Source organism: Burkholderia sp. GbtcB21 (assembly GCF_019091065.1).
GTDB lineage: Bacteria > Pseudomonadota > Gammaproteobacteria > Burkholderiales > Burkholderiaceae > Burkholderia > Burkholderia pyrrocinia_C.
Map to the genome: position 1 here is coordinate 57,672 of NZ_JAGXKA010000001.1, position 227,688 is coordinate 285,359.

Annotated in this window: 200 protein-coding genes and 2 pseudogenes (2 of these 202 running past the window's edge); 108 read left to right on the forward strand and 94 right to left on the reverse strand. The window is 67.9% G+C overall.

The features are described 5' to 3' along the window. The 8 genes in view from KVT39_RS00255 to KVT39_RS00290 are tightly spaced (at most 32 nt apart) and all read left to right on the forward strand, a layout consistent with a single transcriptional unit that may run on beyond the window. A protein-coding gene (locus KVT39_RS00255; protein ID WP_217587927.1) for an MMPL family transporter crosses the window boundary here: on the forward strand, positions 1 to 1,651 show its 3' portion. It extends 755 nt beyond the left edge of the window; 1,651 of the gene's 2,406 nt are visible here — the last part of the coding sequence; its start codon lies off the left edge, out of view; the stop codon is at positions 1,649 to 1,651. Then, on the forward strand, positions 1,648 to 2,835 hold the full coding sequence (locus tag KVT39_RS00260) for a beta-ketoacyl-[acyl-carrier-protein] synthase family protein (RefSeq protein ID WP_034179721.1): 1,188 nt from the start codon (positions 1,648 to 1,650) through the stop codon (positions 2,833 to 2,835). The genes KVT39_RS00255 and KVT39_RS00260 overlap by 4 nt, the downstream gene beginning before the upstream one ends. A 1-nt stretch (position 2,836) precedes the next feature. After that, a complete protein-coding gene (locus KVT39_RS00265) occupies positions 2,837 to 3,340 on the forward strand; it encodes a hotdog family protein (protein ID WP_034179720.1) in 504 nt (167 codons plus the stop codon). After that, positions 3,337 to 4,062 (forward strand): 3-ketoacyl-ACP reductase FabG2, encoded by a 726-nt coding sequence (locus KVT39_RS00270; RefSeq protein WP_034179719.1) that lies wholly within the window; start codon positions 3,337 to 3,339, stop codon positions 4,060 to 4,062. The genes KVT39_RS00265 and KVT39_RS00270 overlap by 4 nt, the downstream gene beginning before the upstream one ends. Continuing rightward, complete coding sequence (locus KVT39_RS00275) at positions 4,062 to 5,291, forward strand: beta-ketoacyl-ACP synthase (RefSeq protein ID WP_034179718.1); 1,230 nt, start codon at positions 4,062 to 4,064, stop codon at positions 5,289 to 5,291. The genes KVT39_RS00270 and KVT39_RS00275 overlap by 1 nt, the downstream gene beginning before the upstream one ends. Further along, positions 5,288 to 6,526: a beta-ketoacyl-[acyl-carrier-protein] synthase family protein gene (locus KVT39_RS00280; RefSeq protein ID WP_217586808.1), complete on the forward strand. Its 1,239-nt coding sequence runs from the start codon at positions 5,288 to 5,290 to the stop codon at positions 6,524 to 6,526. Before KVT39_RS00275 ends, KVT39_RS00280 begins: the two co-directional genes overlap by 4 nt. Positions 6,527 to 6,558: 32 nt before the next feature. Next, positions 6,559 to 6,984 carry a signal peptidase gene (locus KVT39_RS00285; protein ID WP_175748517.1) on the forward strand — a complete coding sequence of 142 codons (426 nt, stop codon included), beginning with the start codon at positions 6,559 to 6,561 and terminating at the stop codon, positions 6,982 to 6,984. A 13-nt stretch (positions 6,985 to 6,997) separates the two neighbouring features. Then, on the forward strand, positions 6,998 to 7,432 hold the full coding sequence (locus KVT39_RS00290) for an excinuclease ABC subunit A (RefSeq protein ID WP_217586810.1): 435 nt from the start codon (positions 6,998 to 7,000) through the stop codon (positions 7,430 to 7,432). 48 nt (positions 7,433 to 7,480) lie between these two features. Here KVT39_RS00290 and KVT39_RS00295 read toward each other — a convergent pair whose 3' ends face one another. Then, positions 7,481 to 8,200 carry a class I SAM-dependent methyltransferase gene (locus KVT39_RS00295; protein ID WP_105391225.1) on the reverse strand — a complete coding sequence of 240 codons (720 nt, stop codon included), beginning with the start codon at positions 8,198 to 8,200 and terminating at the stop codon, positions 7,481 to 7,483. Positions 8,201 to 8,304: 104 nt separating this feature from the next. Here KVT39_RS00295 and KVT39_RS00300 point away from each other — a divergent pair, with 104 nt between their 5' ends. Then, complete coding sequence (locus tag KVT39_RS00300) at positions 8,305 to 9,564, forward strand: NAD(P)/FAD-dependent oxidoreductase (protein WP_034179713.1); 1,260 nt, start codon at positions 8,305 to 8,307, stop codon at positions 9,562 to 9,564. Between the two features lie 87 nt (positions 9,565 to 9,651). On the opposite strand, the gene KVT39_RS00305 is transcribed toward KVT39_RS00300, so the two are convergent. The 3 genes from KVT39_RS00305 to KVT39_RS00315 form a co-directional block, all read right to left on the reverse strand. Next, positions 9,652 to 11,853 (reverse strand): glycoside hydrolase family 3 C-terminal domain-containing protein, encoded by a 2,202-nt coding sequence (locus KVT39_RS00305; protein WP_217586812.1) that lies wholly within the window; start codon positions 11,851 to 11,853, stop codon positions 9,652 to 9,654. 451 nt (positions 11,854 to 12,304) lie between these two features. Further along, positions 12,305 to 13,384 (reverse strand): glycosyltransferase family 2 protein, encoded by a 1,080-nt coding sequence (locus KVT39_RS00310; RefSeq protein WP_034179712.1) that lies wholly within the window; start codon positions 13,382 to 13,384, stop codon positions 12,305 to 12,307. A 75-nt stretch (positions 13,385 to 13,459) separates the two neighbouring features. Then, positions 13,460 to 14,716, reverse strand: a complete 1,257-nt coding sequence (locus KVT39_RS00315) for an oligosaccharide flippase family protein (RefSeq protein WP_034179711.1) — start codon at positions 14,714 to 14,716, stop codon at positions 13,460 to 13,462. 639 nt (positions 14,717 to 15,355) lie between these two features. On the opposite strand from KVT39_RS00315, the gene KVT39_RS00320 reads away from it, so the two are divergent. Continuing rightward, complete coding sequence (locus tag KVT39_RS00320; RefSeq protein ID WP_217586814.1) at positions 15,356 to 17,212, forward strand: alpha/beta hydrolase; 1,857 nt, start codon at positions 15,356 to 15,358, stop codon at positions 17,210 to 17,212. Positions 17,213 to 17,372: 160 nt separating this feature from the next. Here KVT39_RS00320 and KVT39_RS00325 read toward each other — a convergent pair whose 3' ends face one another. Beyond that, positions 17,373 to 17,798, reverse strand: coding sequence for a hypothetical protein (locus KVT39_RS00325; protein ID WP_034179708.1), 426 nt, complete (start codon positions 17,796 to 17,798; stop codon positions 17,373 to 17,375). A 127-nt stretch (positions 17,799 to 17,925) separates the two neighbouring features. Here KVT39_RS00325 and KVT39_RS00330 point away from each other — a divergent pair, with 127 nt between their 5' ends. From KVT39_RS00330 to KVT39_RS00350, 5 genes are all read left to right on the forward strand, one after another. After that, positions 17,926 to 19,134: a polysaccharide biosynthesis/export family protein gene (locus tag KVT39_RS00330; protein ID WP_217586816.1), complete on the forward strand. Its 1,209-nt coding sequence runs from the start codon at positions 17,926 to 17,928 to the stop codon at positions 19,132 to 19,134. Positions 19,135 to 19,189: 55 nt separating this feature from the next. After that, on the forward strand, positions 19,190 to 21,457 hold the full coding sequence (locus tag KVT39_RS00335; RefSeq protein ID WP_034179706.1) for a polysaccharide biosynthesis tyrosine autokinase: 2,268 nt from the start codon (positions 19,190 to 19,192) through the stop codon (positions 21,455 to 21,457). A gap of 65 nt (positions 21,458 to 21,522) precedes the next feature. Beyond that, positions 21,523 to 22,875: an oligosaccharide repeat unit polymerase gene (locus tag KVT39_RS00340; RefSeq protein WP_217586823.1), complete on the forward strand. Its 1,353-nt coding sequence runs from the start codon at positions 21,523 to 21,525 to the stop codon at positions 22,873 to 22,875. A gap of 109 nt (positions 22,876 to 22,984) precedes the next feature. Next, positions 22,985 to 24,067: an acyltransferase family protein gene (locus tag KVT39_RS00345; RefSeq protein ID WP_217586825.1), complete on the forward strand. Its 1,083-nt coding sequence runs from the start codon at positions 22,985 to 22,987 to the stop codon at positions 24,065 to 24,067. Next, positions 24,060 to 25,316, forward strand: a complete 1,257-nt coding sequence (locus tag KVT39_RS00350; protein WP_217586827.1) for a right-handed parallel beta-helix repeat-containing protein — start codon at positions 24,060 to 24,062, stop codon at positions 25,314 to 25,316. The genes KVT39_RS00345 and KVT39_RS00350 overlap by 8 nt, the downstream gene beginning before the upstream one ends. 45 nt (positions 25,317 to 25,361) lie before the next feature. Here the strand turns inward: KVT39_RS00350 and KVT39_RS00355 are convergent, their stop codons facing one another. Continuing rightward, positions 25,362 to 26,942 (reverse strand): mannose-1-phosphate guanylyltransferase/mannose-6-phosphate isomerase, encoded by a 1,581-nt coding sequence (locus KVT39_RS00355; RefSeq protein ID WP_034179703.1) that lies wholly within the window; start codon positions 26,940 to 26,942, stop codon positions 25,362 to 25,364. Beyond that, positions 26,939 to 27,601 carry a GNAT family N-acetyltransferase gene (locus KVT39_RS00360; RefSeq protein WP_217586829.1) on the reverse strand — a complete coding sequence of 221 codons (663 nt, stop codon included), beginning with the start codon at positions 27,599 to 27,601 and terminating at the stop codon, positions 26,939 to 26,941. Before KVT39_RS00360 ends, KVT39_RS00355 begins: the two co-directional genes overlap by 4 nt. 216 nt (positions 27,602 to 27,817) lie before the next feature. On the opposite strand from KVT39_RS00360, the gene KVT39_RS00365 reads away from it, so the two are divergent. Both KVT39_RS00365 and KVT39_RS00370 read left to right on the forward strand, forming a co-directional pair. After that, positions 27,818 to 29,041 carry a glycosyltransferase family 4 protein gene (locus KVT39_RS00365; protein ID WP_081938393.1) on the forward strand — a complete coding sequence of 408 codons (1,224 nt, stop codon included), beginning with the start codon at positions 27,818 to 27,820 and terminating at the stop codon, positions 29,039 to 29,041. A 689-nt stretch (positions 29,042 to 29,730) separates the two neighbouring features. Next, complete coding sequence (locus KVT39_RS00370) at positions 29,731 to 31,122, forward strand: sigma-54 dependent transcriptional regulator (RefSeq protein ID WP_034179702.1); 1,392 nt, start codon at positions 29,731 to 29,733, stop codon at positions 31,120 to 31,122. 46 nt (positions 31,123 to 31,168) lie between these two features. On the opposite strand, the gene KVT39_RS00375 is transcribed toward KVT39_RS00370, so the two are convergent. From KVT39_RS00375 to KVT39_RS00400, 6 genes are all read right to left on the reverse strand, one after another. Beyond that, positions 31,169 to 33,619 carry a glycoside hydrolase family 2 protein gene (locus KVT39_RS00375; protein WP_254640297.1) on the reverse strand — a complete coding sequence of 817 codons (2,451 nt, stop codon included), beginning with the start codon at positions 33,617 to 33,619 and terminating at the stop codon, positions 31,169 to 31,171. Positions 33,620 to 33,648: 29 nt separating this feature from the next. Further along, positions 33,649 to 34,722 carry a DUF1839 family protein gene (locus tag KVT39_RS00380; RefSeq protein WP_034180089.1) on the reverse strand — a complete coding sequence of 358 codons (1,074 nt, stop codon included), beginning with the start codon at positions 34,720 to 34,722 and terminating at the stop codon, positions 33,649 to 33,651. After that, on the reverse strand, positions 34,719 to 35,693 hold the full coding sequence (locus KVT39_RS00385; RefSeq protein WP_217586833.1) for an amino acid--[acyl-carrier-protein] ligase: 975 nt from the start codon (positions 35,691 to 35,693) through the stop codon (positions 34,719 to 34,721). Before KVT39_RS00385 ends, KVT39_RS00380 begins: the two co-directional genes overlap by 4 nt. After that, positions 35,690 to 36,886, reverse strand: a complete 1,197-nt coding sequence (locus tag KVT39_RS00390; protein ID WP_217586835.1) for an acyl-CoA dehydrogenase family protein — start codon at positions 36,884 to 36,886, stop codon at positions 35,690 to 35,692. Before KVT39_RS00390 ends, KVT39_RS00385 begins: the two co-directional genes overlap by 4 nt. Next, positions 36,883 to 37,134 (reverse strand): acyl carrier protein, encoded by a 252-nt coding sequence (locus tag KVT39_RS00395; protein ID WP_034179698.1) that lies wholly within the window; start codon positions 37,132 to 37,134, stop codon positions 36,883 to 36,885. Before KVT39_RS00395 ends, KVT39_RS00390 begins: the two co-directional genes overlap by 4 nt. Positions 37,135 to 37,302: 168 nt before the next feature. Then, complete coding sequence (locus KVT39_RS00400) at positions 37,303 to 38,085, reverse strand: Crp/Fnr family transcriptional regulator (protein WP_034179697.1); 783 nt, start codon at positions 38,083 to 38,085, stop codon at positions 37,303 to 37,305. 919 nt (positions 38,086 to 39,004) lie between these two features. Between KVT39_RS00400 and KVT39_RS00405 the strand changes: the two genes are divergently transcribed. The 5 genes from KVT39_RS00405 (at position 39,005) to polX (ending at position 45,172) form a co-directional block, all read left to right on the forward strand. Next, positions 39,005 to 39,787, forward strand: coding sequence for a Crp/Fnr family transcriptional regulator (locus KVT39_RS00405; RefSeq protein ID WP_175748506.1), 783 nt, complete (start codon positions 39,005 to 39,007; stop codon positions 39,785 to 39,787). A gap of 32 nt (positions 39,788 to 39,819) precedes the next feature. After that, positions 39,820 to 41,205, forward strand: coding sequence for an undecaprenyl-phosphate glucose phosphotransferase (locus KVT39_RS00410; RefSeq protein WP_217586837.1), 1,386 nt, complete (start codon positions 39,820 to 39,822; stop codon positions 41,203 to 41,205). Positions 41,206 to 41,488: 283 nt separating this feature from the next. Next, on the forward strand, positions 41,489 to 42,529 hold the full coding sequence (locus KVT39_RS00415) for a glycosyltransferase family 1 protein (protein WP_254640320.1): 1,041 nt from the start codon (positions 41,489 to 41,491) through the stop codon (positions 42,527 to 42,529). 305 nt (positions 42,530 to 42,834) lie between these two features. After that, positions 42,835 to 43,227, forward strand: a complete 393-nt coding sequence (locus KVT39_RS00420; protein ID WP_034179693.1) for a TraR/DksA C4-type zinc finger protein — start codon at positions 42,835 to 42,837, stop codon at positions 43,225 to 43,227. Positions 43,228 to 43,405: 178 nt separating this feature from the next. Then, on the forward strand, positions 43,406 to 45,172 hold the full coding sequence (gene polX / locus KVT39_RS00425; RefSeq protein ID WP_217586847.1) for a DNA polymerase/3'-5' exonuclease PolX: 1,767 nt from the start codon (positions 43,406 to 43,408) through the stop codon (positions 45,170 to 45,172). A gap of 39 nt (positions 45,173 to 45,211) precedes the next feature. Here the strand turns inward: polX and ald are convergent, their stop codons facing one another. Then, complete coding sequence (gene ald / locus KVT39_RS00430; protein ID WP_034179691.1) at positions 45,212 to 46,327, reverse strand: alanine dehydrogenase; 1,116 nt, start codon at positions 46,325 to 46,327, stop codon at positions 45,212 to 45,214. Positions 46,328 to 46,649: 322 nt separating this feature from the next. Between ald and KVT39_RS00435 the strand changes: the two genes are divergently transcribed. Further along, entirely contained in the window at positions 46,650 to 47,066 is a 417-nt protein-coding gene (locus KVT39_RS00435; protein ID WP_034179690.1) for a DUF3995 domain-containing protein, read from the forward strand. A gap of 12 nt (positions 47,067 to 47,078) precedes the next feature. Here the strand turns inward: KVT39_RS00435 and KVT39_RS00440 are convergent, their stop codons facing one another. Beyond that, a complete protein-coding gene (locus KVT39_RS00440) occupies positions 47,079 to 47,663 on the reverse strand; it encodes an RNA 2'-phosphotransferase (RefSeq protein WP_131948336.1) in 585 nt (194 codons plus the stop codon). 601 nt (positions 47,664 to 48,264) lie between these two features. On the opposite strand from KVT39_RS00440, the gene KVT39_RS00445 reads away from it, so the two are divergent. The 4 genes from KVT39_RS00445 to KVT39_RS00460 all read left to right on the forward strand — a co-directional run bounded on the left by KVT39_RS00445 (position 48,265) and on the right by KVT39_RS00460 (position 54,130). Further along, positions 48,265 to 49,005 (forward strand): gluconate 2-dehydrogenase subunit 3 family protein, encoded by a 741-nt coding sequence (locus KVT39_RS00445; protein WP_105389907.1) that lies wholly within the window; start codon positions 48,265 to 48,267, stop codon positions 49,003 to 49,005. Continuing rightward, a complete protein-coding gene (locus KVT39_RS00450) occupies positions 49,005 to 50,783 on the forward strand; it encodes a GMC family oxidoreductase (protein WP_217586849.1) in 1,779 nt (592 codons plus the stop codon). Before KVT39_RS00445 ends, KVT39_RS00450 begins: the two co-directional genes overlap by 1 nt. Then, positions 50,780 to 52,204 (forward strand): cytochrome c, encoded by a 1,425-nt coding sequence (locus tag KVT39_RS00455; RefSeq protein ID WP_217586863.1) that lies wholly within the window; start codon positions 50,780 to 50,782, stop codon positions 52,202 to 52,204. The genes KVT39_RS00450 and KVT39_RS00455 overlap by 4 nt, the downstream gene beginning before the upstream one ends. A gap of 207 nt (positions 52,205 to 52,411) precedes the next feature. After that, positions 52,412 to 54,130: a cation:proton antiporter gene (locus tag KVT39_RS00460; protein ID WP_034179686.1), complete on the forward strand. Its 1,719-nt coding sequence runs from the start codon at positions 52,412 to 52,414 to the stop codon at positions 54,128 to 54,130. 158 nt (positions 54,131 to 54,288) lie between these two features. Here the strand turns inward: KVT39_RS00460 and KVT39_RS00465 are convergent, their stop codons facing one another. Then, positions 54,289 to 56,184 carry a penicillin-binding protein 2 gene (locus KVT39_RS00465; protein ID WP_217586865.1) on the reverse strand — a complete coding sequence of 632 codons (1,896 nt, stop codon included), beginning with the start codon at positions 56,182 to 56,184 and terminating at the stop codon, positions 54,289 to 54,291. A gap of 413 nt (positions 56,185 to 56,597) precedes the next feature. Then, positions 56,598 to 56,942, reverse strand: a complete 345-nt coding sequence (locus KVT39_RS00470; RefSeq protein WP_034179684.1) for a DUF3564 family protein — start codon at positions 56,940 to 56,942, stop codon at positions 56,598 to 56,600. 648 nt (positions 56,943 to 57,590) lie between these two features. Between KVT39_RS00470 and KVT39_RS00475 the strand changes: the two genes are divergently transcribed. Beyond that, complete coding sequence (locus KVT39_RS00475; protein WP_034179683.1) at positions 57,591 to 58,805, forward strand: SDR family oxidoreductase; 1,215 nt, start codon at positions 57,591 to 57,593, stop codon at positions 58,803 to 58,805. Between the two features lie 55 nt (positions 58,806 to 58,860). Here KVT39_RS00475 and hpaR read toward each other — a convergent pair whose 3' ends face one another. Then, positions 58,861 to 59,301 carry a homoprotocatechuate degradation operon regulator HpaR gene (gene hpaR, locus KVT39_RS00480; RefSeq protein WP_034179682.1) on the reverse strand — a complete coding sequence of 147 codons (441 nt, stop codon included), beginning with the start codon at positions 59,299 to 59,301 and terminating at the stop codon, positions 58,861 to 58,863. Between the two features lie 152 nt (positions 59,302 to 59,453). Here hpaR and KVT39_RS00485 point away from each other — a divergent pair, with 152 nt between their 5' ends. The 7 genes from KVT39_RS00485 to hpaI are packed head-to-tail and all read left to right on the forward strand — an operon-like array spanning position 59,454 to position 65,364. Beyond that, positions 59,454 to 60,143 (forward strand): fumarylacetoacetate hydrolase family protein, encoded by a 690-nt coding sequence (locus tag KVT39_RS00485; protein ID WP_217586873.1) that lies wholly within the window; start codon positions 59,454 to 59,456, stop codon positions 60,141 to 60,143. After that, on the forward strand, positions 60,140 to 60,904 hold the full coding sequence (locus tag KVT39_RS00490; RefSeq protein ID WP_217586875.1) for a fumarylacetoacetate hydrolase family protein: 765 nt from the start codon (positions 60,140 to 60,142) through the stop codon (positions 60,902 to 60,904). The genes KVT39_RS00485 and KVT39_RS00490 overlap by 4 nt, the downstream gene beginning before the upstream one ends. Positions 60,905 to 60,926: 22 nt before the next feature. Beyond that, positions 60,927 to 62,390, forward strand: a complete 1,464-nt coding sequence (gene hpaE, locus KVT39_RS00495) for a 5-carboxymethyl-2-hydroxymuconate semialdehyde dehydrogenase (RefSeq protein WP_217586877.1) — start codon at positions 60,927 to 60,929, stop codon at positions 62,388 to 62,390. Positions 62,391 to 62,440: 50 nt separating this feature from the next. Next, entirely contained in the window at positions 62,441 to 63,289 is an 849-nt protein-coding gene (gene hpaD / locus KVT39_RS00500) for a 3,4-dihydroxyphenylacetate 2,3-dioxygenase (RefSeq protein ID WP_217586879.1), read from the forward strand. A 41-nt stretch (positions 63,290 to 63,330) separates the two neighbouring features. Next, entirely contained in the window at positions 63,331 to 63,723 is a 393-nt protein-coding gene (locus KVT39_RS00505; RefSeq protein WP_034179677.1) for a 5-carboxymethyl-2-hydroxymuconate Delta-isomerase, read from the forward strand. A gap of 19 nt (positions 63,724 to 63,742) precedes the next feature. Beyond that, positions 63,743 to 64,546, forward strand: a complete 804-nt coding sequence (gene hpaH, locus KVT39_RS00510) for a 2-oxo-hept-4-ene-1,7-dioate hydratase (RefSeq protein WP_034179676.1) — start codon at positions 63,743 to 63,745, stop codon at positions 64,544 to 64,546. An 11-nt stretch (positions 64,547 to 64,557) separates the two neighbouring features. Beyond that, entirely contained in the window at positions 64,558 to 65,364 is an 807-nt protein-coding gene (gene hpaI / locus KVT39_RS00515; RefSeq protein WP_217586881.1) for a 4-hydroxy-2-oxoheptanedioate aldolase, read from the forward strand. A 246-nt stretch (positions 65,365 to 65,610) separates the two neighbouring features. On the opposite strand, the gene KVT39_RS00520 is transcribed toward hpaI, so the two are convergent. Further along, complete coding sequence (locus KVT39_RS00520) at positions 65,611 to 66,420, reverse strand: helix-turn-helix domain-containing protein (RefSeq protein ID WP_034179674.1); 810 nt, start codon at positions 66,418 to 66,420, stop codon at positions 65,611 to 65,613. Between the two features lie 95 nt (positions 66,421 to 66,515). On the opposite strand from KVT39_RS00520, the gene KVT39_RS00525 reads away from it, so the two are divergent. Further along, entirely contained in the window at positions 66,516 to 66,767 is a 252-nt protein-coding gene (locus KVT39_RS00525) for a hypothetical protein (protein ID WP_217586883.1), read from the forward strand. A 46-nt stretch (positions 66,768 to 66,813) separates the two neighbouring features. Continuing rightward, positions 66,814 to 67,776, forward strand: coding sequence for a zinc-binding alcohol dehydrogenase family protein (locus KVT39_RS00530; RefSeq protein ID WP_217586885.1), 963 nt, complete (start codon positions 66,814 to 66,816; stop codon positions 67,774 to 67,776). A gap of 148 nt (positions 67,777 to 67,924) precedes the next feature. On the opposite strand, the gene KVT39_RS00535 is transcribed toward KVT39_RS00530, so the two are convergent. From KVT39_RS00535 to KVT39_RS00555, 5 genes are all read right to left on the reverse strand, one after another. Then, positions 67,925 to 69,016 carry a porin gene (locus tag KVT39_RS00535; RefSeq protein ID WP_105389919.1) on the reverse strand — a complete coding sequence of 364 codons (1,092 nt, stop codon included), beginning with the start codon at positions 69,014 to 69,016 and terminating at the stop codon, positions 67,925 to 67,927. Positions 69,017 to 69,189: 173 nt separating this feature from the next. Continuing rightward, positions 69,190 to 70,257, reverse strand: a complete 1,068-nt coding sequence (locus tag KVT39_RS00540; protein WP_105389920.1) for an ABC transporter ATP-binding protein — start codon at positions 70,255 to 70,257, stop codon at positions 69,190 to 69,192. Beyond that, entirely contained in the window at positions 70,250 to 72,022 is a 1,773-nt protein-coding gene (locus tag KVT39_RS00545; protein WP_034179669.1) for an iron ABC transporter permease, read from the reverse strand. Before KVT39_RS00545 ends, KVT39_RS00540 begins: the two co-directional genes overlap by 8 nt. 100 nt (positions 72,023 to 72,122) lie before the next feature. After that, entirely contained in the window at positions 72,123 to 73,223 is a 1,101-nt protein-coding gene (locus KVT39_RS00550; protein WP_034179668.1) for an ABC transporter substrate-binding protein, read from the reverse strand. A gap of 208 nt (positions 73,224 to 73,431) precedes the next feature. Then, on the reverse strand, positions 73,432 to 74,919 hold the full coding sequence (locus KVT39_RS00555; RefSeq protein ID WP_217586887.1) for a PLP-dependent aminotransferase family protein: 1,488 nt from the start codon (positions 74,917 to 74,919) through the stop codon (positions 73,432 to 73,434). A gap of 102 nt (positions 74,920 to 75,021) precedes the next feature. On the opposite strand from KVT39_RS00555, the gene KVT39_RS00560 reads away from it, so the two are divergent. From KVT39_RS00560 to KVT39_RS00570, 3 genes are all read left to right on the forward strand, one after another. Then, the gene (locus KVT39_RS00560; protein ID WP_217586889.1) at positions 75,022 to 76,257 is read left to right on the forward strand and encodes a multidrug effflux MFS transporter; all 1,236 of its coding nucleotides are present in this window, start codon (positions 75,022 to 75,024) and stop codon (positions 76,255 to 76,257) included. A 125-nt stretch (positions 76,258 to 76,382) separates the two neighbouring features. Next, positions 76,383 to 77,054, forward strand: coding sequence for a response regulator (locus KVT39_RS00565; RefSeq protein WP_034179665.1), 672 nt, complete (start codon positions 76,383 to 76,385; stop codon positions 77,052 to 77,054). 79 nt (positions 77,055 to 77,133) lie between these two features. Then, positions 77,134 to 78,555 carry a sensor histidine kinase gene (locus tag KVT39_RS00570; protein WP_217586891.1) on the forward strand — a complete coding sequence of 474 codons (1,422 nt, stop codon included), beginning with the start codon at positions 77,134 to 77,136 and terminating at the stop codon, positions 78,553 to 78,555. A gap of 279 nt (positions 78,556 to 78,834) precedes the next feature. Here the strand turns inward: KVT39_RS00570 and KVT39_RS00575 are convergent, their stop codons facing one another. The 8 genes from KVT39_RS00575 to KVT39_RS00610 form a co-directional block, all read right to left on the reverse strand. Beyond that, a complete protein-coding gene (locus KVT39_RS00575) occupies positions 78,835 to 79,701 on the reverse strand; it encodes an MOSC domain-containing protein (RefSeq protein ID WP_217586903.1) in 867 nt (288 codons plus the stop codon). 93 nt (positions 79,702 to 79,794) lie between these two features. After that, a complete protein-coding gene (locus KVT39_RS00580; protein WP_217586905.1) occupies positions 79,795 to 80,748 on the reverse strand; it encodes an ABC transporter substrate-binding protein in 954 nt (317 codons plus the stop codon). A 37-nt stretch (positions 80,749 to 80,785) separates the two neighbouring features. Further along, positions 80,786 to 81,967, reverse strand: a complete 1,182-nt coding sequence (locus tag KVT39_RS00585; protein ID WP_217586907.1) for a cytochrome c — start codon at positions 81,965 to 81,967, stop codon at positions 80,786 to 80,788. A 50-nt stretch (positions 81,968 to 82,017) separates the two neighbouring features. Beyond that, the gene (locus KVT39_RS00590) at positions 82,018 to 82,845 is read right to left on the reverse strand and encodes an ABC transporter ATP-binding protein (protein ID WP_217586909.1); all 828 of its coding nucleotides are present in this window, start codon (positions 82,843 to 82,845) and stop codon (positions 82,018 to 82,020) included. After that, on the reverse strand, positions 82,839 to 83,927 hold the full coding sequence (locus KVT39_RS00595; protein ID WP_217586911.1) for an ABC transporter permease: 1,089 nt from the start codon (positions 83,925 to 83,927) through the stop codon (positions 82,839 to 82,841). Before KVT39_RS00595 ends, KVT39_RS00590 begins: the two co-directional genes overlap by 7 nt. A gap of 4 nt (positions 83,928 to 83,931) precedes the next feature. Next, positions 83,932 to 84,966, reverse strand: a complete 1,035-nt coding sequence (locus KVT39_RS00600; protein WP_131948351.1) for an ABC transporter substrate-binding protein — start codon at positions 84,964 to 84,966, stop codon at positions 83,932 to 83,934. Positions 84,967 to 84,999: 33 nt separating this feature from the next. Continuing rightward, positions 85,000 to 85,839 (reverse strand): class II aldolase/adducin family protein, encoded by an 840-nt coding sequence (locus tag KVT39_RS00605; protein WP_217586913.1) that lies wholly within the window; start codon positions 85,837 to 85,839, stop codon positions 85,000 to 85,002. Positions 85,840 to 85,859: 20 nt separating this feature from the next. Further along, complete coding sequence (locus KVT39_RS00610) at positions 85,860 to 86,945, reverse strand: LLM class flavin-dependent oxidoreductase (RefSeq protein WP_131948352.1); 1,086 nt, start codon at positions 86,943 to 86,945, stop codon at positions 85,860 to 85,862. Positions 86,946 to 87,243: 298 nt separating this feature from the next. On the opposite strand from KVT39_RS00610, the gene KVT39_RS00615 reads away from it, so the two are divergent. Beyond that, positions 87,244 to 88,584: an acyl-CoA dehydrogenase family protein gene (locus KVT39_RS00615; protein ID WP_217586921.1), complete on the forward strand. Its 1,341-nt coding sequence runs from the start codon at positions 87,244 to 87,246 to the stop codon at positions 88,582 to 88,584. Positions 88,585 to 88,645: 61 nt separating this feature from the next. On the opposite strand, the gene KVT39_RS00620 is transcribed toward KVT39_RS00615, so the two are convergent. Continuing rightward, positions 88,646 to 89,620, reverse strand: a complete 975-nt coding sequence (locus KVT39_RS00620) for a LysR family transcriptional regulator (protein WP_207921121.1) — start codon at positions 89,618 to 89,620, stop codon at positions 88,646 to 88,648. Between the two features lie 17 nt (positions 89,621 to 89,637). On the opposite strand from KVT39_RS00620, the gene KVT39_RS00625 reads away from it, so the two are divergent. Further along, on the forward strand, positions 89,638 to 90,204 hold the full coding sequence (locus tag KVT39_RS00625) for a cysteine dioxygenase (protein WP_034179655.1): 567 nt from the start codon (positions 89,638 to 89,640) through the stop codon (positions 90,202 to 90,204). Between the two features lie 109 nt (positions 90,205 to 90,313). After that, positions 90,314 to 91,939 carry a rhodanese-related sulfurtransferase gene (locus KVT39_RS00630; RefSeq protein WP_217586934.1) on the forward strand — a complete coding sequence of 542 codons (1,626 nt, stop codon included), beginning with the start codon at positions 90,314 to 90,316 and terminating at the stop codon, positions 91,937 to 91,939. Between the two features lie 67 nt (positions 91,940 to 92,006). Here the strand turns inward: KVT39_RS00630 and KVT39_RS00635 are convergent, their stop codons facing one another. After that, entirely contained in the window at positions 92,007 to 93,149 is a 1,143-nt protein-coding gene (locus KVT39_RS00635; RefSeq protein ID WP_105389932.1) for a glycerophosphodiester phosphodiesterase, read from the reverse strand. Between the two features lie 380 nt (positions 93,150 to 93,529). On the opposite strand from KVT39_RS00635, the gene KVT39_RS00640 reads away from it, so the two are divergent. Together KVT39_RS00640 and KVT39_RS00645 are read left to right on the forward strand one after the other, a co-directional pair. Beyond that, positions 93,530 to 94,594: a phytoene/squalene synthase family protein gene (locus KVT39_RS00640; RefSeq protein WP_217586943.1), complete on the forward strand. Its 1,065-nt coding sequence runs from the start codon at positions 93,530 to 93,532 to the stop codon at positions 94,592 to 94,594. A 477-nt stretch (positions 94,595 to 95,071) separates the two neighbouring features. Next, complete coding sequence (locus tag KVT39_RS00645; RefSeq protein WP_034179651.1) at positions 95,072 to 96,268, forward strand: porin; 1,197 nt, start codon at positions 95,072 to 95,074, stop codon at positions 96,266 to 96,268. A gap of 226 nt (positions 96,269 to 96,494) precedes the next feature. On the opposite strand, the gene KVT39_RS00650 is transcribed toward KVT39_RS00645, so the two are convergent. The 8 genes from KVT39_RS00650 to KVT39_RS00685 form a co-directional block, all read right to left on the reverse strand. Further along, on the reverse strand, positions 96,495 to 97,985 hold the full coding sequence (locus KVT39_RS00650; protein ID WP_217586945.1) for an efflux transporter outer membrane subunit: 1,491 nt from the start codon (positions 97,983 to 97,985) through the stop codon (positions 96,495 to 96,497). Positions 97,986 to 97,995: 10 nt separating this feature from the next. Next, entirely contained in the window at positions 97,996 to 99,150 is a 1,155-nt protein-coding gene (locus KVT39_RS00655) for an ABC transporter permease (RefSeq protein WP_131948358.1), read from the reverse strand. Next, positions 99,147 to 100,097 carry an ABC transporter ATP-binding protein gene (locus KVT39_RS00660; RefSeq protein ID WP_217586947.1) on the reverse strand — a complete coding sequence of 317 codons (951 nt, stop codon included), beginning with the start codon at positions 100,095 to 100,097 and terminating at the stop codon, positions 99,147 to 99,149. Before KVT39_RS00660 ends, KVT39_RS00655 begins: the two co-directional genes overlap by 4 nt. Next, on the reverse strand, positions 100,094 to 101,056 hold the full coding sequence (locus KVT39_RS00665) for an HlyD family efflux transporter periplasmic adaptor subunit (protein ID WP_217586949.1): 963 nt from the start codon (positions 101,054 to 101,056) through the stop codon (positions 100,094 to 100,096). The genes KVT39_RS00660 and KVT39_RS00665 overlap by 4 nt, the downstream gene beginning before the upstream one ends. After that, a complete protein-coding gene (locus tag KVT39_RS00670; RefSeq protein ID WP_034179646.1) occupies positions 101,053 to 101,751 on the reverse strand; it encodes a TetR/AcrR family transcriptional regulator in 699 nt (232 codons plus the stop codon). Before KVT39_RS00670 ends, KVT39_RS00665 begins: the two co-directional genes overlap by 4 nt. Before the next feature lie 367 nt (positions 101,752 to 102,118). Then, positions 102,119 to 102,538, reverse strand: a complete 420-nt coding sequence (locus KVT39_RS00675; RefSeq protein ID WP_131948361.1) for a cupin domain-containing protein — start codon at positions 102,536 to 102,538, stop codon at positions 102,119 to 102,121. 10 nt (positions 102,539 to 102,548) lie between these two features. Continuing rightward, a complete protein-coding gene (locus KVT39_RS00680) occupies positions 102,549 to 102,986 on the reverse strand; it encodes a carboxymuconolactone decarboxylase family protein (protein ID WP_034179644.1) in 438 nt (145 codons plus the stop codon). Between the two features lie 94 nt (positions 102,987 to 103,080). Beyond that, complete coding sequence (locus KVT39_RS00685) at positions 103,081 to 104,565, reverse strand: PLP-dependent aminotransferase family protein (protein WP_217586951.1); 1,485 nt, start codon at positions 104,563 to 104,565, stop codon at positions 103,081 to 103,083. A gap of 305 nt (positions 104,566 to 104,870) precedes the next feature. Between KVT39_RS00685 and KVT39_RS00690 the strand changes: the two genes are divergently transcribed. Together KVT39_RS00690 and KVT39_RS00695 are read left to right on the forward strand one after the other, a co-directional pair. After that, complete coding sequence (locus KVT39_RS00690) at positions 104,871 to 105,788, forward strand: LysR family transcriptional regulator (RefSeq protein WP_217586952.1); 918 nt, start codon at positions 104,871 to 104,873, stop codon at positions 105,786 to 105,788. A gap of 139 nt (positions 105,789 to 105,927) precedes the next feature. Then, a complete protein-coding gene (locus KVT39_RS00695; RefSeq protein WP_217586954.1) occupies positions 105,928 to 106,677 on the forward strand; it encodes an SDR family oxidoreductase in 750 nt (249 codons plus the stop codon). 146 nt (positions 106,678 to 106,823) lie between these two features. Here the strand turns inward: KVT39_RS00695 and KVT39_RS00700 are convergent, their stop codons facing one another. Together KVT39_RS00700 and KVT39_RS00705 are read right to left on the reverse strand one after the other, a co-directional pair. Then, positions 106,824 to 108,470, reverse strand: coding sequence for a glycoside hydrolase family 32 protein (locus KVT39_RS00700; RefSeq protein ID WP_217586962.1), 1,647 nt, complete (start codon positions 108,468 to 108,470; stop codon positions 106,824 to 106,826). A 167-nt stretch (positions 108,471 to 108,637) separates the two neighbouring features. After that, on the reverse strand, positions 108,638 to 110,224 hold the full coding sequence (locus tag KVT39_RS00705; protein ID WP_034179639.1) for a glycoside hydrolase family 68 protein: 1,587 nt from the start codon (positions 110,222 to 110,224) through the stop codon (positions 108,638 to 108,640). A 203-nt stretch (positions 110,225 to 110,427) separates the two neighbouring features. Here KVT39_RS00705 and KVT39_RS00710 point away from each other — a divergent pair, with 203 nt between their 5' ends. The 5 genes from KVT39_RS00710 to KVT39_RS00730 all read left to right on the forward strand — a co-directional run bounded on the left by KVT39_RS00710 (position 110,428) and on the right by KVT39_RS00730 (position 115,579). Beyond that, the gene (locus KVT39_RS00710; protein WP_217586972.1) at positions 110,428 to 111,441 is read left to right on the forward strand and encodes a substrate-binding domain-containing protein; all 1,014 of its coding nucleotides are present in this window, start codon (positions 110,428 to 110,430) and stop codon (positions 111,439 to 111,441) included. Positions 111,442 to 111,836: 395 nt separating this feature from the next. Continuing rightward, complete coding sequence (locus tag KVT39_RS00715; protein ID WP_034179637.1) at positions 111,837 to 112,523, forward strand: type 1 glutamine amidotransferase domain-containing protein; 687 nt, start codon at positions 111,837 to 111,839, stop codon at positions 112,521 to 112,523. Between the two features lie 141 nt (positions 112,524 to 112,664). Beyond that, a complete protein-coding gene (locus tag KVT39_RS00720) occupies positions 112,665 to 113,774 on the forward strand; it encodes an NADH:flavin oxidoreductase/NADH oxidase (protein ID WP_131948368.1) in 1,110 nt (369 codons plus the stop codon). A 136-nt stretch (positions 113,775 to 113,910) separates the two neighbouring features. Next, a complete protein-coding gene (locus KVT39_RS00725) occupies positions 113,911 to 114,981 on the forward strand; it encodes an AI-2E family transporter (protein ID WP_175748473.1) in 1,071 nt (356 codons plus the stop codon). A gap of 223 nt (positions 114,982 to 115,204) precedes the next feature. Then, complete coding sequence (locus KVT39_RS00730) at positions 115,205 to 115,579, forward strand: hypothetical protein (protein WP_051983619.1); 375 nt, start codon at positions 115,205 to 115,207, stop codon at positions 115,577 to 115,579. A 28-nt stretch (positions 115,580 to 115,607) separates the two neighbouring features. Here the strand turns inward: KVT39_RS00730 and KVT39_RS00735 are convergent, their stop codons facing one another. After that, positions 115,608 to 116,402 carry an SDR family NAD(P)-dependent oxidoreductase gene (locus KVT39_RS00735; RefSeq protein WP_034179633.1) on the reverse strand — a complete coding sequence of 265 codons (795 nt, stop codon included), beginning with the start codon at positions 116,400 to 116,402 and terminating at the stop codon, positions 115,608 to 115,610. A 171-nt stretch (positions 116,403 to 116,573) separates the two neighbouring features. On the opposite strand from KVT39_RS00735, the gene KVT39_RS00740 reads away from it, so the two are divergent. Then, the gene (locus KVT39_RS00740; protein ID WP_034179632.1) at positions 116,574 to 117,419 is read left to right on the forward strand and encodes an AraC family transcriptional regulator; all 846 of its coding nucleotides are present in this window, start codon (positions 116,574 to 116,576) and stop codon (positions 117,417 to 117,419) included. A gap of 109 nt (positions 117,420 to 117,528) precedes the next feature. Here KVT39_RS00740 and KVT39_RS00745 read toward each other — a convergent pair whose 3' ends face one another. From KVT39_RS00745 to nthA, 4 genes are all read right to left on the reverse strand, one after another. Further along, positions 117,529 to 118,116 carry a LysE family translocator gene (locus KVT39_RS00745; protein ID WP_034179631.1) on the reverse strand — a complete coding sequence of 196 codons (588 nt, stop codon included), beginning with the start codon at positions 118,114 to 118,116 and terminating at the stop codon, positions 117,529 to 117,531. Between the two features lie 184 nt (positions 118,117 to 118,300). Further along, on the reverse strand, positions 118,301 to 119,563 hold the full coding sequence (locus tag KVT39_RS00750; protein WP_051983618.1) for a GTP-binding protein: 1,263 nt from the start codon (positions 119,561 to 119,563) through the stop codon (positions 118,301 to 118,303). Next, positions 119,560 to 120,213, reverse strand: a complete 654-nt coding sequence (nthB, locus tag KVT39_RS00755) for a nitrile hydratase subunit beta (protein WP_217586974.1) — start codon at positions 120,211 to 120,213, stop codon at positions 119,560 to 119,562. Before nthB ends, KVT39_RS00750 begins: the two co-directional genes overlap by 4 nt. Before the next feature lie 44 nt (positions 120,214 to 120,257). Beyond that, on the reverse strand, positions 120,258 to 120,857 hold the full coding sequence (gene nthA, locus KVT39_RS00760; protein WP_034179629.1) for a nitrile hydratase subunit alpha: 600 nt from the start codon (positions 120,855 to 120,857) through the stop codon (positions 120,258 to 120,260). A gap of 515 nt (positions 120,858 to 121,372) precedes the next feature. Here nthA and KVT39_RS00765 point away from each other — a divergent pair. The 4 genes from KVT39_RS00765 to KVT39_RS00780 all read left to right on the forward strand — a co-directional run bounded on the left by KVT39_RS00765 (position 121,373) and on the right by KVT39_RS00780 (position 126,184). Next, on the forward strand, positions 121,373 to 122,269 hold the full coding sequence (locus KVT39_RS00765; protein ID WP_034180084.1) for a transporter: 897 nt from the start codon (positions 121,373 to 121,375) through the stop codon (positions 122,267 to 122,269). 95 nt (positions 122,270 to 122,364) lie between these two features. Continuing rightward, entirely contained in the window at positions 122,365 to 123,423 is a 1,059-nt protein-coding gene (locus KVT39_RS00770; RefSeq protein ID WP_217586976.1) for a phenylacetaldoxime dehydratase family protein, read from the forward strand. A gap of 55 nt (positions 123,424 to 123,478) precedes the next feature. Further along, entirely contained in the window at positions 123,479 to 125,005 is a 1,527-nt protein-coding gene (locus KVT39_RS00775) for an amidase (protein WP_217586978.1), read from the forward strand. A gap of 138 nt (positions 125,006 to 125,143) precedes the next feature. Then, positions 125,144 to 126,184: a helix-turn-helix domain-containing protein gene (locus tag KVT39_RS00780; RefSeq protein WP_034180083.1), complete on the forward strand. Its 1,041-nt coding sequence runs from the start codon at positions 125,144 to 125,146 to the stop codon at positions 126,182 to 126,184. Positions 126,185 to 126,259: 75 nt separating this feature from the next. Here the strand turns inward: KVT39_RS00780 and KVT39_RS00785 are convergent, their stop codons facing one another. From KVT39_RS00785 to KVT39_RS00810, 6 genes are all read right to left on the reverse strand, one after another. Beyond that, positions 126,260 to 127,708 carry a heavy metal sensor histidine kinase gene (locus KVT39_RS00785; RefSeq protein WP_034179626.1) on the reverse strand — a complete coding sequence of 483 codons (1,449 nt, stop codon included), beginning with the start codon at positions 127,706 to 127,708 and terminating at the stop codon, positions 126,260 to 126,262. Continuing rightward, the gene (locus KVT39_RS00790) at positions 127,705 to 128,400 is read right to left on the reverse strand and encodes a heavy metal response regulator transcription factor (RefSeq protein ID WP_034179625.1); all 696 of its coding nucleotides are present in this window, start codon (positions 128,398 to 128,400) and stop codon (positions 127,705 to 127,707) included. Before KVT39_RS00790 ends, KVT39_RS00785 begins: the two co-directional genes overlap by 4 nt. Before the next feature lie 22 nt (positions 128,401 to 128,422). Next, a complete protein-coding gene (locus KVT39_RS00795; protein WP_081938391.1) occupies positions 128,423 to 129,928 on the reverse strand; it encodes an efflux transporter outer membrane subunit in 1,506 nt (501 codons plus the stop codon). 5 nt (positions 129,929 to 129,933) lie between these two features. Then, the gene (locus KVT39_RS00800; RefSeq protein WP_034179623.1) at positions 129,934 to 131,163 is read right to left on the reverse strand and encodes an efflux RND transporter periplasmic adaptor subunit; all 1,230 of its coding nucleotides are present in this window, start codon (positions 131,161 to 131,163) and stop codon (positions 129,934 to 129,936) included. Positions 131,164 to 131,189: 26 nt separating this feature from the next. Further along, the gene (locus KVT39_RS00805; protein WP_217586980.1) at positions 131,190 to 134,357 is read right to left on the reverse strand and encodes an efflux RND transporter permease subunit; all 3,168 of its coding nucleotides are present in this window, start codon (positions 134,355 to 134,357) and stop codon (positions 131,190 to 131,192) included. 229 nt (positions 134,358 to 134,586) lie between these two features. Beyond that, the gene (locus KVT39_RS00810; protein WP_034179621.1) at positions 134,587 to 135,342 is read right to left on the reverse strand and encodes a Crp/Fnr family transcriptional regulator; all 756 of its coding nucleotides are present in this window, start codon (positions 135,340 to 135,342) and stop codon (positions 134,587 to 134,589) included. Positions 135,343 to 135,510: 168 nt separating this feature from the next. Between KVT39_RS00810 and KVT39_RS00815 the strand changes: the two genes are divergently transcribed. Continuing rightward, positions 135,511 to 137,163, forward strand: coding sequence for an acyl-CoA synthetase (locus tag KVT39_RS00815; RefSeq protein ID WP_034179620.1), 1,653 nt, complete (start codon positions 135,511 to 135,513; stop codon positions 137,161 to 137,163). 35 nt (positions 137,164 to 137,198) lie between these two features. Here KVT39_RS00815 and KVT39_RS00820 read toward each other — a convergent pair whose 3' ends face one another. The 3 genes from KVT39_RS00820 to KVT39_RS00830 form a co-directional block, all read right to left on the reverse strand. Next, a complete protein-coding gene (locus KVT39_RS00820; protein ID WP_034179619.1) occupies positions 137,199 to 139,181 on the reverse strand; it encodes a methyl-accepting chemotaxis protein in 1,983 nt (660 codons plus the stop codon). Positions 139,182 to 139,336: 155 nt separating this feature from the next. Continuing rightward, the gene (locus tag KVT39_RS00825) at positions 139,337 to 139,765 is read right to left on the reverse strand and encodes a YqaA family protein (protein WP_034179618.1); all 429 of its coding nucleotides are present in this window, start codon (positions 139,763 to 139,765) and stop codon (positions 139,337 to 139,339) included. A 279-nt stretch (positions 139,766 to 140,044) separates the two neighbouring features. Next, on the reverse strand, positions 140,045 to 140,725 hold the full coding sequence (locus KVT39_RS00830; protein ID WP_217586983.1) for a LysE family translocator: 681 nt from the start codon (positions 140,723 to 140,725) through the stop codon (positions 140,045 to 140,047). Between the two features lie 287 nt (positions 140,726 to 141,012). Between KVT39_RS00830 and KVT39_RS00835 the strand changes: the two genes are divergently transcribed. Beyond that, the gene (locus KVT39_RS00835) at positions 141,013 to 141,495 is read left to right on the forward strand and encodes an Lrp/AsnC family transcriptional regulator (protein WP_034179616.1); all 483 of its coding nucleotides are present in this window, start codon (positions 141,013 to 141,015) and stop codon (positions 141,493 to 141,495) included. A gap of 807 nt (positions 141,496 to 142,302) precedes the next feature. On the opposite strand, the gene KVT39_RS00840 is transcribed toward KVT39_RS00835, so the two are convergent. After that, positions 142,303 to 143,952, reverse strand: a complete 1,650-nt coding sequence (locus tag KVT39_RS00840) for an IclR family transcriptional regulator C-terminal domain-containing protein (RefSeq protein WP_217586985.1) — start codon at positions 143,950 to 143,952, stop codon at positions 142,303 to 142,305. 177 nt (positions 143,953 to 144,129) lie between these two features. Between KVT39_RS00840 and KVT39_RS00845 the strand changes: the two genes are divergently transcribed. After that, the gene (locus KVT39_RS00845; protein WP_034180082.1) at positions 144,130 to 145,089 is read left to right on the forward strand and encodes an MBL fold metallo-hydrolase; all 960 of its coding nucleotides are present in this window, start codon (positions 144,130 to 144,132) and stop codon (positions 145,087 to 145,089) included. A 182-nt stretch (positions 145,090 to 145,271) separates the two neighbouring features. After that, entirely contained in the window at positions 145,272 to 146,639 is a 1,368-nt protein-coding gene (locus tag KVT39_RS00850; RefSeq protein WP_217586987.1) for an MFS transporter, read from the forward strand. Between the two features lie 73 nt (positions 146,640 to 146,712). Here the strand turns inward: KVT39_RS00850 and KVT39_RS00855 are convergent, their stop codons facing one another. Beyond that, positions 146,713 to 148,479 (reverse strand): sensor domain-containing diguanylate cyclase, encoded by a 1,767-nt coding sequence (locus tag KVT39_RS00855; RefSeq protein ID WP_254640298.1) that lies wholly within the window; start codon positions 148,477 to 148,479, stop codon positions 146,713 to 146,715. Positions 148,480 to 148,800: 321 nt separating this feature from the next. Continuing rightward, complete coding sequence (locus KVT39_RS00860) at positions 148,801 to 149,601, reverse strand: SDR family oxidoreductase (protein WP_217587009.1); 801 nt, start codon at positions 149,599 to 149,601, stop codon at positions 148,801 to 148,803. A 135-nt stretch (positions 149,602 to 149,736) separates the two neighbouring features. Between KVT39_RS00860 and KVT39_RS00865 the strand changes: the two genes are divergently transcribed. Both KVT39_RS00865 and KVT39_RS00870 read left to right on the forward strand, forming a co-directional pair. Continuing rightward, a complete protein-coding gene (locus tag KVT39_RS00865) occupies positions 149,737 to 150,696 on the forward strand; it encodes a GlxA family transcriptional regulator (RefSeq protein WP_175748464.1) in 960 nt (319 codons plus the stop codon). A 77-nt stretch (positions 150,697 to 150,773) separates the two neighbouring features. Then, positions 150,774 to 151,922 carry an epoxide hydrolase family protein gene (locus KVT39_RS00870; protein ID WP_217587011.1) on the forward strand — a complete coding sequence of 383 codons (1,149 nt, stop codon included), beginning with the start codon at positions 150,774 to 150,776 and terminating at the stop codon, positions 151,920 to 151,922. 101 nt (positions 151,923 to 152,023) lie between these two features. On the opposite strand, the gene KVT39_RS00875 is transcribed toward KVT39_RS00870, so the two are convergent. Beyond that, positions 152,024 to 152,515 (reverse strand): 2,4'-dihydroxyacetophenone dioxygenase family protein, encoded by a 492-nt coding sequence (locus KVT39_RS00875; protein WP_131946783.1) that lies wholly within the window; start codon positions 152,513 to 152,515, stop codon positions 152,024 to 152,026. A 154-nt stretch (positions 152,516 to 152,669) separates the two neighbouring features. Then, the gene (locus KVT39_RS00880; RefSeq protein WP_217587013.1) at positions 152,670 to 153,623 is read right to left on the reverse strand and encodes a LysR family transcriptional regulator; all 954 of its coding nucleotides are present in this window, start codon (positions 153,621 to 153,623) and stop codon (positions 152,670 to 152,672) included. A 105-nt stretch (positions 153,624 to 153,728) separates the two neighbouring features. On the opposite strand from KVT39_RS00880, the gene KVT39_RS00885 reads away from it, so the two are divergent. Then, entirely contained in the window at positions 153,729 to 155,087 is a 1,359-nt protein-coding gene (locus KVT39_RS00885) for an aspartate aminotransferase family protein (RefSeq protein WP_034179607.1), read from the forward strand. Positions 155,088 to 155,136: 49 nt separating this feature from the next. Then, the gene (locus KVT39_RS00890) at positions 155,137 to 156,654 is read left to right on the forward strand and encodes a CoA-acylating methylmalonate-semialdehyde dehydrogenase (RefSeq protein ID WP_217587015.1); all 1,518 of its coding nucleotides are present in this window, start codon (positions 155,137 to 155,139) and stop codon (positions 156,652 to 156,654) included. Between the two features lie 150 nt (positions 156,655 to 156,804). Here KVT39_RS00890 and KVT39_RS00895 read toward each other — a convergent pair whose 3' ends face one another. From KVT39_RS00895 to KVT39_RS00910, 4 genes are all read right to left on the reverse strand, one after another. Beyond that, the gene (locus KVT39_RS00895; RefSeq protein ID WP_034179605.1) at positions 156,805 to 157,179 is read right to left on the reverse strand and encodes a hypothetical protein; all 375 of its coding nucleotides are present in this window, start codon (positions 157,177 to 157,179) and stop codon (positions 156,805 to 156,807) included. Between the two features lie 294 nt (positions 157,180 to 157,473). Continuing rightward, positions 157,474 to 158,406, reverse strand: a complete 933-nt coding sequence (locus tag KVT39_RS00900; RefSeq protein ID WP_105389965.1) for a DMT family transporter — start codon at positions 158,404 to 158,406, stop codon at positions 157,474 to 157,476. A 124-nt stretch (positions 158,407 to 158,530) separates the two neighbouring features. Then, positions 158,531 to 159,463, reverse strand: coding sequence for an AEC family transporter (locus tag KVT39_RS00905; protein WP_217587017.1), 933 nt, complete (start codon positions 159,461 to 159,463; stop codon positions 158,531 to 158,533). Between the two features lie 164 nt (positions 159,464 to 159,627). Beyond that, entirely contained in the window at positions 159,628 to 160,512 is an 885-nt protein-coding gene (locus KVT39_RS00910; protein ID WP_217587027.1) for a LysR family transcriptional regulator, read from the reverse strand. 306 nt (positions 160,513 to 160,818) lie between these two features. Here KVT39_RS00910 and KVT39_RS00915 point away from each other — a divergent pair, with 306 nt between their 5' ends. From KVT39_RS00915 to KVT39_RS00925, 3 genes and pseudogenes are all read left to right on the forward strand, one after another. Continuing rightward, complete coding sequence (locus KVT39_RS00915) at positions 160,819 to 161,196, forward strand: nuclear transport factor 2 family protein (RefSeq protein ID WP_217587028.1); 378 nt, start codon at positions 160,819 to 160,821, stop codon at positions 161,194 to 161,196. Positions 161,197 to 161,241: 45 nt separating this feature from the next. Then, positions 161,242 to 161,457, forward strand: a pseudogene (locus KVT39_RS00920) (cytochrome P450); the annotation flags it as partial. Between the two features lie 188 nt (positions 161,458 to 161,645). Continuing rightward, a complete protein-coding gene (locus tag KVT39_RS00925) occupies positions 161,646 to 161,951 on the forward strand; it encodes a panthothenate synthetase (RefSeq protein WP_034180078.1) in 306 nt (101 codons plus the stop codon). Positions 161,952 to 162,138: 187 nt separating this feature from the next. Here KVT39_RS00925 and KVT39_RS00930 read toward each other — a convergent pair whose 3' ends face one another. Further along, positions 162,139 to 162,939 carry a LuxR C-terminal-related transcriptional regulator gene (locus tag KVT39_RS00930; protein ID WP_034179603.1) on the reverse strand — a complete coding sequence of 267 codons (801 nt, stop codon included), beginning with the start codon at positions 162,937 to 162,939 and terminating at the stop codon, positions 162,139 to 162,141. Positions 162,940 to 163,063: 124 nt separating this feature from the next. Here KVT39_RS00930 and KVT39_RS00935 point away from each other — a divergent pair, with 124 nt between their 5' ends. Together KVT39_RS00935 and KVT39_RS00940 are read left to right on the forward strand one after the other, a co-directional pair. After that, entirely contained in the window at positions 163,064 to 164,470 is a 1,407-nt protein-coding gene (locus KVT39_RS00935) for an APC family permease (RefSeq protein WP_217587029.1), read from the forward strand. Between the two features lie 64 nt (positions 164,471 to 164,534). Further along, positions 164,535 to 165,644 carry a P1 family peptidase gene (locus KVT39_RS00940; RefSeq protein ID WP_217587030.1) on the forward strand — a complete coding sequence of 370 codons (1,110 nt, stop codon included), beginning with the start codon at positions 164,535 to 164,537 and terminating at the stop codon, positions 165,642 to 165,644. Between the two features lie 126 nt (positions 165,645 to 165,770). On the opposite strand, the gene KVT39_RS00945 is transcribed toward KVT39_RS00940, so the two are convergent. After that, a complete protein-coding gene (locus tag KVT39_RS00945; RefSeq protein ID WP_034179600.1) occupies positions 165,771 to 165,983 on the reverse strand; it encodes a hypothetical protein in 213 nt (70 codons plus the stop codon). 136 nt (positions 165,984 to 166,119) lie between these two features. Continuing rightward, positions 166,120 to 168,303: an FUSC family protein gene (locus KVT39_RS00950; RefSeq protein WP_217587032.1), complete on the reverse strand. Its 2,184-nt coding sequence runs from the start codon at positions 168,301 to 168,303 to the stop codon at positions 166,120 to 166,122. Positions 168,304 to 168,504: 201 nt separating this feature from the next. Between KVT39_RS00950 and KVT39_RS00955 the strand changes: the two genes are divergently transcribed. After that, positions 168,505 to 169,452, forward strand: a complete 948-nt coding sequence (locus KVT39_RS00955) for a LysR family transcriptional regulator (protein ID WP_217587040.1) — start codon at positions 168,505 to 168,507, stop codon at positions 169,450 to 169,452. Between the two features lie 132 nt (positions 169,453 to 169,584). Here KVT39_RS00955 and KVT39_RS00960 read toward each other — a convergent pair whose 3' ends face one another. Both KVT39_RS00960 and KVT39_RS00965 read right to left on the reverse strand, forming a co-directional pair. Then, the gene (locus tag KVT39_RS00960) at positions 169,585 to 169,887 is read right to left on the reverse strand and encodes a DUF4148 domain-containing protein (RefSeq protein ID WP_034179597.1); all 303 of its coding nucleotides are present in this window, start codon (positions 169,885 to 169,887) and stop codon (positions 169,585 to 169,587) included. 215 nt (positions 169,888 to 170,102) lie between these two features. Beyond that, positions 170,103 to 171,245: a porin gene (locus KVT39_RS00965; RefSeq protein WP_174418045.1), complete on the reverse strand. Its 1,143-nt coding sequence runs from the start codon at positions 171,243 to 171,245 to the stop codon at positions 170,103 to 170,105. A gap of 310 nt (positions 171,246 to 171,555) precedes the next feature. Between KVT39_RS00965 and KVT39_RS00970 the strand changes: the two genes are divergently transcribed. From KVT39_RS00970 to KVT39_RS00990, 5 genes are all read left to right on the forward strand, one after another. Continuing rightward, positions 171,556 to 172,017 carry a VOC family protein gene (locus KVT39_RS00970; RefSeq protein WP_217587042.1) on the forward strand — a complete coding sequence of 154 codons (462 nt, stop codon included), beginning with the start codon at positions 171,556 to 171,558 and terminating at the stop codon, positions 172,015 to 172,017. A 234-nt stretch (positions 172,018 to 172,251) separates the two neighbouring features. Beyond that, the gene (locus KVT39_RS00975; protein WP_217587044.1) at positions 172,252 to 173,586 is read left to right on the forward strand and encodes a chloride channel protein; all 1,335 of its coding nucleotides are present in this window, start codon (positions 172,252 to 172,254) and stop codon (positions 173,584 to 173,586) included. A gap of 300 nt (positions 173,587 to 173,886) precedes the next feature. Then, positions 173,887 to 174,324 (forward strand): STM2901 family protein, encoded by a 438-nt coding sequence (locus tag KVT39_RS00980; RefSeq protein ID WP_105389972.1) that lies wholly within the window; start codon positions 173,887 to 173,889, stop codon positions 174,322 to 174,324. Continuing rightward, the gene (locus KVT39_RS00985; protein WP_105389973.1) at positions 174,317 to 174,664 is read left to right on the forward strand and encodes a DUF1493 family protein; all 348 of its coding nucleotides are present in this window, start codon (positions 174,317 to 174,319) and stop codon (positions 174,662 to 174,664) included. The genes KVT39_RS00980 and KVT39_RS00985 overlap by 8 nt, the downstream gene beginning before the upstream one ends. 200 nt (positions 174,665 to 174,864) lie before the next feature. Continuing rightward, complete coding sequence (locus tag KVT39_RS00990; RefSeq protein WP_217587052.1) at positions 174,865 to 175,317, forward strand: type VI secretion system amidase immunity protein Tai4; 453 nt, start codon at positions 174,865 to 174,867, stop codon at positions 175,315 to 175,317. Between the two features lie 39 nt (positions 175,318 to 175,356). Here the strand turns inward: KVT39_RS00990 and KVT39_RS00995 are convergent, their stop codons facing one another. Then, positions 175,357 to 176,148, reverse strand: coding sequence for an IclR family transcriptional regulator (locus KVT39_RS00995; RefSeq protein WP_217587054.1), 792 nt, complete (start codon positions 176,146 to 176,148; stop codon positions 175,357 to 175,359). A gap of 160 nt (positions 176,149 to 176,308) precedes the next feature. On the opposite strand from KVT39_RS00995, the gene KVT39_RS01000 reads away from it, so the two are divergent. The 5 genes from KVT39_RS01000 to KVT39_RS01020 all read left to right on the forward strand — a co-directional run bounded on the left by KVT39_RS01000 (position 176,309) and on the right by KVT39_RS01020 (position 180,699). Further along, on the forward strand, positions 176,309 to 177,085 hold the full coding sequence (locus KVT39_RS01000; RefSeq protein WP_105389975.1) for an ABC transporter substrate-binding protein: 777 nt from the start codon (positions 176,309 to 176,311) through the stop codon (positions 177,083 to 177,085). 88 nt (positions 177,086 to 177,173) lie between these two features. Then, positions 177,174 to 177,830: an amino acid ABC transporter permease gene (locus tag KVT39_RS01005; protein ID WP_034179585.1), complete on the forward strand. Its 657-nt coding sequence runs from the start codon at positions 177,174 to 177,176 to the stop codon at positions 177,828 to 177,830. Beyond that, the gene (locus tag KVT39_RS01010; RefSeq protein WP_217587056.1) at positions 177,827 to 178,582 is read left to right on the forward strand and encodes an amino acid ABC transporter ATP-binding protein; all 756 of its coding nucleotides are present in this window, start codon (positions 177,827 to 177,829) and stop codon (positions 178,580 to 178,582) included. Before KVT39_RS01005 ends, KVT39_RS01010 begins: the two co-directional genes overlap by 4 nt. Further along, the gene (locus tag KVT39_RS01015) at positions 178,579 to 179,889 is read left to right on the forward strand and encodes an FAD-binding oxidoreductase (RefSeq protein ID WP_217587058.1); all 1,311 of its coding nucleotides are present in this window, start codon (positions 178,579 to 178,581) and stop codon (positions 179,887 to 179,889) included. The genes KVT39_RS01010 and KVT39_RS01015 overlap by 4 nt, the downstream gene beginning before the upstream one ends. Positions 179,890 to 179,967: 78 nt before the next feature. Continuing rightward, the gene (locus KVT39_RS01020; protein ID WP_217587067.1) at positions 179,968 to 180,699 is read left to right on the forward strand and encodes a class I SAM-dependent methyltransferase; all 732 of its coding nucleotides are present in this window, start codon (positions 179,968 to 179,970) and stop codon (positions 180,697 to 180,699) included. A 19-nt stretch (positions 180,700 to 180,718) separates the two neighbouring features. Here KVT39_RS01020 and KVT39_RS01025 read toward each other — a convergent pair whose 3' ends face one another. Then, positions 180,719 to 182,140, reverse strand: a complete 1,422-nt coding sequence (locus KVT39_RS01025; protein ID WP_217587069.1) for a cytochrome-c peroxidase — start codon at positions 182,138 to 182,140, stop codon at positions 180,719 to 180,721. Between the two features lie 100 nt (positions 182,141 to 182,240). Next, positions 182,241 to 183,914 carry a phospholipase C gene (locus KVT39_RS01030; RefSeq protein ID WP_217587071.1) on the reverse strand — a complete coding sequence of 558 codons (1,674 nt, stop codon included), beginning with the start codon at positions 183,912 to 183,914 and terminating at the stop codon, positions 182,241 to 182,243. A 403-nt stretch (positions 183,915 to 184,317) separates the two neighbouring features. Here KVT39_RS01030 and KVT39_RS01035 point away from each other — a divergent pair, with 403 nt between their 5' ends. Then, complete coding sequence (locus KVT39_RS01035) at positions 184,318 to 185,175, forward strand: EamA family transporter (RefSeq protein WP_034179579.1); 858 nt, start codon at positions 184,318 to 184,320, stop codon at positions 185,173 to 185,175. 226 nt (positions 185,176 to 185,401) lie between these two features. On the opposite strand, the gene KVT39_RS01040 is transcribed toward KVT39_RS01035, so the two are convergent. The 4 genes from KVT39_RS01040 to KVT39_RS01055 form a co-directional block, all read right to left on the reverse strand. After that, positions 185,402 to 185,737, reverse strand: coding sequence for a hypothetical protein (locus KVT39_RS01040; RefSeq protein WP_217587073.1), 336 nt, complete (start codon positions 185,735 to 185,737; stop codon positions 185,402 to 185,404). Beyond that, positions 185,734 to 186,366, reverse strand: coding sequence for a type VI secretion system amidase effector protein Tae4 (locus tag KVT39_RS01045; protein ID WP_217587074.1), 633 nt, complete (start codon positions 186,364 to 186,366; stop codon positions 185,734 to 185,736). The genes KVT39_RS01040 and KVT39_RS01045 overlap by 4 nt, the downstream gene beginning before the upstream one ends. Before the next feature lie 3 nt (positions 186,367 to 186,369). Continuing rightward, entirely contained in the window at positions 186,370 to 186,930 is a 561-nt protein-coding gene (locus KVT39_RS01050; protein ID WP_217587076.1) for a PAAR domain-containing protein, read from the reverse strand. 209 nt (positions 186,931 to 187,139) lie between these two features. Further along, positions 187,140 to 187,613, reverse strand: a complete 474-nt coding sequence (locus tag KVT39_RS01055; protein ID WP_034179576.1) for an Lrp/AsnC family transcriptional regulator — start codon at positions 187,611 to 187,613, stop codon at positions 187,140 to 187,142. Between the two features lie 320 nt (positions 187,614 to 187,933). On the opposite strand from KVT39_RS01055, the gene KVT39_RS01060 reads away from it, so the two are divergent. From KVT39_RS01060 to KVT39_RS01085, 6 genes are all read left to right on the forward strand, one after another. Beyond that, positions 187,934 to 189,319, forward strand: a complete 1,386-nt coding sequence (locus tag KVT39_RS01060) for an amino acid permease (protein ID WP_034179575.1) — start codon at positions 187,934 to 187,936, stop codon at positions 189,317 to 189,319. A 46-nt stretch (positions 189,320 to 189,365) separates the two neighbouring features. Continuing rightward, the gene (locus tag KVT39_RS01065) at positions 189,366 to 190,568 is read left to right on the forward strand and encodes an amino acid aminotransferase (protein ID WP_217587084.1); all 1,203 of its coding nucleotides are present in this window, start codon (positions 189,366 to 189,368) and stop codon (positions 190,566 to 190,568) included. Between the two features lie 162 nt (positions 190,569 to 190,730). Further along, positions 190,731 to 191,129: a DUF488 domain-containing protein gene (locus tag KVT39_RS01070; RefSeq protein WP_105389982.1), complete on the forward strand. Its 399-nt coding sequence runs from the start codon at positions 190,731 to 190,733 to the stop codon at positions 191,127 to 191,129. Between the two features lie 121 nt (positions 191,130 to 191,250). Continuing rightward, complete coding sequence (locus tag KVT39_RS01075; RefSeq protein WP_034179572.1) at positions 191,251 to 191,541, forward strand: DUF1488 domain-containing protein; 291 nt, start codon at positions 191,251 to 191,253, stop codon at positions 191,539 to 191,541. A gap of 16 nt (positions 191,542 to 191,557) precedes the next feature. Beyond that, the gene (locus tag KVT39_RS01080) at positions 191,558 to 191,797 is read left to right on the forward strand and encodes a hypothetical protein (protein WP_034179571.1); all 240 of its coding nucleotides are present in this window, start codon (positions 191,558 to 191,560) and stop codon (positions 191,795 to 191,797) included. 156 nt (positions 191,798 to 191,953) lie between these two features. Continuing rightward, complete coding sequence (locus KVT39_RS01085; RefSeq protein ID WP_034179570.1) at positions 191,954 to 192,304, forward strand: hypothetical protein; 351 nt, start codon at positions 191,954 to 191,956, stop codon at positions 192,302 to 192,304. Positions 192,305 to 192,357: 53 nt separating this feature from the next. Here the strand turns inward: KVT39_RS01085 and KVT39_RS01090 are convergent, their stop codons facing one another. The 3 genes from KVT39_RS01090 to lhpI all read right to left on the reverse strand — a co-directional run bounded on the left by KVT39_RS01090 (position 192,358) and on the right by lhpI (position 194,663). Then, complete coding sequence (locus tag KVT39_RS01090) at positions 192,358 to 193,137, reverse strand: helix-turn-helix domain-containing protein (RefSeq protein WP_034179569.1); 780 nt, start codon at positions 193,135 to 193,137, stop codon at positions 192,358 to 192,360. Positions 193,138 to 193,153: 16 nt separating this feature from the next. Then, entirely contained in the window at positions 193,154 to 193,558 is a 405-nt protein-coding gene (locus KVT39_RS01095) for a response regulator transcription factor (RefSeq protein WP_131948407.1), read from the reverse strand. 169 nt (positions 193,559 to 193,727) lie between these two features. Then, the gene (gene lhpI, locus KVT39_RS01100; protein WP_034179567.1) at positions 193,728 to 194,663 is read right to left on the reverse strand and encodes a bifunctional Delta(1)-pyrroline-2-carboxylate/Delta(1)-piperideine-2-carboxylate reductase; all 936 of its coding nucleotides are present in this window, start codon (positions 194,661 to 194,663) and stop codon (positions 193,728 to 193,730) included. A 265-nt stretch (positions 194,664 to 194,928) separates the two neighbouring features. On the opposite strand from lhpI, the gene KVT39_RS01105 reads away from it, so the two are divergent. Beyond that, complete coding sequence (locus tag KVT39_RS01105) at positions 194,929 to 195,666, forward strand: FadR/GntR family transcriptional regulator (RefSeq protein ID WP_034179566.1); 738 nt, start codon at positions 194,929 to 194,931, stop codon at positions 195,664 to 195,666. A gap of 121 nt (positions 195,667 to 195,787) precedes the next feature. Continuing rightward, complete coding sequence (locus KVT39_RS01110; protein WP_034179565.1) at positions 195,788 to 196,909, forward strand: branched-chain amino acid ABC transporter substrate-binding protein; 1,122 nt, start codon at positions 195,788 to 195,790, stop codon at positions 196,907 to 196,909. 92 nt (positions 196,910 to 197,001) lie between these two features. On the opposite strand, the pseudogene KVT39_RS01115 reads toward KVT39_RS01110, so the two are convergent. Next, positions 197,002 to 198,052, reverse strand: a pseudogene (locus KVT39_RS01115) (RNA-guided endonuclease InsQ/TnpB family protein). 89 nt (positions 198,053 to 198,141) lie between these two features. Here KVT39_RS01115 and lhpH point away from each other — a divergent pair. The 4 genes from lhpH to KVT39_RS01135 all read left to right on the forward strand — a co-directional run bounded on the left by lhpH (position 198,142) and on the right by KVT39_RS01135 (position 203,406). Then, complete coding sequence (gene lhpH / locus KVT39_RS01120; protein ID WP_034179564.1) at positions 198,142 to 199,149, forward strand: trans-3-hydroxy-L-proline dehydratase; 1,008 nt, start codon at positions 198,142 to 198,144, stop codon at positions 199,147 to 199,149. Between the two features lie 174 nt (positions 199,150 to 199,323). Next, the gene (locus KVT39_RS01125) at positions 199,324 to 201,903 is read left to right on the forward strand and encodes a transglycosylase domain-containing protein (protein WP_217587090.1); all 2,580 of its coding nucleotides are present in this window, start codon (positions 199,324 to 199,326) and stop codon (positions 201,901 to 201,903) included. Positions 201,904 to 201,982: 79 nt separating this feature from the next. Further along, on the forward strand, positions 201,983 to 202,852 hold the full coding sequence (locus KVT39_RS01130) for a PilZ domain-containing protein (protein ID WP_175748429.1): 870 nt from the start codon (positions 201,983 to 201,985) through the stop codon (positions 202,850 to 202,852). A gap of 224 nt (positions 202,853 to 203,076) precedes the next feature. Next, positions 203,077 to 203,406 (forward strand): DUF4148 domain-containing protein, encoded by a 330-nt coding sequence (locus KVT39_RS01135; RefSeq protein ID WP_034179562.1) that lies wholly within the window; start codon positions 203,077 to 203,079, stop codon positions 203,404 to 203,406. A gap of 129 nt (positions 203,407 to 203,535) precedes the next feature. Here the strand turns inward: KVT39_RS01135 and KVT39_RS01140 are convergent, their stop codons facing one another. From KVT39_RS01140 to KVT39_RS01150, 3 genes are read right to left on the reverse strand one after another with little or no spacing between them, the layout of a single operon-like run. Beyond that, positions 203,536 to 204,429, reverse strand: a complete 894-nt coding sequence (locus KVT39_RS01140) for a DMT family transporter (RefSeq protein ID WP_217587096.1) — start codon at positions 204,427 to 204,429, stop codon at positions 203,536 to 203,538. An 8-nt stretch (positions 204,430 to 204,437) separates the two neighbouring features. Then, on the reverse strand, positions 204,438 to 205,226 hold the full coding sequence (locus tag KVT39_RS01145) for a DUF2182 domain-containing protein (protein WP_175748427.1): 789 nt from the start codon (positions 205,224 to 205,226) through the stop codon (positions 204,438 to 204,440). Between the two features lie 23 nt (positions 205,227 to 205,249). Continuing rightward, the gene (locus KVT39_RS01150; protein WP_175748425.1) at positions 205,250 to 205,852 is read right to left on the reverse strand and encodes a DUF1326 domain-containing protein; all 603 of its coding nucleotides are present in this window, start codon (positions 205,850 to 205,852) and stop codon (positions 205,250 to 205,252) included. Between the two features lie 342 nt (positions 205,853 to 206,194). Between KVT39_RS01150 and KVT39_RS01155 the strand changes: the two genes are divergently transcribed. Next, positions 206,195 to 206,599: a lysozyme inhibitor LprI family protein gene (locus tag KVT39_RS01155; RefSeq protein WP_034179560.1), complete on the forward strand. Its 405-nt coding sequence runs from the start codon at positions 206,195 to 206,197 to the stop codon at positions 206,597 to 206,599. Positions 206,600 to 206,677: 78 nt separating this feature from the next. On the opposite strand, the gene KVT39_RS01160 is transcribed toward KVT39_RS01155, so the two are convergent. Together KVT39_RS01160 and KVT39_RS01165 are read right to left on the reverse strand one after the other, a co-directional pair. Continuing rightward, entirely contained in the window at positions 206,678 to 207,325 is a 648-nt protein-coding gene (locus KVT39_RS01160) for a response regulator transcription factor (protein ID WP_034179559.1), read from the reverse strand. Continuing rightward, complete coding sequence (locus KVT39_RS01165) at positions 207,322 to 209,436, reverse strand: PAS domain S-box protein (protein WP_217587098.1); 2,115 nt, start codon at positions 209,434 to 209,436, stop codon at positions 207,322 to 207,324. The genes KVT39_RS01160 and KVT39_RS01165 overlap by 4 nt, the downstream gene beginning before the upstream one ends. Before the next feature lie 320 nt (positions 209,437 to 209,756). Between KVT39_RS01165 and KVT39_RS01170 the strand changes: the two genes are divergently transcribed. The 4 genes from KVT39_RS01170 to KVT39_RS01185 all read left to right on the forward strand — a co-directional run bounded on the left by KVT39_RS01170 (position 209,757) and on the right by KVT39_RS01185 (position 213,502). After that, positions 209,757 to 210,236 (forward strand): universal stress protein, encoded by a 480-nt coding sequence (locus KVT39_RS01170; protein ID WP_034179557.1) that lies wholly within the window; start codon positions 209,757 to 209,759, stop codon positions 210,234 to 210,236. 363 nt (positions 210,237 to 210,599) lie between these two features. Further along, positions 210,600 to 211,106: a cupin domain-containing protein gene (locus tag KVT39_RS01175; protein ID WP_072436775.1), complete on the forward strand. Its 507-nt coding sequence runs from the start codon at positions 210,600 to 210,602 to the stop codon at positions 211,104 to 211,106. Positions 211,107 to 211,293: 187 nt separating this feature from the next. Continuing rightward, entirely contained in the window at positions 211,294 to 212,319 is a 1,026-nt protein-coding gene (locus KVT39_RS01180) for a DedA family protein/thiosulfate sulfurtransferase GlpE (protein ID WP_034179555.1), read from the forward strand. 247 nt (positions 212,320 to 212,566) lie between these two features. After that, positions 212,567 to 213,502 (forward strand): universal stress protein, encoded by a 936-nt coding sequence (locus KVT39_RS01185; protein ID WP_034179554.1) that lies wholly within the window; start codon positions 212,567 to 212,569, stop codon positions 213,500 to 213,502. Between the two features lie 528 nt (positions 213,503 to 214,030). Here the strand turns inward: KVT39_RS01185 and KVT39_RS01190 are convergent. Both KVT39_RS01190 and KVT39_RS01195 read right to left on the reverse strand, forming a co-directional pair. Then, on the reverse strand, positions 214,031 to 214,465 hold the full coding sequence (locus KVT39_RS01190; protein ID WP_105389990.1) for a hypothetical protein: 435 nt from the start codon (positions 214,463 to 214,465) through the stop codon (positions 214,031 to 214,033). 405 nt (positions 214,466 to 214,870) lie between these two features. Next, positions 214,871 to 215,038, reverse strand: a complete 168-nt coding sequence (locus KVT39_RS01195) for a hypothetical protein (protein ID WP_217587100.1) — start codon at positions 215,036 to 215,038, stop codon at positions 214,871 to 214,873. Here KVT39_RS01195 and KVT39_RS01200 point away from each other — a divergent pair. After that, positions 215,031 to 215,285 (forward strand): DUF3562 domain-containing protein, encoded by a 255-nt coding sequence (locus KVT39_RS01200; protein WP_034179552.1) that lies wholly within the window; start codon positions 215,031 to 215,033, stop codon positions 215,283 to 215,285. The two genes, KVT39_RS01195 and KVT39_RS01200, sit on opposite strands and share 8 nt — an antisense overlap. A gap of 344 nt (positions 215,286 to 215,629) precedes the next feature. Further along, the gene (locus tag KVT39_RS01205; RefSeq protein WP_131948395.1) at positions 215,630 to 217,429 is read left to right on the forward strand and encodes a methyl-accepting chemotaxis protein; all 1,800 of its coding nucleotides are present in this window, start codon (positions 215,630 to 215,632) and stop codon (positions 217,427 to 217,429) included. A gap of 30 nt (positions 217,430 to 217,459) precedes the next feature. Here the strand turns inward: KVT39_RS01205 and KVT39_RS01210 are convergent, their stop codons facing one another. Then, positions 217,460 to 218,497: a sigma-54-dependent Fis family transcriptional regulator gene (locus KVT39_RS01210; protein ID WP_105390016.1), complete on the reverse strand. Its 1,038-nt coding sequence runs from the start codon at positions 218,495 to 218,497 to the stop codon at positions 217,460 to 217,462. Positions 218,498 to 218,885: 388 nt separating this feature from the next. On the opposite strand from KVT39_RS01210, the gene KVT39_RS01215 reads away from it, so the two are divergent. Beyond that, a complete protein-coding gene (locus tag KVT39_RS01215; RefSeq protein WP_217587109.1) occupies positions 218,886 to 220,877 on the forward strand; it encodes an ATP-binding protein in 1,992 nt (663 codons plus the stop codon). 129 nt (positions 220,878 to 221,006) lie between these two features. Further along, entirely contained in the window at positions 221,007 to 221,627 is a 621-nt protein-coding gene (locus KVT39_RS01220) for a DUF4142 domain-containing protein (RefSeq protein ID WP_217587111.1), read from the forward strand. Positions 221,628 to 221,649: 22 nt separating this feature from the next. Here the strand turns inward: KVT39_RS01220 and KVT39_RS01225 are convergent, their stop codons facing one another. From KVT39_RS01225 to KVT39_RS01235, 3 genes are all read right to left on the reverse strand, one after another. Then, positions 221,650 to 222,156 (reverse strand): PRC-barrel domain-containing protein, encoded by a 507-nt coding sequence (locus KVT39_RS01225; protein ID WP_034179548.1) that lies wholly within the window; start codon positions 222,154 to 222,156, stop codon positions 221,650 to 221,652. Between the two features lie 117 nt (positions 222,157 to 222,273). After that, positions 222,274 to 222,705: a CBS domain-containing protein gene (locus KVT39_RS01230; RefSeq protein WP_034179547.1), complete on the reverse strand. Its 432-nt coding sequence runs from the start codon at positions 222,703 to 222,705 to the stop codon at positions 222,274 to 222,276. 338 nt (positions 222,706 to 223,043) lie between these two features. Further along, complete coding sequence (locus KVT39_RS01235) at positions 223,044 to 223,295, reverse strand: hypothetical protein (RefSeq protein WP_034179546.1); 252 nt, start codon at positions 223,293 to 223,295, stop codon at positions 223,044 to 223,046. A 142-nt stretch (positions 223,296 to 223,437) separates the two neighbouring features. On the opposite strand from KVT39_RS01235, the gene KVT39_RS01240 reads away from it, so the two are divergent. From KVT39_RS01240 to KVT39_RS01260, 5 genes are all read left to right on the forward strand, one after another. Next, entirely contained in the window at positions 223,438 to 223,737 is a 300-nt protein-coding gene (locus KVT39_RS01240) for a hypothetical protein (RefSeq protein WP_175748418.1), read from the forward strand. Between the two features lie 303 nt (positions 223,738 to 224,040). Next, entirely contained in the window at positions 224,041 to 224,352 is a 312-nt protein-coding gene (locus tag KVT39_RS01245; RefSeq protein ID WP_034179544.1) for a hypothetical protein, read from the forward strand. 209 nt (positions 224,353 to 224,561) lie between these two features. After that, entirely contained in the window at positions 224,562 to 225,440 is an 879-nt protein-coding gene (locus KVT39_RS01250) for a MipA/OmpV family protein (protein WP_034179543.1), read from the forward strand. Between the two features lie 91 nt (positions 225,441 to 225,531). Beyond that, positions 225,532 to 227,226: a VRR-NUC domain-containing protein gene (locus KVT39_RS01255; protein ID WP_217587113.1), complete on the forward strand. Its 1,695-nt coding sequence runs from the start codon at positions 225,532 to 225,534 to the stop codon at positions 227,224 to 227,226. Then, a protein-coding gene (locus KVT39_RS01260) for an ATP-dependent DNA helicase (protein ID WP_217587115.1) crosses the window boundary here: on the forward strand, positions 227,223 to 227,688 show its 5' end (the start). Its footprint extends 1,835 nt past the window's final position; 466 of the gene's 2,301 nt are visible here — the first part of the coding sequence; its start codon is at positions 227,223 to 227,225; its stop codon lies beyond the right edge, outside the window. Before KVT39_RS01255 ends, KVT39_RS01260 begins: the two co-directional genes overlap by 4 nt.

A 227,688-nucleotide genomic window follows, 5' to 3' on the forward strand; every position in this document is an offset into this window, starting at 1 on the left:
GTTTTACGCGGAAGCCGCGCGCGCGAGCGCGGAGCGCGACGTGCACGTGATCGGCGCAGTGTCGCTCGTCGGAATCGCGTTGCTGCTGACGAGCGTGTTCCGCACGCCGCGCCTGCTGGTGCTGGCGTTTGCATCCACGGCGTTCGGCATCGCCTGCGCACTCGCGGCGACGCTGCTCGTGTTCGGCAAGCTGCATCTGCTGACACTCGTGTTCGGCGTGAGCCTGATCGGCGAAGCGGTCGATTATTCGATCCAGTATTTCGTCGTTCATCTATCCGCCGGAAAGCAATGGGACGCGCGACGGGGCGCGGCTGCCGTGCGACCTGCGCTCGCGGTCGCGCTCGCGACGAGCCTGCTCGGCTACGCGATCCTGATGTGGGTGCCGTTTCCGGCACTGAAGCAGATCGCCTGCTTCGCGATGGTCGGCATTGCGGCCGCGTTCGCGGCCGTGACGGGGTTTCTGCCGCTGATGCTCACACAGGCGCCGAAGCGAACGCCCGCGCGCGTGTTCGCGTGTGCCGCGCGCGTGCTGGCAGGTTGGCGGTCCGTGCTGGGCGGGCGGCGTGCGATGGCGGCCGCGGTGCTGCTCGCGCTCGTCGCGGTGCCGGGTTGGATCGCGCTGCGTAGCGACGACGACATCCAGTTGCTGATCCAGCGCGATCCGGACCTGGTGCGCCAGGAGGGCGAAATTCGCGCGGCGGTCGGCCTCGAGAACACGGCCAGATTCTTCGTGGTCCAGGGTGCGACACCGGACGACGTGCTCGAACGATCGGCCTCGCTCGTTGCGTCGCTGGCGCCGCTGCATGCCGGCCGGGTCCAGTCGATCGCGGCATTCGTGCCGTCGGCGCGGCAGCAGGCGCGCAATCGCGCGGTGTTGGCCGAACGCGTGTTCGCGGATCCGGCGGCGTTGCGCGCGACGCTCGAACAAGCGGGATTCCGCGACGATGTCGCGCGCGAGTGGATCGACGCGTTCGCTCGCGACGGGCGGGCATCGCTGTCCGTCGATACGTGGCTGGCCGCGCAATGGTCGGCGCCGTTCCACCATCTGTGGCTCGGCAAGGTGGGCGAGCGCGATCCTGTGTATGCAGCGATTGCGATTCCCGAACGGGCCGACGCGACGGATGTCGCTTCGTTCGAAGCGATCGCACGCGGCCTGCCGGGCGTGACTTGGGTCGACAAGGCCGCGAGCGTGTCGAGGCTGTTCGGTGCGTACCGCATCGACAGCGGCTTGTGGCTCGCCGGCGCGCTCGTCGTGGTCGCCGGTCTGCTGGCGTGGCGTTATGGCGTGCGCGGCGGTCTTGCGACGACGCTGCCGGTCGTGCTGGCGATCGGCCTGACGCTGGCTGTGTTCGGCTATGCGAACGTGCCGCTGACGTTGTTCAACTGGCTCGCGCTGATGCTGGTGCTCGGCGTCGGCGCGAATTATGCGGTGTTCCTGCGCGAAGGGTGTATGCGGGACGCGGCCGATCTCGGCGCCGTCTGGACCGGTGTGCTGCTGTCCGCCGCGACGACGCTGCTGTCGTTCGGCATGCTGGGCGTGAGTGCGATGCCGGCATTGCGCAGCTTCGGTACGACGCTCGCGTTGGGCATCGTGTTTTCGGTACTGTTCGCGCCGCTCGCGACGCCGTCCCATACGGAGAATCGCGCATGAACCCGACACAGGCGCCCGTCTATCTGTCGGCACTCGGCATGGTCAATGCGCTCGGCGGGTCTGTCGACGAGATCGCCGCAGCACTTTGCACCGGCGTGTCGCCAGGCATGGGCCCGCACGCGGCAGAACCCTCCCGCGGCTGGGTCGGGCAGGTGCGCTCGCCGCTCGATATCGCGCCGCCCGCGCAACTGACGCATTTCGACTGCCGCAACAACCGCCTGCTGCTGGCCGCGCTCGCGCAGATCGCGCCTGCCGTCGATGCGGTGGTGGCGCGTTACGGGCCGCGCCGGATCGGCGTCGTGATCGGCACCAGCACGTCCGGCATCCGCGCGGCCGAGGACGCGTTCGCGCAGCGAGCGGCGACCGGCGCGATGCCGCCCGGATTCGATTACCGGCAGATGGAGATCGGGACCGCCGCACCGTTCGTGCGGGCGGCGCTGGGCCTGGCAGGACCGGCCTATACGGTGTCGACAGCCTGCACGTCGAGCGCGAAGGCGTTCGCGGCGGCGCGTCGCCTGCTGCGCCTGAACCTGTGCGATGCGGTGATCGTCGGCGGCGCGGATTCGCTGTGCGAGATGACGTTGCAAGGCTTTGCGTCGCTCGAATCGGTCAGCCCGACGCGGACCAACCCGATGAGCCGTAACCGATGCGGGATCACCATCGGCGAAGGCGCGGCCGTGTTCGTAATGAGCCGCGACGAAGCCGCGGTGCGGCTTGCCGGTGTCGGCGAATCGAGCGACGCGCATCACATCTCGGCACCGGACCCGGCCGGACTCGGCGCCGAGGACGCGCTGCGCGCGGCGCTCGCCGATGCGGGCGTGACGCCGTCCGCGATCGGCTACGTGAACCTGCATGCGACGGCAACGCGCCTGAACGACGAGATGGAAGCGCGCGTGACCGCGCGGGTGTTTCCCGCCGGCGTACCCGCGAGCGGAACGAAGCCGCTCACGGGGCACCTGCTCGGCGCGGCGGGCGCGACCGAACTCGGATTCGGCTGGTTGACGCTCGCGCGCGGGGTGTCGCTGCCGGCGCACGTTTGGGACGGCGACGCTGATCCGGTGTTGCCGGCGCTGGATCTCGTACAAACGGAACGCCGGCTGGCCGGCGATGCATCGGGACAGTATGTGATGAGCAATTCGTTCGCTTTCGGCGGCAGCAATGCCAGCCTGATCCTGGGGAGCTGACATGCAGACCGGTTCGCTCACCGAAACGTTGCACGACGGTGCGGAGATCGCCGTTTGCGACGTGCTCGACGTGCTGCCGCATCGCGGCACGATGTTGCTGCTCGACGCGATCGAACGCTGTTCGGAAACGGCGATCGAGGTGGCCGCGAGCGTGCGCGACGATGCCTGGTATGCCGGCGACGACGGTGCGATGCCGGCGTGGATCGGTATCGAGTTGATGGCGCAGGCGATTGCCGCGCACGTCGGGTTGCTCGCACGGCATGCGGGCGGGCGAGCGAAACCGGGCGTGTTGCTCGGCGCGAACCGTTACACCGCGCACCGGGCCGCGTTCGACGCCGGCGCGACATTGCGAATCACCGCGCGCGAATTGCTGCGCGGCGACGAAGGGCACGGCGCCTACGAATGCGCGATCCATGCAGGCGATCGGTGCTGCGCGGAGGCGATCGTCAAGGTGTACCAGCCGGACGATTTTCAGTCTTTTATCGAAGGGAGTTTCAACTCATGACTCGGCGAGTACTCGTGACCGGCGCGAGCCGCGGTATCGGCCGGGCCGTTGCCATGCGCCTCGCGTCGGACGGCTTCTCCGTGACGGTTCACTGTCGCAGCGGTCGCGACCAGGCGGAAGCCGTTGCGGCCGCGATCCGCGAGCAGGGCGGCACGGCGGGCGTGCTGCAGTTCGACGTGCGCGACCGCACGGCCTGTCGGCAGCAGCTCGAGGCTGACGTGGCAGCGAACGGCGCGTACTACGGCATCGTGTGCAGCGCCGGCGTCACGCGCGACGGCGCGTTTCCCGCGCTGACGGACGAGGACTGGGACGTCGTGATCGAAACCGGGCTGGACGGGTTCTACAACGTCGTCCATCCACTGACGATGCCGATGGTGCGGCTGCGCGCCGGGGGCCGCATCGTGACGATCGCGTCGGTATCGGGCGTCATGGGCAATCGCGGACAAGTCAACTACAGCGCGGCGAAGGCCGGGTTGATCGGTGCGACGAAGGCGCTCGCGGTCGAACTGGCGTCGCGACGCATCACGGTCAATTGCGTTGCCCCCGGCCTCGTCGACACCGGCATGCTCGATGACGTACCGCTCGAGCACGCGCTGCAGACCGTGCCGATGGGACGTGTCGGCCAGCCCGACGAAGTGGCGGCGGTGGTCGGATTCCTGATGTCCGATGCGGCGACCTATGTAACGCGGCAAGTGATCGGCGTCAACGGCGGGATGGTGTGATGAAGCGAGTCGTCGTGACGGGAATGGGCGGCGTGACCGCTTTCGGCGAAACGTGGCCGGAAATCGAGGCACGCCTGCGCGGCGGGCGCAACGCGGTGCGGCGCATGCAGGAGTGGGACTGCTACGAGTCGCTGCATACGCGGCTCGCGTGTCCGTTGCCGGGTTTCGCGGCGCCGGCATGGTACCCGCGCAAGAAGACCCGGTCGATGGGGCCGGTGTCGCTGTATGCGGTGCGGGCGAGCGAGCTCGCGCTCGCCGATGCCGGGCTCGCTGACGATCCGTCGATCAAGGACGGCCGGATGGGCGTCGCTTACGGCTCGTCGTCGGGTTCGGTCGAGCCGATCCGCGCGTTCGGCACGATGCTCGAGACCGGCTCGATGCGCGACGTGACGTCGAACAGCTACGTGCAGATGATGCCGCATACGACGGCCGTCAACGTCAGCCTGTTCTGGGATCTGAAGGGCCGCATCGTGCCGGCGTCGTCGGCGTGCGCGTCCGGCAGCCAGGCGATCGGTTACGCCTACGAGGCGATCGCGGCCGGCAAGCAGGCACTGATGCTCGCAGGCGGGGCCGAAGAGTTGTCGGGGCCGGCCGTCGCGGTGTTCGACACGCTGTATGCCACCAGTACGCGCAACGATGCCGCCGCACTGACGCCGCGGCCGTTCGACGTCGGCCGCGACGGTCTGGTCGTCGGGGAAGGGGCAGCGACGCTGGTGCTCGAGGAATACGAACATGCGCTCGCGCGTGGCGCGACGATCCATGCCGAGATCGTCGGCTTCGGCTGCAATTCGGACGGCGGACACATTACGCAGCCGACCGCCGAAACGATGGCGATCGCGATGCGGCTTGCGCTGCGCGACGCGTCGCTCGATCCGGCGGCGATCGCGTACGTGAATGCGCACGGCACGTCGACCGATCGCGGCGATGTCGCCGAGAGTCATGCGACGGCATCGGTGTTCGGCGAAAACATGCCGATCAGTTCGCTGAAGAGCTATGTCGGTCATACGCTCGGCGCGTGCGGCGCGCTCGAGGCGTGGTGGACGATCGAGATGATGAAGCGCAACTGGTACGTGCCGACGCTCAACCTCGATAACGTCGATCCGGCTTGCGCTTCGCTCGACTACATCGTCGGCGGCGCGCGCGCGATCGACGCGGAGTTCGCGATGAGCAACAACTTCGCCTTCGGCGGGATCAACACGTCGTTGATCTTCCGCAGGGGCGTCGCGTGAGCGCAGCCGGTTACGCGCCGGCGCGCGTCGTCGTCACGGGGCTCGGCATCGTGTCGTGTCTGGGCAATTCGCTCGACGACGTGTCGGCCGCGCTGCGTGCCGGCCGCTCCGCTGTCCGTCGCGTCGACCGCTGGCGTGCACGCGGTTTCCGCAGCCAGGTCGCGGGCGTCGCCAGTGTCGATGCGGCTGCGCCGTTCGCGCGCAAGCACGAACGCTTCATGGGCGATACCGCCCGCTTCGGCGCGCATGCCGCGGCCGCGGCACTCCGCGATGCCGGGCTCGATCCCGCGACGCTGCGCTCGCCGCGCGCCGGCGCGATCATCGGCTCGGGCATCGGCTCGATGGCCGACTACGACGACGCGATGGCGATCGCGGCGCAGCGCGGGATCGACAAGACGCCGCCCTATATCGTCCCGCGTGCGATGAGCAGCACGGCGTCGGCGTGCGTCGCGCAGTTGTTCGGCATCGAGGGCGTGTCCTATTCGCCGTCTTCCGCGTGCACGAGCGGTGCGTTGGCGATCGGGCATGCGATGCAGCTGATCCGGTCGGGTTGTCAGGACATCGTGCTCGCGGGCGGCAGCGAGGCGCTCCACGACAACATGACGTTGATGTTCGACGCGATGGGCGCATTGTCGGCCGGTTACAACGACACGCCGGCGCAGGCGTCGCGGCCATACGCGTGCGGCCGCGACGGCTTCGTGATCGCGTCGGGGGCGGGCATCCTCGTGCTCGAGTCGCTCGACCATGCACGCTCGCGCGGCGCGCGAATCTACGCGGAACTGACCGGGTTCGGCCAGAGTACGGATGGCGCGGGCATGGCCACGCCGCACGCAGCGGGGATCGCGCGTGCGATGCGCATGTCGATCGAAGGCGGCGGACGACTGCCCGATTACGTGAACACGCACGCACCGTCGACATCGCTTGGCGATGTCGAGGAGCTGAAGGCGCTTGCCGACGTGTTCGGCGGCCACGTGCCGCCGTTTTCGTCGACGAAAGGCATGACCGGTCATCCGCTCGGCGCGAGCGGGGCGCACGAGGCGATCTACACGATCCTGATGATGCGTGACGGCTTCGTTGCCGGCACGGCGGTCGAGGGCGAGCCCGATCCGGCGCTCGGACGGATGCCGCTGGTGCGCGAAGCACGCACCGCGCGGATCGAGCGCGCGCTGTCGATCTCGTTCGGGTTCGGCGGGAGCTGCGCAAGTGTGTTGTTGGATGCCTGGAAAGGCGATTGAAGTGAACCTACTGAGCTGAGAGGACAAGAACAATGAAGCAGAAAGCACATCTGGCCGGCATGCTGATCGCGGCGACGTTGTTGACGGGCTGCGGCACCGTGGTTCGTTCGCTGCCGCTGCCCGCGTCGGCGACGGCGCAGGATGCGTCGGGTGTCAGCCTGTATTTCGGAGCGCAAGCTCATCCGGCAGTGAAGACCAGCATCGGCCCGCGTTCGGAGTCGGTGCGCGTGCGGCGTGCGACCGAAGCGGAACAGCCGACGTGCGAACAGGCGTTGAGCACGGCGCTGGACCGTCTGCGCGAATATGCGAAGAATCATGGCGGGAATGCGGTCATCAACGTGACGACGCGCTTTCACGACAAGCGTTCCGATTCGACGACCGAGTACACCTGCGGCGTGAGCGGCAGCGCCGGCGCGATCGCGGTGTCCGGCGACGTCGTGCTGCTCGACAAGCAATGACACGGAGGACGGCATGAAATACCGGATTGCATTCTCGCTGCTCATCGGCACGTTGGCGATGTCGCAGGCTCATGCGCGCGATTCTGTCGGCAACTATCCGATCGAGAGCGCGATGACGAGCGAGGGCGACACGCTCGGCGGCGATGTCGCGCTCTATTTCGGCGATCAGTCGCACCCGAAGATCGTCAAGTCGTACGGCACCTTCGCGACCAACAAGAAGACCAACGCGTTCGGCAAGAGCGATGAGGCCGCGTGCCAGCACGTGTTCCTGTCGGCGGCGCTCGAGCTTCAGGCGCGAGCGCGGAAGGAGGGCGGCAACGCTGTCGTCGGGATCAAGAGCAACTATCGGAACGTGTTGCGCAGCAGTACGACCGACTTTACCTGCGGTGCGGGCGCATTCGTGGCTGGCGTGGCGCTGACGGGCGAGGTCGTGACGCTGAAACACTGACGCGCGGCGGGCGAGCCTGAACGAGGGCCGCCCGATGGCGGGCCCCGTTCAGGCCGGCTTGCGTGCGGCGACGTTGACGAGCGTCTCGCGACGCTTGCCGGGCTTCGGGCGGTGCAGGCCGATGCGTTCGAGCAGGCCGAAGTCTTTCGCGCGGCTCCACCACAGATACGGAAACGACACGTTTCGGGCGTCGAACGCGAAGCCGGTTTCACGCAGCATCGCGAGATAGCCGTCCGCGCTTTTCTGAACCTGCATAGGATGTCGAAACAACAGCCGGATGACCCACGACTTGATATAGGCATCGGTCGACTCGGCGAACAGCAGCACGCCGCCCGGCTTCAGCACGCGATGGAACTCGGCCAGCGCACGTTCCTGTTCGACGAGGTGATGGAAGGTCTGGTGGCAGAAAACGACGTCGACGCTTGCGTCGGCGAGCGGAATGCTCGCGCAGTCGGCATGCCGCAATTCGACGGGGGCACCGCAATGCCGGGCTGCTTCCGACGCGTGCGCAAGCGATTCGTCGTGGCAGTCGATCCCGACGATCTTGCCGGGAGCGAACGCGTCGTTCAGCAAGCGAAACGACTTGCCTTGTCCGCAGCCGGCATCGAGGATGACGGGCGATTTCGGCAACGGCGCCGCGACGAGCCGCTTCAGGTCGTTGATGGCCACGCGAAGCACATGATGTTCCCAGGTGTGCGTGCGAAGAAACCAGATGCCGAATGCGGTTTCGGGAACGTAAGTGGACGTGCGCGTGCGATAAGCGGTCATGTGCCTTTCGTTGGTATCTTTTGTTGAACGGTTATTGTAGTTTGCATCGCCGAATTGCGGCGTAAAGAATCAACCTGCCCGATGAACCGGGATGGAAGGCAAGCATGAATGAAATGAAATCGGAATCGGTCGACGTTGCGATCATCGGCGCAGGACCTGCCGGCGCGGTTGCAGCGGGGCTGTTGCGCAAGGCCGGACGGTCGGTGCTGGTGCTCGAGCGCCAGCACTTTCCGCGCTTCTCGATCGGCGAAAGCCTGCTGCCGCAGAGCATGGATTATCTCGACGAGGCCGGCATGCTGCAGGCGGTCGTCGAGGCAGGGTTCCAGTTCAAGAACGGCGCGTACTTCGTGCATCGCGACCGGATGTCGTCGTTCGATTTTCGCGAGAAGTTTACGGAAGGATGGGGGACGGCGTATCAGGTCGAGCGCGCCACGTTCGACGACGTGCTGATTCGCTGCGCGGCTCGGCAAGGTGCCGACGTGCGATTCGGCCACACGGTGCGCGCGTTTGTGCCGGGCGATCGCCCGACGCTCGAGGTCGTGGACGAAGCCGGGTGCGATTACCGCGTGCACGCGTCGTTCGTGCTGGATGCAAGCGGATTCGGCAGGGTGCTGCCGCGCCTGCTCGATCTCGAGGCGCCGACGCGGCTGCCGATGCGCGCGGCGATCTTCTCGCACGTCGAGGATCGCTTGCCCGCGGGATCGACCGATCGCGACAAGATCTGCATCGCGGTGCACCCCGAGCGGCGCGACGTGTGGTTCTGGATGATTCCGCTGACGAACGGACGCTCGTCGGTCGGTTGCGTGGCGGAGGCCGCTTTCCTCGACGTGCCGGACACGCATCGCGAAGAACTGCTGCGCGAGTTGCTGCAGACCGAACCCACGCTGGCGCGCCTCGTCGGCAGCAAGCCGTTCGTGATGCCGGTGCGGCACATTGGCGGCTACGCGTCGAACGTCGAGCGCCTTCACGGTCCCGGTTACGCGTTGCTCGGCAATGCGGGCGAGTTCCTGGACCCGATCTTCTCGTCGGGCGTGACGATCGCGCTGCGGTCGTCCCATCTGGCGGTCGCGACGCTCGAGCGCCACCTGCGCGGCGAGACGGTCGACTGGCAGCGCGACTACGGCACGCCGCTGCGCAAGGGAATCGATACGTTCCGCGCATTCGTCGAACGCTGGTATTCCGGCGATCTGCAGGACATCGTCTTCCACGAGGACAAGGCGCCGGAAGTCAAACGGATGATCTGCTCGATCCTGGCCGGCTACGCATGGGACGAGTCGAATCCGTTTGTGCGCGAGCCGGCGCGTGGTCTCGATGTGCTTGCCGAAATCTGTCGCTCGGCCCGACCGGAGCAGCGCGCCGATTGAACGGTTCCGCTGAAGATCGTCGGCAGATGAGCAAATGCGGGGGCGCCGCGCACGTCATGTGCGGCGCCCCCGTCGGTTCATCGCCGCTCAGTTACCCTGCAGCCGGATATCGCGCGACGACGCGCCGACATACACCGTCCCGCCCGGCACGACGCGCCAGCCGTTGCGCGACGTATCCCACACGCTCTGCATCCGCGGCGACACCGTGACGCGAACATGCCGCGCCTCGCCCGGATTCAGCCGGATCTTCTCCCAGCCGACCAGCCGCTTCGGCGGCTCGTCCTTGTACGGCACGCCGAGATAGACCTGCGGCGTTTCCGCACCGGCGACGCGCCCGTCGTTGCGCACGGTGAACGCGACGCTCAGCGAGCCGTCCCATTGCCGCGACACCGACAGCCCCGAATACGCGAAGTGCGTATACGACAGCCCGTAGCCGAATTCGAACATCGGCTTGATGTTGCGCGCGTCATACCAGCGATAGCCCATGTTCAGCTTCTCCGCGTAGACGGGATCGTTGTCGAACGCGCCGTTTTGCCCCCACGTCGGCGAATCCTGGTCGCGCGCCGGGAACGTGACGGGCAGCTTGCCGGACGGATTGACGGCGCCGAACAGCACGTTCGCGATCGCCTTGCCGCCGGCTTCGCCCGGATACCACGCCTCGACGATCGCGGACACCCGGTCCTTCCACGGCATCAGCACCGGATTGCCGCTCTGGACGACGACGATCGTATGCGGATTCGCGCGCGCGACGGCTTCGACGAGCGCGTCCTGGTTCGACGGGTTCGCGAGGCTCAGGCTTTGCAGTTCGCCGAAATCCTCGCCAGACGGCTGCGCGACCACGACGATCGCGACGTCGGAACGGCCCGCGAGCGCGGCGGCCTGGTCGATCTCCTGCTGCGTGTACGCGCGGAACGGCGACTGCTGGTCGCTGTTGCCTGCGTACGTGACCTGCGCGGCCGGCGCGAGCGCGCGGATCGCCGCGACGATCGGCACGTCGACCTTCAGCCATGGATTGCGCCACCAGCTGCATCCCGTCGACGACCCGAACGTCAGGCCGCCGCAGCCCGCGAACGAACCCGTCACCGGATCGCGCGTGTTGCCCGAGCCGCCGCCCGACAGCACGGCCGCATCGGCATGGCCGCCGATCACGGCGATACGCGACAGCGCGGACGCGGCAAGCGGCAACTGGTTGCCGTCGTTCTTCAGCAGTACGATCGACTGCTCGGAGGTGGCTTGCGCGAACCGGTTCGCGGCCGCGAAATCGATCGTGCCGCCGCCCTTGGCCGGATCGTCCATCACGCCGACGCGGATCATCACGGCGAGCTTGCGGCGCACCATGTCGTCGAGGCGCGCGGTCGATACCGAGCCGTTCGCGATCGCCTGCTTGACGGCCGCCGGCGTCAGGTACACGCTCGGCCCGACGTCTTCTTCCTCGTCGAGCCCGGCGTTGATCGCGGCGGCGGTGCTGTGCGTCGCGCCCCAGTCGGACTGCACCTGGCCCTGGAAGCCCCATTCGTTCTTCAGCACGTCGTTCAGCAGGTGATTGTTCTCGCACGCATACGTGCCGTTCAGGCGGTTGTAGCTGCACATCACGCTGCCTGGCCGCCCGCGCTTCGCGGCGATTTCGAACGGCAGCAGGTACAGTTCACGCAGCGTGCGTTCGTCGATCTGCGTGTTGCCGCCCATCCGGCCGTGCTCCTGTTCGTTGCCGGCGTAGTGCTTGATGGTCGCGATGACTTTCTGCCGCTGCGTCGCGAGCGTGCGTTCGGCGAGCAGGTCGCCAGCGAGCAGCGGATCCTCGCCGAGATACTCGAACAGGCGGCCGCCGCGTGGTTCGCGCGCGAGATTGGTGCCGCCGGCGAGGCCCATGCCGAACCCTTGCGCGCGCAACTGGATCGCGACCTGCTTGCCGAAGTCGTACGACAGGCGGCGATCCCAGCTCGCGGCGACGGCGATCGTCGCGGGAAACGTCGTGCTGGCCTGCGACGTGCTGCCGGAACCGGTCGCCGAGTCGACCATGTTGAGATCGGGAATGCCGAGCCGCGGCACGCCCTGGATGTAGCCGGCGCCGCCGCCCGGCACCTTCGACATTTCGTATTGCGAATGAATGAACTGAATTTTTTCGTCGAGCGTCATCTTGCGCACGAGCAGGTCGGCGCGCCGTTGCGCGGCGGCCGACGCAAATGCGTCGGCGGCGTCGCCCTGCGAGTTGAAATCGGCGTTGCCCGCGTAGGCGGTGGTGCAGAGGGTCGCTGCCAGCACGACGGCCGGCCAGAGTTTGTCCCGCATGTTGCTCTCCATGATCGTATTGCTCGTTGTTCGGATGATGTCTGGAGCTGCGCACGTCCGGTGGATTCGCACCGGACGCATTCGGCTGGCGATGCAGGGTGGTTGCGCGTCGGCATGCCAGGCCAGGCGGGGAATCGTTACGGCCGGTTGGGCTCGACCGGTCAACGCGGGCGGCGACGCGCAGGCCGTCCGACGCTGCCGAATCGGATGTAGCGACTCTCAGCAGCGACTAATGGTATGAATGTAGTTCGACTACAGCATCGGTGTTTCTACCGATACGTACGATCTTTATTCGGTACGGTCGCGCGATGCGACGAAAAGACGGTCATCGTTCCCGATTGCGGCTGTGCAGCAGGGTAAGAAGTGCCTGCGTATGGGCGTTTGCGCAGGGAGTGTGGCGAAGCAGCAGGTGCGGTTCGTTGCGTGCGCATCGAATCGACGGAGCCTGCCGTCATCCGGCGGTACGGGATCCTGGATCGCGTGCGGTGCGCGGATCGGACGACTTGCGTGCGCGTGCGAGCGGATTGGCGATGTAGCGGATCGCGCGGTCGCTGAGCGTCGACGATGGCAGCAGGCATGCGAGCGACAGCCCGGCGACGGCCAGTTTCTTGAACGGGCGCCAGAACGGATTGCGCAGCACGGTATGCCAGTAACGGCCCGAATCGGACAGGAACCAGCGCCAGCGGCGCGCGAGCGGCGCACGGTACAGCGTGCTCGCGAAGCGGGCCTTTTCGATCGAGAAATCGAACGGTTCGCTCGGCAGCGCTTCGTGAAGCCGCGAGCGGGCAATCGTGCGCAGCGTCGACCATCGGCGTTCAGCCTTCGACGCCCCCGTGGCTGCGTCTTCCGCATTGGCGAACGCGAGATCGGCGGTATCGCGGTTCGCGTCGCCGGCGGCGTGTGCGGCCGGTTGGTGAACGCGATAACCGCCAAGCGGCGCGTCGATCATGTGGACGGCGCCGAGCAGCGCGATTCCGTAGATCGCATAGAAATCGGCACCGTGCAGGTTGTCGGCCGTGACGGGCACCGGGAAGATGCGCCGGAGCGCGTCGCTCAGGTACGCGTTGCCCGACGCGGGCGGCGACGGATACAGCCAGCCCGCGCGCAGCAGGCGCCCGCAATCCGTGTCGACGCCCGACTGCGGGACGGTGACGCCGGTTGCGGCGCCTTCGCGCGTGATCACGTCGAGCCGGAAATGCACCTTCACGAAGTCGCCGGCCGCGAACGCGGCCAGCACGCGGGCGGCGGCGTCGGGATAGAGCAGGTCGTCCGCATCGAGCAGGATCACGTATCGGGTCGCGACATGCTCGAGCGCGCGGTTGTACGCGGCGACCTGGCCGCGATTCTCCTGGAAGACCGCCGCGATGCGCTCGCCGTACGAGCGGATGATGTCGCGGGAATCGTCGGTCGATCCGTCGTCGATCACCAGCACGCGGATGCCGTCCGCGGTCTGTGCGAGCGCGGAGTCGATCGCGGCACGCAGATAGGCGCCGTGGTTGTAGTTGCAGATTGCAATGGTCAGGTCTGCCATGAGCAGCTCCCCGGTGAAGCGGGTTCGAGTCTTCCGGCGCGGGCGGCCCGCGCCGCGCCGTCATGCGGCCGCATGCTAGCGGCGCGCAACGGAGCTGCCGAGCAGCGGAATGCCGGCGCGATAGACCACGGCCGCGAGCGCGGCGGCAACCGCGGCCTCCGCGAGCAGCACGGCGGCGGCGGCGCCCAGTTCGGCGAAATACTTCGCGAGCACCGGTAGCAGCACGATGTTCAGGATACCGGACGACATCAGGATGCGCGTGAAGGCCGTCTTCATGCCGAGCGGCAGCATGGTCTGCACGCCGAACAGGTCGGTCATGCCGGCCATGAACGGGATGAACGCCATCCAGCGCAGCACGTGAACCGTCGGTTCGTACGACGGGCCGTACAGGATGCGCACCGCCAGCGGCGCACCGAAGAAAATCACCAGCGAGATGCCGAGCACCATCACGACCTGCACGACGAACAGCTTGCGCAGGAACGAGAACGCGTCGTTGCGCGCATGCCGCATCAGGTAGCTGATGCGCGGATAGGTGGCGGCCTTCAGCGGCTGGAGCATGCTGAGCGCCGCGCGGATCAGCTTGTCGCCGGCGGCGAAGTAGCCGGCCGCGACGTTGCCCGACACGAAGCCGAGCAGCACGGTGTTGGTCGATGCGTAGAACGCGATCGACGTGGATGCGAGAAACACCTGCCAGCCGCCTTTCAGCGATTCGGCAATGTCGGCAACGCCGACGCGCACGAAGTCGATTTCTCGATGGAGATACAGGTAGACGGCCAGCGCGATCGCCGACAGCAGCGGCACGGCGGCGTTGACGATCATCGCGCGATCGATGTCCGCCGGGCTGTGCACGACGGCGAACATCGCGGGAAGGCTCAGCACGCGGCCGACGAACAGGATCAGGCTGAGCGCGCGCAGCTTCTCCATGCCCTGGAAATACCAGCCGGGCGTGAATGCCACGCCGGCGACCATGCCGAACCCGATCAGCAGCAGGTCGCGATCCTCGCCGAAGCGCCCGATCACGAGCGTCAGCACCACCAGCACGACGAAGCAGACGGCCGCTATCCCGATCTGCGCGTACAGCGTCGCCCAGAAGATGCGCGAGCGTTCGGCGCGGTCGTCGCGGGCGAGCGCGATGCGCGGTGTCGCGGTCAGGTCGAAGCTGTAGCTCGTGCAGTTGGTGAGATACGCGATGACCGCGAGCGAGAACGCGAGCTGGCCATAGCCTTCCGGGCCCAGCGCGTGCGTCAGCAGCGGCGCGATCAGCAGCGGCACCGCATACATCGAAATCTGCAGCGTCAGCAGCAGCAGGAAGTTCTTCTTGAGGTTTGACATTCGCTCGGTCGGCGCCGTTGGGTATCGCATGGCGGCGGGTTGCGTGCTGCCGTGCGGATGCGCGGCCGGTCGGCGCTGACCCGGCTGCGAGGATTCGCGACCCGTTCCGGCGAGGCCGGCACGGCTACGTCACATCGTATGGCGGCCATGATACGGGCCGCGCGGCGACGCATTGTTCGCGAGCCTACCGTTCGCGGATTCCATTCGCACGGGCGGAACGAATCGCGAAAGTGCGCGCCGTGTTGTATCGCCGCGGTGATGAATGCATTTGTAAGCTGGCGCACCGAAGGCCGATCGGGCCGAATGATCTAATCAGACGCACTGTTTCGTCCGCGGCGGATGTGATGCAGGCGAAGCCTGCAACCGGCAGCACGACCGGCCCGCGAGCGGATGAAGCCGGTGCAACGCGGCGAATGTCACGCATGCCGGCCGGCGCGCGCTTGCGCGAGGCCGGCTCGCGCGTGGGGCAGTGCGGCGCATGGAACACGGCGAGCGGGCCGCGCAGGGGCGCGGCGGAAGACCGCAGCCGGACTTCCTGCCGTCGCCGGCCCGTCGCGGGAATCGCGCAGCCGCGCAATCCGGTGGAGCCGCCGGCGCGCGTGCGCATGGAATAACAAATACCGATCCGAGGAGTACCGAGTGAAACCGATAACGTTCGGCAGCTGTGTGGGGTGGCTGCACGAAGGACAGACGGGACAGGGCGTGATCCTGTGCGAATCGCTGGGTCACGAGGCCGCGTGGACGCACAAGCTCATGCGGGCGATCGCGGAGCGTCTCGCCCGCGCGGGCGTCACGGTGTTGCGGTTCAACTATCCGTGCGCCGGCGATTCCGCGGGCGACGATCTCGACGTCGGACGGCATGCCGCCAGTATCGACAGCATTCATCACGCGATCGACCTGCTGCGCGACGAAGCCGGCGTGACCGCGCTGACGCTCGTCGGCCTCCGCGCGGGTGCGCTGTTCGCGATGCTGGCCGCCTCGGGCGCGGGCCGGCACGCGTCGCCGCGCGTCGATGCGATGGTGGCGCTGTCGCCGGTGGTGCGCGGCCGTGCATACCTGCGCGAGCTGTCGTTCGTGCATCGCCAGTGGCTCGATACGATGCCGCCCGCGATCCGCGTCGCGCACCGCGACGAATCGTGCATGAACGTGCTCGGGCATCGCTACCCGGCCGATTTCGTCGACGCGCTGAAGGCAATCGATCTGTGCGACGCGGTGCGCGACGCGCCGGCGCTGCCCGGTGCGATGCTGCTGATCCAGCCGGAGCAGGGCGACGGGCCTGCGTTGCGCGACGCGTTGCTGGCGCGCGGCGTGGACGTGACGTGCGATCCGTTCCGTGAATGGCCGACGACGATGCTGGACGGCACGCGCTCGCGCCTGCCGCACGCGGCGATCGACGCGCTGGTGAACTGGATCGTCGGGCGCGCACCGGATACGGCCGTCGTCGCCCGCGTTTCACCGCACACGGTCGGCACGTGGAGCGGCGAGTCGGCCGTCGCGCTCGACATGGGCGACATGACGGAGCAGGTCGTCGCGGTCGGCCCGGGCCGGCTGGTCGGCGTGCTGTGCCGTCCGGCGGGGACGCGGCCGGCAACGCCGGTCGGCCCGGCGCTCGTGATCGCGAACACGTCGACGAATCCGCGCAGCGGCGAGGGGCGCTTCGGCGTGCGCATCGCCCGCGCACTGGCGCGGGCCGGCGTGACGACGTTGCGGATCGACGTGACCGGCGTCGGCGACAGCGGGCCCGGTGCGCCGGACGACCAGTCGGGCGTCGTGTATTCGCCGCAGGCGATCGACGACGTCGCGGCGGCGGCGGACTGGCTGCGTGCGATCGGCCATCCGGACGTGATCGCGGCCGGCATCTGTTCCGGCGCGTACGCGGCGTTGCATGCGGCGGTGAAAACGGCGTCGCTCGGCGGCGTGATCGCGATCAATCTCGCGCGCTTCGTGTGGCCGGCCGGGCTCACGCTCGAAGCGGCGCAGAAGCAGCGGATCAACTCGGTGCGCGGCTACTGGCTGTCGGTGCGCGACTGGCGGCGCTGGAAGCGGCTCGTCGCCGAGCGGCGCGACCTGCGTCCGATCCTGCGCGCAGTGGCGGCGAACGGTATCGCGCGCATCAGCGTGCCGGTGAAGGCGGCGGCCGCGCGCGTCGGCTGGAAGCCGCGTGCCGGTACGCCGCGCGGCGTGATGCGCGAACTCGCGCAGCGCAACGTGTGGACGATGCTCGTGTACGGCGCGCTCGATCCGGGCATCGACGACGTCCGGCGCCACTTCGGCGCGGTCGAGTGCGCGTTTCGGCGCTCGCGCCACGTGCGGCTGCACCTGATGCCGCAGGTCGACCACGCGCTGTACGGCGCGGCGGGAACGGCCGCCGTGATCGATCTCTGCATGCGGGCGCTGGGCGGCGACCCGGGCTGGCCGGCCGCACGCGTCGCCGATCCGTCGGCACCCGACGCAGCCGGGCGGCCGTACGCGAACGTATCGGTCGAAAGTTCGTGACGCGCATCGCGTCGCGATGCGCGGATTACGGGGTGCGATCGCCGCTTCGTATGAAGATCGGCGTTCGGTGGGCTCGCTCACAGACGCGCCGGTCGCGGCGGTGTCCAATCGTGTATCGGTGCAGGCGCCGTCGCGCCCGTGCATGAGCGGCCGGATCGCATCAGTCCGGATCGCCCGGCTGCGCATAGGGCGACGTCGTGTACGGCGATGCGTACAGCGTGTCGCTGCGCCACAGGCCGTCGGCGGGCGCGCTGGCCGCTTTCGGGCGGCTCGGACGGCCCGGCACGAGCGGCCGCCGCAGCGTGCTGCGGGCGCGCGATGCCGGTTCCGCGGCGGTGCGAATGCCGGGAAGCGCAAGGTCCGGCGCCGCGGCATCGGATGCCGCGGTTGCGATGCCGGCAGTCGCGGTTTGCGCCGAACGCTGCAGCGGGGCCGGCGCGATCAGCGCCGACGATGCGAAGGCCGGCGCGTCGGCCGGGTCGGACCGCACGGATTGCGCATCGGCGGCGCACGCGAAACCGGCCGACAGGATGCAGACGAGCGACATAAGTGACGAAAGTGACGAAAGTGACGAAGAGCAGTTCATGACGAATCGTACGGAATGACGTGCGGTGACGAGGGAGGCGCGGCGCCGCATGGCGAGCCGCGCTGGCAAGCGTAATGCCGGAGCCCGCCGCGTTTGGCGGGTTACCGCACAGTTTCGGAAGGACACCATGTCAACGACGACGCAAAAGGAATCGACGGCCGGCAGGCTGCTGTCACGCACGCGCTGGCTGTCGCGCGTGGCGCTGGCGGCCGCCGTGTGCGCGCTGAGCGCGTGCGCGCTGGCGCCGGGCATGACGTATCGCGCGCCTGCCGAACGCGACGCGAATGCGCGTGTGGGTGCCGATGCATCGGGTTCGGGCGGCCTCGACGGCGTTCAGAACGTAGCGGGCGAGGATCTGATCGAGATCACGCCGGCGTTCGTCGAGCAGCAGCATGCGGCACGGTCGGCCAGCGTCGACGCGGAAATCCGCCAGTTGTTCGGCACGCCGAAGCCATACGTGATCGGCCCCGGCGACGTGCTAGGCATCGTGGTGTGGGATCACCCGGAACTGAACCTGCCGACGACCCAGACGACGGGCGGCGGCGACGGCGTCGGCGCCAGCTCGGTCGCGACCGGTTATACGGTGGACGCGAGCGGCAGCGTTCAGTTCGCCTATGCGGGCCTCGTGCACGTGGCAGGGCTGACCGAGGCGCAGGCGCGCGCGGTGCTGACGAAGCGGCTCGGCGAATACGTGCGCAAGCCGCAGATCGCGGTGCGCGTCCAGGCATACCGCAGCAAGCGAGTCTATCTCGACGGCGAAGTGCGCACGCCGGGACTGCAGATCGTCAACGACATGCCGATGACGCTGCCCGAGGCTATCGACCGTGCGGGCGGCTTCACCGCGACGGCCGACCGCTCCCAGGTGTCGGTGACGCGCGGCGACAAGACCGTGATGGTGAGCCTGCCGGCCATGCTGGCCGCGGGCATCAACCCGACCAGCATCCTGTTGCACGACGGCGATCTCGTGCGCGTGCGCGCGGCGAGCGACAGCAAGGTGTTCGTGCTCGGCGAAGTGTCGCGTCCGGCGACGCTGACGCTGACCGACGGCCGGATGAGCCTCGGCGAAGCGCTCGGCGACACGGGCGGCGTCAGCCAGTACACGGCGGACGCGCGGCAGGTGTACGTGGTGCGGCGCGGGCCCGGCAACCGGCCGCAGGTCTTTCACCTCGACGGGAGTTTGCCGGCCTCGTTCGCGCTGGCCGACCGGTTTCCGCTCGAGCGTCGCGATGTCGTGTTCGTCGATGCGTCGTCGCTGGTGCGCTGGAGCCGTGTCGTCAACCTGCTGATTCCGTCGTCCGCGCAGGGTGCGCTGACGGCCAAGGCCATTTCACCGTGAACCTCGTGACCGATTTCGCGATCGCGATTCGTCGCGCCTACGGGACTGATCCTGCATGAACTCCCTGACCCTGCCTGACCCGCACGACGGGCCCGCGTTGCGGCCGTCCTATCCGTACCGCCGCTACTGGACCATGCTGGTCGGCGGCCGGCGGCTGATCCTGTGCACGGCGCTCGCGGGCGCGCTTGCCGGGGCCGTCTATGCGCTTTGCGCGCGTCCCGTCTACCGGACCGACATCCTGTTCCAGGTCGAGCAGAGTCCGACCGAGTCGAAGCCGAACTCGCCGCCGGGCGATCCGTCGTCGGTGTTCGACCTGAAGACCGATGCATCGACCGAGATCGAGGTGCTGAAATCGCGCGCGGTGATGGCGCGGGCGGTCGACGATACCAATCTGGCCGTCGACGCGCGGCCGCATTACCTGCCGATCGTCGGCTGGCGGTTCGTGAACGCGGCCGACGGGCTGTCGTCGCCGCTGCCGGGCGGTTACGTGTACGGCACGGAGCGCATCGACGTACCGACCTTCGACGTGCCGAAGCGTTTCCTCGGCAAGCGTTTCGCGCTGACCGTCGGCAACGACGGCGCCTATACGCTGCAGCGCACGGGCTTGCTCGGCAGGACGGGCCCGGTATGGCAGGGCAGGGTCGGCCAGCCGCTGCACGTCGAGACGCCGCAGGGGCCGCTCGACGTGTTCGTGCGCGGCGTCGCGGGCGAGCCCGGCGCGCGCTTCGACCTGACGCGCTACGCTGACGAAGAGGCGACGGCGTGGCTGCAGAAGAACGCGCTGATCTCGGAGCGCGGCAAGCAGTCGAACATGATCGGCGTGACGCTCGACGGTACCGATCCCGTGCACGACAGCCGCGTGCTGAACGCGGTCGGCGACGCGTATCTGGCGCAGAACACGCAGCGCAAGTCCGCGGCGGCCGACAAGCTGATCCGTTTCATGGACGCGCAGTTGCCGCAACTGAAGGCGCAGCTCGAACAGGCGGAAAGCCGCTTCAACGCGTTCCGCGCGTCGCACGGCACCGTCAACACGAGCGACGAAGGGCTGGCGCTGCGGCAGCAGTCGGTCGACATCGAGACGCGCGTGCAGACGCTGCAGCAGCGCCGCGAAGAGCTGCTGACCCGGTTCATGCCGAAGCATCCGGCCGTCGTCGCGGTCGACGCGCAGCTCGCCGACGCACAGCATTCGCTCGACACGGTGCGCAAGCAGATCCAGCAGCTGCCGACCGTCGAGCAGGGCGTGCTGCAGCTGCAGCGCGACGTGGCGGTCGATACCGCGCTCTACACGAACCTGCTCAACACGCGCCAGCAGATGATCCTCGCGCGGGCCAGCAAGACCGGCACCGTGCGGATCGTCGATGCCGCGAAGGTCGCCGAGACGCCCACCGGGCCGCATCGCGGGATGGCCGTGATCGCGTCGCTGATCCTCGGCCTGCTGGCCGGCGCCGCGGTCGTGATCGTGCGGCAGCGTGTCGCCGGCACGGTCGGCGACGTCGAGGAAATCGAATGGTCGACAGGCCTGCCGGTGTTCGCGGCGGTGCCGCACAGCCCGGTGTCCGAGCCAGCCGTGCCGCCGTCGAAGGCAGCGCGGCGGCGCGGCGCGCGCACGCCGGAGCCGCCGGGCGCCCCGGAGGGCGCGGCGCTCGAAAGCCTGCGCAATTTCCGCACGGCGCTGCAATTGTCGATGTCCGACGCACCGAACCGTGTCGTGCTGATCTCGGGGCCGACGACGGGCGTCGGCAAGTCGTTCGTCGCCGCGAATCTCGCGTCGCTGGTGGGCGCCGCGAAGCGGCGCGTGCTGCTGATCGACGCGGACCTTCGCAAGGGCTCGCTGCACGAGCGGTTTCGCTACAGCCGCGCGCCGGGCCTGGCGGATGTGGTCGCCGGCACGCACGCGCTCGATGAGGCGATCAAGCGCGATGCGGCGCCCGGCCTCGATTTCATGCCGATGGGCAACGTCGTGCCCGATCCGGGCGAACTGCTGCTGCAACCCGCGCTCGCCGAGCTGATCGAGCGCGTCGCGTCGCGCTACGACATGGTCGTGATCGACGCGCCGCCGCTGCTGCCGGTGGCCGACGCGCTGGTGCTCGGACGCCTGGCCGGGACCGTGTTCCTCGTCGCGCGCAGCGGCGTGACGACGCTGACCGAGCTCGACGAAAGTGCGCGACGGCTCGAGCACGCGCATATCGACGTACGCGGCGTGATCCTGAACGACTTCAAGGGCAGCCCGGGACGGTACGACTACGGTTACACGGATGCGAACACCCATCAGGCCGCGTCCGGCTACGCTGGCGTGATGGCGGCGCGGCCGCCAGCGCGCTGAGCGGCGAACGCGTGACGCCGGCGGGTTCGCGCGGTGCGCGCACGGGTAGCGATGGAACGGACATCATGAACAAACGAGTGGGGGCCGGCGTGCGCGTGCGGCAGCGACAGCCGGCGACGGTGCGCCGGGCGGCGCGCGCCGCCCGGGCTGCCGGTTACGCCGGTTACTGGTGGGAGGATCCGGCGCGGCTCGTGCTGATCTTCATCCTGCCGCTGTACGCGATGCTGTCGATCGGCCTGCTCGGCGATCAGAAGTCGATCGCACGCATCTATTTCGACGGCTACGCCGCGTTCGCGGGCGGCCTGTTCCTGCTGGTGTTGACCGCGTCCGCGTGGTTCGCGGCGACCGACGCGCAGTTCCGGCGCGTGCCGGACGACGGGCCGGTCGAGCTGTCGCCGCGCGTGCTCGATTTCGTGTTCGCGCTCGCGCTGTTCGGCTATCTCGTGATGATGAGCGGCATCCTCGCGCATCCGGCCGTGCTGTTGTCGTTCCTGTCCGGCACGGCGAACACGTTCGAGCTGATCGAGCTGAAAGGGCGCGTCACCGGCCTGAGCACCTTCACGCAGGCGACGGCGCCGTTCGTCGCGCTGTATTTCTACGTGTTCCGGACGCCGGTCAAGGGGTTCAACCGCTACAAGGCGTACCTGGCCATGCTCACCGTGCTGACGCTGCTGCGCAGCTTCATCTTTGCGGAGCGGCTCGCGATCATCGAGGTGGTGTTGCCCTTCGCGCTGATGGTCGTGCGGTTCCGGTTCGGCCGCAAGCGTTCGCGGCTCCTGGCGCTCGGGCCGTATGCGGCGATTCCGCTGCTGCTCGGCCTGTTCATCGTGAACGAATACAACCGGTCGTGGGAAACCTACTACATCAACATCTACGACAACATCTTCGATTTCGCGCTCGAACGCCTGGGCCTGTATTACTCGACGTCGCTGAACAACGGCGCCGGGATCCTCAACGTGCTCGGCTGGGGCAGCGGGCATCCGATGTTCACGTTCGACTGGCTGCTGCGCTTCCCGGTGATCGGCGCAACGCTGCAGCCGTGGCTCGATTCGGGCGACAGTCTCGACCTGTTCCTGAACAGCTACGCCGACCCCGAGTTCAACAATCCGTCGGGCATCTTCGTCCACTTCTACGAATGGGGCTGGTTCGGGTTGCTGAACGCGGCGTTTGCCGGCTGGGTGTTCGGTCGCGGCTATGCGGGCTGGCGGAGCGGGAACGGCTTCTGGTGCTGCGCGCACGCGGTGCTTTATGTGTCGCTGATGGAAATCCTGCGGATTCCGAACCTGTTCAGCGGTCGCAACTTCGTACCGGTCGTGCTGTTGATCGTCGTGTTCCGGTGGTTCGCGAAGCGCCCGCAACGGGCGTCGCCAGCAGCCGCGCGCGTCGCCGCGATCCGGCATGCGCCCGATATCGGCTAACTGTCGCCCAGCCCACAGTCTTTCGTCGCCGGCATGCATAGAGTGGAGCGTCTCATGACCACTCGCAACGCGCGCGGGCCCTGACGGGGCCGCCGCATCGACCGCTCACATGACTACGACCGCACGCGAAACCAGCCTCGACGTCGCCCGTGGCGCGGGGATCATGCTTGTCGTCTACGGACACGTGTTGCGCGGAGCCGCCTCGTCGGGCCTCGTGCCGGCGGGCCTGCCCGATACCGCGTTCGAATGGATCGACTACGTGATCTACACGTTCCACATGCCGCTGTTCTTCTTCCTGTCCGGGCTGCACGTCTGCGGCTCGTTGCGCAGCGCGCCGCACCGGTTCATCGGGGCGAAGGTGCGGACGATCGTCTATCCATACCTGATGTGGTCGGTCCTGCAAGGCGGCGTGCAGATCGCGATGGCGTCGCACGGCACCAATCATCCGTTTACGCTCGCTGACCTGCTGGCGATCGGCTGGCGGCCGTTTGCGCAGTTCTGGTTCCTGTATGCGCTGATGCTTTGCATGATCGGCGTCTGGCTGCTTGCGCGGCGGGTGCCTGCGCTTGCGCAGGTGCCGATTCCGCCGCGCATCCGCGGCGCGCTCATTGCAAGCGCGGTGCTCGGGCTGGCCATCGGCGCGGCGACGCAATGGGGCATCCTGTCGACGACGCTGATGAACTGGCCGTTCTTCGTGGCCGGCGTCGTTGCATCGCGCGCGTTGCCGGGCTGGCTCGAACGCCACAGCGATCCCGCCGCATGCGCGGTGACGGCGGCGGTCTTCGTCGCGGCGGTCGTTTTGGCTCACGGCCTGGGCGGTGCAACGAGCATCTGGGCCGTGCCCGCCGCGTTCGCCGGCATCGCGCTGATGCTGCAATTTGCGTACCGGTATGCGTCGTCCCCCGCGCGGGCCGGGTGGCTGGTGGCGGTCGGGTGGGCGTCGATGCCGATCTACCTGATGCATATCGTGGTGATGGGCGGCGTGCGCATCGTGCTGATGCGCGCGGGCGTCAGCAGCCTCGCGACGCACCTCGTGCTCGGCACGCTCGCCGGCCTGGCGGTTCCGATGACGGTCTACCTGATCGCGCTGCGCACGGGGACTGCTCGGCTGGCCGGATTTCCGTCGTGGCCGGGGCGCGTGTCGTGCGCCCGCAGGCCGCATGACACGCGTGGAAGCGGCCGGCATGCGTAGACGCCGATGCCTTTCCCGTCTCTGCTGCGCGATGCTCGGCGTATGGGCGATGGGTAGTCCCGCGCTGGCGGTGCACGCCGCGGCGCAGGGCGCGATCCACGCGATGGTGCCGGATGCGCATGTCGACCCCGCACCCGACGGCGCGGACCAGGCCGACGCGCTGCAACGCGCGCTGGACGCGCTGCATCCCGGCCAGCGGCTCGTGTTCGCGCCGGGGCGCTACATCGTCGGCCGTTCGCTCGTCGTTCGGCAAGCGCAGGTCGTGCTGTCGGGTTACGGCGCGACGCTGATCGCGACCGTGCCGGACGACCAGACGATCGAGATGCGCGGCGACGGCACGACGATCGTCGGATTTAGGCTCGCAGGAACCGGCTCGACGCGGATGGAAACGCCGAAATCGACCAAGATCGAAGTGACCGGGCGCGGCGTGCAGGTGCTCGACAACGTGATCGACGGCGGTGGCGGCGGCATTTTCGTGTTCGGCGGAGCGGATGTCGCGATCGTCGGCAACGAGGTGCTGGCGACGCTGGCGGACGGCATCCACATCACGCACGGCGCGCGCAACGTGCTCGTGCAGGGTAACGTCGTGCGCGGCACCGGCGACGACATGATTGCGGTGGTGAGCTACCAGGGCGACGGCGTGCTCAGCCGCAACGTGCTGATTACCGGCAACTCGCTCGAGGGCAATGCGTGGGGGCGCGGCATCACGGTGGTCGGCGGCGCGGACGTGACGATCGCGAACAACATCGTGCGCAACGTGCAGGTGAGCGCGGGCATTCTGGTCGCGCAGGAGGACAGCTTCCGGACCTACGGCGCGTCCGGCGTGCTGGTCGAGAACAACGAGATCTCGGATATCCAGACCGCGACCGCGCGCACCGATCCGCGCCCGCTGACGCAGCAGGCCGCGATCGACGTCAGTACGTGGTCGGGCTCGGTGACGCGCGTGGTCGTGGTCGGCAACCGCGTGTCGCGCGCGCGGTTCGCCGGCATTCGCGTATGGGGAAACGTGTCGCAATACCGGATCGCGGATAACCGGTTGTCCGCGATCGGCGGGATGCCGGTGCAGGTGGGCGGTGGCGGCTGCGCCGCGGGCCACCCGAATGCAGGAGGATCGAAGGTGGGGCAGTGCGGGGCGGCGGTCGTACAGCCGCTCGCGACCGGCGTGACGGTGGGCGCGGACACGTCGCAGTTGCCGCGCGTGCGCGAATCGCTGAGGCAGGCACGCTGGTCGCAGCGCGGCATCGATTGACGACACGATGCGCGCGCCGGCGGGCACGGCCTGCGCTTAACGCGCTTACCGCACGATATCTCCTTCCACAACCCGCTCATGCGGTTCCCGCGAAGCGAGCGGCACCGCACGCGTTTCCGGCAGCGCGTCGACGACGGCGCGTCCGTACTGGTCGTCGAAGCGCACGATATCGTCTTCGCCGAGATAGTTGCCGGATTGCACCTCGATGATCTCGAGCGGAATCCGGCCGGGATTCTCGAGGCGATGCACCTCGCCGACGGCGATGTACGTCGATTCGTTCTCGCTGAGCAGGAACGTCTCGGTGCCGCGCGTCACCTTCGCGGTGCCGCGCACGACGATCCAGTGCTCCGCACGGTGGTAGTGCATCTGCAGCGACAGCCGCTTGCCGGGCTCGACGACGATCCGCTTCACCTGGAACCGTTCGCCGAGATCGATCGAATCGTAGTGCCCCCACGGACGCTGCACCTTGCGGTGCTCGCTCGCCTGCGGACGCCGGTCGCTCTTCAGGCGCGCGACGATGTTCTTCACGCGCTGCACGTCGTGCTTGTTTGCGACGAGCACCGCGTCGGGCGTTTCGATCACGACGACGTCCTTCATCCCGACGCATGCGATGAGCCGCCCCTCCGAACGCACGAAGCTGTCCTGCGTGTCCTCGAACACGATCGGGCCGCGCGCGACGTTGCCGTGATCGTCCTTCGGCATGATTTCCCAGATCGCATCCCAGGTGCCGACGTCCGACCAGCCGGCCGCGAGCGGCACCACGATCCCTTCGATGCCGAGCTCGCTGCTTTCGGCAAGGCGCTCCATGACCGCGTAGTCGATCGAGTCGGACGGGCAGGCGTCGAACGCCGCCGCGTCGATCCGGAAGAACGGATCCTCGGCGACGCCCGCGCGCCACGCCGCTTCGCAGGCTGCATGGATCGCGGGCGCCAGTGTGCGGATCGCCTTCAGCCAGACCGACGCGCGCGTGACGAAAATCCCGCTGTTCCACCAGTAGTCGCCCGACTGCAGGTAGCGTTCGGCGAGCGTCGCGTCGGGTTTCTCGACGAAGCGCCCGATCGAATAGCCGCCTTGTCCGCCGTGGCGGCCGGTGCGCGGCTCGCCGACCTGGATATAGCCGTAGCCCGTTTCCGCACGGCGCGGCAGTACGCCGAGCGTGACGATCGCGCCTTCCTGCGCGTAACGCGCCGCGCGAGCGATGGTGTCCTGGAATGCGCCGACATCGGCGATTACGTGATCGGCCGGCATCACCGCGAGCACGGGATCGTCCGCGAGCGCGCTCGCGTCGAGCGCGGCGAGCGTGAGCGCCGGTGCCGTGTTGCGTGCGGCCGGCTCGAGCAGGATGCGCGCCGGCGCCGCACGGTCGGCCACTTGCGCGGCACTCATGATGCGATGCTGTTCGCCGCACACCAGCAGCAGCGTGTCGCCGAGCGACGCGTTCGCGATGCCGTTCAGGCGGCGCGCCGTCGCCGACAGCGGCGATTCGTTCGAGGTCAGCTCGATCAGCTGCTTCGGAAACTGCTCGCGCGACAGCGGCCAGAGGCGCGTGCCCGAGCCGCCGGCAAGGATGACCGGCAGGATGCGCGGCAGGTCGGGTTCGGGAACCGGGCGAAGGGTGCGGGTCATCGATTGGCTCCGGTATCGGCGGGCAGCCGGTTGTGCGCGCGGCCGTCGGCGAGCACGTCTTCGTTTCGGGGCCGGGGCGTCGAAACGGCCCGGGACAGCAGTTGACGCAGCGCACCGGCGGCGCGATCGGCCGGCCGGATCATGCCGACGAACGGCGCGCCCTGTTCGAGATACGGGCCGTACGCCTTGCGGAATCCGAAGCGTTTGTAGAACGCCTGGCGCGGCGCGGGAACGTGCGTACGGAGCGCCGCGTCCGGCCATGCGGCCAGCGCGGCGGTCAGCGCGCGTTCGATCAGGCGTTCGAGCGTATCGCCGTCGCGACACGCCTCGCTTGTCAGTACCTTGTCGATCACGACATCCGGATCGATGTCGTCGCCGGGCAGGATGCGCGCGTAGGCCGCGACTTCCGCCGTGTCGCCGTTGCGCACGCTTGCATACACGTGCAGTGCGCCGGCGTCCTTGCCGTCGATGTCGAGATGCGTGTGTGCGTCCTCGACCACCAGCACGGCGTTGCGCGCGCGCAGGATTGCATAGAGATCGACGGCGCTCAGATGTTCGAATTCACAACAATGCCATTCCATGATGCGGTCCTCGCGTGAAGCCTTCAGCACGCTGTACCGCACGGACGCGTTCGTTCCGTGCAGTGCGGCAATGGTCATGATGCGGATGCCGCGCGCGCCGGTCTGTTCGAAAGCGCACTCACGCAGCGGTTTCGCGCGGCCGGCATGCTGCACGGCAATGCGCGCGCCGACAGCGGCGCAATGTGCGGTAGCACACATCGGCCGTGCCGAGGCTTTCCGATAATTGGCACGTCACGGCGGCCGCACTGCGCGGTCTGCCGACATCGAACGTGAATGAAGAACCAGGGGCAGTACTTGAAGATTGCGATCGTTCACGACTGGCTGGTCGTGCCTGGCGGCGCCGAACGCGTGCTGGCGCACATGATCGACTGCTTTCCGCAGGCCGATATCTACAGCCTCGTCGATTTCCTCGAGGATCGGGACTGCCTGCGCGGCCGCGCGGTGCGCACGTCCTTCATCCAGAAGCTGCCGTTCGCGCGCAAGCGCTACCGCGGCTATCTGCCGTTGTTTCCGCTTGCGATCGAACAGTTCGACCTGTCGGAATACGACATCGTGCTGTCGAGCTCGTATGCGGTCGCGAAGGGCGTGCTGAGCGGCCCGGACCAGTTCCACGCCAGCTACGTGCATTCGCCGGTGCGCTATGCGTGGGATCTGCAGCACCAGTACCTGAACGAGGCGGGGCTCGCGCGCGGGCCGAAATCGGCAATCGCGCGGGCGCTGCTGCATTACATCCGCAACTGGGATGCGCGCTCGGCGAACGGCGTCGATCGCGTGGCCGCGAATTCGCACTTCATCGCTCGCCGCATCCGCAAGACCTACCGGCGCGAGGCGACGGTGATCTACCCGCCGGTCGACGTCGACCATCTGTCGCTGCGCACGGACAAGGACGCGTTCTACCTGACCGCGTCGCGGCTCGTGCCGTACAAGCGGATCGACCTGATCGTCGACGCGTTCTCGCGTACGCCGGAGCGCCGTCTCGTCGTGATCGGCGACGGGCCTGAAATGGCGAAGATCCGCGCGCTTGCCGGGCCGAACGTCACGCTGCTCGGCTACCAGCCGTTCGACGTGCTGCACGACCACCTGCAGCGCGCACGCGCGTTCGTGTTCGCGGCGGAAGAGGATTTCGGCATTTCGCCGGTCGAGGCGCAGGCGTGCGGCACGCCCGTGATCGCTTACGGGAAGGGCGGTGTGCGCGAGTCGGTGCGCGCGTGGCCGTGCGCCGGTGCAACGGGCCTGTTCTACCGCGCGCAGACGGTCGACGCGCTGGTCGACGCGCTGGCCCGCTTCGAAGCATTGCCGCGCGGTTCGTTCGACCCGCACGCGTGCCGCGCAAATGCAGAATGCTTCGGTTCGGCGCGTTTCCGCGGCGAGCTCACGCGCTTCGTGATGGACGGTTATGCTGCATTGCAGGAGGAGATGGCCGGCACCGCCGGTTTCACGCCGGGCGACGACGTTTCGGCCCGTGGCAGCCTGCACGATCGGCAGGCCCGGCAACGCGAGGCGGCACTGCGGACCTGACCGGCGGCGCCGGCGTTTGGTTACGACGCTGTAACGGACGACTCGGGCGCGTGCGTTCGCCGTGCGGTGCCGGCGGGGCATGCGCGCCGCGATTATCGACTCGCCGAGCGGGACGTCCGGATTTATTCCGGGATTTCGGAGAAAATCGCGGGCAATGGACGTAGCGATCTTGCCGAAAAGTGGGATTTGCCACTGATTGACGGGAATAGTCATAGATAATCAAATTTCAGTGGTCAAAGGTGTGTTGTGCGGGCCGACCGGTGGCGTAATGGGCTGAATCATGTTTATCTTTTGGTAACACGGCCATCTCGAAACGGGGTGTAGATTCACGAACGGATGAAATGCGGCGGTCATTCCGGGAGCGGGTTGGCGGTCATCCGGTTCGGCATCGGGCGCGACTGTCGTGTATGACGCGACGCACCTGCGGACGGATTTGCCGTTTGCCGACGTGCCCCGCCAGACGGCGCGTCGCATCAAAGCCGGAACGTCGTGGCTCCCGCGGCCGCGCGTTCTCTTCGAGTTCGATGACAACGAGGCCGGATGACATCCGGCTCGACCTCCGGGGCTCTCGCCGTGTGCAGTTTCGATCTTCGCCAAAGCTGCGGAAACGCAGCGCGGACAGGCGGCCATGCGCCGCCGGCCGCAGCGCACGCGAACGGTTCGCGGAGTGGAGAAAGTGATGGTTCGTTATGAATATGCCAATAACGCGCGATAAGAGCGCCGGCGGGGGAAGCGGTAACGGGCAGCGTCCGCTGATTTACTGGACGCAGTCGCCGTCCGTCATGCTGCGAAAGGAACTGGCCCGACGCGACTGGAAGGTGTCGATCGTCGAGCATGCGAACGAGCTGCGCAACACGCCCGGCGAAATCACCTGCGGCATTCTCGACCTGAGCGGCGGCCATGCCGATGCGATCGGCAGCATCGCGTCGACCTGTGCATCGATGCGCGACGTCGTGTGGGTCGCGCTCGTCGACGTCGGCCAGACCGCTTCCCCGAACGTGCGCGCGCTGTTGCGCGACTATTGCTTCGACTACGTCACGTTGCCCGCGTCGCACCAGCGGATCGCCGATACGGTCGGCCATGCTTACGGCATGGAGTGCCTGTTCGCGCGCGACCGCGAACAGCTCGAATCGGACGAGAAAGGCATCGTCGGCACCTGCAGCGCGATGCTGCGGCTGTTCGACACGGTGCGGCGCTTCGCGCGCACCGACGCACCGGTGTTCGTGTTCGGCGAAACGGGGACCGGCAAGGAGCTGACGGCCGTCGCGATCCATCGTCATTCGGAGCGGCGCAACGGCCCGTTCGTCGCGGTCAACTGCGGCGCGATTCCGCCGCATCTGCTGCAATCGGAACTGTTCGGTTATGAACGCGGCGCGTTTACCGGCGCGAACGCGCGCAAGATCGGCTATGTCGAGGCCGCGAACGGCGGCACGCTGCTGCTCGACGAGATCGGCGACCTGCCGCACGAGAGCCAGGCGAGCCTGCTGCGTTTTCTGCAGGAGCGCTCGATCCATCGCCTCGGCGGCAGCGATCCGGTGCCGGTCGATGTCAGGATCGTATCGGCGACGCACGTCGACCTGCGCGGCGCGATGGAGGAAGGGCGTTTTCGCGCGGACCTGTTCCACCGCCTGTGCGTGATGCGCATCGACCAGCCGCCGCTGCGCGCGCGCGGCAAGGACATCGAACTGCTCGCGCACCACATGCTCGAACGCTTCCGCGGCGATGCGCGTCATCGCGTGCGCGGCTTCTCGACGGACGCGATCACCGCACTCTACAAGCACGACTGGCCCGGCAATGTCCGCGAACTGATCAACCGCGTGCGCCGCGCGGTCGTGATGACCGAAGGGCGCCTGATCACCGCGCGGGATCTCGAGCTCGAATACTGTCTCGATGCGGCGTCGCCGTCCGTGGCCGACATCCGCAAGTCGATCGAGCGCGAGGCGATCGAAACCGCGTTGCTGCGCACGCGCGGGCGCGTCGCGGCTTCGGCGCGCGAGCTTGGCGTGTCGCGCGCGACACTGTATCGCTGGATGGAAGCGTACGGGATCGAGCGGCCGCGCGGCACGGGTTCGTCCGACTGACGTTCGAAACGCGGCGCTCGCGGCGCATGGCGTCCGCGAGCGTTCGTCAACCGGCCTGCGTGGCGCGCACCGTTCGCGCGGCGTTTACCGCGCGGATTTCCACGGCAGGCGGCCCGCCGTCTGCATCCTGAATCTTCCCGGCAGTTTCCAGCGGAACGAGCGCGACGCGCGCCGGCGTGCCCGGCGCGAGATGAAACCAGTCGTCGCGCGGCATGAAACCCCGCGCGTCGATCTGCACGTGGCGCGCGACGTGCCGCGTGTCGATGTCGACGTGCCACGTATCGCCGGTGCGCGACACGCACGCTTCGATCCCGAGTTCGCGGCGCGCCAGCACGGCCGGATGCGTGCGGGACGGGAAATGGAACGCCTGCGACAGCAGCGTGCCGTCGTCGGCGCGCAGCGTCGCGACGACGGTGTCGTGTTCGCAGGGCCCGAAACGGTACGCATAGGTCCAGTCGAAGAACCGTCCGAGCAGCTCGGCCGAGCCGATCCGTATCGTGTCGTGCGCGGCGATCCGTACCGGGCAGCCGGCCCGCGCGACCGGCGTGCGGCCGTCGCGCAGCGCGACCAGTTCGACGGCCGCCGACAGCGGCGCCGGACGCTCGTTGACCACATGCACGTCGAGCCCGTTCAAGCCTTCGTCGACGAGCAGCACCTGCACGGGCTGCAGCACCTGGCGCAGCGCATACCACGCCGATTTCGGCCGGTGCGCGGCGTCGATCACACCCCATCCGGCACCCGGCATGACATCCTGGAACTGCCACACGAGCGCGCCGGCGCAGCGCGAGCCGGTGCGCCGCCATTCGGAGAACGTGTCGCGCATCACGTCCGCGATCGCGGCCCTCGACAGCTCGAAGTAACGTGCCGGATCCTCGCGCCGCAGCCGGTCCGGCACGACGTCGTACAGCGTTTGCAGATAGTGGTCGCGAATGTCCTCGAAATCCCACGACGTGCCGGGGTCGCGCGGCACGGCCGCCTTCCAGCGCGGCTCGTGCACGCCGGGCCAGCCGAGGCTGGCGAGCGTCGCATCGCACGGCACGTTCGCGAACGCGAGGCATTCGCTCGCGAAGCGCACGTCCGCGCGGCGCGCATCGTCGAGCGGGCGCAGGTACGCACCGACGCCGTAGTAGTGCGATACGCGCTCGCGCGGCGCGAACGGCAGCACGCCGCCGTCGGGCGAATCGGGTACGTACGGGACGTCGGGCCGGCGCGCCGCCGCATGGCCGGCCAGCCGCTCGGCGGTCAGCTCGAGGAAGCGCTGCTTCGGCCCGAGCCCCGACATCGCCGCCTGTTGCGCGATCTCGCTGCCGCCGCACAGCACCGCGAGCGACGGCGACGCGCCGTGGCGCGCAAGGAATTGATCGGCTTCACGGTCGACGTTGTCCGCGAACGCGGGATCGTCGAGCGCATGGTCGAAGTTCGCGAACATGAAGTCCTGCCAGACCAGCAGCCCGAGCCGGTCGCACCACGCATGGAATGCGTCGGCCTCGTAGGTCATCGTGCCGCCGACGCGGATCATGTTGAAGCCGGCATCGCGTGCGAGCCCGAGCAGGCGGCCGTAGGTCGCGTCGTCCGCGTGCAGCGCGAGCGGCGCGGCGCTGCTCCAGCATGCGCCGCGCGCGAACACGGGCACGCCGTTGATGCGCAGCCCGAATCCCTTGCCGTCGGCGCCGGCATCGATCTCGATCGTGCGGAAGCCGGTCGAGCCGAGCGGCCGCCGTTCGTCGCCGATATGCAGCGCGATCTCGTAGAGTGCCGGCTCGCCATGCGTATGCGGCCACCAGCGGCGCACGTTGGGCACCGCGACGCTTGCGCGCAGCCGGTCGGCGCCGGCGCGTTCGAGCGTCGCTTGGTGTTCGCCGCACGACAGTCGCGCCGCGAGCGCGTCGGGCAGCGGCGCGGCAAATGTCAGTTCGGCATCGAGCCAGCCCGCGTCGCCTTCGATGCGCGCACGCAGGTCGCAGTCGACCGGAACGAAGCCGTCGGCCGGATCGAGTACGTCGACGGCGCGCCACGGGCCGGCCGGCACGTACGGCGGAAACCAGCCGGGCATGTGTCCGAACAGCGACGTGCGGACCGTGCGCAGCGCCGCCGGCTCCGCGAGCCGTGTGCGCCAGCGCGCACGGCGCGGCGCGCGTGCGTCGCGCAGGTGCGGCGCGAGCGCGCGGAAGCAGAGCGTCAGCCGGTGCGTGCCGTCGAGCGATACGGGAACGTCGTGCGCGACGAACATGCTGTCGGAGCGGAGGATCGGCGTGTCGTCGAGCCACGCCTGCGCGAGCGTCGCGAGGCCGTGAAAGCGCAGTACGCGCGGCCCGCGACCGCGCAGCTCGATCCGGTACCAGTGATCGCGTTCGTCGAGCGATGCCGCTTCGTCGAGCCGGCCGGCCAGCGCGAGCGCCTGCGCGACCGTGCCGGGCACCGGCGCCGCGATCCAGCCGTCGCCGTCGGCCGGAAGATCGCGCGGTTCCCGCGCGGCGCCCGCGGCCGTCGCCAGCATCGACCACGCGGGCAGGGCACGCGCGCGCGTCACCGCATGGCCGGCACGGGCGCCGCATCGCTGCGCGCAGGCGCCGCAGGCGTCGCGGGCGCCACGTGCCGCGGCGGCGAGCCGATCTGCCGCGCGCAGGCGACGAGGTCGACGTACGCGGCCGCGATCGCTTCGAGCGTCGAATCGCCGCGTTCTTCCTTGCCGCGTGCGCAGGCACGCGCGAGCCGGAACTCCAGCACCATCGCTTCGGACGCGATGCGGTCGCACGCGGCGCGGATCTCGGCGAACGGCCCGACGCAGCCGCTGGCCTGCAGCCAGCGCGCGTAATGGCCGAACAGTTCGAAATTCGCGCCGAGCTGCCGCACCGAATTGAACGAGTACGCGTGGAAGTGTTCGAGCGGCGCATCGGCGAGCGTCTTCGCATCGGTCTGCAACTGCCGCCGGAATGCCGCGATCGGATCGACGACCGGCAGGCGCCGCAGGTGGCGCTGCAGCGCGGCGAGCGATGCGTCGCACAGCGCGCGCTCGTCGAGCGGCGCAAAGCGCCGCTTCGCGATTTCGACATACGGCGGCAGCGTCATCGGCGAACTGCCGCCGACGAGCCCGTTGTAGTCGAAATCCTCGGCCACGTAATAGCCGCTGTTGTGGAAATAGCCGATCTGGTGCTTCGCGCGGTCGATCGCGTCGATGCCGATCGTCGTCTTCGTGTGCTGCGTACGGTAGCTGCTGCCGCGCGTGTCGGGCAGGAACCACGCGTCGACCTCGACGATCATCAGGTGACCGCGCGCGACCTGGGTTTCGATGTGCTGGTCGAGCGGCTCGTAGATCGAGTGCTCCTGCACGACGATTCCGTAGAGCCGCTCCAGTTCGTCGTGCGGAAACTTGAAGAACGTGAACTGGTCGCCCTCGAAATCGAGCGCGATCGTAAACGGCAGCGCCGCGTACGGGTTGAAGCCCCACCACCGGAGCACCTCGAGCCACATGTCGACGTAGCAGTTGGTCTGCTTCCAGACCATCTCCTGACTGTGCAGCGCGTGCGGCCGGTAGTGGCGCGCACGGTGGCGCACGTCGTCGAACGACGCGTCTTCGCCGTCGCGGGAAACGAACCTCATGGCGTGCCCCACAGCACGTCGCGGACGTCGCGCGGCCACGCGTCGATGTCGAAGCCGTGGTGGCGGAACAGCGCGAGCGTGAGCCGTTCGAGACCGAAGCCGACGCAGCCCGTATGCGCGACGTCGCCCGTCGCGGTGCGGATGTCCCACAGCAGCCCGAAATGGTCCATGTGGTAGTTGAAGCTCAGGCACGCGGTCTGGCGGTCGTCGTGCTCGATCGGGATCAGCAGCTCGAACTTCAGGTTCTGCTCGCGCTGGCTGTTCGCGACGATCTTGCCGCCGCGCCCGAAGAACGGGTCGTTCGCGAGATCGATCGCGTTCGGCAGGCGCAGCGCGTCGATCATCCGCGTGCCGCGCTCGATCCACGTCTCGCGGAACGCGACGATCTGTTCGGGCGTGCCGATTCGCACGTATTCGCGCATCCGGAACAACTGCATGCGGGTCGGATCGAGCGACGGCTCGTGGCGGAAGCAGTACGAGAACACGTCGACGATCCGGCCGTCGCCGGGCAGCGCACCCGCGCGTGCGACGACCGGATAGACCGGGTAGCACGCGGCCGGCGTCATCACGACGTAGGTCGGCTTCTGGTTTTCCGTCCAGTCGTCGCCGCGATCGAGGCATTGCAACAGGCGCTGGTGCTGCTGCTCGTCGCCGCAGAACGCATGCACGCTGCCCGCGAGCTGCGGGAAGCTCTTCATGTATTCGCTGCGCTCGAATTCGGTGCGGCTCATCGCCGGCGGGAAGCGCAGCACTTCGGCCTGTTGATCCGCACCGAGGCGGGTGACGAACGCGTCGAGCGCTTCGACGACGCGCTCGAACCGTTCGCTGCGGCCGAACAGGCCCTGGATGCCGGTCGAGACCAGCAGGCCCGCGTCGATCAGCGCATCGCGCAGCGGGTTGACGCCCGCGCGGACGAGCGGCGCGTCGGCGGGAGAGGAGGCGGCGGAGGGCACGGCGAGGCGATCGTTCACGAATGTTTCTCCAGCGTCGCAGGACGCAGCGCGAGCAGCAGGCTCGCAGTGTTGGCGGCAATGCGGTCGTTGCTGATCATCAGCGGCGCCGCGTGCAGGTCGCGAATGTGGCGGCCGATGCTGAACGGCGTGCCTTGCTTGTAGCCGGCCATCCCGCAGATCATCATCGCCTGTTGCGCGACTTCCAGCGCGGTCGACGACACGTAGGTCTTCAGCGTGTTGATCTCGGCGGCCCAGGCCATGCCGGCCGACCACGAGCGGGACGACGTATTCGCATGAAGCCGCAGCACGTTGTCGACACGGGCCTGCATCGCCTGCATCAGCTCGAGCGATTCGGCGATGCGCCGCGACGCGGGCGACGGTGCGCCATCGGTCTGGCGTGCCTGCGCGCGGAAGAACTGGTGCGCGCGATGGAACGCGTCGCCGGCCACGCCGATCCAGACCGCGGCCCACAGAATGTGCGAGACCGGCACCATCGTTTCCTCGGCGATCTTCGCGAACGGCACCGGCAGGCATTGAACGGCAGCACCCTGTGCGTCGAGCACGAAGCCGTTGCTGCAGGTGCCGCGCATTCCGAGCGTGTCCCATTCGCCGCGGCGCGCGAGCGTATAGCCGTCGCGCAGCAGCGTGACGAGCACCTGTTCGGAAGCCGGCGCGTCCGCGTCGCGTCGCGCGGTCGCGAGGATGCCGTCCGCATAGTCGCCGTACGAGATCGTCGGCGCGGATTTGCGCAGCCGGAATTCGCTGCCGTCGGTTTCGAGCGCGCACTGGCTCGCGCGCAGGTTGCCGCCGACGCCGTCTTCCGACGTGGCCGACGCGAGCAGCCACTGGTGGCGCACGAGCTGCTGCAGGAACAGCTTGTGCCAGCCCTGGTCGACGGCGTGGTCGACGATGCAGGCGACCTGGATCTGGTGCATCGCGAACACCATCGCCGACGATGCGCAGGCCTGGCCGAGGATCGAGCAGGCCGACGCGATGTCTGCCAGCGACGCGCCAGCGCCGCCGAGATGGGTCGGCACCATCGCGCCCAGCAGCCGGCGCGCGCGCATCGCCTCGATCGCCTCGACGGGGCAGCGCGCGTCCCGGTCGACCGCATCCGCGTGCTGCGCGGCGATCTGCGCGACGGCGTGCGCGGCCTCGTCGAGCCGATGCGATTCGCTGTCGGCCGCGAGTTCGGGAAGCAGCGCGCTCATGCGGAATGCTCGGTGCGTTGCAGCGTGGCGATCGTGTCCGCGAGCGCGTCGATGCTGCGGAACAGGTTGCGGTTCAGCATCTCGTCGGGAATCTCGACGTTGAACTGCTTCTCGATCGCGAGCATCAACTGGATCGTGTCGAGCGAGGAGAGGCCCGCTTCGTAGAGGTCGTCCCCGTCGCCGATCGAATCGATCGCGGCTTCGAGGTGGGCGACGTGCTTGAGGATGGTTCTGATTTCGTTTTTCACGTGCGGCTCCGGCGTGCGTGGTGTCGTCCGCTGGGGCGGACGCGCACATTGCGCTGACATCCCCCCGGCAGTCCGGCATCAGTAGACCATTCGCACGCTCGGCGTTCTGTTCGCCACCCTACAAACCGCTAACCCCGCATGCAGGCGCCGCACGAATCGGCGCGGCAGTCAGGCACGCGATGCGGCCGGCACGCCCGAATCGGCCGACAGGATGCGCTTCATCTCGTCGCGCACGATCGCGCGGCAGCCGCACGACATCTTCTCGAGGCCGTCGAGGTCGGCCAGCTCGATCGAACTCCGGTATTGCCGGATCAGGCCGAGCTTCTGGATTTCGCCGGCGGCATCGGTGACCGTTTCCCGCCGCACGCCGAGCATCTGTGCCAGCATGCTGTGCGTCACCTGGATCTCGATGCTGCGCGTACGGTCGTACGCCAGCAGGAACCATCTGCATAACTGATGTTTGAGCACGTGATGACGGCTGCAGAACGTGATCTGCGATACCTGCGCCATCAAGAGCCGCACGCAGACGAACACGAGATGGCGGATCACCGGAGATGCGTCGAACGCGGCCGCGAACACGCGACGGTCGAGCCGGTAGACGAAGCCGTCGCGGCAGGCGACGGCACGGCACGGCATCCGGCCGCTGCCGCCGATCACGTCGTCGCAGACCACGCTTTCGCTGCCGATTTCCGCGACTTCCAGCGTCATGCCGCCGGACGACACGTACTGCAGCGAGATCGCCGTCGTGACGGGCAGGTAGACGGCTGCGAGCATTTCGCCGGGTTCGCACAGCACCTGCCCCGATTCCAGGTGAACGAGTTGAAGGTGGGGGACCAGCGTGGCGAGCTCGTCGCGGTCGATGGCCGCGAGAAACCGGTTCGCATCGAAGCTGTGGGAAAGCTCGATCATGCCGTTCGCGTGCGCGACGACGTCGGGGGCCTGGTGAGTCACGGCGCATCCTCGTAGGGTGGCGGCGCGCACTGTCGCGGCGATACTCCCGAAAAGGGAATTTCGCACGCTCGTGCGGACTTGTGTTCATCGAAATTCGAATGACGATGCTGCGCAAAGGCTAGCACGCAATTGAATTCAACCAATTTCACATTGCGTCATTTCACCAAATTTGACGATTTTGATTGGGCGCAAACGTTATCCGGATTTAATGATTCATTTGTCATGAAATTAATCATCCGAGATTGGAATGACAGACTGGTCGATCATTCAATGTCGATCGGGAATCAATCGGCCGACGCCACGCATCGTACAGGGAAATTGTCGCGCGAGCATTGAACATTATTTGACAAATAAACGGGGATTGCGCGACTTTCTCTAAGAATCAATGGCTTGCATGCGATATGTGCGGTATCGGACAGAGCCTGGAATTAGTGTGCCGATTCAAATTTGAGACAGTTTCAAACGACCGTGTGAAGCGGGGCGGCGGTGGCGCGTGCTGTCCGGCACATCGCGGAAACAATTGAAAATAGGCTGTAAGTATATGACCGGCAAGCCTCATGGCACCGCTGCGGCGGCTCCGATCCGGTGCGCAAATTGATCAGTCGAATGCGGAACGGTGTCCGTCGCGCGGAAGAGTGTCCGGAAATGAGACGCTTTTTTCCGTTTTAGGCGGGTTATTCGGTCGATCTAAATCGAATGTGATTCATATATTAAGGACGGACGGGTATTGGCACGTAAATCGCTTATTCGGGCTGGCGTGTCGAAACGGGACGGTCGACTCAATCCGGAAGTGACAAGCCGATGGGCAGCCGGATTCAGGGTTGTGGGCCGCAACCGCTGTGAGCGTCCGGGCACGCATGGCGATAACGAGTTCCGTGCATGCGGCTGCACGCGGCGCGGACATAAAAGGGATACAGACATGCTTCATCTTCACTTGAGCTACTCGGCGAATGCCATCCTCGATGCCCTCCCGGAGGACAGCATCCGCACCATCGCACCGCACCTCGAACTGGTCAGGATCAAGGCCGGCATGCTCGACCGGGTCGGCGAGCCGATGCGCCATCTGCATTTCCCGACGACGGCAATGATGTCGGTGCAGCACCTGATGGAGGACGGTGCGATGGTCGAGGTGGCGGTGGTCGGCCGCGAGGGCGTGGTCGGGCTTGGCACGCTGGTCGGCGGTGTCGCCGCGTCGAACCGGGTCGAGGTGCGCATCGGCGGCATGGCCTATCGCGTACCGACCTGCGTGATGCGCGCCGAATTCGAGCGGTCGCCCGAGACTTACCGTCTGCTGCTCAACTACTGCCAGGCGGCGATGGCGCAGATCTCACGCAGCGCGCTGTGCAACCGGCATCACTCGGTCAGCGAGCAGCTCAGCCGCTGGCTGCTGCTGGCGCACGACCGGATCGACGGCGACGAGCTGGCCGTCACGCAGCAAACGATCGCGAACATGCTTGGCGTGCGGCGCGAAGGCGTGACGGAAGCGGCCGGCAACCTGCAGGAAGCCGGGCTGATCCGGCAGCGCCGCGGCCGCATCACGGTGCTCGACCGCGACGGCCTCGAACATCACGCGTGCGAATGCTACGACCTGATTCGTGCCGACTATCGCCGCTTGCTCGGCACGCGCGGGAATGCGCGGTCGACTCCGGTGCGCCCCCGCATCCAGGAGGTACGTTGCGGTTTCCCGGCACACGGTGCGTGACGATGCAGTCGAGGTCCGGTGGAACGACTACGATGCGGCGTGCCGCGATCGCGGCGGCCGACGTCTTGCTCGTGCTGGCGGGGGCGCTCGCTGCGCAGGCGGCGTCGGGCCTTGCGTGGCGCGAGCTGTCCGATGCGCAGCGCGGTGCGATCGCGCTGCTGTGCGTGTTGACCGTGGCGCTGCTGCCGCGTTACCTGCGCACCGTGCGCGGCGGCGTGGCGCCGCATGGCGGCACGCACGTACTGACGCAAACGATGGTGGCCGTCGTCTGCGCGAGCGTGCTGACGGTGGCGGCCACGATGTGGATCATGAACCGCGGCGGCACGGTCACGACACGCTGGATCGTGCGCACGGTGCTGTCCGGCGACGCGGCGCTGCTGCTCGGCCGCGCTGCGCTGCTGGCGCTCGCGCTGACGCGTGACGACCCGCGCGCGCGGCAGCGCCGTGTCGCCGTTGTCGGCGCAACCGCGTACGGGCGCGTCGCGATCGAGCGGATGCAGCTTGCATCGAATGGCCCGTTCGTCGCGGCCTGCGTATTCGACGACGATGCGCCGGCCGCCGCCGGCGGCATCGGCGGCGTGCCAGTGATCGACGACTGGAATGCGTTGCGCGACATGATTCGCGGCGGCGCGATCGACGAGGTGTGGCTCACGCTGCCGATGTCGCACGAATGGCGGATCCAGCGCATCGTGCGCGAGCTGCGCGACGAATTCGTCGAGTTGCGGCTGTTGCCCGACGTGCGGCAGATGGCCGTCGTCGATCGCTCGGCAACCGACGTGCTCGGCATGCCGGCGATCAATCTCGCGACCACGCCGCGCTCCGCGCCGGAGCTGTGGGCGAAGTTCGCGTTCGACCGGCTGTTCGCGTTCGGCGTGCTGATTCCGTTGCTGCCGCTGCTGTCGATGCTGGCGATCGCGGTCAAGCTGTCATCGCCGGGGCCCGTGCTGTTCAGGCAGCGCCGCAAGGGTGTCGACGGTCGCGAGTTCGACATCCTGAAGTTCAGGACGATGCGCGTGCATCGCGTGCAGCCGGGCGTCCTGCGGCAGGCGTCGCGCAACGATTCGCGCATCACGCGCGTCGGCGCGTTCCTGCGGCGCACGTCGCTTGACGAGCTGCCGCAGTTCTTCAACGTGCTGTTCGGGCAGATGTCGGTCGTCGGGCCGCGTCCGCATGCGATCGAGCACGACGACTTCTACCGGCAGCTGATCGACTGCTACATGTACCGCTACCGCGTGCGGCCCGGCATCACCGGATGGGCACAGGTGAACGGCTATCGCGGCGAGACGCGCAAGGTCGAGGCGATGGCCGCGCGCGTGAAGTTCGATCTGTTCTACATGCAGAACTGGAGCTTCTGGTTCGACATGAAGATCATCCTGTTGACGGTCGTGCGCGGCTTCATCGGGCGCAACGCTTTCTGAGGATCGCGAATCGTCCGGAAAGCGGTGCGTTGTGCGGTCGAACGTACCGACCGGATCGCAGGCGGCGGACACACTGACGGCACAGCAGCATCCCGCGCAACGGGGTGTCCGGCGGCGCAATCGCGCCGCAGCCATCGGAACAGTCACGATCATGTCAACGTCGATTCGGGAGCGAGGCGCACCGGTATTGCAGGAAGCGCGCGCGAAACGGGGCGTCGGCACAGCCGCGCACACCGCGCGGTTGCGCGGCCTCGCAATCAACGGAAAATTCACTGCGCAGCGCATGACGGGCGTTCAGCGGGTGGCATACGAACTGACGGCCGAGCTCGCGCGCATCGCGAACGCCGACGATGCGCCGGCGCTGGTCGTGCCGTCCGATCACGATCCGGCGGCATTGCCGGTCGGCGCGCGGTCGCAGACTTCCGGTCGCCGCCACGGCGCGCTCTGGGAACAATGGACGCTGCCGCGCACGACGCGCGGCCGGACCTTGCTCAGCCTGTGCAACATCGGGCCGCTGGCGAAGCGCGATCAACTGCTGATGATTCACGATGCGGCGATTTTCGATCTGCCGGCCGGTTATTCGCTCGCGTTCCGTCTGTGGTATCGCTTTGCGTTCTCGATCCTGAAGCGGCGCGCGCGCCATATCGTGACGGTCTCGCATTTTTCGCGGGCGCGGCTGGCCGCGCGGCTTGGCGTGCCGCCCGCACGCCTGTCGGTCGTGCCGGGCGCAGTCGATCATATCGACCGGATCGACGCCGACCCCGGCGTGCTGTCGCGGCTGAATCTGGAGACGGACCGCTACGTGCTGTTCGTCGGGTCGCTCGCACCCGGCAAGAATCTCGTGCGCGCGCTTGCCGCGATCGCGCTGATGCGCGAGTCGCATCCGACGTTGCGCTTCGTGATCGCGGGCGGCGCCAATGCGAAGATCTTCGGCGCACGGGCGGCCGGCTTGCGCGAAGACGACCCGTGCATCACGTGGGCCGGCTACGTGACCGACGGCGAACTGAAGGCGCTGTACGAGCATGCCGGCTGCTTCGTCTTTCCATCGTTGTACGAAGGGTTCGGGCTGCCGCCGCTCGAGGCGATGCGGTGCGGCTGCCCCGTCGTCGTGTCGCACGAGGGCGCACTCCCGGAAGTCTGCAGCGGAGCGGCATTGTTCTGCGATGCGTATTCGCCGCCGGATATCGCGGCGTCGATCGCGCGCGTGATGGACGATCCTGAACTGCGTGCGCGGCTGAGCACGATGGGCCGCGAGCATGCGCAGCGTTACAGCTGGCAGCGCTCGGCGCGTGCGTTGCTCGATATCGTTCGTGCCGATGCCTGACGTGCGATGACGTCATGTTGCGCTGCGGATCGAGCGATCCTTCGCGGCGTTTGCATCAGACGAATCCGGCGATGGCGCGTTTTCGCGTCCGTCCCCAGTTTCCGCAAGCATGCGGCGAGCGCCGCGCTGATTCCGGTCAACACACGCGTGTTCAATGGGTTTATCCTGCGTCGAATGCATCCGGCGCTGCATGCGTCCGGGCGCATATCCGGGCGCGGCGGCGCCGGTCGTGTCTATCCGCCGCGCACCGGCGCGACACCGCGCGCCACACTTTCCGCGCGGAACCCGGAACAGGAGAGACGGCCATGGCGCTCGACCAACAACAACGGCAGATGCTGCAACAGCGGCTGAAAGAGAGCGAGCAGACGCTGCGTGCGGAGATCCGCACGAGCGAAGACCAGCGCGCGTCGGAATCCTATGCAGATCTTGCCGGCGCGTCGCCGGACGAGGGCGACGAGGCGAACGCGGATCTGTTCGTCGACGTCGATCATGCGTTGATCGGCATGAAGCTGACCGAACTGCGTGCGATCGGACGCGCACAACTGCGGATGCGCGACGGCAGCTACGGCGAATGCATCGATTGCGATGCACCGGTCGACTATGAGCGCCTGCTCGCGCGCCCGACCGCCGAGCGCTGCACGCACTGCCAGTCGGTCTACGAGCGACGCTACGCGACGACACCGCGCGCATCGCTCTGACGTCGCGGTCGTGGTCGCAATCCCGATCCCGTTTTCGTGCTGCACGCGCTGCACGCGATGCGCGGCCGGCGTAGGATGACGAACGGGCGCCCGGCGGCGTCGACATGCGGCGCCGGGCGGGCAGACGCCGTCGCGCACGCGTGCGGCGCCATCCACGTGGAAGGGAGCCACGCCGACCATGCCGATCCACAATGCCGAGTGCGCGGCCGTGTTCGCCGAGATCGCGGACATGCTCGAAATCCAGGGCGCCAATCCGTTCCGCGTGCGTGCCTACCGCAACGCCGCACGGACGGTTGCCGACTACGGGCGCGATATTCCGACGATGATCGCGAACGGCGACGATCTCGGGAAGATTCCGTCGATCGGGGCCGATCTCGCGTCGAAGCTGCGCGAGATCGCCGCGACCGGCACCTGCGAACTGCAGCAAACACTGCGCCACGCGCTGCCGGGCGCGATCGTCGAGCTGCTCGACGTACCGGGGCTCGGCGCGAAGCGCGTGAAGGCGCTGCATGACGCACTGCACGTCGATTCGCTCGAACAGCTACGCGTCGAAGCGAAGAGCGGGCACGTGCGCGAGTTGCCGGGCTTCGGCGCGAAAACCGAAGCGCATCTGCTCGAAGCGATCGACGATCGCCTGCAGCGCGAACCGCAGCGTTTCCTGCTGCCGGCTGCCGAGCAAGCGCTGACGCCGTTGCTCGAACGCCTGCGCGCGGTGGCAGGCGTCGGCAAGGTCGTGCCGGCCGGCAGTTTTCGCCGCCGCCGCGAGACGGTCGGCGATCTCGACATTCTCGCCACTGCACGCGATCCGGTTGCGGTCGCCGACGCGTTCGTCGGCTATGACAAGGTGGCGCGCGTGCTCGCGCACGGCAAGACGAAGTCGAGCGTCGTGCTCGACAGCGGGTTGCAGGTCGACCTGCGCGTCGTCGACGCCGATGCGTTCGGCGCGGCGCTCGTCTACTTCACCGGATCGAAGGCGCACAACATCGCGCTGCGCAGGATCGCGCAGGCCGGCGGGTTGAAGATCAACGAATACGGCGTGTTTCGCGGCGACGAGCGGATTGCCGGCACGACGGAGGCGTCGGTCTACGATGCAATCGGGCTGCACGTCGTGCCGCCCGAACTGCGCGAGAATCGCGGCGAGATCGACGCATCGCGCGCGGGCACGCTGCCGGCGCTGGTCGAGCGCAAGCAGATCCACGGCGACCTGCATGCGCATACGAACGCGTCGGCCGGCCGCGACGGCCTGCGTGCGATGGCCGACGCGGCGCGCGCACGCGGGCTCGCGTACCTGGCCGTCACCGACCGGGCACCGCCTGCCGGCGGCGGCCGCAACACCTTCGAGTGGCTCGCGCGGCAGCTCGACGAGATCGATCGCATCAATGCGTCGTTCGACGATTTCGTGCTGCTCAAGGGCGTGGAAGCCGGCATTCTCGAGGACGGCAGTCTCGACATGCCCGACGCGATGCTCGGCCGGCTCGATCTGGTCGTCGGCGCGGTACGCGACGGCTTCGACCTGTCGCGCGCCGCGCAGACCGATCGCATGCTGCGCGCGATGGACCATCCGCATTTCACGATACTCGCGCACCCGACCGGCCGCCTGCTCGGCGAGCGCGACGCAAGCGAGCTCGACGTGCCGCGCGTGATCGCGCAGGCCGCAGCGCGCGGCTGCTTCGTCGAACTCGATGCGCAGCCGCGGCGGTTCGACCTGCCGGACATCTGGTGCCGCGAGGCCGCGAAGGCCGGCGTGCCGGTCGCGATCGGCTCGGATGCGTGCAGCGCGGACGAACTCGACAACCTCGCGTACGGCGTCGATCAGGCGCGACGCGGCTGGCTCACGCGGCCGGACGTGCTCAACACGCGCACGCTCGCGCAACTGCGGCCGCTGCTCGCGCGCACGATGGGTGGGGGCGGCGGGTCGAAGCGGAGCCGGTCGAAGGGCGCGTGAAGACGGCTGGCAACGCGTGCTGCCAGCCGTGCGTTCATGTCACGCCAGCACGCCGGCGGCCGGCACATAAGGCAGGCCGAGCGCCAGCGCGACCGCTTCGTACGTGATGTGTCCGTTGCAGACGTTCAGGCCCGCGCGCAGGTGCGGATCGTCGGCCATCGCCTGCTTCCAGCCCTTGTCGGCGAGCGCGAGCGCATGCCCGAGCGTCGCGTTGTTCAGCGCGAAGGTCGACGTGCGCGCGACCGCACCGGGCATGTTTGCGACGCAGTAGTGCACGACGCCGTCGACGACGAAGGTCGGGTCCGCATGCGTTGTCGCATGCGATGTCTCGAAGCAGCCGCCCTGGTCGATCGCGACATCGACGACGACGGCGCCCGTGCGCATCGTCGCGATCATGTCGCGCGTGACGAGCCGCGGCGCCGACGCGCCGGGCACGAGCACCGCGCCGATCACGACGTCGGCTTCGCGCACGGCTTCGTCGATCGTATGCGCATTCGAGCAGACGGTCGTGATCCGGTTGGCGAAGACGAGGTCGAGCTGACGCAAGCGGTTCACGTTGTTGTCGAGCACGGTGACGCGCGCGCCGAGGCCGACCGCCATCTGCAGCGCACCGGTTCCCACCACGCCCGCGCCGAGCACGACGACATGCGCGGCCGGCACGCCGGGCACGCCGGCCATCAGCACGCCGCGGCCGCCGCGCGGGCTTTCGAGGTGGGTCGCCGCGACCTGGATCGACATGCGTCCCGCCACCTCGCTCATCGGCGCGAGCAGCGGCAGGCCGCCGCCGGGCGCCGTGACGGTTTCATACGCGATGCAGACGGCGCCTGACTTCACGAGCGCGGCCGCCTGTTCGGGATCGGGCGCGAGATGCAGGTAGGTATAGAGAATCTGGCCGCGCCGCAGCATCGCGCATTCGGCCGGCTGCGGCTCCTTGACCTTGATGATCATGTCGGCGCGCGCGAAGATTTCGTCGGCGCCGTCGCACAGCGATGCGCCTGCGGCTGTGTAGTCGTTGTCGAGCAGGCCGATCGCCGTGCCCGCGCCGCGCTGGACGAGCACGGCATGGCCGTGCCGCGTGAGTTCGCGCGCGCCGGCCGGCGTGAGGCCGACGCGGTATTCGTGGTTCTTGATCTCCTTCGGCACACCGATCAGCATGAGTCGCCTCCATGGCCTTCGTTATCGTTGTCGTGCATGTGCGCCGCGCGGCGAACGATGCGCGTGCGGCCGGTTGCGCAGGGGCATGCCGACTGCAGTACTGGAATACCAGCGTAGTAGTGCGTTGAGGGAAGTCAAGCGGGCGGCCGGCACGACGATGCGTGCGCATTGCACCGCAGCACGCAATGCGGCGGGTTGCGACCGGACGTCGCAATGCGCGCACTGCCGGGTTTCGGTATCGTCTTGCGTGTCGCGGGCCGGGGCCGCGTGCCGGAATCTTCCGGCAAAACGACGAGACAACGAGACGAGGACATTTACCGACATGACCGGCGCGTATTTCAGCGTGCCGACGCTTTGCGCGATCGCGCTCGTTCACGCCTACTGGGCGTTTGGCGGGCGGCTCGGCAAGCGTGCGGCCATTCCGGAACAGGACGGCATGCCGCTGCTGCGGCCGACCGCCGTCGGCACGTTTGCCATCGCGGCGGCGCTGCTGGCCGGCGCATGCGTGGTCGCCGCGCGTGCCGGCTGGTTGGGGCGGAACACGTATCCCGGCACGATCGCATTCGCGGTCGTTGCGCTCGCATTGATCTTCGCGGTGCGGGCCGTCGGCGATTTCCGCTATGTCGGCTTCTTCAAGCGGGTTCGCGGGTCGCGTTTCGCGCGGATGGACACGCTGTATTACTCGCCGCTTTGCGCGGCGCTTGCGCTATCCCTCGCGTCGATGTTCTGGCCGTGGTGAACGGCGTACGGCTCAGCGCGCCGGCGTGTCGATCTGCGTGAGATATTCGGCCGGCACGGCATCGGTCAGCCATACGCCGTTTTCGGCGACGAAGAACGTATGGCCTTGCCGGTGCATGCGCTGCGCATCGACTTCGAGAATCGCGGGCACGCCGTAGCGTGTGCCGACGGCCAATGCAGTCCGGATGTCCGGCGACAGATGCACGTGATGACGGGCGCCGGGTTTCAGCCCTTGCGCCCGAATCGAATCCAGGAAGCGCGTCGCGGTGCCGTGATAGAGGCGCTCGGGCGGCTGCGCGGCCGGATACCGGCGTTGCACGACGGATGTCGAATGGCCTTGTACCGCGCGGATGCGTTGGCCATCGTCGGAGAGGGCGAAGCGCTGCTTGTCGCTGGTCGCGCAGACGGTTTCGATCGTCGCGCGATCGAGTTGGCGCCCGTGGCGGGCGGCGCAGGCAATTAGTTCGTCGATGCCGGCCCAGCCTTCCGGGTCGAGTTGCAGGCCGATCGCCTGCGGTTCGTGGCGCAGCAGGTAGCTCAGGTATTTGCTGATGCTGATCGCGTCGGGCGCCAGCGGTTTGTTCTTCTGTGTATTCATGAGACGCGGAGGCTACCAGACCGCGGTGCAAACCGGCACCGGCGCGTTGCGCCGCGTGGCTGGAAAGAGACAGCCGTCGGCTCCGCCCGACGCAGGCCGATCGCCTGCCCGGCGTGCGGCTCGGCCGGCGAGCGCGCCATCCTTGCGCATTCCGGGTTCCGGATTTTTCAATTGTTGCAATTTTCGATGCATTGAATTGCATCGAACCATCTAGCAATGGAACCGGTTCCATATATAATTCGCGGCACTCGTCGCCGGACCCGAAAGAGGGCCAGTGCGCGTCGCGCTTGCTGCGGCAAACGCGGCGTCCAGGTTGAATCACGGTCATGGCGATGGCGGGCAGAGCCAGGCCGACAGGCCGGTATTTGTCCGACGATCAGGCCCGCGAAGAGGTCGATCCGCGCCGCCGGAGGAACCGGCAACGCACGCGGCTGCATGAAGGCGCCGTCGCGCATTGCGCGGCCGGCGCCCGCATCGAGGTTGTTCGCAACACACGAATGAACAGGACGGCCAGCCGCATGCGGCATGGCTGCCGTGCCGGACCCGCCGCATGCGGAATGCGCGCGTCCGGCCCCCGATCCCCAACGATCAACATCCGACCATGTCCACGCCACCTGACAAACCCAACTCGCGCCGCCGTTTCCTGCGCACGTCGGTCGCGCTCGTGCCGATCGCGTCGGTCGCCGGCTGCGACCTGCGCGCGTCGTCGCCATCCGCGACGACGGCCGGCAACGCGCCCGCCGCTTCCGCCAGCGCCGAACGCGCCCCGTACAAGCCGACCTTCTTCGATGCGAAGGAGTGGGCGTTCGTCCAGGCTGCCGTCGACCGGCTGATTCCGGCCGATGCCGAAGGCCCCGGCGCGCTCGAATCGGGCGTGCCCGAATTCATCGACCGCCAGATGGAGACGCCGTATGCGCACGGCGCGACGTGGTACATGCAGGGGCCGTTTCAGCAGGGCGTGCCCGAGCTCGGCTACCAGTTGAAGCTCGTGCCGCGCGACATCTACCGGCTCGGCATCGCGGCCGTCAACCGCTATTGCGAAAAGGCCCACGGCAACGCGTTCGCGGATCTCGACGCGCCGACGCGCGACACCGTGCTCGGCGCGCTGGAGAAGGGCGGCGCGCAGATCGACGACGTGCCGCCCGGCGTGTTCTTCGGCCAACTGCTGCAGAACACGCGCGAAGGCTACTTCTGCGATCCGGTTCACGGCGGCAATCACGACATGGCCGCGTGGAAGATGATCGGCTTTCCGGGCGCGCGCGCGGACTTCATGGATTTCGTCAACCAGAACGGCAAGCCCTATCCGTACGGCCCCGTCTCGATCAACGGGGAGCGCACCTGATGGCCGCAGAGAAAAAACCGCATGTCGATGCGGTGATCGTCGGCTTCGGCTGGACCGGCGCGATTCTCGCGAAGGAACTGACCGAAGCGGGCTTGAAGGTCGTCGCGCTCGAGCGCGGCGAGTATCGCGACACCTATCCGGACGGCGCGTATCCGAACACGATCGACGAGTTGACCTACAACGTCCGCAAGAAGCTGTTCGTCGACCTGTCGAAGACGACCGTATCGATCCGCCACGGCGTGCAGGACACCGCGCTGCCGTACCGGCAGCTCGCCGCGTTCCTGCCGGGCGAGGGCGTCGGCGGCGCGGGGCTGCACTGGTCGGGCGTGCACTTCCGGATCACGCCGGAAGAACTGCGCCTGCGCAGCCACTATGAAGAGCGCTACGGCAAGAAGTTCATCCCCGCAGGGATGACGATCCAGGACACCGGCGTCAGCTACGACGAGCTCGAGCCGCATTTCGATTTCGCCGAGAAGGTGTTCGGCACGTCGGGGCAGGCGTACAAGGTCGGCGGCAAGGTGGTCGGCGACGGCAACGTGTTCGAGGCGAACCGCAGCAACAACTTCCCGTTGCCCGCGCAGCTCAATACCTATTCGGCGCAGCGCTTCTTCGATGCGGCGCAGTCGCTCGGCCTGCATCCGTACCGGCTGCCGTCGGCGAACACGTCGGGCCCGTACACGAACCCGTACGGCGTGCAGATGGGCCCGTGCAACTTCTGCGGCTACTGCAGCGGCTACGCGTGCTACATGTACTCGAAGGCGTCGCCGAACCTGAACATCCTGCCCGCGCTGAAGCAGGCGCCGAACTTCGAGCTGCGCTCGAAGTGCCACGTGCTGCGCGTCGACCTCGACGACACGAAGAAACGCGCGACGGGCGTCACCTACGTCGACCCGGCCGGACGCGAAGTGCACCAGCCGGCCGATCTCGTGATCGTCGCCGCGTTCCAGTACCACAACGTGCACCTGCTGCTGCTGTCGGGCATCGGCAAGCCGTACGACCCGATCTCCGGCGAAGGCGTCGTGGGCCGCAATTTCGCGTACCAGAACCTGTCGACGATCAAGGCATTCTTCGACAAGGACACCTACACGAACCCGTTCATCGGCGCGGGCGGCAACGGCGTCGCTGTGGACGACTTCAACGCGGACAACTTCGACCACGGCCCGCTCGGCTTCGTCGGCGGCTCGCCGCTGTGGGTGAACCAGGCCGGCGCGAAGCCGATCAGCGGCATCGCGACGCCGCCCGGCACGCCGCAGTGGGGTTCGGCGTGGAAGAAATCCGTCAAGGATTACTACGCACACACGATCTCGATGGACGCGCACGGCACGAACATGTCGTACCGCGACGTGTATCTCGACCTCGATCCGACCTATCGCGATTCGTACGGCCAGCCGCTCTTGCGGATGACCTTCGACTGGAAGGACAACGACATCAGGATGGCGCAGTACGTGACCGGGCAGATGAAGAAGATCGCGGAGGCGATGGGGCCGAAGGCGATCGGCGTGTCGACGCGCGAGTTCGGCAAGCACTTCGATTCGCGCGCGTACCAGACGACCCACCTCGTCGGCGGCGCGATCATGGGCACCGACCCGAAGACGAGCGTGCTGAACCGCTACCTGCAGTGCTGGGACGTGCACAACGTGTTCGTGATGGGCGCGTCGGCGCTGCCGCAGGGCATCGGCTACAACCCGACCGGGATCATCGCGGCGCTGGCCTACTGGTCGGCACGCGCGATCCGCGAGCAATACCTGAAAAATCCCGCCCCGCTGGTGACCGCATGAAGAGGACGATGAACCACAACGCCGCGCGCCGCCTTTCCCCGGTGCGGCGCGCGCTGGCGGCCGGCGCGGCCTGGGCCGCGTTCGGCTTCGCGGCCACCGCGGCTTTCGCGCAACCGGCGGTCGCGCCCGCGGCGGCTTCGGGCCCGGCGGCCGCGCCCGCGGCCCGATCCGCCGACGCGGACCTCGTCAAGCGCGGCGAATACCTGGCCCGCGCGGGAGACTGCATCGCGTGCCACACCGCGAGCGGCGGAAAGCCGTTCGCGGGCGGACTGAAGTTCGACACGCCGATCGGCGCAATCTATTCGACGAACATCACGCCGGACCCGAAAACCGGGCTTGGCGGCTGGACGTTCGAGAACTTCACCCGCGCGGTGCGCGAGGGCGTGCGCAAGAACGGCGACACGATGTATCCGGCCATGCCGTTCCCGTCGTATGCGCGCCTCACCGACGACGACATGAAGGCGCTGTACGCGTACTTCATGCACGGCGTCGCGCCCGTCGAGCACGAGAACCGCGCGGTCGACATCGTGTGGCCGCTGTCGATGCGCTGGCCGCTCGGGATCTGGCGCAAGATGTTCGCGCCGTCGCCGAAGCCGTTCGACGCGGCGCCGTACACCGACCCGGTGGCCGCACGCGGCGCGTATCTCGTGCAGGGTCTCGGCCACTGCGGCGCATGCCACACGCCGCGCGCGCCGACGATGCAGGAGCGCGGGCTGACCGACGCGGACGGCCCGGACTTCCTGGCCGGCGGCGCGGCGATCGACGGCTGGGTGCCGACCAGCCTGCGCGGCGAGCCGCGCACCGGGCTCGGCACGTGGACGGAAACCGAGATCGTGCAGTTCCTGAAGACCGGCCGCACGCTGCGCACGGCCGCGTTCGGCGGGATGACGGACGTGGTCGGCCACAGCATGCAGCACATGACCGACGACGACCTGAATGCGATCGCGCGCTACCTGAAGACGCTGCCGCCGCGCGTACAGGGCGAGCAGCCGCACGTGTACGACGCGGCTGCCGCAAAGGCCTTGCAGACCGGCGACGCGAGCAAGCCGGGCGCGGCCGTCTATCGCGACAACTGCATGGCGTGCCACCGCAGCGACGGCAACGGCTACACGCGCGTGTTCCCGGCGCTCGCCGGCAACCCGGTCGTGCAGGGCGGCGATCCGACGTCGCTGATCCACGTCGTGCTGGAGGGCAGTGCGCTGCAGGGCACGCACACCGCGCCGTCGACCTTCACGATGCCGCCGTTCGGCTGGCGCCTGTCGGACCAGGAAGTCGCGGACGTGTCGAACTTCGTGCGCACGAGCTGGGGCAACACGGGCGCGCCGGTGACGGCCGCGCAGGTCGCGAAGGTGCGCAAGAGCGTGCCGTCGACCCGCCCCGAACCGCCGCCGGGCGCGCGGTTCCCGCAAGCGTCGCGCTGACGGGGCGGCGGGGCGCCGGCCCCGCCTGTCCGAACCGCTTCAAGGCGCCGCCGAGCCCGCGCGGCGCCTGTCGTTTCGCCGGGGTTGCACCCCGCAAAGGCGCGCCACCACGTGAAATTTTCACGGCGGCGCGCCATTGTTCCGCCTCATCCCTTATCCTTCCAATCTTGAACCTTACTAAATAGTTACAAGAACTTGGGAGGGGGGATGCCCCATGACGTCAGCCTGATTGCGTTGCTCGCGGCCGGTTTCGGTCTCGCGATGATCTTCGGTTACCTCGCGTCGCTGCTGAAAATGCCGCCGCTCGTCGGCTATCTGCTCGCCGGGATCGTGATCGGCCCCGGCACGCCCGGTTTCGTCGGCGACCTGTCGCTCGCGCAGCAGCTCGCCGAAGTCGGCGTGATGCTGCTGATGTTCGGCGTCGGCCTGCATTTCTCGCTCGGCGACCTGCTCGCGGTGCGCAAGATCGCGCTGCCGGGCGCCGTCGTGCAGATTACCGTCGCGACGCTGCTAGGCGGCGGGCTCGCGCTCACATGGGGCTGGAGCCTCGGTGCGGCGCTCGTGTTCGGGCTTGCACTGTCGGTCGCGAGTACCGTCGTGCTGCTGCGCGCGCTCGAAGGGCGCGGGCTCGTCGAGACGGTCAACGGGCGCATCGCGGTCGGCTGGCTCGTCGTCGAGGATCTCGTGATGGTGCTGGTGCTCGTGCTGCTGCCGCCCGTCGCGGGGCTGCTCGGCGGCACGCCGCCCGGCGACGTGCAGGCGGCCGGCGGCAGCGTGTGGGGCACGCTCGGCGTGACGATGCTGAAGGTCGCGGCGTTCATCGCGCTGATGCTCGTGGTCGGCAAGCGCGTATTCCCGCGCATTTTGTGGCTCGTCGCGCGCACGGGCTCGCGCGAGCTGTTCACGCTGTGCATGATCGCGGCCGCGGTCGGCATCGCGTTCGGCGCGGCGAAACTGTTCGACGTGTCGTTCGCGCTCGGCGCGTTCTTCGCCGGGATGATGATGCGCGAGTCGGAATTCAGCCGTCGCGCGGCCGACGAGACGCTGCCGCTGCGCGACGCGTTCTCGGTGCTGTTCTTCATCTCGGTCGGGATGCTGTTCGACCCGAAGGTGCTGATCGAGGAGCCGCTGCACGTGATCGAGGTCGCGGCGATCGTGCTGGTCGGCAAGACGCTCGCGGCGGTCGCGCTCGTGATCGCGTTCCGCTATCCGCTGAATACCGCGCTGACGGTCGGCGCGGGCCTCGCGCAGATCGGCGAATTCTCGTTCATCCTCGCGGGGCTCGGCCGCGCGCTCGGGTTGCTGTCGGCCGAGGGGCAGAGCCTGATTCTGGCGGTCGCGCTGATCTCGATCGCGATGAACACGCTGCTGTTCGCGATGATCGATCCGGCGCTCGCGTGGATCCGCAAGCATTCGGCGTTCGCGCGCAAGCTCGAGGCGCGCGACGATCCGCTCGCCGCGCTGCCGATGTCGACGCCGCAGACGCACCTGACCGGGCAGGTCGTGATCGTCGGTTACGGCAAGGTCGGCACGCGGATCGCGCATGCGCTGGACGAGCGCGGGATCGCGTATGTCGTCGTCGAGCAGAACCGCGAGCTCGTCGAGAAGCTGCGTGCCGACGGCATCGCGGCCGTGTCCGGCGACGCGATCGAGCCGATCGTGCTCGTGCAGGCGCATATCGCGCGCGCCGGGATGCTGGTCGTTACGCTGCCGGACGTGTTCGACGTGAGGCAGATCGTCGAGATTTCGCGCACGCTCAACCCGACGCTCGAGGTCGTGCTGTGCACGAACAGCGGCGACGAGGCCGCGCTGCTGTCGAGCGAGGGCATCGGCACCGTGTTCATGGGCGAGACCGAACTCGCGCGCGGGATGACCGAGCACGTGCTCGGCAGGATGGTGAAGCCGGTAGCAGCGGCGGCGCATTGACGGTGCGCGGGCAAGACCGCCCGCAGCGCGAACGAATTGCAGGAGTGTGCAGCCGGAACGCTTAAGTGATGCGGGGCGCTCCTGGAAAGTGGGATGAAAGCGGGGGACGGAGTTGGAGCGCGGGCGGTGCGGCATGCCGCATCGCCCGCCTAGCGGCTTCAGCTTGCCGCCGCCTTCGTCGGCACGGTCGTGCCGGGCTGTGCGGCTGTCTTCAACGGTGCGGCGGCTTTCTGCGCGGCAGCCGTTTTCGGTTGAGCCGCCGCCTTCGGCGCCTCGACCGTCTTCTGCGGTGCAACCGCCTTGGCCGGCTGCGGCTTCTCCGGTTCGACCGGCGCATCGGGCGGCACGCCGAGCAGCTGCAGCGAGCCGCTCGTGACCGACGCGAACACCGGGCCGGCCACCGTGCCGCCGTAGTAGCCCTTGCCGCGCGGCTCGTCGATCATCACCGCGACGATCAGGCGCGGGTTGCTCATCGGCGCCATCCCCGCGAACAGCGCGCGGTACTTGCCCTTCGCATAGGTCGCGCCGACCTGCTTGCGCGCGGTACCCGTCTTGCCGCCGATCCGGTAGCCGTCGACGCGCGCGCGGCGCCCCGTGCCGCCTTCGCCGACCGCCATCTCGAGCATCGAGCGGATCGACGCGGCCGTTTGCGGCGACGTCACGCGGTGGCCGCGATGCGCGTCGATCGTCTGCTGGTCGGTGCCGTTCTTCAGCAGCGACACCGGGTGCAGCGTGCCGTCGCCCGCATAGGCCGTATACGTCTGCGCGATCTGCAGCAGCGACATCGACAGCCCGTAGCCGTACGCCATCGTCGCCTGCTCGATCGGCCGCCAGCGCTTGTAGCCGCGCAGCCGGCCCGATGCGACGCCCGGGAACGTCAGTTCCGGCGCGCGGCCGATCCCGTATTCCTGGTACTTGTTCCAGATCGTTTCGGCGGGCAGGTTCAGCGCGAGCTTCGCGAGCGCGACGTTGCTCGACTTCTGCAGTGCCTGCGACACCGTCAGCGACCCGTGGTTCGACGTGTCGTGGATCACGGCCGGGCCGATCTTGTAGGTGCCCGGCGACGTGTTGATGATCGTGTTCGGCGTGACCTTGCGCTCGTCGATCGACAGCGCGACGACGAGCGGCTTGATCGTCGAGCCGGGTTCGAACGTGTCGATCACCGCGCGGTTGCGCAACTGCTGGCCCGTGAGGCGCGCGCGGTCGTTCGGGTCGAAGGTCGGGTAGTTCGCGAGCGCGAGGATCTCGCCGTTCTGCGCATCGAGCACGACGACGCTGCCGGCGATCGCGTTGTTCTCGATCACGGCCGCCTTGAGCTGGCTGAACGCGAGCTGCTGGATCCGGCGGTCGATCGTCAGCTCGATCGTCGCGCCGTGCTGCGCGGGAACGAGCGGGCGCGTGTCCGACACGATGCGGCCGAGCCGGTCGCGGATCACCTCGCGCTGCCCGGACGTGCCCGACAGGCGCGCGTTCGCCGCGAGTTCGACGCCTTCCTGGCCCTTGTCTTCGACGTTCGTGAAACCGACCACGTGCGCGGCCGATTCGCCTTCCGGGTAGAAGCGCTTCGAATCGGCGATCTGCGTGATGCCGTCGATCGCGAGCTTGTCGAGCCGGCCCGCGGTGTCCGCGTCGACCTGCCGCTTGAGCAGCACGAACGTCTTGTCGTTGCCGAGGCGCCGTTTCACCTCGACGAGCGGCAGGTCGAGCAGCTTCGCGATCTGCGGATAGTCGGTATCGGCGACCTGTTTCGGGTTCGCCCAGATTTCATAGGTCGACAGGCTGACCGCGAGCATCGCGCCGTTGCGGTCGACGATGCGCCCGCGCATCGCGTCGAGCTCGATCGTGCGCTGGTAGCGCTTCTGGCCCTGGCCGACGTAGAAATCCTGGTTCGCGACCTGCACCCAGAAGGCGCGCGCGAGCAGCGCGGCGAACGCGAGGAACACGACGATCACGACCAGTTTCGAGCGCCACATCGGCAGGCGCGACGCGAGCATCGGATTCTTCGTCGCGGCCGAGTACGGATCGGCGGGGTGGGTCTTCTTTTTCACGCTCATGCAATGGCCGGGTCGGGCCGCCGGACGGCGGCTGGTCAGTCTGAATAATGCGATTGTAATAAATGAGTAAACGCCGTGTGGGGAAAGTATGTTCCGGCCCCGTGAAAAGGCGGCTGCGGCCGACCGGCAAAGCGCTGAAAAGGGGGCTGGAAAGGAGGGGCGCGAGCGGATTTTTCAGCGACGCTGGGCGACGGGCGATCGGCAGCATATCGATCCGGGCGTGCGGCATCCGCTACCGGTTGATCGCAGCCGTCGCCGGGATGCGATCAATTGCCCGTCCCTCGGTTATTTCTTTAATGGCGGAAAATAAAAAGCGCCCCAGAATGAGGCGCCGTTAATTCTGAATATCGAAATGACTATCTCTGAAACTGGAATAAACCCGAAAACCGTAGACGATATATGTAAAAAATTTTCTATCGGTCGACGGAAATGAATTCCCGGTATTCCGGCTGGGTCGTGCAGCGATCGACGGCCTGCAGCCGCCACGCGCCCGCGTGATTGCCTGCAAGCACGGCGGGGCCCTGTTCGCGCTGCGTCGCACCGAACGACAGCCCCTTCAACTGGCATACGGCTTTCCCGCCGTCGGCCGCGCAGAGCGCCATTGCGCCCTCGACGTCGCGGACCTTGCCCCAAGTCGGAAGATCGATGCCCTGATGTGCCTCACGCGACCACAGTCCCTCGTCGGTATCCACCCACAGTACCGCGAAGGATTGCCGGGTTGCCGATTCGCTGCCATTAATTCGAATGGTGAGGCGCATTGGATCGTCTCCTGAAAAAAGGACGAATTTGACCGTTTGGACTTGAACAGTCTAGATAGACTGGTGTGAAACGCAAGCGATAATCCGCAATAAATCGATACTGAGTCCATTGCGGTTTCAGATGAAACGACGTCTGACGATCCGCGGACATTTCGGCGGCGCGCGCAAACGCACGTGGCATCAGCGCTTGCGGTGTCGACGCAAGCATCGGCGACGTTCGAGACATGGGATGACATGGCCGGGGGCGCGTCGATCTGTCGCGCTCGGGCCGCCGCCGGAACCGGGCCGATCGACGCAATCCGGCACTGCCGGGATGCGGTCCGACCCGATGTTTCAGCGTTTTGACGGCGCGGCCGGAACGACACACTCCGACAATCGCGCACAAATCGGCACACTTTCACGAAACTTTCGGGACAGACTTGCACGCGATCGGGCCCCACACTGGGAACTTCCCGATCCTGTGCCGCGGACGCCCGTCCTCGGCGGCTGCCGCCGCCTCGTGCCAGAGGTGCGATCGACGCGATCGCGGGCCGTATGCCAGATCGGGACTGCCGGGGCGCGCGTCAGCCCCGGCCCGGCCGGTGAGCCGTGCGCAGCCCGCAACCGCGGGCGCTGCGCCGCCCGGTCGACTCTTCGAAGGAGACTATCGTGCTGATCTGGAAAACCGCGTTGTCGCTGAACTGGCGGACGAGCCTCGTGTCGCCGGCCAGCGCACCGGTCGCGGCGGCGAACGTCGGGCGGCTGGTGCTGACCGGCGCGACCGGCTTCATCGGCAGTACCGTGCTGACGGCGCTCGTCAATGCAGGGCTGCTCGAACGCATCGTGTGCGTCGTGCGCGCGCAGGACCGCGGCCACGCCGTCGCGCGGCTGCGCGAAGCGGCGCTGCGCGCGGGACTGACGCCGTACTGGGCGTCGCGCCTGACCGACGCGAACGTGATCGTCGGCGCGCTCGGCGACGTATGGCAGGGCGCCGACGCGCCGCGCCTCGCCGGCGCGACGCACGTGATCCACTGCGCCGGCCATGCGTCGCCGGCCGACGGCGCGCACCTGCAGGCGGACATCGCCGATTCGGTGCGCTTCGCCGAACGCTTCGCACGTGCGCCGCGTCTGCAGCGCTTCGTATACGTCGGTACGGCCTATGCGCATGCGGGGCGCGGCGGCATCGTGCACGAAGAAGTCGCGGCGGACGACGCGGCGAACGATGTCGCGCAACACGGCGAAGGCCTGCCGGGCGCGGTGCTCGCGGCGGACTACCTGCATGCGAAGGCGGAAACGGAGCAGCGCCTGCGCGCGCTCGGGCTGCCGCTTGTCGTCGTGCGGCCGTCGCACGTCGTCGGCCACACGGTGCTCGGCACGCGGCCCGCGCCGAATTCGTTCTGGATGTTCCGGCTTGCGCATGCCGCGCGCCGCTTCACCGCGCGGCCGATGACGCGCATCGACATCGTGTCGGTGGACGACGTGGCGCGCGCGACGATGCTGCTGGCCGTCAAGCCGACGCTCGCGCACGATCTCTATCACGTGTCGGCCGGCGACGAGGCGCCGCAGGTCGCGCAGATCGTGCGCGCGATGGACGAGGCGGCGGGGATGACGGGTGCGCCGCGCTACGCGGCGTGCGCGCCGGCCGAGCTGCCGCTGGTGGTGCGCGACGTGCTCGGGCGGCCCGATCCGGCACTCGAGCGCGTGATCGGCCGGGCGCTGCAGCGCTGCGCGGAATTCGCGACGGTCGATCGCGTGTTCGACAACAGCCGCGTGCGCGACGAAATCGATTTCGAGCCGTTGCCGTTCATCGATTACGTCGAGGAATGCATGCGCACGTCGCGCGGCGTCGCCGTGACCGAGCTGATGCGCGGCGCGATGCACTGACCGCCGGCGCTGCACCGGCGCCCGTTCCCGCGGCTGGCGGGAGCGGGCGCCATCATCACGCGTTGCCGCCGAGTTCGATGAGCCGGTCGAGCGCGCGGTAGATGTCTTCTAGGCCGTCCTGGCCGAAGCGCGACTCGAGCTGCCGGTATTGCTCGTCGATGCGCGGACCGATTTCCGTGACGAGTTTCCTGCTTTGCGGCGTCAGGCTGACCAGCAGCCGGCGCTGATCCTCCTGCGCGCGCGTGCGCGTGATCAGCCCGTCGCGCTCCATCCGTTCCAGCACGCCCGTGAGGCTCGGGCTCAGGATGCAGCAGCGCCGCGCGATCTGTCCCGCTTCGAGCGCATGCGCCGGCTCGCCGTCGAGCACGCGGATGATCCGCCATTGCTGTTCGGTCAGCGCGAATTCCTTGAGAATGGGGCGGAACAGGCCCATCAGCGTTTCGCGGGCCTCGAGCAGCAGCATGGCCAGGTTGCGATGGTCGAGCGTACGGTTCATCGGGGTGGACAGTGGACGGGGACGTATCAATCTTAACAGCCGAAGGTGCTGAATTTCGCGTATCAGGGTAATCGAGGTTGCCAGCACCCGATTGTTTACTTAAGATATTAACTATTGACGATGCGCCGCGACGCGCGGCAGGGGAATGACGCATGGAGCTGTCTTGCACGACCGCCGCGGCGCCGCCGTTGCCGGTCGCCATCGGTACCGTCTACGGTGCGCTGCTGAATGAGCGCGCAGCGCTCGACGCGCTCGGCGATGCGGTGAACGCACCGCCTTACGGCCGCCCGCCGCAGGCACCGATCCTTTACATCAAGCCGGCCAACACGCATGCGGCCGACGGCGCGGCCGTCGTCGTGCCGGCCGGCGTCGACGCGCTGGAGATCGGCGCGTCGGTGGCCGTCGTGTTCGCCCGGCGCGCCACGCGCGTGCCGGCCGCACAGGCGCTCGACTACGTGCACGGTTTCACGCTCGCGAGCGACGTGTCGGTGCCGCATCCCGATTACTACCGTCCGGCCGTGCGCTTCAAGTGTCGCGACGGTTTCTGCCCGCTGGGCCCGGCGATCGTGCCGGCTGCGGCACTGGCCGATGTCGACGCGCTCGCACTGACCGTGCGGATCGACGGCGCGGTGGCCGCATCGGCGTCGACTTCGACGCTGATTCGCCCGGTGCGCGAACTGATCGCCGACGTGACGGCGTTCATGTCGTTCGACGCGGGCGATGTGTTGCTGCTCGGCGTCGCCGGCGGCGCACCGCGCGCCCGCGCGGGCAGCACGATCGAGATCGCCGCGGCCGGCATCGGCACGCTGCGGCACACGCTGATTGCGGAGGAAACACGATGAAGACGGCGCGCGTGATCTACAACGGCGCACTGCATGCGGCCGAGCCGGCCGGCGACGGCGCGATCCGCCTCGATACCGGGCGCGTGGTTGCCGAGGAGACGGTCGCATGGTTGCCGCCCGTCGCGCCGCGCACGACGTTCGCGCTCGGCCTCAACTACGCCGACCACGCGAAGGAACTCGCGTTCAACGCGCCGAGCGAGCCGCTGATCTTCCTGAAGGGGCCGAACACGTTCATCGGCCACCGGTCGCTCACGGTGCGTCCGGCGGATGCCACCCACATGCACTACGAGTGCGAGCTGGCCGTCGTGATCGGCCGGCCCGCGCGCAACGTGAGCCGCGTGCAGGCGATCGACTATGTGGCCGGCTATACGGTCGCGAACGACTACGCGATCCGCGACTATCTCGAGAACTACTACCGCCCGAACCTGCGCGTGAAGAACCGCGACACCTGCACGCCGCTCGGGCCGTGGTTCGTCAGCCGCGACGAGATCGGCGACGCGGGCGGCCTCATGCTGCGCACGACGGTGAACGGCCGGGAGACGCAGCGCGGCAGCACGCGCGACATGATCTTCGACGTGCCGGCGCTGATCGAGCACATCAGCAGCTTCATGACGCTCTCACCGGGCGACCTGATCCTGACCGGCACGCCCGAGGGGCTGGCGGACACGCAGCCGGGCGACGAGGTCGTGACCGAAATCGAAGGGATCGGCCGGCTCGTGAACACGATCGTCGCCGAAGCGGACTACTATCGCGCCGGCTGAGCCCGTCGCCCAAGGAGAACCCATGACCATCAAGCACTGGATCGACGGCCGCGAAGTCGAGAGCCGCGAGACCTTCACGACGCTGAATCCCGCGACGGGCGACGTGATCACCGACGTCGCGTCGGCCGGCGAGGCCGAAGTCGACGCGGCCGTGCGCGCGGCGAAGGAAGCGTTTCCGAAATGGGCGAATACGCCCGCGAAGGAGCGCGCGAAGCTGATGCGCAAGCTCGGCGAGCTGATCGAGAAGAACGTGCCGATGCTCGCGGCGCTGGAGACGCAGGACACCGGCCTGCCGATCGCGCAGACGAGCAAGCAGCTGATTCCGCGCGCATCCGAGAACTTCAACTTCTTCGCGGAAGTGTGCGTGCAGATGAACGGGCGCACCTATCCGGTCGACGACCAGATGCTGAACTACACGCTGTACCAGCCGGTCGGCGTGTGCGCGCTGGTGTCGCCGTGGAACGTGCCGTTCATGACGGCCACCTGGAAGACGGCGCCGTGCCTCGCACTCGGCAACACGGCCGTGCTGAAGATGTCGGAGCTGTCGCCGCTGACGGCCGACCAGCTCGGCCGGCTCGCGCTCGAAGCCGGCATTCCGCCCGGCGTGCTGAACGTCGTGCAGGGCTACGGCGCGACCGCCGGCGACGCACTCGTGCGGCATCCGGACGTGCGTGCGGTGTCGTTTACCGGCGGCACGGTCACGGGCAAGCGGATCATGGAGCGCGCGGGCCTCAAGAAGTATTCGATGGAGCTCGGCGGCAAGTCGCCGGTGTTGATCTTCGACGACGCGGATTTCGATCGTGCACTCGATGCGTCGCTGTTCACGATCTTCTCGATCAACGGCGAACGCTGCACCGCGGGCTCGCGGATCTTCGTGCAGCGCACGATCTACGACCGCTTCGTGCAGGAATTTTCGCGCCGCGCGAACAACCTGGTGGTCGGCGATCCGTCCGATCCGGCCACGCAGCTCGGCGCGATGATCACGCGCCAGCACTGGGAGAAGGTGACGGGCTATATCCGCATCGGCGAGCAGGAAGGCGCGCGCGTGGTCGCGGGCGGTTCGGACAAGCCGGCGGGCCTGCCCGAGCATCTGCGCAACGGCAACTTCGTGCGGCCGACCGTGTTCGCCGACGTCGACAACCGGATGCGCATCGCGCAGGAAGAGATCTTCGGGCCGGTCGCGTGCCTGATCCCGTTCGAGGACGAGGAAGAAGGGCTGCGGCTCGCGAACGACACGTCGTACGGCCTCGCGTCGTACATCTGGACGCAGGACGTCGGCAAGGTGCATCGCCTCGCGCGCGGCATCGAGGCCGGGATGGTGTTCGTGAACAGCCAGAACGTGCGCGACCTGCGCCAGCCGTTCGGCGGCGTGAAAGAGTCGGGCACCGGGCGCGAGGGCGGCGAGTACAGTTTCGAAGTGTTCGCGGAGATCAAGAACGTGTGCATCTCGATGGGTTCGCATCACATTCCGCGCTGGGGCGTGTAACGGGCGCGGGTCGTTTCGCCGGAAGCACGAACGATATGGAGACTTGAACGATGGGCAAACTGTCCCTCGCCGCGAAAATCACGCACGTGCCGTCGATGTACCTGTCGGAAATGCCCGGCAGGCATCACGGCTGCCGCGAAGCGGCGATCCGCGGCCATCAACTGATCGGCGAGCGCTGCCGTGCGCTCGGCGTCGACACGATCGTCGTGTCGGACGTGCACTGGCTCGTCAACGCGGGTTATCACGTGAACTGCAATGCGCGGTTCGCCGGCACGTACACGAGCAACGAGCTGCCGCATTTCATCCGCGACATGCAGTACGCATATCCAGGCAACCCGGCGCTCGGCCGGCTGATCGCCGAGACGGCAACCGCACGCGGGGTCGCGACGCGCGCACACGAGATCGACAGCCTCGAACTCGAATACGGCACGCTCGTGCCGATGCGCTACATGAACGGCGACCAGCACTTCAAGGTCGTGTCGATCGCCGGCTGGTGCATGTGGCACACGCTCGACGAAAGCCGGCGCTTCGGCGACGCGTTGCTCGAAGCGATCGAGAAAAGCGATTCGAACGTCGCGTTCCTCGCGAGCGGTTCGCTGTCGCATCGCTTCAACGACAACGGCAGCCCCGAGGAATCGATCCACCAGATCAGCCGCGAATTCTTCCGGCAAGTCGACCTGCGCGTGGTCGAGCTGTGGAAGCAGGGCGATTTCAAGACCTTCTGCGCGATGCTGCCCGAGTACAACACGCATTGCCACGGCGAAGGCGGCATGCACGACACGGCGATGCTGCTCGGCCTGCTCGGCTGGGACCGCTACGACAAACCCGTCGAGATCGTCACCGACTATTTCGCGAGTTCGGGCACCGGGCAGATCAACGCGATCTTCCCGCTGCCCTGAACGCCGCGGTCCCGCATCAAACATCCGACCGGAGACTTGCCATGCCCCACATCGTCGTCGAATACACCGCGAACATCCGCGACGACGCGCGCATTCCCGCGCTGCTGCGCACGATCAACGCGACGCTGATCGCGCAGGGCGGCGTGTTCCCGACCGGCGGCATCCGCTCGCGCGCGATCGAACTGCAGGACTACTGCGTCGCCGACGGCACGGAGGACGACGCGTTCGTCCACGTGACGCTGAAGATCGGCTCGGGCCGCAGCGACGACACGAAGAAAGCCGCGTGCGATGCGCTGTTCGACGCGATCAAGGCTCATTTCGCCGAGCTGTACGCGAAACGCTATCTCGCGCTGTCGATGGAGCTGACCGAGTTCAGCGAAAGCGGCTCGTACAAGCACAACAACATCCACGCCCGCTACAAGCGAGCCGGCTGACCCCATTCCCGATCCGACCATGCTCGAAACCGCCATCATCGACCAGCTCGCGCAACGTCTGCACGACGCCGAGCGCGAGCGCAAGCAGATCCGCCAGATCTCGCTCGACCATCCCGACATCACGATCGACGACGCATACGCGATCCAGCGCGCGTGGGTGACCCTCAAGCTCGCGGAAGGCCGCACGCTGAAGGGGCACAAGATCGGCCTCACATCGAAGGCGATGCAGAACACGTCGCAGATCGACGAACCCGACTACGGCGCGCTGCTCGACGACATGTTCTTCGCGGACGGCGGCACGATCCCGACCGGCCGTTTCATCGTGCCGCGCGTCGAGGTCGAACTTGCGTTCGTGCTCGGCAAGCGGCTTTCGGGCCCGAACTGCACGATCTTCGACGTGTACGACGCGGTCGATTACGTCGTGCCCGCGCTCGAGATCATCGACGCGCGCAGCCAGTCGATCGACCCCGATACGAAACGGCCGCGCAAGGTGTTCGACACGATCGCAGACAACGCGGCGAACGCGGGCGTCGTGATCGGCGGCAGGCCGGTGAAGCCGCACGACGTCGACCTGCGCTGGGTCGCGGCGATCATGTCGCGCAACGGCGTGGTCGAGGAAACGGGCGTCGCGGCCGGCGTGCTGAACCATCCGGCGAACGGCGTCGCGTGGCTCGCGAATCGTCTGTCGCGTTTCGACGTCGCGCTGGAACCCGGGCAGATCGTGCTCGGCGGCTCGTTCACGCGGCCGTGCGCGGCGCGGCCGGGCGACACGTTCAGCGTCGACTACGGCCCGCTCGGGACGATCCAGTGCTACTTCGAGTGAGTGAGTGAGCGATGCAGATTCCTTCGAATGTCTTCAAGGCCGCGCTCGCGCGCGGCGACGCGCAGATCGGGTTGTGGCTCGGGCTCGCGAATCCGTACAGCGCCGAAGTCGTCGCGGGCGCCGGTTTCGACTGGCTGCTGATCGACGGCGAGCATGCGCCGAACACGGTGCCGACGATCCTCGCGCAACTGCAGGCGATCGCGCCGTATCCGTCGCACCCGGTCGTGCGCGTGCCGTGGAACGATCCGGTGATCGTCAAGCAGGTGCTCGATCTCGGCGCGCAGACGCTGCTGGTGCCGATGGTGCAGAGCGCCGACGAAGCGCGCGCAGCCGTTGCCGCGACGCGTTACCCGCCGCACGGGATTCGCGGCGTCGGCAGCGCGCTGGCGCGCGCGTCGCGATGGAATCGCGTCGGCGACTACCTGCATCGCGCTAACGACGAGATGGCCGTGCTCGTGCAGGTCGAGACGCGTGCGGGGCTCGATGCGATCGACGCGATTGCGTGCGTCGACGGCGTCGACGGCGTGTTCATCGGGCCGGCCGATCTGGCGGCCGATCTCGGGCATCTCGGCAATCCGGGGCACCCGGACGTGCAGGCGGCGATCGACGGCGCGATCCGGACGATCAAGGCGGCCGGCAAGGCGCCGGGGATTCTGAGTGCGGATGAAGCGGCGGCGCGGCGGTATCTCGAAGCGGGTGCGCTGTTCGTCGCGGTCGGGGTCGATACGACGCTGCTGGCGAGGAGTGCGGAGCGGTTGGCGGCGCAGTTCAAGGGGGGATCCCGACCGACGGAAAAGAATGGTGACACGACGTATTGAGCGAGGGGCGGCGACAGATATGCCACGCAACGCAGACGCACTACCTGACGAATCGGGGAATTGGCAAAAGGTTTCGCAAAGGGACCGGCTGACATCGCTTGAATTGAATGCGATCCCATATCGCGGTGCGGCGGCTCGTCGACGTGTCCGCGCCGTTGCCCTGACGTGTTGCGGGGCAGAATGCGATCAAGCGATCGCGGATGTGATGGCGGAATTGAGTGCGCAGGCGCAAGCCTTGGGGATGGGTTACGACTGACTTCTAGTTATCCTGACTTCTGATGTTCCCGCTTCCAAATACTTCCCCGGCGTCGTCCCCAGCGCCCGCCGGAACATGTCGATGAACGCGCTCACGTTGTCGTACCCGAGATCGAGCGCGATCGTCGTCACCGGCACGCCGTCGGCGATTTTCTCCAGCGCTCGCAGCAGCCTTGCCTGCTGACGCCACTGGGCAAACGTCAGCCCCGTCTCGGCGACGAAGCGGCGGCTCATCGTTCGTGCGCTGATGCCGGCCCATTCGGCCCATTCCTCCAGCCGCCGGTTGTCCGCGAGGTTCGTGGCGAGCGCGTCGGTGATACGCACGAGCCGTGCGTCGCGAGGCCGCGCGAGACTCAGCGATTCGACTTCCGAAGCAGCGATTTCATCGAGGATCACATCGGCGATCCGCGTCTGGGCGTCATTCAGTTCCGACCCGTCCCAGCTCGCGGCGCGCTGTACCGCTTCGCGCAGCAGCGGCGACGCACGGATCGCGCGCGGCGTATCCGGCAACTCCGCGCAGCGCGCTTCGGCGACGAATGCCGACCAGCCGGAAATCGGCCCGAACGAGCGCAGCGAATGCCGGCAATGCGGCGGAATCCAGATCGCGTGGATCGCCGGCACGACCCACTCCTGGTCGTCGAGACCGATCGTCAGCAGCCCGCTCAGCGCACCGACGAGCTGGCCGCGCGCATGCGAGTGCGGCGCGGTCACGCGCGGGTCGCGTTGCGACAGGACGGCGGCGACGACGAACGGGCCGTCGTCGGACGTGATGAATCGGGCGGGCAGGAGCGGATCGGACATGGCCGGATAGCGGTATCGAATGGCTGTTATACCGGAGATCGGACGGCTTCGCACGCCTACACTGCGTCCATCGATGACAACCGGAGTACGACACGATGCGAGCCGAACAGATGCTTCCCGACCATGCCGACCGGATCGATGCCGGCGGAACGACGATCCGCAAGGGCACCGTCGGCGCGTTTCTGGTCAACGCGCGCGTGCTGACCGATCCCGGCGCCACGCCCGCTGACCGGGCCCGCGCGGAAGCCGACGCGATCGATGCGTTGCCCGCGCTGCGCGTGCTCGGCCTGTTCGACGTGATGGAAGTGCGTGATCCGGCGCTGCGCGCGTGGCTCGACGCACGCTGACGTCAGCCGAAACCGTCTATCGAGATCCCCGATTCAAGGAGCCACCATGAAAGCCGCAGTCGTGAAGGGCGCCGGCGAGCGCCCTGTCCATATGGAATTCGAACCGCCGCGCGCGATGCCGGGCCACAGTCTGATCGACGTGGCGGCGTCCGCGCTGAGCCGGATCGCGCAGGGGCGCGCGTCCGGCACGCATTACTCGTCGGATCGACGTTATCCGTTCGTCGTCGGCGTCGACGGCGTGGGCCGTCGCGACGACGGGCAGCGCGTCTATTTCTTCGGCGCCCCCGCGCCGTTCGGCGCGATGGCCGAGCGCACGATCGCGCCCGACACGCAGTGCGTGCCGCTGCCGGACGGGCTCGACGACGTCACGGCCGCGGCGATCGCGATTCCCGGGATGTCGTCGTGGGCCGCGCTGACCGAACGCGCGCGGCTCGTCGCGGGCGAGACGGTGCTCGTCAACGGCGCAACGGGTACGTCGGGCCGGCTGGCGGTGCGGGTCGCGAAGCATCTCGGCGCCGCGAAGGTGATCGCGACAGGCCGCAACGCGGCCGCGCTGGACGCTTTGCTGAACGCCGGCGCGGACGCCGTCGTGCCGCTGCAGCAGGACGACGCGCATCTGGCGCGTGCGCTCGAACCGCATTTGCGCGCGGGCGTGGATGTCGTGCTCGACTATCTGTGGGGTGCCAGCGCGCAGACGCTGCTGGTTGCCGCGGCGAAGGCGGCGCCCGATGGCCGCCGGCTGCGTTTCGTGCAGATCGGCTCGATCGGCGGCGCGGACGTGCTGCTGCCGGGCGCGGTGCTGCGCGCAACTGCAATCGAATTGATGGGCAGCGGCCTCGGCAGCGTGCCGCTGCCGCGTTTGCTGGACTCCGTGCGCGGCGTGTTCGACGCGGCCGGGCCTGCGCGGCTGGCGATCGAGACGCGTACCGTGCCGTTGTCGGCTGTCGGCGAACACTGGGGCGATACAGACAGTCTCGTGCGCACGGTGTTCACGATGCGCGGCGAGTGAACGGCGACCGAACCGCAGCGGGGCTGGCTCGGCGCGATGAACGAGCTGCGCGGCGACAACCGGCTATCCGTCGTGATGCCGCCGCGCATGCGGGGAAAGCAGGGCGGTCGCGGGCGAAACACACCCGTCGCCACCCGATGCATCAGGCTCAGAACCGCTGCTGAATCCCCGCCGTCACACCAACCTGCGTCGTGCCGTATCCCGCGAAATCGCGAGACACGCCGACCTTCTGGTCGTGCTTCGCGATCGCGAACGCGCCGGCCGCGTACAGCACCGTGCGCTTCGACAGCGCGTAGTTCGCACGCAGCGACACGAGCGTCGGATCGGCGTCGGTGCCGCCCTTGATGTTCTGGTGATAGACGGCCGCGATCAGCGAGAACGCCGGCGTGAACTGATACGACCCGCCGACCCAAACCATATCGCTCAGCTGGTTTGCTGCCGTCGTGTGGAACGTGCGCTTGTAATTGCGGTAACCCGCCATCGTCTTCAGGTTGCCGAAGTCGTAGCTCAGGCCAGCGTGGATGCCCTGGATGTAGTTGACCGTATCAGCCGGCGTGACGCTGTCGGCCGCGCCGTTCTGCCGGTCGAACGTGACCACCGCCGCGAACGGGCCGGTCTCGTAGCCGAGCGCGAAATCATATTTCGAGCTGGTCTTCACGCTGCCCGGCACGTTGCCGAAGCCGTACAGCGCGCCGAACTTGAAGCCGCTGAATTCGCCGTCGTAGCGCACCGCATTCGACGAGCGCGTGAACAGGCCGTCCTTGCGGCCGCCCGTCGCCATCGACGAGGTCGCCCACGAGTAGTTCTGCGAGTAACCCATCGGGTCGAACGGCAGCATGTAGTCGTAGGTGACGGTGAAGTTGCGGCCGAGCGACAGCTCGCCCCATTTGCCTTTCAGGCCGACCGTCGCGCGGCGCGCGAAGATCGAGTCGGGGCCGTCGTCGAAGGCGCCGTTCGCGAGATCGATCCCGCTTTCGAGGCGGAAGATCGCCTTCAGCCCGCCGCCGAGATCCTCGACGCCGCGCAGGCCCCAGCGCGACGTGTTCTTGTTGCCGGACTTCAGCTTGAACGAGTTGCCGCCCTGCGGCGCCGCGTGGTTCGTGTATTCGATACCGGCATCCATGATCCCGTACATCGTGACGGACGACTGCGCGTGCGCGGCGGGCGCTGCGATGCAGGCCGCGGCGGCCGAGCTTGTGAGGACTACTGTGCGAATCGAACGTTCTGCGCGTGACTTCATTGACGGTGTCTCCTTGGTTCTTGTGAGTTGGGTGAAACAGGTGCTGCGCGCAACGAGCCGCGGCGGACGCCGCAAGACGTCCGCCGGACCTGCATGTCGTCGCATGGCGCGACATGCGCGGTGCGCGGTGCGCGGCGCGCAGGCGCGGCGGCGCGCGGGCCGCCGCGATCGGGTCAGCCCGCTTTCGCGAACGCCCAGCAGTCGTTGGTCGGGAATTCGAGCCAGTGCTTGCCGGCCGCGCGCGGCACGTGGCCGAACGCACGCAGGCGCATGTCGCCGCAATGGAACAGGTATTCCCAGCGGTCGCCGAGATACATCGACGTGACGAGGTCGGCCTGCAGCCGGTTCGCGCCCGGGCCGTCGGCGACCTGCACGCGCTCGAGGCGGATCACGGCCTGCGCGTCCTGGCCCGGCGCGAACGTGTCGCGCGCCATCGCGCGGATTTCCCAGCCGTCGCCGGCAAGCGTCACGCATTCGCCGTCGATCGCGGCGACGCGCGCGTCGATCCGGTTGTTGCTGCCCATGAACTCGGCCGTGTACAGCGAACGCGGCGCGCCGTACAGCTCGGCCGGCGTGCCTTCCTGCTCGATGCGGCCGTTGCGCAGCAGCAGGATGCGGTCGGACATTGCCATCGCCTCGGTCTGGTCGTGCGTCACGCACAGTGCCGACAGCCCGAGCGACACGATCAGCTCGCGCAGCCACGCGCGCGCTTCCTCGCGCAGCTTCGCGTCGAGGTTCGACAGCGGCTCGTCGAGCAGGATCACCGGCGGGTTGTAGACGAGCGCGCGCGCGATCGCGACGCGCTGCTGCTGGCCGCCCGACAACTGATGCGGAAAGCGTTCCGCGAGATGGCCGAGGCCGAGCTGGTCGAGCGCGGTCTGCACGCGGCGCTTCTGTTCGGCGGGTGCGACGCGGCGCAGCTTCAGCCCGTAGCCGACGTTCTCGGCGACGGTGCGGTGCGGCCACAGCGCGTACGACTGGAACACGAGGCCGAGCGAGCGCTGCTCGACGGGCAGGTCGACGCGCTTCGCACCGTCGAAGAACACGCGGTCGTCGAGCTGGATGCGGCCGTCGGACGGCTGTTCGAGGCCGGCCACCGCGCGCAGCAGCGTGGTCTTGCCGCTGCCCGATGCGCCGAGCAGGCACACGACTTCGCCGGCCTTCAGTTCGAACGACACGCCCTTGAGGATCGGATTGGCGCCGTAGCTGAGATGCAGATCGTCGACGATGAGCTTATCCATGAAGTTTCACTCCGAAGCGCAGGGCCACGCCGAGACCGGCGCCGACCATCGCGATGTTGATGACAGAAAGCGCGGCGACCTGGTCGACGGCGCCGGTCGCCCACAGCGACACGAGCAGCGCGCCGATCACTTCGGTGCCGGGCGACAGCAGGTAGACGGCCGTCGAGTATTCGCGCTCGAAGATCATGAAGATCAGCAGCCACGCGGCGAGCAGGCCGAAGCGCACGAGCGGCAGCGTCACGTCGAGCGACACGCGGCTGCGCGTCGCGCCGACGCTGCGGCCGGCTTCCTCGAGCTCGGGGCCGACCTGCAGCAGCGCGCTCTGGATGAGCCGCATCCCGTACGCGAGCCATACGACCGTGTACGCGATCCAGATGCTCCACATCGAGTTCTTCAGCTCGCGCAGGCCGGGGACGAACAGGAAGATCCACAGGAACGCGAGACCGGCGAGCAGGCCCGGCACCGCGCGCGGCAGCAGCACCAGATAGTCGAGCAGCTTGGTCGCCCAGTCGGGGCGGCGGTGGCCGGCGAACGCGACGAGCGAGTAGAAGCCGACCGCGAGCGCACCGCCGATCACGCCGATGCCGAGCGTGTTGACGATTGCGCGCACCAGGTTGTCCTGCTCGAACAGCTCGATGAAGTTCGCCAGCGTCAGCACCTCGGCGAGCGCGACGCCTTCGCCCCAGTTGGTCACGAACGCACGCAGCACGATGCCCGAGATCGGCACGATCACGGTCAGCATCAGCCACAGCGCGACGATCGCGAGCGCGACCCAGCGCCATACGCCGAGCGGCAGCACCGTCGCGCGGCCCGCCTTGCCCTTCACCGTGACGAAGCGGTTCGCGGTCTTCAACAGGCGGCGCTGCAGCAGCACGAGCGGGAACGTGATCGCGACGATGCACACCGCGACCGCGGCCATCAGGTGGTACGACGGCACGCCGAGCTTGTTGGTCAGCTTGTACAGGTAGGTCGCGAGCACGAGGTGGCCTTCCGGATCGCCGAGCACGAGCGGCAGCCCGAACACCTCGAAGCCGAGGAAGAACACCAGCACGCCGGCGAACAGCAGCGCGGGCATCGTCATCGGCAGGCTCACGTCGAGCGCGACGCGGAACGGGCGGGCGCCCGTCACGCGCGCGGCTTCCTCGACGTCCGAGCCGAGGTTGCGCAGCGCGGCCGACGAATACAGATACACGTGCGGCACGTGCGTGAGGCCGACGATCACCGTGATCGCGAAGATCGAATACACGTTCCAGGGCACGTTTTGCACCCCGAACAGTTCCTTGAACCACACCGAGTAGAAGCCGACCGGGCCGGCCGCGACCACATAGCCGAACGCGAGCACCATCGGCGACACGAACACGGGCGTGAGCAGCAGCGGTTCGAGCCAGCGGCGGCCGGGCAGGTCGGTGCGCACCATCAGGAACGCGAGGATGCCGCCGAGCGGGATCGAGATGAACAGCATCCCGCCGGCGATGATGAACGAGTTCTTCACGGCCGACCAGAAGTCGGGATCGCTGAAGATGAAGCGGAAACCTTCGATGCCGAGCGTCTTGTTCGCGTCGAAGAACGGCGCGGACAGCAGGCTCTGGAACAGGATGAAGCCGAGCGGCAGCGCGACCGCGACGGTCAGTACCGCGACGACGATCCAGCGCAGCATGCCGGCGAGCGGCTGCAGGCGGTTGACCGGCAGCGCGGGAATCGCGCCGCCCTGGCCGGTGGTGGGCGCAACGGCCGGCGCCGTTCCGCGTGTGCTGGTTGAAAGCATGAGTTCGCCCCTGCGGCCATCCGGATGGCCGCCTCTAGGAAGTCGGTAAGGGGAAGCGGCCGCCCGCGCGATGTGCGGCGGGCGGCCCGCTGTCAGCGGATCAGCGCTTGATCGCCTGCTGCCATTGCTTCAGGAAGGCAAGGCGCTTCGACTGGTCGAGATAGACGAGCAGGCCGGTGCCGATCTGGATCGGCTTCAGCGAATCGCCGAGCTCCTTCGACAGGCTCGCGGCCGACGTTTCGCCCGTGACGTCCGCGCGGATCGCGTACAGGTTCGCCTGGTTCGCGATCAGCGTCTGGCCGCGCTTCGACAGCAGGTAGTCGACCCACAGCTTCGCGGCGTTCGGGTTCTTCGCCTTCTTCGAGATCGTCGCGAGGCGGCTCACGACTTGCGTGTAGTCCTTCGGAAACACATAGCCGATCGACTTGTCCTTCTTCGCCTTCGCGTACGCATACGAACCGATGATGTTGTAGCCGATCAGGTTCTCGCCCGACGAGATCCGCTCCATCATCGCGCCCGTGCTCGACTGCAGCTTCGGGCCGGTCGCGCCGATCGCCTTCACGAGTTCCCACGTGACCTTCTCGTTCACGTGCGCGTCCTGCGTCAGGTAGTTGAAGCCGACGCCCGATTTCTCGATGTCGTAGGTCGTGACCTTGCCCTTGAACTTGTCGGCCTGCGTGGTGAGCAGCTTGATCAGGTCCGCGCGCGTCGTCGGCACTTCGTTCTCGGGGATCAGGCGCTTGTTGTAGACGATCGCGAGCGGCTCGAAGGTCGTGCCGTACGCCTGCTTCTGGTATTGCGCCCATTGCGGCACGTTCGGGCTTTCGGGCGAATCGTAGGACGCCATCAGGCCGTCGTTGACGAGCTTGACCTGCAGGTCCATCGCCGAGCTCCACAGCACGTCGGCGCTGGTGCTGCTCGCCGCGTTCTCGCTGATGTAGCGGTTGTACAGCTCGGTGCTGTTCATGTCGTTGTACTCGACCTTGACGCCGTACACGCTTTCGAAGTCCTTGATCAGCGGACGCACGAGGCCCGTGTCGGTCGTCGAGTAGACGATCAGCTTGCCTTCCTTCTTCGCGGCGTCGATCACGCCCTGGTAGTTACCCGGATACCCGGCCGGAACCTGCGCGACGGCGCTGCCGGCGGCAGTGCCCAGGGCGATCGCCAGCGCGGCGGCGAGGTGTTTCGGTGCAAACGGCATGTCTTCCTCCAGTTACCCATAGATGTTGTTCGAGTGACGCGGATGTTAATTGCGAGGCACTTTCAGCCTGCTTTCATTCCTGTTCACAATCGCGTCCTTTGTGTCATGGATTTCCCGAGGTCGAAACGGCGGCGGCCGCGGTTTTTGCGGCGCGCGGGGTGGTTCGATGGAGAGGGAAGCGAGTCGCCGCGGGACGCGGCGATGACGGTCATGCGGGTTGCGCCAGCAGCTTGCCGAGGATCCGGCCGCCATGCCGCGCGTGCGCGGTCGTCAGTGCCGAATACCCGACGACGACGCCCGCTTCGCACTCGGCGCTTCGGCAGAATCCGCGCATCGTCTGCAATTCGACGCCGGCCGCGTGGGCCTGCGCGACGTACGATGCGTCGTCCACCCCGGGCGGCAGCCACAGCACGAAATGAAATCCGGCGCGCTCGCCGGACACCGTGTACCGCCCGCCGGCGTGCTTCGCCAACTGGTCGAGCACGATGTCGCGCCGCTGGCGATACGCGTGGCGGCTGGCGCGCAGGTGCTTCGCGAAATCGCCGTGCGCGATGAAGCGGGCCAGCGCGAGCTGGGGCGCCACGCCGACGGAGCGCGCGGTCGCGTGCCACACGGCCGACAGCATTGGCCGCAGTTCCGCCGGCACGACCATGAAGCCGATGCGCAGCCCCGAGAACAGCGTCTTGTTGAATGAGCCGCAGTAGATCACGCGATCGCATGCGTCGAGCGATTTCAGCGCCGGTAGCGGAGCGGCCTGGTAGCTGAACTCACCGTCGTAGTCGTCCTCGATGATCCATGCCCGGTTGCGCTGCGCCCAGTCGAGCAGTTCGAGCCGGCGCGACACCGACATCGTGACGCCGAGCGGCGCCTGATGGGCGGGCGTCACGTACGCCGCGCGCGCATCGGGATGGCGATCCAGCGACGACGTGTCGATCCCTTCCCGATCGACCGGCACGTCGATCACGGTCGCACCAGCCATCGTGAAAATCTGCCAGGCCGACGCATAGCCGGGATCTTCCATCAGCACAGTCGAGCCGGGCGTAAGCAGCGTTCGCGCGACGAGGTCGATCGAATGCCGGATGCCGGTCGTGATGAAGATGTCGCCGGCGTCGCACGGGATGCCTCGGTATTCCCGCAGGTACGCGGCGATTTCGGCGCGCAGGCTTTCGACGCCTTGCGCAGGCGTCGCACCGAGGTCGTTCGCCGTCGCGGCAAGCAGGCTTGCCCCGAGCGCCTTCTTCCATTGCTGCATCGGCATCAGGCCGGGATCGGCGAGCCGCGCGACGAACGGGACGCCGGGGCGCACGCCATGTTCCGGCGCGGCCGCATCCGTCGCGCCGGCCGGCGCGGGGCCCGCGTCGGGGCGGCGGGGGCTGCCGTCGCGCGGCTGCGCGGCCGCGCGCAGATAGCTGTCGGGCACCATCGCGCAGACCCGCGACCCGGAGCCGCGCGTGCGTGCGATGTAGCCCTCGGAGCACAGCAGGTCGTACGCCGCTTCAACAGTTCCCCTTGCGATGCCCCAGCGTGCGGCAAGGGTGCGGCTGGACGGCAGCGAGCTGTCGCCGGGAAGCAGACGCTTCAGGATTGCATCGCGAATCGCGTCGGCAATGCACGCCTGCTTCGACTGCGGGTTGCCGGCCGACAGCCCGGAAGGGCACGGCAGATCAAGCGGAATCGCGGCTTTGCCTCGCGGCATAGTGGTCTAGTAGATGATCGATTTAATGGTCCTTCAGCTTATATCACTTTCCCCTTAGATTGCTGTCGACCACACCCATTCGACCGGAGACGGACTCACCGCATGAAGACGCGTTCCTTGCCCCAGTGGGGCTGGCTGTTCCTGTTGATGCTCGTCGTGTGCCTGCCGCGAGTCACGATCGATGCGTACCTGCCGTCGCTGCCTGCGATGGCTGACGCGCTGCACGGCACCGACGCCCAATTGCAGCTCACGCTGACCCTGTACATGGTCGGGTATGCGCTGTCGATGCTGGTGTCGGGGCCGTTGTCCGATCGATACGGCCGCCGTCCCGTTCTCCTCGGCGGCCTGTGCCTTTACGCGATCGCGAGCGTTGCCTGCGCGCTGTCGACCAGCATCCCGGCGATCATTGCCGCACGGATCTTCCAGGCGCTGGGCGGCTGCAGCGGAACGGTGATTGGGCGCGTCATCGTGCGCGAGCGCTTTCCGACCGCGATGCAGGCCACGATGCTCGGTCGCATCTCGGCCGGCATGGCGCTGTCGCCGGTGCTTGCGCCGCTGGCCGGCAGCGCGGTCGCAGAGTGGCTCGGCTGGCGCGGCGTGTTCGGATGGCTGGCGGCGGGCGGGCTGGTCGCGACGGCGATGGTGCTGCGCTACCTGCCCGAGACCCGTGAAAACGACGCGCGTCCGGCGCGGGGGCGCGGGCTCCTGTGGACATATGCCGGCCTGCTGCGCGAGCGCCGCTTCCTGCGCTACTCGCTGGCGATCAGCTTCGCCTACTGCACGTACTATCCGTTCATCGCGGAATCGTCGACGCTGTTCCAGCGGCAAATGGGCGTGTCCGGCCCGGTCTATGCCGCGATCTTCGGCCTGACCGTGCTCGGCTACCTGATCGGTTCGAGCGTGTTCGCGCGGACCAGCAGCCGCTGGAAAGCCGATTCGGTCATCGCGGCGGCGGCCGGCATCAATCTGGTCGGCGCCATCGCGCTGGGGGGCTGCGGTGCGATCGCCCCCACGGCACTGGCGGCCCTCGTCGTGCCGATGTTCGTCGTGATGATCGCCGTCGGGATCGCGATTCCGGCCTGCCAGTTCGCGGTGATGCAGCCGTACACGAAGATCGCCGGCACGGCGTCCGGACTCTTCTTCTTTATCCAGATGGCGATCACGGCCGCGTGCGGCGGCGTACTGGCGTGGCTGTCGGATGGTACGGCCCGCCCGATGATTGCCGTCACGGTCGGCGCGAGCGTCGCGTTCCTGGCGGTGGTCGTCGGTCTTCGCGAGCGGAACGTAATCGGCGGTTCGCGTTTCGCGACGGGGAGCCGTCCCGCTGCCGAGCGATGAGCGGCGGTCGTCCATCCCGGGCGCTGCGGGTTCGCCGGGGCGGCGCAACCGGTGTTTCCGCGAGGCGTCGACATGGAAAGGATCATGTAATGTAGCGGCCTGTCGCTGACCTTACCGGAATCCCCATGCGTGTGCTGCTCGTCGAAGACAATCCGAACCTGGCCCAGTCGCTGAACGACGCGCTGAGCGCCGCGCGCTTCGCGGTCGATCACATGGCGGACGGGGAGGCGGCGGACCACGTGCTGCGCACGCAGGATTACGCGCTGGTGATCCTCGATCTCGGGCTGCCGAAGCTCGACGGGCTGGAGGTGCTGCGGCGGCTGCGCGCGCGCCGCAATCCGGTGCCGGTGCTGATCCTCACCGCGCACGGGTCGGTCGAGGACCGCGTGAAGGGGCTCGATCTCGGCGCCGACGACTATCTCGCGAAGCCGTTCGAGCTGACCGAACTGGAGGCGCGCGCCCGCGCGCTGATCCGGCGCAGCCTCGGCCACGAGCATTCGCGTGTCGAATGCGGGCCGCTTTCGTACGACAGTATCGACCGCAGCTTCCACCTTGCGGGCGAGCCGCTGTCGCTCACGCCGCGCGAGCGCTCGGTGCTCGAGGTGCTGATCCTGCGCAACGGCCGTGCGATCAACAAGGAAACGCTGTCGGAGAAGATCTTCGGGCTCGACGAGTCGGTCAACGCCGACGCGATCGAGATCTACGTGTACCGGCTGCGGAAGAAGCTCGAGAACACGGGCGTCGCGATCGTCACGCTGCGCGGGCTCGGGTATCTGCTCGAAGCGAAGGAAGTATGAGTTACGACCCCCACGCTCACTGGTGTTCGCTGCCCTCCAAGGGGGCGCATGGCTTCCTTGGGGCGGCCCGGCGGGAACCATGGTGACCCGCCCGAACCTGCGCACGCAGGTCGCGTTGTGGCTGCTGCTGCCGCTGCTCGGCCTGCTCGCGCTCGACTCGTGGCTCACGTACCAGCGCGCGATGAGCGCCGCGCACGTCGCGTTCGACCGCACGCTGTCGTCGTCGCTGAAGTCGATCCGCGAAGGCGTGCGGCTCAACGACGGCGAGATCGAGGTCGACCTGCCGTATCTCGCGCTCGAAATGCTCGAATCGAGCGACGGCGGCAAGATCTACTACCTGATCCGCGAGGACAACGGTCGCACGATCACCGGCTACCCGGACCTGCCGCCGCCGCAGGGGCGCGACGCGGGCGACGGCGCGCTGTTCGTCACGCGCTACTACGACGTCGTCTATCGCGGCGAGCAGTTGCGGATGGCCGCGCTGCGCATACCGGTGCACGACGTGCCGACCGCGCAGTCGCGCATCGTGTGGGTGATGGTCGGCGAGACGATCGAGGCGCGCCAGGCGCTCGCCCGCGAGATCCTGGTGGGTTCGCTGCTGCAGGAAGGGCTGCTCGTCGTGCTCGCGCTCGGGATCGTGTGGCTCGGCGTCGGGCGCGGGCTGCGGCCGCTGAACCGGCTGTCGGCGACGGTCGCCGCGCGCAGCGAGGACGACCCGACACCGCTCGACACCGGCGCGATGCCGAGCGAGCTTGCGCCGCTCGTCGATTCGATCAACCAGTACATCGGCCGCACGCAGCGGATGCAGGTCGCGCGGCGCCGCTTCTTCGCCGATGCGGCCCATCAACTGAAGACACCGCTCGCGGCCGTGCAGGCCGGCGTCGAGCTCGCGCTGCGGCCTGACGAGCAGCCGCGCGCGGACGTACACCTGCGGCGCGCGAACGGCGCGGTGCGGCAGGCCGCGAAGATCGTCCAGCAACTGCTGTCGCTGTCGCGGCTCGATTCGGACAGCGGCCACGCGGTCGCGCACAAGCCGGTCGCGCTGCACCGGCTCGCGCGCAGCGTGACGCTCGACTGGTCGCCCGTCGCACGCTCGCGCGACATCGATCTCGGCTTCGAGCACGAGGCCGACGTCAGCGTGCACGGGCAGTCCGACCTGCTCGGCGAGATGATCGGCAACCTGATCGACAACGCGATCCGCTATGCGGGCGACCGCGCGGTGATCACGGTGCGCGTGTCGCGCGACGGCGAGCATGCGCAGCTCGACGTGATCGACAACGGGCCGGGCATTCCGGCGGACGAGCGTGACGCGGTGTTCGAGCGCTTCCATCGCGGCAGCAAGACGCAGACGGTCGAAGGGACGGGGCTCGGGCTGTCGATCGTGCGGGAGATCGCACGCGTGCACCAGGGCAGCGTGATGCTTGCCGATGCGGCGGGCGGCGGGCTGGTCGTGACGATCCGGCTGCCGGCGGCGAACGAGGAGGGGCCGGGCGCGGCGTGACGACGTGCCTGAGACAGGCCGGAGACCCCGCGGCAAGGTAGGCTGCGAAGCCGAAGCCGAAGCCGAAGCCGACATGCAGGCAAGCGTGCCGGCGCTATGCGCGCCGAGGCCCGATGACCGTCACGATATTTCCGTGAATTCCACTACCGCATCCTTTTCCGCTGCGACGGCACGGCACGCGCAGCGCATTCATTGTGGCAGCGCCGCGATGCTCGGCGTCGCGGTGGTCTTCGCGTTCGGGGCGACGATGCGACGGCTATACAGTGCCGTGAGCGCGCTTCAATCGCCGAACCCGATCTCGGCTTCGAGCGTCTGGCCCACTTCGAGGAAACCGCCGGCGCCTTCGACGACGATCGCGTTGATGCCGAACGTCAGCGCGCCGTCGAAGGTCGGATTCGCGCGATAGGTCTGCATCGTGTCGGTCGGTTCGTGCGGCCATGCGGGATCGGGCGCGCCGGTGACCTGATCGATCGTCGGCATCGGGCAGCGCGTGCACAGCTTCACGAGGCGCAGCCGCACCGGTGTCGCGCCGTCGGTGTCGAGGTGTTCGACGAAATCCTCTTCGTATGCATCGAGATCCGACACGACGATGTTCGGGCGGAAGCGGTTCATCGGGATCGCCGGCGCACCCTTCGCGGTGAGCCGTGCGTTCAGGTCGTCGAGCGACGACTGGCCGATCACGAGCAGCGGATAGCCGTCCGCGAACTGCGTGTGCGTATCGATCTCGCCGGTCCATTTTCGGTTGCAGCCGCGGCGCGCGTCAGGCCCGAAGCGCGCGAGCTTCGTCGGCATGCCGAGGAATTCGGTGAGCCACGCGGCCGTTTCGGCGCCCGTGTCGATCGCGTCGACCGTGTCGCGCCAGACGGTCGCGGCCATTTTCGGCGTGGCAGGCGACACGTCGCCATCGAGCGGCGTGCGGATCTCGCGCATGCCCGGTGCGTTCAGCACGAGTGCATCGCTGTCGAGTGCGGTGCGGATCAGCGCGAGGCGCGAGTGCGTGCGCTGCGTGATCATCTGCCCGTCGGGATCGGTGATCAGCCAATGACGGTCGTATGCGAGGCCCGTTTCGAGCAGTTGCGCACGCGGCAGCGCGATGCCGGCGCAGGATTTGATCGGGTAGACGAAAAGTTCGCTGATGGCTGGCATGGCGCTGGCTTCGCATGACGTGGATGGTCGAAGCGCGATTGTGCCAGATCGTGCGGAAGCCGTTCGGGCGGTTGCGCACCGCCGCGCGGCTGGTCATGCGAGCGGGAAACCCGCGTCGAAGGTGGTGCGCACGTCGAGCGGCTGGCGCAGCAGCCCGGCCTTCAGATAGAAGTCGGCCGTACGCTGCTGTTCGGCGATCACCGTCGCATCGATCGGCAGCCAGCGCGTGTTGCGGCGCTCGAACTGCAGCTTCGCGGCTGCCGGTGGAATGCCGATGATGCGTGCGAGCGCCGCGGAATACGCGTCGACATGCCGGTACGACCAGGTCTGGGCGCGCACGACGCGCCGCAGGAAATCGTGCAGCACGTCGCGCTTCGACGCGATCGCCGCGTCGGTCGCCGCGAGATAGCTGAGGCCCGACCACAGCCCGCGGCCGTTGACGAGCACGCGTGCTCGGCCGCTCGTTTCGGCGAGCGCCGTGTAAGGCTCCCACGTCGCCCAAGCGTCGATCGATCCGGTTGCGAGCGCAAGCATCGTGTCGGCCGGCGGCAGGAAGCGGAACGACACGGCATCGGGCGGCAGTCCGGCCGCGTCGAGTGCCTTCAACGTGACGAAATGGCCGATCGAGCCGCGTGTGGTGCCGATGCGCTTGGCCTTCAGGTCGGCCGCGCCTTTCAGTGCCGCGTCGGGCCGCACGAGCACGGCCGTGCCGTACGGATCGGAACGGTTCGCGCCGATCACCTTGATGCGTGCACCGGATGCGAGCGCGAAGATCACCGGCGCATCGCCGATCGGCCCGCAATCGACGGCGGCCGCGTTCAGCGCTTCGGCGAGCGGCGCGGCGGCCGGAAACTCGGTCCACGCGATGTCGTATGGGAGGCCGTTCAGTTCGCCGGCCGCTTCGAGCAGCGCGCGCAGCCCGCCTTTCTGGTCGCCGGCGCGCAGCAGCGGCCGTACGCCCGATTGCGCGCGCAGCGCGGCCGGTGCCGCGGCGATCGTGGCGAGGGCGCTCGCCTGGGCGAGGAAATGGCGTCGGGTCGGATTCATCGTGAAGTTCGGTTGATCGAAGGAGAGGTTCGGGAATTCAGTGCGGGAGCCCGGCCTGCACGTCGCGGACGGGTTCCGCGTCGACGCGCAGCAGCAGCGCGGTCAGCGGGTCGCCGTTCGCGGCGGCCGCGGCTGGCCGAGCAGCGGCATCGGAACGACACAGCAGGTCGGCATCCGACCAGCCGGCGCTGCCCGGCAGCGCGCGCGCCCGCAGCCAGCCGCGCCGGTCGGCGAGCAGTTGCGTGCCGCCGAGTGCGTCGGGCGCGACGCCGGCAATCGTCGCGAACGCGAGCCAGGCATCGGGCGTCGACGCGACGCAGTTCGCACGCGTACCGGTTGCCGGCGGCACGGCCGCGCCGCGTGCGGTGACAAGCAAGGTTTGCCAGCGCGCGTCTTCCGGCGGTGGTGCGACGCCCGGTGCGAGCGCGACGATGCGCACGCGCTGGCCTTCGCGCCAGCGATCGAGCGGTTGCGGCGCCGCGCTGCCGCAGCGCACGTCGAGCGCCGGCAGCGGGACGGGCACGGGCCATGCGCGTTCGGCCTGCGCGCCGCTGCCTGCAGAGAGCGCTTTCAGGTAGTCGAGCACGGCCCACGTGTCCTGAGGGCCGAGCGTCGCGGCGAAGCCGGGCATCGTCGGTGCGCCGTGTTCGTCGCGCGTGCCGTGGCGCACGCGCCAGAACAGTTCGCCGTCGAGGCGACGCGCAAGCAGCGAGCCGGCAAAGGTCGGCGGCCAGTGCGCGAGCGTGGCCGCGAGCGGGCCTTCGCCACGGCCGTCCGCGCCGTGGCAGGCCGCGCAGTGTTGCGCGTACAGATGCGCGCCGCGCATCACGTTCGTCACCGAAAACGGCGCGGGATCGCGCTGGAAACTCGTCGGCACGGCTGGCGCGAGCCACAGCGACGACGGCGGCCACGGTGCGAACCATGCAACGGCGAGCGCGGCGATCGCGGATGCGAAACGCCACTTTCGCGAAGCGAGCGCGATGCAGGCGAGCACGACGGCCAGCGCCGTCTCCGCACCGGCGAACGCGAGTTGCCGCGTGAGTCCCGCATCGATGCGCAGCGTCTCGAGTGCGATCCGGTGCGCCCACGGCCATGCGGCCTGTCCGTCGGCATCGCCCGTCAGGCCGACGGCATGCAGCACGTGCGCCCACGCGATTTGCGCGCGATACAGCAGTTGCAGGAATGCGAGCGCCCAGTCGGAGAACGGCGGCGCGTTCATCGGCCGCGTTGCCGCCGAGCGGCGCCCAAGCGTCGAACGGCACCCTTCATCTACCAGCTCGCATCCAGCCCGAGATGCCGCAGCGCGTCGTGACGCAGTTCCGCGAGGCGCGGGTCGCCGCGATGGCGCGGGTAGGGCAGGTCGACGTGCAATTCGGCGACGATCCGTGCCGGACGCGGCCCGAACACGATCACGCGCTGCGCGAGGAACAGCGCTTCCTCGACATCGTGCGTGACGAGCAGCGCGGAGAACCCGTCGCGTTGCCACAGCGCGGTCAGCTCGGCCTGCATCGTGAGCCGCGTCAGCGAATCGAGCTTGCCGAGCGGCTCGTCGAGAATCAGCAGGCGCGGATCGTTGACGAGCGCACGGGCGAGCGCGACGCGCTGCGCCATCCCGCCGGACAACTGATGCGGAAACACGTTCGAGAATTCCTGCAGCCCGACGCGTTCGAGCGCATCGTCGACGCGATGCTGCGCGGTACGCGCCACGCCGCGCGCTTCGAGGCCGAGCGCGACGTTTGCACGCACGCGTCGCCACGGGTACAGCGTCGGGTCCTGGAACACGACGATGCGCGACGGATCGGGGCGCTCGATCGGCACGCCGTCCTGCGCGATCGTGCCTTGCCGCGCGGCGTCGAGGCCCGCGACGAGGCGCAGCAGCGTCGATTTCCCGCAGCCGCTCGGGCCGAGCAGCGCGACGAATTCGCCGGCCGCGACCGACAGCGTGACGTCGTCGAGCACCGGCAGCGGGCCGCCGGGGCCGTCGAACGCATGGCTCACGCGGCGGATGTCGATGCGCGCGCCGCGCGGCGCCGTGGTGGTCGACGAAGCGGCGGGCGAAGCGGCAACGGACGGTTCGAGTACGGCGGCGCTTACCATTTGACGGTTCCTTTCTGCCACGCGAGCACGCGGTCGCGCACCGCGAACAGCAGCGCGATCAGCCCGGAAAACAGCAGCGCCATCACGATCAGCGCCGCATACATGTTCACGTACGATGCCCAGCCCTGCGCCCAGCTCAGGTACCAGCCTAGCCCCGACTTGACGCCCATCATCTCGGCGACGACCAGCACCGTGAACGACGCGCTCAACCCCATGAAGATGCCGACGAACACGTGCGGCAGCGCGGCCGGAATCGCGACGCGCAGCACCAGGAAGCGCGCGTTCGCGCCGAGCGTGCGGGCCACGTCGTAATACTGCTTGTTGACGCTCGCGACGCCCGACCACGTCAGCACGGCGACCGGGAAGCCGGTCGACAGCGCGATCAGGAACGCGGCGGCCGAATAGCTCGACGGGAAGAAGTAGAACGTGAGCGGCAGCAGCGCGGTGGCCGGCACGGGGCCGAGCACGCGCAGCACCGGATGCACCCAGTAGCCGATCCGGCGCGACCAGCCGATCGATACGCCGACGGCAAAACCGACCGCGACGCCGTACGCAAACCCGAGCGCGAGCAGCTTCAGCGTGTTGCCGGCGCTGCCGAGCAGGCGCGGCCAGTCGTCGACATACACCTCGATCAGCGCCTGCGGCGGCGCGAAGAACGGCGTCGGCAGCCAGCCGGTTTTCGCGGTGACGATTTCCCAGGCGGCGAGCACGAGCGGCAGCGCGACGAGCCATGGGCCGGCCGGACGCACGCGCGCGAGCCGCGTGCGGGTGGAGGGAACGAAATGGCCGAGCGTCGCGACGGCGAGCAGCAACGCGGCGATCGACCATGCTGCGGTGGCGAACGTGTCCGTGTACGCCCAGTCGGTGAAGCCGACGACGCGGTTCGGCCACAGTTGCGTGAGCGCGCCGAGCGCGGCCCATGCGAACGCGGCGACGATGCCGGTCGGCCAGGTGCGGGCGCGGCGGGCTTCGGCCGCGAGCGTGGCTTCGCAGGCCGTGCAGGCGACGCGAGGGGAGACAGCGGCGCCGCCGGCCGGTGCCGATGCAGCGCGCGCAGGGGAAGCATGTTCGATCGTCGACATCGCGTCACCCCAGCACGTTCGCATAGACCTGCTGCGCGAAGCGCTGCGGGTCCGTGCTTTTCTTCAGCACGCTGATGCGGCGGAAATCGTCCGCATAGAACGCGATTTCCTGTTGCAGGTCGACGTTGGTCGGGTGATGCGTGTAGGTGAGCGTCGCGTACAGCTTGCGCAGGTCGTCGGGGCTGATCTTCGGCGAATACTTCGCGAACACCTTCGCGGCCTCGTTCGGGTTGTCGTGCGTGAACTCGGTCGCCTGCACGATCGAGCGCGCGAGCGCGGCGGCGGCCGGCCGGTCGTTGCGCACGAGATCGCCGCGCGCGCCGATCACGCAGCACACCTTGCGCGCGTATTCGCCGGACAGGTTGGTCGCGAGTTCCGTATACGCGCCGTTGCTGCGCTTTTCGAGCAGAAAGAGATTCGGGTCGCCGTCGGCGATCGCATGGATCTCGCCCTTGTCGACCGCGACGCCGAGCAGGTCGGCCGGATACTGCCGCCACGTGATGTCGCGTTCGGGATCGATCCCGTTCTTCGCGAGCAGGATCGAGAAGAAATGCTTGCCGGGCGCGGCGAGATCGCTGACGCCGACCGTCTTGCCCTTCAGCGCCTGCAGCGTCGTGACGCCGGCCGCCTTCGCGCCGAGCAGCCGCACGCAGCCGCCGTGCGAACTGCCGATGATCTTCACGTCGAAGCCGGCTTCGAGCGGCTTCAGCCAGCGGTGGATCATCCCGACCGCCGCATCGGCCTTGCCGGTCGCGATCGATTCGAGCAACTGGTCGGTCGACCCGCTGTAGTTGATCAGGTCGACCTTCAGGCCGTTCTTCTCGAAGAAGCCGCGCTCCTGCGCGACGACGATCGGCGTCAGGCAGAACGCGTTCTGGTTCCACGCGAACGTGAGCTTCTTCAGCGGCGGCGCGGACCATGCTTTGCGGCCGAGCGTGATCGCCGGCGCGGCGAGCGCGGCGGCGCCGGCCGCGCGCAGCAGCCGGCGGCGTTTGTCGTCGTGCGCGATGGCCGGCGCGGGTGCGGTGGGTTGGGTCATGGTGGTCTGGTCTCCGGTCTTGCGGAAGGGCGCTCAGTCGAGCAGGTCGGGTTCGTCGGCGACGACGCGCGCGAACAGGCTGTCGAACGCATGCAGCGCGCCGTCGGGGCCGCCGATCTGGCCGTGCGTGTGGCGCGCGGTCGCGTGATCGATCGGCTGCGGCGTGCCGGCCGCTTCGGCCAGCAACTGCGTGTGCGCGGCGTTGTCGAGCGCGATGTACCACCAGGCGGCGGCCTCGACCGTCGGGCCGACCGTCAGGATGCCGTGGTTCTTCAGGATCACGCCCTTGTGCGTGCTGCCGTCCGGCTTCGAAAGCGCGTGCGCGATCCGCGCGCCTTCGCTCGTGTCGACGACCATCCCCGTGAAGTCGTCGAACAGCGCGTGATCCTCGTAGAACACGCACGCGTCCTGCGTGAGCGGATCGAGCGGGCGGCCGAGCGTCGACCACGCCTTGCCGTAGGTCGAATGCGTGTGCGCGGCGGCGACGACGTGCGGATGGGCTTCGTGGATCGCCGCATGGATCGCGAACGCGGCCTTGTTCAGCGGCCGCGTGCCGATCGCGGTTTCGCCGTGCGCGTTGACGAGCAGCAGGTCGGACACCTTGATCTGCGAGAAATGCACGCCGAGCGGATTCACCCAGAAATGGTCGGGCAGTTCCGGATCGCGCGCGGTGATGTGGCCGGCGAGCCCGGACGCGAAACCGTAGCGCGCGAACAGGCGGAATGCGGCCGCGAGCCGTTCCTGCCGGTGGCGGCGTTCGGCGGCGACGTCGATGCGCGGCGCGGGCGGATCGAACCAGAAATGCTGGCGCGGCGCTTCGGCGAGTGAGAGGCCCGAGGCGGTACGGACGGGCGTGGCGAGGACGGCGGACATGGCGTGCGGCTCCGTTGGCGTTAGGCGGCGCGGCGCGCCGCGTCGCGTGTGGCGACAGCGCTGCGCACGCGCGGAATCAGTTCGCGGCCGTAGTCGATCGCATCCTCGAGCGGATCGAAGCCGCGGATCAGGAACGTCGTCACGCCGAGGTCGTAGTAGTCGAGCAGCGCATCGGCGACCTGTTCGGGCGTGCCGACGAGCGCCGTCGAATTCGAGCGCGCGCCGGTGAGCTTCGCGATCTCGGTCCACAGCCGCTTGTCGACGCGCGAGCCGCGTTCGGCCGCGGCGAGCAGGCGGCGCGCGCCTTCGCTCTGCTGCGGGCCGCCTGCGCCGAGGCCGGCCGCTTCGCGCAGCCGCCGCGTTTCGTCGAGGATGCGATGCGCGCGCGCCCACGCTTCGTCCTCGGTCGCGGCGAGGATCGGGCGGAACGACACGGAGAAACGCACCTGCCGGCCGTGCTGCGCGGCTTCGGCGCGCACGCGCGTGGTCAGGTCGCGCACCTGGTCGAGCGATTCGCCCCACAGCGCGTAGACGTCCGCGTGCTTGCCGGCCACCGCGAGCGCGGCTTCCGATGCGCCGCCGAAGTAGATCGGCACATGCGGCTGCTGGAACGGCTTCACTTCCGAAAAACCCTGCTTGAACCGATAGTGCGCGCCGTCGTGATCGAACGGCTGCGCTTCGGTCCAGATCCGCCGCAGGATGCCGAGGTATTCGTCGGTACGCGCATAACGCGCGTCGTGGTCGAGGAAATCGCCGTCGCGCTGCTGCTCGCTGTCCGAGCCGCCGGAGATGAAGTGCACGGCGAGCCGGCCGCGGCTGAACTGGTCGAGCGTCGCGATCTGTCGCGCGGCGAGCGTCGGCGCGGTGAAGCCAGGACGATGCGCGAGCATGAAGTGGATGCGCTCGGTCGCGGCCGCCGCGAACGCGATCGTCAGTGTTGCCGACGGGCCGGTCGAGTGATGCGGCACGAGGATCCGGTCGAAGCCGGCCGTTTCGTGGGCGCGCGCAAAGTCGCGCACGTAGTCGGGATCGACCACCGGGCCGGACGCCGGGTGGATTTCCGACTGCTTCTGGCTCTGGATCATGCCGATGAATTCGACGCTCATCTGGGTCTCCGGTGCAGGGATGGCCCGGCGCACGGCCGGGCAGGAATGGAGCGCAGGTTAACGCCGCGATCATGCGGAATGGAAATAATCAATCCCGATTTGAATATCAGATTTGCATGGTTTGGGTGGCGGTGCGTTGCGCATACGCTGTGGGCTCACGAACGATCGGGCGGGTGCGCGTTACGCATCGCCGGCTTCACGCGAAACCGCGCCGCGTGGCGATCGATCACCGCTATCGCGGCTGGTGCCGCGGTGGCCGCTTTTGTGCCTTTGTGCATTACCCAGGGAATCCGTCTCGATGTCCGCCAGCCTTGCCGCTTCCTCACCGTCGTCGCAGCCGCCTTCGCTGCGCCTTCTGCCTGCCGACGACGCCGACGATGCAGAAGACGCGCGCGTTGCCGCGCTGCTCGACCGCCTCGCCCCCGAACTCGCCGCCGACGCCGCGCGCAACGACGTCGACGGCCGTTTTCCGCACGAGAACTTCGCACGGCTGCATCGCGCGGGGCTGATCGCGCAGGTCGTGCCGCGCGAACACGGCGGCGCGGGCGCGACGCTCGCGCGGGCGAGCCGGATCGTGGCCGCCGTCGCGCGCGCCGATCCGGCGACCGCGCTGGTGCTGACGATGACGTATCTGCAGCATCGCGCGCTCGGCCGTGCCGACAGCCGCTGGCCTGCCCAGGTGCGGCGCGTGGTGTTCGACAGCGCGATCGCGCAAGGCGCGCTGATCAACGCGCTGCGCGTCGAGCCGGCGCTCGGTTCGCCGTCGCGCGGCGGCCTGCCGGAGACGGTCGCGCGCCGCGACGGCGACGGCTGGCGGCTGTCCGGCCACAAGCTGTACAGCACCGGGATTCCCGCGCTGCGCTGGCTGGCCGTGTGGGCGCGTACCGACGAACCGGAGCCGCGCGTCGGCGTGTTTCTCGTGCCGCGCGACCGCGATGCCGACGGCGACCGCATCCGCGTGATCGAAAGCTGGAATCACCTCGGCCTGCGCGCATCGGGCAGTCACGAAGTCGTATTCGACGATGTGCGGCTGCCGGCCGACCACGCGGTCGACGTGCGCGCGCCGCACGCGTGGGCCGTATCGGCCGCGACCCATGCGGATGCCGATGCGCACGCCGACCAGCACGCGTGGATGGTCGCGCTGCTCGGCAGCCTGTACGACGCGGTGGCGCGCGCGTCGCGCGACTGGCTGGTCGGATTCGCGACGACGCGTGCACCGAGCGGGCTCGGTGCGCCGCTCGCGACGCTGCCGCGCGTGCAGGAGGCGGTCGGCGAAATCGAGGGATGGCTGCATGCGAACCGCGTGCTGCTCGACGATCACATCTCACGCACCGACGCCGGCAACGCGCCGTCGGTCACGACGAGCGGCCTCGTCAAGCGGACCGTGACCGAGCACGCGATCCGCGCGGTCGAGCAGGCGCTGAAGCTGTCGGGCAATCATGGGCTGAGCCGCGGCAATCCGCTCGAACGCCACTATCGCGACGTGCTGTGCAGCCGCGTGCATACGCCGCAGGACGACGCGATCGCGGTGGCGGCGGGGCGTGAGGTGCTTGAAGCGGCGGCAAGCCGGGATGAAACGGAAGCGGAGGCGGGCGGGGCGTCGCGCACCGAGGTCGAACGCGGCCGAAACGATGCGTGAGCGGTGCAGCGCTGCGGGGGAAACAAACAGGGCGGCGCGAAGCAGACGCCGCCCCGTCCGGTCACGCAGCCTGGCCGTGCGTCTGCTCGGGCAACGCGAACGCCGCGCGCGCATGCGCGGCGACGGCCGCGAGCGGCGCGTCGAAGCGGGCAGCATCGTGCCGGCGCAGCAGCCACAGATCGATCTGCGGCTTGAAATCGGCGAGCGGCACGATCTCGAGCGCGTCGCGCAGCGGGCTGCCTTCGACGAGCGGCAGCGGCATCAGCCCGATGCCGAAGCCGTTCGCGACGCTCTGCAGTTGCAGGTCGCGGCCGTAGGCGTCGAGCGTGACCGGCATCGGCAGGCCCTGTGCGTCGAGCGCGCGCCGCAGGCCCGCGCGAAAGCCGCAACCGTCGGGATTGAGCACCCAGCCGCGCGCGTGGCAATCGGCGAGCCGGTAGCTGCGGCGCGGCCAGTCGCCCTTGCGGCCGACCGCGACGAGCCGCGTGGCCAGCAGCCGTTCGCCTTCGACGTACGGCGGCAGCACCATCTCGCGCGCGAGGAATACGAGCGCCGCATCGAGCTCGCGGCGTGCGACGCGCTCGACGAGCATGCCGCCCCACGCGGTCGTGACCTGCGTCGCGAGCGCGGGCCACTGCGCGGCGAGTTCGGCGATCAGCGCGGGCAGCATCAGCTCGCCGAGCCCCTGCGTGAGCCCGATCCGGAATTCGCCGGCGGGCGGCTGCCGGCCAGCCGTCAGTTCGCGCAGCGCATCGACTTCGCGCAGGATCGCGCGACACTGCTCGAATACCTGCCGGCCGATGTCGGTCGGGCGCGGCGGCTTCGTGTTGCGATCGAGCAGGATCACGCCGAGCGCTTCCTCGAGATTCTGGACGCGCCGCGTGATCGCGGGCTGCGTCATCCCGAGCTCGGCCGCGGCCAAGCTCAGGGTCTGGCAGCGGACGACCGCTGCAAAAGCGTCGATATCGCTAATTTTCATGTTTGTTCTGCATGGTCTTTCGGGTGCATCATGACGATCCATCATATTCGGCATCATATTCGAGGAGGCAGCCGATGAGTACGCTTTCATTGCATCAGACGCCGCTGCGTCCGTTCGTCGACGGTCTGGGTGAGCTGCTCGCGTCCGGCGCGAACGAGGCGCGCATCCTCGACGAGGGCGGCACGCTGCTCGCCGCGCTCGTCGAACACGACGACTGGCTGCCCGACGCGTTCGCGCAGCCCGATCCCGTGCGCTATCGGCAATACCTGCTGCATCTCGACCCGGACGAACGGTTCTCGGTCGTCAGCTTCGTGTGGGGACCCGGCCAGACGACGCCGATCCACAACCACACGGTGTGGGGGCTGATCGGGATGCTGCGCGGCGGCGAGTTCTCGCAGCCGTACCGGTTCGACGAAGCGGGCAAGCCCGTGCCGGCGGGCGAAGCCGTGCGGCTGCAGCCGGGCGAGGTCGAGGCCGTGTCGCCGCGCATCGGCGACGTCCATCGCGTGACCAACGCATTCGCCGACCAGGTATCGATCAGCATCCACGTGTACGGTGCGAACATCGGCAAGGTCGAGCGCGCGGTGTACCTGGACGACGGCACCGTGAAGCCTTTCGTGTCCGGCTATTCGAACGCCTGACGCGGCGCCCGCAGGCGCGGCCCGTTGCGGGCGCGTGCCGGCAGGCCGAAGATTCATCCGATTCGCTTTCCTTTCTTCACCGACTTCAACAGAATCAGACAGAGACACCGTGACGCAATCCGCCGATTCCATTTCCCGCTTTCCCGCCGCGTCGTACCAGGACGTGCGCGCGCGCCTGCTTGCCCGTGACGAGCTCGCGTTGATCGACGTACGCGAGGAAGATCCATACGCGCAGGGCCACCCGCTGTGGGCCGCCAACTTTCCGTTGTCGAAGCTCGAACTCGACGCATGGACGCGGATTCCGCGCCGCGACACGCCGATCGTCGTGTTCGGCGAAGCGGGCGGCGAGGATCTCGCGCCGCGCGCGGCCGCGAAGCTCGCGCAGCTCGGCTATACCGACGTGCGGCTGCTCGACGGCGGCCTCGCGGGCTGGCTGGCCGCGGGCGGCGAACTGTTCATCGACGTGAATGTGCCGAGCAAGTCGTTCGGCGAATGGGTCGAGGCCGAGCGGCATACGCCGTCGCTGTCCGCGCAGGAAGTGCAGGCGCTGATCGATGCGAAGGCCGATGTCGTGATCGTCGACGCGCGCCGTTTCGACGAATACCGGACGATGAACATCCCGACCTCGACGAGCGTGCCGGGCGCGGAACTCGTGCTGCGCGTGCGCGCGCTTGCGCCGAATCCGGCGACGCAGGTGGTCGTCAACTGCGCGGGCCGCACGCGCAGCATCATCGGCACGCAGTCGCTCGTCAACGCGGGGCTGCCGAACCCGGTCGCGGCACTGCGCAACGGCACGATCGGCTGGACGCTCGCCGGCCAGACGCTCGAGCACGGCGCCGCGCGCCGCTTTCCGGACGAGATCGATGCGACGCAGCGCGCCGAGGCTCGCCAGGCTGCACGCGCGGTGGCCGAACGCGCGGGCGTGCCGCGCATCGCGCTGGCGGATGTCGCCGCGCTCGACGAGCCGGGCCGCACGCTGTACCGCTTCGACGTGCGCACGCCGGAGGAATACGAAGCCGGCCACCTGCCGGGCTTCCTGAGCACGCCGGGCGGCCAGCTCGTGCAAGAGACCGACCATCACGCGGCCGTGCGCGGCGCGCGGATCGTGCTCGCCGACGACGATGGCGTGCGCGCGGACATGACCGCGTCGTGGCTCGCACAGATGGGCTGGGATGTACGCGTGGTGGAGCCAGCCGGCACCGCGGCGTTCGGCGAGCACGGCCAGCCGCCGCGCGACGTGCCGGCGACGCCGCCCGCGACCGACGTGTCGCCCGCGACGCTCGCGGGCTGGCTGAAGGAAGCTGCGCCCGATGAACTCGCGATCGTCGACGTGACGGCCAGCGCGAACTACGTGAAGCGCCATATTCCGGGCGCGTGGTTCGTCGTGCGCGCGCAGTTGCGCGACGCGCTCGCAGCGATCCCGCCTGCGAAGCGCTACGTGTTCACGTGCGGATCGAGCCTGCTCGCGCGATTCGCGGCGGACGATGCGCGCGCGCTGCTGCCGGCGTCGGCCGACATTTCGGTGCTTACCGGCGGCACGGCTGCATGGATCGATGCCGGGCTGCCGCTCGAAAGCGGCGAGACGCGGCTCGCGTCGCCGCGCGTCGACCGCTACCGGCGCCCGTACGAAGGCACCGACAACGCGGCTGCCGCGATGCAGGCGTATCTCGACTGGGAATACGGGCTGGTCGACCAATTGAAGCGGGACGGCACGCACCACTTCAGCGTGATCTGACCGATACGGCGGAGCCGGGCGCGGCGGCACGCAGTGCGCCGCACTCGGCTCCGCACGTTCAGCACGATCAGCGCTTGAACGTATCGACGGCCGTGCGGCCGACCGCCGGATCGTCGGTGAAGAAGCCGTCGATGCCCGCGCGCAGGTAGGCCTGGATCTCGCGCACCGAGCCGGCCGTGTTGCGCGTGGCCGGCGTGCCGCCGTCCTTCAGCGACGCGGGCAGGAAGTTGTTCTCCGGGCGGAACGTGTACGGATGCACGACGAGGCCGGCCTCGTGCGCGTAGCGCACGTACGGCGTCGGCTGCTGCAGCGTGCCGTCCGCGGCGACCGCGATGATCGACGTCTTGTACGGGCCGACGCCGTTCGCGTAGGTCGCGATTTCGCGCATGCCGTCGCGCGTCGACAGGTCGCCGTAGGTGCGCTTGTCGTTCGCCTTCACGAAGTCGTACGGGCGCTGGCCGGCGTCGTCCATCAACTGCACGAGCTTCCAGTTCGGCTGGCTCGACTTGATCCGGTTGCGGATCGTCTTCAGGTTCGCCACTTCGAACGACTGGATGTAGACGGTCGCCGTGCGCGACGTGTACGAATCCTTCAGCAGCGCATCGACGAGGCGATCCTCGAGCGGCAGGCCGATCGACTGGAAGTAGGTCGGATGCTTGGTTTCCGGATACAGGTGGATCGTGCGGCCGGTCTGCGCGGACATCTGCTTCGCGAGCGCGACGATCTCGTCGAAGGTCGGAATCTCGAACTGGTCGTTGTATGCGGTGTTCGCGGGGCGGATCTGCGGAATGCGCTCACGCGCACGCAGCGTCTTCAGCTCGGCGAGCGTGAAATCCTCGGTGAACCAGCCCGTGAGCTGCGCGCCGTCGATCGTCCTGGTCGCCTTGCGGCTTGCGAATTGCGGCAGCGCCGACACGTTCGTCGTGCCCGAAATCTCGTTCTCGTGGCGCGCGACGAGCACGCCGTCACGTGTCGACACGAGGTCGGGCTCGATGACGTCCGCGCCGTCCTCGATCGCCTTGCGATACGACGCGAGCGTATGTTCGGGGCGCAGCGCGCTCGCGCCGCGATGGCCGACCACCTGGACCTTCGCGGAAATCGGCTGCGTGGGATCGGACGTCAGCTCGTCGCCGCCGCACGCGGCGAGCAGGAAGGCGGCGGCACAGGCGAACGGGACGTAGCGCAGGGCGCTCGGGCGCGTGAAGAACATGTCGATGAACCTTCGAAACGGGAGTCGGAAAAGTCGGAAAGGGCGCTCGCTCCGCCGGCGCGGCTGTCGTGCCGTGCCGTATGGAATCGAACGGGACGCGATCGTCGCATCGAATAATTACATATGTATTACTCCGGCCTTTCCGTTTTGTTCGGAGGTGCGATGACGGCGGCGGGGAGCGGCGCAGCATCGATGTGCGTGCCGCATTCCGGCCGTCGCAGGCAGGCCGCGCGCCGGATGCACTAAACTTGCGGGAATTTTGCATCGCAGCGCCCGGGCCGACGCCCGCGCGGCGCGACGATGCGGCGACTCGCGGGCCGGCGCGGGCGCCCGGCGCCCGTGTGCGTCCGGGGCCCGCGCCGGCCGATTTTTCCCGACCCATGACGACCCGAACCGATTCCGCCTACCTGCTCGGCGACCTGCTGAAGAACGTTTCCCGCTCCTTCTACCTGACGCTGCGCGTGCTGCCCGACGGCATGCGCGACCCGGTCGGGCTCGCGTACCTGCTCGCGCGCGCGGCCGACACGATTGCCGATACCGCGCTCGTCGCGCCCGATCGCCGGGCGGCGTTGCTGACCGACCTGCGCGACGAGGTCGAGCGGCTCGGCGACGGCGCGGCGCTGTCGCGTTCGCTCGACGACGTGACGCGGATGCAGACGGATTCGCACGAGCACGTGCTGCTCGGCTCGATGGAGCCGATGCTCGCGCTGCTGCGCGCGCAGCCGGACGCCGACCGCGCATCGATCCGCAAGGTCGTCGCGACGCTGACTTCGGGCATGGAATTCGACCTGCGCACGTTCCCGGACGAACAGTCGGGGCAGGTCGCGTCGCTGCCGACACGCGACATGCTCGACCGCTATACGTACCTCGTCGCGGGCTGCGTGGGCGAGTTCTGGACCGACATGACGGGCGCGCACACGCGTGCCGCGCGCGGCTGGGATTTGCCGGGCATGCGCGAGAAGGGCATCCGCTTCGGCAAGGCGCTGCAGATGACCAACATCCTGCGCGACTGCGCGAAGGACCTGCGCATCGGCCGCTGCTACCTGCCCGACGACGTGCTGCGCACGCACGGGCTCGGTGTTGCCGACCTGATGCAGCCCGACGCGTCGGCGCGCGCGCGCGGCGTGCTGGTCGACCTGCTGCGCATCACGCTCGACCAGTATCGCGATGCATGCCTGTATACGCTCGCGATTCCGCGCCGCTTCGTGCGGCTGCGGCTCGCGTGCCTGTGGCCGATCATGATCGGCCTCGAAACGCTCGAACTGCTGGCCGGCCACGATGCGTGGCTCGACCCGGCGAAGCCGGCCAAGGTGCCGAGAAAACGCATCTACCGGATCATGGCGTCGTCGCTCGTGCTGGTCGGTTCGAACACGGCGATCCGTGCGCGGATGACCGCGCTCGCCGATGCGGTGAACGCGCAGCTTGCCTTGCCGGCATTGCGTTGAATGTCACCGGCGCACCGCGCCGGCATCGTCCTTCGGCCCGCGTTCGCCGGGCCGCTCCCGTCCGATCTCCCGCGCGCGGACTGAAACGTTTTCATGATTTCGTTTCTCGAAATGTGGCTGTCATGAACGTCAGCGATCCTGCGCGGCGGCGTGAATCGCGGTGTCAGCTGCGATCGCGCATTTGTAAGATGATTTTTGCCGAAGGCGTCTGACGACATGGGGCGGTCGCGTTGCACCCGTAAAAATGTAAAGCTAGGGTTTTCACCGGGAAATGCCGGAAATGCCCGCCGCGTAAGCGTTTTCAGGTGTTATGTAACTGCTTGGTGAACCCGCGCGTTGCGTCGATCATACGATGACCGACTGCGCGTGTTGGGAAATAATCGGTAATCCGTCAGAATTGCCCCGGCATGTACTCGCACATGTGTCAGTCATAAAACCACACCAGAAAAGAAATCATTCTTTGAGGACGGAGAATCAATGAAAAAGCGCGTCGCTTTCGCCATGACGGCAGCGGGCCTTGCAGCCGCTACCGCCGCCCACGCCCAGAGCAGCGTGACCCTGTACGGTATCGTCGATAACGCCATCGCTTGGCAGAACAACTCGTCGGCAGTCGGCGCGACCACGGGTGGTCACTCGAAGGTGCAGATGGCCACCGGCATTTGGGCAGGCAGCCGCTTCGGCCTGAAGGGCAGCGAAGATCTCGGCGGCGGCACGAAGGCGATTTTCCAGTTGGAAGCCGGCTTCAACGCGAACAACGGCTCGTCGCAGTGGGCCAACGGCATCTTCACGCGTCAGGCGTGGGTCGGTCTGTCCAACGCAGCGTACGGTACGCTGACGGCGGGCCGCCAGTACACCGCGTACTACACGCTGCTGTCGCCGTATAGCCCGACGACCTGGCTGACCGGTTATTACGGCGCGCACCCGGGCGATATCGATTCGCTGGACACCAGCTACCGCGCGAACAACTCGCTCGTCTACATGTCGCCGAAGTTCTACGGCTTCACGGTCGGCGGTTCGTATTCGCTCGGCGGCGTGGCAGGCAGCTTCAACCGCGGCTCGACGTGGAGCGCGGCGATCCAGTACCTGAACGGCCCGGCAGGCATCGCGGTCGGCTTCCAGAAGGTCAACAACTCGACGCTCGGCGGCGGCGTGTGGGGTGACAATTCGACGGTCACGAGCGGCGGCCAGCCGGCCGTGTCGTCGATTAACAGCGGCTACCAAACGGCGCAAACGCAGCAGCGCCTCGGTGTGACGGCCGGCTACCAGTTCACGCCGGCATGGGACGTGTCCGTGTCGTACACGAACGTCCAGTACGTGCCGGGAGTCGGTTCGGCGTTCCGCAACACGGCGATCTTCAACACGGCAGGCGCCGTGCTGCACTGGAAGGCAGCGCCGCAGTGGGACTTCGCGGCAGGCTACTCGTACACGGCGGCAACGCAGTCGAACGGCATCTCGAGCGCGGCCAAGTACCACCAGGTCACGCTGTCGCAGTACTACAGCCTGTCGAAGCGCACGGGCCTGTATGCAGTTGAGGCTTACCAGCACTCGACCGGCAACACGCTGAACAAGGCTGGCGGCATCCAGGCAGCAACGACCTCGATCGGCGACGGCGTGGGCGCAGGTTCGAAGCAGAACCAGATCGCTGCAGGCGTCGGCCTGATCCACCGCTTCTGATGTCGCGCGGCGCGCGAGCGCCGCTTACGGCACGCGGTATGAAAAGCCGGCCTTCGGGCCGGTTTTTTTATTGGCGGCGCGCGTTGTGTTTATTGCGGGTTCCGTCATAGGCGGCATCGAACGGAAGCGGGCGGCGACGGAAGCCGAGCTCGACAAGCGCACCGCTCACGCGGTGCATGGCGTGCAGACCGGCGGTGTTCGGCCGGTGCCAACGCCATCCTGCCGGTCACTTCGCCGCATCATCCATCCAGCTTCCCGCCAGCGCCTGAAACAGCGCCGCCGTATCGGCAAGCCGATCGGCCTGCGCGCGAGTGCGGTCGAGCGCCGTCTGCAGCGTCTGCCGCTGCGCGTCGAGCAGGTCGAACGTGCTGATCCCGCCCGCCGCGTAACGGTCGCCGGCAATCGCGTTGCGTGCCGCCGCTTCCTGCACGGCCGTGTCCCGCGCCTGCAGCTCGGTCGCATCGTGCTCGACCGCGCGCATCGCGTCGGCTACCTGCTGAAGCGCCTGCAGCACGGTTTCCCGATAGCTCGCGAACGCGGCGTCGTACGCCGCTACGGCCGCACGTTTCTTCGCGCGCAGCTCGCCGCCGTGAAAGAGCGGTTGCGTCAGACCTAGGCCGACGTTCCACACATTCAACCCGCTCACGATATCCGCGATGCGCGTGCGCTCCGAGCCGATCCCCGCCGAAATCGAAAAACGCGGATACAGGTTCGCTGTGGCGACGCCGACGTTCGCGCTCGCCTGGTGCAGCACGGCTTCCGCCGCGCGGATGTCGGGCCGTTCGCGCGCGAGCGTCGACGGCAGCGTGACGGGCAGCGTGCGCGGCAGCACGAGTGCATCGAGCGCGAGGTCGGGCAGCATGACGCTGGACGGCGGCGCGCCGAGCAGGATCGCGAGCCGGTGGCCGGCCTGCGCGAGGCGGGCTGCGAGCGGCGGCAGCGATGCCTGCGTCTGCGCGAGCAGCGCGCGTTGCGCATGCACGTCGGCCTGCGACACGCCGCCCGCCGCGAAGCGCGCTTCGACGATGCGCAACTGCCGTGCCTGCGCGTCGACCAGCTGCTGCGTGAGCGCGACCTGCTGCGCGAGCGACGCGCGCAGGATCGCGGTGGCGACGACGTTGCCCGCGAGCGTCAAGCGTGCGGCGTCGAGCGTGTACGCCTGATAGTCGACCTGCGCGCGCAGCGCTTCGAGCGCGCGCCGGTTGCCGCCGAACGCGTCGAGCACGTACGACACGCTGACCGACGCGTCGTACAGCGTGAACGGCCCCGGATTCGGCACGTTGCCCGGCAGCCCGAACGCGGCGATGTCGACCTTCTCGCGCGTGGCGGACAGGTTCGCGTCGACACGCGGCAGCATCGTCGCGCCGGCTTCGGCCGCGTGGTTCTGCCGCGCTTCGTCGAGCCGCGCGCGGGCCTCGGCGAGCGTGGGGCTGTTTTTCCACGCGGTGTCGACGAGCCGATTCAGCGGTTCCGAACCGAATTGCGTCCACCAGCGTTGCGGCGTGTGCGCGGCCGATGCGAACGTCTGCGCGCCGCCGGCCGGGCCGCCGGCGGCCGCCGTCGTGACGGGCGGTTTATCGCGCGTGTATTGCTGCGTGGCCGGCGCGTCCGGCATGCGGAAATCCGGCCCGACCGCGCAACCGGCGACGAGCAGCGCAGCGGCGGCCAGCGTAAAGCCGCGGGCAGCGAGGGAGGCGCGATGCGAAGCCGGTTTCATCGTGCGGCACCTAATCGAGCGTGCGCCGGTAGAAGCGCAGCGCGATGCTCATCACGACGACGGTGAACAGCGCGACCGGCCACACGGACGGCCACAGGTCGGCCCAGCCGTTGCCCTTCAGCAGGATGCCGCGCACGAGGCGGTTGAAGTAGGTGAGCGGCAGCAGGTTGCCGATGAACTGCGCCCACTTCGGCATCCCGGCGAACGGGAACATGAAACCGGACAGCAGGATGTTCGGCAGGAAATAGAACACGGCGAGCTGCATCGCCTGCAACTGGTTCTGCGCGAGCGATGAAAGCGTGATGCCGACCGTCAGGTTCGCGGCGATGAACAGCAGCGCGGACAGGTAGATCGCGAACACGCCGCCGACGAACGGCACGACGAACACGAACCGCGCCGCGACGAGGATGATCGACACCTGGATCAGCCCGATGAACACATAAGGGACGATCTTGCCCGTCATCACCTCGAGCGGCCGCACGGGCGTCGCGAGCAGGTTCTCCATCGTGCCGCGCTCGCGTTCGCGCGTGATCGCGAGGCCCGTCATCATCACCATCGTCATCGTCAGGATCACGCCCATCAGGCCCGGCACGACGTTGTACTGCGTGATCCCTTCCGGGTTGTACAGCCGGTGCAGCACGACGTCGAACGCGGCCGGGCGGCCGTTCAGGTGCGCGAGCGGCCCCGTCAGGTCCTTGTTCGCGACGGGCTGCACGAGGCCCGGCAGCGCGCCGATCGCCGACGCGGTTGCGACGGGGTCGGTCGCGTCCGCCTCGACGAGCAGCGACGGACGCTCGCCGCGCAGCAGCCGCCGCGAGAAATCGGCCGGCACGCTCAGCACGAACTGCACGTCGCCGCGGGCGAGCGCATGCCGGCCGGCCGCTTCGTCGGGCAGCGTCTCGACGATGTCGAAGTACGCGGAATTGCGCATCGCGGCGATGAAGCTGCGCGCGAACGGGCTCGAATCGGCGACGATCACCGCGGTCGGCAGGTGCTTCGGATCGGTGTTGATCGCGAAGCCGAACAGCGCGAGCTGGATGATCGGCACGCCGACGATCATCGCGAACGTCACGCGGTCGCGGCGCAACTGCAGGAATTCCTTCAGCACGATGCTCCACCAGCGCGCGACCGAGAACGATTCGCGCAGGCCCGCCCACGCGTTCATGACGATGCTCCGCCGGGCGGCCCGGATGCGCGGCCCATCATGTAGATGAAGACGTCCTCGAGCCCGGTGTCGATCGGTGCGACCTGCAGCGACGCATCGTCGCTCGCGACCCTCGCGAGCGTCGCGTCGAGCGCGGCGCGATCGCGGCCGCTCACGTGCAGCGCGGAACCGAACACGACGGTTTGATCGACGCCCGGCATCGTGCGCAGCCGCGCGGACAGTTCGGTCAGGTGCTCGCCGGTGATCGTGCGGGTCGACAGGTGCTGCGATGCGACGATCTCCGCCGACGTGCCTTGCGCAAGCAGTTCGCCGGACGCGATATACGCGAGCTTGTGGCAGCGCTCGGCTTCGTCCATGTAGTGCGTGCTGACGAGCACTGAAATCCCTTGCGCGGCCAGCCGGTGCAGTTCCTCCCAGAAGTCGCGGCGCGCGGCCGGATCGACGCCGGCGGTCGGCTCGTCGAGCAGCAGCAGTTCGGGTTCGTGCAGCATGCACGCGGCCAGCGCGAGGCGCTGTTTCCAGCCGCCCGACAGTGCGCCCGTGAGCTGGTCCGCGCGGCTCGCGAGGCCGAGCCCGTCGAGCGCGCGCGCGACGGCCGCCTTGCGGTCGGGCATCCCGTACACGCGCGCGACGAAATCGAGATTCTCGCGGATCGACAGGTCTTCCCAGTACGAGAAGCGCTGCGTCATGTAGCCGACGTGCCGCTTGATCTGCGCGCTGTCGCGCACGATGTCGTAGCCGAGGCAGGTGCCGCTGCCCGAGTCGGGCGTGAGCAGGCCGCACATCATTCGGATCGAGGTCGTCTTGCCGCTGCCGTTCGGCCCGAGAAAGCCGAAGATCTCGCCGCGCGCGACGCGCAGCGAGACGTCCTTCACGACGTGCTTGTCGCCGAAGCGCTTGTTCAGGCGATCGACGTCGATCGCGTACGGAGCGGCCGGCGCGTTCATTGCACCCTCACGGCGACGGGCTGGCCCGGATGCAGCTTCGACGCGTCGGCGACGGCGGGGCGCGCCTCGATCATGAACACGAGCTTGGTCCGGCTCTCGTTGCTGTAGATCACGGGCGGCGTGTATTCGGCCTCGCTCGACACGTAGGTGATGCGCGCAGGCACGTCGGCCGCGCAGCCGTCGCAGCGGATCGCGACCGCGTGCCCCGGCGCGAGCGATGCGATGGCGGCTTCCGGCACGAAGAAGCGCACCTTCAGGTTCTGCGGCGGCAGCATCTGCACGACCGGATTGCCGGCCTGCACCCATTCGCCGACGCGGTACAGCGTGTCGTACACGCGTCCGGCGGCGGGTGCGGCGACGCGCTTCTGGTCGAGCTTCCATTGCGCTTCGGCTACTGCGGCCTGCGCGGCGTCGACCTGGGCGGCCTGCGCGGCGACCTGCTGCGCGCGGCCCGGCAGGCGCGCGACGTCGACCTGCATCTGCAGTTCGTGCATCTGCGCGGCGGTGGTTTGCGCGGACGTGCGCGAATCGTCGAGCTGCTGCTTCGACAGGCCGCCGGCCGCGTACTGGCGTTCGTCGCGCGCGAGTTGCGCGGCGGCCCGTGCGGCCTGCGCGGTGGCCTGCACGAGCTGCGCCTGCGTGACGGCGACTTCCGGCGGACGCTTGCCGGTCTGCAGGTCGGCGAGCTGCGCACGCGCCGCGGCGAGCTGATGCTGTGCCTGCAGCAGCGCGGCCGTTTCGTTCGCGGCTTCGAGCGAGAACGCGGGCGTGCCGGCGGCGACGGCCTGGCCGCGTGCGACCGACAACTGCGTCAGCGTGCCCGATTGCGACGACGACAGGTACACGAATTCGCCTTCGACATAACCCTGGTAGGTCGCGCCATTGTCCGTCGACCGTCCGCAACCGGCGAGCAGCGCGACGGTGGCGAGCGCGAGCGGCAGCGCGCGGGCCGCGTTCACGACGGCCTCCGCGGCGAGCGCGTCCGCGCACGCGGAGCGGCGGCCGGCGGCCGCAGGCCGGAACCGAGCAGCGCGCGGACGTGCCGGTGCAGCACGTCGCGATCGATCGGCGGCAGGCCGCGTGCGCTTTGCCACAGCTTCGCGGTCGCGAGCGGCAGCATCACGAGCGCGATGATCGAATGGAACAGGAACGCGGGTTCCAGCGCGGGGTTCAGCGTGCCGGCCTGCTGCGCGGCACGGATGCGTTCGGCGAAACGCCCGACATGCTCGAGCGGAATGCGCCGGACCATCCGCTCGCGCAGCAGCCCGCCTTCATGGACGATCTCGCGCAGCCAGATCGACGGCAGCCACGGCATGCGATGCGTGACGTCGAAGAAGCGGTCGACGAGTTCGGCGACGAGCGCGAACGGATCGTTCTCGATCTGCGGCTCGGTCGGCCGCCACACGAACGCGATGACCTGCGCGAGCCGTTCCTCGACGATCGCGTCGAGCAACTGCTCGCGGTTCGTGAAGTAGTAGTGGACCATCGCGGACGTGACGCCGGCGGCGGCGGCGATCTGCGCGACCGTCGTCGCGGCGATGCCGTGCTCGGCGAACAACTGCATCGCGACGTCGAGCATGTGGTCGCGCAGGTCGAAATCGTCCACCGACGGGCGGCGCCCGCGCGGCCTGGCGACAGTGGATTTCGCGTTCATGCAGACGACGCTAATTGATGAGTTAGTTAATTTCAAGGAAGGGTTTTCGCCGGCGTTGATCGAGATCAGACGCGCGTCGAATGGCGGCGCGGACGAGCGGGAAAGCAGCGCGTGCGGCCGAAGGCCGTGTGCCGGCGGCGGAGTGTAGGGAGCGGCTAATGGGGAAATGGCGAGGGGAAACGGCGGGGGGAACAGCGGAGGGGAAACAGCGGAGGGGAAACAGCGGAGGGGAAACAGCGGAGGGGAAACAGCGGAGGGGAAACAGCGATAAGCGGCGGAGAAGGCAGAGAAACTGCACGGAACCGGAAGGAAAACCGGTCGCGAAACGGAGGCACGGACCGCAACGGCACGCGCCCCCGAAACGTCGTCACTGATCGATCGGCGACTTCAGCGGCTCGTGTTCGCCGGTCAGACCGAACACGACGAGCTGCGCGGGCTCGGTCGCACTCGCGTTGCGCGACACCTGGTGACGCGAGCCGGGCGCCTCGTACCAGCCTTCGCCGGCTCGGTAGCGATGCAGCGGGCCGCCGTTCACCTGCGACAGCACTTCGCCTTTCGACACGACCGCGAACACCGAGCCGAGGTGCCGGTGCGCGTCGGAAGCCTGGCCGGGCGCATAGTCGACGGTCGCGACGACGACGAGCTTGCCCGGCGCTTCGGGCACGGCCTGCTGCATGATCGCGTGCACGTTGTCGCCGGCGTCGTGCGCATGGGCGGCGGCCGGCAGCGCGGCGCCGAGAGCGAGCCCCGCGCACAGGGCGGCTCGCTTGAGCGTGGAGCGGATCATCGTCGTCCCCTTACTCGGGCATCTTGCGGAACGCGATCGCGAAGCGGTTCCATGTATTGATCGTCGCGATCAGCATCGACAGGTCGAACAGCTCCTCGTCGCTGAAGTGCGGCTTCACGGCCTCCCAGACGGCGTCGGGTACGTGATTGCTGGCCACCAGCGTCAGCGCCTCGGTCCATTCCAGCGCCGCGCGCTCGCGCTCGGTGAAGAACGGCGTTTCGCGCCACACGACGACGGTCGCGAGACGACGGTCGGTTTCGCCGCCCTTGCGCGCGTCGCTGGTGTGCATGTCGACGCAGAACGCGCAGCCGTTGATCTGCGACGCGCGCAGGCGGACGAGTTCGGCGAGCGGCTTCTCGATCGTGCTTTTCGCGATGAAGTCCTCGGCGTTGCGCATCACCTTGATCGCATTCGGGCTGGCGGTATAGAAGTTCAGGCGCGGTTGCATGGCAGGTCCTTTTTCGGTTGGTGCGCACGGTGGTGCGACAGGACCCACTTTAAGACCCGGATTGGCCTGCTTGAATAGCCAATTCTATGGAAATTCAGGTAACCAGTGCCGGGACACCGAAACTGCCCGAACCCAGCAGCCCGGCCAGCTTCGCGAGCGCCGCATCGATGCGCAGCGCGTCGATCCCGCCATAGCCGAACAGCAGCCCCGCGCGGACCGGCACGCCGACATGGAACGCCGAGATCCCGTACAGGCCGATGTCCTTCTCGCGCGCCGCGCGGACCAGCGCCGCTTCGTCGAGCCCCGGCTTCAGGTGCGCGGCGAGGTGGATGCCGGCGGTCGGCACGATCGCGTCGAACCACGGCGCCAGTTCGCCGCGCAGATGCGCGATCAGCATCTTGCGGCGCGCATCGTAATGCTTCTGCACGCGCTTCAGGTGCCGCGCGAAATCGCCTTCGAGCATGAAGCGCGCGAGTGCCGCCTGCGTCAGCGTGCAGGTGTGCCAGTCGACGATCTGCTTCGCCTTGGCGAGCGCGCCGCGCAGCGCACGCGGCGGAATCGCGTAGCCGATCCGCAGTTCGGGAAAAATCGTCTTCGAGAACGTGCCGACGTACGCGACGAGGCCCGTGCGGTCGAGGCTCTTCAGCGATTCCACGGGCCGGCCTTCGAAGCGGAACTCGCCGTCGTAGTCGTCCTCGATGATCACCGCGCGGCGGCGCTGCGCCCATTCGAGCAGCGCGATGCGCCGCTCCAGCGTCATCGGCATCCCGAGCGGGAACTGGTGCGACGGCGTCACGTAGACGAGGCGCGCTTCGTCGGGCAGCCGTTCCGTGACGAGGCCGTGCGCATCGACCGGCACGCCGATCACCGTCGCGCCGAGCGACGCGAACGCGGCGCGTGCCGGCGGATAGCCCGGGTCCTCGACCGCGACCACGTCGCCGGGCCGCACGACGACGCGCGCGAGCAGGTCGAGCGCCTGCTGTGCGCCTTGCGTGACGAGCACGTCGTCCCAGCTGCAAGCGACCGCGCGGCTGAACGCGACGTAGCGCGCGATCGCGCCGCGCAACTGCGGATCGCCGGCCGGGTCGTGGTACTGGCCGGGGCCGCGCGCCTGCTGGCGTAGTGCATGGTGTAGGCAGCGCCGCCACGCGTCGAACGGGAACAGCGTCTTGTCGGTCACGCCGCCGCGGAAGTCGAAGCCGGGCGAATCCTGCGGCGCGGGCATCGCGAGCGCGTCGGGCAGGTCGTTCCACAGCGCGCGTGCGTCGACCGCGTCGATGCGCGGCGTGGCCTCGACGAGCGACGGCGCCGACATGGCCGCGGCGTGCGGCACGCGCGCGAGGCCGTCGGCGACGAACGTGCCGTCGCCGGCACGCGTATTCAGGTAGCCCTCGGCGACGAGACGCTCGAACGCGTCGAGCGTCGTCTTGCGCGATACGCCGAGCTGCTTCGCGAGATCGCGCGTCGACGGCAGCCGCGCGCCGCCTGCCAGGCGCCCGTCGACGATCGCGGTGCGCAGTTGCCGGAAGATTTGCCCCGTCAGGTCGTGACGGCCTTCGATGCGGATCGCGATGTCCATCGCAGTGGTTACCTCGATTGATGCTGTTTTGCCGGAATCGGTGTGCCGCTAGTATGCCGCCGGCGCGCGGATTCGGGTTGGCGGGATGTTGTGTCCGATGCGGTGCGAGAGCGGCGATCGAGCGTGCGAAACCGGCGAAACCGGCGGGCCATTCGAGCGGAACACCGAGTGAAGCGACGTTCGCCCGACACCTGCCCGCCCATCCGCCACATCGAACGCCGTCCGATTGGACCGCCGCCCGCCGCTGCCTTACGATCCACGGGAGCCACGACAATCCCAGACCCACCCCGAACCGGAGCGACCCCATGCTGTCCGAAGACGAACTTGCGCTGCTCGATGCGATCCGCGCGACCGGCAGCCTGTCGCGCGCCGCCGCGCGGCTCGGCAAGGCGCCGTCGACCGTGTCGCACGCCGCGCGCCAGCTCGAGACGCGTTTCGACGCGCTGCTGTTCGACCGGCGCGGCTACCGCCTGCAGCTCACGCCGGCCGGACAACTGCTGGCCGACGAAGCGGCGCGGCTGGCGCTGGACGTCGCGCGGCTGACCCAGCGCGTGCGGCAGGTCGCGAGCGGCTGGGAGGACCGGCTATGGATCGTCAGCGACGAGGTGCTGGAGTTCGACACGCTGCTGCCGGCCGTCCGCGCGTTCGACGCGCTCGATTCGGGCGTGTCGCTGCGCTTCACGCACGAGGTGCTCGGCGGCACCTGGGAAGCGCTGCGCGACGGTCGCGCGGATCTGGTGGTCGGCGCGACCAACGAGCCGCCGGCGATCCCCGGCTTCAAATGGTTCGAGCTGGGTGCGATGGAGTGGGTGTTCGCGGTGTCGCCGCGCCATCCGCTTGCATCCGCGAGCGACGCGCTGACGCGCGACGCGATCGGCGCGCATCGTGCGGTCGTCGTCGCCGACTCGTCGCGGCGCGCGGCCGGCCGCGCGTATGGCCTGCTTGGCGGACAGGCCGTGCTCGCGGTGCCGTCGATGCGCGCGAAGATCCTCGCGCAGCGCGACGCGCTCGGCGTCGGCTGGGTGCCGCGCCGGCGCGTGGCGTCGCTGCTCGCGCGCGGCGAACTCGTCGAGAAACAGACGGCCAACCCGCGCGAACCGAACGTGCTGTATGTCGCATGGCACGGCGATCGCGACGGCCGCGCGCTGCAATGGTGGCTCGAGCAACTGCGCGAACCCAGACTCGCGCAGCGCCTGCTCGACGGGATCGACGTGACCGGTTGAGCATGGAAAAGGGGGCGAATCGCCCGCTCAAACACGTTCGACGATTTCGAACATGTTCGCCGCGCGCGTCGTACGGCAATACAGGTCGCCGCGCGCATCCTGTGTTCACGGTCAACTCACCGGTTCACAGGAGAACATCATGCAACGCTTCGAAGGAAAAACGGTCCTCGTCACGGGCGGCAACAGCGGCATCGGCCTGGCCGCCGCCAAGGCATTCGCAGCCGAAGGCGCGCGGGTCATCATCACCGGGCGCGACGCGCAGACGCTGGAAGCCGCACGGCAAACGCTCGGCGAAGGCGCGCTCGCGATCCGCAACGAGGCCGGCAGCGTCGCGTCGGCCCGCGCACTGGCGGACGCGATCGCCGCCGCGGGCGCGCGGCTCGACGCCGTGTTCATCAACGCGGGCGTCGCGAAACTCGCGCCGTTCGCCGACAGCGACGAGGCGATGTGGGACCTCGTGTTCAACACCAACGTGAAGGGCGCGTATTTCCAGATCCAGTCGCTGGTGCCGCTGCTGAACCGCGGCGCCTCGATCGTGATCAACGGCTCGATCAACGCGCATATCGGGATGCCCGGCTCGTCGGTGTACGCGGCGAGCAAGGCGGCCGTCAATTCGTTCGCGAAGACGCTGTCGACGGAACTGCTGCCGCACGGCGTGCGCGTGAATGTCGTGAGCCCGGGGCCGGTTCAGACGCCGCTGTACGGCAAGCTCGGGCTCGATGCTGCAACGCTCGACGAGACGGCCGAGAAGATCAAGGGCCTCGTCCCGGTCGGCCGGTTCGGCACGCCGGACGAAATCGCGTCGACGGTGCTGCACCTCAGCGCGCCGGAATCCGCGTTCATCGTCGGCGCGGAGATCATCGCGTCGGGCGGGATGGGATTGCTCTGAGCCGCAACACCGGCGGGGACCGCACCGGCCGGCGCAACGCCGCGCGGACGGTCCCCGTCACATGCGGGAAGGGCGACGCTCTCGAACCGCACCTATCGCATCTATCGCACCTATCGCACCTATCGCACCTATCGCACCTATCGCACCTATCGCGTCGTGCAGGCGTTACGCGTATCGCCGCCGGCTTCGAGCTGCGTCACCGTGAGCCCCGAGAACGTCGCGCGGCCGTGCTCGGCAAACACCGCGACGCGGTCCGCGTCGAGCGGCGGAAAGATCAGGTCGGTGAGCGTGACGCGGCCGCCGTTCGCAAACACTTCGACCGACCCACGATCGACGACGATTTCGAGCCGCAGTTGCCCGTGTTCGAGCGGCAGGTCGACGATGTGCTCGCGGCTGAACGTGCCGGCGAAATTCGCTTCGCCGGACTGCGAGCGGTCGAGCGTCAGCGTGCGTTTCGCCGTGTCGTACACGATCCGCGTGCCGGTCGTGCCGTCCGCCGAGCGCCGGACGATCAGGCCCGCGCGTGCCGCGCGCTGCGGCGCAATCGTCACCGTGATGCGTTGCACGACGCCGCGCGTCGCAGCCGACAGCTCGCGCGTGGCGGACTCGACCGCGAGCTCGCCTTCGTGCACGGCGGGCCGGCCGTCCGCCCACGCGTCGAACGCGGCGGCCGGCGCGGCGACGAGCCGGGGTTCGCCGTCGATCGTCTTCAGCGCCAGCTCGCGCGGCAGGGTCGTCGCGCCGCGCCACGGCGTGGTCGGCACTTTCGCCGCGTAATCCCAGTTGCTCATCCACGCAATCGCGACCGGCCGAGTGCCGGGCGCGCCCGAGAAGGTGCCTGCGGCATAAAAGTCGGCGCCGTGATCGACCCAGCGGAATCGGGCGGGATCGGAACCGGCCGGCGCGACGCGATCGGGCGTGAACGTGCGGCCGTCGAAGTCGCCGACGAAATACATCGCGCCCGAGCCGCCCGCGATCGACCACGGATTCACATTGACGATCATCACCCACTTGATGTGTCGGGGATCGCCGTCGAGCGGCAGCGGCACGAGGTCGGGCATCTCCCACAGTGCGCCTGCATGCGGCACGTCCGGTAACGTGAAGTCGCTCAGGAACGACCAGTGGATCAGGTCGTCGGAGCGATAGAGCTTGACGACCTGAGCATCGGCGACGACCGTCGTCATCAGCCAGTAGTGCCCGGGCGCGTACCACGACACCTTGGGGTCGCGGAACTGCTTCGATTCGGGATCGAGCGTGAGCACGGGGTTGTGCGCATAGGGCTGCCACGTCGCGCCGTGGTCGACGCTGTACGCGAGCGACTGCGCCTGCGTGCCGGGCGCGTGGCCGGAGCCGTCCTTGTAGACGCTGGTGTAGAGCGCAACTAGCGGCGTCTTGCCTGGCGACCCGAGGCCCGACGTGTTGTGCGTGTCGGCGACGATCGAGCCGGAGAAGATTTCCTCGGTGGCGTTCGCGCGCATCGCGACCGGCTGCTCGCGCCAGTGAACGAGATCGGTGCTGGTCGCGTGGCCCCACGACATGTTGCCCCAGTCGTTGCCGAGCGGGTTGTACTGATAAAACAGGTGGTAGCGGCCGTTGTCGTAGACGAGCCCGTTCGGATCGTTCATCCAGTTGCGCTGCGGCGTGTAATGCAGCGCGGGGCGCCATTGCGGCGTGCCGTTTTCGGTCGATGCAGCGCAGGGCGCGGCGGCGGCCTGCGTGCAGGCGGCGCCCGCCGCACAGGCGAGCAGCAGCCGGGCGATCCGGAAGGAAAAGCGGAAAAACATCGATCTCATGCGGGGTTCCGTGCTTCGGCGCGCGAAGCGGGAAAGGAGGGCGCGTGCCGCTTGCAAAGGCGGCACGCGCGATCTGCGGAAGAAAAAAAGCGGCGCGCACGCGACACGCGCGATATGCGCCGCTTCAGCGCTTGCGGGCGGTGCCCGCCGCGGCCGTTACGGACCCGTTACGGGCGGGTGCCCGGGCCGTCGTTGTGGTCGGCGCCCGTCGCCGGCAGGTTCGCCGGGATGTCGCCGTAACCGCCGAGCCCGCCGCGTCCGTACGCGCGGTCGACCGCCGTCGACGTGCCGTTGATGTTGACCTTCACCGTCGGCGCGAGCGTGCCGCCGCGCCGCGGGCCGATCGCATCGATGAACGACTCGACGAGCCCGCCCGGCATCACGTAGTGCGAATACGACTGGAATTCGCGCGGGTTTTGATTCGGATCCTGCGAATACGGCGCGCCGGCCGGTGCGGAGAAGTCGGTCGGGTTGCCGAGCACGAGGCCGCTGCCGCCGTTCAGCGGCAGGAAGTCGCTGCGGATGCCGTTGCCGACGAAGCCGTACACGCCGTCCGGCCCGTCGACGCCTGCGGCCATCGTCGTACGGTGGCTAATCGTGAACAGGTAGTACTTGCCGTCCTTCAGGTAGATCTGCGGGCGCTCGGTCTGGTCGTCGACGCAATTCGCCGACAGGATCGGCGGCAGGAACTTCCATTCCGTCAACTGCGGGTTCGTCGCGACCGCGAGGCCGACATTGGCCTTTTGATACACTGCGCCCGAATTCATCACCGCGTTGAGATCTTCCTTGTACGGATCGTTCGGCGCGTAGCCGAGATCGGCCTCGTTGCAGGTGCGTGCGCCGCGCTGGCCGCCCGTATTGCCTTCGAACACCATGTAGGTCTTGCCCGGGTGCGCGGGATCGGTGAACACGAACGGATCGCGGAACGAGAAGTAGGTATTCTGCTGACCGGTCTGGTAGTAGTTGCCGTCCGGCTGCAGCAGCGCCTTGTGATCGTCGAAGCCGCTGAACCACACGTGCTTGTCGTCGGCGTGGATGTGGCCGTCGGCACGCGTGATGATCGCCTGCGGAGGCGTGATGTCGGCCCCGCCGGGCGCCGAGCGGTTGAACGACGTCGCGGTGTAGTAGAGGCTGACGTTGTCGCCGTGCGTGAGGCGCGCCGAACCCGACCATTCGGCGTTGTTGGTCATCGGCGCGGTGCCGAACACCTTGGCGCTCGCGCCGTCCGGGAACAGGTGGCCGCCCCAGGTCCAGCCGCCGTTCGCGGGGCGCTGCGACGCGGGGACGCCCGCGCGGCGGTAGAAGAAGCCGATGCGCGCGTGGACGTGGCGGTCATCGAACGTGTAGCCCGCGTGCGGATCGGCGGTGAGCGAGAAGATCACCTCCCAGCCCTTGTAGCTGAGCTGGTTCGCGCGCAGGTCGGCCAGCGGCCAGGTATCCCAGACCCACACGTTCGAGTTGATCAGCGGGAAATCCTGCGGGATGTCCGGCATCGTCAGCGCTTGCGGCAGCGAGTTCCTGTCGGCGCCGGCCGTGTGCGACTGTGCGACGATCTGGCGGATGTCCGCGCGGGTCCAGCGCATCGTGAAGTTGCCTTCGGGATCGTAGGCCTGCTGCGTATGCGGCGTGGGCGCGGGCGCGCCGGCGCTCTGCGCGTGCGTGACGGACGAAGCGGACGCGAAGGCGGCCAGTGCCGCGCCAGCGAACAGCAAACGTTTGGCCGCAGTCGCGCGGCAAAAGGGAAAGTGTGTCATCTCGGCGTTATTTCAATTGACGGTGAAAGGGAACGGCTGAAGGTGGCATCGATGTCCAAACCGGTTTGGATACTATTTCAAACCGGTTTGGAACGCAAAAGATATTTATTTGGCGGTAATGCTTACCAAATGGAAATAATTACCCGATTAAGGTGTTCGGGCATCCGGGCGGCCGGCCGGACCGGCGAAAACAAGGAGCGACGGTGAAGGTGAACCTGAAGGCACTATCGGATGCGCTCGGGCTGTCGCGGACGACGGTCAGCCGTGCGTTGAACGGTTACGACGACGTCAGCGAGGCGACCCGCGAGCGCGTGGCGAAGGCCGCCCGGGAAATGGGCTATGTGGCGGACCCGACCGCGCGCCGGCTCGCGACCGGGCGGGCGGACGTGATCGGGATCGTCTATCCGTTCGGTGCAGGCGATCTCGGCGATCCGCGTTTCGGCGAGGTCGTCGCGGGCATCACCGAGCGGCTGGCCGAGCGCAATCTCGATTTCATCATCGCGTCGGCGCGGCCGAATGCGGAACTGGACACCTATCGGCGGATCGTCGACGGCAAGCTCGTCGACGGGCTGATCGTCGCGCGCACGCTCGTCGACGATCCGCGCATTGGGTACCTGCAGTCGAACGCGTTTCCGTACGTCGCGTACGGCCGCACGCAAACGGCCGCGCCGTATGCGTGGTTCGATTTCGACAACGAGGCGGGTGCGCGCGATGCCGTCCGCCGGCTGATCGGTTTCGGGCATCGGCGCATTGCGATGATCAGCGCGCCGCTGGCGCTGAATTTCGCCGCGCAGCGTCGCGCCGGCTATCTGTCGGCATTGCGCGAGGCCGATATCGAGCCGGATCCGGCGCTGCTCGTCGAGTGCACGTTTACGCACGACGGCGGGCTGCAGGCCGCGCGGGCGCTGCTCGCGCGCGCCGAGCGGCCGACGGCGCTGCTGGTCGACAACAACATCGCGGGCGGCGGCGCGTTTCGGGCGTTCGCGGACAGCGGGTTGCGGCTGGGGCAGGACATCTCGCTGATCGTCTACGACGGCGTGCCGCCGGACATCGCGCATCCGCATCGCGTGACGGCCGTCATCCAGCCGACCGGGCACGCGTCGGGACGCGCGCTGGCGGAATTGATGCTGAGACGGCTGGACGACGGTGTGCGCGAGCATCGACTCGAGGCGCCGGTAATCGAGGCCGGCGATACCGACGGTCCGTTGCGCGGCTAGCCGGCGCGACGGGCCCGGGCGGGGCGCGATCGGTGGCGGACGTTGCCGGATCGCGCCCGGCCGAAAAGGCCATGACGGCGACAGGGGCGAATGGCCATTTTCTAGACGACTGGTCTAATCCGCGGATATCATCCGTCCCGTGAATGCGACGACGTCCGCTGACGCGTGCCAACGAAGACGCGAAATTGCCATTTCGCGCTGCGATGCCGATCGTGCAGCGACCGCCGTCGTTTTATTTGGGATTTTTCTAGACGACTGGTCTAATAGGCGCGTACGGCATTCGGATACGCGAGTCGCACGTTGACGCGCCATAGCGGACTAACCGACAGGCGCACCGTGCCGACCGCCCCCGGTTGCACGGCCCCGTTCCCCCCATTTTCGAAGGAGTTTCGATCATGAAGATTCTGGTTGTCCTGACCTCGCACGACACGCTCGGCGACACCGGCAAGAAGACCGGCTTCTGGCTCGAGGAACTGGCCGCGCCGTACTACGCATTCAAGGATGCGGGCGTCGAGCTGACGCTGGTTTCGCCGAAGGGCGGCCAGCCGCCGCTCGACCCGAAAAGCAGCGATCCGTCCGCGCAGACCGATGCGACGCGCCGCTTCGACGCCGATCCGGCCGCCAAGGCCGAACTCGCCTCGACGCGCAAGCTGACCGACGTGTCGGCCGACGACTACGACGCGGTGTTCTACCCGGGCGGCCACGGCCCGCTGTGGGATCTCGCCGAGGATCTGCATTCGATCGGCCTGATCGAACGCACGCTCGCGGCCGGCAAGCCGGTCGCGGCCGTCTGCCATGCACCGGGCGTGCTGCGTCACGTGAAGAACCCGGCAACCGGCGAATCGGTCGTGCGCGGCAAGCGCGTGACGGGCTTCACCAACAGCGAGGAAGCGGCCGTCGAGCTGACGGAAGTCGTGCCGTTCCTCGTCGAGGACATGCTGAAGACCAACGGCGCGGAATTCGAGCGCAGCGCCGACTGGGCGCCGCATGTCGTCACCGACGGGCTGCTGATCACGGGGCAGAACCCCGCGTCGTCGGCGCCTGCCGCCGAGGCGCTGCTCGCGAAGCTCGGCCACCGGTAAGCACCTGGCGCCGGCCGGGCCGGCGCCGTTCCGTATCCGTCGCCGGGCGCAGCCGCGCCGACGACGGCCCGCATCGTTCTGCCGTGCGCGACGCGCGGCGAGTTCCCGGTCATTTCGTAGAACCAAGCAAAGGAGTTGTGGATGTCTGCCCTGTTCGAACCGTTCAAACTCAAGGATGTCACGCTGCGCAACCGCATCGCGGTGCCGCCGATGTGCCAGTACGTCGCCGAAGACGGCGTCGTCAACGACTGGCATCACGTGCATCTGGCCGGCATCGCGCGCGGCGGCGCGGGCCTCGTGATCGCGGAGGCGACGGCCGTGTCGCCGGAAGGGCGCATCACGCCGGGCTGCGCGGGGCTGTGGAACGATGCGCAGGCCGAAGCGTTCGCGCCGTCGGTCGCGGCGATCAAGGCGGCCGGCTCGGTGCCCGGCATCCAGATCGCGCACGCGGGCCGCAAGGCGAGCGCGAACCGTCCGTGGGAAGGCGACGACCATATCGCCGACGGCGATCCGCGCGGCTGGCAGACCATCGCGCCGTCGGCCGTGCCGTTCGGCGCGCATCTGCCGAAGGTGCCGCGTGAAATGACGCACGACGACATCGCCCGCGTGCAGGCCGACTTCGTCGCAGCGGCGAAGCGCGCGCGCGACCTGGGCTTCGAATGGCTCGAACTGCACTTCGCGCACGGTTATCTCGGCCAGAGCTTCTTCTCGGTGCATTCGAACCGGCGCGACGACGAATATGGCGGCACGGCCGAGAATCGCGGCCGTTTCCTCGTCGACACGCTCGCGGCGGTCCGCAAGGTATGGCCCGAGCATCTGCCGCTGACCGCGCGCCTGGGCGTGATCGAATACGACGGCCGCGACGAAGAGACGCTCGCCGAGTCGATCGCGCTCACGCAGCGGATGAAGCGGGAAGGGCTCGACATGCTGAGCGTGTCGGTCGGCTTCTCGACGCCCGACGCACGGATTCCGTGGGGCCCGGCGTTCCTCGCGCCGATCGCCGAGCGCGTGCGCCGCGAGGCCGGGCTGCCGGTGTCGTCCGCGTGGGGGATCGACACGCCGCAACTGGCGAACCGCGTGGTTGCCGAAGAACAGCTCGATCTCGTGATGGTCGGCCGCGCGCATCTGGCCGATCCGCACTGGCCGTACTACGCGGCGAAGCAGCTCGGCGTCGAGCGCCCGTCGTGGACGCTGCCCGCGCCGTACGCACACTGGCTCGAGCGTTACCGGATCGCCGACAAGGTGGCCTGAGCGGGCGCGGCAGCGTAGCGCCGGGGCGGCCCGCGCATGACGCGCGACGCCGATCCGGTGCCGATGGATAGAATGGCGGTTCGTGCAGGCCGGTTGCCTGCGCGAACCGCCATTTTTCCATTTCGACAGAGGTGCCATGGACGCACATGTGCCGTCGTCTCCCGAGTCCGCCGCTCAGCCGCGCGCGCAGCAGATCGCTCGCGTCGCGCTGTATGCGGCGCTGCTGGTGCTCGCGCTGTGGGTGATCCGCGATTTCATTCCCGCCATCGCGTGGGCCTGCGTGATCGCCATCGCGATGTGGCCGCTGCTGAAACGCTTCGAATCGCACCGGCTGTTCCGCAACCGGCCAACGGTCAACGCGCTCGTCATCACGGCGGCGGTCTCGCTGCTCGTCGTGCTGCCGATCGCCGTCGCGGCAACCCAGGCGATCGGGCAGGCGCACGATCTGCGCGAGTGGCTGCGTACGATCCAGGACAACGGCATTCCGCTGCCCGAGGTCGTCGGCCGGCTGCCTTACGGGTCGGCGCAGATCACCGAATGGTGGCAGGCCAATCTCGGTCATCCGCTGCATGCGGCCAGCGCGATGCACGGCGTCAACAGCGAGAAATTCCTCGCGTTCGGCCGGCAGTTCGGCACGAAGCTCGCGCATGCGCTGCTCGAATTCGGCTTCATGCTCGTCACGCTGTTCGTGATCCTGCGCGCGGGCCACAAGCTGTCGGGCGCATTGCTGCAGGGCGGGCAGCGCGCGTTCGGGCGCAACGGCGCGGAACTGATCGAGCGCATGGTCAAGGCCGTGTACGGCACGGTGACGGGGCTCGTCGTCGTCGGGCTCGGCGAGGGTGCGCTGCTCGGCGTCGCCTATGCGCTCGCGGGCGTCCCGCATGCGGCGCTGCTCGGCCTCGTCACGGCGATTGCCGCGATGCTGCCGTTCTGCGCGCCGATCGTGTTCTGCGGCGCGGCGCTGTGGCTGTTCGTGCAGGGCGCGACGATGTGGGCCGTCGTGGTGGCGGTGCTCGGTTTCGTCGTCGTGTTCGTCGCCGAGCATTTCGTGCGGCCGGTGCTGATCGGCAGTTCGGCGCGGCTGCCGTTCCTGCTCGTGCTGTTCGGCATCCTCGGCGGTGCCGAGACGTTCGGCCTGATCGGCCTGTTCGTCGGCCCCGCGCTGATGACGGTGCTGACGATGCTGTGGACCGAATGGATTGCGTGACGATGCCCGCCGTCGCGCCGATTCGATGGATCGGCGCGGCGGGATGGGTGCGCGTGCAAGCATGCGCCGGCCGCAACGATCGGCAACGATTCGGCTTGCACGCGCGGCATGCCGGGCAGGGGTTTGCATACGGATCTCTACATTTCTTTTCGATCCGGACCCAAAGGTCTAGTAGCATGGGGTTTTCGATCACGCCGGCATGGCGCAGCAGAATTCCCCAAGCATGCGATTGATTTCGATGTCCCGTCCCGCGGCGACGCTGTCCCTGGCGGCCGGCTGCCTGATGTTGCACGGCTGCGCGTGGTTCGACCCGTGGCTGCCGTTCTCGTATTCGCGTACGCCGCTCGCGCGGGCCGCATCGCGGCATGGCGCGACGCGCGCCGATGTCGTGCGCGCCGGCGGCAACCCGCGCAGCGTATGGATGGTCCGCAACGGCAGCGGCGTCTGCTACAACTACTTCATCGAGCACGGCAACGATCACCGGCCTTACTTCGTCGTATTCGACAAGGCCGGCGTCGTCACGCAATACGGCTTCGATACCTGCATGGACGCCGATCGAAAGGGCACGCTCCAGCCGGACAAGGCCGCTTCGCGCTAGCGCGGCGGCGTGCGCCGCGCGTGAGCGGTCAGGCGAGCGTGTCCACCACGCCGCCGTCGACGCGCAACGCCGCACCCGTGGTCGCCGAAGCCTGCGGCGAGCATACGTACACGACCAGGTTCGCGACTTCCTCGGGCGTCGCCGGTCGCTGGATGATCGAGCTCGAGCGATGATCGCGCACGAAATCCACGGCCACGTCTTCGATACTGCGGCCCGTTTTGTCCGCCGTTTCCTTCAGCAGCGCACGCACGCCTTCCGACAGCGTCGGCCCCGGCAGCACCGAGTTGACGGTCACATGGGTGCCGGCCGCGAGCTTCGCGAGGCCGCGCGCGATCGACAGTTGCGCGGTTTTCGTGAACCCGTAGTGAATCATGTCGACCGGGATGTTCAGGCCCGATTCCGATGAAATGAACACGACGCGCCCGGCGTTGCGTTCGATCATCCCCTTCAGATAATGCCGCGCGAGCCGCACGCCGGACATCACGTTCATCTGGAAGTAATGTTCCCATTCGGCGTCGTCGATATCGAAGAACGCCTTCAGGCCGTAGATGCCCGCGTTGTTGACGAGGATGTCCGCATCGGGCGTGTGCTGCGTGACGCGCGCGACGCCGGCCGCGTCGGACAGGTCGGCGGCGACGCCGTCGAAGCTCGCGTCGGGCACGGCGGCGCGCAGTTGCATCAGCGCGGACTGCACCGATGCGTCGCTGCGGCCGTTGACGACGACGCGCGCGCCGGCGCGTGCGAGCCCTTCGGCGATCGCGAGCCCGATGCCGGCGGTGGAGGCGGTGACGACCGCGGTCTTGCCTTTCAGATCGATGTGCATGAGCGTGACGGGAGAGGAGTGAACGGGAACCGCCGCGCGTGTCGCGGCGGCCGGATTTCAAAGCTTAGGCGAAACGGCGCGATTCGGCTCCGAAGCTGCAACGTGCCGGTTGCATCGGCCCGCACAGTCTTGTACGGTGAGCGTTCGCCGCCCGAACCAGGAGCCCGCAGCGTGAGCCGTACCGCCAACCGATCCGCCGTACCGTCGCCGTTCTGGCGCGATGCCGCGCTGCCGTTCATCGAGGCGCGCACCGTCGACGACGGGCGCGCGATCTGCTACGTGAAGCACACGCACGACACGTTTTCGCTGGGCGCGATCGTCGGCGGCACGAGCACCTACGTGAACGGCGCGACGAACGAACACGTCGGGCGCGGCGTGCTCGTGATCATCGATCCGGAGCAGGTTCACGCGTGCAATCCGTATGGCCCCGACGCATGGGCGTACCGGATGGTCTACGTCGACGTTCCATGGCTCGCGCGGCTGCAGCATTCGCTGGGTCGCGATCCGAACGGCGATTTTCACGGCTTTTCGCCGAAGTTGACGGAGCGGCGCGACCTGTTCGCGCAATTTGGCGGCTTCTACCGCACGCTCGTGTCGCCCGGCATCGATCCGCTCGGCAAGGAGAGCGCGGCGGTCGAATTCTTCACGCAACTGCACGGTGCGCTCGATCGCGAGCTGCCCGGCATGCGCCCCGCGGACGACAACGCAAAACTCGCACGTGCGGCCGACTACATCGCCGCGCATTGCCGCGAGGGCATCACGCTCGATGCGATCTGCGCGGCGGCGGACCTGTCGCCGTCGTACCTGATCCGCGCATTCAACGCGCGCTACGGGATGACGCCACATGCGTTCCTGATCGATCGCCGCGTGCAGTACGGCCGCACGGAGCTGCGCCGCGGCCGGCCGATCGCCGACGTCGCGCTCGACGCGGGCTTCGCGGACCAGGCGCATTTCCAGCGCGCGTTCCGGCGGATCGCGGCCGCGACGCCCGGGCAGTATCGTAGCGCCGCGAGTTGAGCGGCGAACCGTGGGGCGGTGGCGGCGTCGCAGACCGCAGACCGGCGACGGCCCGTATCATCGGTCGCCGGCGGCACCGGCGCCGTGACCACACACCGAAGCAACGGCACTAAACGTCGAGCAGATAAAGCGCGCTGCCCGCGAGCAGCAGCGCCATCGCGCGGTTGAACAGCCGCATCCGCCGCGCGTTCGCGAGCCGGTGCCGCAGCGATGCGCCCGCATACGCCCAGCACGCGATCGACGCGAAACAGATCACCAGATACAGCGCGGCGAATAACCAGACCTGCGCGCGGTCGCCATCGGCCGCATACGCGCCCATCGCGGCCACGCACGCGAGCCACGCCTTCGGATTCAGCCACTGCATTGCCGCGCCGGCCGCCGCCGACGGGCCGGCCACGTTCGGGTCGGCCGACAGCCGGCCGTCGTCGAGCGCGAGCCGCAGCGCCATATAGAGCAGGAACGCGATTCCCGACCACTGCGTGGCGGTCGTCAGCACGGGCCAGCGCACCAGCGCCGCGTGCAGCCCGAGGCCGATCAGCAGGAACAGCGCGACGAAGCCGAGCGTCGCGCCGGCCGCATAACGCAGGCTCGCGCCGAGACCGTGGCGCGCGCCCGCACTGAGCGCGACGATGTTGACGGGACCGGGCGTGATCGACGACGCCAGCGCGAACGCGGCCATCGAAACCAGCATGCTCATTGATTGCCTCCATGCGAATGTCAAAGTCGCATCGAGACTAAAGAAGCCGCGCGTGTCCGTATTGAAGAAAACTGCCCTCGGCGGCGCTGCCGGGATTCACGTAACGCCGAACCGGGCACAGTGCTCACCGGCGCTCGAAAGTCGTTGGACCCGGGCGTTGCAACCGAAGGCATCGAGTCTCGCGTCACGGATGAGCGGCCGTCGCGAGCGCGTCGAACGCGTCAGCTTTCGGAAGCTGCAGCCACGACTCCGGGCCCGCATCGATTTCCTCGACCGTCAGCAGGCACGCATCGAGTTCGCGACGCAACCGGTCGTGATCGATCGACTGCCCGATGAACACGATTTCCTGACGACAATCCCCTGCCGGCTCCTCCCATTTTTTCAGCACGCCATCGCGACGATAGTCGTCGTGCGGCCAGTCCGACTGCGGGATGAATCGCCACCATCGCCCAACGTACCCCCACTGGAACGCTCCGCCCGTCTGCACGAGCATGGCGATCTCGGCATAGCGGTGCGCAGCCCAGACATAGCCCTTGCAGCGAAGCAGTCGGCCGTTGTCCCACGGACGACGCAGCCATGCGAGCAGTCGCGCCGGATGAAACGGCGCACGTTCGCGATAGGTCCACGACGCGATCCCGTACGCATCCGATTCCGAGGGGCGTTCGTCGATCTGCATGCGCTGCATCCATCCCGGCGATTCGACGAGCGCCGGCAGATCGAAGCGCCGGGTATCCAGCACGTCTGACGGATCGACCTTGCCGTGCTGCATCGGCAGGATTCGCGCAGATGGATTCAGCGACGCAAGAATCGCACGCAGCCGGTCGAAACCCGCGTGGCCGATCCGGTCGAGACGGCTCACGAGGATCACGTTCGCGTATTCGACTTGCTCGAGCAGCAGGTCCGACAGCTTGCGCGGCGGACCGGAATTGCTGTCGTTCGCGAGCGTCGCGTCGTGCGCGACCGGTTCAGCCGGCGCGATCATGTCCTCGAACGTCTCGCCGTCGACCACCGTGACGAGCGTGTCCAGGCGCGCCAGTTCGCTAAGGCTGAAACCGTCCCGATCGAGAAACGCAAACGTCTCCGCGACCGGCATCGGCTCCGAGATGCCGGTCGATTCGATCAGCAGATAATCGAAGCGGCGCTGCCGCGCCAGCGTGCTGATCTGCTCGAGCAGGTCGGCGCGCAGCGTGCAGCAGATGCAGCCGTTGCTCATCTCGACCAGTTCGTCCTCGCCTCGATGCAGCTCGACGTTGCGCCGCACATCGTCGGCATCGACGTTCACTTCGCTCATGTCGTTGACGATCACGGCGACCTTCAGTCCTGCGCGATTGCGAAGGATATGGTTCAGCAACGTCGTCTTCCCGGCGCCGAGGAAGCCGGACAGTACTGTGACCGGAATCCTCGGGCCAGGCGCGGCCGGCGTTCCTCGATTCTCCGGCGTCGTCATGCGCTCTGCGCGGACGCGCGATCCAGGTAGCCTTCGAACAGGTCGACCACGACGTAGCCGTCGTCGGCGGCGTCGCCCCACAGATCCTTCACGCGGAACTCGACATGGTAGGTCGGCTGATGCGCGGCGCCGGTGTCGCCGTGGCCGATCGCGTCCGGGAATGGCCACGATTCGGTCGTCCGGTGCAGCACGACACCTTCCTTGCCGCGAACGTAGCCCGGCGCGCGGACGTGTCCGTTGACGTATTCGTCGCGAACGACGACGCGCTCGCCGACCTCGAACCGCGTCGATTCGGGCGGTGCCGCTCGGCCCCCGGATTTCGGCGGGTTCGCGAGCCGGAAATGCGAACCGAGCGCGCGGTCGAGTTCATCCTGCGTGAGCACGCCGGTTTCGACGAGCAATGTCGCCGTCGCGATCACGTAGCGCTCGTAGTAGCGCGTGCCGACGTGCTGGCGTACGTCGATGCGTTCGACCGCGTGACGTACCTCGTCGACGCTGAATTTTTTCAGTTGGTCCACGCCGACGAACATCAGGCTGTACGCGAGATGTTCCCAGTCTTCCTTGAAGACCGGCTTGTAGCCGAGACTGTTGATGGTATGCGGCACCGGGCCGAAACCCTGGAATCCGCCGAGGTCGTGAAAGCCGTCCATATGTGATCTCCGAGATGAAGGTCGAGAGCGAAACGTGGCGGGAGTCAGCGCGCGCGCGGCAGCGCAATGCCGATCAGCACGTCCTTCGTGACGAGCGTGCGCAGTTGTTCTTCGGTCATGTGCTCGCTGCCGGCGGGCCGCACGGGCAGCACAAGATAGCGGCTTTCGGCGGTCGTATCCCAGACCTTCACGACGACGTCGTCGGGCAGGTCGGTGCCGAGCTCCCGCAGCACCGTGCGGCCCTCGCGGACGAGCCGCGCACGATATTCGAAGCCCTTGTACCACTCGGGCGGCAGCCCGAGCACAGGCCAGTTCGTGCATGAGCACAGGCTGCAGACGATCACGTTCTTCAGCGTGGGCGTGTCTTCGAGCGCGACGATGTACTCGCCCTGCGGGCCGGTGTAGCCGAACTGCGCGCACGCAGCCGTGCCGTCCTTCAGCAGAAGTTCGCGAAACGCCGGGTCGACCCACGCACGCGCGACGATGCGCGCGCCGTTGGCCGGATCCCAGGTCGTGGACATCAGCTCGGTCAGGCCTTCGACATAGCCGTCGGGGATCAGGTTCTTCTCTTTCATCACGCGAAACAGCGCCCAGGCACGTTCGCCGGGCGTCGAGACCGTTTCCGCGGAAGGGGTCGTACTCATCGTGGGAGCTCCTTGTGGTGGTTCGGGTTGACCGCCGCCACGGCGTCGGGACTGTCCTGGCGGGGTGCGGCCGCGTGGTGTCGGTCACGCTCGACGAGCAGGGTAAGAAGAGAAAAAGCGCGGTTCTTTGCCGGCACGGATCGGAAACTATGCTGAGACGGCCCCGTTGCGCGGCATGGGGCCGACACGCAACGGATGCACGGAGACTGGCGGCAATTGGCGGGGCGCCCGGCACGAAAACAGTGGCAGCCGACGCACGTTTTGCGACCGCTGCATGACATCGGAAGCGCAGGTCCGCCACAGCCAATTTCTTGTTCCGCCGGAAAACAGAACTGCGGATTTTGCCTTTCTATTCTCATCCTCAAGCGACGGTCGTTCGATGTCGCGAATCGCCGGCACCCCCGATGTACCGGCGGAACAACAGTCAGCCAGCACCCCGCGATTTCACCGTCCGGCGACGGTTCCCGTTCGTCATGCGTCGGGCGTGGCGGTGTCTGCGCAACCAGGTGAGGAGCATGATGGACAACGTCAACAGAATGAAACTGAAGCGAATCGCGCGCTGGATCGGTTTGTCGCTGATCGCCGTCGCATCGCATTACGCGGGCGCGGTCGAGGTCGACCCCGGCGACTATGAGCAGTATCCGAGCGGCGCGACGATCGGCGTGCTGTACTACAACTATTCCGCGACGAACGCGTACTACGCGAACGGCCACCGAACGTCGGATTTCGATTTGCAGTCCAATATCGGCATCGCCCGTCTGCTGCACGTGTTCCAGCTCACCGACAGGCTCACGATCGATCCGCAGGTGTTGCTGCCGTTTGGTCACATCAGCAGCTTCGGCAACGCGAGCGCGCTTGGCAGTACGAATGGCGTCGGCGACGTGATCCTGACCGCTCCGTTGAAATTCCGCCTGAACGACGCGAAGGACGTCGCCGCCGCGACCGTCTACGTTTACGCGCCGACAGGGAGTTACGACCAGAACCGCGGTCTCAATCTCGGTGCCAATCGCTGGTCGCTCGATTTTCAGGCGGCCTACATCAAGCACTTTTCGCCACAGTGGGCACTCGATCTCGTCGGCGACGCGATCTGGTACGGCAACAACACGTCGTACGGCGCGAGCGGCACGACGCTGCATCAGCGGATGAGCTACAGCGCACAGGCGATGGTGCGTTACATGCCCGATCCGGGCACGTCGCTCGCGATCGGCGTCACCCAGCTCTGGGGCGGCGAAACGAGCGTCGGCGGCGCGGACAACAACGACGCGCTTCGCACGACGCGCATGCGGATCACCGCGGCGAAATTCGTGACGAAGGCCGATCAGGTGCAAGTCCAGCTCGGCACCGACCTGAGCGTGCGCAATGGTCCGAAGAACAGTGTGCTCGCGGGCCTGCGTTACGCGCACATCTTCTGACCACCCGCATGCGCCGGGATACGTCCGGTGCATGTCGCTCCGTGTCCACAACGTCGATACCTCGACACCCGATTCCCTTTCCAGAGAGGTCATGCATGGAATCCGCCATCGACAAACACCTGGTCTGCCCGCGGACGCTGTCGCGCCGCGTCTCCGATGACTACCAGCCGCCGTTCCCGATGTACGTCGCCCGGGCGGCCGAAGACCTGAGCCAGGTCGTGATGGGCTATTTCGGCGTGCAATACAGCGGCGCCGACAAGCGCGCGGCGGCACTGGTCGCGTTGCGCCGGATCGTCGCCGATTTCGGTGCGCAGGACGGCCCGAAAAACTACGATCTGACGCAACACACCGACGACCAGGGTTACGAGAACCTGATTGCCGTCGGCTATTGGCGCGATCCGGCCGCGTATGCGCGCTGGATTACATCGCCGGCAATCGTCGAATGGTGGACCTCCGACGCACGCCTCGCGGACGGCATCGGTTACTTCCGGGAAATCGTCGCGCCGCGCGCCGAGCAGTTCGAGACGCTTTACGCATTCACGAACGATTTCCCCGGCGTCGGCGCGATCATGGACGGTGTCAGCGGCGAGATCGAGGAGCACGGTTACTGGGGATCGATGCGCGACCGGTTCCCGATCTCGCAGACGGACTGGATGAGCGCGGACGGCGAGTTGCGCATCGTCGAGGGCGATCCGGCCCGCGGCGGCCGTGTGGTCGTGCTGGCGCACGACAACATCGCGCTGATTCGCTCCGGCCAGGACTGGCGCGCGGCCGAGAGCGACGAGCGCCGACTGTATCTCGAGGAGATCGAGCCGACGCTGCGCAGCGGAATGGACTTCCTGCGCGACAACGGCACGGACGTCGGCTGCTACAGCAATCGCTACGTGCGCTCGATCGATCTCGACGGCAACGTGCTCGACGAGAGCTACAACATCGGCCACTGGCGCTCGCTCGACCGCCTCGAACGGTGGGCCGAATCCCATCCGACGCACCTGCGGATCTTCGTCACCTTCTTCCGCGTCGTCACCGGGCTGTCGAAACTGCGGCTGTATCACGAGGTTTCCGTCTTCGACGCAAAGCATCAGGTCTACGAATACGTGAACTGCCATCCGCGCACCGGGATGATGCGCGACGCCGTCGCCATCGCCCGCTGAATACCGCCGGCGCCGCCGGGGCCGGCGGTGCCGCTTACCGAACTGGAGAACGTCGATGGCCATCAAACGCCCGACCCGCGAACAACTGTCCGATATTGCAGCCGGCTTCGGCTTTCATCTCGATTCACGCCAACTCGCCGAATACGACGACGTACTGCAGGCGAACTTCGACGCCTACGATGCGATCGACGCGCTGCCCGACTATCTGCCCGTCGTCGCGTATCCGCGCACGCCGGGCTACCGCCCGGAAGGCGACGAGAACCGTTACGGCGCGTGGGCGCGCAAGAGCACGATCCACGGCGCCGCAGACGGCAAGCTGCGCGGCAAGACGGTGGTCGTGAAAGACAACATCTGCGTCGCCGGCGTGCCGATGCGCAATGGCTCGACCACGTTCGAGGGTTATGTGCCCGACGTCGATGCGACCGTCGTCACGCGGGTGCTCGACGCCGGCGGGACGATCGCCGGCAAGTCGACCTGCGAGTACTACTGCTTTTCCGGCGGTTCGCACACGAGCGCGTCGGGGCCGGTGCACAATCCGCGCAAGGCCGGGCACTCGTCCGGCGGCTCGTCGTCCGGCAGCGGCGCGCTGGTCGCGAGCGGCGAGGTCGACATGGCGCTCGGCGGCGATCAGGGCGGCTCGGTGCGGATCCCGTCCGCCTATTGCGGCATCTACGGGATGAAGCCGACGCACGGGCTCGTGCCGTACACCGGCGCGATGCCGATCGAGGCGACTGTCGATCATCTCGGGCCGATGACGGGCAGCGTGCTCGACAACGCGCTGCTGCTCGATGTCATCGCCGGCGACGACGGACTCGATCCGCGCCAGCGGGCGCTGCCGCCGCGTGCGGATTATCTCGGCGCGATCCGCGACGGCATCGCCGGCCTGCGGATCGGCATTCTGCGCGAAGCGTTCGGGCTCGCGAATTCGGAGAAAGTCGTCGATGAGGCCGTGCTGGTTGCCGCGAACCGGTTGCGCAAGCTGGGCGCGAGCGTCGACGAAGTGTCGGTCCCGCTGCATGCGGCCGGCACCGCGATCTGGCTGCCGATCGCGGCCGAGGGCGCGACGCAGCAGATGATGAAGGGCAACAGCCACGGTTTCAACTGGGGCGGCCTGTACGTGACCGGCATGATCGATCATCATGCGGGCTGGCGCGAGCGCGCCGATGAACTGCCGGATACCGTGAAGGTGACGATGTTGCTCGGTGAGTATTTCACGAGCCGGTATCGCGGCCGCTACTACGCGAAGTGCCAGAACATCGCGCGGCGCTTACGGGCGGATTACGACGCGGCGCTGCAGTCTTGCGACCTGTTGTTGATGCCGACCGTGCCGATGCGCGCGTCGAAACTGCCGGAGCCGGGTTGCGCGATGTCCGAGTCGCTGACGCGGGCGTTCGAGATGATTGCGAATACCGCGCCGTTCGACGTGTCCGGGCATCCGGCCATGTCGCTCCCGTGCGGCGTCGCCGACGATTTGCCGATCGGGCTGCAACTGGTCGGGCGCCGCTTCGACGAGGCGACGATCTATCGCTGTGCGTATGCGTATGAACAATCCTCCGACTGGCGTCAGGCGACATTCGCATAACGTGCCCGGAGTCTCGCCGCCGGGCTGCGTGTCGGTCCGACCGGCAACGCGGCGGGCACGGTCGAATCGATTGGACAATGTGCTTTTGAACGGGCACGCTACCGGCTGCGTATTTGCTAACCCATGTGGGGCACGACCATGACGATGCGTCCTTTCCCACGCGCCGCAAGTGGCGACGCGCCCGGCTTGGACTCCGACAGCCCGTCGGGCGAACGAACGAATTCGGCAATCGAGGTGGCGACCGACGGCTCGGTCAGCCAGCGTATCGAATTCTGGCGCGAGACGATTCTGCGCTTGTTCGCGGACGTGCAGATCGCGGCCGTGCAGAAAGCCGATTTCTTCGGCCAGGTTCGGCAGCGTAAATGCGAAAAGATGCGAATCTCGGAAATCTACGCAAGCGAGCAGGCCGTGATTCGGCGTTATCGCCAGGCGCGCAGCGAGTACGAGGACAAGTATTTCGGAGTATTGATGCTCGAGGGCAGCCAATCGGTCGAGCAGGACGGCAAGATCGTCACGCTGCACCCCGGGGATTTCGCGATCTACGACGCGACACGGCCTCACCACTTGACGTTCGGCCAGTCGTGGCGCGAGATCGTCGTCAGCATTCCCCGTACGACCCTGAACCAGCTCGTCGTCGGAATGGAGCACCGCACGGCGTGCCCGACGCAAACCGGGGAGGGTGTCGGCAGCGTCATGCGCGCGTTTCTCGAGCAGATGTCGTCGCAGATCCGTAACGTGTCCGAGGACGAGATGCGGCAGTTGTCGGATACCGCGATCTCGCTGATTGCGATGACGGTCGGGGGCTTGCAGCGCAACGACCTCGCTCAATCAAGGATGAAGACGTTGACGCTGACGCGGGTGAAGCGGCATCTGCTCGAGCACCTGCGCGACCCGGAGCTGAACCCGATGATGATCGAGCGGTCGATCGGCATTTCGTCGCGCTATATCAACAAGCTGTTCGAGGCGGAGAATACGTCGCTGATGCGTTACGTATGGAACCTGCGGCTCGAACGGTGCGCGCAGGATCTCGTGAATCCGCAATGCGCGATGCTGCGCGTGTCCGACATCGCGTTGCGCTGGGGATTCAACGACATGTCGCATTTCAGCCGCGTGTTCCGCGAGCGGTTTGCGATGTCGCCGCGGGCGTGGCGCGAGCAGGGCAGCAAGCCACGCGCATGACGCGTCCCGGGCCGCGTTCGCGGCAGGCAGGCGCCACTCGGATGCGGTGGGGGCATCCGACAGGCGCGGGCGCCGTCAATGCATCGCGCGCGGCGCGTGCGCCGGCCGCAGCGCGGGCGGGTCGTCGGCGTCGGCCGCGCGCAGCGGACCGATGATGCACGGTTGCGTCGACACCGAGAAACCGAACGTATTGACGCCGCCCGAGCATGCGACGAACACGCTGCCGCCGTGCATCTCGGCCACGGCCTTGACGATCGACAGCCCGAGCCCGTGGTTTTCCTTGCTGTTCGCGCGCGCTTCCTCGAGCCGGTAGAAGCGTTCGAACACGTGCGAACGCTGCACGGGATCGATCGGCTCGCCCGGGTTCGCAACGGACATTTCGACGAGCGCGTCGCGGCGCGCGATCGTCACGTGCAGCGTCGCGCCGGGCGCCGAATGCTGGATCGCGTTGATCAGCAGGTTCGTCATCGCGCGGCGGAACAGCGACGGATCGACGGCCGCGCGCGCATCGCCGTGCAGTTCGGCGCGCAGTTGCGCTTCGTCCAGCGGGATTTCGAGGAAGTCGAGCATGCGCCGCACTTCGTCGGCGAGCGACACGTCCTTCAGGTCGGTCGCGCGTTCGCCGCGGTCGCTGCGCGACAGGAACAGCATGTCGTTGATGATCACGCGCAGCCGCTCGAATTCCTCGAGGTTCGACTGCAGCGTCTGGCGCATCCGGTCGACCGAGCGATCGCGGCTCGTCAGCGCGACCTGGGTCTGGCCGATCAGGATGCTGACCGGCGTGCGCAGCTCGTGCGCGACATCCGCGTTGAAGGCCTCGAGTCGCGCGTAGGTCTGCTGGATGCGTTCGAGCGCGCCGTTGAACGACGTGGCGAGATCGCGCAGCTCGGCGGGCAGCGCGTCGGTCTGCAGCCGCTGGCGGCGGTTCGCGAGGCTGATCGCCGATGCGTCCTGCGACAGCCGGTCGAGCGGCGCGAGCCCGAAGCGCGCGACCGCGCGGCTCAGCAGCAGCGTGATGACGGTGGCGGTGGCGATCAGCGCGGCGAGCGTCAAGCCGAAACGGCGCAGCATCCGCTGCGTGCGCTCGCACGAACTGGCGACGATTAGCTTCAGCGTCGGCCGCTCGCCGTTGCCGGCGACCGTGACGGTCTTCGTCATCACGTCGTAGCTGCTGTCGTTCAGCGCGTAGCGCTGGAACGCGCCGAACGGCGGATCGACGGGCACGCCGTTCACCGGTGTACCGAAGCGAAATGCCGGGTTCGTGCTGTCGACCTGATAGCGCGTCGAGCCGTCGGGCGGTTCGAGGTCGGCCAGCTTTTCCTGCATGAGCCGCCCGCGCGCGGCCGTCGTCGCATGCGACACGATCATCTCGGCGACCTTGGTGCGCGTATCGAGCGTCGCGCGCAGCTCGGCGAACAACTGGCGCTCCATCATCACGAACAGCCCGCAGCCGACCAGCGTGAACACGAGCAGCGACACAATGCCGAACATCGCCGACAGCCGCAGGACGATCGAGCGTTTCATGCCTGCCTCTCGGTGTCGCCGTCCTCGCGCGCCTCGAGCACGTAGCCCATCCCGCGGATCGTGTGCAGCAGCTTGTCCGCGAACGGGCCGTCGAGTTTCGCGCGCAGGCGCTTGATCGCCGTCTCGACGACGTTCGCGTTGCTGTCGAAGTTCACGTCCCACACGAGTTCGGCGATCGTCGTCTTCGACAGCACCTCGCCGCTGCGCCGCGCGAGCACGCCGAGCAGCTGGAATTCCTGCGCGGTCAGGTCGAGCCGCGTGCCGTCGCGGGTCGCGCGGCGGCCGATCAGGTCGACGCGCAGGTCGCCGATCGAGATCAGCGTCGATTCCTGCACGCGCGCGCGGCGCGTCAGTGCGCGCAGCCGTTCGATCAGTTCGAGGAACGAGAACGGCTTGGTCAGGTAGTCGTCGGCGCCGCCGCGCAGCCCGCGCACGCGGTCGTCGACGCGGTCGCGCGCGGTCAGCATGATGACGGGCGTCTGCTTCTGCGCGCGCAACGCGCGCAGCACGCCGAAGCCGTCGAGCTTCGGCAGCATCACGTCGAGCACGACCACGTCGTAGTCGAATTCGACGGCCTTCCACGCGCCGTCCTCGCCGTCGAGCGCGGTATCGACGACCCAGCCTTCCTCGGTCAGGCCGCTCTTCAGGTATTCGACGACTTTCGGTTCGTCTTCGACGATCAGGACTTTCATGTTGTTGTTCCGCGTAACCGGGTTAAGGGCCGACGCTTGCGGCGGGCCGCGGGCCGGCCGCCGCGACGTCGGACGGCGCGGGGCCGCTCGTCGCGCCGCCGTCCCAGCCGCCGCCGAGCGCCTTCGCGAGAAAGACGACGAGCGCCGCACGCTGGCCCTGGATCTGCACGGCCTGACGCTCGCTCGTCAGCAGTTGCTGCTGGGCCGTCAGCACGTCGATGAACGGCGTCAGGCCGCCCGCGTAGCGGTCCTGTGCGAGCGACACGAGCTTGCGCGCGTCGTCGACGGCCGCCGATGCCTGCTGCGCGGCGTCGGCCAGCACCGACAGGCCCGTCACCGCATTTTGCACCTCCTGGAACGCGGTGAGCACGGTCTGCCGGTAGCCGGCCTGTGCGGCGGCATAACCGGCCTGCGCGAAATCGACGCCGGCCTTCAGCTTGCCGCCTTCGAACAGCGGCTGGCTGACCGACGCGCCGACCGACCACAGCAGCGCCGGCACGGTGAACAGGCCCGCGAAGCGCGTCGCATCCCAGCCGATGTCCGGCGACAGCGCGATGCGCGGGAAATACGCGGCGCGCGCGACGCCGATCTGCGCGTTCGCGGCCGCCATCGCGCGCTCGGCCGACGCGACGTCGGGGCGCCGTTGCAGCAGGTCGCTCGGCATGCCGGTCGGCAGCGCAGGTGCGTTGATCGGCACCACGCGCGGTGGCAGCGAGAATTCGGGGGCCGGCGTGCCGACCAGTGTCGCGATCGCGGTTTCGACCTGGGTGCGCTGCCGGATCAGCAACTGTGCCTGCGTGCGCGTCGCGTCGAGCTGCGAGCGCTGCTGCAGCAGGTCGAGGCCCGACACGGCACCGAGTTCATGGCGCGCGCTCACGTAGTCGAGCGCCTTCTGCTGCAGGTCGATCGAGCGCTTGACGACGTCGATCTCGCTATCGAGTTCGCGCAGCGCGAAATAGCTCGACGCGAGATCGGCGGTCAGCACGAGGCGCGCGTTCGCGAAATCGTCGTGCGCCTGCTCGGTGTTCGCCTGCGCGGATTCGACGCTGCGCCGCACGCGGCCGAACAGGTCGAGCTCGTAGCTGACGCTCGCGCCGACCTGGATCTCGTTCTGCACGGTCGACATGCTGCGCGTCGCGTAGTTGGTCTGCGGCCGGTCGGCGGAGATCTTGAAGCGCTGGCCGCTCGCGTTCAGGCCGACCGCCGGATACTGCGCGGACGCGACCGATGCGAGCGTCGCCTTCGCCTGGTCGTAGCGCGCGGCGACGGCCTTCAGGTTCTGGTTGTTGCGCAGCGCGTCGGTTTCGAGCGCGTCGAGCTGCGGATCGCCGAACGCGGTCCACCATGCCGGATCGAGCGGCGCGCGGGCCGGCGCGGCCGGGTGCCAGTACGCGTCGGCCGGGTCGAGCCGCCATGCGGCCGGCGTATCGACGGCCGGGCGCCGGTAGTCGGGGCCGACCGTGCAGCCGGCGAGGGCGGTTGCCGCGATGACGGCGGCGAGCGCCGCGGGCCGCACGCGGGCGCGCATCGCGATCACGACTTCGCTCCCGCGACGGCCGATGCGGGTTTGGCCGCCGGCGTCGACACGACGACCGGGTCGCCGTTCGCGAGCGCGTCGCTCGGGTTCGCGACCAGGCGGTCGTTCGGCGTGATCGGCCCGTCGACTTCGAGCGTCTGCCCGATCGTGCGCACGACCGTCACCGGTTTCAGTCGGACCTGGCCGTTCGCGTCGACGGTCGCGACCGTCGGGCCTTCGGCGCGGAACAGCAGCGTATTGGCCGGGATCTGCAGGCGGCCGAGCGGCGTCATCGGCAGCGTCGCCTGCACGTATGCGCCGGGCAGCAGCCGTGCATCCGGGTTCGGCAGCGTGATCTCGATCTGCAGCGAACGCGTCGCGACATCGATCGACCCGGACGTGCGCGTGATCGTGCCGTCGAAGCTTCGGCCCGGCAGCTCGGACTGCGCGACGCTCACGTGCTGGCCGACCTTCACCTGCTGCGCATACGCCTGCGGCACCTGTACGTAGAGGCGCAGCCGGTCGGCCTGCACGACCGTGAACAGCGAGCGGCCCGCGTTGCCGGAGCTGACGAGATCGCCGACGTCGACGTTGCGCTGCGTGACGATCCCGTCGATCGGCGCGACGATCCGCTGGAAGCCCTTCAGTTCGGTGAGCCGGCGCATGTTCGCGTCGGCCGCGGCGAGGTTCGCGGTGCCCTGGTTGAACGCGCCCTGGCGATCGTCGAGTTCCTGCTGCGACACCGCATCGCGCTGGCGCAACTGCTGCGCACGGTCGAACGACGTCTTCGCGAGCGCGAGCGCCGCCTGCGCCTGCTGGCGCTGCGCGGTGGCCTGCGCGAGTTCCTGGTTCAGCTCGGGCGTGTCGAGTTCGGCGAGCACTTGCCCCTGCTTCACGTGCGCGCCGATGTCGGCCTGCCAGCGCAGCACATAGCCGCTCGCGCGTGCGTAGATCGGCGCCTCGACGAAGCCGCGCAGCGTGCCGGGCAGCGTCAGCTTGCCGCCGGTGGCCGCGTCGGTCGGGCGCACGACGTTCACGTATTGGCGCGTGTTCTGCACGGCGACCGCGTCGAGCCGGTTGCGGTTCAGCACGTTGACGACGATCGTGCGCGCGGCGCCGGCGGCCAGCAGCACGCCGATCACGATCAGCACGATTCGCCCGCGCCGCGACACCGACGTGCGCGTCGGCAGGTGCATGCCGTGTTCGTCCACCTGGATGCCGACGGAGCTGTGATGTTTCTCTTCCATGAATTGACCGGGTCTATAGGCGAAAGTCAGTGTCCGGCCTGGCGCGCGCGCCGGCGGGCCAGCCGCGAATGCACGCCGCCGAACACGAGCGGCACGAACAGCAAGGTCGAAACGGTTGCGAACAGCAGCCCGCCGATCACCGCGCGGCCGAGCGGCGCGTTCTGCTCGGCGCCTTCGCCGAGACCGAGCGCCATCGGCACCATGCCGATGATCATCGCGAGCGCCGTCATCAGCACCGGCCGGATCCGCGTCGCGCCGGCCTCCAGCGCGGCCGTGAGCGGCGGCGCGCCGGCCGCGAGCCGCTGGCGCGCGAACGACACCACGAGAATGCTGTTCGCGGTCGCGACGCCCACCGTCATGATCGCGCCCGTCAGCGCGGGCACGCTCAGGTGCGTGCCGGTGATGAACAGCATCCACGCGATGCCGGCGAGCGCGGCCGGCATCGCGCTGATGATGATCAGCGGGTCGAGCCACGACTGGAAATTGACGACGATCAGCAGGTAGACGAGCACGATCGCCATCGCGACACCCGCGCCGAGGCCGATATACGACGTGCGCATCGTCTCGATCTGGCCGCGCATCGTCAGCTCGGTGCCGCGCGGCAGGCTCGCGCGCGTGTCGGACACGATGCGGTCGATCTCGCCCGCGACCGAGCCGAGGTCGCGGCCCTCGACGCTCACGTACAGGTCGATCGCCGGGCGGATGTTGTAGTGCGTGATCACGGCCGGATTCGCGGCGGTGCGCACCTGCACGAGGTTGCCGAGCAGTTGCAGCGGCATGCCGGTGCGGCCGCTGGCCGAGATCGGCGTGCCGAGCAGGTCGTCGACCGACGAGATGTTGTATTGCGGGGTCTGGATCTGCAGCGGGTACTGGACGCCCGTCTTCGGGTTGATCCAGAACGACGGCGTCGTCTGCGAACTGCCGGACAGCGAGATCAGCATGTTCTGCGCGACGTTCTGCGCGGAGAGGTTGAGCTGCTGCATGCGCGTACGATCCATGTCGGCCAGCAGGGTCGGCTCGTCGTTGCGTTGCAGCACGTGCACGTCGACGGCGCCGGGGATTTGCCTGATCTTTTTCATCAGGTTGCTCGCGATAGTCATGTTACTCGCGAGATCGTTGCCGAGCACCTGCACGTCGATCGCGGCCGGCTGACCGAAGTTGAGGATCTGCGTGATGATGTCCGACGGCTGGAAGAAGAATTCGACGCCCGGGAAGCGTTCGGGCAGCAGCTTGCGCAGCGTCTGTACGTAATGCGTGGTCGCGCGGTGGCCGGGCTTCAGCGCGATCAGCAGCTCGCCGTCGAGCGTGCCGATGGTGCCGGCATTGCTGTACGACAGGTTGATGCCGCTGACGGGCAGGCCGAGGTTGTCGACGATCGCGCCGAGTTCGTCGGGCGGCACGACTTCGCGGATCACGCGCTCGACCCGATCGGCGAGGCGCGCGGTTTCCTCGATCCGGTAGCCGGTCGGCGCGCGCATGTGCAGCCGGATGTTGCCGGAATCGGCGTTCGGGAAGAAGTCGCGGCCGAGCGCGAACACGAGGCCCGTCGACAGCACGCAGAAGCCGAGGAAGCACATCGCGTAGAAGCGGCGGCGCACGAGCAGCATGCTCAGCAGCACGATGTACCACGCGCGCAGCCGCTCGAACGCGTCGTTGAACGCATGATGGAGGCGCGCGAACCGCGACGTCGCATGATCGGGGCCGGTGCTTGCCTGTTGCGGGCGAAACAACAGCATCGCGAGCGTAGGCACGAGCGTGCGCGACAGCACGTACGACGCGAGCATCGCGAACACGACGGCTTCCGCGAGCGGCACGAACAGGAAGCGTGCGACACCCGTCAGGAAGAACATCGGCACGAACACGATGCAGATGCATAGCGTCGACACGAACGCGGGCACCGCGATCTCGCCGGCGCCTTCGAGAATCGCGTCGTGCAGATTCGTACCGAGATGCAGGTGCCGCTCGATGTTCTCGATCGTGACCGTCGCGTCGTCGACCAGGATCCCGACCGCGAGCGCGAGCCCGCCGAGCGTCATGATGTTGATGGTCTCGCCGAGCGCCGACAGCGCGATCAGCGACGTGAAGATCGACAGCGGAATCGAGATCGCGATGATCAGCGTGCTGCGCCAGTTGCCGAGGAACAGCAGGATCATCATCGCGGTCAGCACGGCCGCGATCAGCGCTTCGTGGATCACGCCCTGCACGGCCGCGTTGACGAACACCGACTGGTCGAACAGCGGCGTGATCGTGAGCCCTTCGGGAAGCGTCGGAATTACCTTCGGCAGCAGCGCCTTCAGGTCCGACACGACCTTGAGCGTCGACGCGTCGCCGCTTTTCAGGATCGACACGAGCACGCCGCGCTGGCCGTTCTGGCGCACGACGTTGGTCTGCGGCGCGAAGCCGTCGCGCACGGCCGCGACCTCGCGCAGGTAGGTCGTCGCGCCGTTGACGGTCTGGATCGGCAGGTTGTTGATGTCGGCGACCGTATCGGCCGACGCGTTCGTGTCGATCCGGTATTCGGTCTGGCCCATCTTCGCGGTGCCGGTCGGCAGCACGAGGTTCTGCGCGTTGACCGCGTTGACGATGTCGGCCGGCGTGAGGCCCTTCGCGAGCAGCGCCTGCGGATCGAGATCGATCGCGACCACGCGCGTGCGGCCGCCGTACGGGAACGGCACCTGCGCGCCGGGAATCGTGATCAGTTGCGGGCGCAGGAAGTTCAGCGCGATGTCCGCGAGCGACTGTTCGCTGAGCGTCGTGCTCGACAGCCCGAGCTGGATCACCGGGATGCTCGACGCGGAATAGGTGATCACGAGCGGCGGCGTCGCGCCCTGCGGCATCTGCCGCACGATCGCCTGCGCGGACGATACCGTCTGCGCGATCGCCGTCTGCACGTTCGCGCCGGGCTGCAGGAACACCTTCACGACCGCGATGCCGGGGAGCGACGTCGACTCGACATGCTGGATGTTGTTGACGGTCGTCGTCAGGATCCGTTCATGCACGGCCGTGATGCGGTTCGTCATCTCCGTCGCGGAGAAGCCGCTGTAATTCCAGATCACGCTGATCACGGGGATGTTGATCGCGGGCAGCACGTCGACCGGCGTGCGCATCAGCGCAAGCGGCGTGGCCAGCACGATCATGATGGCCATGACGATGAACGTGTAGGGGCGCCTGAGCGCGAGATTGACGATCCACATGGAGGCAGCGGGACAGGCGGTGATCAGGCGTCGGTGAAGGGAACCCGAATGATAGGCGTCGGCGTGGAACGGGTTACTGTCGCGAAACTGGCGGAATTGTCAGGTTGGGCGCGCGGTCGCCGGCGGCCGATTCTGCTGACGAAATACGTGCGCCCGCTGCGACCCGCGAACGGCTGCGGCAACGTCAGCGTACGTCGTGCCGGTGGCGGTTTCGCTCATCGCGCCGCGCTCAGATCTGCTCCATCCCGAAGCGCGCGAGCGCACCCAGATCGACGACCTCGATCTGGTTGTACGCGAGCCGCAGCGCGCCGAGCTTCTCGAGCTGCTGCAGCGCCTGGTTGATCCGCTGCCGCGACACGCCGACGAGCATCCCCAGTTCCTCCTGCGAGATCGACAGCGATGGGCCGGTGTCCGGGTACAGGGCTGGGTTGAAAAGCTGCGCGAGCGACTGCGCGACGCGCGCATCGACGTCGAGCAGCCGGCTGTTCTGGATCGACGCGATGAATTCGCCCATCCGGTTGTTCAACTGGTGGATCACGAAGCGCGTGAACGGCAGGCTCGTGTCGAGCAGCGCATGGAACGTGTCGACCGGCACGAACAGCACGGTCGAGCGCTGGATCGCGACGACCTCGTACTTGCGCAGCTCGCGCTTGATCACGCTGCCTTCGCCGAACCAGCCGCCCGACGGCACGCCCGAAAACGTGCAGCCGCGCCCCGACGCATTGAAGATCGCCAGCTTCAGCAGCCCGCGATGCACGCCGATCCAGTATTCGGACGGCGCGAGCCGGTGCGCGATCACGTCGCCGGCCTCGCACTGCTCGACGTGCGACTGCGCGAGCACCAGCGCCTGGTGCTCGGGCGCGAGCGTGCGGAACCACGCGCACTGGCCGAACAGCGTCGACAGCGCCGGCAGCGGGCCCGGTTCGGGAAGCGCGTCGGCCGGGAGGGCGGCCGCGTCGGGCGGCGCAACGTGGTGGTCGTGCATGGGTGAGGGTTTGCGAGGTTAGGGATAACGCGCAGCGCTCGAAAGGCACTCTGTCGTTTCGATGACAGACGGCTCACAATAACGCCCGTTAGGCTGTCGGCAATTGAACCACATCAAAACGATCCGGGGTGCATGCACCCCGGTCGACAGAACACGGGAGACAGGATCATGACGCAGATGTTCGAGGCCGGGCTCGGCCGCCGCGATGCCAATTACGTACCGCTCACCCCGATCGACTTCCTGGTCCGGACGGCGGAAGTCTATGGCGAGCGCCTCGCGATCGTGCACGGCGACGTGCGGCGCACGTGGGGCGAGACCTACACGCGCGCGAAGCAGCTGGCGAGCGCGCTCGCGCGGGCCGGCGTCGAGCGCGGCGACACCGTCGCCGCGATGCTGCCGAACATCCCCGCGATGGTCGAGGCGCACTTCGGCGTGCCGATGGCCGGCGCGGTGCTCAACACGATCAACACGCGGCTCGACGTGCCGTCGGTGCTGTTCATGCTGCGTCACGGCGAGGCGAAGGTGCTGATCGTCGATACCGAATACGCGGAGTTCGCGCATCGCGCTGCGCTCGAGGTGCCGGGCCTGAAGATCGTCAGCGTCGCCGATGCGATGCCGGCCGATCCCGACCGGTTCGCGGGCGCGACCGACTACGAAGCGTTCATCGCCGGCGGCGATGCCGACTACGCATGGACGCCGCCCGCCGACGAATGGGATGCGATCGCGCTGAACTACACGTCCGGCACGACCGGCGACCCGAAGGGCGTGGTCTACCACCATCGCGGCGCGTATCTGGCGGCGATCAGCAACATCCTCGAATGGGACATGCCGAAGCACGCGGTGTATCTGTGGACGCTGCCGATGTTCCACTGCAACGGCTGGTGCTTCCCGTGGGCCGTCGCGGCGCGCGCGGGCGTGAACGTGTGCCTGCGCAGGTTCGACGCGAAGACGGTATTCGACCTGATTCGCCGCGAACGCATCACGCACTATTGCGGCGCGCCGATCGTGCAGAGCGCGATCGCGAACGCGCCGGCCGAATTCCGCGAAGGGATCGACCACACGGTGCACGCGATGGTCGCGGGCGCGGCGCCCGCGCCGGCGGTGATCGCGAAGATGAAGGAGATCGGTTTCGACCTGCTGCACGTGTACGGGCTGACCGAGGTCTACGGCCCCGCGACCGTGTGCGCGAAGCAGGCGCACTGGGACGCGCTGCCGGATGAAGAGCGCGCGCGGCTCAATGCGCGCCAGGGCGTGCGCTACCACCTCGAAGCGGGCGCGACGGTGCTCGATCCCGACACGATGGCGCCGGTGCCGGCCGACGGCGAGACGCTCGGCGAGATCATGTTCCGCGGCAACATCTGCATGAAGGGCTACCTGAAGAACCCGCACGCGACCGACGAGGCGTTCCACGGCGGCTGGTTCCATACCGGCGATCTGGGCGTGCTGACACCGGACGGCTATATCCGCATCAAGGATCGCCGCAAGGACATCATCATCTCGGGCGGCGAGAACATCTCGAGCATCGAGGTCGAGGACGCGCTGTACCGGCATCCGGCCGTCGCGGTTGCGGCCGTCGTCGCGATGCCCGACCCGAAATGGGGCGAGGTGCCGTGCGCGTTCGTCGAGCTGCGCGAAGGCGCGCGCGCGACCGAGGAGGAGATCGTCGCGCACTGCCGGCAACTGCTCGCGGGCTTCAAGGTGCCGAAGGTCGTGCGCTTCGGCGAGCTGCCGAAAACGTCGACCGGCAAGATCCAGAAGTTCCAGCTGCGCAATGCGGTCGGGTCGGACAAGGCGATCGACCTGGCGGGCGACAAGAAGTAGACGGCGGGCGGCCACCGGCCGCCGCCGGTCGACGCTCATGCGTCGCGCTCGAGCCGGAACACGCTGACGGCTTCGGACAGTTGCGCGGCCTGGTCGCGCAGTGCGACGGCCGCGCGCTCGGCGTCCGAGATCAGCGTCGCGTTCTGCTGCGTGGCTTCCCCGATCTGCGTGACGGCCTGGTTCACCTGCTCGATGCCGGTCGATTGCTCTCGCGATGCAGAGCTGATCTCGCCGATCAGCGTGCGGACCTGATCGACGCGCGCGACGATGTCGCGCATCGTGCCGCGCGCCGCGTCCGCGATTCGGTACCCCTGTTCGACGGTCGTCGACGATTCGGCGCTCAGCGCGTCGATTTCCTTGACCGCGGCCGCGCTGCGCTGCGCGAGCGCGCGCACTTCCGCCGCGACCACCGCGAAGCCCTTGCCGTGCTCGCCCGCGCGCGCGGCTTCGACGGCAGCGTTCAGCGCCAGGATGTTGGTCTGGAACGCGATGCCTTCGATCGCGCTCGTGATTTCGGCGATCCGGCGCGTTGCGCGGCCGATTTCGTCCATCGTCGCGACCACGCGCTGCACCGCCGCGTCGCCGTCGGTCGCGGCGGTCGATGCGTTCGCGACCAGCGCATTCGCTTGCGCCGCGTGCTCGGCGTTCTGCTGCACGGCGGCCGTGATCTGCTCCATGCTGGCCGCCGTCTGTTCGACGCTGCTCGCCTGCGTCGCGATCCGCGCGGCGATGTCGCCGCTGCCGGCCGCGATGCCGACCATGCCGCGCGCGATGTCGGCCGAGCCGCTACGCACCTGCGCGACGATCCGCGCCAGGCCGTCGCCGATCCCGTCGACCGCCTGCACGAGCCGGCCGATCTCGTCGTTGCGCGTGGCGCCGCGTGCCGCCTCGCCGTCGCGAATCCGCACGCTGAGGTCGCCCGCCGCGTAGCGTTCGGACGCGCGTGCCGCCGCATCGAGCGGCCGGCTCACGACGCGCTTCACGACCACGACGAACAGCGCCGCGAACGCCGCGACGAGCACGCCGGCGATCATCAGGAAGCGGTCGCGGAGGGTGCGCATGCCGGCGAGCAGTTCGTCGTCGATTGCGATGCCGCCGACCAGCCACTGCCACTGCGGAATCGTCGTGAACGACACGAACTTCGCGGTTGGCTGGCTGTCGTGCGCGGCCGGGTCGGCCGACGTATACGCGAGCCGGCCGTGGCCGGCCGCGAGCATCTGCGTGTACGGCGCGCGCGCGTCGTCGGCGCGTTGGCCGGCTGCATCGGGATGGACGACGAAGGTGCCGCGCGATGCGCCCGGCGACGCGTCGAGCACGAAGTAGTAGCCGTTCTCGCCGACCTTCAACGCACGGATGCCGTCCTGGACGACTTGCAGCTCCGCGCCGACGTCGAGACCGACGAACAGCGCGCCGATCACGCGGCCGGTTGCGTCGGTGACCGGCTTGTACTGCGTGATGTACTGCCGGCCGAACAGTTTGGCGAGGCCCGTGTAGCTGCGCCCGGCGACGAGCGGCGCGTACGCGGGGCTCGCGCGATCGAGGCGCGTGCCGACCGCGCGTGCCCCGTCCTGTTTCTTCAGCGACGTCGTGATGCGCACGAAATCGTCGCCGTCGCGCGCGAAGATCGTCGCGATCGCGCCGCTTTTCTTCAGGAACTGGTCGGGAATCGAGTAATCGAGGTCGAGCGGCTGGCCGCCCGCGGACAGCGTGGGCGCGGCGACGCCGCCGATGTCGACGGTGCGCGCCGGGTCGAGCGAGAAATCGGCCGGCAGGAAACTCGCGAACAGCGACATCGAGCGACTGGCTTCGGCCGACAGTGCCTTGTCGAACATCTCGACCATCGCACGGATCGACTGCTCCTTGTCGGCGATTCGCGCGTGCGCCTCGTCCGCGAGTTGCTGGCTGGCGAAATGGGCGAGCGCCCACGCGAAAACGGTGAACAGCACTGCAACGAGCGCGCACGCCAGCGCGGCAAGACGCGCGCCGACGCTCACCCGGCCCAATTGGGTCAATCTCATACGGCATCCTGAGTGGGGAGGGAGAGGGGCGGAACGCACGCGTCACCGCACACCGTAAGGAATACGGCAGCTTCGGCGAATTCTTTAGCGGTGCGGAGCCGGTGGCGGCGCGAGCAGGCGCCGTCGGCGGAGGAAAGGTCGCGTCAGTACCGTTATTACGTCACGAGCCACGCGACGGCCAGGTAACGGCCGACCTTCGCGAGCGTGACGATCGCGACAAAGGTCGGCAGCGGCTCGCGCAGCACGCCGGCGATCATCGTCAGCGGATCGCCGATCACCGGCGCCCAGCTCAGCAGCAGCGACCAGCGGCCGTAGCGCGCATACCAGCGCTCGGCGCGCGCGAGCGCGGACGGCTTGACCGGAAACCAGCGGCGGTCGCGGAAATGCTCGATGCCGCGCCCGAGCGCCCAGTTGATCACGGAGCCGGCGACGTTGCCGATGCTCGCGACGAGCACCAGCGCCCACACGGGTTCGCGCCCGGCGAGCAGCAGGCCGGCGAGCACGGCTTCGGACTGGAGCGGCAACAGGGTCGCGGCGACCATCGACACGGCGAACAGGCCGCCGTAAGTGAGCAATTCGGACATCGCGCGATTGTACCGGCCGTATGCCGGCCGCCGTGGGGCACGCTGTCGGCGGTTTGGCAGTTCAGCGGCTCAACGATTCAGCGGTTTAGCGGCTCAATGGCTCACTGCGTCACTGCGTCAGCGGTTCACTGGGGCACGCGGCATCGGCGGTCCCGAACAATAGATGCGAGATCACCAACTTGCCGACGGGTTCGTCATTGAGCGCGCACGCGAGCTGCGGCGGCGGAAAAACCGTATCGGGTTTCAGCAGCCGCGGCCGTTCGAGGTTGCGCTGCTCGCTCAGTTCCAGCCGACCATGATCGCGCCCATCCCGACGAGCAGCCCGCCCGTCACGCGGTTCATCGCGCGCATCCGCGCCGGCCGTTGCAACGCGCGGCTCAGCCGGTGCGAGAACAGTGCCATCGACGCGACGCCGCCCGCGAACAGCAGCGCGAACGTCGCGGAGAGCAGCAGGTATTGAAGGTTCAGGCTCCAGTCGGCATTCGGGCTGATGAACTGCGGAAAGAACGACGGAAAGAACAGCAGCGTCTTCGGATTCAGGCCCGACGTCGCGACGCCGCGCCAGAACAGCGCGCGTCCGGTGTCGGCGTCCTGCGGGACGATCGCGGCTTCGGCTTCGGCTCCAGCTCCAGCCCTGGCTCCGGCTTCTGCCGAAGCCGCGGGCGCGTTGACCGGCGAGCGGCCGAGCCATTGCTTGGCACCGAGCCACACGAGATACGCGGCGCCGGCCCAGCGCAGCACGGTGAGCGCCTGCTCGTCGATATGAACCAGCGAATTCAGGCACAGCGCGGTCAGCGCGAGTTGCAGCAGCACGGCGAGCGTGCCGCCCCACACGCACGGCAGCGCGCGGCGCCAGCCGGCGCGCAGCGCCTGGTTCATCGTGAGCAGGTTGACGGGGCCGGGCGCGTAGATGAGAACGACGGAAGCAGCGAGGAACGACAGATAAAGCCTGAACGACATGGCGGGAAGTGCGAGAACGGGGATGCAGGCACCGGCTCCGCACGCGGTCGGATAGGCGTGCGGGCGGCGGGGAATCGCATGCCTGCTTGTCCGGCACCGCAACTCGTGATTGCGGCCGTGCGTCCCGGTGCGAAGGGGTTGTCGCGGGGAGCGTGCCGGGCAACAGGCATGGAGAAAATGTATCAAGCGGGCCGGTTAAAAGGCTTCCTGTTTTCCAGTAAAACGGGCCTGAAACCGGAATCCTGTTCAGATAGAATGACGATTTTCAGTAGAAGATTCTTCTCGTCATGGCTACCCGCGAACGCACGCCTAAAACGCTCGACAATCAGGACCGCAAGATCCTTGGTGCATTGCAGAAAAATGCACGGCTGTCGAACGCCGAACTGGCCGAACAGATCGGCATGTCGACGACCGCGTGCTGGAACCGCACGCGGCAGCTCGAAGTCGACGGCTACATCGACGGTTACGTCGCGCTGGTCAACCAGCGCATGCTCGGCTATGCGGACATCGTGATCCTCGAAGTCACGCTCGATCGCCACGAAGACGACGCACTCGCGCGTTTCGGCTCGGAACTGGCGGCGCTGCCGGAAGTGCTCGAGGCGTATCTGGTGTCGGGTGAATACGACTACTGGATCAAGGTCGCCGTGGACGGCACGGCCGGCTACGAGCGGTTCCTGCGCGAAAAGCTGTACAAGATCTCGAGCATCCGTCACAGCCGCTCGATGTTCGCGTTGCGCTGCATGAAGGATGTGCCTTCGATCCAGGTGTGAGGGGGCGGAGAAGGAGGCGCGGCCGTCGTTGAAACGACGGCGCATGCAACTGCGCGATGGCGCGGAGAAATCCGGCGATCGGCCGCCAGGGAAGGCGTTCGGCGTGGAGCCGCGCGCGGGCAGACAAAACGGATGAATCTTCCGTCCGCAACGATCAGGCGCAATCGCGCGCCGACCGGATAACGGTAGCCCGTCCGGGCAACCGGCAGACAAAAGCGCACCGATACCGATCGGTGCCGGACCTCAAAGCAATCTCGACGAGCTTCCGACGCGGGGGCGCATTCGGCCGGAACAAGCCCGGCCTGTTTTCACACGACCTGTGCGGTATTCCGATGCCGGATGCAGCGGCCTTGCGGCGCGCGTTCCGGCAAGCGGATCAGGCAGGTTGTCGCACTGCCGGCTAGCGGTTGGTCGTTCCGCTTAGCGCGGAAGGCGCGCGTGTGCTTCGGCGATGACTTCGCAGTTCTCGAGGTGGAGCTGCCAGGCTTCTGCAAGCAGCTCGCCAACACGTGCGAGCCAGCCAGTGGATTGGGTGGAACGATCGGAGACATTAGACGTTTGCATGACGAAGCCCCATATAGGTGGCGAGTTAGGGATAACCCTAATCATAGCGAAACGGCACCGTCTTGTGAAATGCGATTTCGTTATATGAGAATTACTGACAATTTGTGTTGCTGCTTCGCAACATGAATTGGGGTGGTCCGTCCGGTCGCGGATAGGCGCGACGAGGCCGCGGCAAGCACGGCCTTGCAAGGAGAAAGAAAGAGGAATCGAGCGACGGGGAGGAAGGCAGCGGCGACGCGCCGATTACCGGCCGATCCACCCGAACCGCCACGACAGCCGCCGCGTCGCGGCGAGCAGTGTCTGCGCGAGGTCGCTGTCCGGCCCGCGCGGGAAGCCGCGCGACGAGCCGATGATCGCGATCACGAGCCGGATGCTGCCGGTGTGGTCGAACACGGGTGCGGCGACCGTCGCGATGCCCGGCACCGGCGCGTCGAACGCGAAATCGAGCGCGTCCGCGCGGATCGCCGCGAGCCGCGCGCGGAATGCGTCGTCGGCCTGCGCGGGGCCGCTGCCGGCGAGGCGTACGGGCTCGTCGGCGAGCAGGTCGGCCAGCACGTCGTCGGACATGCCGGCCGCGAAGATCCGCCCGATCGCCGTATTGACGAGCGACATCACGGTGCCGACCTGCAGGCTCACGTGCTGCGGCCGCGCCGATTCCTCGAGGCGGATCACGGTCGGGCCGAGCGGCCCGAGCGTCGCGGCGGCCACGCTCATGTCGGTCGCGGCGGCCAGCGCGACGATCTCGGCTTCCGCGTCGCGCGTCGGCGACACGCGCTGCATCGCGATCAGGCCGAGCGCCTGCCCGAGCGTGCCGCCGTCGAAGCAGCCGGCGTCGTCGCGGCTCAGCAGGCCGATCTTCTGCAGGCTGACGAGATGCGGAAACGCCTTTGCCGCCGGCATGCCGGCCGCCGTCGCGAGATCGCGCAGCGGCAGCGCACGGCCCGCCGATACCAGCGCGAGCAGCAGCTCGCCGGTGCTGTCGAGCGCGTTGATTCCGCGCTGCGCTTTCGCGTCGTCGGCCAGCGCGGGCGGCACGCGCGGTGCGCCCGCCAAGGGGGCGGGCGGCGGTTCCGAAACTGCCGCGCCGAGCGACGCGGTGGCCTGCCGTGCCGCATCGCGCAACGCGGTCGCGATCGGGCCATCCCAGCCGACATCGATCGACCCGCTCGAACCGATCACCGTCAACGCGAGCTGCAGGCGCCCGTGCGCGTCGAATACCGGCACGCACATCGCGCTGACGCCGGGGCTCGGCCGGTCGACGCTGCGTTCGATACCACGCGCGCGGATCGTGTCGAGTTCGGCCAGTTGCGCTCCGGCATCCTGCGCGGGTTGCGTGCCTTCGGCACCCGCGAGCGTGTCGCCCGCGCCGGCCTGGCTGGCCGCCATCGCGTCGAGTTGCGCGGGATCGCCGAACGCGCGGAACACGCGGCCCGTCGCCGTCGTGTCGAGCGACATCACCGAACCGACGTGCAGGTTCACGTGCAGCGGATAGCCGCCGTGCTCGATGCGCACGATCGTCGGGCCGAGCACGCCCGGCACCGACAGCGCGACGCTCAAGCCCACCGCTTCCGCGAGCCGCGCCGCGTGCGGCAGCGCCGCACGGTAGGCCGGCTGGCGCTCGATCGACATCAGCCCCAGCCGCAACGACAACGGGCCCGGCTCGTAGTTGCCGGTGATCGCGTCGCGCTTCACGAGCGCGAGCCGCGTCAGGCTGACGAGATAGGTGTGCGCCTGCGCGGTCGACAGGTCGGCTGCCGCGGCCAGCTCCGACAGGCCGAGCGGCTTGCGCCGGCGCGCGAGCGCGTCGAGCAGCCGGCCGCCGACCTCGACACTCTGGATCCCGCGCTGCGCCTTGGGCGGCGCATCGTCCGCGCTGACTTCGTGGTTCTGCACGCGATGAATCTTCCGTTGACGAAACCCCGCATGGTATCCGACGCCATTTATCGCGCCAGCCCGCAGGTTTACCCGTATTAGACAATAGCAAGCGACTTTGTCATTGACAAATAATCGATGCGGGAAGATGATCCGCTCACACCCCTCAACACATGGCTCGCAGCCACGGAACGCAACATGGCCAAAGCATTCGCCTCCCAAGCAGATCTGGAAGAGAAGAAAGTCACCTGGACGAAGCTGTCCGAGAACGCGTACGCATACACCGCCGAGGGCGACCCGAACTCGGGCGTGATCATCGGCGACGACAGCGTGCTGATCGTCGACACGACCGCGACGCCCGCGATGGCGCAGGACCTGATCGCGAAGATCCGCAGCGTGACCGACAAGCCGATCAAGCACGTGGTGCTGTCGCATTACCACGCGGTGCGCGTGCTCGGTGCGTCCGCGTATTTCGACGAAGGCGCGCAGCACGTGATCGCGAGCCGCGGCACGTACGAGATGATCGTCGAGCGCGGCGAGGCCGACATGAAGTCGGAGATCGAGCGTTTCCCGCGCCTGTTCGCCGGCGTCGAGACGGTGCCCGGCCTGACCTGGCCGACGCTCGTGTTCGAGCGCGAGATCACGCTGTTCCTCGGCAAGCTCGAAGTGAAGATCATGCATGTCGGCTCGGGCCATACGAAGGGCGACACGATCGTCTGGCTGCCGTCGCAGAAGGTGCTGTTCTCGGGCGACCTCGTCGAATACGACGCCGCGTGCTACTGCGGCGACGCGCAGCTCGAACAGTGGCCGGCCACGCTTGAGGCGCTGCGCGCGCTCGGCGCCGAGAAGCTCGTGCCGGGCCGCGGCCCCGCGCTGCTGAATCCGGCCGACGTGAACAAGGGCCTCGACTACACGAAGGATTTCGTCACGACGCTGCTCGCGCAGGGCCGCAAGGCCGTGGAACGCAATCTCGACCTGAAGGCGTCGATGGCGCTCACGCGCGAAGCGATGGATCCGAAGTTCGGCCACGTGTTCATCTACGAGCACTGTTTGCCGTTCGACGTGTCGCGCGCGTTCGACGAGGCGAGCGGCATCAAGCATCCGCGCATCTGGACTGCGCAGCGCGACAAGGAAATGTGGGCCGCGCTGCAAGACTGAGCGGCACACGGCGGCGGGGCGTTCGTCTGAACGCGTCGCCGTTTCCCTGAGGGCTGCGGGTTCCGCTGCGGCGTTGCGCCGTGGTTCCGGCAGCCATATCCGGTCTCACAAGAAGGCAGGGCGCATGCACGCCCTCGGAGACTGCTGCGCGCTCGAATCGCGCGGCCCGTTTGGAGAGAGACATGCCCCAATCGCTTCCCGCCGAAGCGACGCTCGCGCCCGCGAGCGCTTCGGTATCCTCATCGACGTCCGAATCCGGCGACGCGCTGCTGTTCCGCAAGATCGCGTGGCGGATCGTCCCGTTCCTGTTCCTCTGCTACGTCGTGTCGTTCCTCGACCGCATCAACATCGGCTTCGCGCAGTTGCAGATGAAGCACGATCTCGGCTTCAGCGATGCGATGTACGGCCTCGGCGCCGCGGTGTTCTACGTCGGCTACGTGTTCTGCGAAGTGCCGAGCAACCTGCTGCTCGCGCGTTTCGGCGCGCGCCGCACGTTCACGCGGATCATGCTGCTGTGGGGCATCGCGTCGACGGGGATGATGTTCGTGTCGCAGCCGTCGCATTTCTACGTGCTGCGCTTCCTGCTCGGCGTGTTCGAAGCCGGTTTCTTCCCCGGCATCGTGCTGTACCTGACTTACTGGTTCCCCGCGAACCGGCGCGCGGCGGCGATCTCGGTGTTCTTCGCGGGTGTCGCGGTGGCCGGCGTGCTCGGCGGCCTGATGTCGGGCTGGATCATGCGCGACATGAGCGGCGTGCTCGGGCTGCACGGCTGGCAATGGATGTTCGCGATCGAGGGTGCACCGGCGATCCTGCTCGCGTTCGCCGCGTTCTCGTTCCTCGTCGACCGGCCGCAGGACGCCGCATGGCTCACGGCCGATGAAAAGGCGCGCGTCGCCGCGCTGTGCGCGGACGGCCGCGGGCACGGCGGCGCGCACGACGGGCGCAGCCTCGCGGCCGCGCTCGCGAACCCGCGCGTGTACCTGTTCGCGTTCATCTATTTCTCGCTGACCTGCGCGTCGCTGACGCTCAACTTCTGGATGCCGCTGATGATTCGCGACTTCGGCGTGACCGACGTCGTTGCCGTGAGCCTCTACACGGTCGTGCCGAATGCGGTCGGTGCGGTCGGGCTGATCCTGATCGCGCGCCGCTCGGACCGCACCGGCGAGCGCCGCAAGCACTTCGCGTGCTGCACCATCGGCGGCGGGCTCGCGCTCGCGGCGCTGACGCTGCATCTGCACAGCTTCGCGGCGATGCTCGCGTGCCTGTCGATCGCGGCGACGCTGATCTTCGCCGCGCTGCCGATCTTCTGGGCCGTGCCGACCCGCTACCTGTCGGGCAACGCGGCCGCGGCCGGGATCGCGCTGATCAGCAGCATCGGGATCACGAGCGGCATCGTCAGCCCGTGGGTGATCGGGATCATTCGCACGCGCACGGGCAGCATGGATCTCGCCGTGTACCTGCTGGCCGCGCTGCTGGTCGCCAGCGGCGTCGCGCTGATGCTCGGCGTGAAGGGCGAAGCCGCGCTCGTACGAGCGGAAGCGCAACATTGATCGTGAGGTCGGGCAATCGCGCGGCTGGTATCGTTGCCGTCCGGTTCGACGCGGGTGGCCCGTACCGCTTCGATTACGCCCGATACACCTCGATCCGGTTGCGGCCGCGATCCTTCGCGAGATAGAGCGCCTTGTCGGCGCGCGACAGCGACTGGTACGCGCCGACATCCGACTCGCGCATCGCGTCGATGCCGATGCTGACGGTCAACTCGACCTGCTGATCCTCATGCATGAGCCGCGCCAGCATCGCGCGTTGCTGCAGGCGCCGCGCAAATGCGATCGCCGTATCGAGGTCCGATCCCGGCAGCACGATCGCGAATTCCTCGCCGCCGATTCGGCCGACGATGCCGTCCGTCCCGGTTTCCGCGAGCAGGAGCCGCGCGAAATGGCGGAGCGCGCGGTCGCCGAACGGATGGCCCCAGCGGTCGTTCAGCGCCTTGAAGTGGTCGAGATCGAGCATCAGCACCGCGGCGGCCCGGCCGGTCGCGCGCACGCCGCGCAGCGCGGCTTCGCTTTGCCGCATGAACGCGTGGCGGTTCGACAGTTGCGTCAGGTGATCGGTCGTCGCCATCCGCTGCAGTTCGGCCTCGATGCGCTTGCGCTCGGTCGCATCGGTGATGACGCCGTGCCACACGGTGCCGCCGTCGGCCATGCGTTGCGGGCGCGCATCGCCTTCGCGCCAACGCAGGCCCTGGCCGGGCAGCAGCACGCGATATTCGAGGCGCCACGGCGTCAGTCGCGCGGAAGACTCATGCAGCGATTGCCGATACGCGATCAGGTCGGCCGGATGGATCCGCGTCTCGACCGCCTCCGCGTTGCGGGCGATCTGCTCCGGTGTCAGTTCGTAGATGTCGCTGATACCCGCACTCGCATAGGTAAAGGTGCGGCGCCCGTCGGCCGCCTGCCGTAGCTGGAACACGAGCCCGGGAACCTGGTCGGTGAGATCCGTGACGAGCGCGGCCGAGTCGCGCAGCCGCGCGGCGAGTTCGCGCAGCGCCGTGATGTCGGTGGTCGTGCCGACCATGCGCAGCGCGCGGCCGTTGCCGTCGCGGCTGATCACCTTGCCGCGGCTGCGGATCCACTTGTACGTGCCGTCCTTGCAGCGGATGCGGTGCTCGACCTCGTAGCGGTCGGTCCGGCGCTCGAAGTGCGCGAGCATGGCCGCCTTCACGTCGTCGGCATCGTCCGGATGCAGCCGCTCGTACGCATCCTCGATCCGGCAGCTCAGCTCGTGCGGCGCGTAGCCGAGCATCGCCTTCCAGGTCGGCGAGTAATGGATCTCGCCGGTTTCCACGTTGCGATCCCACACGCCGGTGCCGCTTTCGGTCAGCGCGAGCGTCGTCAGCGTGCTGTGCTCCTCGACGATGCCGAGCCGTTCGCGCAACGCGGCTTCCGCGATGGCGCGAGCGAACGCGCGTTCCGCGAGCGACGCGAGGTCGTGCAGGAATGCGCGCCGGGTGGCGTCGAGTGCCAGGCCGGTGTAGCTGGCGAGGCACAGCGCGCCGAGCGCGGTGCCGTCGGGCGCGGCCAGTTCGCAGGCTGCGACGACCTGCGGCGTGTGAAACGGGCCGTTGCCCACGTCGGGCACGACGAGCCGTCTGCCGGCAGGCGAATCTCGCTCGACGCCTGGCGGGAAGGTATCCGGCGGAAGCGTTGCGGGGAGCGTCCCATCGGACGCCAGCAAGCATTGCGCGCCGGCTTGGGCGCGCGCGACGAACGCGCCGGCCGTGCCGAAATGCGCGCGTGCCACGCGGCATACGGTTTCGAGTTCGGGGAGTGCCGGAAGATCCGGCGAACGGTCGGCCGAGATGCGCGGGGAAACAGGCGGGGAGACGGGCATGCTGCCGGTCTCGGTGGTGCACATACGAAGCCGCATGGTCGAATTCCGCAACGGTCGATTGCCCGGATGATCGGACGGATTGCGCCCGATATGGCGCTGCTTCGGAGACTGCAGCGGTAGAGCTTACTGTTGCGAAAAGTACATGGCAAGCGCGCGGGAATCGGCGCTCGACGACGCCTATTTGCGCCGCCGGGGAAAGAATCCCCGGCGGCATCGCGGCGCGCCGGCGCCAGGCTTTTCGTCAGACGAACGATCGCATCAACCCGCGTGCGGAAATGCGTCGCCGAACATCATCGGATCGGGGAGAAGCGGAAACAGGAATCAGCGCGCCGCCGCATAGCGCGGCGCCGGCGTATCGGTCGACAGGTGCGGTGCCATCGTCTGGCGCGCGGCCTCGTACGCATCCCATTCTTCGCCCGCGTGCAGCGACGGAATCGTCACGAGTTCGCCGCGATCGAAGCCGACCAGCGCCGCGTCGACCATGTCGGACGCCGACATCACGATTTCCTTCGGCAGGTGCTCGATCGGCAGGCCGCCCGTCTGCCAGAAATCGGTGGCCGTCGCGCCGGGCAGCACGGCCTGCACCTGGACACCCTTGCCGGCGAGCTCATGGTGCAGCGACTGGCTGAACGCGAGCACGAACGCCTTGCTGCCGCCGTACACGCCGTTCAGCGTTTCCGGCGAGATCGCGACGATCGACGAAATGTTGATTACCGCACCGCGGCCGCGGGCGACGAAGCCGGGCACGGCCGCATAGGTGAGGCGCGTGAGCGCGGTCACGTTCAGGTCGATCATCCGTGTCATCGCGTCGACGTCGCTGTCGAGCAGCGGGGCGTGCGTGCCGACACCCGCGTTGTTCACGAGCAGCGTGATGCTCGCGTCCTGCTTCAGCTTCGTTTCGACGGCGGCGAGCGACGCGCGGTCGTTGAGGTCCGCGTCGACGATCTCGACGCTGCGCCGCGTGTCGTTCGTGATGCGCTCGGCGAGGGCGGCCAGCCGGTCGCGGTTGCGCGCGACCAGGATCAGGTCGTAGCCGCGGCGCGCGAGCCGGTCCGCGTAGATCGCGCCGATGCCCGACGACGCGCCGGTAATGAGGGCGGTACCGCGATGTGCTTGAGTCATGATGTCGCTCCGTTTTCGATGAAGTGGCCGAATGGCGTGAATGCATTCTGGCTTCGAATCGCTGCGACACAAATGACGTAGATGGGTATGATTCAGGACATCGGGCCAAACGCACGCCCGGACTGGAGAACACCCATGCACCGAATCGGCTTTCTGATCAGCGACGGCTTCCAGATCATGGCGCTCGCCGCGCAGTCGGTGTTCGAGTACGCGAACATGGGTGCTGGCGAGCCGTTCTACGTGATGGACAACTATTCGGTCGACGGCGGCGACGTGCGCTCGTCGCTGGGGCTGTCGGTCGCCACGCGCGCGCTGCGCGGGCGGATCGCCGTCGATACGTGGATCGTCGCGGGCGTCAACGATCCGCTCGCTTCGCCGGCGCCGGCCGGCGTGGTCGCGTTCCTGCGCCGCACGAACGCGCGCGCACGGCGGATCGCCGGCATTTGCACGGGCGCGTTCGTGCTGGCCGAGGCCGGGCTGCTTGCGCAGCGCCGCGCGACGACGCACTGGGCGTTCGGCCGCGACATGCAGCGGCACTACCCGGAGATTCGTGTCGAGGAAGACCGGATCTATATTGTCGACGGTCCGATCTGGACGTCGGCCGGGATGACGGCCGGCCTCGACCTCGCGCTCGCGATGGTGGAAAAGGATCTCGGCGCCGATGCCGCGCGCTCGGTCGCGCACAAGCTCGTGATGCACCAGCGCCGGGCCGGCGGCCAGTCGCAGCATTCCGAAATGCTCGATCTCGCGCCGAAATCAGACCGGATCCAGAACGCGCTGAACTACGCGCGGCAGAACCTCGGCCGCGCGCTGACCGTCGAGGATCTGGCCGATGCCGTCCACCTGAGCCCGCGGCAGTTCAGCCGCGTGTTTACGCTCGAAACGGGGCAGTCGCCCGCGAAGGCGATCGAGCGGCTGCGGCTCGAAGCCGCAAGGCTGATGATCGAACAGAGCCGGCATCCGCTCGATGTGATCGCGAAGGAGAACGGGTTTCGCGACCGCCGGCACATGCGCGAGGCGTTCGTGCGCGGGTTCGGTGTGCCGCCGCAGGCGATGCGGCGCGACGCGCGAGCGGACGAGCGGGAAACAGGCTGACGCGTGGGCGCGAGCCGTTCGTCGCGGGCCGGAAAAATGGCGCAGAATCTCGTCGATATTCTTCGCGAGGAGACACGATGTACGCCGCCCCGTTCAGCATTGCGATTCCCGATCACGCGCTTGATGACCTGCGCCGGCGCCTGCGCGACATGCGCGCACCGATGCTGACACCCGCCGGGCCGTGGCAGCAGGGTGTCGACGGCGCGTGGCTGCGCGAACTGACCGCGTACTGGGCCGAACGCTTCGACTGGCGTGCGGTGGAGCGTGCGCTGAACCGGCTGCCGCAGTTCGTCGCAGACGCAGGCGGGCAGCGCGTGCATTTCATCCATCGACGCGGCGTCGGGCCGAGGCCTTATCCGCTCGTCGTCACGCACGGCTGGCCGGGCTCCGTATTCGAATTCGACGCGCTGATCGATCGCCTCTGCGACCCGGCGGCGTTCGGCGGCGATCCGGACGATGCGTTCGACGTCGTCGTACCGTCACTGCCGGGCTTCCTGTTCTCGCCGGCGCCCGCGGCACCCGGCATGTCGGCATTTCAGGTCGCCGACCGCTGGGCGGCGTTGATGTCCGGTCTCGGATATCGCCGCTTCGGCGCGCAAGGCGGTGATCTCGGCGCAGGCGTGTCGATTGCGCTCGGCGCGCGACATGCCGACGTGGTGGACGGCATCCATCTGAACTACCTGCCCGGCAGCTACGAGCCTCCGACCGACGCGGCTTCGCCGCTGACCGAGGACGAACAGGCCTTCGTGACGCAGCGCGGCGAATGGGCCGCGCTGGAAGGCGGATACGCGCATATGCATATGACGAAGCCGCAGACGCTGGCCGTCGCGCTCAACGATTCGCCGGCCGGGCTGGCCGCGTGGATCGCCGAGAAATTCCGCTCGTGGAGCGATTGCGACGGCGACGTCGCACGGCGGTTCTCGCACGACACGCTGCTGACCGGAATCTCGCTCTACTGGTTCACCGGCTGCATCGGCTCGTCAATGCAGATGTATTGGGAAAACCGGCTGCAGCCAATGCGCTTCGCGGCCGGGCAACGCGTGGCGGTGCCCGTCGCGTTTGCGCGTTTTCCGGAGGAAATCAGCCACCCGCCGCGCAGCTGGCTCGAACGGGTGTTCGACGTCGTGCAGTGGACCGACATGCCGAGCGGCGGCCATTTTGCTGCGATGGAAGAGCCGGATCTGCTGGCCAACGATATTCGGCGATTTTTCCGGCGTTTTCGGTAATGCGCGGGTAGGCCGGGGAAGCTGGCGAAGTGCGCAGGCGGCCATCTGCGCATAGCGAGAGCCGGCACCATGCGGATCGTGACGCGACGATGCCGCCTGTCTTACCGTGTGACGAACGCCACCGCGTCGTCCGGCGCCGTCCGCGCATGCTTGCGCTGGCGCAGCAGCGCGACGCGGCAATTTTCGCGCGCGGTCTCGCGGCCGTCGTCGTCAAGCAGCACGAGATCGCCGCGCATCACGTTGAGCGTGATCACATCCTCACCCGGTGCGCCGAGCGTTTCCGGCGTGTGCACCGAGCCGGCCGGTTCGAGCACCGTCGAGCCGGCCTGCGCGATCCAGTCGTACTCGAGGTAGCGCCACGCACCCTGCAGCGTATGGACGAACACCTCGCCGTCGTGGCGATGGCGCGGCAGCGTGCCGCCGGCCGGCATCTTCAGCAGCGCGGTCAGCGTGTCCTCGGCCGCATTGATGTGCAGATACTTGATCGCCAGCCCCGGCAGGTCGGCGCTCATCGGCAGCCACGGCAGCGCGTCGCCGGGCAGGCACGAGATCGGCGGCAGGTCGGTGGAGAGCGGGGCGGGCGGCTGCGTCATGGCGGGAGGCGGAGCGGAAATGGGGAGCCCGCATTATCGCAGAGCCGGATCGCGCGGCTGAACGGTGGCGGTTCACGTGCGGCGCACGGCGCTGAACGCGATGCCCGCGACGCCGTTCCCGCGCGGTCCGGCGCGGGGCGGACCGTCGCGCAGGCTACGCCGCCGGCCGCGCCTTCACGTCGTGCGCGGCTTCCAGACACGACTGGAACAGCAGCGCGGCCCGCGACGGCCGCGGCGAGCGCCGCAGCAGGCTCACGAACCGGCACCGGTAGTTGAACCGGTGCGGCGCGATCGGCTGCATCAGCCCCTTGTTTTCGAAGCTTTCCGCGTAATGGTCCGGCAGGAAACCGAGATAACGGCCGGACAGGATCAGCGTCGCGATCGATTCCTGGTCCGACGCGGTCGCGCTGCGCGTGAGCTTCGCGCGATGGCTCAGTTCCATGTTCGGCGAATGGAAGCCGAGCCCGGCGAACGCATGGTTGCGGATCGTCGTCCACGTGAGCTTGCCGTGCGGCGCATCGTAGAGCGGATGCTGGCGGCCGCAGTACAGCAGCATCCGTTCGTCGAACAACTCCGAATACACGAGGCTGCCCGAATTGCGGTGCGCGGGAATGATCCCGACCTGGTAGCTGTCGTCGATGATCCCGCGCTCGACCTCGTTGATCGATGCCACATGCAGGTTCAGCGCGACGTCGGGCGCCTCGTCCGCGAACCGGCGGATCGCGTCGCCGAGCCGCGCGTTCGGGTTGGTGGCCGTCTTGTCGAACACCGCGACGTGCAGTTCTCCGCCCATCCTGTCGTGAATACCGTCTATCCTGCTGCGAAAGGCTTCCATCGACGCGAGCAGCCGCAGCGTCTCCTCGTACACGGTCTGGCCCTCGGGCGTCAGCGTGAAGCCGGCGCGGCCGCGCCGGCACAGTACGAGGCCGACGCGCGTTTCCAGATCCTTCACGTGCCGGCTGATCGTCGAGATGCCGATATTCAGTTCCAGTTCGGCCGCCGCCATCCCGCCGCACTGCACGACGCCCTTGAAGACCCGCAGCAGGCGGAGATCCATGTCGCTGAGCTGCCCGAGCAGCGCGCGGCTCTTCGGTTTCTTTGCTTGCATAGTTGAGCAAGTGAACATTGATATTGCGATATTGAAGAGACTAATTGGCCTCCCGACAATGCGCAATATCATCACAAGAAGGAGGGGCGCGCCGCGCCGACCGACATGACCGACATCACCACCGCCGCGCAGCAGGACGACACGACTATCCGCACCGACGCCGCGTGGCTCGACGCGCACTGGATGCCGTTCACCGCCAACCGCCAGTTCAAGGCCGATCCGCGCATGATCGTGTCGGGCCAGGGCGCGTATTACACGGACGCCGAAGGCCGCAAGATCTTCGACGGCCTGTCGGGCCTCTGGTGCACGGGCCTCGGTCACGGCCGCACGGAAATCGTCGAAGCCGTGAGCCGCCAGGTCGCGCAGCTCGACTACGCGCCGGCGTTCCAGTTCGGCCACCCGAAGTCGTTCGAGCTCGCGAACAAGATCAAGGACCTGACGCCGGCCGGCCTCGACTACGTGTTCTTCACGGGTTCGGGCTCGGAAGCGGCCGACACGTCGCTGAAGCTGGCCCGCGCGTACTGGCGCGCGAAGGGCAAGGGCACGAAGACGCGCCTGATCGGCCGCGAGAAGGGCTACCACGGCGTGAACTTCGGCGGTATCTCGGTCGGCGGGATCGGGCCGAACCGCAAGCTGTTCGGCCAGGGCCTCGACGCCGATTTCCTGCCGCATACGCAACTCGCCGAGAACAAGTTCTCGCGCGGGATGCCCGAACACGGCGCGGAGCTGGCCGACCGCCTGCTCGATCTGATCGCACTGCACGACGCATCGAACATCGCGGCCGTGATCGTCGAGCCGTTCTCCGGTTCGGCGGGCGTGGTCGTGCCGCCGAAGGGCTATCTGAAGCGGCTGCGCGACATCTGTACCGCGCACGACATCCTGCTGATTTTCGACGAGGTCATCACGGGCTTCGGCCGTGCCGGCGCGATGACGGGCGCCGACGCGTTCGGCGTGACGCCGGACATCCTGAACTTCGCGAAGCAGGTGACGAACGGCGTGCAGCCGCTCGGCGGCGTGATCGCGACGAAGGAAATCTACGACACGTTCATGGCGGCAGGCGGCCCCGAGTACATGCTCGAATTCCCGCACGGCTACACGTATTCGGCGCATCCGGTCGCATGCGCGGCCGGCGTCGCGGCGCTGGATCTGCTCGTGAAGGAAGACGCGGTAGCCCGCGTGCGCGATCTCGCGCCGCATTTCGAGGCGGCCGTGCACGGGCTGAAGGGCCAGCGCCACATCGCGGACATCCGCAACTACGGCCTCGCGGCCGGCCTGACGATCGCGGCGCTGCCGGGCGAACCGGCGCGGCGCCCGTACGAGATCGCGATGCGCTGCTGGGCGAAGGGCTTCTACGTGCGCTACGGCGGCGACACGATCCAGCTCGCGCCGCCGTTCATCTCGGAAAAGCGCGAGATCGACAACCTGGTCAATGCGCTGTCCGACGCGCTGAACGAAGTGGACTGAGCCGCGGCCCGCCCCAAGCGACAACCGAATTCACGAAAGAGCCAGACAGATGAAACACGACAGCAAGGTGACTTCCACCGTCGGCCACCTGATCGACGGCAAGCGCGTCGACGGCGGCAGCCGCGTCCAGCCGGTGTTCGACCCGGCCACCGGCGAATCGCACAAGAGCGTCGGGCTCGCCGACAAGCTGACCGTCGAAGCCGCGATCGCGTCCGCGCAGGCCGCGTTCCCGGCGTGGCGCAACACGCCGCCGCTGAAGCGCGCCCGCGTGATGAGCCGCTTCAAGACGCTGCTCGAGGAGCACGCCGACGAGCTGTGCGCGCTGATCACGGCCGAGCACGGTAAGGTGCTCGCCGATGCGATGGGCGAACTGCAGCGCGGGATCGAGAACGTCGAATACGCGAGCTACGTGCCCGAGCTGCTGAAGGGCGAGCACAGCAAGAACGTCGGCCCCGCGATCGATTCGTGGAGCGAGTTCCAGGCGCTTGGCGTGGCGGCCGGCATCACGCCGTTCAACTTCCCGGTGATGGTGCCGCTGTGGATGTGGCCGATGGCCGTCGCATGCGGCAACACGTTCGTGCTGAAGCCGTCCGAGCGCACGCCGTCGTCGACGCTGCGCATGGCCGAGCTCGCGCTCGAGGCCGGCCTGCCGCCGGGCGTGCTGAACGTCGTGAACGGCGACAAGGAAGCGGTCGACACGATCCTGACCGATCCGCGTGTGAAGGCGGTGAGCTTCGTCGGCTCGACGCCGATCGCCGAATACATCTACTCGACCGGCTGTGCGCACGGCAAGCGCGTGCAGGCGCTCGGCGGCGCGAAGAACTTCGCGGTCGTGATGCCCGACGCGGACATCGGCAACGCGGTGAACGCGTTGATGGGCGCTGCGTACGGCTCGTGCGGCGAGCGCTGCATGGCGATCCCGCTGGTCGTCGCGATCGGCGACGACACGGGCGACCAGGTCGTCGCCGGCCTGAAGGCCGAAATCGACAAGATGAAGGTCGGCCCGGGCAACGGCGCGGGCATCGACATGGGCCCGCTCGTCACGCAGCAGCATTTCGACAAGGTGACGGGCTTCGTCGAAGCGGGCGTGGCAGCCGGCGCGACGCTGGTCGTCGACGGCCGCGGCGTGAAGGTCGACGGCCACGACGGCGGCTACTACCTCGGCCCGTGCCTGTTCGACAACGTGAAGCCCGGCATGCCGATCTACCAGCACGAGATCTTCGGGCCGGTGCTCGGCGTGATCCGCCTGAAGTCGCTCGACGAGGCGATGGCGCTGATCGACGCGCACGAATACGGCAACGGCACGTGCCTGTTCACGCGCGACGGCGAGGCTGCGCGCTACTTCAGCGACAACATCCAGATCGGCATGGTCGGCATCAACGTGCCGCTGCCGGTGCCCGTCGCGTACCACTCGTTCGGCGGCTGGAAGCGTTCGCTGTTCGGCGACCTGCACGCATACGGCCCGGACGCCGTGCGGTTCTATACGAAGCGCAAGACGATCACGCAGCGCTGGCCGTCGGCAGGCGTGCGCGAAGGGACGGTGTTCAGCTTCCCGTCGAACCGCTGACGCGCATTTCGGCTGCATGCGTCGCCGGCCAGTCGGCTGGCGATGCAAGGTGGCTGGCGTGCAGATGTGAAGGCCCGCCCTCGGTCGACGACGATCCGGGCGGGCTTTTTTACGTCCGCGCCGATTGCGCGGACAACGGCGCAACAACGCTTACGGCGCGACCACGTGCCACATGTCCTTGAAGTTGTCGCCGTTGCGGTCGCCCTGTTTCATGTCCTTCGAGAAGAAGTACAGCGGCTTGCCCTTGTACGCCCATTGCGGGCTGCCGTCGTCGCGCTTGACGATCGTGTAGGGCCCGACCGGAACGTCGGTCGCGCTGGCCTTGTACGGCGGCCAGAAGGTTTCGCACTGGCCCGTGCATGCGCTGGTGCCGGCGTTGGGCTTGTCCTTGTCGAAGGTATAGACGGTCATCCCGTTCGCGGCGACGAGCGCGCCGTTTTCGACTTTCGTGATCGAGCCTTGGGCCGAGGCCGTGGCGGACGCGATGGCGAGCAGGGCGGAGCTGACGAGCAGCGCGGCTTTCATGAGTGCCTCCTGTAATCCGGTGGGCGGCCGCGATCGTGCGCACGGGCGAGCGGACGCGACGATCGCGATGAATGGTGCCGGAGCGCTGTACCGTTGCCGCCGGTGCGAGCGACTCAGGGCCGGATGGCAGCGAACGGGGCGCTTCATTCACGATAGGCGGTTTTTGGCGGGGCTGCGAGAAAGTCGGGGCCCGTATTGGCGGCGCGTAGGCGTCGCGCAACGGCGCTGCGAGTGCCGTCGCAACCCGGTATTCGGGATCCGTCCCCGAGCCTGCGCGGCGCATGCGCCGATACGTCAGCGCCGTGCGCGATTGGCCAGCGCGACGCCCGCGATCACGAGCGCGCCGCCGGCCAGCATCGATGGCGACAGCGGTTCGCCGAGCAGCGCGACCGACAGCAGCACGCCGAACACCGGCACCAGGTTGGTGAACACGGCCGCGCGGGCCGGCCCGAGTTCGCGGATGCCTTGCGAATACCAGACGAACGCGACCACGGTGCCGATCGCGCCGAGATAGATCATCGACACGACGGCCTGCCACGTCAGCGGCGTGCCGCCGCTCGCGCCCGGTCCGAACAGATGCGCGACGACCAGCAGCGCGAGGCCCCACAGCGTCGCGTACGTCGTCGCCGCGAGCGGCGACAGCCCATCGAGCGCGCGCCGGCCGATCACCGTGTAGGCGGCCCAGCTCAGCACCGCGCACAGCATGTAACGTTCGCCGGCGCCGAACGTATTGCCGAGATCGGTCAGCACGCTCAGCAGTTCGCCGCGGCTGATCACGATCAGCGCGCCGAACAGCGCGACGGCGATGCCGGCCCAGCGCGACAGCGACAGGCGTTCCCGCACGACGACCGACAACAGCACGGCGGTCGCGACCGGATTCAGCGCGACGAACAGCGCGGTGCGGCCGGCCGGCATCCGTGCGAGCGCCGCAAAAAAGCACACGTTGTACAGGAAGATGCCGGTCGCGCCGAGCGCGAAGGTCGTCACAATCTGGCGGCCGCTCAGCGTCGGCAGACCGCCTTCGAATTTCCACGTCAGCGCGACCAGCAGCAACGCGGCGATCGCGAAGCGGCCGGTGGCCGCGGAAGTCGCGGACATCGACGCGGCCAGGATCCGGCCCGCGATGAACGTGCCGCCCCAGAACAGCGCGACGAGCGTGAGCTTCACGTAGATGGCCGCATTCGGCCGGGTGGCGACGATGCCGGCGGGCGGGGCAGGAGCGTTCATGTGTCGTGGCATCTCGAAGGGGGCGAGGCAATGCGTGCACGACCGCGCGCGGCCGACGATGTCGAACCGTGCGACAACTGGCCTGCCGGTTGATTCAGCGGGGATGGGGCCGGGTGCCGCGCTGTCAGCGAAATACCGGTGCCGACGCGAGCGCCGTCAGCACGACCGGCATCGCGAGCGCCGCGGCGACCGTCTGGAACGCGGTGATACCGGCCATCAGCGGCGCGTCGCCGCCGAGCTGGCGCGCCATGATGTACGACGCCGACGACGTCGGCAGCGCCTGGAACAGCAGCGCGACGGTCAGCGCCGCATCGCCGAGCCCGAACAGGCGGCCGGCCGCGAGCGTGATCAGCGGCATCGCCATGAACTTGAACGCCGACGCGATGCACACCGGCTGCAGCCACGCACGGGCCGCATCGAATTTCAGCGCCGCGCCCACGCACAGCAGGCCGAGCGGCATCGACGCGGCGCCGAGCGCGCGCACGGCCGGCTCGACGGCAGCGGGAAATGCGACACCGCCGGCCTGCATCGCGATCCCGAGCGCACACGCGACGACGAGCGGATTCGACAGGATTTGCCGCACGAGTGCGCCCGCACCGAGCCGCGTGTCGCCATACCGCGCGAAGACCAGCACGCACATCAGGTTGACGGTCGGGACGATCGCCGCGACGCAGACGGCCGCGAGCGCGATGCCTTTTGGGCCGAACAGCCCGGCGGCGAGCGCGGTGCCGACATAGTTGTTGAAGCGCACCGCGCCCTGGAACACGGACGTGAAGCCGGCGCCGTCGACCCGGACGAACCGACGGACCAGCAGAAGGAGCGCCGCGGCGACGGCGGTCGATCCGACCAGCGCTGCCGCGAGCGGCAAAACAGGCAGCGCTTGCAGCCGCGCGTTCGCGAGGCTGTTCGCGAACAGCGCCGGCAGCAGCACGTAGTAGCAAAGCCGCTCGGCCTGCGGCCAGAACGCTTCGGCGATGAAACCCGTGCGCCGGAGGCCATGGCCGAACGCGACCAGCAGCGCGACCGGCGCCAGCGCGAGCAGGACCGGGCCGATCATCGGCGCGCCTTCACGCCGGCCGTGCGGACCGGTTGGCAGGCGGAGCGGCGGAACGACGCGGAAATCCATCCGGCGGGCAACATGGCGACTCGCAATCGAAAGAGTGACGATGCCGCCAAGTTAACACGCGAAAGCAACAGGAATAATTGTTAATTATCGGGTGTTCAATGAGAAATCCTCATCGATGACGCGGTGACTTCGGTGGCCAGCGCACGCGCGAAACGCTCGGCCGGACGCGACTGGTGTTCGAGCAGCACGACCGCGCGCCCCATCTGCGGCTGGCCGAACGGCAAGCGCGTGACGGGCGGCAGGCGCGCGAGCGTTGCATCGGGGAGCGCGACGATCGCGGCGCCGAGCCCGCGCGCCACCATCCGTGCGATCGTTTCCGCGCTGTCCAGCACCATCTCTTCACGCACGCGCACGCCGAGGCGGCGCAGCTCGGCGGTGATCATGCGGCCGGCCCAGGCCTGCGCGTCGAAGCGGATGAACGGCAGTGCTTCGAGCAGCGTGCCCGCGTCGCGTTCCGCATGGTCCGGCGGCGCGAGCAGCCAGAAGCGATCCTCGTACAGCGTGGTCCACGTCAGTTCCGCCGGATGCGGGCGCACGGGGCGTGTCGTGATCGCCGCATCGAGTTCGCCGGCCGCGACGCGATTCGCCAGCTCGGCCGACATGCCGGCCGATACGTGCACGCGCAGTGACGGATGTGAGTTGCGCAGCGCGAGCAGCGCGTCGGGCAGCGGGCCGGACAGCGCTGTCTGGATCGCGCCGATCCGCAGGCGGCCGACGAGCTTCTTCTCGTCGCTGAGCGCATCGGGAATCCGGTCGACCATCGCGAGCACCTGCTCGGCCTGCGCGAGCAGGATGTTGCCGGCTTCGGTGAGCACCGGCTGCCGGCGCGAACGGTCGAACAACTGCACGTTGTATTCGCTTTCCAGTGCCTTGATCTGCAGGCTCACCGCCGACTGCGTGAGCCCGATGGCTTCGCCGGCGCGTGCGAAGGTCCGGTATCGGGCGATGGCGACCAGCGTTCTGAATGCGCGTAGTGACATGGACGAAGTGACGTTGGCGACGGGGCCGGCATGCGGATTGCTCGCGTGACGGCGGCAGCGTTCGCGTGACACGCTGCACAGGTGCGGCGAGGTCGGCGAGAACCAGCGGAAAAAAGCGGCCGGCGAGTTCGCGGACATCATGCCCGTGCCCGCCGAATCGGGCAACCGCGGCATTGCCGGCTTACGATGGAAAGCGCGGGCTGCCGGCCGATGCGGGTTCGCGTGGATGGCAACGGGCGCATTTCGCCGAAACATCTGCACCGGTGCGAGCGAGGCTCACGCCGATTCTTCGAGGAGGTCACGACGATGCTTCAGAACCCGGGCGACGTTGCGCGTGCGAGCTACCGCGCGTATGCCGACAAGAACCGCGACGCGATCGAAGTGCTGATCGCGCCGGATTTCCATTTCACGAGCCCGCTCGACAACCGGATCGACCGCGACACGTATTTCCGGCGCTGCTGGCCGAACAGCGTGACGCTGGTGCACTTCGATTTCGTCGACGTTGCAGTGCACGGCGAGCATGTGTTCGTCGTGTACGAGGCCGAAACGAGCGACGGTCGGCGATTCAGGAACGCGGAGCGGTTGCTTATCCGCGACGGCCGGATCGTCGAGGCCGAGGTGTACTTCGGCTGGAACCTGCCGCACGCTGCACCCGACGGCGGCTTCGTCGAACCGCGCGCTTGAGCGGAGTGGCGGACGCGAGCGGGCCGTTCGTCGCGAAACGGATGACCAGGCGGCACCGGCCCGCGCGTATGCCTCGGGCAGCATCTGGCGATGACGGAGATGACGGTGGTGGCCGCAATGATCCTGCAGCGTCATGTGTTGTCGGTGCCGCCCGGCATGACTCCGCCGCGCGCGGTGCTGAACGTGACGCTGCGGCCGGAGCGGGCGCTGCATCTGGCGATCGAACCGACGGGGCTGGCGGCCGATACGGTCTCCGGATGATGGGGGCATAAGCGGTCGATTCGACCCGGCCTGCATCGCGCGCGCGATTGCCGTTTGCGCGACGCGGTGTCATCGAATCGTCGGAATGTGAATGCGTGCCGGCAACTGCTTGCGGCGCCACTGGCGCGGCGTCGCGTAGCACCTATGCTTGAAGGGCCCAGGCCGGGCGGAGCCCAAGGAGGATGGTCATGCGCATGCTTCTCAACATACGAATCCCTCACGAGCCGTTCAACACGCTGGTGCGCGACGGCAGCGTCGGCGACGTGATCTCGCGAATACTCGAAGCGGTCAGGCCGGAGGCCGTGTATTTCACGGAGCAGAGCGGCGGGCGCGGGGCGGTCGTGATCGTCAATCTGGATGACCCGTCGCAGATCCCGGCGCTCGCGGAGCCGTGGTTCCTGATGTTGAATGCAGACTGCGAGTTCCGCGTGGTGATGCTGCCGGACGATCTCCGGAACGCCGGGCTCGCGCAACTCGGCGCGAAGTGGAAGTAGCAGGACGCTGCGCATGACCGTGCCGCTGCCCGAAAACCGGGCGGGCGGCATGGTTCGGGTTCCTGTTTCCGGGCAGTCGTGTTGTCGGCGGCGCATCCGTGTCGGCTTGAACGGACGACCACGGCTGCGGCGATTCACGGATAGTGCACGATTCCGCACCCGTTGCCATCCGTGCTGCGCGATGCACTCATCCCGCCGCATCTTCTCCCAGCGCCTGAATGAACCGCGAAAACAGCTCGGGCTGCGACGAGATCCCGAGCTTCGCGTACAGATGCCGCCGATGCACCTTCACCGTTTCCGGCGAAATCGCCAGCCGCTCGGCAATCGCCTTCGACGAATTGCCGCGCAGCACCATCCTCGCGATCGACATCTCGCGATCGGTCAGCACGCCCGCGCCGAAGCGCGCAAGCGCCTGCTCGACGCGCGCGCCGAGATCGGCGTCGGGCGTCGAGCGCGCGGCGTCGCCGACCAGCCGCCAGTGCTGCCGGATCGTCGCGAGCACCCACGGCATCGCGGCCGTCAGCTTGCCGAGCGGCTCGACGTCGAAGCGCGCGGCTGCACCGAGCGACAGCGACAGCAGCGTGTCGGCGTTCGGCCGCACGAGGATCTGGATTTCGTCGTCGCCGACCGCATCGCGGAAGTAGCTCAGGAAATACTCGCTTTGCCGGAACAGGTCGGGCGCGACTTCCTCGAGCCGGTAGCAGCCGTCGGCGAGCCCGTCGTGCGCGGCCTGCAGGAACGGGTCGAGCAGATATAACCCATTCAGGTAAAGCGGCACCGGCGACGCGGTGTCGGTGCCGCCGGTGTCGTATTCGTCGAGCACGAGCGGCACGCCGTCGCGGCCGATCGCGGTCGCGAGCGCGTTGTCGAACGGCGCCATTTCATTGAGCAGCAGCACCAGGAACCGCCAGAAGCGCGGCTGGCCGAGATGATCGATTGCGCGGCCAAGCGCCTGGTGCATCGCGATTTCGGAGAAGAGACGATCCATACCACCACCGGAAGGGCGTAACACGAAGGGGGAATAGCGGTCCTGAAATTGGCTTCCTAGACTGCCACGCAATCAATCGGGCCCGAGTATGGGCGTTCAAAAAAGTGCAGCATAGGAGAACGAGATGGCGATGATGTCGGAATCGACGGGCACGCTGCAAGCAGCGCCTGCAACGGAAGACGCGCCGCGCGCGCTGTCGCAGACGCTCAGCGTGCGCGACGCGGTGATGATCACCGTGTCGGGCGTGACCCCAGCAAGCTCGATCTTCGTGATCGCGCCGTTCGCGATCCAGCAGGCCGGCAGCGGCGCGGTGCTGTCATTCCTGCTCGGCGGCGTGCTCGCGCTCGCATTCGCGCTCTGTTATGCGGAGCTCAGCGCCGCGCACCGCAGCGCGGGAGGCGAATACGTGATGGCCAAGCGCGTGTTCGGCACGCTGCCCGGCTACCTGACCTTCATCACGGTGCTGTCCGTCAGCGTGTTCATTCCGGCCGTGCTCGCGAGCGGCGCCGCGCCGTATCTGAACAACGCGCTCGGCACGCACTTCGGCAACCAGTCGGTCGCGCTGACGATCGTGCTGCTCAGCTACCTGCTCGGCATGCTCAACATCAAGACGAATGCGTGGATCACCGGCGCGTTCCTCGTCGTCGAGATCGGCGTGCTGATGCTGATCTCTGGGCTCGGTTTCGGCTCGCTGCATCGCGGCGCCGACGTGCTGGTCGCGCCGGTCGTCGCGAGCGGCAACGCGCTCGTGCCGGCGACGCTCGCCGCCATCGTGCCCGCGATCGGCACGGCGATCTTCTGCTACAACGGCTTCGGCTCCGCTGCATACCTCGCGGAAGACTTGCGCGGCGGCAACCGCAACGTCGCGAAGGCCGTGATCTATTCGCTGCTCGTGATCCTCGTCGTCGAACTGGTTCCGCTCACCGCGATCGTGCTCGGCGCGCCGTCGCTGACGGAACTCACCAAAAGCGCCGACCCGATCGGCTATGTCGTGCGTTCGCTGAGCAACCCGGCCGTGTCGCGCGTGGTCAGCGCCGGGATCTTCCTGTCGGTGTTCAACGCGATCATCGCGATCGTGATCACGATGGGCCGGCTGCTGTACAGCAGCGGCCGGCACGCGCTCTGGTCGCGTACCTGCAACCGTGCATTCTCGACGATCCATCCGCGCCTGGAATCGCCGTGGCTCGCGACGCTCGCGCTCGCGGTGCCGTCGGCGGGGCTCGTGTTCGTATCGAGCCTCGACGAGCTGACCGCGTTCACGGTCGACCTGCTGCTGCTGATCTACCTGGTCGTCGGGCTGGCTGCGCTCGCGAGCCGGTTCGTGCGCCGCGACGTCGAACATCACTACCGGATGCCGCTGTGGCCCGTGACGCCGCTCGTCGCGGTAGCGGGCGCCGCGTACACGCTCTACACGACGCTGGCGACGGCGACGAAGCCGACCGACCTGATCATCATCGCGGGGCTGCTGATTGCCGCACTCGCGATGTATGTCGTCTGGGCGCGCCACAGCGAAGCATTCCGCGCGCTCTGAACGCCGGATCGTCACGTTGCAGCACCGACACACCGAACCATTGAAAGACTGGAGGAATTGCATCATGCGCACGAGGGATCTCGGCATCCGCATCGGACTCGGCACGCCGGGCCGCTTCAACGCGATCACGGACGTTCCGGGCGTGCGGGTCGGACATTGCACGCTGAACGTCGAGAACGGCGACGCATCGATCCGCACCGGCGTCACCGTCATCGAGCCGCGCGCGGGCGCCGCGCACGATTCGCCGTGTTTCGCCGGCATGCACGTGCTGAACGGCAACGGCGACGCAACGGGGCTCGAATGGATCCGCGAGGCCGGCCTGCTGACGACGCCGATCGCCTATACGAACACGCACAGCGTCGGCGCGGTGCGCGACGCGCTCGTCGCGAACGAGCGGGAAGCGGCGGCCGGCCGCGTGTACTGGTGCATGCCGGTCGTGATGGAAACCTACGACGGGCTGCTGAACGACATCTGGGGGCAGCACGTGAGCGCCGCGCACGTGCAGCGCGCGCTGGCCGCCGCACAGTCGGGGCCGGTTGCCGAAGGCGGCGTGGGCGGCGGCACGGGCATGATCTGCCACGAGTTCAAGGGCGGCATCGGCACCGCGTCGCGCGTGCTTGCGGCCGATGCGGGCGGCTGGACTGTCGGCGCGCTGGTGCAGGCGAACTACGGCGTGCGCGAGATGCTGCGCGTGGCCGGGTATCCAGTCGGCGAAGTGCTGCGCCACGTGCATTCGCCGTTCCGCGCGCCCGACGCGACAGGCGAGGCCGGCATGGGCTCGATCGTCGTGACGATCGCGACCGACGCGCCGCTGCTGCCGCATCAATGCACGCGCGTCGCGCAGCGCGCGAGCGTCGGGCTTGCACGCGTCGGCGGCGGCACCGAGGATTCGAGCGGCGACATCTTCGTTGCGTTCGCAACGGGCAACGACGGGCTGCCGGCGGCGAACTACGGCAGCAAGGGTGCGCCGACCACCGGCGTGAAGATGGTCAACAACGACCATATTTCCGCGCTGTTCGTCGCGGCGGCCGAGGCGGTGGAGGAAGCGATCGTGAATGCGCTCGTCGCGGGCGGCGACGTCGAATCGCGCGGTGCGCGGGTCGAAGGGCTCGGGCAGGCGCGCTTGCTGGATGCGTTGCGCGAAGTGGGGTGGCGGCCGGGGCGCGGCGCCTGAAACGGCATGCGCCGCTTCAATCGAAGCGGCGTGGATCGGGGCGGTGCGGCGATCGGCCGGTACGCCGCCCGCCCGCGGATTCGATGCGGGCGATGCGGGCCTGGCCGTGACGACGCGGCGTCATGCTCAGCTGCCGAAGTAGATGTTGCAGAAGCTGACGGGGCCGACACAGGCGTTCGGGTCTTCCTGCTTCGACTGCGAACGATCGACGCGGCCTGCGGCCTTGACGGCTTCGGTGCGGTTCGCCTGTTGCGGTGCGGCGTCGGCCGGCGCCGGCTGTGCGTGGGCGACAGCAGCGGTCAGCGACAGGGCAACGAGGGCGAGGTGCAGCGGCTTCATTTTGTTTCTCCTGGGTGAGTGCCAGTCTCGCTGGCAGTGAGGAAACTATAGGCTCGCACTGCTTAAAGATTAATCACCGCGCCTGTAGAGCTTATTTCCATTCGGAACAAGGATCCCGTTGCCTGCGCACCGATGTTCAATGGCGATGCCGGTTGAACGGCGCATCCTTGTCCAGCAGCGCGCTGCGCATGAAGTGCAGGCAGCCGACGATACGCTGCATGCGGCGTCGCTCGTCGGGCACGGCGTACCACGCCTGCAGCGTGTGCTGAGCGGCGCGGATCGCGAGATTCACCGATTTCAGCGTGCGCGCATGGTGGCCGGGCGTCGGATCATCGAAGAAGCGCGGCAGCTCGTGCAGCACCGCGTCGATCGAACTGGTCCAGCGCAGCATCTGCGGCGGTTTCGCTTCGCAGAACGCGTGCAGTTCGTCGCGCAGGTCGATCACCGCATGTCCGACCTCGAGCGTCGACAGCATCCAGCGCAACGCGTCGCGATGCTGCCGCGTGCGTCGCACGAGCAGCGTGCGCAACTGCGCCATCAGGTCGTGCGTGCTCGACTGGAAGCGCTGCGCGAGGCCGTCCGGCGCGCCTTCGCACGCAAGCGTGACCTGGCGGCGCAGATCGTGCGCGATGCGGCCCGTGAGCCACGGCATGTGGGTGGGGAACACGACCGCGAACACGAGCGAGCACGCGAGCATCGCGACGACGACGGCCAGCCCGTTGTTGATCAGCACCTCGGGCGTATACGCGATCGCGTTGTCGGGTCCCGCAAGCAGGCAGAAGAACACCGCGAAGCCGATCCCGTAGCCGGACAGCCCCGGCCGCATCGCGAGAAACGCACCGAGGCCGAGCACCGGCGCGAGCGTCGCGCACAATAGCGGGAAGCCGTCGATGTTCGGATACACGTAGCACAGGAACAGGTAGCCGACGGCAGTCGCGAACGCCGCGCCGACGCCCATCTGTGCGACGAACTTCGGTGCGCGTGGCGACGTCGAGCTGAGCGCGCATGCAATCGCGGTGGCGATCACCGCGAGCGAGCCGCTCGGCCATTCCGACGCGATCCAGAACGCGCTCATCGCACCGACGGCGATGACCGTGCGCAGGAACGCGAAGCCGACGAAGAACGAATTGGTCTTCACCGCGTAATGCGTGACCGAGCGCTCGAATGCGTGATCGTCCTGGTCGAGCGATGCGTAAGTATCGGCGTAGCCGAGATACTCGCCGATGAAGCGGTACAGCAGCTCGATCGCGGTATCGAAATCGAGCAGGCCGCCGGCCGCGTGTTCCTCGATGGTCCGCCGCGACGCGCGCGCGGCCTTCGGCAACGCACCGTGGAAGCGGCGCAGTTCGAGCATCGCGCCGGTGGCCGGTGCGATGCCGTGCTGCCGCTCGTCGCGCAATGCGGCGAACCGCTGCGCGAGCGCGTCGACGTGCGGCGCCAGTGCGTCGAGCACCGCGTCCGAACCGTTCGCGCGCAGGCGCTTGACGAGCTGGTGCAGCGCATGCAGCCGCGTGCATGCGTTCATGAACTCGCTGTTCAGCCGTGCGAGCCGGCGGCTGCGCGCGCGAATGTGCGGATCCTCGAACGACGCGAATGCACGGTTCGCTTCGAAGCCGACGATGTCGTCGACGAAATCGGCGAAGCGCCGTTCGAAATCGCCGCGTGCGACGTCGCCCGCGAGTGCGCCGGCCGTGAACGCCGCGAACGTCGTGTGGCGTGTGTTCAGCGAACGCATCAGCGCTTTCGCGGAACTGAGCGGCAGGATCAACGCGCTGACCGCGCCCGAGCATGCGATGCCGAGCGCGACTTCCGCGGCGCGCGTGAGCGCGGACTGGAACAGCGTCTGCGGCGTCATTACCGCCGGCAGGCCGATCAGCGCGGCCGTGTAGCCGGCGAGCACGAAGCCGTACCAGCGGAAGTGGCGGTTGCGCACCGCCAGCGCGATGCAGCCGCCGATCCACAGCGTGATGCCGGCCATGTACAGCTCGGGCTGCTGCGCGAACAGCCCGCCGAGCGCGAGCGCGCCGACGAGGCCGGCCGCCGTGCCGAGTACGCGGTAGAAACTCTTCGCGAACACCATCCCCGACAGCGGCTGCATCAGCACGAACACGGTCGTCATCGCCGTGCGCGGCTGCGACATCTCGAGACGCATCGCGATGCCCATCGCAAGGAGCGCCGCGAACACGGTCTTCGCGAGGTGCAGCCAGATCAAGCCGTCGCTGACGGCCCAGTCGCGGGCCGCGTCGCCGAGCGGATCAAGCCATGCTCTCCATCGTGCCGGTTCGATGGAAGTTCGCTCGATCGCAGGTTGTGGCTTCATGAAAAGAGGTGGCCCGTGCAGGGCCGGGCACGGTGCCGCGGCGCATCCGAACGGGTCCGTTCGACTGGTGAGGCGCCGATTGTAGGAGTGCGGCGCCCGCGCATTAACGCAGCTGCCGGGAAACGATAGTTGCAGCCGGAGTAACAATCTGTCGCATCCAGTGGAGGAAAATAGCGGCTCCGCTACAGGTTGCTCACAGGAATGGATACCCTACAAAACATGCGGGTGTTTTCGCGCGTCGTCGAGACCGGCAGCTTCACGGCCGCCGCACAATCGCTGAATTCGACGACGGGCGCGATGTCGCGCGCGGTGTCGGAGCTCGAGGCGCGCCTGCGCACCCGTCTGATGAATCGCTCGACGCGCCGCCTCGCGCTGACGTCGGCCGGCGAAAGCTATCTGCGGCGCTGCCGCCAGATCCTCGCCGACGTCGACCGCGCGGAAGAAGAGGCGAGCTGCGCGCACGAACGGCCAGCCGGCGTGCTGCGCATGCACAGCTTCGCGAGTGTCGGCCATCACTATGTATTGCCCACACTGACGCGCTATCACGCGCAGTTCCCGGGCGTGTCGATCGAACTGTCGCTGTCGCAGCGCATGCCCGACCTGTTCGACGGCACGAGCGACATGGCCGTCGTGACCGCGTCGTCGCTGCCCGATTCGGAACTGGTATCGCACCTGCTCGGCTCGACGTTCAGCATCCTGTGCGCGTCTCCCGACTATGTGAAACGGCACGGCGCGCCGACCCGTCCGCAGGATCTCGCCGCGCACGCGTGCCTGACGCTGTGTACGCCCGCGTTCCCGACGCACGAATGGGTGCTCGAAGGGCCAGAAGGCGTCGAGCAGATCCACGTCGCCGGGCCGGTGCAGACCAATACGGCCGAATCGCTCGCACTCGCGATCCGCGACGGCATCGGGATCGGCATGCTGCCGCTGTACTCGGCAATCGACGCACTGCGCGACGGCACGCTCGTGCGCGTGCTGCCCGCGCATATCCTGCAGAAGATGAACGTGTATGCGCTGTATCCGTCGCGCCGCTTCGTCGACGCGAAGGTGCGGACCTGGGTCGAGATGCTGCGCGCGCAGGTGCCGGGGATGATCGCGCGCGACGTCGAGATGCTGAACGCGATCGACCGCGAACCGCAGGCCGCCTGAGCGCCGGATGCGCAGCGGGACATCGATACGTTGCGTGGGTCGGTGATTGCGCGACACGCTTCTTCGTGCAGACGCAACATGCGCGCCGCCCGCAGCACACGATTCATGCGGGCGGGGCGCTTCATCACATCGTCACAGCGCGGGCTTCGCCGCCGTGCCCGATTCGGTTGCCGGCTCGCCGGCCGGGCCGTATGCGGCCTGCGCAGCCTTCCGCTCCGCGAGACGCTTCGCCTGCAGTCGTTCCTGCGCCGCCATGATGTCTTCCGGATAGTTGCCGGCTTCACCGCGCGCCGGGTTGTAGCCGACCGACTCGAGGTCGACCAGTTCCTGCAGCACCTGCGCGCGCGTGACGGGCGACTTCGCCGACTGGGCGAACGACAGGGCCGGTGCGGCAAGCAGGACGGCAGCGGCGGCGGTAACGACAAGCGATTTCACAAGGTTCTCCTGGGTGACGGGTAGACGTTCGGTTCGATGCGCGATGCGCGCCCCGACCTTCGATACGAGTCTACGCAGCGCTTGTGCGCGCAAAAACCCCGATTCCAGGCAGGCTGCCTTCCAGATGGAACAACATTGACGCGCGTCGCTCGCAGCGACCGAACCCGCGTGCGAACGCGGGTTCGTTGCCGGCGGGCGACGTGGCGTCACATCGGTCAGAACCGCGTGCGCATGCCGATCGCGCCGACGATCTGGTTCGGCGTGCTCGACGCGCCGCCCGAACCGTTGATGAACGCCTGGTAGCCGCGTCCCGACGCATGCTGGTACATCGCTTCCGCATACAGGTCGGTGCGGCGCGACAGCTTGTACACGGCCTGCAGGTCGACCTGGTGCCACTTCGGATCGGTACCGTGCTTGCTGTCCGGGTTCGACACGCTGGCGTCCGTGTACACGTAAGCCGCGCCGAGGCTGACGGCCGGCGTCACTGCATAACGCACGTTCACGTCGTAGTTGTTGAACGCGACCTGGCCGGTGGAGCCGAACGAGCCCGTGTTGTCGTACTGCGAGCGCGTATAGACGAAGCCGACGGTCGCCGGGCCGAACACGTAGCTGACGCCGCCGCCGTACGAGCGCATGCGGTCCGAGCCGATCGACCAGCCGCCCTGGTTCACGCTCTTCGCCTCGGCCGAATCGGTCGCGCCGGGGCTCGCGCTCGTCGAGCCCTTCGTGCCGTTCATCTGCAGGTACGCGCCGGCCAGCTTCAACGGGCCGTTCGTGTAGCTCGCCGCGACGCTGTACGCGCGGTTCGCGCTGAAGTTCGTCGAGTTGGAGAACGCGTACATTGCGCCCACCTTGAAGCCCGCGACCGTATCGCTCGTGTACTTGACCGCGTTGTTGATGCGCAGCGAGTGGTTCAGGTTGTCGTTGTCGAACGGATGCGCGAAGCCCGCATCGCCGAAGTCGCCGGCCGTCGCGGACAGCGGCGCGACGAAGTCGACCATCGTGTCGTACTGGCGGCCGAGCGTCAGCGTGCCGTAGCCGTTACCGCTCAGGCCGACATACGCGTGGCGGCCGAACAGCTTGCCGTCCTGGCCGAGCGCGCCGTTGTTCGCGTTGAAGCCGTTCTCCAGCACGAACAGCGCCTTCACGCCGCCGCCGAGATCCTCGGTGCCGCGCAGGCCGAAGCGGCTGCCGTTGATCGTGCCGGTCGTCAGGCGCCACAGCGATGCGCCGCCTGCGTTGTTGGTATACGCGATGCCGGCGTCGATCAGGCCGTACAGCGTGACCGAGCTTTGCGCGTGGGCGAGCGGGGCGAACAGCGCGGCCGCGCAAGCGCCGGCGATGAGGGTTTTTTTCATGGTGAGGCTCCTGCGTGTGGGACTGGAAACGAAAGTTCGGCGCAAGTATAGGAATGCACGGCGCGCGCTAGGCCGCCTGGGCCGCGAGCGCACCTTTCCGAATCCTGCAAGAGTCCTTCACAAAACTGACACGACGCGCCGCGCGCACCCGAGGCCGGTCGTTTTTTGCGCGATGGCCTGCACGCGGCATTCGCGCGGCGCGACCCGGCTGTCGCGCCGTTGCAACATGCGCGGGGCGCGGCGCGGCGGTTGATCGGTTCGGCCGACGCGCGGAGAATGAGCGGCTCGTGCCCACGACCGGAGACACACGATGCCCCAGCCCGACCGCCATCCGCCGATCAGCGCCGCCGTGTACTACCGCGATCCGGGCGCCGCGCTCGAATGGCTGGAGCGCGCGTTCGGCTTCGCACGCGGCATCGTCGTCCGTACGCCTGAAGGCGAGGTCACGCATGCGGAACTCACGCATCGCGGCGGCGTCGTGATGATCGGCGGACACTGGGCCGATTTCGTTACGAGCCCGCAAGAGATCGGCGGCAGGAACACGCAAAGCGTGCACGTGCAGCTTGCCGACGGCCTCGACGCGCATTGCGAACACGCGCGGCAGGCCGGCGCGGAAATCCTGCAGGAACCGGCCGACCAGTTCTATGGCGACCGCACCTATCGCGCGCGCGATCCGGAGCAGCACGTGTGGACGTTCGGTCAGCACGTGCGCGACGTGACGCCCGAGCAGGCGGCTGCCGAGACGGGCCTGACGTTCGAAGGCTGGTCTTGATGCGCGGTGCGTGCTTTTTCTATAGATGCGGCGTGAACCGGAGCACATCACTTATCCGGATCGACCGGGTTGATGCGGAATGTGGCGACAAGCCGTCCATGCTCATGTATTCATGAAATACATGAGTCGATTCGAAAAATACGTTTGTCGCATGAGAGGCGCGAGCCTACGATGCGGTCCTGACGACGGCGCGCGTGTTGCGCGCCGTCCTTTCGATTCCTGTTCGCCGACCTCATGCGCCTCGATCTCCCGTCCGCTCCCGCATCCGCTTCCCCGTCCGCCGGCCCGTTCGCGCGCGTGGCCGTCGTCACGATCCTGACCGGCGTCGGCGCGGGCCTCGGCGGCATGCTGCTCGCGTTGCTGCTGCATGCGATCCAGCACATTGCGTACGGTTACAGCATCGCGCACGTGATCGGCACCGAGAGCTTCCTCACCGGCGTGACCGATGCCGATCCGTTGCGCCGGCTCGCGGTGCTGATCGTCTGCGGAATCGTCGCCGGTGGCGGCTGGTGGGCGCTTTACCGGTACGGCCGGCCGCTCGTCAGCATTCGCCGCGCGGTGCGTGCGGCCGATCCGCGGATGCCGTTCGTCAGCACGACGATCCACGCGCTGCTGCAGATCGTCACCGTCGCGCTCGGTTCGCCGCTCGGCCGCGAAGTCGCGCCGCGCGAAATCGGTTCGCTGCTTGCCGGGCAGCTCGCGCATCGCGCTGGGCTCACGCCAGACGACTGCCGGCTGATGGTTGCGTGCGGTGCCGGCGCCGGCCTCGCGGCTGTCTACAACGTGCCGCTCGGCGGCGCGATCTTCGTGCTCGAAGTGCTGCTCGGCACGTTCGAACTGCGTGCGCTGATCGTCGCGGTCGTGACGTCGGCGATCGCGGCGGCCGTCGCGTGGCTCGGCCTCGGCAACGAACACCAGTACACGGTTCCCGCGTTCGTGCTGAGCACGCCGCTCGTCGCCTGGTCGATCGGCTGCGGGCCGCTGTTCGGCTTCGCCGCGTACGGCTTCGTGCGGCTCACGACCCGCGCGCGGGCGAACGCGCCGAAAGACTGGCGGCTGCCGGTGCTCGCGCTGGTCAACTTCGCGGTGATCGGCGTGCTCGCGATGCGGTTTCCGCAACTGCTCGGCAACGGCAAGGGGCCGGCGTCGCTCGGCTTCGACGGCACGCTGACGATCGGCCTCGCGGCGACGCTGCTCGTGCTGAAGGTGCTGATCGAGGCGGGCAGCCTGCGCGCGGGCGCGGAGGGCGGCCTGCTGACGCCGGGCCTCGCGAACGGCGCGCTGCTCGGCAGCGTGCTCGGCGGGCTGTGGAGTCTCGTCTGGCCGGGCGCATCGATCGGCGGGTGTGCGCTGATCGGCGCGACTGCTTTTCTCGCCGCGTCGATGCAGATGCCGATCACGGCGGTCGTGCTGCTGCTCGAATTCACGCGCGCGAATCACGACAGCCTCGTGCCGATGCTGCTTGCGGTGGCCGGGGCGCTTGTTGCGTACCGGTTTGCGGAGGGGCTGGGCGAGCGGCGGGCGAGGGCGATTGCGATGGTGGGCGAACACTCGGCGGCGACGCGCTAACGCGTACGAGCGATCAAAGGCCGGACAACGCCAGCGCATTCGTCGCCAGCAAGCCACCGAAAATTAACGATTTGCATTCGTTCTGGCGCATGCCGTTGCGGTGGGGACTCGCGCGGAACGACGAAGCTGTAACGATCGGGAGCGCAAGCCGGGAGTTGCTTCAACGGAACAGCAAGAGATCGATCAATTGTGCCGGGACGCATTCTCGTAGCAACTGTCGACCCGGTGAGCCTGTTTCCCTCCCCGTGTCATTCAAGATAGCCTCGGCCGCTCGGTCAATTTCAAACTATCTGAGAGAAAATGGCGAATACGTACAAGTACGGCATTCACGAGGGCTTGAGCCGTGAAGAATTGCTCTTCCTGATCTTCATCGAAGAGACTGGCAAGGAGTTGGGTGTAGACGATGCGGTCGGTATTGCGATGGTGTTACTGGGCCAGCGCTTCATCCCGACTCGCGGCAAGTTCGCGAACGCCGTCAAGGGCACCTCCATCGCGTCTGTCGTTTCCCGTCGTATGCTGCCGTACGAGCTGAAGCACCGGATTTTGCCTACCGTTACGTCGTTCACGAGTCTTATCATGTTGCGCATCAAGTTCACACGGAATATCGGCGCATTTGTCGGGCGCGCGATACCCGGAGTTGGTTGGGTAATCCTGGCCACGGATGTATCGCTGATCACTTACCGAACGGTTAGCGCCTACAACAGCATGGTGAAGCCCGAGGATCGTCTGTATGGCTGACGCATGGAAGAGTCTCGAAGCGTTTATCACGGCCGATGTCGGCAGGCTTCCGGTCGATCGAACCGAACTGACGCGGGACACGGACCTCTATCACGATCTCGACCTGGAGCCGGGCGACATCGACGAGCTCGTCAGGCAATGGGCCGTGACGTTTGGCGTCGACCTGTCCGCGTTCGACATCCACTATTACTACCCGTCCGCGAAACTCGGCATCGGATCGTTCCTCGCGGCGGTCGTCAAATCTCCGTTCAGTAACAAGGCGCGCGAGACGTTGGGCGGACGGTCACTGACGCTCGGAATGATGGAAGAGGCGATGGAGCGAGGGCGCTGGGAGCCATGATCCGTCAGGCGTTGCATGCTGCGGGCCGGATGCCTGTTTTTGCGTGCGCGCCTTCCGTCACGAATTCCGGCCCGCGACGTGTTTCATTGAGCTTCGCCGAAAGGCTTTCGGATCAACGGCAATAGGTGTCGTGACCACTGTTACTTCAACGAGCCCGGCGCACGGTATCGTCCGGATCGTGTGAATTTCTGGAGTCTGTCATGAGGGGAGCTTGGCTCGCGGCCGTACTGACGTGTGTCGTGCTGCATCCTGCGGTGGTATCGGCGAAGGATGTAACGCAGGCGTCACCGGAGGCCGGTTCACGCACTTACCTCCAGAACTTCAAGGACATGGTGCTCGCGGAGTGTCTCGCGACTGCTTGCAAGCAGGCGCCCGGCGCGAGCAAGGATATCGGCAGCAGCACCAGCGCGTTGCGCGACTGGACCTACTACGACATGGAGCGCACGCCGGATGTCATTCACTCGCTGGTGGCGAAGTATCTCGCGCGCGATTACCGGAATCCGGTCGTCGAATCGGAAGTGAAGGATGTTAAGTTCGACTTCCTGAAATGCACTGATCTGTACCACAGCAAGGAACTGGACGTAGCGGCCAAGAAACTCGTGTTGCACCCGAACAGCACCTATCGGACGGAAAACTCGCAGAAGCCGCAATGACGCGCAAGCGTCGCTGTGCAACGCAGCGACGCGCGCTCGCTATTCGAGCGTCCGGATCGAATTGCTGATGCCGCGCGCGCAGTCGATCACGGCCGGCGCGAGCTTGCGGCGCGCGTCGTCGAACGTCCAGCGGCTCGTCGGCGCGACCACATGCACGGCCGCGACGGGCTGCCCCTGGCTGCCGAGCACGGGCGCCGCGATCGACATGTCGCCGATGAACAGTTCTTCCTGATTGGTGGCGTAGCCTTCTTGCCTTGCGCCGTCGAGCAGCGCGACGAGCGCGTCGAGCGCCGTGACCGTGCGCGGCGTGTGCGGCGTGCGCGCCATGCCGTCGAGCCGCGCGCGCGCATCGTCCGGCGGCAGCGCGCTCAGGAACGCGCGGCCGCTGCCGGTGCAATACATCGGGATGCGGCTGCCGATCGGCATGTGGATCGGCACGAACTTCGTCGACACGAAACGCGCGACGTACACCATCTCGTCCTCGTCCGGCTCGGTGAGGTTGGTGGTTTCGCCGGTCAGGTTCGTGAGCTCGGACAGGAACGGATTCGCGACGTCGATCAGCGTATCGGCCGCGAGGTAGTTGAAGCCGATCCGCATCACGTGCGGCGTGAGCTGGTAACGCCGCGTGACCGGATGCTTGCGGATATAGCCGAGCTTCTCGAGCGTATAGACCATCCGCTGTGCCGAGCTCTTCGTCATCCCCGCCGCGTCGGCCACTTCCGCAAGCGTCATCGTGCGCCGCTTCGCGCTGAACGCGCGCAGCACGTTCAGCCCTTTCTCCAGCGACTGGTTGAACAGCAGGTCGTTCGACTGATCGGGCAAAGTTTCCATGAGCAAGGGGCTTGATCGATTCGATATCGAATCATAGCGTATCGAATATCGATACGCAAAAATCTATTTGCGATGTTTTTGATTCGTTTTAAGATCGGGTCATCGTCGCAACGTCGATCGGCGACTGGCGGCGCACCGGATTATTCGAGAAGGGGACATCATGGTTTCGTTCATCAAGCAGTTCGGCGCACTGGCCGCCGGTTTCGCCACCTGTATCGCCATTTCCGCGGCATCGGCGGGCGCCGTCGCGGCCGAGCCGACGCTGAAGGTCGGCGCGACGGCCACCGGCGTGCCGTTCACGTTTCTCGACGTCAAGAGCAATTCGATCCAGGGGATGATGGTCGACGCGATCACCGCGGCCGGGAAATCGGCCGGTTTTCGCGTCGACGTGCAGCAGACCGTGTTCTCGGCGCTCATCCCGTCGCTCACCACGCAGAAGATCGACATCATCTCGGCCGCGATGCTGAAGACGCCGGCGCGCCAGCAGGTCGTCGATTTCTCCGACACGGTCTATTCGTTCGGCGAAGGCCTGATCGTGAAGGCGGACGACCCGGGCCGCTATACGTCGATGGACGATTTCAAGGGGCAGGTGGTCGGCGCGCAGGTCGGCACGGCGTTCGTCGACGCGCTCAACAAGAAGGGCATCTTCAAGGAAGTCCGAACCTACGATTCGATCGCCGACATCATGCGCGACGTCGCGCTCGGGCGCATCAAGGCCGGCTTCGCCGACCAGCCGATCGTCGCGTACCAGATCGAACACGGCGTCAACCGACAGGTGCGGCTCGTGCCCGAATACCAGAGCGTCGTGAAGGGGCAGGTCTGCTTCATCGTGCGCAAGGGCGATACCGCGACGCTCGAGCAGCTCAACGGCGCGATCCGCAAGATGAAGGGCGACGGCACGCTGCAGCAGATCCTGCAGAAGTGGCACATGAGCTGAGCGCCCGCCCCCGGTTCCACGCCGGTATCGCCCGCGTCTCGCGGGCACCCGCTGCGGCGTGCCGCCCGGCCATCGCATAGGAGACCTCATGTTTTTTCAGAATGCGATCGATTTCCTGCCGATCCTGTTGAAGGGGGCGGTGGTCACGATCGAGATCACGGCATGCGCGTTCGTGCTCAGCTCGGTGCTCGGGCTGATCCTCGCGTTGATGAAGGTGTCGCGCAATCGCGCCGTGTCGACGGCCGGCAGCACGATCGTCAACGTGATCCGCGGGCTGCCGATCATCGTGCAGCTGTTCTACATGTACTTCGTGCTGCCCGATCTCGGCGTGCAACTGTCGGCGTTCCAGGCCGGCGTGCTCGGCCTGGGCATCGCGTACTCGGCCTACCAGGCGGAAAACTTCCGCGCCGGCATCGAGGCGATCGACCGCGGCCAGATCGAGGCCGCGCACGCGATCGGCATGCGCGGGCCGATGATCATGCGGCGCGTGGTGTTGCCGCAGGCGTTCCGCATCGCGCTGCCGCCATACGGCAACACGCTCGTGATGCTGCTGAAGGATTCATCGGTCGCGTCGACGATCACGGTCGCGGAGATCACGCGGGCCGGCCAGTTGATCGCGTCGTCGACATTCCAGAACATGAGCGTCTATACGCTCGTCGCGCTGCTGTATCTCGCGCTCGGCCTGCCGCTGATGTTCGGCGTGAACCGGCTCGGCAAGCGGCTCGCGCTGAGGAGAGGCGCATGATCCGGATCGATTCGATACACAAGCGCTTCCAGCAGCACGCGGTGCTGAAGGGCGTGAGTCTCGACGTGCGGCAGGGCGAGGTCGTGTGCCTGATCGGGCCGTCCGGCTCGGGCAAATCGACCGTGCTGCGCTGTATCAACGGCTTCGAGACCTACGACGAAGGCTCGATCACGATCGACGGCGTGAAGGTCGATGCGCATTCGACGCGTATCCATGAGCTGCGGATGCGGGTCGGCATGGTGTTCCAGCGCTTCAACCTGTTCGCGCACCGCACCGCGCTCGAGAACGTGATGGAAGGCCCCGTGCACGTGCGGCGGATGCCGGCCGCGCAGGCGCGCGAGCAGGCCCGCGCGCTGCTCGACAAGGTCGGGCTCGCGCACCGGATGAATGCGTACCCGTCCGAGCTGTCGGGCGGCCAGCAGCAGCGCGTCGCGATCGCACGCGCGCTGGCGATGGAGCCGCAGGCGATCCTGTTCGACGAGCCGACGTCGGCGCTCGACCCCGAACTCGTCGGCGAAGTGCTCGGCGTGATGCGCGGGCTCGCGCGCGACGGAATGACCATGGTGGTCGTCACGCACGAGATGGGGTTCGCGCGCGAGGTGGCCGATCGCGTGTGCTTCCTGCACGACGGCACCATCTGCGAAAGCGGGCCAGCACGCGACGTGCTCACGCAGCCGACGCATCCGCGCACGCAGGAATTCCTGCGCCGCCTGCTGGCGTCGGACGGCGCCGCCAACCCGGATCGAACATGAGCGAAAGGAAACCGGCACCCGCATGGCCCGACTCCCGGTGGCCGGATTCGCTGTGGGCGGCGACGGCCGCGCCGGCGCCTGACACCCCCGCGCTCGATGCGTCCGCGTCGTGCGACGTGGCGATCGTCGGTGCCGGCTTCACGGGTCTGTCGACCGCGCTCCACCTGGCCGAACGCGGTGCGAACGTGCGCGTGATCGACGGCGCGCAGCCGGGCTGGGGTGCGTCGGGCCGCAACGGCGGGCAAGTGATCCCCGGGTTGAAATACGATCCCGACGAACTGATCCGCCGGTTCGGCGACGAGGCCGGCGAGCAGCTTGCCGGCGTGGTCGGCGGCGCGGCCGACACGGTGTTCGACCTGATCGCGCGGCACGCGATCGACTGCGATGCGCGTCGCCACGGCTGGATCCAGCCGGCGCCGACCGCCGCGATGCTCGATACGGTCGCGCGCCGTGCGCAGCAGTGGGCCGCGCGCGGCGCACCGGTCGAAGTGCTCGGCCGCGACGACGTCGCTCGGCGGCTCGGCACGCACGCCTACGCGGGCGGCTGGATCGATCGCCGCGCAGGCAGCGTGCAGCCGCTCAGCTATACGCGCGGCCTCGTGCGCGCTGCGCAGGCGAGCGGGGCGGTCGTGCACGGGCTGACGCGCGCCGTCGGGCTGACGCGTGCCGACGGCCGCTGGCGGATCGCGACGGCCGGCGGTGCGACGCTGTCGGCGGATCGCGTCGTAATCGCGACCAACGGCTACACGGACGGGCTGTGGCCCGGCTTGCGCCAGTCGGTGATCGCCGCGAACAGTTTCATCGTCGCGACGCAGCCGCTCGCGCCGGATCTCGGTCGCGACATTCTCGCCGGCGGCGAGGTCGCATCGGATGCGCGGCGCCTGCTGCTGTATTTCCGCCGCGACTCGGCCGGCCGCCTGCTGATGGGCGGCCGCGGCCCGTTCGCGGAACCGCGCGCGACGAGCGACTGGCGCCATCTGGAGCGCGCGACGACGCTGCTGTATCCGCAACTGAAGGGCGTCCGGTTCGAATACCGCTGGGCTGGGCGCGTCGCGATCACCGCGGATTTCATGCCGCACGTGCACGAGCCCGCGCCGGGCGTGACGATCGCGCTCGGCTACAACGGCCGCGGCATCGCGATGGCGACGACGCTCGGCAAGCATCTGGCCGCGCACCTGTCCGGCGATGCGCAACTGCCGCTGCCGTTCCGGGCCACGCCGATCCGGCCGATTCCGTTTCACCGGCTGCAGCGCTTCTACATCGCGGCCGGGGTGGCCTGGTATCGGCTGCTCGACAGCCTTTCCTGACGGGGCGCGGACGCGGGTCGCCATCTGGCGTCCGATCGGGCAGAATCGACACTTCCAGTTTCCGCCGACGGATGCCGCATGACCGATCCGAACGATTCCCCCGGCCGCCGCGCGTACGCGAGCTTCGCGCAACGCTATTCGGACATCGCGCCGACCAAGGCGCACAACGCGCTGTACGAGCGTCCTGCGACGATGGCGCTGCTCGGCGACGTCGACGGCCTGACGGTGCTCGACGCCGGCTGCGGGCCCGGCATCTGCAGCGAGCACCTCGCTCGCCACGGCGCGACCGTGCATGCATTCGACGTGACGCCGGAGATGGTCGCGCTTGCCCGCACGCGTTGCGCAGGTCTTGCGGTCGAGGTGACGGAAGGCGATCTGTCGGTGCCGCTTGACTGGCTGCCCGACGGCCGTTTCGACAAGGTGCTGTGTTCGCTGGCGTTCGACTACGTGCGCGACCTCGAAGCGCCGCTGCGCGAATTCCGGCGCGTCGCGCGGCCGGGAGCGACGCTCGTGTTCTCGATGGCGCATCCGATGCGCGACTGGATGGACGAACGCACGCGCGGCGAGGGCACGTATTTCGACACGTCCCGCTTCGGCTTTCACTGGTCGGGCTTCGGCGAACCGAAACCGTATGTCGAGGCCTGGCGGCGGCCGCTCGCCGACATCCTGAACGCGGTGGCCGACAGCGGCTGGCGGCTCGACCGGTTCGTCGAACCCAAGCCGCTGCCGGAGATGAAGGCCGCGTCCGAACGGCTCCATGCGGAGCTGTCGCTGGCGCCGGCCTTCCTTTGCATCCGCGCGCGCCGCTGACGCGGCGGTCAAGCGGCGCTCAATGCCGCACCGGCTGGTCGTTCAGCGTGCCGAGGAACGCTTCGATATCCTTGATATCCTGCGCCGTCATCGCGGGTTTGTCGCCCGGCTTGCGATCGAACGGCGCATCGGTCACGTCGACGTTCGCGCGGTACTTCGGCGGGATGTCGTCGTACTCGTCGACCTTGCCGTCCGCGCCGCGCGAATAAAACTTCTGCGGCGAGATGCTGCGCTCGTTGTAGAACGCCATCACCTGGTCGAGCGTGTGGAATACGCCGTTGTGGAAGAACACCTGGCGCGTCGCCGAGTTGCGCAGCGTCGGCGTGAGGAACATCCCGCAATACTGCGTCTGGTCCTTCAGGTCGTCGCGGAACGGCCCGCACACGCCGAGATCGTAGAACGCCGCGTTGCGGTTCTGCGCAAGCTGCTGGTTGCGCGGCGCGCCGAGCGCCTCGTACTGGTAGTCGGTAAACATCGGCGGCAGCCCGTCCTTGCCGGGCTTCGACAGGTGGCAGCCCGCGCAATTCGCCTTGTCCGGATCGTTGAACAGGCGCAGCCCGCGCAGCTCGGCCTGCGACAGGCGCGCGCGGCCTTCGAGCCAGCGGTCGTACTTGCTGTTGTACGGATGGAACGACGGATCCTCGACCTGATACCGCGCGATCGCGAACATCGCTTCCGACACCGCGAGCTGCGGGCTGTCGAACACACGCACCCCGAACAGCTGCTCGAACTGCGCGCGGTGCGACGACTGCGCGAGCTTGTGCGCGACGTCGTCGATGCTCGCATTCGCCATCTCGACCGGATTCAGCAGCGGGCCGAACGCCTGCTGCTGCAGCGTATCGGCGCGGCCGTCCCAGAACATCCCGCCCTGCGGCACGAGCTGCGGCGCGGCCGACGCGCCGGCCACCTTCTGCGCCTTGACGACGCCGGCCGCCGCCGCGGCCTGCTGCGCGACACTCGGTGCGGCGTCGTTTTCACCGGCATCGGGGCCGATGCTGAAGTTCGGCTGGCGGTACAGATACATCAGCGACGGCGGCGGGCGATACCCGTGCTGCGTCATCGCGAGGCCGCCCGGCTGCACGTCGAGCGCATTCGGCGGCCCGTACGCATGATCGGGGCTGTGACACGACGCGCACGACTGCTTGCCCGACGCGGACAGCGACGGATCGACGAACAGCGCCCGCCCGAGCTGCGCGACCGCCGACAGCGGCTGCACGGCGGGCCGCTGCAGCACCACCGGATGCGGATTCGCGCCCGTCCAGCCGGCGACGACGGTGCCGATCGCCGCGGGTACCCGCGCGGGGAACGCGACCGCGAACGCGCCATAGCCGAGCACGGCCGCGCCGAGCACGAACGCCGCGCGGCGCAGCAGGCGGGAGGGGGAACGCGGCGCGGGGGTGCCGGAGGCGTCGGGAGACGGGAGCGCGGGGCGAGCTGTCATGCTGTCGGTTGTCGGTCGTAAATCGGGCACCGCACGAAGCGGCGCGTTAAATGGAAACGGCCGGCGCGTGATGCGCCGGCCTGCGGTCAATGGATGCCGGTCAGATCGACGGCGCCGCGCTCAATGCCGTGCCGAGCGTCGGATCGAGGTACAGCGGCGTCGTGTTCGGTTTCGACGTGAAGTCGAACAGCCCGCGCAGGTCGCCCGCCGTCGCATCGAACGAACCGCCGCCGATGCGCTGGCCGCCGAGCCAGTTGTCCTCGATGAAGCGCACGACCGATGCCTGGTCGATCATCGTGTGGTCGACGTAGTTCTGCTTCGCGTATGGCGAGATCACGATCAGCGGAATGCGCACGCCCGGGCCGCAGCGGCCGTTCACGGTGCCGCCGTTCACGCCGGTGGTGCCGCCCGTGCCGCACTTGCCGTTGCCGTTGACCTGGTCGACGGCGTCGGACGACGAACGGGTCGGCGCCGTGTACACGTGGTCGTACCAGCCGTCCGAGTCGTCATAGGTGACGATCACGGCCGTGTTCTGCCAGTCCGGCTGCTGCTGCAGGAAGTTGACGACCTTCGTCACGAACGCCTGCTCGTCGAGCGGATCCGAATAGCCCGCGTGCGCATCCTGCGCGGCCGGCGCCTTCAGGAAGCTGACCGACGGGAAGTTGCCGGCTTTCACGGCCGCGAAGAAGTCGTCGCTGTCGTACTGGTGGTTCGCGGGTTCCGCCGTCTTGCCGTCGGTCTGGACGCTCGAACCGATCGCCGCGATCGAGCTCGGGCGCGTGTGCTGCGGGTTCGACGTCGACGCGTAGTACTGGAACCAGTTGTGGTGCGGGATGTAGTCGGCCGTCGCGGCGTTCACGGCGGTGGCGATCGTGCTGCGGCTGCAGCCCGTCGTGCCGTTGCCGTTGGTCGTCGACAGGTTGAAGCCGCCCATGAAGCCGCCCCACGTGATCTTCGCGCCGTTCAGCAGGTCGCCGATGTTCTTGCCGGTCATCATCGCCTGGTCGGTCGTGCTCGAGCACACGTCGAAGCCGGGGTCGACGTCGTTGATCATCGTGAAGCCGCCCTGGCCGTCGTTGATGTAGTACGAGGTGGCTGCGAGCGTCGAGGGCTGCTTCGATGTCTTGACGATCTGCATCCCGTTGGTCTGCCCCGACACGACGTTCAGCGCGCCCGGCGTCGACGGGCCGTAGACCGTCGTGTATGCGTTGTCGCTCATCGCGAAGCGCTGCGCGTAGTTCCACAGCGCGGTCACGGTGTTGCCGTCGAAGTAGCCCATCACCTGGCCCTTCGTGCCGAACGCGCCGGCGCCGCCGGACGAGCCCTTGCCGGTGTATTTCGGGAACAGGTCGGCGAGGCCGTTGTCCTCGGCCAGCTGTTCGGCTGTGTACGCGTGGTTCTGGTCGGCGGTCGCGGCCTGCGTGCGGTCGAGGCGGAACGGGTTCGCCGCATCGGTGCCGTTGGCCGTGTTCGTGAAGTTCGGGTTCGCAGTGAGCAGCGTGCCCGTCAGCCCGTTGGGCGTCGGCGTGCCGGCCTTCGCGGTGAACGCCGGTTCGCCCGACGGGTTCGTCGCGTTCGGGTAGGTGCCGAAGTAGTGGTCAAACGAGATGTTTTCGCCGTAGATCACGACGACGTGCTTGATCGGCGTGGCGGTCTGCAGCGCATCCTGCGACGACACCGCGGGCGTCGACGTCGGATCGTCGCTGCCGCCGCAGGCGAACAGCGCAAGCGCTGCGGCTGCGCAGGCGGTGACGAGCAAGGCTTGACGGAACATCGGGAAACTCCAGGTAAGGCCTTCGATGGTGGAGAGCGGCCCCGTCGTCGTGTCGGTTCGGCGCGGAGCTCGCGAGAGAGCACGCGCATTGGAACAGTCGCGTATGAAGATATGGGGACGGAGCGGTTTCGCGACGGTTGCGCTGCGGTATCGATTCCATTACGGCGCAACGCGGTGCGAAAGAGAACGGAAAGGGGCAGACCGCGCTCAACCACGAAGACACATTTCGCGGCGCACGGGGCCGCCTGCCGCGCAGGCCGCATGGGGCGGGCGAAAGGGCGCGGTCGGCCGGTTCGCGCCTAATGCCGTGGATACCGCATTTTTGACAATCGTGTGACGTATTCATACGATGGATGCCCCGCGACGACGATTTCATGTTGCCGACCGTTACCGAGAATTCATCGTGCCGATCCCCGTTCTGTTTGCCGTTCTGTGTGCGGCATTCCTGCATGCGTCATGGAATGCGCTCGTCCGCAGCAGCGGCGACCGGCTGCGGTCGGCCACGGTGCTGCAGATCGCGATCGGGCTGTTCGCGCTGCTGTTCCTGCCTGCCGCCGCGCCGATCACGCTCATGGGCTGGCTCTGTGTCGTCGCATCGGCCGTGATCCATGTGGTCTATACGCTGCTGCTGGTGCGCGCCTACGAGCACGGCGACCTGACCGTCGCCTACCCGGTTGCGCGCGGCACCGCGCCGCTGCTCGTCACGCTCGGCGCGGCGGCGTTCGCGGGCGAGCACCTGAACGCCGGCGCGCAAGGCGGGCTCGTGCTGATCTGCGCGGGCATCCTGGCGATCGGGCTGGAGGGCGGGCGTGGCGCGAAGCACCGGATGACGCAGGTGCTGCCGACCGCGTTTGCGACCGGCGTGTCGATCGCGGCCTATAGCGTGGTCGACGGGATCGGCGTGCGGGAAAGCGGCAGCACGGTCGGCTATACCGCGTGGATGTTCGTGTTGACGGGCATGATGATGGCCGCGTACTACCGGCTGCGCGCGGGTCCGCTGCGGCTGACGCAGGATGTCGGCGAGACGGCGAAGGCTGCATGCGGCGGCGTGTTCGCGGCGCTCGCATACGGCATCGTGATCTGGGCGATGGATCGCGCGCCGATGGGCCCGGTGTCGGCGCTGCGCGAAACCAGCGTGGTGTTCGCCGCGCTGATCGCTCGCGTGTATCTCGGCGAGCGGCTGACGCCGCGCCGTGCTATGGGGTGTGCGGTGATTGCGGCGGGGGCGTTGCTGATCAGTGCGTTCGAGGCGGTGCGCTGAAGGCGCCCCGGGATGCGCAATGCGTATGTTGTGAACGCCAGTTCGACACTGGAAATCGCGTCGAATCGCTGTCGCGAACATCTATGGATTGGCCCGCAAGACCCGCGCACACGAGCGCTATATATCAAATCGTTGCTGACGCAACAAATCAAACCGTATTCGGAGAGATCTGTAGAGGGAAGCGAGGCGGCGCACAAACCCCATCGGGCCGCTTCGGTAGGCCGATTTAGCCGAAAAGACCTGGCACGGGTGTCGCGTAGGTCGCAAGATGAAAGAGCACGACAAATAGCGTAGTTGCAATGAACGCGATGCCCCACTTGCGCGATGACCAACGTCGGTAAGCGAAGGCATTGAGTGCGGCAAAGACGACCGAAGGCCACAAGGTCAGGGCGAACAGGCCGACGATGAATACTGCGTGTGGAGCGCAGTGTTCCATGTCGTTGCAGCCGGTCGAATGCGACGGCGGATCAGGCCAATGAATACGGCTGAACGTATAAAGGGACGCCCATGTGATGAGCAAACCCCATAGGAACCCTGGAACTGCAACAGCCAGTCGTTTCATTGAACTTCCCAGAAGAGGATTTCTTTCGAGTTGGCCAGATCTGAATACCAATTCCCGCGTCGACCCCGAAGGTAATCAAGAGGGTTAATCATGCTCGGCACGCCTATGCGAAACCGCCAGAACGAAGCGGTAGATGGCGTAAGGGTATCTTTGTTCCATAGGTCAATATGGCCGCCGCTCAACGCGTCATCAGAATCCCCTTCTTGCCGCCAGTACCCAAAAAAATAGATGATACCGGTTCGGCCATTAATCTTGCGCTGCCAATCCTGACCCGTGATGTTTTCCGGCTTGCCCAGGCCGAGGAACGGGTGAAGCTTCAACCATTCGGCCAACTCGTAGGCGCGGGTCGCTGTTGCGTTCCCGTCGAGTATCAGACGACCTAGCGACTTCTTCCCCGGCATCGGTTTCAACACCTTCTGAGAAAACGACTTCATGTCGCTTCCGATGTGGTGAAACGTAACGCTCATGCGAATGGCGCACTGGTTCTCATACTGGCCGGTGGGATCATCGTATGGATCCTTCTTCGGATAGGCGCTCCAAAGTTCACGAAATGACAACGTCTGAAGCGTTACCGGTTTGATGGACCCTTTAGTGTCGTTCGAGCGAACCTTAGTGGGCTTGTTCGGCATCGGTCAGCTCTCGTATTGTTTTTCAATGGCTTCGTCGCCCCAATAAACCGTGTACTCATCGGGCTTGTTGCCGGTATCGACGCGAGGCAATTCTCCGCTTGGATCGAGTCGGCCGTTGTACGTGCGGCCATCTGCCGTTTCGATGTGGTACGGATATCCGACAAGTACCGACTTGCGTGTCGTACACACCAGCTTTTCGTCGTAGCCGGAAGGCGCGGCAGATCGGGTTGGCGATGTAGGTGGCTGAGCTTCGCGGGCTGCTGCTACTTGCCTGGACGTGCCGCTGTCGGCTTCGTAGAAAATTCGACTGTCGCCGCCTGCGATGACCTTGTTTTGTCCACACGGACAGAGCACGGGGTCGCCATTCAAAACGACTCTACGACCGTGGCAACTCATGCGCGTGGCGCTGCCGAAAATCCTGAACGCCCCTTTGCAATTGCCACATGTTGCCTCGTCGCCGTCCAAAGCAACGCGTTTACCGTTATCGAATATCGTTGACGTGACCGCAATGAGGAATCCGCCGGTTGTTGTCGAGTCACTGTCTCTTGCTGCCGTTCTGCGCATCGCCGTTTCCTTTTGCGTTAAGGAATCGAAGACATTCGCCGGCAAGGGAGAAATTGTCTATGGGACTAATTCGAATTTGCGTGTGATCGATCCGACGGTTCGTATGCGTTAAACATCGGCGATGTGACGTGAGGCGAGCAACAACGTGCTCGAGTTGCTGTCGATCTCGCCGGCACCCGTCTGCGAATGACCGGCCGGCGCGCCGGCTGTCACGCTTCAACCGGCATCGCGCTCGTGCACTTGATCTCGTCGAGGCACACGCTCGAATGCACGCCACTGACGCCGGGAATCCGCATCAGCGTTTCGAGCAGGAACTGCGACAGCCCCTTCAGGTCGTGCGCGACGACCTTCAGCACATAGTCGATGTCGCCCGTCACCGAAAAACACTCCTGGATCTGCGCGAGATCGGACACCAGTTTCTGGAACTTGGACAGGTCGCGGATATGCCCGCGCTCCATCGTCACGTGCACGAACGCGGTGACGCCGAAGCCGAGCGTGTCGGGGCAGAGCCGGGTTTCGTAGCGGCGGATCGCGCCGATCTCTTCCAGCCGCCGGTGGCGCCGCAATGTCTGCGCGGGCGACAGGCCGACGGCCTTCGCCAGATCGAGGTTCGACGCACGGCCGTTCTCCTGCAGGATCGAAAGCAAGTGGCGATCGATGCGGTCGAGAACCGGTTCAGGCATTTTTATTTCCTCATTTGTCTCCTGGATGCAATCTTATCTCATAATGTAGGGTTTGCATGAACGGGTTACGAAACCCGATTTCGCCGTCGCGACGCTAAACTGACGCCGGATTTTCGTGTGTGGCCGCAGCAATGCGGCGTGGGCGACAAGTCGGCGGCCGGTCTGGCGGGCACGCTGACAGGAATCGGGCGCCGCCACGCGAAGATTGCAGTCCCCAACCCGGCGGCTCCACGAACGGCCGCCGGCACAGCAAAAACAGCGCCCGGCACACCGAGGCGCGCCGCACCGCTTCAGGCGGAGGCGGACAGAGTGGAGAAGACATGGTTTCTGGAAACGAGAGCGACGGCCTGAAGCGCGGGCTGAAGAACCGGCACATCCAGCTGATTGCGCTCGGCGGCGCGCTCGGCACGGGGCTGTTCCTCGGCATCGCGCAGACGATCAAGATGGCCGGCCCGTCCGTGCTGCTCGGCTATGCGGTGGCCGGCATCGTTGCGTTCTTCATCATGCGCCAGCTCGGCGAGATGGTCGTCGACGAGCCCGTCGCAGGTTCGTTCAGCTACTTCGCCAACAAGTATTTCGGCCACTTCACGGGCTTCCTGTCCGGCTGGAACTACTGGGTGCTGTACATCCTCGTCAGCATGGCCGAACTGTCGGCCGTCGGGATCTACGTGCAGTACTGGTGGCCGGGCGTGCCGACCTGGGTGTCGGCGCTCGTGTTCTTCGTCGTGATCAACCTGATCAACCTGACCAGCGTGAAGTCGTACGGCGAGACGGAATTCTGGTTCTCGATCATCAAGGTCGCGGCGATCGTCGGGATGATCGGCTTCGGCGGCTGGCTGCTCGCGAGCGGCAACGCCGGGCCGGAGGCCAGCGTCAGGAACCTGTGGCAGCACGGCGGCTTCTTCCCGAACGGCGTGTCGGGCCTCGTGATGTCGATGGCCGCGATCATGTTCTCGTTCGGCGGGCTCGAGCTCGTCGGCATCACGGCGGCCGAGGCCGACGATCCGAAGCACAGCATCCCGCGCGCGACCAACCAGGTCATCTACCGCATCCTGATTTTCTACATCGGCGCGCTCGCCGTGCTGCTGTCGCTGTATCCGTGGGAGAAGGTCGTCAGCGGCGGCAGCCCGTTCGTGCTGATCTTCCATGCGCTGAGCAGCAACCTGGTCGCGAACGTGCTGAACGTCGTCGTGCTGACGGCCGCGCTGTCGGTCTACAACAGCGGCGTGTACTGCAACAGCCGGATGCTGTTCGGCCTCGCGCAGCAGGGCAATGCGCCGAAGGTGCTGTGCTCGGTGAACAAGCGCGGCATTCCGCTCGCCGCGCTCGGCGCGTCGGCGCTCGCCACCGGCGCGTGCGTGCTGGTCAACTACTTCATGCCGGGCAAGGCGTTCGAGGTGCTGATGGGCCTCGTCGTGTCGGCGCTGATCATCAACTGGGCGATGATCAGCCTGATCCACCTGAAGTTCCGCCAGGCCAAGCGCGCAGCCGGGGAGAAGACTTCCTTCCGCAGTCTGGGCTATCCTTTCACGAATTACCTGTGCCTGGCATTCATGGCCGGCATTCTCGTCGTGATGTACCTGACGCCGGATCTCCGCCTGTCGGTGTACCTGATCCCGGTATGGCTCGCGGTGCTCGCGATCGGGTATCGCTTCCGTCAGAAGAATGCAGGCTATGCGGTGCGCGACAGCGCGTCCGCAGGCTGAAGCAGGCCACCACCGATCATTCTTCCAAACGAGACCGACTCAAGCCATGTTCGAACACATCGACGCGTACCCGGGCGACCCGATCCTGACGCTCAACGAGAACTTCCAGAAAGATCCGCGCGACCAGAAGGTCAACCTGAGCATCGGCATCTACTTCGATGCCGAAGGCCGGATTCCGGTGATGGGCGCCGTGCGCGAAGCCGAAACCGCGCTGCAGCGCGAGAGCGGCCCGAAGCCGTATCTGCCGATGGTCGGCCTGCCTGCGTATCGCGACGCCGTGCAGGCGCTCGTGTTCGGCGCCGATCACCCGGCCCGCGCGGCCGGCCGCATCGCAACCCTGCAGACGCTCGGCGGCTCGGGCGCGCTGAAGGTGGGCGCCGATTTCCTGAAGCGCTACTTCCCGGACGCGCAGGTGTGGCTCAGCGATCCGAGCTGGGAAAACCACCGCTTCATCTTCGAGCGTGCCGGCTTCACGGTGAACACGTATCCGTACTACGACGAGGCGACGGGCGGCCTGAAGTTCGACGCGATGCTCGCGGCGATCGACGCGCTGCCGGCGCGCAGCATCGTGCTGCTGCACGCGTGCTGCCATAACCCGACCGGCGTCGACCTCGACGAAGGTCAGTGGGAAAAGCTGATCGACGTGATCGAGGCGCGCGGCCTGCTGCCGTTCGTCGACATGGCATACCAGGGCTTCGGCGCGGGCCTCGATGCGGATGCGTTCGCGGTGCGCGAGCTGGCCCGCCGCGGCGTGCCGGCGCTGGTCGCGAACTCGTTCTCGAAGAACTTCTCGCTGTACGGCGAGCGCGTGGGCGGCCTGAGCGTCGTCTGCGAGGATGCGGCCGCGGCCGAGCGCGTGCTCGGCCAGCTGGCCGGCGCCGTGCGCTCGAACTACAGCAACCCGCAAACCTACGGCGCGAAAGTCGTCGCGGCCGTGCTCAACACGGCCGCGCTGCGCAAGCAGTGGGAAGAGGAACTGTCGGCGATGTGCCGCCGCATCGCGCGGATGCGCCAGTCGATCCATGACGGCCTGCGCGACCACGTCAGCGGCGAAGCGCTCACGCGCTACGTGAAGCAGCGCGGGATGTTCACGTACACGGGCCTGACCGAATCGCAGGTCGACGCGCTGCGCGAAGTGCACGGCGTGTACATCCTGCGTTCCGGCCGGATGTGCGTGGCGGGCCTGAACGACTCGAACGTCGGCATCGTTGCCGACGCAATCGGCAAGGTGCTGAAGAGCGGCGTCTGATCGTCGCGCGCCCGGCGCGCAACGCTGCCGGCCGAACCGGCTGTCTCCCGTCGCGGAGGCAGCCGGTTTTTTGTTGCGCGGCCGCGATGCGTGCTACCCGGCTGACGCGTGCCCAGGCGCGGCGGTACGATCACGGAATCGGACACAGGACAGAGGAGCGACATGGGCATCCGGATCATCCAGCTCGGCACGCCGCGCGCGGCCGGCGAGGGCCTGCGGATCGGCACGGTGCGGCGGCCGCCGCGCGGCGTACCGAAGGCGGAATTCGCGTCGCGCAACTACTATGATGTATGGCTGCCGACGCTGTCGCCGAGCCCCGAGCTCGTCGCGCAGGCGCAGGCGGCCGAAACGGACGCCGAATGGAACGCGTTCAAGCGCCACTTCCGCGCGGAGATGGCGCATGGCGATCCGGCAAAGGTGCTGGACCTGCTGGCGGCGCTGTCGGCGACCACCGCGTTCTCGATCGGCTGTTACTGCGACGACGAGCGTCATTGCCACCGCAGCGTGCTGCGCGAGCTGCTCGCGGAGCGCGGCGCGGCGATCGAGCCCGGCGCGGACTGAAGCGGACTGAATCGGCGGCACGATACCGCACTGCGATCGTGCGGTGCAGCGAACCGATTGACGTGGGTCAAGCGGGCGGCCGCGCGCGCCACTATGCTCTCGTCATGGAGTCATCACGACAATGACAAGCGGACAGATGCAGATTACCTTCCCGCCCGAGCCGGCCGAATATTGCGCGCGCGACCTGGTCGTCGCGTTTTCGGCGCTGGTCGACGGACGTTGCGTGCAGTGCGCGGTCACGGCCGAGGCACTGGAAGACCATTTCGGTGCGCCGTCGCTGCTCGAACGCGACCTGCTGGCCGCGTTCGACGCGCACCGGCCGGCGATCGAAGCGATGGCACGACGGATGCTCGAGGAAATCGGCGGCCGGCCGGTGCTGCTGCACAGCGGCCACTTCCGGCTCGGCGATTGACACCGCAGGAGGGCACATGACTCTGCAGGGCAACATTCACGAACGCGACTGGTCGGTCGAGGTCGAGACGCGCCCGTGCGAATCGGGCGAATTCCGCTGCCGCGTGTCGGTCGAGCACGGCAGCGGCGCCGCGCGCTTTCATCATACGTTCGAGCACAGCCATGCATATCCGACCGAGCGCGAGGCGATGATCGAAGGGCTGCGGGCCGGAATGACGTGGATCGAGATGAAGACGTCGCAGGTATTCAACGTATGAACGGTGCCGCGCCGACAGAGGTACGGACAGACTTATCGGCAGGCCAGCGATCGAAGAATCCGCGCCGCGCCACGGGAAATACGCACCGCCGCCTTTCGGCGCGGGCGGTGCATGCAAGGCGGTCGACGAGCGGGCGGCCCCGTCAGGAGAAACGACATGGGCGTGGGCATGCAGATCGCCTGCCTCGGATTCACGGGTTCGGCCGCGATCGAAGCCGAAGCCGGCGCGCAACTGGTGCGGCTCGAACGGTTTCGCGCGCTGATCGACGGCTGTCACCTCGCAATCGAATCGCGCGCGGCGGCCGACGGTGCGCGCACATACGACGTGCGGCTAGACCTGGTGTTTCACGACGAGGCGCCCAGGCCGCTGCCGCCGTGCAGCGGCGATGACGTGGACGATGCGCTGCACCGCGCGTTCGCCCAGGCCGAACAGGCGCTGATCGCGTGGCAGGCGGGCGGTGGCAGGGTGCTGCTGCGCGACGCGGCGACCGATGGCACGGCTCGGTGACGCACGGCGCGCGATCCTGCGCGGACGATGCCGGCGCGTACGTCTGACCCGAGTCAGACTCGCGCGAGCGCTTGCGCATCGATGATGCGCACGCGCTTGCCGCGGGTTTCGACCAGTGCTTCGCGATGGAACCGCGAGAACATCCGGCTGACCGTTTCCAGCTTCATCCCGAGATAACAACCGATTTCCTCGCGTGTCATCCGCAGGTTGAATTCGGTCGCCGAATAGCCGCGCGCCTCGAAGCGCGACGACAGGTTCAGCAGGAAATGCGCGACGCGCTGTTCGGCCGACATCGTGCCGAGCAGCAGCATCTGGCTCGATTTCCGCACGATCTCGCTGCTCAGCATCTGATAGAGGAAGTGCTGCATCGGCTTGATCTCGCGGCACGCTGCTTCGAGCGCACCGAACGGGATGACGCACACGACGCTGTCTTCGAGCGCGATCGCGTCGCAGCAGTGCTGGCCGCTGCCGATGCCGTCCATCCCGAGCGTGTCGCCGGCGATCTGGAAGCCCGTCACGTGTTCGCGGCCGTCGCGATGCATCATCACCGTCTTCACCGAACCCGCGCGCACCGCATAGATGCTCTGGAACGGATCGTCGGTGCGAAACAGCGCGTCGCCCTGGCGAACCTGCCGGGTCGTGCAGATGATCGCGTCGAGCCGGCCGTATTCGGCGGCCGTCAGTTGCGGCGGCAAGCACATCGAGCGCATCGCGCAGGCCGAGCAGCGTGCGGCGGGATGTTTGGCGGCGTCGGCGCGCGTGACCGCACGAAGCGGAGTCGTCGGCCGGGGCGCGACAGGTACGTCGGCAGCGCAGGCGGTGGCGGTGGACATGAGTCGCTCCGGCTTGTCAGGGTTGATGCACGCGAGCGTGCACCAGGGATTCGATGACACGGCACGCGGCGTCGAATTCGACGGTCTTGTCGAAGAAGTAGTCGGCTCCGGCCGTCGCGCATGCCTCTCTGAATGCCGGCGCCGAATGATTCGTCAGCACGATCGTGACGATGCGCGGCGCGGCCTTCGACAGCATCCCGATCAGGTCGAGGCCGCTGCCGTCCGCGAGCCGCAGGTCGACGATCACGACGTCCGCCCGGCTGCCGAGGATCTGCGTCCACGCGTGCTGGCCGTCTTCCGCTTCGCCCACGACGGCGACGCCGCGAATCGCGCCGACGAGCAGCGCGATCCGCTGCCGGACGGCGGCGGCATGATCGACGAGAAACACCCTGAGCGTGGCGGGCGACAAGCTGGCATTCATGCCGGCAGTATCGTGTTGCGCCGCCGGAAATGAAATCGGCCGAATTGGAAGTTGGTGTAGGCCGCTTCGACGCGTTGTAGGGCGTTTCCTACAACGCGTACGGGAAATGCCGGAGCACTGCTATGCCGCGCCGGCGTCGCTCACGCGGCCGGCGGTTTTTGCTGCCGGGTCAGCCGGCCCGGCGCGCGTCCAGCGCATCGCGTGCGGTGCGGCACGCGGCGAGATCCCACGCGGCGCAGCCAACGCTCTTGAACAGCAGCGGTCCGCCGACGGCGAATGCGCCGCCCAGCACGTCGGCGAGCGACGCGACCTGCTGCCAGTCGACCTGCGCGACGATCAGGTCGCCGGCCTCGTGGCGCGCGCCGGCCGGATCGTCGACGACGAGCCGGCTGCCGCGCACCGTGTTCGCATCGATCTCGGCCGCATCCGCGGTGAACGCGCCGACGCCGACCACGAGCCGGCCTTCGCGCGCGGCTTCGCGGTAGACGGGCGTGCGGCTCGTCGTCAACGTGACGACGACGTCGATCGCATCGGGAATCGCGTCGCCGTCGAGCGGTGCGAGCCGCGGCGCCTGCGCGCGGTGCGCGGCGCAGAAGGCGGCCGCGCTGTCGGCGCGGGTGCCGCGCACGTGAAGGCGCGCGTCGGGAAAGATCGCCGCGAGCGCTTCCGCGTGATTGGCCGCCTGCTTGCCGGTGCCGATCAGCAGGATGTCGCGCGGCGCGGTGCCATGCAGCGCGTCGATGCCGAGCGCGGTGACGGCCGCCGTGCGGCGGCCGGTGACCGTCGGGCCGTCGAGCGCGAAGCGCATCTCGCCGGTGGTCGCGTCGTATGCGGTCACCTGGCCGAGGATCGTCGGCAGCCCGCGCGCGCCGTTGCCGGGGCACACGTTCACGAGCTTGTGGGTGGCAAGGTCGCGCGCGCTCGACGGCATCGACAGCATCACGCCGCCGGCCTGCAGCGGCACGACCAGGCGTTCGGGGCTGACGATCTCGCCCGCCGCGTACTCGGCGACGGCCTGCCTGAGCGTGGCGAGCAGCGCCGGGTAGTCGAGCAGCGCGGCCGTGTCGGCCGCATCGAAAACGGGAATCCGGGAAAGGGCGGTCATCGTGTACGTCGCAGGTGTCGGTGAGCGTGGGTGACGGGCGCATGACGCGCCCGCCAGGGGGCTGCCGGATACCGTGACACGGAGGCAGTGTGGATCGAATCTATACCAATTTCAACCGCACCCGCAACCCGGAAAATAAACCGACGCGCCGTTTTTGGTTCTAATATCTGTCCAGAAGGGTCGCCGTGGTCTCGATGCCGGCGCCGCTCCGGTATAGTGCGAACCCATTCCAAGTCCACGCCCGCGACCGGGCAGGAGCCAAACGATGATGTCCGCGCGTCCCGAATCACTCGAAGGCGGTTTCAGGCCGCTGCAGATCTACGAGCAGGTCGCCGAGAAGATCCGCGACGAGATTCGCGCGGGGCGCTACGCGGCCGATTCGCGGCTGCCGTCCGAGCGCGAACTCGCGGTGCTGTTCCAGGTCGGCCGGCCGGCCGTGCGCGAGGCGCTCGGCGCGCTGCAGAACGAAGGGCTGGTGTTCACGAAGCGCAATTCGGGCACCTACGTCGTCGCGTCGCCGCTCGACGTGCTCGCGGAACGCGGCGACATGCGTGCGGCGTCCGAGGCCGACTTCAGCCCGACGTCGACGCTCGACGTGCGGCTGATCCTGGAACCCGCGATCGCGCGCCTCGCGGCATCGCACGGCCGCGCCGATCCGGGGGCCGAGCGCTATCTCGCGCAGATGGAAACCATCACCGACGTCGACGATCCGCACCAGCGCGCGCTGTGGAACGAGAGCGACCGGCTGTTCCACCGGCAGCTCGCGCTGATGACCGGCGACCCGCTGATCGTGAAGATTGCGGACGAGGTCGCGAAGACGATGGACCAGCCGCTCTGGAAGCGGCTGAAGGACGACGGCATCTACGACGCGGGCCGAATCCGGCTCTACGTGTCCGAACACCGGCTGATCTACGAGGCGATCGTGTCCGGCGATGCCGATGCGGCTGCGTTCTATGTCGAGCAGCATATCCGCCGCGTGCGGCGCGACATCGCGCCGAAGTGACGTGCGCGGCTTCGTTCTGGTCTGAAATATGACCAGAATCGCGAAAATTATTTTGAAATTGCTTGCGATGTGACCACGCGTGTCCTACATTGGTTTCACACAAAACCAATCAGGAGACATCATGCGACACCTCGTTACCGCGCTGTCGGTGGCTGTTGCCGCCGGCGCGCTGACTTCCGCGCACGCGCAGGAAGTCGTGATGATCGGCCATTCGGCGCCATTGACGGGCCCGCAGGCCGCGAACGGCAAGGACAACGAAAACGGCGCGCGCCTTGCCGTCGACGAACTCAACAAGGCGGGCGTGAAGGTGGCCGGCAAGACCGTCACGTTCAAGCTGCTGTCCGACGACGACCAGGCCGACCCGAAGGCCGGCGTGCAGGTCGCGCAGAACCTCGTCGACAAGGGTGTCGTCGCGGTGCTCGGGCCGTACAACTCGGGCGTCGCGATCCCGGCATCGCGCGTGTATTCGAATGCGGGCGTGCCGATCCTGCCGGTTGCGTCGAATCCGGCGCTCACGAAGCAGGGCTTCAAGAACATCTTCCGGATCGGCGCGAGCGACGAGCAGCTCGGCGGCACGATGGCCGCGTTCGCCGCAAAGACGCTGAATGCGAAAACCGCGGCCGTCGTCGACGATCGCACCGCGTACGGGCAGGGCGTCGCCGAGCAGTTCATGAACGTCGCGAAGGCGAACGGGATCAGGATCGTCGACCAGGAATACACGAGTTCGTCGGCCACCGATTTCCTCGGCATTCTCACCAAGATCAAGGCCGGCAACCCCGACGTGATCTTCTTCGGCGGCTATGCGGCGCAGGGCGCGCCGATGGCCAAGCAGATGAAGCAGCGCGGGCTGCGCGCGAAGCTGCTCGGCGGCGACGGCATCTGCTCGGCCGACATGGGCAAGGTGGCGGGCGATGCGGCATCGATCGTCTACTGCGCGCAGGGCGGCGTCGCGCTCGAGAAGACGCCGGCCGGGCGCGAATTCCTGAAGAAGTACCACGACGCCTATCACACGGATACGCAGGTCTATGGCGTCAACTACTACGACGGCGTGAAGCTGCTCGCCGACGCGATGGTCAAGGCCGGCACGACCACCGACAAGGCGAAGCTGATCGCGCAGCTCGCGAAGTCGAACTATGCGGGCGTCGCGGGCACCTATTCGTTCGACGCGAACGGCGACCTGAAGGGCGCGCCGACGTCCGTCTACGTGATCCGCAACGGCCTGCCCGAGCCGTACGCGAAGTAACCGCGGCCAGCCTGCCATCGGACGGCGGCCTGGCCGCCGTCCTTCGTTTCAACGCATTCGATCGACCTTGACGTCCTTATATGAACACCTCCCTAAAGGGAGGTGATTCCCACACCTGGCGATGCACGTCCGCATCGGAGAATGTTCAATGCAGCGTTGATATCGCGATCATGCTCGACACCACAGTTGCTGCACTTCCACTCCCTTATTCTCAGTCCCGCGATACCTTTCGGCCGCGTCGTGCTGTCTGTCGACCCGCACGCCGAACAGGACTGGGTAGAACCGCTTTCGTCGACTTCCTCGAACGTGGCCCCGTGTGCCATCGCCTTGTAACGGAGCCTATTTCGGAAGGACGACCAGGATGCGTCGTAGACGCTTTTCGCCATCCTGGTCTTGGCGAGCTTGGCGGCCGACACGTTGCCGACCGCGATGTAGTCGAAGCGTCGCACCAGATCGAGTGCGAGCTTGTGCTGGAAGTCCGCGCGGGCGTTTGCCACCTTGGCGTGCAGCTTCGCGATGTGCCGCTTGTGCTTTCGCGCACGCTGCGCTTTCGCCAGCTTTTCGGCCGCGCGCTGGCCGAACCGGTCGTTAGGCAGCTTCTCGCCGGTCGAAAGTGTGGCGAAGTCTTTCAGACCGAGATCAAGGCCGACGCCGGAACGGATCGGGCGCGCCTTAACATCAGGTATCTCGATCACGATATTCAGGAACCAGTTGCCGCGCGCATCCTGCGCGAAGTTGGTTCCGTCCTTGATCTTGCCGTCGGGCAGCGGGCGACTGCTGAACACGCGGAAGGTGTGGCCGGCGAAGCGGAACGCGTCGCCTTCGCGCTTCAGATCGCGGCCCTTCAGCGGCACCCAGCCAAGCGACTTCCTGCCGCGATAGCGCAGGTAGGGGCGACGGTGCTGGCTGCGCGACTTCGCATATTGCTCGCACGTCGCATTGATCGTGCCGGAGTGGAGTCCGAGTTCCTTGCTACTGCCGGTGGTCAGTACGTTCAGGTCGAAACCTGTCGGCCACTTCTTGCTCCACTTGAGCGTGCTTCTGCGTGTCGTTGCAGAAGTTCCAGACGTAGTTCACCGCACGGCTCTGCTTGTTAAGCAGTCCGTTGAGCGACTTCACCCGGTAGCGGTAGACAAGAATCATGCCGGTCATTTTAACGTTGGAATGCCGCTGTCAAACAGCGGCGCTCCTTTCCTCCCCGCCCTGAAGGACGGGGTTTCTCAGAGCATCTGATGAAAATATCCCGATCCCTTTCCACCGTCGAAGTCCATACGGGCGGCGAAGCGTTCCGCATCGTCACGAGCGGGCTGCCGCGCCTGCCTGGCGACACGATCGTCCAGCGCCGCGCATGGCTCAAGGAGAACGCCGACGAGATCCGCCGCGCGCTGATGTTCGAACCGCGCGGCCACGCCGACATGTACGGTGGCTACCTGACCGAGCCCGTGTCGCCGAACGCCGATTTCGGCGTGATCTTCGTGCACAACGAAGGCTACAGCGACCATTGCGGGCACGGCGTGATCGCGCTGTCGACCGCGGCCGTCGAACTCGGCTGGGTGCAGCGCACGGTGCCGGAAACGCGGGTCGGCATCGACGCGCCGTGCGGCTTCATCGAGGCCTTCGTCAAGTGGGACGGCGAGCATGCGGGGCCCGTGCGCTTCGTCAACGTGCCGTCGTTCATCTGGCGGCGCGACGTGTCGGTCGACACACCGTCGTTCGGCACCGTGACCGGCGACATCGCGTATGGCGGCGCGTTCTATTTCTACGTCGACGGCGCGCCATTCGACCTGCCGGTGCGCGAATCGGCGGTGGAAAAGCTGATCCGCTTCGGCGCGGAAGTGAAGGCTGCCGCGAACGCGAAGTACCCGGTCGTACATCCGGAGATTCCGGAAATCAACCATATCTACGGCACGATCATCGCGAACGCGCCGCGCCATCCGGGCTCGACGCAGGCGAACTGCTGCGTGTTCGCGGATCGCGAGGTCGACCGCTCGCCGACCGGCTCCGGCACCGGCGGGCGCGTCGCGCAGCTGTACCAGCGCGGGCTGCTCGCGGCCGGCGACACGCTCGTCAACGAATCGATCGTCGGCACGATCTTCAAGGGGCGCGTGCTGCGCGAGACGACGGTCGGCGAGATCGCGGCCGTGATCCCGGAAGTGGAAGGCAGTGCGCATATCTGCGGTTTCGCGAACTGGATCGTCGACGAGCGCGATCCGCTGACCTACGGTTTTCTCGTGCGCTGAGCAGCGGCGCAGATCGGCCGCCGTCGGGCGGCCACCCGGTTGTCGTACCAGGCCTGGCGCGTCGTTCCCGTTGCGGGGGCACGCGCCTTTTTTGCGTGCGGCCGGTCGCGAAGCCGTGCGGTGCGCGTCGGCGCACGGCCGCCACGGCCGGCGGGCCGCGCGAGTTTTGGTACGATGCACCCTTTTCAGCCGAGCTCCACCCGCGTGAATCGCCGAAACGTGTCGTCAGTGCGTGACTTCTGTGCCAGCTGGGTCGCGCGCGCCCAACCCGTCGCGGCTGCCGCCGTCGCGAGGGTCAAGCCTCTCGCCGCCGCCGCGTGGCGGCATCTCCGTCATCCGACGCGCCGCGGCGCGCTGCTCACGGCCGCCGCCGTGCCGGCGCTGTTCGGGCTGTACGTGGTCGTGCTGATCCCGTTCACGCCGGGCATCGGCGACATCCGCAAGGCGCGCGTCGACCAGCCGGCGCAGGTGCTGTCCGCCGACGGCAAGCTGCTGGCCGAATTCAAGCCGTCGAACCGCGAGTGGGTGCCGCTCAAGCAGATCTCGCCGCACATGGTCGACGCGCTGATCGCGACCGAGGATCATCGCTTCTACGAGCATCACGGCCTCGACTGGAAACGCACCGCGTCGGCCGCGCTCCATACGTTCTCGGGCAGCCGCCAGGGCGGCTCGACGATCACGCAGCAGCTCGCGCGCAACCTGTATCCGGACGAGATCGGCCGCGCGCCGACGCTCACGCGCAAGGTGAAGGAGGCGATCACCGCGCTGAAGATCGAGGCCGTCTACAGCAAGGACCAGATCCTCGAGACCTACCTGAACACGGTGCCGTTCCTGTACAACGCGTACGGCGTCGAGATGGCCGCGCGCACCTATTTCGACAAGTCGGCCGACCAGCTCGACGTGCTCGACAGCGCGACGCTCGTCGGGATGCTGAAGGGCAACAGCTACTACAACCCGGTGCTGAATCCCGAGCGCGCGCTGCAGCGGCGCAACACGGTGCTCGGCCAGATGGTGAAGTACGGCAAGCTGTCGGCGGCGCAGTTCGCGCAGTTGCAGCGCCGGCCGCTGCGCATCGATTTCGAGCGCCAGAAGGAGCCGCCGGGGCCGGCGCCGCATTTCGCGCAGCAGCTGCGCAAATGGCTGATCGCGTGGGCCGACCGCAACGACTACAACATCTACTCGGACGGGCTGATCGTGCGCACGACGATCGATTCGCGGCTGCAGCAGATGGCGACGCAGGCGCTCACGCTGCAGGGCAATCAGTTGCAGGGCATCGCGAACAACGCGTGGAGCGGCCGCGACGGCTGCGGCACCGACAACGAGGTGTTCCGCACCTTCATGCGCGAGTCGCCCGAATACAAGGCCGCGCAGGACGCCGGCAAGGACGACGCGGCCGCGATGAAGCTGCTCGCGGCCGACCGCGGCTTCATGCGCGCGCTGTGCAAGACGAAGACCGACGTGCAGGCCGGCTTCCTCGCGATCGATCCGCGCGACGGGCAGATCCGCGCATGGGTCGGCAGCCGCGACTTTACCAACGAGCCGTTCGACCACGTCGCGCAGGCACGGCGCCAGCCGGGCTCGACGTTCAAGCCGTTCGTCTATGGCGCCGCGTTCGCGGGCGGGATGAAGCCGGACGACACGTTCATCGACCAGCCGGTCGAGATCCCGCTGAAGGGCGGCGAGATCTGGCGGCCGAACGACGACGTGCCGCCTACGGGCAAACCGATGACGCTGCGCGACGCGGTCGCGCTGTCGCGCAACCGGATCACCGCGCAGGTGATGGAGAAGGTCGGGCCCACGGCGGTCGCGCGGCTCGCGCGCGACATGGGCGTGCGCGAAAGCCCGCTCGAACGCGTGCCGTCGCTCGCGCTCGGCACGAGCCCGGTCACGCTGAAGGAGATGGTCGCGTCGTACGCGACGATCGCGAACGGCGGGCTGTACGTCGAACCGCAGATGGTGACGCGCATCGAGAACCGCCAGGGCGACGTGCTCGCCGAGTACGCGCCGGCGCCGCCCGAGCGCGCGCTCGACGCCGAAACCGACAAGACGCTGCTCGACGTGATGCGCGATGTCGTGACGCGCGGCACGGGCGGCAGCATCCGCACGCGCTTCGGCGTTCGCGGCGATGTAGCCGGCAAGACGGGCACGACGCAGGACAATGCGGACGGCTGGTTCATCCTGATGCAGCCGGGCCTCGTCGCCGGCGCGTGGGTCGGATTCGACGACGGCCGCGTGACGCTGCGCAGCGATTACTGGGGGCAGGGCGCGCACAGTGCGCTGCCGATCGTCGGCGATTTCTTCCAGCGCGCGCAGCGCGCCCGGATCGTCGACACGAAGGCGAAATTCGATACCGAGCCGTCGCCCGGCTGGTTCGCGTCGCTGCGCGAGCGTGCGACGGATCTGTTCGACACGTGGTTCAGGCCCGAGCCGACGAAGGCGCCCGCGCCAGTCAGGACGCAGCGCATGGCGCCTTCATCGGAGGCCGACGAAGGCGCGGCATCGGCCGCGTCGGCGGCATCGGCGCCCGAAGCGGCGTCCGGCGGCATCGTCGAGGAATGGATACCGGCGTCCGAAGTGGCCGCATCGGCCGCCGCGTTGTCGCCAGGCGCATCGCAGCCGCAGACGGCGCAGCCGCCGGCAGTGGGCGCAAGTACGACGAGCGACGGCAGTGCGGGCATCGGTGCGGCGCCGGCCACCACGCCGGCCCAGCCGCCCGCGCCGGTCGCTCCCGATGCGACGGGCGCCTCGCAGTAACGAAGCCGTTCAGATTTCGCGCGACGCTGCCGTAATCATGGTGTCACGACAGCTCGCGCGGTCGTTCCGCGCTTCTCCGATGCGACCTCCCACCGACTACGTCGCGCTCGTGCGCGACGACCTCTCCGTTGGCGTTCCGCTCGGCTTCGATCTCTACGATGCCGACGGCGCCGCGCTGCTGCCGGCCGGCACGACGCTGAGCGATGCCGCGCAGCATGCTTTCCTGTTCGACCATTTCCGGCCCGTGCGCGTGCGCGATGACGCCGATGCCGATCCGCGTGCACCGGTGCCGCCAGCCCCGCGCATGGGGCTGTCGGCCGGTGCCGCGATCGGCATCCGCCGCCGGGTCGGCACGACACGCGCGCTGCAGCGCTTCCGGCTGATCGGTGTCGCAACGTCGGGCGCGCTGTTCGTCGAGCCGCAGCCGGCGGCCGTGTTCGACTTCGCGCGCGGCGACGACATCGAAGCGGTCGCGATCGGCCGGGCCGCGGTGTCCCGTTTCGGCGCGACGGTCGAGTCGGTGCAGGTGTCGGGCGCCGCGCCGTTCATGATCCTGTCGCCGCCCGGCTTCGTCGACCGGCTGCGTACGCGCGCGGAGCCGCGCGTGCCCGCGCGGATCGCGGCCTGCTGCACGGGTGGAGCCGACGGGGTGGAAGGCATCGGAATGGTGCACGACATCAGCCTGAGCGGGCTGTCGATCGCGGTCGACCGGACGATCGCCGCAAGCGGAGAGCCGCTGCGCGTGCTGCTGCCGTACGAGGCGGGCGACCGCGTCGAGCAGCTGGCGCTCGACGGCACGGTGCGGGCCGTGCATGCCGATCCGGCGGCGCCGGCACTGACGCTGCATCACGCGGCGTTCGGCGAGACCGGCGCCGACGACCTGGTCCGCCTCAAGGCACTGCTGTTCGACAGGCTGATGGCGTCGGCGGATATCGACCCATCGCGCTGACGCGTGGGCCGCGCGCGCCGGATGCCGTATCGCAGCATTCGGCGCATGAATGCCGATAATCGTCTGATGATTGTGGTTATTCCGGCGAAATTGTACGGTTTCCGTCAACAGTGAATTTGCGATTTAAGTATTTACCCTGATAGTCGCGCCTCCTAGACTTCTACTCATGCGCAACGACCCCGAGTCCGAAGCGCCTGACAAAACAATCCTGGAGGTAACGCATCATGAAATCGCTGATCAAGGCAGTTGCACTGGCCGCCCTGGTGGCCGCACCGGTCGTCTCGTTCGCCCAATCGAACCAGCAGCCGCTGACGCGCGCGCAAGTGCGTGCCGAGCTGGTCCAGCTCGAAAAGGCCGGCTACAACCCGAACGACTGGGTGAACTACCCGGAAAACATCCAGGCCGCACAGGCAAAGATCGCTGCCGCGCAGAACACCGGCGCGCAGGCTGACGCAACGGGCTACGGCGCGAATGCCGCTGCGACGTCGCAGTCGGGCCAACGCGTGGTCGTGCCGGCCGCCGCCGATCGTTCGTCGGTGTACTTCGGCCACTAAGCCGGCCGGCGCCAGCAACGGCGCCCGGTTTGCAGGTTCCCCCGAAACCCGTGCACGGTATCCGTGTACGGGTTTTTCGTTTCCGCATACCCGAATGAGCCGGGGCGAGCGCGGTGCGCCGGCCTGGCATTACGGCGCGGTGCCCGCATGGCGGGCACGGGTCGCGAGCACCCCTGCGACGCCACCGAGGATGGCGGCCGATGCGAGCGCGAGCCGCCAGGTCGGCTGCTCGGACAGGAACAGCACGGCGCCGCACGCGGCGATCGGCGGCACGGACAACTGGATTGCCGCGGCGCGCATGGCCGTGAGGTGCCGCAGCGCGGCATACCAGACGACGTAGCCGAGGCCCGAGGTGAGCGCACCGGAAAGCACGGCAAGCGCGACGCCGGCCGGCGTCACGCGCATGCGGGCGGCGAGCGCGACGCTCAACGCGAGCGCCAGCGGTGCGGCACGCAGGAAGTTGCCGGCGGTCGCCGCGACCGGATCGGCAGGCTTGCGGCCGCGTATCGAATAGATGCCCCATGCAATGCCGGCGACGGTCATCAGCGCCGCGCCTTGCGGCGTCGGTACCGCGAGCCCCGGCGACACGAGATACAGCAGCCCGCCGAGCGCGACGCCGAACCCGGCCCAGCCCGCCGGGGCGAACCGTTCGCCGGCGCGCCATCCCGCCGCGAACATCGTCAGTTGCACCGCGCCGAACAGGATCAGCGCGCCGGTTGCGGCACTGACGGTCAGGTACGCGAACGAGAAGCACGCGACATAGGCGAACAGCATCGCCGCCGCGGGCCAGTCCGCGGGCGGGGCGGGCCGTCGCGCACCCGCGCGGGCAACGATCGCGAGCATCAGCGCGCCCGACACGAGGCGCAGGCTGCCGAAGCTGGCCGCGTCGATCCGCCCGGCCTGCAGCGCGAGCCGGCACAGCAGCGAATTCGACGCGAATGCGAGCATCGCGACGGACGTCAGCGCGGCGACCCGCACGCCCGGCCGTACGTGCAGCGGGAATGCGGAGGCGGGCGGGCGCATCGCGGGCCTCACGCGTGGTTCGCGACGATCAGCATGGCCACGCCGAACAGCGCGGCGCCGAGCGGCGCCGTGAGCTGCCGTCCCCACGCCGCATTCTTTTCGATGGCCATCAGCGCGGCGAGCGACAGCATCCAGCCGAGACTGCCGGCGCCGACGACGAACATCAGCAGCATCAGCGCCCAGCAGCACCCGACGCAGAAGAGCCCGTGGCTTGCGCCCAGCACAAATGCGTTGCGCAACGGCGTGCGGCCGCGCCAGCGGCTGATCACAAAACTGAAAGGGGTGCGGCACCGGTCCAGGCAGTGTTCCTTCAGCCAACTGAACTGAAATGCGCCGGCGAGCGCAAACACGGCCGCGCCGATCAGCCAGCCGCGCCACGCGAGCGCCGGCACATGCGCGACGCCCGTCAGCACCAGTGCATGCAGCCCGTGCGCCACGAGGCCGAATCCGCTCCACACGACGACGTAGCCGACGCCGACGAGCGCGAGCAGGCGCGCCTGGTCGGGGCGGTTCGCGACGACGCGCGCGAACGCATCGAACAGCGCCAGCGTGGTCGGCAGCATCATCGCAAGGATCATCAGCGTCCAGGCCGCCGCGTCGAACACGGCCGGCAGCCATAGCGCGCCGCCCGGCAGCGCGCGACAAAGTGCGCTGAACGGTTCGGAGGCGGCACCGTCGCCGTGCTCGAGATAACGCCCGTACGGACTGCGCGTCCACGCCCACAACGTGACCCACGCGAATCCGACGAGGCTCGTGAGCACCAGCGGAAACAGGCGCCGATGCAGCGACGCTGCCATGGCCGTTTCCGTGCGATCGCGATTCACGCGTCGAACAGGAACGTGCTCTGCAACGCGTTGTGATTCTTCAGATCGAGGTCGATGCCGATCGCCGCATTCTTCGACCGGTAGACGGGCGCCTTGCCGACGAACACGGGGGCGCCGGGCACGGTCGAGAACACGGTGTCGGTCAGCGTCGTCTGCGCGCCGCTCGGGCCCAGGTACGGCTCGAGTTCCGCGTGATAGTCGGTGCCGATCGACAGCGTGCCGCGCGCGCCTTCGACGTCGAACCGGATCGGTGCGCGCTCGATCGACACGACCTTGCCGATCAGTTTCGCGAGTTCGGCGATCGGGCCGCCGGCCTGTCCCGTGTAGACCTTGAGCAGCGCCTGCTCCTGCTCGGCGGACGCCGTGTCGCTGACGTAGATCGCGGCCGTCCAGTTGCCTTCCAGGATATTGCCAGGCACGCGGCACACCGCGGCGATCGTGTTGCCGCCGACGTCGACGCCATCGACCGTGCCCTTGTCGACATGCCATGCGACGATGGTGTCGCACACGCCGAAATCCGGATCCTCGCCGATCCAGCACGGGCACAGTACGCGACAGTTGCAGACCTCGAGCAGACGGCCTTCCAGGTGATAGCTCATGATTTCCTCCAGAGAGCGATGGCGATTGCGCGTTGCGCAAGGCAGAGGAAACCGGCTGACGAAACGTCATGCCCGCTCGGCGGCACGAACGCGAAATGCGCTGGGAAATGCGCGGAAGCGGGACGGGATGGATGCGATAGCGCTGGCCTGAAGCGGCGTATCAATTTTTCCAGTGTAGGTGCGCGTGGATGATATGCAAGCCGACGCGCGAGCATGATGCCGGCTGACAAGCGGACGCGCGTGCGCTAGCATCGCGGACGGTGTCGCCGCGCGCCGAGGCGCGGCAGGGGCATCAGGCTCCGCACCGGCTTCCACGACTTCAACGAACAACAAGGAGCATCCATGCGTGTCTTGACCGGTCTGCTGTGCTCGCTGGCACTGGCGGCGAACGTCGCTCATGCACAGGCGAATTGTGCGGACGCAACGGATCAGGCGACGATGACGGCGTGTGCCGATCGCGCGTACAAGAAATCCGACGGGGATTTGAACCGGACCTACCAGGCCGTCACCGCGCGCCTGCGCGATGCACGGCCGCTTGCCGACAAACTGGTGAATGCGCAGCGCGCGTGGATTGCATACCGCGATGCCGAATGCGGTTTCTCCAGCGCGAACGCCGAGGGCGGCAGCGTATACCCGATGGTCGTATCGACCTGCCTCGACGATCTGACGAAAGCGCGCACGGAAACGCTGAAGGCCTATCTGTCCTGCGAGGAAGGCGATCTCGCGTGCCCGGTGCCCGCCAGGTAAAAGTCACGCACCGTTACAGTTACCGGCCGCATGCCGCGCGGCCGGTCAAGCCTGCCATCCGCTGCTACACGTCGTCCGTTACACGTCGTCCGTTTCGTCGAGCAGCTTGTGCCGCATCGCGTAACGCACCAGCGCCGCTTCGTGCGGCATCTGCATCTTTTCCAGGATTCGCGTCTTGTAGGTGCTGACCGTCTTCGCGCTCACGCACAGCGCGTGTGCGATCTCGGTCAGCGTCTGGCCGGCGGCGATCCGCCGGAACACGTCGAATTCGCGATCGGACAGCCGCTGGTGCGGCAGCGTCTCGGCCGGCTCGTTCAGGCTCTGCGCGAACTGCTCGGCCATCGCGAGGCTCACGTAGACGCCGCCCGACGCCACCTTCGTGACCGCGCCGACCAGCTCGGCGCTCGCGCTTTCCTTCGTCAGATAGCCTGACGCACCCGCGCGGAACGCGCGCACTGCGTATTGCTGCTCCGCGTGCATCGTCAGCACGAGCACGCGCAGCGCGGGCTTCTCGTCCTTGATCTGCTTGATCAGTTCGACGCCGTTGCGGCCCGGCATCGACAGGTCGAGCACGAGCACCTGCGCGGGCGTCGAACGCACGAGCGCGATCGTCGACGGGCCGTCGCAGGCTTCGCCGGCCACCTCGAATCCGCTGGCGTTCTGGAGGATGTGCCGCAGACCGTCGCGCACGAGCGTATGGTCGTCGGCGATGAGCACCTTGATCATGTGATGAGGGTTTCCTGTTGAACGGTACTGAGCGGTAACGCGACGGTAATCGAGAAACCGCGCGCGAGCGCGGTGTCGATCGTCACGGTACCACCGAGCATGTGCGCGCGCTCGCGAATGCCGATCAGGCCGAACGATTTGTCCTCGTGGACCGCGCCGCCGGGCGCCGCGCCGCGGCCGTTGTCCGCGACGCGCAGCACGCAGAAGCCGTCCTCGATGTCGAGCCGCAGCGCGACGCGCGTCGCATCCGCATGGCGCGCGACGTTCGTCAGTGCTTCCTGGACGATGCGGAACAGCGTGGTCGCGCCCGCGCTGGTGAACGTAAGGCCGCCCGTTTCGATGTGACGCTCGACATCGATCCCGTAGCGGTTCGTGAAATCGTTTGCGAGCCATTCGATCGCGGGCACGAGGCCGAGATCGTCGAGCATCACCGGCCGCAGGTCGGCCGCGATGCGCCGCACCGACGCGACCGTCGCGTCGATCAGCCGCCGCATGCCCTGCAAGTGCGACAGCATGCCTTCGTCCGGCTGCGCGCGGCCGGGTACGCGCAACTGCTGCTCGACCACCGACAGGTCCATCTTCAGCGCGGTGAGCTGCTGGCCGAGGTCGTCGTGCAGCTCGCGCGCGATGCGCGTCTTTTCTTCTTCACGCACGTTCTGCAGGTTCGCCGACAGTTCGCGCAATTCCTCGCGCGATTGCTTCAGCGCATTCTCGGCGCGCAGCCGCTCGGTAATGTCGCGCAGCATCACCGTATAGAGCTTGCCCGACGCGTCGCGAATCTGCGAGATCGACGCCTCGATCGGAAATTCCTCGCCGCTGGCGCGCAGCCCGAACAGCACGCGCTGGCGGCCCATCTGCCGCTCGGAAACGCCCGTCACGCCGAACTGGTCGACATGCCGCGCGTGCGCGGCGCGGAACCGCTCGGGGATGAAGCGCGACAGCGGCGCGCCGATCGCCTCCATCGCGGACACGCCGAACACCTGCTCGGCCATCGGATTGAAGATCACGACCGTCTGCTTCTCGTCGATCGTGATGATCGCTTCCATCGACGAACGGATAATGCCCATCATCCGCGCCTCGTTGAGGATGCCGCGGCTGCTCGCGCCGGAATCGGCCGTGGCGCCGGACCGGCCGCGCATCAGCGCATGGACGAGCGCCGCGAACGCGAACGACGCGATCAGTCCGGCGGCAAGCACGGTGCCGGCCGCGCGCTGCGCGCCGGTTGCGCTCGGGCGGCCGTCAGCGGAATAGGCGAGCGTCAGCACGGTGCCGCCGAAATTCAGCACGTCGGTGCGCCGCAGCAGGTCGGGCGAAGCCGATGCCTCGTCCGTCGTCGTTTCGACGCTGACGATCGCGCGCGGATCGCCGCCGGCGGTCATCCACAGGTCGATCCCGCGTTCCGCGTCGAGCGCGCGCTCGATCAGGCGCCGCGGGCTCAGCGCCGCGAACAGCATCCCGTCGGCGCCGGCTTCGCGCGTGCCGGACGGCGTGGCGGCCGCATGCGGCGAGGTGCTCACGGGCAGGAACAGGGTGAGGGTGCGCGCGTCGCGGGACGTGTCGTCGTCGGCCGGGTGAACGCCGAGCGCGATGTCGCCGGTCTGCAGCGCGCGCGCCAGCGGCGCCGCGTCGGACGCGCCGAAGCGCACGACGGGCGAACTCGACGGGGGCGCGCTGAGCGCCGCGGCCGCGAGCGCGCCGCCCGGCATCGGTTTCGAGCCGGCGAGGGCGCTGCGTGTCGCGGGCGGCAGCGGCACATAGCCGATCTGCCGGACCGGCGAGCGGCCGCTGTCGAGATCGAGCGTCTCCGCATACCGGCGCCATTGCTCGGGCGTCATTTCCGGGACCAGGCTGAATGCGCCGCGCGCGCCTTCGAGCACGGCGACGCCGGACTGCAGCTCGTGGCGCAGCATCGCGCTCACGTGCGTCGTGCGGCGCTCGAAGCGCGTACGGACGGCGCCTTGCCACTGCTCGCGCACCAGCAGCGCGACGCCGAGCGACAGCACCGCGCCGGCGCACAGCGCGACGATGCCAGCCGCAAGCGGCTGGCGTAACATGCTCTGGAGGCGCGTGGGCCCTCGGGAATCACGCGTTGGGGTTCCACTGGCGGTCATTCGATGGCCATTCTGTTGTCGGGGCGGCCCGCAGCACTCGGGCAGCGCGGCAAAACCGGGCAAAACTCGCACCGGCTGCGTACAGCGTCTATTTTGAAGATGAAATTGTGCGCGTTTTACACGTTTTATGTAATAGGGTCAGCTGAAAATGCGGCAAACGGCGTGGAGCAGCGGGCGCGCCGGCCGCGCTTGACGCGCGTCAACGAGCGCGTCGGCACGTGGGGCAGACTGTTCGGCAGGCAAGCCGGCACCGGGTTGGCTTGCGGTAACGGGCCGTCGTCGTACAACGCGCGACGCGTGCCCGGTCGGAGGGACGGACCATGTACAAGCGGATTTTCGTCGGGCTCGACGGCGGCCCGAGCGCGCGTCTCGCGCTGAGCGAGGCGATCAGGATCGCGGCGGCGTCCGGCGGCGAGGTCACCTGCGCGTATGTCGTCGAGCATCGGCCGCAGCTCGTCGACGTCGACGCGGGCTTCGCAGCCGAGCGCGACGGCGATGCGGCGGCCACCGCTGCCGCGACGCCGGTGCTCGACGCTGCGAAAGCGGAACTCGCTCAGCAGCACGTGCCGGGCACCGTGCGCGCGCTCGACGCGTACGGCGAGGATGTCGCCACGGTGCTGATGCGCACGGCGGCCGAAACCGACGCCGACCTGATCGTGATGGGCACGAGCGGGCGGCACGGGCTGCGCCGGCTGCTGCTCGGCAGCGTCGCGGAATCGCTGCTGCGCACGGCCGACCGGCCCGTGCTGCTGGTACGGCACAGCGAGCCGGGCACGCGGGGCGCGCCGGCGACCGCGTGACATGCGGTGCGTTGCTGACGCATGAGCGGTTGCGGGCAGGAGACTGCCGCGCGCCTTTGCCGGATGTCGGTTTGATGGAACGCGCGACGCGCAGATCGGCGCAGCGCGCGTGAGTGCGCCTGTCACGTTCGGCGCATGCGTCGTCCGGACGAGGGTGCCCCGGATGTGCGCGCATGGCCGCCGTTCCATGCCCGCGGGTTGCATCCCGACCCGCAGTTCTGGCAGCATCGACCACGTCCGTTTCCTCGCCGCGCGCATGGCTGCGGCGATCGACGCAGCGGTATCCGGCGGCACCCGGTCGCATCCGCGACGAACCGGGCCCTAGCCGGATGCCGGTTTCTCACGTTACCGACGTCATCCGCCATGCCGATTTCCGCCACCGACCTGATCCGCCAGTTCGACCTGCAGCCGCACCCCGAGGGCGGCTATTTCCGCGAAACCTACCGCGCGGCCGATTCGGTCGTGCGTCCGGCCGACGGCGCGCCGCGCGCCGCATCGACCGCGATCTACTACCTGCTGTGCGACGGCGCATATTCGTCGTGGCACCGGATCCGCTCCGACGAGGTCTGGCATTTCTACGCAGGCGATCCGCTCGAAGTGTGGGTGCTCGACGAGCGCGACGGGCTGACGATCCACCGGCTCGGCAACCCGCTCACGCATCCGGGCACCGTGTTCCAGACGGTCGTGCCGGCCGGGCGCTGGTTCGGCGCGCGCTGCGCGTCGCCGGAGCACGTCGCGCTGGTCGGCTGCACGGTTGCGCCGGGGTTCGAGTTCGCGGAATTCGAGCTGGCCGACGCAGCCGCTCTGGCTGCCGCGTTTCCCGACTACGCGGAGCACGTCGCAAGGCTCGCGCAGCGCCCGGACGCGTGATTGTCAGAGCGGTGCAACCATCGGCCCGAAGCCCGCGCCGATGGCGTGTGTTCCGCGCGATCCCGGCCAAACCCGTTTAGAATGCCCGTGATGCACAAGGTCTGCTGCGGACGTGCCGCGGCGGCCGTTGCGCAGCCGGTCCGACGGCCCCCGTCGCGCGGCCCGCATGTCTTCCAGGAGCGCCGCCGTGTGGCACTTTCCCATTGCAATTCCATCGTCGCTCGGCCCGTGGGCCGTGTTCGCGAGCGTGTTGATCACGCAGCTCGGCGTGCCGGTGCCGGCCGTGCCGATGCTGATTCTCGGCGGCACGATGGCGGCGATGGGGCAGGCGTCCTGGGCCAGCATGTTCGCGGCGGCGATCGGTGCGACGATGCTCGCCGATTCGCTGTGGTTCTTCATGGGCCGCACGCGCGGCCGGCGCCTGCTGAACGGCCTCGTGCGCTTCTCGCTGTCGCTCGACACGACGCTGCGCTTCGCGCGTAACGTATTCGAACGATACGGCGCGCCGCTGCTCGTGCTGTCCAAGTTCCTGCCGGGCCTCGGCCTCGTGTCGGCGCCGCTGCTCGGCACGACCGCGATCGGCGTCGGCGTGTTCCTGTTCTGGGATCTGGCCGGCGCGTCGCTGTGGGCCGCGTTCTGGCTAGTCGGCGGCGCGGCCATTCACGACCAGATCGTCCAGTTCGTGCTGTGGGTGCGCGCGAGCGGCGGCACGATCCTCGACGCGTTCCTCGCGATCTTCATCACGTTCCTGCTGTACCGCTGGGTGCGCCGCGTGCAGTTCCGCCGCTATCTCGCGCAGGTGCGCATCTCGCCGCCGCAGCTCGTCGAGATGATGACGTCGGACGAGCCGCCGCTGATCTTCGACGCGCGGCCGAAAGCGATTCGCGAACGCGAGCCGTACCGGATCGCCGGCGCGGTGCCGGTCGATCTCGATTCGCCGGACCTGCTCGACCCGGAAATGCTGAAACGGCCGATCGTCGTTTATTGCGTGTGCCCGAACGAGGCCACCGCGAAGCGCCTGATCGCGAAGATGCAGCGCAAGAAGATGATCCACAACATCCGGGCGCTGAAGGGCGGCCTCGATGCGTGGGAGAAGCACGGCTATCCGGTCGAGCCACTGCCGGCCGATCTCGATTCGTCGCGCTATTTCGTGCGTCCCGAACACGGTGCGCTCGAAGGCGAATATACGGTGCGCGCGACGTTGTCCAAGTAAATCGGCGGCATCGGTGCCGACGAAGTCGCAAGCGGTACGGGCAGGGCCTGCGCGATCGTTGATCGCGATCATGCGCGCGTGGGCCGGACGGCCTATGCTGAACGCATTGCTTGTCCGCGCTTCGCGCGGTCACCCGGCGATCCTCGCGACCGTGCCAGCCGTTCGGCCGCCCGGCCGCTGCACGCCGCTTCCGCGCGAAGCTCCCGTCGTCGTTCCGCGACGACGCACACGCACGGAGGCCTTCGCCATGCAGCCTGCTCAGCCTATCCCGACGCTCGCGCGAATCGCGCTGGCCGTCGATCCGACGCCCGAATCGCTGGCCGCCGCGCGCTACGCGCGCACGCTGCTGCGCCCCGGCATGCGATTGCGCATCGTCTGCACGATCGACAACCCGCGCCTCGTATTGCCCGACATCCCGCGCATCGACGCGCTGCTGACGTCGGCGCGCGAGGACATGATCCGCGAGGCGCAAGCCACCAACGCGCGGATCGCGGCGCTGTTCGACGACAGCGGCATCGAGGTCGAGCAGGTCGTCGTCGATACGTCGGTCACGGGCGGCACGGTCGCCGATGCGCTGGTGAACGACACGCTGGCGTGGCGCGCTGACGTGCTCGTGGTCGGCGCGAATCCGCATCACGGGCTGCTGCGGCTCGTCGAAGGCGCGATGTCGGACACGCTGACGACACGCGCGCGCTGCGCGCTGCTGATCGTGCCGGCCGGCTATGCACGTCCGTCGGACGGCACGCTGCAGCGGCTGATGTTCGCGGTCGACGGCAGCGAGCCGTCGCTGCACGCGGTGCGTGTCGGGCTCGGCTTCGCGGCGCCGACGACGTTGCTGTACGCGGCGTACGTGATCGATCGCGCGGTTCGTCTGACGGATTTCGTGCCGGTGCGCGCGCTCGAGGATGCTTACCGTGCGGAGGGCGAGGATGCACTCGCGAAGGTCGGTCCGCTGTTCCATGCGACCGGTAACCCGACCAAGCGCGGTATCGTCGAAACGCGTCCGACCAGCGACGATGTGGCCCATGCGCTGATGCGCGACGCCGTGCACTGGCGCGCGGAACTGCTGGTGGTCGGCTCGCACGGCCGGCGCGGCATCGCCGCCTGGCTGATCGGCAGCGTCGCGCGCCGCGTTGCTCACCTCGCGCAAGTGCCTGTCTTGCTCGTGCGTGGCGCGGAGTGACTGGCGCGGTGTCGCGCACGAAGCGGGTTTCGGTTGATCTGCGTCAGAAACGTCGTGCGCATCGCGTGAGATATTTATGGAGTATCCGCCGACGCAGCAGGTCTGTCGTGCAAATGTAATGACCGTCGCGCATGAACGCGGGCATCGATCGACGGCACGTTGGTCGCCGACCCATCCTTTTCAGGAGCCGCGCCTCGCATTGCATGGCGCATCGTCCGACCAGGGACTCTCTGGCACGAGGGTAGGCAGCCGACCGCTGCCTTGGAGGACGGGCGGGGTGCGAGTCACCCCGTCCGCTTTCCGCATTGCTGGCCCCGTCAGATTTCTTTTCCCCGCAGGAACTGTCGTGAATGCCGCCGTGTGGAACGGCACGCCATCGCACGTAATGGCGCGCAGTCGATGCGGGCCGGCGGACGCTCGCGGCATGCATGGCATCGCCGTCCATGCGCGGCACGCCGCGGGCCTCGTAGAAGTTTCTGTCGCGCCAGGCCATCGCACGGCCCCGTGCCGTGCCTGCTGCGTGCGCGCTCAGAGGGTGCGAAGCGTCGACCGCAGAGTGTGCCGGCGGCCGGCGCTGCGGCGTACATGCGGGCGTCGGCGCACGGCATGCAGCGGTGCGCACACGCCGCATGTGCGATTGCGCAGCCGGTTCGCATGCGGCCAGCCGGGGCGCGCCTTGCGGCGCGACTCCGAAACGGCCGGCGCGTCGTCCGCGGCCCGCGCGCAGAGTGCCGCGGCGAACCGTTGCAGCGCGAGTACCGACCCCGCGACGCTCTGGTACTTTTCGCGGCCGATCTGCCCGTCGAGCGTGACGAGCAGCCCGGCTTCGCGTGCGAGCGCGAGCAAGGTGTCGAGATCGTCGGACGGACGGATGCCGGCCGACCCGGCCCGGGCGGGCAGGGCGCGCGCATTGCCCGACGCGTGCCGCTGGCCGTCCCGGCCTGCAAAGTTGCGATGTGTCATGGTTGGTCTCCTGCGCCGGACCCCGCATGCCGGCTCGATGGCCGGCTGGGCGATGACCCGGTATGAACGCTTTGTTCATGCCATCAGTATCGGGCGGCGGCAACGCGCTGCCAAGCAGCGGGCGCTGAAGTCGCTGTCAGGCATTGCGCGGTGCGTATCGGAATCCGCTGACACGCGTGGCGGCCGATCGGCGGGTGCGGTGTATCTGCCGTGATCCGGCGCGTTCGTTCCGACGAATGAGCGGGGTGCCGCAGACGCCGCTTGACGCATGATTTCGGCCGGTCTAAGTTCCCCAACTGCATCGGTGTCGCGCGGCGTTCCATCGTCAGCCCGTCGACCGGTGCCGCGCCCCGGGGTGGCGTGGCAGGGCTTCCAGTTTCGTTCGCGGGCGGTTTGCGCCGCGAATCAGGCGCAGCCGGTCCGGAGACGGATCGGCACGGCGGCACGCAACGTGCCGTTGATCGCGCGCAAATATGCTCCGGCGCACCGCACGCCGCGCAGCCGTCCAGTCTCTAAACTTCCAGTACCGTCTTCTTTTCGTTCCTCGACCGTCAGGAGTTCGTCGATGTCCAAGGACAATTTGCTCGATTCACTCAAGGAAGCCGCCCAACAGCGTGCGATCGGCGCAGACCAGTTGCGCGCGATGCTCGACGACGAAGTGCGCGTGCTGTCGTCCGGCGCGCGTGTGCACGACTACATCCACGTGTTTGCGATCCGGCACCTGCGCGAACGGATGCGCCAGCAGGACGATCTCGACCGCGACACGCGGGCCGATACGCCGCCCACTGAATCCGATCCGCGCCCGAGCCATCGGCTATGACGGGCGCTCGCCGCGGCTGACGCCGCGGGCGTTACCCGATCCGTCGCCGGGCCGCGGCCCAATTCCGCTCGACCTTCACGCATGCGGCCGACGGCGAACCGGCCAACCCGAAACGCCCGGTGATTTCCGCGCACGAGGTGGTCGGCACCGTCGCCGCGTCCGGCGACCTGCGCGCGGGCACCGGTCAGGCACGGCAGTCTCCTGACGATCCGCCGACAGCCGGCGGCGCCTTTCGTCGTACATTTCCCTGAATCGTCACAACGGCCTCAAGTAAGCGGCGCGTTTGCCGTTTACACGGTGAACTGGTCCACCGCGCGTTCGCGCTCCCTTACCGAGTCGTTGCCATGTTCTCGTCCATCCGCGCCCGCATCCTTGCCGCGTGCGTCGCCATCGTCGTATTCGCGCTCGTCGCCACCACGCTGATCAACTACTTCATCGCACGCTCGTACAACGACGACGCGATCGACCGCAACCTGACCTCCGTCGCGAGCGGCCACGTGGTCGGGATCGCCGATTGGGTCGCCACCCGCAGCCGGATGATCGCGTCGCTGCAGGATGCCGCGCTGGCGCCCGATCCGCTGCCTGTGTTCAAGCAGATGGCCGCGGCCGGCGGCTTCACGAACGTCTACGCGGGTTATGCCGACAAGACGTTCCGCTTCTCCGATCCGACCGGCATCCCGCCCGACTACGATCCGACCGGCCGCCCGTGGTACAAGCAGGCCGCGCAGGCCGGCAAGCCGGTCGTCACGCCGCCTTACGTCGACGCCGGCACCGGCAACCTGGTCGTCACGTTCGCGGTGCCGATCCTGCGCGACGGTGCGCTGAAGGGCGTGGTCGCCGCGGACGTCGCAATGGACAGCGTGATCGCGAACGTGAAGTCGATCCACCCGACGCCCGCGAGCTTCGGGATGTTGATCGACAGCAGCGGCCACGTCGTCGCGCACCCGAACCCGAAGCTCACGCTGAAGCCGGTCGCCGACGTGTCGCCCGAGCTCGGCGCGACGAGCGCCGCGTCGATCGCGGCCGCGACCGCGCCCGTCGAGGTCGGTGTCGGCGGCGATGCGAAGCTGGTGCGCGCGCGGCCCGTGCCGGGCACCGACTGGTACGCGCTGGTGCTGCTCGACAAGACCGAGGCGACGGCCGGGATGCGCTCGCTGCTGACCGCGTCGCTGATCACGCTGATCGTGATCGTCGGCGTCGCATCGCTGATCATCGGCGCGATCACCGCGACCGCGTTCCGCCGCCTGTCGCTGGTGCGTCAGGCGATGGCCGCGATCGGCTCGGGCGCGGGCGACCTGACGCAGCGCCTGCCGGCCGACGGCCGCGACGAAGTCGCCGACATCGCGCGCTCGTTCAACAGCTTCATCGACAAGCTGAACGACGTGATGCGCCAGATCCGCGACGCGAGCGAATCGGTGCGCACGGCTGCGAACGAAATCGCGGCGGGCAACCAGGACCTGTCGTCGCGCACCGAATCGGCGGCGGCGAGCCTCGAGGAAACGGCCGCTTCGATGGAAGAAATCACGGCCACCGTCGGCCAGTCGGCGGCAGCCGCCGGCCAGGCCGACGAACGCGCGGCAGCCGCGTCGCGGATCGCGTCGCACGGCGGCGTGGTCGTGTCGGACGTCGTCGCGACGATGGGGAAGATCGAGGAAGCGTCGGGCCGGATCGGCGACATCATCGGCGTGATCGACGGGATCGCATTCCAGACCAACATCCTCGCGCTGAACGCGGCCGTCGAAGCGGCGCGCGCGGGCGAGCAGGGCCGCGGCTTCGCGGTCGTCGCGCAGGAAGTGCGCAGCCTCGCGCAACGCAGCGCACAGGCCGCGCGCGAAGTGAAGGTGCTGGTCGAATCGACGGTCGCGAGCGTGTCGGCCGGGTCCGGGCAGGTGCGTCAGGCCGGCGACACGATGCGCGAGATCGTGTCCAACGTGTCGAACGTGACGACGATCATTTCCGAGATCACGCACGCGGCGAACGAGCAGACGCGCGGCATCCAGGAAGTGAATCGCGCGGTCACGCAGCTCGACGAAATGGTGCAGCAGAACGCGGCGCTCGTCGAACAGTCGACGGCGGCCGCAACCGCGCTGCAGTCGCAGGCGAACGCGCTGGCGACGACGGTCGGGCAGTTCAAGGTCGCATGACGCGGCCCGCCGGATGCGCGGCCGTGCCGCTCAGGAGCGGCCACGGTCGCGCATCAGCGCGAGCCGGTTGTAGAGCGTCTTCAGGCTGATCCCGAGCGCTTTCGCCGCGCGCGGCTTGTTGCCGTCGAAATGACGCAGCGTCGCCGCGATGAAGCGCTGCTGCGCGTGATGCAGCGTCGCGCCGAGCGGCAGCGCCATTGCGCTCTCCGACGTGCGGTCGGGCGGCATCGCCTGCTTCGGCAGCGCGACGTCGATGCCGTCGTCCGCTAGGATGTACGCGCGCTCGAGCGTGTTGTGCAGCTCGCGCACGTTGCCGGGCCACGAATACGCGCGCAGCGCCGCGATCGCCGCGTCGGTCAGCCGCTTGTGCGAGCGGTGCCGCGCGTTCAGCGTATCGACGAATTCCAGCGCGATCGTCTCGATGTCGCCGTCGCGCTGGCGCAGCGGCGGCACGTATAACGCGAACGCGGCGAGGCGATAGAATAGGTCCTCGCGCAGCCGGCCGTCGCGCACGGCGTCGGCCGGATTGTGGCGGGTGGCCGACACGATCCGCACGTCGAGCGGAATCGGCTCGGTACCGCCCACCCGCACGATCGCGTTCGACTCGATTGCCCGCAGCAGCTTCACCTGCAGCGCCGCAGGCATTTCCGCGATCTCGTCGAGCAGCAGCGTGCCGCCGCGTGCGGCTTCGAAAAACCCTTCCCGCTGCGCGATCGCGCCGGTAAAGCTGCCTTTCTCGTGCCCGAACAATTGCGACTCGGCAATATCGGGCGGAATCGCGCCGCAGTTCACGGGCACGAACGGCCCATCCCGCTGCGCGCTGAGATCGTGCAGCCGGCGCGCGACGATATCCTTGCCGACCCCGCTTTCGCCGGCAATCATCACGCTGGCGCGCGTCGGCGCGATTTTCTCGATGCGGCCGAGCAGCGTGCGCATCGCGGAGGACCGGCCCGACAGCCGGCGGCCGTCTGCGCGCTGCTTCGACCGGTTTGCGGTTTCGACCATCGGCGTTAGCGGGCCGTTTTGAAAATCGGCATCACGTGTTCCGTTCATTGCAATATTTATCATCGACAGCGAAACGGCCGCGAAGGTGCCGCTGAATAGAAATTTCCAATGTGCGCGGCGTGGGCGGAAGAAATCGCCCATCGGTCTTTCCGCGAACCCGTGGAACGATCCACCGGCGCCTTTTTACAGAAACCCGATGAAAAAGCCGGTTGCGATTGCATTCCTCCCGGGCGGACCGCGACTTCGACCGGTGCCGGACCGGCTGCGGCCGAACAGACGGCCGGCATGACGCCGGTCCGACCATCCTCGGTCCGGACACCGCCCCAGGCCCGCATCGGGCATGTTGCTTGCTGATACCACCATGCTCGCTCGGCACGCTCGACGACAATGCCGGATGGCCGACAAGCGGCACGATGCCGCGCGACGGGGGCCGGCGCGATGCAAGGATGCAATGAGGACCCTGAACCGTGAGCTGTTACGGCAGGGTGCATGGATCGTGCTGGCCGTCGGGCTGGCGTCCGCGCTGCAGGCGTGGGCGATTCGCGTCGTCGGCGAGCACGCGCCATTTGCGCCGCTGCCTTTCTATGCGGCCGTTGCGGCTGCCGCGTGGCTGACGTCATTCGGCGGCGGCCTGGCCGCGACCATGACGAGCGTGGCCGTGATCGGCACGCTGTGGTGGCGCGATATGCCGCTGGCCACGTTGCTCGCGCAGGCGGGCACGTTCGTCGCGATCGGCTTCGTCGAGTGCGTGCTCGTGATGGCCGTGAAGCCATTGCTCGCGAACGATCGTCTGCGCGAAATTGATGACGACGGCAGCGGCGACGGCGACGTGCGTTCGCCGCGCCGCGAGCCGGCACCCGCCGCGCGCGCGTCTGACGACAGCCAACTGCGCCATGTGGTCGACGCGTCGCCCGATGCGATCGTCGGGGTCGATGCCGCGCGGCGGATCACGAGCTGGAATCCGGCCGCGTGGCGAATCTTCGGGATCGACGCGGCGCAGGCGACCGGGCGCGACATCGCTTCGATGATCGCGCCGCGCTGGTTGCAGCGGCATCCGTTGCCCGCATCGTTCGCGAACCTGCATGCGCCTGTCGGGCCGCTCGACGTGCTGTGCGTGCGCCGCGACGGCGGCCGCTTTCGTGCGACCTTTGCCGCGTCGCCGATCGTCGATGCGCAGGGCAACTGCACGGGCCTGTCGATGACGCTGCGCGAAGCGCGCGAACGCCGCCGCGACGAGCGGCGCGACCTGCGTTCGCTGCGCGGCGCGCGCGACGCGCGTGCGCAGGCCGACTCGGCGAACCGGCTGAAGGACGAACTGCTGGCTACGGTGTCGCACGAGCTGCGCACGCCGGTGAACGTGATCTACGGCTGGGTCGAGGTGCTGCGCAACGTCGACGGGCAGGGCTTCGCGCAACAGGCGATCGACGCGATCGATCGCAGCGCGCGATCGCTGTCGCACATGGTCGGCGATCTGCTCGACGCATCGTCGCTCGCGACGGGCCGGCTGCGCCTCGAACACGTGCCGGTCGATCTCGTGCGGGTCGTGCGCGACGCCACGCGCGAACTGGACGCGACGGCACGGGCGAACGGGCTCGTGCTGTCGACCGAGTACACGATGCCGACCTGCGTGATTCAGGCGGATGGCGAGCGCGTGCGCCAGATCCTGTCGAACCTGCTGTCGAACGCGATCAAGTTCACGCCGCCGGGCGGCCACATCACCGTATCGCTGACGCGAGCGGGCGAGCGCGTGCGGCTGTCGGTCGCCGATACCGGGCAAGGCATTGCGGCGGAATACCTGCCGCACCTGTTCGAAACGTTCAACCGGCCCGAAGGCGCGTCCGCTTCGCCGAAACGCGGCCTCGGGCTCGGCCTGTCGATCGTGCGCGACATCGCGCAACTGCACGGCGGCGACGTCGTGGCAACGAGTGCGGGCGCCGGACAAGGGACGACCGTGACGGTCACGCTGCCGGCCGGCTGGGACGCAGACGATCCGGCCGCACAACCGGTGCGCACGACGGGCCGGCCGGCCGCGGCCGCACTAGGCGGCCGGCGTGTGCTCGTCGTCGACGACGACGCGACGTCGCGCGCCAGCCTTGCCGCGGCACTCGAAACGATGGGCGCGCAGGTATCGACCGCGCAGTCGGGGCACGATGCGCTCGACGCAGTGGAACGGCATCCGCCGAGCGTCGTGTTGTCGGATCTCGCGATGCCCGACGGCGACGGCTTCTGGCTGCTCGATCACATCCGGCATTTGCCGGGCGGCGGCGGACACTTGCCGGTCGTCGCGGTGACCGCGCACGCCGGCAAGGCCGACCGCCACCGCGTGCTGGCCGCCGGCTTCGACGCGTATCTGTGCAAGCCGGTCGACATGTCGACGCTGGCGGGCGTGATCGTCGACGTCGCGCCGGACGATTCGCACGACGGGAAAGTGCGCGACCGGTAGCAGCGGACACAGCGGGCGCGTGGAGTGGAGCAACGGCGCATGGACCGGTTTCCTTATGTCGGCCGAGCGTCCCGTGTGACGGAAAACCGCGCGGCCGGCCCGCTCCGTCTCGCATACGGAGGTCCCCGGATGAAAACGAATCGGATGAACCGGGACGAACGCCGGACGGCGGTAGGCGCACTGGCCGCCGTCTGCACACTGGCGTTCGCGCTCTCGCACGCGCAGGCGCCGCCTGCTTCGTCGGTGCAGGTCGCGCCGGGTGTCGTCAGCCCCGGCCCGACCGCCGACGAGGCCGCCATGACGCAGCGGCCGACCGGCATCGATGCCGAATTCGTCGACAAGGCCGCGATGCTCTGCAAGGTCGAACGACAGGCCAGCCAGCTCGCGCTCGACCGCTCGTCGAACCCGGACGTGAAGGCGTTCGCGCGCCGGATGCTCGACGATCTCACGCGCATCGCCGGCGAATTGCGGCAGCTTGGCGCGCAAAAGGGCGTACCGGTCCAGACGCGGATGCTTGTCGATCCGGCGGTGACGGCATTGCGAACCAAGGACGGCCACGCGTTCGACATGGCCTATGTCGCGCTGGCGGGCCCGCGCACGCACGAGGCGGCGATCCGGCTCTACGAAGCCGAGGCGCGCAACGGCCGCGACCCGCAGCTTCGCGCATTCGCGGCCCGCGCGCTGCCGATGCTGAACGCGCATCTGGCCGCCGCGCGGAAGCTCGCGCAGACGGTGGCGGCCGCACACTGAATCGCGTGGCAGCCGGCCGATTTCAACGCTTGCGCCGGCCCTCGTCTTCGGGGCCGCCCGGCGACGCCTCGTACGGCGGCGAGTCGAGCGCCGTTTCGCCTTCCTCGATCAGCCAGTACGGCGCACTGCCGTAGTACGCGTGCAGCGCCTCGGCCCAGGCCGGATCGGCCATGGCCGGCCAGCGGTTCCTGTCGAAGCCGGGTGCTTCGCGCACCTGTTCGGCAGCAACCGGCAGCACGAAGCATTTGCGCTCGACGTCGAGTATCAGCGCGTTCCACGGCACCGCGAGCAGCTTGTCGCCGCTTCCGCTCCCGCCGCGCGACGCGACGACGGCATATGCGATCCGGCCGGAACGCACGTCGAGCATGATGTCGGTGATCTTGCCGATGTCGTCGCCGTCCACCGTCAGCACGCGATCGCCTTCGAGCGTGCGGGCGGCCATCACGTCGGGCCCCGGCCCGCCCGCGTGCGTGCGGCGGCCGGCGCCGACAATGCGCGCGGCGTCGCGCGACGGTTTGTCCGTTGTCATCGAAAACCTCCTGGTCGAAACGGCAACGCGGCGCACGCGCGAAACGCGTGCGTGTGCGTGCGTGTGCGCGTCGCACCCGGGCAGCGGGCCGTCGTGCGGAACGAGGGAGCGTGTGTGTCAGCGTCGACGCGGCAGCGACACGTCCTCGAGCGTATTGGCGAGCTCGTCGCGCTCAGGGCCGCCCGCGCGCGTCGCGATGTCGCCGAGCGACACGATGCCGACGAGCCGCAGGCTGCGGTCGAGCACCGGCAGCCGATGCAACTGCACGTCGGCCATCCGCTGCTGGACGTCGCCGACGCCGTCGTCCTCGACGCACCACTGCACGGGTGCGGATGCGACCGCCAGCACGGGCGTATCGGACGAATGGCCGTGCGACAGCGCCCGCACCGCGAGGTCGCGGTCGGTCACGATCGCGACGAGTTCGGTGCCGTCGCAAACGGGCAGTACGCCGATATCGAAGCGCTGCATCAGTTCGGCCGCATGGCGAATCGTATCGGTCGGCGCGACGCATACCACGTCGCGCGACATGATCTCGTTGACGCGATACATGAAGCCTCCTTCGTGAGCGAATCGATTCGGGAGCAGATACCGTGCCGCGCGCGTTCCGCGCCCGCCGGCCCTGGTCGGCCGGACGACGGAGAAATTTGCCAGCCCGCTTGTACATCTTCCACGGCGGCTGTCGCGAACGGGCGGCAAGCGATGTCAGTGGCCGATGCCGGTCATCGCGACGATCGCGAGCACCACGGCGCTTTCGATCGCCGCCAGCGTCGCGACGCCGGCGGCGCCGCTGATTTCATGCCATCGGCGTTCAAGGATTTTCATCAGATCGCTCCGGATTTCGCCGGCCCGCCGATGCGCCGCAGCGCATCGCGAGCCGGGTGCCGCCGTCAGCCGTGATCGCGGGGCGGGGAAGGGACGTGCGGCGCACGACGTTCGTGCTTGCCGGACGGCTTGGCGGGGTCGATACGCGTCGCACCGCCGACGGCGGGCGGATCGCTGGCCGGGAACGTCTCCTCGAGCCCTTCGTCGATGCGCTCCTCCGTCTTCTTGTCTTCCGACGGCGGGCGGGACGTGGCGAGCCTGAGCAGGCCGGCAGCCGGTGACACGGCGTCGCGGCGGCCGGGGGCGTGAACGTTCATGGTCGAACCTCCTTGTTCGTTGATGCAGGCGCAAGCGCCGTGCCCGCGCGGCATCGGCGGCACGACGCTTGCACGCCGGCGGAAGCCGGCCGTGCGACGGGCATGACCCGCGCGCCGTCGGCGTGGACGAGAGGACATCGTGATGAATGCAACCAAGGAAAGGATACGTTACGACGCGAACGTATGCGGCGGCGATTTCCGCCACGTACGCGAGCGGTTCGCCGCGTGGAAGCGCGAATCGCGGGTCTATCGGCCCGAACGGCGCATGTTCGACGGCAAGGACGAGGTGCGCGAGCTGAGCGACATCGTCTACGACGGTCCCGAACGCGCGCAGCGGGCGCTCGTCGCGCAATGCTCGCCGTCCGATCCGTTCGCGCTCGCGGTGCGGCTGATCGCGGAAGGGCGCACGATGTGGCTGGTGATGGCGGCCTACGACGACTGACCGCACGGCAGCGTCCGTCCGGATCGGGCAACGGGCACGCCGCTTGCGCACGGCCGCAGCGCCATCGAGATGCGCGCCGTCGCGCAGGAGTGACATGAAGACGCCATTCACGCTGCACCGCCCCGAACCGACACCCGACGTCGACCCCGATCCGACGCAGCCCGGGCGCGACGATCCCGTCGATCCGCCCGTGCCCGACGGGCTGCCGCACGGCGATCCGCCGTCGCACCCGCCGCCGATGCGGATGCCGGGCGGGCACGGTGCGCCGCAACCGGCCGCACGACCACTGAAAGGAGGACCATCATGGACATTCACGTGCAATCGCCAGACAAGCGCGCGATCGCTCAGGTGCTGGGCCGCTATTTCGAATCGCGCTCGTTGCGTTATCACATCGAGGAGTTGCCCGGCGGCGTGCTGCATATCGGCTTTCGCGCCAGCGGCCGCCCGGTCGCCGTCACCGTATCGTTCGACGATGCTGCATACGATACCTATACGCACTGGGATGCCAGCCAGAAACAGCTCGCGCTCGGGCGGCTCGCGGACGGCTTCTCGAGGATGATGTCGACGCGCAGCCCGGCCGCGCTGGCCGGCGACTATCACGTCGAGCGTTTCTGATCCGGCAACGCTTCCCCCATCCATTCCGGAAGGCAAAGTGCCCGCGTGCAGCGGGCGCTTTGCGTCTGCGCGCGCGTCGCGTAGGATGTCCGTTAATTCAGCGCACGCTACGTTCGCGCCGCCGGCTGCCCTGCCAGCCGCTGCAGCCGAAGAGGCTGCGATGCGCTTTCCCTAAGGTTCGTTTCGCGCAACCGACGGAGACCGCCTTGATGACTGTTGCCCGCCCGTTACTGTCACCCGGCGCACGCCGGTTCGTATCCGGCTTGTCGGCATGCGCGGCGCTCGCCGCGGCCGGCGCCCGCGACGCGTCGGCCCAGACACCTTCGCCGCTCGGCGAGTGGCAATACTCGGCAGGCGTGCCGCTCGAGAAACTGTTCGATCCGACCGTCTCCACCTGGCAGGTCAGCGTCGGCGCCGCGATGACGCTGCAGCCGCGCTATGCAGGCTCCGACCGCTATCGCGTGATGGGTGGCCCGAATCTCGACATCCGCTATCGCGACCTGTTCTTCCTGTCGACGGGCGAGGGCCTGGGCGCGAACGTGCTGCGCGGGCCGAACTGGCGCGTGAGCCTGTCGGTCGGTTATGACCTCGGGCGCCGCTCGGCCGACGATCTCGGCCACCTGAACGGCCTCGACAACATCAACGCGGCGCCGGTGATGAAGCTGTCGGCCGATTACGTGATCTCGAAGGAATTCCCGCTCGTGCTGCGCGCGGATGTCCGCCGCAGCATCGGCGGCTCGAACGGCTGGACCGGCGATTTCTCCGCGTACATGCCGATGCCGGGCAGCAACGAAAACTTCTTCTGGTTCGCGGGGCCGACCGTCTCGTTCGCCGACTCGCGCTACATGAACAGCTGGTTCGGCGTGAGCCAGGGCGCCGCCGCGCGCTCGGGGCTGCCGGCTTATTCGTCGGGCGCGGGGATCAAGTCGGCTGGCCTGGGCGTGACGATGGTCTGGTTCGTGAACAAGCACTGGTTCGTGACGATGGACGGCGCGATCGAGCAGCTCGTCGGCCGCGCGGCGCGCAGCCCGATCACGCAGCAGTCGACCAACGGCGTGTTCGACATGTCGGTGAATTACCAGTTCTGATCCCTGCGTCCTGGCCGGGCGGTGGCGTGCGGCAATTCCCGTCACATTTGATATGATTCCGACCTGTACAAACGTACAGTGATCGATTCCCGTGACGCCTGCTTCGCCGACGCCCCCGGCGTTTTACTACCTGACCAATTTCGAACGCGCGCTGGCCTGGCTCGGCGAGCGTTACGACGACCTGCTCGACCACCAGGAGCAGGCGTTCGTTCGCGATTTCGCGTCGCTGCCGCAGGCGTCGCGCGCGCTGCTCGTGCGGATGCTGATGCGCAGCGGGTCCGACTTCCGCGCAAGCAAGCTCGCGTACGACGAAATCGGCTGCACGCTCGATGCGGCCGCGCCGCTCGTCGAACTCGGCTGGGTCGATCCGGCGCCCGCGCTGACGCTCGACGAGCTGTTCGCGCTGTCGACCAAGGCCGACCTGCTGCGCATCTTCCCGTCGCTCGCCGCGCATGCGGGCGAGCGCAAGCCCGAATGGCTCGAACGGCTGCGGCCCGCGCACGACGCCGCGCAGTCGCTCGACGCGTGGTGCGCGCAGGCCGATGATCGCGTGCTGCGCGTGACGGTCGGTACGCTGTGCGACCGGCTGCGCCTGATGTTCTTCGGCAATCTGCATCAGGACTGGAGCGAATTCGTGCTCGCCGATCTCGGCGTGTTCCAGTACGAAAGCGTGCCGATCGCACCGTCGTCGCGCGCGTTCCAGCAGCGCGGCGACGTCGACGCGTATCTCGCGCTGCAGATGTGTCGCGACGCGCTCGACGCGTGGCCCGACGATCTGCCGTTCGACGACCTGCTGCGCGCGATCGACGCGGTGGGCTGTGCGCAGCCGTGGCTCGCGACGCGTCGCGCGAAGCTGCTGTTCGCGCTCGGGCAGACTTGCGAGCGCCGCGCCGACTGGGCCGCCGCGCTCGACGCTTACACGCGCAGCGCATGGCCCGGCAGCCGCCATCGGCGCATCCGCGTGCTCGAGCGCTGCGGGCGCGACGACGACGCGCTCGCACTGGCGCTCGATGCGCGCGGCGGTTTCGAGAGCGACGAGGAGCGCCAGCGCGTCGAGCGCATGCTGCCGCGCCTGCAGCGCCGCGTCGGCCAGCGCGTCGAACGTGCGGCCGCCGCGCCGGACGTGCCGCGCGAGACGCTGGTGCTGGCGCGCCCCGACGCGTTCGTCAGTGTCGAATTCGCGGTGCGCGACCATCTCGCGCAGCCGGCGTCGACGGTCCATTACGTCGAAAACACGCTGATCAATTCTCTGTTCGGGCTGCTGTGCTGGGAGCCCGTGTTCGCAGCCGTGCCCGGCGCATTCTTCCACCCGTTCCAGCGCGGCCCGGCCGACCTGCACGCGCCCGATTTCGCCGCGCGCCGCGCGGACGCGTTCGCTGCCTGTTTCGCGCAGCTCGATTCGGGCGCGTATCGCGACACGATCCGCCGGCATTACTCGACGAAGGCGGGGCTGCAGTCGCCGTTCGTGTTCTGGGGTGTGCTGACGGACGAACTGCTCGACGAGGCGCTCGCGTGCCTGCCGCCCGAGCACCTGCGGCTGTGGTTCGCGCGCCTGCTCGCGGATATCCGCAGCAACCGCTCGGGGCTGCCCGATCTCGTCCGCTTCTGGCCCGGCGAGCGCCGCTACGAGCTGATCGAGGTGAAGGGCCCGGGAGACCGGCTGCAGGACAACCAGACGCGCTGGCTCGCATACTGCGTCGCGCACGGCATGCCGGTGCGCGTCGTCGATGTCGAGTGGGCCGGCGCGGGCGGCGCGCAAGCCGAAGCGGCGAGGCTGTCCGCGTGAGCTACGTCGTCGCGGTGCGGGCAATGTGCGAATTCACCGCGCGGCGCGGCGATCTCGACCTGCGCTTCACGCCCGCGCCGACCGCGCTCGAAGGCATCGCCGGCCACGGCGCGGTCACGTCGAACCGCGGCGCGCGCTACGAAACCGAGATCGCGCTGACGGGCACGTGGGGCACGCTCACCGTGCGCGGCCGCGCGGACGGCTACGATCCCGTGGCGAACCGCATCGAGGAAATCAAGACCTATCGCGGCAGCCTCGACGCGATGCCGGCGAACCACCGCGCGCTGCACTGGGCGCAGGCGAAGGTCTATGCGCACCTGATGTGCGACGCGCGCGGCCTCGCGGAAATCGACGTCGCGCTCGTGTATTTCGACATCGTGTCCGAGCGCGAGACCGTGCTGACGGAAACGCTGGACGCGACCACGCTCGCGGCGTTCTTTGCCGAGCAGTGCGCATGCTTCG

Coding starts and splice junctions, on each gene's coding strand:
- KVT39_RS00610 (WP_131948352.1), bottom strand. CDS start 86,945: ATGAGCGTCGAATTCATCGGCATGATCCAGAGCCAGAAGCAGTCGGAA.
- KVT39_RS00875 (WP_131946783.1), bottom strand. CDS start 152,515: ATGACGCAGCCGCCCGCCCCGCTCTCCACCGACCTGCCGCCGATCTCG.
- KVT39_RS00260 (WP_034179721.1), top strand. CDS start 1,648: ATGAACCCGACACAGGCGCCCGTCTATCTGTCGGCACTCGGCATGGTC.
- KVT39_RS00985 (WP_105389973.1), top strand. CDS start 174,317: ATGGCTGACGCATGGAAGAGTCTCGAAGCGTTTATCACGGCCGATGTC.
- KVT39_RS00955 (WP_217587040.1), top strand. CDS start 168,505: ATGGATACCCTACAAAACATGCGGGTGTTTTCGCGCGTCGTCGAGACC.
- KVT39_RS00800 (WP_034179623.1), bottom strand. CDS start 131,163: ATGGAAGAGAAACATCACAGCTCCGTCGGCATCCAGGTGGACGAACAC.
- lhpH (WP_034179564.1), top strand. CDS start 198,142: ATGAAAATATCCCGATCCCTTTCCACCGTCGAAGTCCATACGGGCGGC.
- KVT39_RS00850 (WP_217586987.1), top strand. CDS start 145,272: ATGCCCCAATCGCTTCCCGCCGAAGCGACGCTCGCGCCCGCGAGCGCT.
- KVT39_RS01130 (WP_175748429.1), top strand. CDS start 201,983: ATGCGACCTCCCACCGACTACGTCGCGCTCGTGCGCGACGACCTCTCC.
- KVT39_RS00340 (WP_217586823.1), top strand. CDS start 21,523: ATGAACAAACGAGTGGGGGCCGGCGTGCGCGTGCGGCAGCGACAGCCG.
- KVT39_RS00825 (WP_034179618.1), bottom strand. CDS start 139,765: ATGTCCGAATTGCTCACTTACGGCGGCCTGTTCGCCGTGTCGATGGTC.
- KVT39_RS00605 (WP_217586913.1), bottom strand. CDS start 85,839: ATGTCCGCCGTCCTCGCCACGCCCGTCCGTACCGCCTCGGGCCTCTCA.
- KVT39_RS00350 (WP_217586827.1), top strand. CDS start 24,060: ATGCGTAGACGCCGATGCCTTTCCCGTCTCTGCTGCGCGATGCTCGGC.
- KVT39_RS00650 (WP_217586945.1), bottom strand. CDS start 97,985: ATGAAACCGGCTTCGCATCGCGCCTCCCTCGCTGCCCGCGGCTTTACG.
- KVT39_RS00780 (WP_034180083.1), top strand. CDS start 125,144: ATGACGATGCGTCCTTTCCCACGCGCCGCAAGTGGCGACGCGCCCGGC.
- KVT39_RS00730 (WP_051983619.1), top strand. CDS start 115,205: ATGCGATTGATTTCGATGTCCCGTCCCGCGGCGACGCTGTCCCTGGCG.
- KVT39_RS01240 (WP_175748418.1), top strand. CDS start 223,438: ATGAATGCAACCAAGGAAAGGATACGTTACGACGCGAACGTATGCGGC.
- KVT39_RS00785 (WP_034179626.1), bottom strand. CDS start 127,708: ATGAAACGCTCGATCGTCCTGCGGCTGTCGGCGATGTTCGGCATTGTG.
- KVT39_RS01155 (WP_034179560.1), top strand. CDS start 206,195: ATGCGTGTCTTGACCGGTCTGCTGTGCTCGCTGGCACTGGCGGCGAAC.
- KVT39_RS00460 (WP_034179686.1), top strand. CDS start 52,412: ATGCCCCATGACGTCAGCCTGATTGCGTTGCTCGCGGCCGGTTTCGGT.
- KVT39_RS00285 (WP_175748517.1), top strand. CDS start 6,559: ATGAAGCAGAAAGCACATCTGGCCGGCATGCTGATCGCGGCGACGTTG.
- KVT39_RS01175 (WP_072436775.1), top strand. CDS start 210,600: ATGCCGATTTCCGCCACCGACCTGATCCGCCAGTTCGACCTGCAGCCG.
- KVT39_RS00530 (WP_217586885.1), top strand. CDS start 66,814: ATGAAAGCCGCAGTCGTGAAGGGCGCCGGCGAGCGCCCTGTCCATATG.
- KVT39_RS01125 (WP_217587090.1), top strand. CDS start 199,324: ATGCACCCTTTTCAGCCGAGCTCCACCCGCGTGAATCGCCGAAACGTG.
- KVT39_RS00345 (WP_217586825.1), top strand. CDS start 22,985: ATGACTACGACCGCACGCGAAACCAGCCTCGACGTCGCCCGTGGCGCG.
- KVT39_RS01220 (WP_217587111.1), top strand. CDS start 221,007: ATGAAAACGAATCGGATGAACCGGGACGAACGCCGGACGGCGGTAGGC.
- KVT39_RS01170 (WP_034179557.1), top strand. CDS start 209,757: ATGTACAAGCGGATTTTCGTCGGGCTCGACGGCGGCCCGAGCGCGCGT.
- KVT39_RS01070 (WP_105389982.1), top strand. CDS start 190,731: ATGGGCATCCGGATCATCCAGCTCGGCACGCCGCGCGCGGCCGGCGAG.
- KVT39_RS00935 (WP_217587029.1), top strand. CDS start 163,064: ATGGCGATGATGTCGGAATCGACGGGCACGCTGCAAGCAGCGCCTGCA.
- KVT39_RS00295 (WP_105391225.1), bottom strand. CDS start 8,200: ATGACCGCTTATCGCACGCGCACGTCCACTTACGTTCCCGAAACCGCA.
- KVT39_RS00765 (WP_034180084.1), top strand. CDS start 121,373: ATGATGGACAACGTCAACAGAATGAAACTGAAGCGAATCGCGCGCTGG.
- KVT39_RS00370 (WP_034179702.1), top strand. CDS start 29,731: ATGAATATGCCAATAACGCGCGATAAGAGCGCCGGCGGGGGAAGCGGT.
- KVT39_RS00490 (WP_217586875.1), top strand. CDS start 60,140: ATGAAGACGGCGCGCGTGATCTACAACGGCGCACTGCATGCGGCCGAG.
- KVT39_RS00685 (WP_217586951.1), bottom strand. CDS start 104,565: ATGGACATCGCGATCCGCATCGAAGGCCGTCACGACCTGACGGGGCAA.
- KVT39_RS01200 (WP_034179552.1), top strand. CDS start 215,031: ATGTCCAAGGACAATTTGCTCGATTCACTCAAGGAAGCCGCCCAACAG.
- KVT39_RS00660 (WP_217586947.1), bottom strand. CDS start 100,097: ATGAACGCGCCGGCCGCTCCGTACGCGATCGACGTCGATCGCCTGAAC.
- KVT39_RS00615 (WP_217586921.1), top strand. CDS start 87,244: ATGTCCGCCAGCCTTGCCGCTTCCTCACCGTCGTCGCAGCCGCCTTCG.
- KVT39_RS00635 (WP_105389932.1), bottom strand. CDS start 93,149: ATGTTCTTCACGCGCCCGAGCGCCCTGCGCTACGTCCCGTTCGCCTGT.
- KVT39_RS00525 (WP_217586883.1), top strand. CDS start 66,516: ATGCGAGCCGAACAGATGCTTCCCGACCATGCCGACCGGATCGATGCC.
- KVT39_RS00950 (WP_217587032.1), bottom strand. CDS start 168,303: ATGAAGCCACAACCTGCGATCGAGCGAACTTCCATCGAACCGGCACGA.
- KVT39_RS00645 (WP_034179651.1), top strand. CDS start 95,072: ATGAAAAAGCGCGTCGCTTTCGCCATGACGGCAGCGGGCCTTGCAGCC.
- KVT39_RS01150 (WP_175748425.1), bottom strand. CDS start 205,852: ATGAGCTATCACCTGGAAGGCCGTCTGCTCGAGGTCTGCAACTGTCGC.
- KVT39_RS00565 (WP_034179665.1), top strand. CDS start 76,383: ATGCGTGTGCTGCTCGTCGAAGACAATCCGAACCTGGCCCAGTCGCTG.
- KVT39_RS00580 (WP_217586905.1), bottom strand. CDS start 80,748: ATGAATCCGACCCGACGCCATTTCCTCGCCCAGGCGAGCGCCCTCGCC.
- KVT39_RS00445 (WP_105389907.1), top strand. CDS start 48,265: ATGTCCACGCCACCTGACAAACCCAACTCGCGCCGCCGTTTCCTGCGC.
- KVT39_RS00895 (WP_034179605.1), bottom strand. CDS start 157,179: ATGAAAGCCGCGCTGCTCGTCAGCTCCGCCCTGCTCGCCATCGCGTCC.
- KVT39_RS00585 (WP_217586907.1), bottom strand. CDS start 81,967: ATGAACGCGCCGCCGTTCTCCGACTGGGCGCTCGCATTCCTGCAACTG.
- KVT39_RS01250 (WP_034179543.1), top strand. CDS start 224,562: ATGACTGTTGCCCGCCCGTTACTGTCACCCGGCGCACGCCGGTTCGTA.
- KVT39_RS00450 (WP_217586849.1), top strand. CDS start 49,005: ATGGCCGCAGAGAAAAAACCGCATGTCGATGCGGTGATCGTCGGCTTC.
- KVT39_RS00745 (WP_034179631.1), bottom strand. CDS start 118,116: ATGAGCATGCTGGTTTCGATGGCCGCGTTCGCGCTGGCGTCGTCGATC.
- KVT39_RS00750 (WP_051983618.1), bottom strand. CDS start 119,563: ATGACGACGCCGGAGAATCGAGGAACGCCGGCCGCGCCTGGCCCGAGG.
- KVT39_RS01210 (WP_105390016.1), bottom strand. CDS start 218,497: ATGATAAATATTGCAATGAACGGAACACGTGATGCCGATTTTCAAAAC.
- KVT39_RS00880 (WP_217587013.1), bottom strand. CDS start 153,623: ATGCAAGCAAAGAAACCGAAGAGCCGCGCGCTGCTCGGGCAGCTCAGC.
- KVT39_RS00305 (WP_217586812.1), bottom strand. CDS start 11,853: ATGCGGGACAAACTCTGGCCGGCCGTCGTGCTGGCAGCGACCCTCTGC.
- KVT39_RS01145 (WP_175748427.1), bottom strand. CDS start 205,226: ATGGCAGCGTCGCTGCATCGGCGCCTGTTTCCGCTGGTGCTCACGAGC.
- KVT39_RS00815 (WP_034179620.1), top strand. CDS start 135,511: ATGACGCAGATGTTCGAGGCCGGGCTCGGCCGCCGCGATGCCAATTAC.
- KVT39_RS00620 (WP_207921121.1), bottom strand. CDS start 89,620: ATGATGCCGAATATGATGGATCGTCATGATGCACCCGAAAGACCATGC.
- KVT39_RS00375 (WP_254640297.1), bottom strand. CDS start 33,619: ATGCTGGCGACGGCCGCGGGCGCCGCGCGGGAACCGCGCGATCTTCCG.
- KVT39_RS00810 (WP_034179621.1), bottom strand. CDS start 135,342: ATGCACGACCACCACGTTGCGCCGCCCGACGCGGCCGCCCTCCCGGCC.
- KVT39_RS00625 (WP_034179655.1), top strand. CDS start 89,638: ATGAGTACGCTTTCATTGCATCAGACGCCGCTGCGTCCGTTCGTCGAC.
- KVT39_RS01050 (WP_217587076.1), bottom strand. CDS start 186,930: ATGCGCAGAACGGCAGCAAGAGACAGTGACTCGACAACAACCGGCGGA.
- KVT39_RS00440 (WP_131948336.1), bottom strand. CDS start 47,663: ATGAATACACAGAAGAACAAACCGCTGGCGCCCGACGCGATCAGCATC.
- KVT39_RS00540 (WP_105389920.1), bottom strand. CDS start 70,257: ATGGATAAGCTCATCGTCGACGATCTGCATCTCAGCTACGGCGCCAAT.
- KVT39_RS00300 (WP_034179713.1), top strand. CDS start 8,305: ATGAATGAAATGAAATCGGAATCGGTCGACGTTGCGATCATCGGCGCA.
- KVT39_RS00390 (WP_217586835.1), bottom strand. CDS start 36,886: ATGAGCGCGCTGCTTCCCGAACTCGCGGCCGACAGCGAATCGCATCGG.
- lhpI (WP_034179567.1), bottom strand. CDS start 194,663: ATGACCGCCCTTTCCCGGATTCCCGTTTTCGATGCGGCCGACACGGCC.
- hpaE (WP_217586877.1), top strand. CDS start 60,927: ATGACCATCAAGCACTGGATCGACGGCCGCGAAGTCGAGAGCCGCGAG.
- KVT39_RS00265 (WP_034179720.1), top strand. CDS start 2,837: ATGCAGACCGGTTCGCTCACCGAAACGTTGCACGACGGTGCGGAGATC.
- KVT39_RS00940 (WP_217587030.1), top strand. CDS start 164,535: ATGCGCACGAGGGATCTCGGCATCCGCATCGGACTCGGCACGCCGGGC.
- KVT39_RS00380 (WP_034180089.1), bottom strand. CDS start 34,722: ATGAGGTTCGTTTCCCGCGACGGCGAAGACGCGTCGTTCGACGACGTG.
- hpaI (WP_217586881.1), top strand. CDS start 64,558: ATGCAGATTCCTTCGAATGTCTTCAAGGCCGCGCTCGCGCGCGGCGAC.
- hpaD (WP_217586879.1), top strand. CDS start 62,441: ATGGGCAAACTGTCCCTCGCCGCGAAAATCACGCACGTGCCGTCGATG.
- KVT39_RS00905 (WP_217587017.1), bottom strand. CDS start 159,463: ATGATCGGCCCGGTCCTGCTCGCGCTGGCGCCGGTCGCGCTGCTGGTC.
- KVT39_RS00275 (WP_034179718.1), top strand. CDS start 4,062: ATGAAGCGAGTCGTCGTGACGGGAATGGGCGGCGTGACCGCTTTCGGC.
- KVT39_RS00725 (WP_175748473.1), top strand. CDS start 113,911: ATGGACGCACATGTGCCGTCGTCTCCCGAGTCCGCCGCTCAGCCGCGC.
- KVT39_RS00845 (WP_034180082.1), top strand. CDS start 144,130: ATGGCCAAAGCATTCGCCTCCCAAGCAGATCTGGAAGAGAAGAAAGTC.
- KVT39_RS01110 (WP_034179565.1), top strand. CDS start 195,788: ATGCGACACCTCGTTACCGCGCTGTCGGTGGCTGTTGCCGCCGGCGCG.
- KVT39_RS01000 (WP_105389975.1), top strand. CDS start 176,309: ATGGTTTCGTTCATCAAGCAGTTCGGCGCACTGGCCGCCGGTTTCGCC.
- KVT39_RS01140 (WP_217587096.1), bottom strand. CDS start 204,429: ATGCGCCCGCCCGCCTCCGCATTCCCGCTGCACGTACGGCCGGGCGTG.
- nthB (WP_217586974.1), bottom strand. CDS start 120,213: ATGGACGGCTTTCACGACCTCGGCGGATTCCAGGGTTTCGGCCCGGTG.
- hpaR (WP_034179682.1), bottom strand. CDS start 59,301: ATGAACCGTACGCTCGACCATCGCAACCTGGCCATGCTGCTGCTCGAG.
- KVT39_RS00980 (WP_105389972.1), top strand. CDS start 173,887: ATGGCGAATACGTACAAGTACGGCATTCACGAGGGCTTGAGCCGTGAA.
- KVT39_RS01205 (WP_131948395.1), top strand. CDS start 215,630: ATGTTCTCGTCCATCCGCGCCCGCATCCTTGCCGCGTGCGTCGCCATC.
- KVT39_RS00830 (WP_217586983.1), bottom strand. CDS start 140,725: ATGTCGTTCAGGCTTTATCTGTCGTTCCTCGCTGCTTCCGTCGTTCTC.
- KVT39_RS00310 (WP_034179712.1), bottom strand. CDS start 13,384: ATGGCAGACCTGACCATTGCAATCTGCAACTACAACCACGGCGCCTAT.
- KVT39_RS00720 (WP_131948368.1), top strand. CDS start 112,665: ATGTCTGCCCTGTTCGAACCGTTCAAACTCAAGGATGTCACGCTGCGC.
- KVT39_RS00970 (WP_217587042.1), top strand. CDS start 171,556: ATGCCCCAGCCCGACCGCCATCCGCCGATCAGCGCCGCCGTGTACTAC.
- KVT39_RS00505 (WP_034179677.1), top strand. CDS start 63,331: ATGCCCCACATCGTCGTCGAATACACCGCGAACATCCGCGACGACGCG.
- KVT39_RS00965 (WP_174418045.1), bottom strand. CDS start 171,245: ATGAAAAAAACCCTCATCGCCGGCGCTTGCGCGGCCGCGCTGTTCGCC.
- KVT39_RS00930 (WP_034179603.1), bottom strand. CDS start 162,939: ATGGATCGTCTCTTCTCCGAAATCGCGATGCACCAGGCGCTTGGCCGC.
- KVT39_RS00870 (WP_217587011.1), top strand. CDS start 150,774: ATGTACGCCGCCCCGTTCAGCATTGCGATTCCCGATCACGCGCTTGAT.
- KVT39_RS01135 (WP_034179562.1), top strand. CDS start 203,077: ATGAAATCGCTGATCAAGGCAGTTGCACTGGCCGCCCTGGTGGCCGCA.
- KVT39_RS01040 (WP_217587073.1), bottom strand. CDS start 185,737: ATGAAACGACTGGCTGTTGCAGTTCCAGGGTTCCTATGGGGTTTGCTC.
- KVT39_RS00990 (WP_217587052.1), top strand. CDS start 174,865: ATGAGGGGAGCTTGGCTCGCGGCCGTACTGACGTGTGTCGTGCTGCAT.
- KVT39_RS00775 (WP_217586978.1), top strand. CDS start 123,479: ATGGCCATCAAACGCCCGACCCGCGAACAACTGTCCGATATTGCAGCC.
- KVT39_RS00915 (WP_217587028.1), top strand. CDS start 160,819: ATGCTTCAGAACCCGGGCGACGTTGCGCGTGCGAGCTACCGCGCGTAT.
- KVT39_RS00315 (WP_034179711.1), bottom strand. CDS start 14,716: ATGTCAAACCTCAAGAAGAACTTCCTGCTGCTGCTGACGCTGCAGATT.
- KVT39_RS01190 (WP_105389990.1), bottom strand. CDS start 214,465: ATGACACATCGCAACTTTGCAGGCCGGGACGGCCAGCGGCACGCGTCG.
- KVT39_RS01165 (WP_217587098.1), bottom strand. CDS start 209,436: ATGACCGCCAGTGGAACCCCAACGCGTGATTCCCGAGGGCCCACGCGC.
- KVT39_RS01085 (WP_034179570.1), top strand. CDS start 191,954: ATGGGCGTGGGCATGCAGATCGCCTGCCTCGGATTCACGGGTTCGGCC.
- KVT39_RS00435 (WP_034179690.1), top strand. CDS start 46,650: ATGACCGGCGCGTATTTCAGCGTGCCGACGCTTTGCGCGATCGCGCTC.
- KVT39_RS00485 (WP_217586873.1), top strand. CDS start 59,454: ATGGAGCTGTCTTGCACGACCGCCGCGGCGCCGCCGTTGCCGGTCGCC.
- KVT39_RS00945 (WP_034179600.1), bottom strand. CDS start 165,983: ATGAAGCCGCTGCACCTCGCCCTCGTTGCCCTGTCGCTGACCGCTGCT.
- KVT39_RS00560 (WP_217586889.1), top strand. CDS start 75,022: ATGAAGACGCGTTCCTTGCCCCAGTGGGGCTGGCTGTTCCTGTTGATG.
- KVT39_RS00670 (WP_034179646.1), bottom strand. CDS start 101,751: ATGAACGCGAAATCCACTGTCGCCAGGCCGCGCGGGCGCCGCCCGTCG.
- KVT39_RS01090 (WP_034179569.1), bottom strand. CDS start 193,137: ATGTCCACCGCCACCGCCTGCGCTGCCGACGTACCTGTCGCGCCCCGG.
- KVT39_RS00570 (WP_217586891.1), top strand. CDS start 77,134: ATGGTGACCCGCCCGAACCTGCGCACGCAGGTCGCGTTGTGGCTGCTG.
- KVT39_RS00290 (WP_217586810.1), top strand. CDS start 6,998: ATGAAATACCGGATTGCATTCTCGCTGCTCATCGGCACGTTGGCGATG.
- KVT39_RS01045 (WP_217587074.1), bottom strand. CDS start 186,366: ATGCCGAACAAGCCCACTAAGGTTCGCTCGAACGACACTAAAGGGTCC.
- KVT39_RS01025 (WP_217587069.1), bottom strand. CDS start 182,140: ATGACAGCTCGCCCCGCGCTCCCGTCTCCCGACGCCTCCGGCACCCCC.
- KVT39_RS00855 (WP_254640298.1), bottom strand. CDS start 148,479: ATGCCCGTCTCCCCGCCTGTTTCCCCGCGCATCTCGGCCGACCGTTCG.
- KVT39_RS00715 (WP_034179637.1), top strand. CDS start 111,837: ATGAAGATTCTGGTTGTCCTGACCTCGCACGACACGCTCGGCGACACC.
- KVT39_RS00550 (WP_034179668.1), bottom strand. CDS start 73,223: ATGCCGTTTGCACCGAAACACCTCGCCGCCGCGCTGGCGATCGCCCTG.
- KVT39_RS01095 (WP_131948407.1), bottom strand. CDS start 193,558: ATGAATGCCAGCTTGTCGCCCGCCACGCTCAGGGTGTTTCTCGTCGAT.
- KVT39_RS00885 (WP_034179607.1), top strand. CDS start 153,729: ATGACCGACATCACCACCGCCGCGCAGCAGGACGACACGACTATCCGC.
- KVT39_RS00795 (WP_081938391.1), bottom strand. CDS start 129,928: ATGCGCGCCCGCGTGCGGCCCGCGGCGCTCGCCGCCGTCATCGCGGCA.
- KVT39_RS00270 (WP_034179719.1), top strand. CDS start 3,337: ATGACTCGGCGAGTACTCGTGACCGGCGCGAGCCGCGGTATCGGCCGG.
- KVT39_RS01020 (WP_217587067.1), top strand. CDS start 179,968: ATGACCGATCCGAACGATTCCCCCGGCCGCCGCGCGTACGCGAGCTTC.
- KVT39_RS00590 (WP_217586909.1), bottom strand. CDS start 82,845: ATGGTAAGCGCCGCCGTACTCGAACCGTCCGTTGCCGCTTCGCCCGCC.
- KVT39_RS00900 (WP_105389965.1), bottom strand. CDS start 158,406: ATGAACGCTCCTGCCCCGCCCGCCGGCATCGTCGCCACCCGGCCGAAT.
- KVT39_RS00995 (WP_217587054.1), bottom strand. CDS start 176,148: ATGGAAACTTTGCCCGATCAGTCGAACGACCTGCTGTTCAACCAGTCG.
- KVT39_RS00805 (WP_217586980.1), bottom strand. CDS start 134,357: ATGTGGATCGTCAATCTCGCGCTCAGGCGCCCCTACACGTTCATCGTC.
- KVT39_RS01230 (WP_034179547.1), bottom strand. CDS start 222,705: ATGTATCGCGTCAACGAGATCATGTCGCGCGACGTGGTATGCGTCGCG.
- KVT39_RS00600 (WP_131948351.1), bottom strand. CDS start 84,966: ATGACCCAACCCACCGCACCCGCGCCGGCCATCGCGCACGACGACAAA.
- KVT39_RS01105 (WP_034179566.1), top strand. CDS start 194,929: ATGATGTCCGCGCGTCCCGAATCACTCGAAGGCGGTTTCAGGCCGCTG.
- KVT39_RS00545 (WP_034179669.1), bottom strand. CDS start 72,022: ATGCTTTCAACCAGCACACGCGGAACGGCGCCGGCCGTTGCGCCCACC.
- KVT39_RS01010 (WP_217587056.1), top strand. CDS start 177,827: ATGATCCGGATCGATTCGATACACAAGCGCTTCCAGCAGCACGCGGTG.
- KVT39_RS00695 (WP_217586954.1), top strand. CDS start 105,928: ATGCAACGCTTCGAAGGAAAAACGGTCCTCGTCACGGGCGGCAACAGC.
- KVT39_RS01215 (WP_217587109.1), top strand. CDS start 218,886: ATGAGGACCCTGAACCGTGAGCTGTTACGGCAGGGTGCATGGATCGTG.
- KVT39_RS00535 (WP_105389919.1), bottom strand. CDS start 69,016: ATGAAGTCACGCGCAGAACGTTCGATTCGCACAGTAGTCCTCACAAGC.
- KVT39_RS00410 (WP_217586837.1), top strand. CDS start 39,820: ATGCGGCGTGCCGCGATCGCGGCGGCCGACGTCTTGCTCGTGCTGGCG.
- ald (WP_034179691.1), bottom strand. CDS start 46,327: ATGCTGATCGGTGTGCCGAAGGAGATCAAGAACCACGAATACCGCGTC.
- KVT39_RS00680 (WP_034179644.1), bottom strand. CDS start 102,986: ATGCAACCGCGCCTGAACTTCTATACCGCCAGCCCGAATGCGATCAAG.
- KVT39_RS00690 (WP_217586952.1), top strand. CDS start 104,871: ATGCTGTCCGAAGACGAACTTGCGCTGCTCGATGCGATCCGCGCGACC.
- KVT39_RS00675 (WP_131948361.1), bottom strand. CDS start 102,538: ATGATCCGCTCCACGCTCAAGCGAGCCGCCCTGTGCGCGGGGCTCGCT.
- KVT39_RS00910 (WP_217587027.1), bottom strand. CDS start 160,512: ATGTCACTACGCGCATTCAGAACGCTGGTCGCCATCGCCCGATACCGG.
- KVT39_RS01055 (WP_034179576.1), bottom strand. CDS start 187,613: ATGCCTGAACCGGTTCTCGACCGCATCGATCGCCACTTGCTTTCGATC.
- KVT39_RS01225 (WP_034179548.1), bottom strand. CDS start 222,156: ATGACAACGGACAAACCGTCGCGCGACGCCGCGCGCATTGTCGGCGCC.
- KVT39_RS01030 (WP_217587071.1), bottom strand. CDS start 183,914: ATGTTCCGTCAAGCCTTGCTCGTCACCGCCTGCGCAGCCGCAGCGCTT.
- polX (WP_217586847.1), top strand. CDS start 43,406: ATGCCGATCCACAATGCCGAGTGCGCGGCCGTGTTCGCCGAGATCGCG.
- KVT39_RS00975 (WP_217587044.1), top strand. CDS start 172,252: ATGCGCCTCGATCTCCCGTCCGCTCCCGCATCCGCTTCCCCGTCCGCC.
- KVT39_RS00700 (WP_217586962.1), bottom strand. CDS start 108,470: ATGAGATCGATGTTTTTCCGCTTTTCCTTCCGGATCGCCCGGCTGCTG.
- KVT39_RS00865 (WP_175748464.1), top strand. CDS start 149,737: ATGCACCGAATCGGCTTTCTGATCAGCGACGGCTTCCAGATCATGGCG.
- KVT39_RS00355 (WP_034179703.1), bottom strand. CDS start 26,942: ATGACCCGCACCCTTCGCCCGGTTCCCGAACCCGACCTGCCGCGCATC.
- KVT39_RS00860 (WP_217587009.1), bottom strand. CDS start 149,601: ATGACTCAAGCACATCGCGGTACCGCCCTCATTACCGGCGCGTCGTCG.
- KVT39_RS00835 (WP_034179616.1), top strand. CDS start 141,013: ATGGCTACCCGCGAACGCACGCCTAAAACGCTCGACAATCAGGACCGC.
- KVT39_RS00465 (WP_217586865.1), bottom strand. CDS start 56,184: ATGAGCGTGAAAAAGAAGACCCACCCCGCCGATCCGTACTCGGCCGCG.
- KVT39_RS01185 (WP_034179554.1), top strand. CDS start 212,567: ATGCAGCCTGCTCAGCCTATCCCGACGCTCGCGCGAATCGCGCTGGCC.
- KVT39_RS00330 (WP_217586816.1), top strand. CDS start 17,926: ATGTCAACGACGACGCAAAAGGAATCGACGGCCGGCAGGCTGCTGTCA.
- KVT39_RS00335 (WP_034179706.1), top strand. CDS start 19,190: ATGAACTCCCTGACCCTGCCTGACCCGCACGACGGGCCCGCGTTGCGG.
- KVT39_RS00470 (WP_034179684.1), bottom strand. CDS start 56,942: ATGCGCCTCACCATTCGAATTAATGGCAGCGAATCGGCAACCCGGCAA.
- KVT39_RS00595 (WP_217586911.1), bottom strand. CDS start 83,927: ATGTCGACGATCGAACATGCTTCCCCTGCGCGCGCTGCATCGGCACCG.
- KVT39_RS00655 (WP_131948358.1), bottom strand. CDS start 99,150: ATGAACGCGTGGGCGGGCCTGCGCGAATCGTTCTCGGTCGCGCGCTGG.
- KVT39_RS00820 (WP_034179619.1), bottom strand. CDS start 139,181: ATGAGATTGACCCAATTGGGCCGGGTGAGCGTCGGCGCGCGTCTTGCC.
- nthA (WP_034179629.1), bottom strand. CDS start 120,857: ATGAGTACGACCCCTTCCGCGGAAACGGTCTCGACGCCCGGCGAACGT.
- KVT39_RS01060 (WP_034179575.1), top strand. CDS start 187,934: ATGGTTTCTGGAAACGAGAGCGACGGCCTGAAGCGCGGGCTGAAGAAC.
- KVT39_RS01235 (WP_034179546.1), bottom strand. CDS start 223,295: ATGAACGTTCACGCCCCCGGCCGCCGCGACGCCGTGTCACCGGCTGCC.
- KVT39_RS01245 (WP_034179544.1), top strand. CDS start 224,041: ATGGACATTCACGTGCAATCGCCAGACAAGCGCGCGATCGCTCAGGTG.
- KVT39_RS00640 (WP_217586943.1), top strand. CDS start 93,530: ATGACGACCCGAACCGATTCCGCCTACCTGCTCGGCGACCTGCTGAAG.
- KVT39_RS00770 (WP_217586976.1), top strand. CDS start 122,365: ATGGAATCCGCCATCGACAAACACCTGGTCTGCCCGCGGACGCTGTCG.
- KVT39_RS00360 (WP_217586829.1), bottom strand. CDS start 27,601: ATGACCATTGCCGCACTGCACGGAACGAACGCGTCCGTGCGGTACAGC.
- KVT39_RS01080 (WP_034179571.1), top strand. CDS start 191,558: ATGACTCTGCAGGGCAACATTCACGAACGCGACTGGTCGGTCGAGGTC.
- KVT39_RS00735 (WP_034179633.1), bottom strand. CDS start 116,402: ATGCACATCGATCTGAAAGGCAAGACCGCGGTCGTCACCGCCTCCACC.
- KVT39_RS00415 (WP_254640320.1), top strand. CDS start 41,489: ATGACGGGCGTTCAGCGGGTGGCATACGAACTGACGGCCGAGCTCGCG.
- KVT39_RS00890 (WP_217587015.1), top strand. CDS start 155,137: ATGAAACACGACAGCAAGGTGACTTCCACCGTCGGCCACCTGATCGAC.
- KVT39_RS01075 (WP_034179572.1), top strand. CDS start 191,251: ATGACAAGCGGACAGATGCAGATTACCTTCCCGCCCGAGCCGGCCGAA.
- KVT39_RS00925 (WP_034180078.1), top strand. CDS start 161,646: ATGCGCATGCTTCTCAACATACGAATCCCTCACGAGCCGTTCAACACG.
- KVT39_RS00705 (WP_034179639.1), bottom strand. CDS start 110,224: ATGACACACTTTCCCTTTTGCCGCGCGACTGCGGCCAAACGTTTGCTG.
- KVT39_RS01005 (WP_034179585.1), top strand. CDS start 177,174: ATGTTTTTTCAGAATGCGATCGATTTCCTGCCGATCCTGTTGAAGGGG.
- KVT39_RS00325 (WP_034179708.1), bottom strand. CDS start 17,798: ATGAACTGCTCTTCGTCACTTTCGTCACTTTCGTCACTTATGTCGCTC.
- KVT39_RS00575 (WP_217586903.1), bottom strand. CDS start 79,701: ATGCCAGCCATCAGCGAACTTTTCGTCTACCCGATCAAATCCTGCGCC.
- hpaH (WP_034179676.1), top strand. CDS start 63,743: ATGCTCGAAACCGCCATCATCGACCAGCTCGCGCAACGTCTGCACGAC.
- KVT39_RS00790 (WP_034179625.1), bottom strand. CDS start 128,400: ATGAAAGTCCTGATCGTCGAAGACGAACCGAAAGTCGTCGAATACCTG.
- KVT39_RS00555 (WP_217586887.1), bottom strand. CDS start 74,919: ATGCCGCGAGGCAAAGCCGCGATTCCGCTTGATCTGCCGTGCCCTTCC.
- KVT39_RS00455 (WP_217586863.1), top strand. CDS start 50,780: ATGAAGAGGACGATGAACCACAACGCCGCGCGCCGCCTTTCCCCGGTG.
- KVT39_RS01015 (WP_217587058.1), top strand. CDS start 178,579: ATGAGCGAAAGGAAACCGGCACCCGCATGGCCCGACTCCCGGTGGCCG.
- KVT39_RS00420 (WP_034179693.1), top strand. CDS start 42,835: ATGGCGCTCGACCAACAACAACGGCAGATGCTGCAACAGCGGCTGAAA.
- KVT39_RS00405 (WP_175748506.1), top strand. CDS start 39,005: ATGCTTCATCTTCACTTGAGCTACTCGGCGAATGCCATCCTCGATGCC.
- KVT39_RS01160 (WP_034179559.1), bottom strand. CDS start 207,325: ATGATCAAGGTGCTCATCGCCGACGACCATACGCTCGTGCGCGACGGT.
- KVT39_RS00520 (WP_034179674.1), bottom strand. CDS start 66,420: ATGTCCGATCCGCTCCTGCCCGCCCGATTCATCACGTCCGACGACGGC.
- KVT39_RS01065 (WP_217587084.1), top strand. CDS start 189,366: ATGTTCGAACACATCGACGCGTACCCGGGCGACCCGATCCTGACGCTC.